The 225,961-nt window shown below is 54.8% G+C and carries 235 protein-coding genes and 1 tRNA gene (2 of these 236 only partly in view); 114 read left to right on the top strand and 122 right to left on the bottom strand.

The features are described from left to right. Together ABJI30_RS05520 and ABJI30_RS05515 are read left to right on the top strand one after the other, a co-directional pair. Nucleotides 1–902, top strand: the 3' portion of a protein-coding gene (locus ABJI30_RS05520; protein ID WP_348016183.1) for a glycosyltransferase. The gene continues 124 nt to the left of window position 1, outside the view; only the last 902 of its 1,026 coding nucleotides appear in the window; its start codon lies beyond the left edge, outside the window; the stop codon is at nt 900–902. Next, the gene (locus ABJI30_RS05515; RefSeq protein WP_348016182.1) at nt 899–2,182 is read left to right on the top strand and encodes a glycosyltransferase family 4 protein; all 1,284 of its coding nucleotides are present in this window, start codon (nt 899–901) and stop codon (nt 2,180–2,182) included. Before ABJI30_RS05520 ends, ABJI30_RS05515 begins: the two co-directional genes overlap by 4 nt. A 45-nt stretch (nt 2,183–2,227) precedes the next feature. Here the strand turns inward: ABJI30_RS05515 and ABJI30_RS05510 are convergent, their stop codons facing one another. The 4 genes from ABJI30_RS05510 to ABJI30_RS05495 are packed head-to-tail and all read right to left on the bottom strand — an operon-like array spanning nt 2,228 to nt 6,363. Further along, complete coding sequence (locus tag ABJI30_RS05510; protein WP_348016181.1) at nt 2,228–3,022, bottom strand: CpsD/CapB family tyrosine-protein kinase; 795 nt, start codon at nt 3,020–3,022, stop codon at nt 2,228–2,230. Between the two features lie 39 nt (nt 3,023–3,061). After that, entirely contained in the window at nt 3,062–4,513 is a 1,452-nt protein-coding gene (locus ABJI30_RS05505) for a Wzz/FepE/Etk N-terminal domain-containing protein (protein ID WP_348016180.1), read from the bottom strand. Beyond that, nucleotides 4,510–5,721, bottom strand: a complete 1,212-nt coding sequence (locus ABJI30_RS05500) for an outer membrane beta-barrel protein (protein ID WP_348016179.1) — start codon at nt 5,719–5,721, stop codon at nt 4,510–4,512. The genes ABJI30_RS05505 and ABJI30_RS05500 overlap by 4 nt, the downstream gene beginning before the upstream one ends. 27 nt (nt 5,722–5,748) lie before the next feature. Continuing rightward, nucleotides 5,749–6,363 carry a polysaccharide biosynthesis/export family protein gene (locus tag ABJI30_RS05495; RefSeq protein WP_348016178.1) on the bottom strand — a complete coding sequence of 205 codons (615 nt, stop codon included), beginning with the start codon at nt 6,361–6,363 and terminating at the stop codon, nt 5,749–5,751. A 180-nt stretch (nt 6,364–6,543) separates the two neighbouring features. Between ABJI30_RS05495 and ABJI30_RS05490 the strand changes: the two genes are divergently transcribed. Beyond that, the gene (locus ABJI30_RS05490; protein ID WP_348025402.1) at nt 6,544–8,115 is read left to right on the top strand and encodes a tetratricopeptide repeat protein; all 1,572 of its coding nucleotides are present in this window, start codon (nt 6,544–6,546) and stop codon (nt 8,113–8,115) included. Further along, the gene (locus ABJI30_RS05485; RefSeq protein ID WP_348016176.1) at nt 8,115–8,912 is read left to right on the top strand and encodes a WecB/TagA/CpsF family glycosyltransferase; all 798 of its coding nucleotides are present in this window, start codon (nt 8,115–8,117) and stop codon (nt 8,910–8,912) included. The genes ABJI30_RS05490 and ABJI30_RS05485 overlap by 1 nt, the downstream gene beginning before the upstream one ends. Before the next feature lie 11 nt (nt 8,913–8,923). Here the strand turns inward: ABJI30_RS05485 and ABJI30_RS05480 are convergent, their stop codons facing one another. Together ABJI30_RS05480 and ABJI30_RS05475 are read right to left on the bottom strand one after the other, a co-directional pair. Beyond that, nucleotides 8,924–10,144, bottom strand: a complete 1,221-nt coding sequence (locus ABJI30_RS05480; protein ID WP_348016175.1) for a glycosyltransferase family 2 protein — start codon at nt 10,142–10,144, stop codon at nt 8,924–8,926. Beyond that, a complete protein-coding gene (locus ABJI30_RS05475) occupies nt 10,141–11,349 on the bottom strand; it encodes a DUF1996 domain-containing protein (RefSeq protein ID WP_348025401.1) in 1,209 nt (402 codons plus the stop codon). Before ABJI30_RS05475 ends, ABJI30_RS05480 begins: the two co-directional genes overlap by 4 nt. 202 nt (nt 11,350–11,551) lie before the next feature. Here ABJI30_RS05475 and ABJI30_RS05470 point away from each other — a divergent pair, with 202 nt between their 5' ends. Beyond that, nucleotides 11,552–12,517 carry a UDP-glucuronic acid decarboxylase family protein gene (locus ABJI30_RS05470; protein WP_348016173.1) on the top strand — a complete coding sequence of 322 codons (966 nt, stop codon included), beginning with the start codon at nt 11,552–11,554 and terminating at the stop codon, nt 12,515–12,517. Here the strand turns inward: ABJI30_RS05470 and ABJI30_RS05465 are convergent. Together ABJI30_RS05465 and ABJI30_RS05460 are read right to left on the bottom strand one after the other, a co-directional pair. Beyond that, complete coding sequence (locus ABJI30_RS05465; protein WP_348016172.1) at nt 12,501–13,619, bottom strand: glycosyltransferase family 4 protein; 1,119 nt, start codon at nt 13,617–13,619, stop codon at nt 12,501–12,503. The two genes, ABJI30_RS05470 and ABJI30_RS05465, sit on opposite strands and share 17 nt — an antisense overlap. Nucleotides 13,620–13,683: 64 nt before the next feature. Next, on the bottom strand, nt 13,684–14,046 hold the full coding sequence (locus ABJI30_RS05460) for a hypothetical protein (protein WP_348016171.1): 363 nt from the start codon (nt 14,044–14,046) through the stop codon (nt 13,684–13,686). A 225-nt stretch (nt 14,047–14,271) separates the two neighbouring features. Between ABJI30_RS05460 and ABJI30_RS05455 the strand changes: the two genes are divergently transcribed. Then, on the top strand, nt 14,272–15,663 hold the full coding sequence (locus ABJI30_RS05455) for a hypothetical protein (protein WP_348016170.1): 1,392 nt from the start codon (nt 14,272–14,274) through the stop codon (nt 15,661–15,663). Here the strand turns inward: ABJI30_RS05455 and ABJI30_RS05450 are convergent. After that, nucleotides 15,660–16,553, bottom strand: a complete 894-nt coding sequence (locus ABJI30_RS05450) for an EpsD family peptidyl-prolyl cis-trans isomerase (protein WP_348016169.1) — start codon at nt 16,551–16,553, stop codon at nt 15,660–15,662. The genes ABJI30_RS05455 and ABJI30_RS05450 overlap by 4 nt on opposite strands. A gap of 107 nt (nt 16,554–16,660) precedes the next feature. Between ABJI30_RS05450 and ABJI30_RS05445 the strand changes: the two genes are divergently transcribed. Continuing rightward, nucleotides 16,661–16,915, top strand: coding sequence for an XrtV sorting system accessory protein (locus tag ABJI30_RS05445; RefSeq protein ID WP_348016168.1), 255 nt, complete (start codon nt 16,661–16,663; stop codon nt 16,913–16,915). Here the strand turns inward: ABJI30_RS05445 and epsI are convergent, their stop codons facing one another. Both epsI and xrtV read right to left on the bottom strand, forming a co-directional pair. Next, the gene (epsI, locus tag ABJI30_RS05440) at nt 16,916–17,650 is read right to left on the bottom strand and encodes an exosortase-associated protein EpsI, V-type (RefSeq protein WP_348016167.1); all 735 of its coding nucleotides are present in this window, start codon (nt 17,648–17,650) and stop codon (nt 16,916–16,918) included. Then, nucleotides 17,647–18,525, bottom strand: coding sequence for an exosortase V (xrtV, locus tag ABJI30_RS05435; protein WP_348016166.1), 879 nt, complete (start codon nt 18,523–18,525; stop codon nt 17,647–17,649). Before xrtV ends, epsI begins: the two co-directional genes overlap by 4 nt. Nucleotides 18,526–18,964: 439 nt before the next feature. On the opposite strand from xrtV, the gene ABJI30_RS05430 reads away from it, so the two are divergent. From ABJI30_RS05430 to ABJI30_RS05420, 3 genes are all read left to right on the top strand, one after another. Next, complete coding sequence (locus tag ABJI30_RS05430; RefSeq protein ID WP_348016662.1) at nt 18,965–20,044, top strand: cell wall hydrolase; 1,080 nt, start codon at nt 18,965–18,967, stop codon at nt 20,042–20,044. Between the two features lie 196 nt (nt 20,045–20,240). After that, complete coding sequence (locus ABJI30_RS05425) at nt 20,241–21,209, top strand: hypothetical protein (protein WP_348016165.1); 969 nt, start codon at nt 20,241–20,243, stop codon at nt 21,207–21,209. Between the two features lie 101 nt (nt 21,210–21,310). Then, the gene (locus ABJI30_RS05420; RefSeq protein ID WP_348016164.1) at nt 21,311–21,829 is read left to right on the top strand and encodes a retropepsin-like aspartic protease; all 519 of its coding nucleotides are present in this window, start codon (nt 21,311–21,313) and stop codon (nt 21,827–21,829) included. Between the two features lie 22 nt (nt 21,830–21,851). Here the strand turns inward: ABJI30_RS05420 and ABJI30_RS05415 are convergent, their stop codons facing one another. Beyond that, a complete protein-coding gene (locus ABJI30_RS05415; protein ID WP_348016163.1) occupies nt 21,852–22,574 on the bottom strand; it encodes a PEPxxWA-CTERM sorting domain-containing protein in 723 nt (240 codons plus the stop codon). A gap of 396 nt (nt 22,575–22,970) precedes the next feature. Here ABJI30_RS05415 and ABJI30_RS05410 point away from each other — a divergent pair, with 396 nt between their 5' ends. From ABJI30_RS05410 to ABJI30_RS05400, 3 genes are all read left to right on the top strand, one after another. Continuing rightward, nucleotides 22,971–23,249 (top strand): hypothetical protein, encoded by a 279-nt coding sequence (locus tag ABJI30_RS05410; RefSeq protein ID WP_348016162.1) that lies wholly within the window; start codon nt 22,971–22,973, stop codon nt 23,247–23,249. Nucleotides 23,250–23,801: 552 nt separating this feature from the next. Further along, on the top strand, nt 23,802–25,193 hold the full coding sequence (locus ABJI30_RS05405) for a sugar transferase (protein WP_348016161.1): 1,392 nt from the start codon (nt 23,802–23,804) through the stop codon (nt 25,191–25,193). Nucleotides 25,194–25,236: 43 nt separating this feature from the next. Then, nucleotides 25,237–26,250 (top strand): NAD-dependent epimerase/dehydratase family protein, encoded by a 1,014-nt coding sequence (locus tag ABJI30_RS05400; protein ID WP_348016160.1) that lies wholly within the window; start codon nt 25,237–25,239, stop codon nt 26,248–26,250. A 6-nt stretch (nt 26,251–26,256) separates the two neighbouring features. Here the strand turns inward: ABJI30_RS05400 and ABJI30_RS05395 are convergent, their stop codons facing one another. Further along, nucleotides 26,257–26,877: an NAD(P)H-dependent oxidoreductase gene (locus tag ABJI30_RS05395; protein ID WP_348016159.1), complete on the bottom strand. Its 621-nt coding sequence runs from the start codon at nt 26,875–26,877 to the stop codon at nt 26,257–26,259. A gap of 120 nt (nt 26,878–26,997) precedes the next feature. On the opposite strand from ABJI30_RS05395, the gene ABJI30_RS05390 reads away from it, so the two are divergent. The 3 genes from ABJI30_RS05390 to ABJI30_RS05380 all read left to right on the top strand — a co-directional run bounded on the left by ABJI30_RS05390 (nt 26,998) and on the right by ABJI30_RS05380 (nt 31,780). Continuing rightward, nucleotides 26,998–28,158: an acyl-CoA dehydrogenase family protein gene (locus ABJI30_RS05390; RefSeq protein WP_348016158.1), complete on the top strand. Its 1,161-nt coding sequence runs from the start codon at nt 26,998–27,000 to the stop codon at nt 28,156–28,158. A gap of 165 nt (nt 28,159–28,323) precedes the next feature. Further along, entirely contained in the window at nt 28,324–29,538 is a 1,215-nt protein-coding gene (locus ABJI30_RS05385; protein WP_348016157.1) for an acetyl-CoA C-acetyltransferase, read from the top strand. A 52-nt stretch (nt 29,539–29,590) separates the two neighbouring features. Next, nucleotides 29,591–31,780: a 3-hydroxyacyl-CoA dehydrogenase NAD-binding domain-containing protein gene (locus tag ABJI30_RS05380; protein ID WP_348016156.1), complete on the top strand. Its 2,190-nt coding sequence runs from the start codon at nt 29,591–29,593 to the stop codon at nt 31,778–31,780. A gap of 54 nt (nt 31,781–31,834) precedes the next feature. Here ABJI30_RS05380 and ABJI30_RS05375 read toward each other — a convergent pair whose 3' ends face one another. Continuing rightward, nucleotides 31,835–32,509: a TetR/AcrR family transcriptional regulator gene (locus tag ABJI30_RS05375; RefSeq protein ID WP_348016661.1), complete on the bottom strand. Its 675-nt coding sequence runs from the start codon at nt 32,507–32,509 to the stop codon at nt 31,835–31,837. A gap of 133 nt (nt 32,510–32,642) precedes the next feature. On the opposite strand from ABJI30_RS05375, the gene ABJI30_RS05370 reads away from it, so the two are divergent. The 8 genes from ABJI30_RS05370 (at nt 32,643) to ABJI30_RS05335 (ending at nt 43,766) form a co-directional block, all read left to right on the top strand. Continuing rightward, the gene (locus ABJI30_RS05370; RefSeq protein WP_348016155.1) at nt 32,643–34,463 is read left to right on the top strand and encodes an acyclic terpene utilization AtuA family protein; all 1,821 of its coding nucleotides are present in this window, start codon (nt 32,643–32,645) and stop codon (nt 34,461–34,463) included. 2 nt (nt 34,464–34,465) lie between these two features. Continuing rightward, nucleotides 34,466–36,088 carry a carboxyl transferase domain-containing protein gene (locus ABJI30_RS05365; protein WP_348016154.1) on the top strand — a complete coding sequence of 541 codons (1,623 nt, stop codon included), beginning with the start codon at nt 34,466–34,468 and terminating at the stop codon, nt 36,086–36,088. Beyond that, nucleotides 36,085–36,897, top strand: a complete 813-nt coding sequence (locus tag ABJI30_RS05360; RefSeq protein ID WP_348016153.1) for an enoyl-CoA hydratase-related protein — start codon at nt 36,085–36,087, stop codon at nt 36,895–36,897. The genes ABJI30_RS05365 and ABJI30_RS05360 overlap by 4 nt, the downstream gene beginning before the upstream one ends. A 22-nt stretch (nt 36,898–36,919) precedes the next feature. Continuing rightward, nucleotides 36,920–38,929, top strand: coding sequence for a biotin carboxylase N-terminal domain-containing protein (locus ABJI30_RS05355; protein ID WP_348016152.1), 2,010 nt, complete (start codon nt 36,920–36,922; stop codon nt 38,927–38,929). After that, a complete protein-coding gene (locus ABJI30_RS05350; protein WP_348016151.1) occupies nt 38,926–40,071 on the top strand; it encodes a nitronate monooxygenase family protein in 1,146 nt (381 codons plus the stop codon). Before ABJI30_RS05355 ends, ABJI30_RS05350 begins: the two co-directional genes overlap by 4 nt. 12 nt (nt 40,072–40,083) lie before the next feature. Next, the gene (locus tag ABJI30_RS05345) at nt 40,084–41,244 is read left to right on the top strand and encodes a CoA transferase (protein WP_348016150.1); all 1,161 of its coding nucleotides are present in this window, start codon (nt 40,084–40,086) and stop codon (nt 41,242–41,244) included. A 4-nt stretch (nt 41,245–41,248) separates the two neighbouring features. After that, nucleotides 41,249–42,055: a TIGR03084 family metal-binding protein gene (locus tag ABJI30_RS05340; protein ID WP_348016149.1), complete on the top strand. Its 807-nt coding sequence runs from the start codon at nt 41,249–41,251 to the stop codon at nt 42,053–42,055. Between the two features lie 70 nt (nt 42,056–42,125). Continuing rightward, entirely contained in the window at nt 42,126–43,766 is a 1,641-nt protein-coding gene (locus ABJI30_RS05335; RefSeq protein WP_348016148.1) for an acyl-CoA synthetase, read from the top strand. Here ABJI30_RS05335 and ABJI30_RS05330 read toward each other — a convergent pair. After that, entirely contained in the window at nt 43,763–44,854 is a 1,092-nt protein-coding gene (locus ABJI30_RS05330) for an FAD-dependent oxidoreductase (protein ID WP_348016147.1), read from the bottom strand. The genes ABJI30_RS05335 and ABJI30_RS05330 overlap by 4 nt on opposite strands. Nucleotides 44,855–44,934: 80 nt before the next feature. On the opposite strand from ABJI30_RS05330, the gene ABJI30_RS05325 reads away from it, so the two are divergent. Continuing rightward, nucleotides 44,935–45,843, top strand: a complete 909-nt coding sequence (locus ABJI30_RS05325; protein ID WP_348016146.1) for a diacylglycerol kinase family protein — start codon at nt 44,935–44,937, stop codon at nt 45,841–45,843. Between the two features lie 22 nt (nt 45,844–45,865). Here the strand turns inward: ABJI30_RS05325 and ABJI30_RS05320 are convergent, their stop codons facing one another. The 10 genes from ABJI30_RS05320 to ABJI30_RS05275 all read right to left on the bottom strand — a co-directional run bounded on the left by ABJI30_RS05320 (nt 45,866) and on the right by ABJI30_RS05275 (nt 57,469). Next, on the bottom strand, nt 45,866–46,756 hold the full coding sequence (locus ABJI30_RS05320) for an alpha/beta hydrolase (protein ID WP_348016145.1): 891 nt from the start codon (nt 46,754–46,756) through the stop codon (nt 45,866–45,868). 76 nt (nt 46,757–46,832) lie between these two features. After that, nucleotides 46,833–49,568 carry a carboxypeptidase-like regulatory domain-containing protein gene (locus tag ABJI30_RS05315; RefSeq protein WP_348016144.1) on the bottom strand — a complete coding sequence of 912 codons (2,736 nt, stop codon included), beginning with the start codon at nt 49,566–49,568 and terminating at the stop codon, nt 46,833–46,835. Nucleotides 49,569–49,628: 60 nt separating this feature from the next. After that, complete coding sequence (locus ABJI30_RS05310; RefSeq protein WP_348016143.1) at nt 49,629–50,474, bottom strand: molecular chaperone; 846 nt, start codon at nt 50,472–50,474, stop codon at nt 49,629–49,631. Between the two features lie 316 nt (nt 50,475–50,790). Continuing rightward, the gene (locus ABJI30_RS05305; RefSeq protein ID WP_348016142.1) at nt 50,791–51,303 is read right to left on the bottom strand and encodes a DUF4402 domain-containing protein; all 513 of its coding nucleotides are present in this window, start codon (nt 51,301–51,303) and stop codon (nt 50,791–50,793) included. 222 nt (nt 51,304–51,525) lie between these two features. Next, the gene (locus ABJI30_RS05300) at nt 51,526–52,485 is read right to left on the bottom strand and encodes a ParB/RepB/Spo0J family partition protein (RefSeq protein WP_348016141.1); all 960 of its coding nucleotides are present in this window, start codon (nt 52,483–52,485) and stop codon (nt 51,526–51,528) included. Continuing rightward, nucleotides 52,485–53,267, bottom strand: a complete 783-nt coding sequence (locus ABJI30_RS05295) for a ParA family protein (protein ID WP_348016140.1) — start codon at nt 53,265–53,267, stop codon at nt 52,485–52,487. The genes ABJI30_RS05300 and ABJI30_RS05295 overlap by 1 nt, the downstream gene beginning before the upstream one ends. A 40-nt stretch (nt 53,268–53,307) precedes the next feature. Beyond that, the gene (rsmG, locus tag ABJI30_RS05290) at nt 53,308–53,925 is read right to left on the bottom strand and encodes a 16S rRNA (guanine(527)-N(7))-methyltransferase RsmG (RefSeq protein ID WP_348016139.1); all 618 of its coding nucleotides are present in this window, start codon (nt 53,923–53,925) and stop codon (nt 53,308–53,310) included. Beyond that, nucleotides 53,922–55,790 (bottom strand): tRNA uridine-5-carboxymethylaminomethyl(34) synthesis enzyme MnmG, encoded by a 1,869-nt coding sequence (mnmG, locus tag ABJI30_RS05285; RefSeq protein ID WP_348016138.1) that lies wholly within the window; start codon nt 55,788–55,790, stop codon nt 53,922–53,924. Before mnmG ends, rsmG begins: the two co-directional genes overlap by 4 nt. A gap of 93 nt (nt 55,791–55,883) precedes the next feature. Further along, a complete protein-coding gene (gene mnmE, locus ABJI30_RS05280; protein ID WP_348016137.1) occupies nt 55,884–57,179 on the bottom strand; it encodes a tRNA uridine-5-carboxymethylaminomethyl(34) synthesis GTPase MnmE in 1,296 nt (431 codons plus the stop codon). A gap of 20 nt (nt 57,180–57,199) precedes the next feature. After that, nucleotides 57,200–57,469 (bottom strand): DUF6489 family protein, encoded by a 270-nt coding sequence (locus tag ABJI30_RS05275; protein ID WP_348016136.1) that lies wholly within the window; start codon nt 57,467–57,469, stop codon nt 57,200–57,202. Between the two features lie 131 nt (nt 57,470–57,600). Between ABJI30_RS05275 and ABJI30_RS05270 the strand changes: the two genes are divergently transcribed. Further along, entirely contained in the window at nt 57,601–58,299 is a 699-nt protein-coding gene (locus ABJI30_RS05270) for a dienelactone hydrolase family protein (protein WP_348016135.1), read from the top strand. Continuing rightward, nucleotides 58,296–58,697, top strand: coding sequence for a nuclear transport factor 2 family protein (locus ABJI30_RS05265; protein ID WP_348016134.1), 402 nt, complete (start codon nt 58,296–58,298; stop codon nt 58,695–58,697). Before ABJI30_RS05270 ends, ABJI30_RS05265 begins: the two co-directional genes overlap by 4 nt. Nucleotide 58,698: 1 nt before the next feature. On the opposite strand, the gene ABJI30_RS05260 is transcribed toward ABJI30_RS05265, so the two are convergent. The 6 genes from ABJI30_RS05260 to hemE all read right to left on the bottom strand — a co-directional run bounded on the left by ABJI30_RS05260 (nt 58,699) and on the right by hemE (nt 63,113). After that, nucleotides 58,699–58,881: a hypothetical protein gene (locus ABJI30_RS05260; RefSeq protein WP_348016133.1), complete on the bottom strand. Its 183-nt coding sequence runs from the start codon at nt 58,879–58,881 to the stop codon at nt 58,699–58,701. A 298-nt stretch (nt 58,882–59,179) separates the two neighbouring features. Then, nucleotides 59,180–59,905, bottom strand: a complete 726-nt coding sequence (locus tag ABJI30_RS05255) for a TerC family protein (RefSeq protein WP_348016132.1) — start codon at nt 59,903–59,905, stop codon at nt 59,180–59,182. Then, nucleotides 59,898–60,197 carry an antibiotic biosynthesis monooxygenase family protein gene (locus ABJI30_RS05250; protein WP_348016131.1) on the bottom strand — a complete coding sequence of 100 codons (300 nt, stop codon included), beginning with the start codon at nt 60,195–60,197 and terminating at the stop codon, nt 59,898–59,900. Before ABJI30_RS05250 ends, ABJI30_RS05255 begins: the two co-directional genes overlap by 8 nt. An 18-nt stretch (nt 60,198–60,215) precedes the next feature. Beyond that, nucleotides 60,216–61,472, bottom strand: coding sequence for a transcription termination factor Rho (gene rho / locus ABJI30_RS05245; RefSeq protein ID WP_348016130.1), 1,257 nt, complete (start codon nt 61,470–61,472; stop codon nt 60,216–60,218). A gap of 166 nt (nt 61,473–61,638) precedes the next feature. Further along, nucleotides 61,639–62,082, bottom strand: coding sequence for a CopD family protein (locus tag ABJI30_RS05240; RefSeq protein WP_348016129.1), 444 nt, complete (start codon nt 62,080–62,082; stop codon nt 61,639–61,641). Beyond that, complete coding sequence (gene hemE, locus ABJI30_RS05235; RefSeq protein ID WP_348016128.1) at nt 62,079–63,113, bottom strand: uroporphyrinogen decarboxylase; 1,035 nt, start codon at nt 63,111–63,113, stop codon at nt 62,079–62,081. Before hemE ends, ABJI30_RS05240 begins: the two co-directional genes overlap by 4 nt. A 303-nt stretch (nt 63,114–63,416) precedes the next feature. On the opposite strand from hemE, the gene ABJI30_RS05230 reads away from it, so the two are divergent. From ABJI30_RS05230 to ABJI30_RS05180, 11 genes are all read left to right on the top strand, one after another. Continuing rightward, complete coding sequence (locus ABJI30_RS05230; protein WP_348016127.1) at nt 63,417–64,271, top strand: pyruvate, water dikinase regulatory protein; 855 nt, start codon at nt 63,417–63,419, stop codon at nt 64,269–64,271. 4 nt (nt 64,272–64,275) lie between these two features. Then, nucleotides 64,276–64,869, top strand: a complete 594-nt coding sequence (locus tag ABJI30_RS05225) for a nucleoside triphosphate pyrophosphatase (protein ID WP_348016660.1) — start codon at nt 64,276–64,278, stop codon at nt 64,867–64,869. Beyond that, nucleotides 64,866–65,693 carry a shikimate dehydrogenase gene (gene aroE / locus ABJI30_RS05220; protein ID WP_348016126.1) on the top strand — a complete coding sequence of 276 codons (828 nt, stop codon included), beginning with the start codon at nt 64,866–64,868 and terminating at the stop codon, nt 65,691–65,693. Before ABJI30_RS05225 ends, aroE begins: the two co-directional genes overlap by 4 nt. Then, a complete protein-coding gene (coaE, locus tag ABJI30_RS05215; protein WP_348016125.1) occupies nt 65,690–66,304 on the top strand; it encodes a dephospho-CoA kinase in 615 nt (204 codons plus the stop codon). Before aroE ends, coaE begins: the two co-directional genes overlap by 4 nt. Nucleotides 66,305–66,331: 27 nt before the next feature. Continuing rightward, nucleotides 66,332–67,027, top strand: coding sequence for a DNA polymerase III subunit epsilon (dnaQ, locus tag ABJI30_RS05210; protein WP_348016124.1), 696 nt, complete (start codon nt 66,332–66,334; stop codon nt 67,025–67,027). 47 nt (nt 67,028–67,074) lie between these two features. Next, entirely contained in the window at nt 67,075–67,644 is a 570-nt protein-coding gene (gene raiA, locus ABJI30_RS05205; RefSeq protein ID WP_348016123.1) for a ribosome-associated translation inhibitor RaiA, read from the top strand. 131 nt (nt 67,645–67,775) lie between these two features. Beyond that, on the top strand, nt 67,776–68,243 hold the full coding sequence (locus tag ABJI30_RS05200; protein WP_348016122.1) for a PTS sugar transporter subunit IIA: 468 nt from the start codon (nt 67,776–67,778) through the stop codon (nt 68,241–68,243). A gap of 6 nt (nt 68,244–68,249) precedes the next feature. Then, nucleotides 68,250–68,741, top strand: a complete 492-nt coding sequence (locus ABJI30_RS05195; RefSeq protein WP_348016121.1) for a PaaI family thioesterase — start codon at nt 68,250–68,252, stop codon at nt 68,739–68,741. Next, nucleotides 68,738–69,082: a DUF1491 family protein gene (locus ABJI30_RS05190; RefSeq protein ID WP_348016120.1), complete on the top strand. Its 345-nt coding sequence runs from the start codon at nt 68,738–68,740 to the stop codon at nt 69,080–69,082. The genes ABJI30_RS05195 and ABJI30_RS05190 overlap by 4 nt, the downstream gene beginning before the upstream one ends. 186 nt (nt 69,083–69,268) lie before the next feature. Further along, nucleotides 69,269–69,973, top strand: coding sequence for a cell wall hydrolase (locus tag ABJI30_RS05185; RefSeq protein WP_348016119.1), 705 nt, complete (start codon nt 69,269–69,271; stop codon nt 69,971–69,973). Between the two features lie 77 nt (nt 69,974–70,050). Then, on the top strand, nt 70,051–70,581 hold the full coding sequence (locus ABJI30_RS05180; protein ID WP_348016118.1) for an MmcB family DNA repair protein: 531 nt from the start codon (nt 70,051–70,053) through the stop codon (nt 70,579–70,581). 18 nt (nt 70,582–70,599) lie between these two features. On the opposite strand, the gene ABJI30_RS05175 is transcribed toward ABJI30_RS05180, so the two are convergent. Next, nucleotides 70,600–71,253 (bottom strand): ankyrin repeat domain-containing protein, encoded by a 654-nt coding sequence (locus tag ABJI30_RS05175; protein WP_348016117.1) that lies wholly within the window; start codon nt 71,251–71,253, stop codon nt 70,600–70,602. A 119-nt stretch (nt 71,254–71,372) separates the two neighbouring features. Between ABJI30_RS05175 and ABJI30_RS05170 the strand changes: the two genes are divergently transcribed. The 3 genes from ABJI30_RS05170 to ABJI30_RS05160 are packed head-to-tail and all read left to right on the top strand — an operon-like array spanning nt 71,373 to nt 73,157. Continuing rightward, entirely contained in the window at nt 71,373–72,008 is a 636-nt protein-coding gene (locus tag ABJI30_RS05170) for an SCO family protein (protein WP_348016116.1), read from the top strand. After that, nucleotides 71,996–72,442: a YcgN family cysteine cluster protein gene (locus ABJI30_RS05165; RefSeq protein WP_348016115.1), complete on the top strand. Its 447-nt coding sequence runs from the start codon at nt 71,996–71,998 to the stop codon at nt 72,440–72,442. The genes ABJI30_RS05170 and ABJI30_RS05165 overlap by 13 nt, the downstream gene beginning before the upstream one ends. Then, a complete protein-coding gene (locus ABJI30_RS05160; RefSeq protein ID WP_348016114.1) occupies nt 72,429–73,157 on the top strand; it encodes a SprT family zinc-dependent metalloprotease in 729 nt (242 codons plus the stop codon). Before ABJI30_RS05165 ends, ABJI30_RS05160 begins: the two co-directional genes overlap by 14 nt. 15 nt (nt 73,158–73,172) lie before the next feature. On the opposite strand, the gene ABJI30_RS05155 is transcribed toward ABJI30_RS05160, so the two are convergent. Together ABJI30_RS05155 and msrB are read right to left on the bottom strand one after the other, a co-directional pair. Next, nucleotides 73,173–75,272, bottom strand: coding sequence for a PBP1A family penicillin-binding protein (locus ABJI30_RS05155; RefSeq protein WP_348016113.1), 2,100 nt, complete (start codon nt 75,270–75,272; stop codon nt 73,173–73,175). Nucleotides 75,273–75,375: 103 nt separating this feature from the next. Continuing rightward, nucleotides 75,376–75,774, bottom strand: a complete 399-nt coding sequence (msrB, locus tag ABJI30_RS05150; protein WP_348016112.1) for a peptide-methionine (R)-S-oxide reductase MsrB — start codon at nt 75,772–75,774, stop codon at nt 75,376–75,378. A 131-nt stretch (nt 75,775–75,905) separates the two neighbouring features. On the opposite strand from msrB, the gene ABJI30_RS05145 reads away from it, so the two are divergent. Then, complete coding sequence (locus tag ABJI30_RS05145) at nt 75,906–76,445, top strand: DUF4402 domain-containing protein (protein ID WP_348025399.1); 540 nt, start codon at nt 75,906–75,908, stop codon at nt 76,443–76,445. A 15-nt stretch (nt 76,446–76,460) separates the two neighbouring features. Here the strand turns inward: ABJI30_RS05145 and holA are convergent, their stop codons facing one another. The 4 genes from holA to ABJI30_RS05125 are packed head-to-tail and all read right to left on the bottom strand — an operon-like array spanning nt 76,461 to nt 81,085. Further along, complete coding sequence (holA, locus tag ABJI30_RS05140) at nt 76,461–77,489, bottom strand: DNA polymerase III subunit delta (protein WP_348016110.1); 1,029 nt, start codon at nt 77,487–77,489, stop codon at nt 76,461–76,463. Between the two features lie 44 nt (nt 77,490–77,533). Continuing rightward, entirely contained in the window at nt 77,534–78,043 is a 510-nt protein-coding gene (lptE, locus tag ABJI30_RS05135) for an LPS assembly lipoprotein LptE (RefSeq protein ID WP_348016109.1), read from the bottom strand. Beyond that, nucleotides 78,040–80,586, bottom strand: a complete 2,547-nt coding sequence (leuS, locus tag ABJI30_RS05130) for a leucine--tRNA ligase (RefSeq protein WP_348016108.1) — start codon at nt 80,584–80,586, stop codon at nt 78,040–78,042. The genes lptE and leuS overlap by 4 nt, the downstream gene beginning before the upstream one ends. 46 nt (nt 80,587–80,632) lie before the next feature. After that, nucleotides 80,633–81,085 (bottom strand): DUF3576 domain-containing protein, encoded by a 453-nt coding sequence (locus ABJI30_RS05125; protein ID WP_348016107.1) that lies wholly within the window; start codon nt 81,083–81,085, stop codon nt 80,633–80,635. Between the two features lie 403 nt (nt 81,086–81,488). Here ABJI30_RS05125 and ABJI30_RS05120 point away from each other — a divergent pair, with 403 nt between their 5' ends. Beyond that, nucleotides 81,489–82,214 (top strand): hypothetical protein, encoded by a 726-nt coding sequence (locus ABJI30_RS05120; protein WP_348016106.1) that lies wholly within the window; start codon nt 81,489–81,491, stop codon nt 82,212–82,214. Nucleotides 82,215–82,233: 19 nt separating this feature from the next. On the opposite strand, the gene ABJI30_RS05115 is transcribed toward ABJI30_RS05120, so the two are convergent. Beyond that, complete coding sequence (locus tag ABJI30_RS05115) at nt 82,234–82,797, bottom strand: thiamine phosphate synthase (protein ID WP_348016105.1); 564 nt, start codon at nt 82,795–82,797, stop codon at nt 82,234–82,236. Nucleotides 82,798–82,844: 47 nt separating this feature from the next. Here ABJI30_RS05115 and ABJI30_RS05110 point away from each other — a divergent pair, with 47 nt between their 5' ends. Continuing rightward, nucleotides 82,845–83,525: a YggS family pyridoxal phosphate-dependent enzyme gene (locus tag ABJI30_RS05110; protein WP_348016104.1), complete on the top strand. Its 681-nt coding sequence runs from the start codon at nt 82,845–82,847 to the stop codon at nt 83,523–83,525. A 10-nt stretch (nt 83,526–83,535) separates the two neighbouring features. On the opposite strand, the gene ABJI30_RS05105 is transcribed toward ABJI30_RS05110, so the two are convergent. Beyond that, complete coding sequence (locus tag ABJI30_RS05105; protein ID WP_348016103.1) at nt 83,536–85,371, bottom strand: cation:proton antiporter; 1,836 nt, start codon at nt 85,369–85,371, stop codon at nt 83,536–83,538. A 72-nt stretch (nt 85,372–85,443) separates the two neighbouring features. Beyond that, nucleotides 85,444–86,166: a ligase-associated DNA damage response endonuclease PdeM gene (gene pdeM / locus ABJI30_RS05100; protein WP_348016102.1), complete on the bottom strand. Its 723-nt coding sequence runs from the start codon at nt 86,164–86,166 to the stop codon at nt 85,444–85,446. An 82-nt stretch (nt 86,167–86,248) separates the two neighbouring features. Here pdeM and ABJI30_RS05095 point away from each other — a divergent pair, with 82 nt between their 5' ends. Genes ABJI30_RS05095 through ABJI30_RS05085 form a run of 3 tightly spaced genes read left to right on the top strand, consistent with a single transcriptional unit; the run spans nt 86,249 to nt 88,218 of the window. Beyond that, complete coding sequence (locus tag ABJI30_RS05095; protein WP_348016101.1) at nt 86,249–87,265, top strand: rhodanese-related sulfurtransferase; 1,017 nt, start codon at nt 86,249–86,251, stop codon at nt 87,263–87,265. Next, nucleotides 87,262–87,894 carry a glutathione S-transferase gene (locus ABJI30_RS05090; protein ID WP_348016100.1) on the top strand — a complete coding sequence of 211 codons (633 nt, stop codon included), beginning with the start codon at nt 87,262–87,264 and terminating at the stop codon, nt 87,892–87,894. The genes ABJI30_RS05095 and ABJI30_RS05090 overlap by 4 nt, the downstream gene beginning before the upstream one ends. A gap of 51 nt (nt 87,895–87,945) precedes the next feature. Continuing rightward, on the top strand, nt 87,946–88,218 hold the full coding sequence (locus tag ABJI30_RS05085) for a hypothetical protein (protein WP_348016099.1): 273 nt from the start codon (nt 87,946–87,948) through the stop codon (nt 88,216–88,218). 17 nt (nt 88,219–88,235) lie between these two features. Here ABJI30_RS05085 and ABJI30_RS05080 read toward each other — a convergent pair whose 3' ends face one another. From ABJI30_RS05080 to ABJI30_RS05030, 11 genes are all read right to left on the bottom strand, one after another. Further along, nucleotides 88,236–89,210 carry a retroviral-like aspartic protease family protein gene (locus ABJI30_RS05080; RefSeq protein WP_348016098.1) on the bottom strand — a complete coding sequence of 325 codons (975 nt, stop codon included), beginning with the start codon at nt 89,208–89,210 and terminating at the stop codon, nt 88,236–88,238. Between the two features lie 107 nt (nt 89,211–89,317). Continuing rightward, nucleotides 89,318–90,277, bottom strand: a complete 960-nt coding sequence (locus tag ABJI30_RS05075) for an aspartyl protease family protein (RefSeq protein ID WP_348016097.1) — start codon at nt 90,275–90,277, stop codon at nt 89,318–89,320. A 50-nt stretch (nt 90,278–90,327) separates the two neighbouring features. Then, nucleotides 90,328–92,763 carry a ligase-associated DNA damage response DEXH box helicase gene (locus tag ABJI30_RS05070; RefSeq protein ID WP_348016096.1) on the bottom strand — a complete coding sequence of 812 codons (2,436 nt, stop codon included), beginning with the start codon at nt 92,761–92,763 and terminating at the stop codon, nt 90,328–90,330. Between the two features lie 42 nt (nt 92,764–92,805). After that, nucleotides 92,806–93,477 (bottom strand): crotonase/enoyl-CoA hydratase family protein, encoded by a 672-nt coding sequence (locus ABJI30_RS05065; RefSeq protein WP_348016095.1) that lies wholly within the window; start codon nt 93,475–93,477, stop codon nt 92,806–92,808. A gap of 106 nt (nt 93,478–93,583) precedes the next feature. Continuing rightward, entirely contained in the window at nt 93,584–94,528 is a 945-nt protein-coding gene (locus tag ABJI30_RS05060) for an MBL fold metallo-hydrolase (RefSeq protein ID WP_348016094.1), read from the bottom strand. A gap of 14 nt (nt 94,529–94,542) precedes the next feature. Then, complete coding sequence (locus ABJI30_RS05055; protein ID WP_348016093.1) at nt 94,543–95,445, bottom strand: histone deacetylase; 903 nt, start codon at nt 95,443–95,445, stop codon at nt 94,543–94,545. Between the two features lie 52 nt (nt 95,446–95,497). Continuing rightward, nucleotides 95,498–95,896 carry a DUF1801 domain-containing protein gene (locus ABJI30_RS05050; protein WP_348016659.1) on the bottom strand — a complete coding sequence of 133 codons (399 nt, stop codon included), beginning with the start codon at nt 95,894–95,896 and terminating at the stop codon, nt 95,498–95,500. 2 nt (nt 95,897–95,898) lie between these two features. After that, a complete protein-coding gene (locus tag ABJI30_RS05045; RefSeq protein ID WP_348016092.1) occupies nt 95,899–96,468 on the bottom strand; it encodes an ureidoglycolate lyase in 570 nt (189 codons plus the stop codon). A 13-nt stretch (nt 96,469–96,481) separates the two neighbouring features. Further along, nucleotides 96,482–97,891: a phosphomannomutase/phosphoglucomutase gene (locus tag ABJI30_RS05040; RefSeq protein ID WP_348016091.1), complete on the bottom strand. Its 1,410-nt coding sequence runs from the start codon at nt 97,889–97,891 to the stop codon at nt 96,482–96,484. 129 nt (nt 97,892–98,020) lie between these two features. After that, a complete protein-coding gene (locus tag ABJI30_RS05035; protein ID WP_348016090.1) occupies nt 98,021–98,452 on the bottom strand; it encodes a J domain-containing protein in 432 nt (143 codons plus the stop codon). 3 nt (nt 98,453–98,455) lie between these two features. Next, a complete protein-coding gene (locus tag ABJI30_RS05030) occupies nt 98,456–99,268 on the bottom strand; it encodes a division plane positioning ATPase MipZ (protein WP_348016089.1) in 813 nt (270 codons plus the stop codon). A gap of 420 nt (nt 99,269–99,688) precedes the next feature. Between ABJI30_RS05030 and ABJI30_RS05025 the strand changes: the two genes are divergently transcribed. The 3 genes from ABJI30_RS05025 (at nt 99,689) to ABJI30_RS05015 (ending at nt 103,033) form a co-directional block, all read left to right on the top strand. After that, complete coding sequence (locus ABJI30_RS05025) at nt 99,689–100,306, top strand: TylF/MycF/NovP-related O-methyltransferase (protein ID WP_348025398.1); 618 nt, start codon at nt 99,689–99,691, stop codon at nt 100,304–100,306. A gap of 142 nt (nt 100,307–100,448) precedes the next feature. Continuing rightward, a complete protein-coding gene (locus tag ABJI30_RS05020; RefSeq protein ID WP_348016087.1) occupies nt 100,449–101,957 on the top strand; it encodes a lipopolysaccharide biosynthesis protein in 1,509 nt (502 codons plus the stop codon). 65 nt (nt 101,958–102,022) lie between these two features. Beyond that, on the top strand, nt 102,023–103,033 hold the full coding sequence (locus ABJI30_RS05015; RefSeq protein ID WP_348016086.1) for a polysaccharide pyruvyl transferase family protein: 1,011 nt from the start codon (nt 102,023–102,025) through the stop codon (nt 103,031–103,033). 49 nt (nt 103,034–103,082) lie between these two features. Here ABJI30_RS05015 and ABJI30_RS05010 read toward each other — a convergent pair whose 3' ends face one another. Both ABJI30_RS05010 and ABJI30_RS05005 read right to left on the bottom strand, forming a co-directional pair. After that, nucleotides 103,083–104,006 (bottom strand): beta-1,6-N-acetylglucosaminyltransferase, encoded by a 924-nt coding sequence (locus ABJI30_RS05010; RefSeq protein ID WP_348016085.1) that lies wholly within the window; start codon nt 104,004–104,006, stop codon nt 103,083–103,085. A 27-nt stretch (nt 104,007–104,033) separates the two neighbouring features. Continuing rightward, on the bottom strand, nt 104,034–105,890 hold the full coding sequence (locus tag ABJI30_RS05005; RefSeq protein ID WP_348053211.1) for a hypothetical protein: 1,857 nt from the start codon (nt 105,888–105,890) through the stop codon (nt 104,034–104,036). A gap of 206 nt (nt 105,891–106,096) precedes the next feature. Here ABJI30_RS05005 and ABJI30_RS05000 point away from each other — a divergent pair, with 206 nt between their 5' ends. From ABJI30_RS05000 to ABJI30_RS04980, 5 genes are all read left to right on the top strand, one after another. Then, nucleotides 106,097–106,693 carry an HAD family phosphatase gene (locus ABJI30_RS05000; protein WP_348016083.1) on the top strand — a complete coding sequence of 199 codons (597 nt, stop codon included), beginning with the start codon at nt 106,097–106,099 and terminating at the stop codon, nt 106,691–106,693. Then, a complete protein-coding gene (locus ABJI30_RS04995) occupies nt 106,690–107,604 on the top strand; it encodes a phosphotransferase (protein ID WP_348016082.1) in 915 nt (304 codons plus the stop codon). Before ABJI30_RS05000 ends, ABJI30_RS04995 begins: the two co-directional genes overlap by 4 nt. A 2-nt stretch (nt 107,605–107,606) precedes the next feature. After that, nucleotides 107,607–108,677: a hypothetical protein gene (locus ABJI30_RS04990; protein ID WP_348016081.1), complete on the top strand. Its 1,071-nt coding sequence runs from the start codon at nt 107,607–107,609 to the stop codon at nt 108,675–108,677. A 117-nt stretch (nt 108,678–108,794) separates the two neighbouring features. After that, nucleotides 108,795–109,640, top strand: coding sequence for a pantoate--beta-alanine ligase (gene panC, locus ABJI30_RS04985; RefSeq protein WP_348016080.1), 846 nt, complete (start codon nt 108,795–108,797; stop codon nt 109,638–109,640). 167 nt (nt 109,641–109,807) lie between these two features. Next, on the top strand, nt 109,808–110,104 hold the full coding sequence (locus ABJI30_RS04980) for an SEL1-like repeat protein (RefSeq protein ID WP_348016079.1): 297 nt from the start codon (nt 109,808–109,810) through the stop codon (nt 110,102–110,104). A gap of 6 nt (nt 110,105–110,110) precedes the next feature. On the opposite strand, the gene ABJI30_RS04975 is transcribed toward ABJI30_RS04980, so the two are convergent. The 5 genes from ABJI30_RS04975 to ABJI30_RS04955 are packed head-to-tail and all read right to left on the bottom strand — an operon-like array spanning nt 110,111 to nt 113,460. Continuing rightward, nucleotides 110,111–111,268 (bottom strand): GNAT family N-acetyltransferase, encoded by a 1,158-nt coding sequence (locus ABJI30_RS04975; protein ID WP_348016078.1) that lies wholly within the window; start codon nt 111,266–111,268, stop codon nt 110,111–110,113. A 14-nt stretch (nt 111,269–111,282) separates the two neighbouring features. Then, entirely contained in the window at nt 111,283–112,050 is a 768-nt protein-coding gene (locus ABJI30_RS04970) for a glycerophosphodiester phosphodiesterase family protein (protein ID WP_348016077.1), read from the bottom strand. Continuing rightward, nucleotides 112,022–112,489 carry a RidA family protein gene (locus ABJI30_RS04965; RefSeq protein WP_348016076.1) on the bottom strand — a complete coding sequence of 156 codons (468 nt, stop codon included), beginning with the start codon at nt 112,487–112,489 and terminating at the stop codon, nt 112,022–112,024. The genes ABJI30_RS04970 and ABJI30_RS04965 overlap by 29 nt, the downstream gene beginning before the upstream one ends. Nucleotides 112,490–112,501: 12 nt before the next feature. Next, complete coding sequence (locus ABJI30_RS04960) at nt 112,502–113,176, bottom strand: HAD family hydrolase (RefSeq protein ID WP_348016075.1); 675 nt, start codon at nt 113,174–113,176, stop codon at nt 112,502–112,504. Further along, nucleotides 113,173–113,460, bottom strand: coding sequence for a DUF3572 domain-containing protein (locus ABJI30_RS04955; protein ID WP_348016074.1), 288 nt, complete (start codon nt 113,458–113,460; stop codon nt 113,173–113,175). The genes ABJI30_RS04960 and ABJI30_RS04955 overlap by 4 nt, the downstream gene beginning before the upstream one ends. A 52-nt stretch (nt 113,461–113,512) precedes the next feature. On the opposite strand from ABJI30_RS04955, the gene ABJI30_RS04950 reads away from it, so the two are divergent. Further along, nucleotides 113,513–113,881 (top strand): response regulator, encoded by a 369-nt coding sequence (locus tag ABJI30_RS04950; RefSeq protein ID WP_348016073.1) that lies wholly within the window; start codon nt 113,513–113,515, stop codon nt 113,879–113,881. Between the two features lie 16 nt (nt 113,882–113,897). Here the strand turns inward: ABJI30_RS04950 and rpmG are convergent, their stop codons facing one another. Further along, nucleotides 113,898–114,065 (bottom strand): 50S ribosomal protein L33, encoded by a 168-nt coding sequence (gene rpmG, locus ABJI30_RS04945; protein WP_066741431.1) that lies wholly within the window; start codon nt 114,063–114,065, stop codon nt 113,898–113,900. 206 nt (nt 114,066–114,271) lie between these two features. Here rpmG and ABJI30_RS04940 point away from each other — a divergent pair, with 206 nt between their 5' ends. The 3 genes from ABJI30_RS04940 to ABJI30_RS04930 all read left to right on the top strand — a co-directional run bounded on the left by ABJI30_RS04940 (nt 114,272) and on the right by ABJI30_RS04930 (nt 115,780). Beyond that, entirely contained in the window at nt 114,272–114,607 is a 336-nt protein-coding gene (locus tag ABJI30_RS04940; protein WP_348025397.1) for a hypothetical protein, read from the top strand. A 12-nt stretch (nt 114,608–114,619) separates the two neighbouring features. Next, nucleotides 114,620–115,186: a TMEM165/GDT1 family protein gene (locus tag ABJI30_RS04935; RefSeq protein ID WP_348016071.1), complete on the top strand. Its 567-nt coding sequence runs from the start codon at nt 114,620–114,622 to the stop codon at nt 115,184–115,186. Nucleotides 115,187–115,315: 129 nt separating this feature from the next. Next, nucleotides 115,316–115,780 carry a DNA starvation/stationary phase protection protein gene (locus ABJI30_RS04930; RefSeq protein ID WP_348016070.1) on the top strand — a complete coding sequence of 155 codons (465 nt, stop codon included), beginning with the start codon at nt 115,316–115,318 and terminating at the stop codon, nt 115,778–115,780. Nucleotides 115,781–115,859: 79 nt separating this feature from the next. On the opposite strand, the gene ABJI30_RS04925 is transcribed toward ABJI30_RS04930, so the two are convergent. Next, nucleotides 115,860–116,525 carry a cold-shock protein gene (locus tag ABJI30_RS04925; protein ID WP_348016658.1) on the bottom strand — a complete coding sequence of 222 codons (666 nt, stop codon included), beginning with the start codon at nt 116,523–116,525 and terminating at the stop codon, nt 115,860–115,862. 214 nt (nt 116,526–116,739) lie between these two features. After that, on the bottom strand, nt 116,740–117,102 hold the full coding sequence (locus tag ABJI30_RS04920; protein WP_348016069.1) for a DUF4870 domain-containing protein: 363 nt from the start codon (nt 117,100–117,102) through the stop codon (nt 116,740–116,742). A gap of 169 nt (nt 117,103–117,271) precedes the next feature. Here ABJI30_RS04920 and ABJI30_RS04915 point away from each other — a divergent pair, with 169 nt between their 5' ends. The 5 genes from ABJI30_RS04915 to rpoN all read left to right on the top strand — a co-directional run bounded on the left by ABJI30_RS04915 (nt 117,272) and on the right by rpoN (nt 121,752). Further along, the gene (locus ABJI30_RS04915) at nt 117,272–117,889 is read left to right on the top strand and encodes a ribonuclease D (protein WP_348016068.1); all 618 of its coding nucleotides are present in this window, start codon (nt 117,272–117,274) and stop codon (nt 117,887–117,889) included. A 56-nt stretch (nt 117,890–117,945) separates the two neighbouring features. Further along, entirely contained in the window at nt 117,946–118,590 is a 645-nt protein-coding gene (gene lptC, locus ABJI30_RS04910) for an LPS export ABC transporter periplasmic protein LptC (protein WP_348016067.1), read from the top strand. A 57-nt stretch (nt 118,591–118,647) separates the two neighbouring features. Continuing rightward, nucleotides 118,648–119,139: an LptA/OstA family protein gene (locus ABJI30_RS04905; RefSeq protein WP_348016657.1), complete on the top strand. Its 492-nt coding sequence runs from the start codon at nt 118,648–118,650 to the stop codon at nt 119,137–119,139. Between the two features lie 276 nt (nt 119,140–119,415). Then, a complete protein-coding gene (gene lptB / locus ABJI30_RS04900) occupies nt 119,416–120,156 on the top strand; it encodes an LPS export ABC transporter ATP-binding protein (RefSeq protein WP_348016656.1) in 741 nt (246 codons plus the stop codon). A gap of 72 nt (nt 120,157–120,228) precedes the next feature. Next, nucleotides 120,229–121,752, top strand: a complete 1,524-nt coding sequence (gene rpoN / locus ABJI30_RS04895; RefSeq protein ID WP_348016655.1) for an RNA polymerase factor sigma-54 — start codon at nt 120,229–120,231, stop codon at nt 121,750–121,752. Nucleotides 121,753–121,762: 10 nt separating this feature from the next. Here the strand turns inward: rpoN and ABJI30_RS04890 are convergent, their stop codons facing one another. Genes ABJI30_RS04890 through ald form a run of 4 tightly spaced genes read right to left on the bottom strand, consistent with a single transcriptional unit; the run spans nt 121,763 to nt 124,660 of the window. Then, a complete protein-coding gene (locus ABJI30_RS04890) occupies nt 121,763–122,314 on the bottom strand; it encodes a GNAT family N-acetyltransferase (protein WP_348016066.1) in 552 nt (183 codons plus the stop codon). Next, the gene (locus ABJI30_RS04885; RefSeq protein ID WP_348016065.1) at nt 122,311–122,541 is read right to left on the bottom strand and encodes a DUF5818 domain-containing protein; all 231 of its coding nucleotides are present in this window, start codon (nt 122,539–122,541) and stop codon (nt 122,311–122,313) included. Before ABJI30_RS04885 ends, ABJI30_RS04890 begins: the two co-directional genes overlap by 4 nt. A 7-nt stretch (nt 122,542–122,548) precedes the next feature. Continuing rightward, nucleotides 122,549–123,520 carry an SDR family NAD(P)-dependent oxidoreductase gene (locus ABJI30_RS04880; RefSeq protein WP_348016064.1) on the bottom strand — a complete coding sequence of 324 codons (972 nt, stop codon included), beginning with the start codon at nt 123,518–123,520 and terminating at the stop codon, nt 122,549–122,551. A gap of 12 nt (nt 123,521–123,532) precedes the next feature. Further along, complete coding sequence (gene ald, locus ABJI30_RS04875) at nt 123,533–124,660, bottom strand: alanine dehydrogenase (RefSeq protein WP_348016654.1); 1,128 nt, start codon at nt 124,658–124,660, stop codon at nt 123,533–123,535. 131 nt (nt 124,661–124,791) lie between these two features. Here ald and ABJI30_RS04870 point away from each other — a divergent pair, with 131 nt between their 5' ends. Beyond that, entirely contained in the window at nt 124,792–125,259 is a 468-nt protein-coding gene (locus ABJI30_RS04870; RefSeq protein ID WP_348016063.1) for an Lrp/AsnC family transcriptional regulator, read from the top strand. Between the two features lie 9 nt (nt 125,260–125,268). On the opposite strand, the gene ABJI30_RS04865 is transcribed toward ABJI30_RS04870, so the two are convergent. Continuing rightward, nucleotides 125,269–126,267, bottom strand: coding sequence for a peptidylprolyl isomerase (locus tag ABJI30_RS04865; RefSeq protein WP_348016062.1), 999 nt, complete (start codon nt 126,265–126,267; stop codon nt 125,269–125,271). A 48-nt stretch (nt 126,268–126,315) separates the two neighbouring features. Next, on the bottom strand, nt 126,316–127,287 hold the full coding sequence (locus ABJI30_RS04860; RefSeq protein ID WP_348016061.1) for a peptidylprolyl isomerase: 972 nt from the start codon (nt 127,285–127,287) through the stop codon (nt 126,316–126,318). A gap of 105 nt (nt 127,288–127,392) precedes the next feature. Here ABJI30_RS04860 and ABJI30_RS04855 point away from each other — a divergent pair. From ABJI30_RS04855 to ABJI30_RS04815, 9 genes are all read left to right on the top strand, one after another. After that, nucleotides 127,393–127,482, top strand: a tRNA-Ser gene (locus ABJI30_RS04855). Nucleotides 127,483–127,570: 88 nt separating this feature from the next. Beyond that, nucleotides 127,571–128,875, top strand: coding sequence for an efflux RND transporter periplasmic adaptor subunit (locus ABJI30_RS04850; protein ID WP_348016060.1), 1,305 nt, complete (start codon nt 127,571–127,573; stop codon nt 128,873–128,875). 4 nt (nt 128,876–128,879) lie between these two features. Then, a complete protein-coding gene (locus ABJI30_RS04845; RefSeq protein WP_348025396.1) occupies nt 128,880–129,584 on the top strand; it encodes an ABC transporter ATP-binding protein in 705 nt (234 codons plus the stop codon). Then, entirely contained in the window at nt 129,581–130,831 is a 1,251-nt protein-coding gene (locus ABJI30_RS04840; protein ID WP_348016058.1) for an ABC transporter permease, read from the top strand. The genes ABJI30_RS04845 and ABJI30_RS04840 overlap by 4 nt, the downstream gene beginning before the upstream one ends. An 83-nt stretch (nt 130,832–130,914) precedes the next feature. Continuing rightward, nucleotides 130,915–131,688, top strand: coding sequence for an SDR family oxidoreductase (locus ABJI30_RS04835; protein WP_348016057.1), 774 nt, complete (start codon nt 130,915–130,917; stop codon nt 131,686–131,688). A 111-nt stretch (nt 131,689–131,799) separates the two neighbouring features. Continuing rightward, entirely contained in the window at nt 131,800–132,732 is a 933-nt protein-coding gene (locus tag ABJI30_RS04830) for an NmrA family NAD(P)-binding protein (RefSeq protein WP_348016056.1), read from the top strand. Nucleotides 132,733–132,734: 2 nt separating this feature from the next. Further along, nucleotides 132,735–133,502: an SDR family NAD(P)-dependent oxidoreductase gene (locus ABJI30_RS04825; RefSeq protein WP_348016055.1), complete on the top strand. Its 768-nt coding sequence runs from the start codon at nt 132,735–132,737 to the stop codon at nt 133,500–133,502. A 67-nt stretch (nt 133,503–133,569) separates the two neighbouring features. Further along, the gene (locus tag ABJI30_RS04820; RefSeq protein ID WP_348016054.1) at nt 133,570–134,154 is read left to right on the top strand and encodes an RNA polymerase sigma factor; all 585 of its coding nucleotides are present in this window, start codon (nt 133,570–133,572) and stop codon (nt 134,152–134,154) included. After that, nucleotides 134,141–134,515, top strand: a complete 375-nt coding sequence (locus ABJI30_RS04815; RefSeq protein WP_348016053.1) for a DUF6768 family protein — start codon at nt 134,141–134,143, stop codon at nt 134,513–134,515. Before ABJI30_RS04820 ends, ABJI30_RS04815 begins: the two co-directional genes overlap by 14 nt. A gap of 7 nt (nt 134,516–134,522) precedes the next feature. On the opposite strand, the gene ABJI30_RS04810 is transcribed toward ABJI30_RS04815, so the two are convergent. The 5 genes from ABJI30_RS04810 to ABJI30_RS04790 all read right to left on the bottom strand — a co-directional run bounded on the left by ABJI30_RS04810 (nt 134,523) and on the right by ABJI30_RS04790 (nt 140,828). Further along, complete coding sequence (locus tag ABJI30_RS04810; RefSeq protein ID WP_348016052.1) at nt 134,523–135,518, bottom strand: HupE/UreJ family protein; 996 nt, start codon at nt 135,516–135,518, stop codon at nt 134,523–134,525. Continuing rightward, entirely contained in the window at nt 135,518–136,360 is an 843-nt protein-coding gene (locus tag ABJI30_RS04805) for a peptidyl-prolyl cis-trans isomerase (RefSeq protein WP_348016051.1), read from the bottom strand. The genes ABJI30_RS04810 and ABJI30_RS04805 overlap by 1 nt, the downstream gene beginning before the upstream one ends. A 2-nt stretch (nt 136,361–136,362) precedes the next feature. Then, on the bottom strand, nt 136,363–138,249 hold the full coding sequence (locus ABJI30_RS04800; RefSeq protein WP_348016050.1) for a DUF3604 domain-containing protein: 1,887 nt from the start codon (nt 138,247–138,249) through the stop codon (nt 136,363–136,365). Between the two features lie 87 nt (nt 138,250–138,336). Continuing rightward, complete coding sequence (locus ABJI30_RS04795) at nt 138,337–139,941, bottom strand: NAD(P)/FAD-dependent oxidoreductase (RefSeq protein WP_348016049.1); 1,605 nt, start codon at nt 139,939–139,941, stop codon at nt 138,337–138,339. A 17-nt stretch (nt 139,942–139,958) separates the two neighbouring features. Then, nucleotides 139,959–140,828, bottom strand: coding sequence for a TauD/TfdA family dioxygenase (locus ABJI30_RS04790; RefSeq protein WP_348016048.1), 870 nt, complete (start codon nt 140,826–140,828; stop codon nt 139,959–139,961). A 150-nt stretch (nt 140,829–140,978) separates the two neighbouring features. On the opposite strand from ABJI30_RS04790, the gene acs reads away from it, so the two are divergent. The 13 genes from acs to ABJI30_RS04725 all read left to right on the top strand — a co-directional run bounded on the left by acs (nt 140,979) and on the right by ABJI30_RS04725 (nt 153,195). Next, nucleotides 140,979–142,916, top strand: coding sequence for an acetate--CoA ligase (gene acs / locus ABJI30_RS04785; protein WP_348016047.1), 1,938 nt, complete (start codon nt 140,979–140,981; stop codon nt 142,914–142,916). A 36-nt stretch (nt 142,917–142,952) separates the two neighbouring features. After that, the gene (locus ABJI30_RS04780) at nt 142,953–144,779 is read left to right on the top strand and encodes a DUF885 domain-containing protein (RefSeq protein ID WP_348016046.1); all 1,827 of its coding nucleotides are present in this window, start codon (nt 142,953–142,955) and stop codon (nt 144,777–144,779) included. Between the two features lie 269 nt (nt 144,780–145,048). Next, nucleotides 145,049–145,891 (top strand): DUF6597 domain-containing transcriptional factor, encoded by an 843-nt coding sequence (locus ABJI30_RS04775; protein WP_348016045.1) that lies wholly within the window; start codon nt 145,049–145,051, stop codon nt 145,889–145,891. A gap of 112 nt (nt 145,892–146,003) precedes the next feature. Continuing rightward, entirely contained in the window at nt 146,004–146,462 is a 459-nt protein-coding gene (locus ABJI30_RS04770) for an SUF system Fe-S cluster assembly regulator (protein ID WP_348016044.1), read from the top strand. A gap of 44 nt (nt 146,463–146,506) precedes the next feature. Then, a complete protein-coding gene (sufB, locus tag ABJI30_RS04765) occupies nt 146,507–147,967 on the top strand; it encodes a Fe-S cluster assembly protein SufB (RefSeq protein ID WP_348016653.1) in 1,461 nt (486 codons plus the stop codon). 125 nt (nt 147,968–148,092) lie between these two features. Beyond that, complete coding sequence (locus ABJI30_RS04760; RefSeq protein ID WP_348025297.1) at nt 148,093–148,689, top strand: hypothetical protein; 597 nt, start codon at nt 148,093–148,095, stop codon at nt 148,687–148,689. Nucleotides 148,690–148,712: 23 nt separating this feature from the next. After that, on the top strand, nt 148,713–149,462 hold the full coding sequence (sufC, locus tag ABJI30_RS04755) for a Fe-S cluster assembly ATPase SufC (RefSeq protein WP_348016042.1): 750 nt from the start codon (nt 148,713–148,715) through the stop codon (nt 149,460–149,462). Further along, the gene (locus tag ABJI30_RS04750; RefSeq protein ID WP_348016041.1) at nt 149,459–149,782 is read left to right on the top strand and encodes a hypothetical protein; all 324 of its coding nucleotides are present in this window, start codon (nt 149,459–149,461) and stop codon (nt 149,780–149,782) included. The genes sufC and ABJI30_RS04750 overlap by 4 nt, the downstream gene beginning before the upstream one ends. Continuing rightward, a complete protein-coding gene (locus ABJI30_RS04745; RefSeq protein WP_348016040.1) occupies nt 149,779–150,537 on the top strand; it encodes a SufD family Fe-S cluster assembly protein in 759 nt (252 codons plus the stop codon). The genes ABJI30_RS04750 and ABJI30_RS04745 overlap by 4 nt, the downstream gene beginning before the upstream one ends. Then, nucleotides 150,534–151,790 carry a SufS family cysteine desulfurase gene (locus ABJI30_RS04740; RefSeq protein ID WP_348016039.1) on the top strand — a complete coding sequence of 419 codons (1,257 nt, stop codon included), beginning with the start codon at nt 150,534–150,536 and terminating at the stop codon, nt 151,788–151,790. Before ABJI30_RS04745 ends, ABJI30_RS04740 begins: the two co-directional genes overlap by 4 nt. 9 nt (nt 151,791–151,799) lie before the next feature. Beyond that, on the top strand, nt 151,800–152,333 hold the full coding sequence (locus tag ABJI30_RS04735) for an SUF system Fe-S cluster assembly protein (protein ID WP_348016038.1): 534 nt from the start codon (nt 151,800–151,802) through the stop codon (nt 152,331–152,333). Further along, nucleotides 152,330–152,830 (top strand): GNAT family N-acetyltransferase, encoded by a 501-nt coding sequence (locus ABJI30_RS04730; RefSeq protein ID WP_348016037.1) that lies wholly within the window; start codon nt 152,330–152,332, stop codon nt 152,828–152,830. Before ABJI30_RS04735 ends, ABJI30_RS04730 begins: the two co-directional genes overlap by 4 nt. Nucleotides 152,831–152,832: 2 nt before the next feature. After that, complete coding sequence (locus tag ABJI30_RS04725) at nt 152,833–153,195, top strand: iron-sulfur cluster assembly accessory protein (RefSeq protein WP_348016036.1); 363 nt, start codon at nt 152,833–152,835, stop codon at nt 153,193–153,195. Here the strand turns inward: ABJI30_RS04725 and ABJI30_RS04720 are convergent. Continuing rightward, nucleotides 153,192–154,070: an energy transducer TonB gene (locus tag ABJI30_RS04720; RefSeq protein WP_348025394.1), complete on the bottom strand. Its 879-nt coding sequence runs from the start codon at nt 154,068–154,070 to the stop codon at nt 153,192–153,194. The genes ABJI30_RS04725 and ABJI30_RS04720 overlap by 4 nt on opposite strands. A gap of 163 nt (nt 154,071–154,233) precedes the next feature. On the opposite strand from ABJI30_RS04720, the gene ABJI30_RS04715 reads away from it, so the two are divergent. After that, nucleotides 154,234–155,451 (top strand): cytochrome P450, encoded by a 1,218-nt coding sequence (locus ABJI30_RS04715; protein ID WP_348016034.1) that lies wholly within the window; start codon nt 154,234–154,236, stop codon nt 155,449–155,451. 41 nt (nt 155,452–155,492) lie between these two features. On the opposite strand, the gene ABJI30_RS04710 is transcribed toward ABJI30_RS04715, so the two are convergent. From ABJI30_RS04710 to ABJI30_RS04665, 10 genes are all read right to left on the bottom strand, one after another. Further along, nucleotides 155,493–156,035, bottom strand: coding sequence for an energy transducer TonB (locus ABJI30_RS04710; protein WP_348108008.1), 543 nt, complete (start codon nt 156,033–156,035; stop codon nt 155,493–155,495). A 350-nt stretch (nt 156,036–156,385) separates the two neighbouring features. Further along, nucleotides 156,386–157,399: a cupin-like domain-containing protein gene (locus ABJI30_RS04705; protein WP_348016032.1), complete on the bottom strand. Its 1,014-nt coding sequence runs from the start codon at nt 157,397–157,399 to the stop codon at nt 156,386–156,388. 98 nt (nt 157,400–157,497) lie between these two features. Next, complete coding sequence (locus tag ABJI30_RS04700; RefSeq protein WP_348016031.1) at nt 157,498–158,427, bottom strand: electron transfer flavoprotein subunit alpha/FixB family protein; 930 nt, start codon at nt 158,425–158,427, stop codon at nt 157,498–157,500. After that, the gene (locus ABJI30_RS04695; protein ID WP_348016030.1) at nt 158,427–159,173 is read right to left on the bottom strand and encodes an electron transfer flavoprotein subunit beta/FixA family protein; all 747 of its coding nucleotides are present in this window, start codon (nt 159,171–159,173) and stop codon (nt 158,427–158,429) included. Before ABJI30_RS04695 ends, ABJI30_RS04700 begins: the two co-directional genes overlap by 1 nt. 194 nt (nt 159,174–159,367) lie before the next feature. Beyond that, nucleotides 159,368–160,567: an ADP-forming succinate--CoA ligase subunit beta gene (sucC, locus tag ABJI30_RS04690; protein ID WP_348016029.1), complete on the bottom strand. Its 1,200-nt coding sequence runs from the start codon at nt 160,565–160,567 to the stop codon at nt 159,368–159,370. A gap of 142 nt (nt 160,568–160,709) precedes the next feature. After that, nucleotides 160,710–161,141, bottom strand: coding sequence for a hypothetical protein (locus tag ABJI30_RS04685; protein WP_348016028.1), 432 nt, complete (start codon nt 161,139–161,141; stop codon nt 160,710–160,712). 78 nt (nt 161,142–161,219) lie between these two features. Next, the gene (locus ABJI30_RS04680) at nt 161,220–161,750 is read right to left on the bottom strand and encodes a GNAT family N-acetyltransferase (RefSeq protein WP_348016027.1); all 531 of its coding nucleotides are present in this window, start codon (nt 161,748–161,750) and stop codon (nt 161,220–161,222) included. 15 nt (nt 161,751–161,765) lie between these two features. Next, nucleotides 161,766–162,080, bottom strand: coding sequence for a hypothetical protein (locus ABJI30_RS04675; protein WP_348016026.1), 315 nt, complete (start codon nt 162,078–162,080; stop codon nt 161,766–161,768). Further along, entirely contained in the window at nt 162,077–162,610 is a 534-nt protein-coding gene (ppa, locus tag ABJI30_RS04670) for an inorganic diphosphatase (RefSeq protein WP_348016025.1), read from the bottom strand. Before ppa ends, ABJI30_RS04675 begins: the two co-directional genes overlap by 4 nt. A 14-nt stretch (nt 162,611–162,624) precedes the next feature. Then, nucleotides 162,625–164,514, bottom strand: coding sequence for a peptidase M61 (locus ABJI30_RS04665; RefSeq protein ID WP_348025296.1), 1,890 nt, complete (start codon nt 164,512–164,514; stop codon nt 162,625–162,627). A 250-nt stretch (nt 164,515–164,764) separates the two neighbouring features. Between ABJI30_RS04665 and hisS the strand changes: the two genes are divergently transcribed. The 4 genes from hisS (at nt 164,765) to ABJI30_RS04645 (ending at nt 168,897) form a co-directional block, all read left to right on the top strand. After that, nucleotides 164,765–166,096, top strand: coding sequence for a histidine--tRNA ligase (gene hisS, locus ABJI30_RS04660; RefSeq protein WP_348016023.1), 1,332 nt, complete (start codon nt 164,765–164,767; stop codon nt 166,094–166,096). Next, entirely contained in the window at nt 166,093–167,169 is a 1,077-nt protein-coding gene (prfA, locus tag ABJI30_RS04655; protein WP_348016022.1) for a peptide chain release factor 1, read from the top strand. The genes hisS and prfA overlap by 4 nt, the downstream gene beginning before the upstream one ends. After that, nucleotides 167,162–168,007, top strand: coding sequence for a peptide chain release factor N(5)-glutamine methyltransferase (prmC, locus tag ABJI30_RS04650; protein WP_348016021.1), 846 nt, complete (start codon nt 167,162–167,164; stop codon nt 168,005–168,007). Before prfA ends, prmC begins: the two co-directional genes overlap by 8 nt. A gap of 242 nt (nt 168,008–168,249) precedes the next feature. Then, a complete protein-coding gene (locus tag ABJI30_RS04645) occupies nt 168,250–168,897 on the top strand; it encodes a DUF4167 domain-containing protein (protein ID WP_348016020.1) in 648 nt (215 codons plus the stop codon). Nucleotides 168,898–168,915: 18 nt separating this feature from the next. Here the strand turns inward: ABJI30_RS04645 and ABJI30_RS04640 are convergent, their stop codons facing one another. Further along, entirely contained in the window at nt 168,916–169,665 is a 750-nt protein-coding gene (locus tag ABJI30_RS04640; protein WP_348016019.1) for a folate-binding protein, read from the bottom strand. Between the two features lie 51 nt (nt 169,666–169,716). Here ABJI30_RS04640 and pyrC point away from each other — a divergent pair, with 51 nt between their 5' ends. Beyond that, the gene (pyrC, locus tag ABJI30_RS04635) at nt 169,717–170,760 is read left to right on the top strand and encodes a dihydroorotase (RefSeq protein ID WP_348016018.1); all 1,044 of its coding nucleotides are present in this window, start codon (nt 169,717–169,719) and stop codon (nt 170,758–170,760) included. A 7-nt stretch (nt 170,761–170,767) separates the two neighbouring features. On the opposite strand, the gene rarD is transcribed toward pyrC, so the two are convergent. Both rarD and ABJI30_RS04625 read right to left on the bottom strand, forming a co-directional pair. Then, the gene (rarD, locus tag ABJI30_RS04630; RefSeq protein ID WP_348016017.1) at nt 170,768–171,676 is read right to left on the bottom strand and encodes an EamA family transporter RarD; all 909 of its coding nucleotides are present in this window, start codon (nt 171,674–171,676) and stop codon (nt 170,768–170,770) included. 130 nt (nt 171,677–171,806) lie between these two features. Continuing rightward, entirely contained in the window at nt 171,807–172,052 is a 246-nt protein-coding gene (locus tag ABJI30_RS04625; protein WP_348025392.1) for a hypothetical protein, read from the bottom strand. A gap of 65 nt (nt 172,053–172,117) precedes the next feature. Here ABJI30_RS04625 and ABJI30_RS04620 point away from each other — a divergent pair, with 65 nt between their 5' ends. The 3 genes from ABJI30_RS04620 (at nt 172,118) to ABJI30_RS04610 (ending at nt 174,012) form a co-directional block, all read left to right on the top strand. After that, a complete protein-coding gene (locus tag ABJI30_RS04620; protein WP_348016015.1) occupies nt 172,118–172,672 on the top strand; it encodes a GNAT family N-acetyltransferase in 555 nt (184 codons plus the stop codon). A gap of 12 nt (nt 172,673–172,684) precedes the next feature. Beyond that, nucleotides 172,685–173,146, top strand: a complete 462-nt coding sequence (locus tag ABJI30_RS04615; RefSeq protein ID WP_348016014.1) for a DUF1330 domain-containing protein — start codon at nt 172,685–172,687, stop codon at nt 173,144–173,146. A 113-nt stretch (nt 173,147–173,259) separates the two neighbouring features. Next, entirely contained in the window at nt 173,260–174,012 is a 753-nt protein-coding gene (locus tag ABJI30_RS04610; RefSeq protein ID WP_348016013.1) for a hypothetical protein, read from the top strand. 101 nt (nt 174,013–174,113) lie between these two features. On the opposite strand, the gene ABJI30_RS04605 is transcribed toward ABJI30_RS04610, so the two are convergent. The 10 genes from ABJI30_RS04605 to secB all read right to left on the bottom strand — a co-directional run bounded on the left by ABJI30_RS04605 (nt 174,114) and on the right by secB (nt 185,248). Beyond that, on the bottom strand, nt 174,114–174,884 hold the full coding sequence (locus ABJI30_RS04605) for an SDR family oxidoreductase (protein ID WP_348016012.1): 771 nt from the start codon (nt 174,882–174,884) through the stop codon (nt 174,114–174,116). A 14-nt stretch (nt 174,885–174,898) separates the two neighbouring features. Further along, nucleotides 174,899–176,146, bottom strand: coding sequence for a cytochrome P450 (locus ABJI30_RS04600; protein ID WP_348016011.1), 1,248 nt, complete (start codon nt 176,144–176,146; stop codon nt 174,899–174,901). Between the two features lie 16 nt (nt 176,147–176,162). Continuing rightward, on the bottom strand, nt 176,163–176,507 hold the full coding sequence (locus tag ABJI30_RS04595) for an antibiotic biosynthesis monooxygenase (RefSeq protein ID WP_348016010.1): 345 nt from the start codon (nt 176,505–176,507) through the stop codon (nt 176,163–176,165). Between the two features lie 12 nt (nt 176,508–176,519). Beyond that, nucleotides 176,520–176,930, bottom strand: coding sequence for a nuclear transport factor 2 family protein (locus ABJI30_RS04590; RefSeq protein ID WP_348016009.1), 411 nt, complete (start codon nt 176,928–176,930; stop codon nt 176,520–176,522). 101 nt (nt 176,931–177,031) lie between these two features. Beyond that, nucleotides 177,032–178,315 (bottom strand): UDP-N-acetylglucosamine 1-carboxyvinyltransferase, encoded by a 1,284-nt coding sequence (gene murA, locus ABJI30_RS04585; RefSeq protein ID WP_348016008.1) that lies wholly within the window; start codon nt 178,313–178,315, stop codon nt 177,032–177,034. A gap of 54 nt (nt 178,316–178,369) precedes the next feature. Continuing rightward, nucleotides 178,370–179,311, bottom strand: coding sequence for a hypothetical protein (locus ABJI30_RS04580; protein WP_348016007.1), 942 nt, complete (start codon nt 179,309–179,311; stop codon nt 178,370–178,372). Nucleotides 179,312–179,431: 120 nt separating this feature from the next. Continuing rightward, nucleotides 179,432–181,915: a TonB-dependent receptor gene (locus tag ABJI30_RS04575; RefSeq protein WP_348016006.1), complete on the bottom strand. Its 2,484-nt coding sequence runs from the start codon at nt 181,913–181,915 to the stop codon at nt 179,432–179,434. Between the two features lie 213 nt (nt 181,916–182,128). Further along, nucleotides 182,129–183,124: a tryptophan--tRNA ligase gene (gene trpS / locus ABJI30_RS04570; protein WP_348016005.1), complete on the bottom strand. Its 996-nt coding sequence runs from the start codon at nt 183,122–183,124 to the stop codon at nt 182,129–182,131. A gap of 2 nt (nt 183,125–183,126) precedes the next feature. Beyond that, nucleotides 183,127–184,716 (bottom strand): murein biosynthesis integral membrane protein MurJ, encoded by a 1,590-nt coding sequence (gene murJ, locus ABJI30_RS04565; protein WP_348016004.1) that lies wholly within the window; start codon nt 184,714–184,716, stop codon nt 183,127–183,129. A 22-nt stretch (nt 184,717–184,738) separates the two neighbouring features. Beyond that, on the bottom strand, nt 184,739–185,248 hold the full coding sequence (secB, locus tag ABJI30_RS04560; protein WP_348016003.1) for a protein-export chaperone SecB: 510 nt from the start codon (nt 185,246–185,248) through the stop codon (nt 184,739–184,741). A gap of 286 nt (nt 185,249–185,534) precedes the next feature. On the opposite strand from secB, the gene ABJI30_RS04555 reads away from it, so the two are divergent. From ABJI30_RS04555 to ABJI30_RS04545, 3 genes are read left to right on the top strand one after another with little or no spacing between them, the layout of a single operon-like run. After that, the gene (locus ABJI30_RS04555) at nt 185,535–186,224 is read left to right on the top strand and encodes a Tim44/TimA family putative adaptor protein (RefSeq protein WP_348016002.1); all 690 of its coding nucleotides are present in this window, start codon (nt 185,535–185,537) and stop codon (nt 186,222–186,224) included. Between the two features lie 46 nt (nt 186,225–186,270). Further along, nucleotides 186,271–187,545 (top strand): murein transglycosylase A, encoded by a 1,275-nt coding sequence (locus tag ABJI30_RS04550; RefSeq protein ID WP_348016652.1) that lies wholly within the window; start codon nt 186,271–186,273, stop codon nt 187,543–187,545. Nucleotides 187,546–187,550: 5 nt separating this feature from the next. Beyond that, on the top strand, nt 187,551–188,111 hold the full coding sequence (locus ABJI30_RS04545) for a Smr/MutS family protein (protein WP_348016001.1): 561 nt from the start codon (nt 187,551–187,553) through the stop codon (nt 188,109–188,111). Between the two features lies 1 nt (nt 188,112). Here ABJI30_RS04545 and dapE read toward each other — a convergent pair whose 3' ends face one another. The 9 genes from dapE to ABJI30_RS04500 all read right to left on the bottom strand — a co-directional run bounded on the left by dapE (nt 188,113) and on the right by ABJI30_RS04500 (nt 194,644). Next, nucleotides 188,113–189,261, bottom strand: coding sequence for a succinyl-diaminopimelate desuccinylase (gene dapE / locus ABJI30_RS04540; RefSeq protein WP_348016000.1), 1,149 nt, complete (start codon nt 189,259–189,261; stop codon nt 188,113–188,115). Nucleotides 189,262–189,264: 3 nt separating this feature from the next. Continuing rightward, complete coding sequence (locus ABJI30_RS04535) at nt 189,265–189,936, bottom strand: glutathione S-transferase family protein (protein ID WP_348015999.1); 672 nt, start codon at nt 189,934–189,936, stop codon at nt 189,265–189,267. Between the two features lie 98 nt (nt 189,937–190,034). Beyond that, complete coding sequence (gene yihA, locus ABJI30_RS04530) at nt 190,035–190,655, bottom strand: ribosome biogenesis GTP-binding protein YihA/YsxC (protein ID WP_348015998.1); 621 nt, start codon at nt 190,653–190,655, stop codon at nt 190,035–190,037. Beyond that, nucleotides 190,652–192,472 carry a membrane protein insertase YidC gene (gene yidC / locus ABJI30_RS04525; RefSeq protein ID WP_348015997.1) on the bottom strand — a complete coding sequence of 607 codons (1,821 nt, stop codon included), beginning with the start codon at nt 192,470–192,472 and terminating at the stop codon, nt 190,652–190,654. The genes yihA and yidC overlap by 4 nt, the downstream gene beginning before the upstream one ends. A 79-nt stretch (nt 192,473–192,551) precedes the next feature. Continuing rightward, a complete protein-coding gene (yidD, locus tag ABJI30_RS04520) occupies nt 192,552–192,764 on the bottom strand; it encodes a membrane protein insertion efficiency factor YidD (protein ID WP_348015996.1) in 213 nt (70 codons plus the stop codon). A 4-nt stretch (nt 192,765–192,768) separates the two neighbouring features. Next, nucleotides 192,769–193,233, bottom strand: coding sequence for a ribonuclease P protein component (gene rnpA, locus ABJI30_RS04515; protein WP_348015995.1), 465 nt, complete (start codon nt 193,231–193,233; stop codon nt 192,769–192,771). Next, complete coding sequence (gene rpmH, locus ABJI30_RS04510; protein ID WP_348015994.1) at nt 193,208–193,342, bottom strand: 50S ribosomal protein L34; 135 nt, start codon at nt 193,340–193,342, stop codon at nt 193,208–193,210. The genes rnpA and rpmH overlap by 26 nt, the downstream gene beginning before the upstream one ends. 110 nt (nt 193,343–193,452) lie before the next feature. Next, nucleotides 193,453–193,788: a PGPGW domain-containing protein gene (locus ABJI30_RS04505; RefSeq protein ID WP_348025391.1), complete on the bottom strand. Its 336-nt coding sequence runs from the start codon at nt 193,786–193,788 to the stop codon at nt 193,453–193,455. 136 nt (nt 193,789–193,924) lie between these two features. Continuing rightward, nucleotides 193,925–194,644, bottom strand: coding sequence for an alpha/beta hydrolase (locus tag ABJI30_RS04500; RefSeq protein ID WP_348015992.1), 720 nt, complete (start codon nt 194,642–194,644; stop codon nt 193,925–193,927). 195 nt (nt 194,645–194,839) lie between these two features. Between ABJI30_RS04500 and ABJI30_RS04495 the strand changes: the two genes are divergently transcribed. Together ABJI30_RS04495 and ABJI30_RS04490 are read left to right on the top strand one after the other, a co-directional pair. After that, nucleotides 194,840–196,336, top strand: coding sequence for a YifB family Mg chelatase-like AAA ATPase (locus tag ABJI30_RS04495; protein ID WP_348016651.1), 1,497 nt, complete (start codon nt 194,840–194,842; stop codon nt 196,334–196,336). Between the two features lie 173 nt (nt 196,337–196,509). Further along, entirely contained in the window at nt 196,510–197,157 is a 648-nt protein-coding gene (locus tag ABJI30_RS04490) for a PEPxxWA-CTERM sorting domain-containing protein (RefSeq protein WP_348015991.1), read from the top strand. Nucleotides 197,158–197,269: 112 nt separating this feature from the next. Here ABJI30_RS04490 and ABJI30_RS04485 read toward each other — a convergent pair whose 3' ends face one another. Beyond that, complete coding sequence (locus ABJI30_RS04485) at nt 197,270–197,692, bottom strand: polymer-forming cytoskeletal protein (RefSeq protein ID WP_348015990.1); 423 nt, start codon at nt 197,690–197,692, stop codon at nt 197,270–197,272. After that, nucleotides 197,685–198,863 carry a M23 family metallopeptidase gene (locus ABJI30_RS04480; protein WP_348015989.1) on the bottom strand — a complete coding sequence of 393 codons (1,179 nt, stop codon included), beginning with the start codon at nt 198,861–198,863 and terminating at the stop codon, nt 197,685–197,687. Before ABJI30_RS04480 ends, ABJI30_RS04485 begins: the two co-directional genes overlap by 8 nt. Nucleotides 198,864–199,118: 255 nt before the next feature. On the opposite strand from ABJI30_RS04480, the gene ABJI30_RS04475 reads away from it, so the two are divergent. From ABJI30_RS04475 to ABJI30_RS04430, 10 genes are all read left to right on the top strand, one after another. Next, nucleotides 199,119–200,372, top strand: a complete 1,254-nt coding sequence (locus ABJI30_RS04475) for a glutamate-5-semialdehyde dehydrogenase (protein ID WP_348015988.1) — start codon at nt 199,119–199,121, stop codon at nt 200,370–200,372. 1 nt (nt 200,373) lies between these two features. After that, nucleotides 200,374–200,817, top strand: coding sequence for a hypothetical protein (locus ABJI30_RS04470; protein ID WP_348015987.1), 444 nt, complete (start codon nt 200,374–200,376; stop codon nt 200,815–200,817). Next, nucleotides 200,814–201,455 carry a nicotinate-nucleotide adenylyltransferase gene (locus ABJI30_RS04465; RefSeq protein WP_348015986.1) on the top strand — a complete coding sequence of 214 codons (642 nt, stop codon included), beginning with the start codon at nt 200,814–200,816 and terminating at the stop codon, nt 201,453–201,455. Before ABJI30_RS04470 ends, ABJI30_RS04465 begins: the two co-directional genes overlap by 4 nt. Before the next feature lie 95 nt (nt 201,456–201,550). Next, nucleotides 201,551–201,880, top strand: a complete 330-nt coding sequence (gene rsfS, locus ABJI30_RS04460; RefSeq protein ID WP_348016650.1) for a ribosome silencing factor — start codon at nt 201,551–201,553, stop codon at nt 201,878–201,880. Between the two features lie 11 nt (nt 201,881–201,891). After that, the gene (locus ABJI30_RS04455) at nt 201,892–202,314 is read left to right on the top strand and encodes a 23S rRNA (pseudouridine(1915)-N(3))-methyltransferase RlmH (protein ID WP_348015985.1); all 423 of its coding nucleotides are present in this window, start codon (nt 201,892–201,894) and stop codon (nt 202,312–202,314) included. 93 nt (nt 202,315–202,407) lie between these two features. Beyond that, the gene (locus ABJI30_RS04450; protein WP_348025390.1) at nt 202,408–203,529 is read left to right on the top strand and encodes a peptidoglycan DD-metalloendopeptidase family protein; all 1,122 of its coding nucleotides are present in this window, start codon (nt 202,408–202,410) and stop codon (nt 203,527–203,529) included. 116 nt (nt 203,530–203,645) lie between these two features. Then, on the top strand, nt 203,646–205,010 hold the full coding sequence (locus tag ABJI30_RS04445; protein ID WP_348015983.1) for a S41 family peptidase: 1,365 nt from the start codon (nt 203,646–203,648) through the stop codon (nt 205,008–205,010). A 9-nt stretch (nt 205,011–205,019) separates the two neighbouring features. Further along, nucleotides 205,020–205,487: a disulfide bond formation protein B gene (locus tag ABJI30_RS04440; RefSeq protein ID WP_348015982.1), complete on the top strand. Its 468-nt coding sequence runs from the start codon at nt 205,020–205,022 to the stop codon at nt 205,485–205,487. Then, nucleotides 205,487–206,050 (top strand): demethoxyubiquinone hydroxylase family protein, encoded by a 564-nt coding sequence (locus ABJI30_RS04435; RefSeq protein ID WP_348015981.1) that lies wholly within the window; start codon nt 205,487–205,489, stop codon nt 206,048–206,050. The genes ABJI30_RS04440 and ABJI30_RS04435 overlap by 1 nt, the downstream gene beginning before the upstream one ends. A 53-nt stretch (nt 206,051–206,103) precedes the next feature. Continuing rightward, on the top strand, nt 206,104–206,742 hold the full coding sequence (locus ABJI30_RS04430; RefSeq protein WP_348015980.1) for a hypothetical protein: 639 nt from the start codon (nt 206,104–206,106) through the stop codon (nt 206,740–206,742). A gap of 6 nt (nt 206,743–206,748) precedes the next feature. On the opposite strand, the gene ABJI30_RS04425 is transcribed toward ABJI30_RS04430, so the two are convergent. The 5 genes from ABJI30_RS04425 to ABJI30_RS04405 form a co-directional block, all read right to left on the bottom strand. Next, a complete protein-coding gene (locus ABJI30_RS04425; RefSeq protein WP_348015979.1) occupies nt 206,749–208,530 on the bottom strand; it encodes a DUF885 domain-containing protein in 1,782 nt (593 codons plus the stop codon). Between the two features lie 77 nt (nt 208,531–208,607). Next, nucleotides 208,608–210,137 carry a PH domain-containing protein gene (locus ABJI30_RS04420; RefSeq protein ID WP_348015978.1) on the bottom strand — a complete coding sequence of 510 codons (1,530 nt, stop codon included), beginning with the start codon at nt 210,135–210,137 and terminating at the stop codon, nt 208,608–208,610. Next, a complete protein-coding gene (locus tag ABJI30_RS04415) occupies nt 210,134–210,709 on the bottom strand; it encodes a PH domain-containing protein (protein ID WP_348015977.1) in 576 nt (191 codons plus the stop codon). Before ABJI30_RS04415 ends, ABJI30_RS04420 begins: the two co-directional genes overlap by 4 nt. A gap of 62 nt (nt 210,710–210,771) precedes the next feature. Then, complete coding sequence (locus tag ABJI30_RS04410) at nt 210,772–211,776, bottom strand: nitronate monooxygenase (RefSeq protein ID WP_348015976.1); 1,005 nt, start codon at nt 211,774–211,776, stop codon at nt 210,772–210,774. Next, entirely contained in the window at nt 211,776–213,041 is a 1,266-nt protein-coding gene (locus ABJI30_RS04405) for an aspartate kinase (protein WP_348015975.1), read from the bottom strand. Before ABJI30_RS04405 ends, ABJI30_RS04410 begins: the two co-directional genes overlap by 1 nt. 71 nt (nt 213,042–213,112) lie before the next feature. On the opposite strand from ABJI30_RS04405, the gene ubiG reads away from it, so the two are divergent. Both ubiG and ABJI30_RS04395 read left to right on the top strand, forming a co-directional pair. Then, nucleotides 213,113–213,856 (top strand): bifunctional 2-polyprenyl-6-hydroxyphenol methylase/3-demethylubiquinol 3-O-methyltransferase UbiG, encoded by a 744-nt coding sequence (ubiG, locus tag ABJI30_RS04400; RefSeq protein WP_348015974.1) that lies wholly within the window; start codon nt 213,113–213,115, stop codon nt 213,854–213,856. Continuing rightward, nucleotides 213,853–214,299 (top strand): GNAT family N-acetyltransferase, encoded by a 447-nt coding sequence (locus ABJI30_RS04395; RefSeq protein WP_348015973.1) that lies wholly within the window; start codon nt 213,853–213,855, stop codon nt 214,297–214,299. The genes ubiG and ABJI30_RS04395 overlap by 4 nt, the downstream gene beginning before the upstream one ends. A gap of 19 nt (nt 214,300–214,318) precedes the next feature. On the opposite strand, the gene ABJI30_RS04390 is transcribed toward ABJI30_RS04395, so the two are convergent. From ABJI30_RS04390 to ABJI30_RS04355, 8 genes are all read right to left on the bottom strand, one after another. Continuing rightward, nucleotides 214,319–214,990 carry a glutathione S-transferase family protein gene (locus tag ABJI30_RS04390; protein WP_348015972.1) on the bottom strand — a complete coding sequence of 224 codons (672 nt, stop codon included), beginning with the start codon at nt 214,988–214,990 and terminating at the stop codon, nt 214,319–214,321. 100 nt (nt 214,991–215,090) lie between these two features. Next, entirely contained in the window at nt 215,091–215,540 is a 450-nt protein-coding gene (locus ABJI30_RS04385) for a hypothetical protein (RefSeq protein WP_348015971.1), read from the bottom strand. Nucleotides 215,541–215,657: 117 nt separating this feature from the next. Further along, nucleotides 215,658–216,098: a VOC family protein gene (locus ABJI30_RS04380; protein ID WP_348074328.1), complete on the bottom strand. Its 441-nt coding sequence runs from the start codon at nt 216,096–216,098 to the stop codon at nt 215,658–215,660. 56 nt (nt 216,099–216,154) lie between these two features. Then, nucleotides 216,155–216,709 carry an N-acetyltransferase family protein gene (locus tag ABJI30_RS04375; RefSeq protein ID WP_348015969.1) on the bottom strand — a complete coding sequence of 185 codons (555 nt, stop codon included), beginning with the start codon at nt 216,707–216,709 and terminating at the stop codon, nt 216,155–216,157. 394 nt (nt 216,710–217,103) lie between these two features. After that, entirely contained in the window at nt 217,104–221,630 is a 4,527-nt protein-coding gene (gene gltB, locus ABJI30_RS04370) for a glutamate synthase large subunit (RefSeq protein WP_348015968.1), read from the bottom strand. Nucleotides 221,631–221,641: 11 nt separating this feature from the next. Next, nucleotides 221,642–222,541 (bottom strand): DUF2059 domain-containing protein, encoded by a 900-nt coding sequence (locus ABJI30_RS04365; protein WP_348015967.1) that lies wholly within the window; start codon nt 222,539–222,541, stop codon nt 221,642–221,644. Between the two features lie 27 nt (nt 222,542–222,568). Then, nucleotides 222,569–223,336, bottom strand: coding sequence for a hypothetical protein (locus ABJI30_RS04360; RefSeq protein WP_348015966.1), 768 nt, complete (start codon nt 223,334–223,336; stop codon nt 222,569–222,571). Further along, on the bottom strand, nt 223,333–224,787 hold the full coding sequence (locus tag ABJI30_RS04355; protein WP_348015965.1) for an NAD(P)-dependent oxidoreductase: 1,455 nt from the start codon (nt 224,785–224,787) through the stop codon (nt 223,333–223,335). Before ABJI30_RS04355 ends, ABJI30_RS04360 begins: the two co-directional genes overlap by 4 nt. 272 nt (nt 224,788–225,059) lie before the next feature. On the opposite strand from ABJI30_RS04355, the gene ABJI30_RS04350 reads away from it, so the two are divergent. Then, nucleotides 225,060–225,854 (top strand): undecaprenyl-diphosphate phosphatase, encoded by a 795-nt coding sequence (locus tag ABJI30_RS04350; protein ID WP_348015964.1) that lies wholly within the window; start codon nt 225,060–225,062, stop codon nt 225,852–225,854. A 13-nt stretch (nt 225,855–225,867) separates the two neighbouring features. Here ABJI30_RS04350 and ABJI30_RS04345 read toward each other — a convergent pair whose 3' ends face one another. After that, nucleotides 225,868–225,961 carry the 3' portion of a complex I NDUFA9 subunit family protein gene (locus ABJI30_RS04345; RefSeq protein WP_348015963.1) on the bottom strand. The gene runs 854 nt beyond the window's last position, so only the last 94 of its 948 coding nucleotides appear in the window; its start codon lies off the right edge, out of view — the gene reads right to left on this strand; its stop codon occupies nt 225,868–225,870.

Genomic DNA, 225,961 nt, shown 5'->3' with positions numbered 1-225,961 from the left:
CTCCCTCAGATTGCCCGATCATCTATGTGGACTCTGCTTCGACCGATGGCAGTCCGGCTGCCGCACAGTCTCGCGGAGCGATCGTCCATCCGCTTGATCTCGGCAAGCCGTTTACAGCGGCAAGGGCGCGCAATGAAGGCTTTGCAAAACTGAAAGATGTAGACAGTGATGTCACATATGTTCTTTTTGTCGATGGTGATTGCGAAGTAGAACCCGACTGGATTGCAACTGCGGCGCGTTTTCTGAACGAAAATATCAATGTCGCGGCCGTTTGCGGGCGACGGAAAGAGCGGTTCCCCGATGCTTCAATCTATAATCAGCTGTGCGATCGCGAATGGAATACGCCGATCGGAGAAAGCGCTGCATGCGGCGGGGATGTGCTGATGCGCGTCGACTCTTTCGAAGCGGCCGGCGGCTATGATTCAACCATGATCGCCGGAGAAGAACCGGAACTTTGTGGACGGTTGCGGGATCAGGGGCTGAAAATCTGGCGTATCGACGCGCCGATGACCGTACATGATGCCGCCATGCTGCATTTTCGCCAATGGTGGCTGCGTGCGGTGCGCAGTGGTTTTGGATATGCGCAAGTCTGGGCCACGTCCCGTTCCACCAGCGATCCACTTTATGGCCGGGAAATTTTCCGAGCTCTTTTCTGGGCACTTGCCTTGCCGCTTGGCGGTCTGATTGCGGGACTGTTCAACCCGATTTTCTGGTTGCTGCTACCGGTCATCTATCTGGTTCAGATTTGTCGCATGGCAATTCGTTCCGGCCCGGGTCAGATCATATCCTGGCAAGCTGCCTTATTGATGATGGTAGGCAAATTTGGTGAGCTTGCCGGTATTTTCCGATTCGCCAAACGGACATTGCAAAAGCAGCAGGGCGGGACGATATTCTACAAATGACGCTCCAGTCGGATCATATCAGTGCAGCGTCGGGAGACCAGGGGCAACAAAAGCGGATTGGTTATCTCACCAGCCAGTATCCAGCGCCGTCTCATACGTTCATACGCCGGGAAATTGCACAGCTCCGCAGCCTGGGTCAGGATATCACGTCCTATAGTATCCGCCGGTCGGTAACCGGTCTCGACAGTTCACGGGACATCGCCGCACAGAAAGAAACCTATTATGTTTTGCAAGCGGGTCCGCTCGCTTATGCCAGCGCCCATGTGCGTGCGGTCGCCAGGCATCCTGTCCGCTATTTTTCTACTCTTATCAATGCAGTCGCGCATCGCGTGCCGGGTGCAAAGGCGTTTGTCTGGTCATTGTTCCATTTCGCCGAAAGCATCATGTTGGCGGATCGCCTGCAACGCGATGGGATCGCGCATCTCCACAATCATTTTGCCAATTCCGCTGCGACAGTCGGCATGCTGGCGGCCAGTTTTAACAACATCTCGTGGAGCCTGACGCTTCATGGAATCTCGGAAACCGACTATCCGGCGGGCTTGCTCTTGGCACGCAAAATCAAGGCTGCGAAATTTGTCTCCTGTGTTTCCTGGTTTGGGCGCGCGCAGGCGATGCGGATTGTTCCCGCTGACCAGTGGGACAAATTTCACACGATAAGATGCGGGATCGCACTCGATGAGCTGCCGCAAGCTGTAACTGCAACATTGGACCGGACGCGCAAACAGATTATTTGCGTTGCCCGCCTTTCCAGCGAAAAGGGGCATCCCGGTCTGCTTCAGGCTTTTGCTGAACTCGTCCAGGATGGCCATGACGCCGAGCTGGTCCTTGTCGGAGATGGCCCTGAACAGGACGCAATTCGCGCAACATGCGAGCGACTGTCGGTTGCGGACCGTGTCCGCTTCGCCGGCCGTCTGTCGGAAGCGGATACGCTGGCCGAGATCGCGGGTTCAGACCTGCTCGTTCTTCCAAGCTTCATGGAAGGGCTTCCGGTTGTGCTGATGGAAGGAATGGCACTTGGTGTCCCGGTCGTCGCCAGCCGGGTTGCGGGCGTGCCTGAATTGATCGATCATGGGCATAGCGGGCTGCTTTTTGATCCAGCAGATTGGGACGGCCTGAAGTCAGCGCTTGCCCTGAGCCTGAGCGACGAAGGCGAAGCTCTTGAACGGGCCGCTCGCGCCCGCGAAAAAATCGCCAGAGAGTTTGATATTCAAATTGCCGTCGCTGCGCTGCCGTTGCTTTTTGAAAATGCTATCAAGGGAATTGATCAGTATCGCTCCTGACCAATATGATGCCTGCAAGTCACTCGTTCTGATTTGCGAACCGGCTTAGTCAGCATAATATTTATTATACGCACCGCTTCCATAGCCATAGCCATAAGGATCGATCAAGCCGCCGACATACCGGTTCAATACTGTTCCGAGACAGGGCGTTGGATTGAGCAAAGTGACCGTGTTGTTCAATTGCTTCTTGGTCGTGATACCCTGCTCGATAACCAGCATATAGGCGTCGAGATTCTGCGCGATCATCAACGTATCATCATTGGCAAATGCCGGTGGAAGATCACAAATCACAATTGCATCATCAGGCAGATTTCTGATGCCTGCCATCAACGCTTCAAACCTTTTGCCGGCAAGCAATTCCGCAGAATTGCGCTGCACCCGGTAGCATGGAAAAAGGACGAGGTTGCTGTCGTTGATCCGGCGTCCAACTGCCTTGAGATCATCGGTTTTGCCTTCCAGAAATTCGCCCAGGCCTAATTTTCCTGCAATTCCCAGAGCCTCGGCCAGCGATCCACGCCGCAGATCAAAATCAAACAGGTAAACGGTTTTTTCTGCCAGCCTGGACAAGGCTGCTGCCAGATTGAGAGACATGAATGATTTTCCAGCCGCCGGAGTTGCTGAAGTCAGGCCGAAAACCTTCCAATCCTGCGCATCCAGTTCCTTTGTAACCTGTGACCGCAACAGGTTGAACGGCCGAGACCGTATGTCGTTACCGTCAAAGCCAACAACATGATTGGCTTCCAGGGTTTCTTCATCTGGAACCAGCGCTTCCAGCTCCTCCGGAGTCGGAATCCGGAAGGGTACGGAAGATGCAGAGGTTTCGATTGGCGAGTTGGACACAAATAAATTCCAGGAAAGAATGAGGGTTAGAATTCGATGCTAGCTAGCCTCGGCGGTTCGTCTCCGAAAAGGCCAGAAACTCCGGGCAGGCTTTTCTTCCGCCTGCTCCTTGATGATTGGAATGACAACCATTGGAGGGACACCCATTGCTGTTGAAATCGTTTTGGGGTCCCGAATCGGCTGCAGGAATAACTCGGTTCCAAATACCAGCATTATGCCAAGGGCAATGCCGCCGCCCAGGCCAGCGGCGGAAAGCAACATCCAGTCAGGAGAAGACGGTTTATCGGGAATGACCGGAGGATCGATTACGGACAGCCGTTCGCCCATCTGCTCATTCTCCGCCTTCACACCGGCCTGCGCTGAAAGCAGCCGCGAGGATACGGTTTGATATTGCTGGTTCAATCCGTTCAGGCGTTGCTGGAGTTGCTCAATCTGTTGCAGAACGAGCGGGGCTTTTGCCTGTGCCGACATGGCCGCTGACATTCTGGCGCCATCCGCTGCCTTTGCCGCTCGCAGGGTCGCGATCTGGGCATTGTTGAAGGATATCTGCTGATCAATTGAATCGAGCGGGATTTTGGTCACATTCTGGTCCGCGAGCGCCTTGGCTTCTGCGAGCCGCTGTTCGGCAATGACAACATCAGGATGATTGTCGGAATATACCGCTTTCGCGCCCGCCAGCTGCTGCTCTGCCGCACTGACGACGGGGTCGCGATTGGATGATTTCAGCAGATCTTCCCGCTGTGACACCAACTGCGAGTTTTCCCGGCGCAACTGTCCAATCTGAATATCATAGCCGCCGGTGCCACCAAACATGGATGCGCCACCGCTATTGGCGAGAACCGCGCCATTTCGCGCCTTGATCATCGCAATCTGATTCTCGATTATCTGTATCTGCTCTTCCAGTCCGGCCGCCTGATCGGTCAGAAATTCCTCCGTACTGTTCGCCTGTTGCGAGTTTACGCTTGAATCAAGTTGCAGGACCTGTTCGGTAAGATCCTGCGCGACGCTTTGCGCTTTGATCGGATCTGAATATTCATAAGCCAGTACAAATGCGATCGTCGAATTCTGGCCGTTACCCAGCCGCTGCACTTCGCCCGTCATGGGGGCGATTTCAATTGAACCGCGCATGTCTTCTACAATCTCTGACAGAGGCGTACCCCCGCGCTCGGATTGATAAAGTTCATATTTGTTGATCAATTCGATCAGACCTGGACGGCTCAGAACCTGCTGCCGGATCCGCAAAATCCGTCGATCGGCAATTTCATTTGTCCCGTCACCGGCGACTTCATCAGGCAATTGGGCGGATTGAACCAGCAGGATTGCCTGAGAACGATAAACGGTGGGCAATACAAAATACGTGACTGCACTCGCGATTATGCACAGAATGAACGGGATTATGAAAAGCCACTTGCGTTGCCAGATAATCACCGGAATCTGGGACAGAAAATTTCCGCCCTCAAATTCCTGTTCGTCAAGACTGTCCATGCTCATCGGCCACTTCCAAGTTTAAATCTGATTCCGATACTGACCTGTTTATTGGCCTCGCGACTAAAACCGCTCTGATAAGTATCGTTATATCCCACCGAAACAAATCCGCTTATGCGTTCCGCAAACCGGTGGTTCAAAGTCGCAGCCGCGTTCACATATTCGAGGCTTCTATTGGTGATCTGAATCGGCCCCAATATCGGATTGGAAGAGCGAGAATATCCGGCGCTGATGCTGATATCATCATCCCGGGTCAATCTTTTGCTATATCCCAGGCCAAAACTGGTCTGAGAACGGACGCCATCGAAAGATGAAGGCAAGGTTTGCCGGCTGGCGTTCAGGCAAAAATTGCCTGTTTCGCCTTGTCTGCACAGACTCAAAGAGCCGGAGAAATCAGTGGAACTGGTCTTTCCGAATCCATTGTCCACGCGTGTAAAAGAGGCGCCAAGCGAGCCGGACAATGTGAAATCCGGGCCCAGTTTCTGATCAAATGTCAGGCTTGGCGTGATCACAGTTGAATCGCCCTGGCTTTGGCCCAGATAGTTAATCTGGCTCAGTCCGAGAGAGACACCAATTGATGTGTTTTCCGACAACACTCGCGAATAGCCCACATTCTGGTTGAAGGCATTATACTCGTCCTGAACGATCATATCACCAAACCGGATTGCGGTTGCAGAAACATCCAGACTGATACTGTCCAGTTCTGACAGATCATGTGACAATCCGAGCCCGCCCTGAAACGAATGGCGTCGTTGATTTGTACCGTTAAGCGCAATATCGTCCGCAATTGGAGGCAGAAAATTGTCGTCGATGACACTGGACGGATTAAAAAATCCGTCATTCACCCCGGTAATTGATCCGTCATAGCCAAAGCTGCCACGCAATTGGGTCCGTTCGGAAACGCTGTGGTTGACACCACCGGTGAGACCAAATCCGGTGTTGGTGCGAAAGTTTCTTTCATATTCTTCAATATGTGCGAAACCGCTCAGGGAAAAACTCGTCAGATCTTCAGTCACTGTCAGCCGGGGGGAAACAGTCACTGATCCGCTGAACGAAGAATCAACCGGTCCCGTCTGAAGATAGGGATTGGTCGAAACACCAACTCCCAAAGAAACATCTGTGGTGAACTCGGTCTCCGCCATGGCTGGCACAGCATGAATCAGGCTGCCGGCAGCAAACGCGATCGGAGCTGCGGATGTCAATATTCTGGTCACAATCTATTCCCTCCCTAGGAATATCGTTCAGGGCACAATTACTGTGTCTCCGGATTCGATGTCTGGTATTGCACGTCGCGACACTGCACTCGCAGCTCCGCTACGCTTGAGCAATCCGCCCAGACGTGATCGAATGGTGATCAGACCCTGTGGCGTTTTGCGAATGATGGAAATCCCGTCGAGATCGGCAAACTGGCTAGGCCCGCCGGCCATGCTCAGCGCCTCCAGCAAATTCACATAGCGCCCTGGCGTGAAACTGCCTGGTGAATTGACCTTGCCCATGATGGAAAACTGAAAGCCCGTCGGCGATTGAACCGAAACCGTAACCTGTGGAACCTGACCTCGATACTGGTTTTCCAGACCCTTGCTGATAACCGCCTCGATCTCGTATGGCAGTTTGCCCATGGCTTCAACACGGCCAACCAAAGGAAAAGAAAAGGTTCCGTCGGGGAGAACCTTGATCGCACGCTGCAAACGTTCTTCACCCCAGACATAGACTTCAATATCGTCGCCTGCATTGATCCGGTAAGCAGACTGGGTCGTTGTGCTTGATGATGCGGCGGCCGTTTGTGTGTCGGTAGATTGCGCATTCGCGGCAATCGGGAACAGGACCAAAATAAAGGCCAGAAACATATTTCTCATGGATAATACTCATCCCTCATATGAACTATATCGGTTGTGCTATAGTCGTAAAAACTGCGGCTTGCCACTGCAAAACATAGCTTTTCCTGCCTCAAAGGCGGACTTAGCAGCAAAATAGTTCATAATTTACTATTTATAACGTTATAAAGTGAACCAGACTAACAGGTGGGATGGGATATATTGTCAGTTTTCGGCCCGATTCGGAAGGCGCAAGTCATTGCGATAATGGCGGTTTTGCTGCCCGGACTGAGTGCCTGCGATTCGGCTATGGAAAATGCGGCACGGTCCGGTGCAGAAGCACAGCAGCGCCTGGATGCGCGTGATCTGTACGGTGCCCGTGTTGCAATTGCCGAAGCCATCGCGGAGCGGGATGACGATCCGCAATTGCATATCCTGAGGGGCCGAATTGAGCTTGCTGCAGGGCGCGCGCGCGACGCTTTTGCAGCATATTCCGACGCCCTGTCTCTGGAAGCTACCAATCCGGAAGCATTACAGGCTGTCTCCCAGCTCGGCCTTCAGACCGGATATCTGCGTGAGGCAGAAAGCGCGGCTGATACAATCTTGTCTTTTTCGCCCGAACAGCCTGAGGCGCTTTTGACAAAAGGCCTGATTGCCCTTGTCAGAAAAAAACACGAAGATGCGCTTGGATTTGCCGAAAGAATCCTGGCGGTCAAACCGGGCGACGAGGCCGGGATTATCATCCAGGCCCGCACTCTCGCACTGACCGGCGAAACACAAGCCGGGCTCGATCTGTTACTGGCAGCGGTGGAAAATGTCGGGAACACTGTTGGCATCGACCTGACACTGATCGAACTTTATCGTGAATTGGGTAATCTTGAAGAAATGAAGGCGACATTTGAGCGGCTGATTGAAAAACGTCCGGAAGATCATCGCCTGGCAATTGACTATATCAACACACTCTACAAGTCAGGAGAAACCGACAAGGCGCGCGTCCTTGCCGACAAAATAATACGCGCCGACATCAAGGATAAAACCGCATTGGGCGTACTGACGTCCCGATGGCTGGAATATGATGCACAGCCTGTAAATGCCGCAACTTTGCAATTCCTTGCGACAAAGGGCTCTCTGGAAGCACGGATAGAAATTGCTCGCTATATGCTTGCGGTTGATCGCGCCGAAGATGCACGTCGCATACTGGTTTCGGTTGCCAGTGGTTACTGGGTCGAAGCGCGGGCGCTTTATGCCCGGACCTTGCAGCAACTTGGAGAACAGCAAGAGGGCCTGCAGATGGCGCTGGCCATTCTCGAAGAAGATACAACCAATGCAGACGCGCTGCTGGTCAAGGTCAAGGAATCGATCAGAACAGAGGATTATGTTCTGGCCACGAATGATGCCCAGCTCGTCATTCGCGACAATCCTCTAATGCGAGATGGCTATCTCGGTCTGGTTGATGTTTATCTCGCCAAGAATGACAAATCAGGGGCGAGCAGGGTCTTCAAGGATGCCATTAACAAGCTGCCACAAGACCTGGTGCTGTTCAGAGTCTATACCAATTTTTTGATCGAGAAAAATGACCGGATGCGTGCGATACTTACGGCAAAACGGTTTGCGAAGATCAATCCCGCGTCAACAAGTGCCTGGCAATTGTACCAGCAGACGTGCCGAAGGGCTCGCGACGAGATCTGCGCGCGCCAGGCAATTTTGGGCGAAAATGAAGCCAGCACGATTTACGCGATCGATCCACCGCCCGGAACATTACCGACACGCGGACTCTTCGGGCGGCTCAGCTGATGGTTGAACGCGCTGTCGCGATCGGCGACAGAACCGATCACAAGCCCGTCCGGTTTCTCGGTGTGGATATCGTCTCAATCGATCTGGCTGAAGCTTTGACGGAAATTGTGCAGATGGCCCGACAGGATCGATTTTCCTATGTCGTGACTCCCAATGTCGATCATCTTGTAAATCTGTATCCCAAACAGCCGGAGAGCAAACATCAGCTTTTTCGCGACGCTTATGATGCAGCTGATCTGACCGTGTGTGACAGCAGGATTCTCAAGTCCCTGGCCAGTCTGTCGGGTATCAGCCTCACTGTCGTCCCGGGCAGTGACCTGACGGCTTCACTTTTCGATCAGCGACTTGCAACCGGGGATCGGGTCGCGATTATTGGGGGTGATGACAAACTGCTCGATCATCTCAAGCGGTTGCATCCCCAACCGACCTATTGCCAGCACATTCCCCCGATGGGTGTGCTGAACAAACCGGATGACATGCAAGAGATTGTCCATTTTGTTGAAAACGCGGGTGCCGACTATATTCTGTTTGCGATCGGATCACCGCAGAGCGAGATTATCGCTCATCAATGCGCGCAATCGCAGAAATGCCGCGGGGTTGGTTTGTGCATCGGTGCCTCGCTGGAATTTATTACATCTGCCAAAAAGCGTGCCCCGAAATGGATGCAGGCCGCAGGTCTGGAATGGGCTTTTCGCCTTATCAGCGAACCTCGCCGCTTGTGGCGCCGATATCTGGTTGAGGACATTCGGATTTTCCCGATCTGGTTTCGACACAAAGACCGCACCGAAACCAGATAGCCACTCGACGATCAGGGGTCTGGCGCTTCCTCTCCGTCGCGCCGGGTTCGAATCCACCGGGTCTCCCGGTTGCCGACAAGTTTGAGATATACGGGAATCTTCCACAGGATATAGAATGGAATGCGGATGAGTGATCCCGGTGTCAGCACTGTGCGACCATATGATATCCATGCCAGCAAAGTGACAATCACTGCCAGTGACATGATCAAACCCAAGACCACAACCGGCCCGTATCCGGCTCCGCCCGCGCCAAGCAGCAGGATCGCTGCCAATGTTATGCCACCCAGTGCAAACAACAGCGCCAGGGGCGGCACCAGAAGGTGCAAGCCGAGAAAGATCTGCGAACCGGAAAGCTTGCCAAGTCCTGAAGAGATCAGAGGAAGAGCATAGCGTCGGGCCGTGGCAACGAAGCCATGCTCCCACCGTGTTCTCTGGACCAGTGTATCCTCGTGCGCAGCAGCATCACTTGATACTTGAGCCGCTTCGACGAACAGCGGGACACTCCCGCTTCGGGTCAACGTAACCCCAAGCGCCAGATCCTCTGCAAGATCCGCATTTGCCAATGGGGCTTCGCCAAATATTTTCCACGGAAAGGCCATGCCGGTTCCGGTCAGCAAGGCGGCCCCGCCCATTCTGGTCATGCCGCGCTGCCGAACAAGATTTTTCACCAGCATCGCAAAATTGGAAATCTGCACCATCGGTGGCGCCGCCTTGTCGCCTCGTATCAGGTTGGTTGCCTGAACCGGAGCATCGGCCTGCATGGCCGTTTCGCAAAGCAATTCAGCGCTTCCCGGCTCAAGCATACAATCAGCATCCATCACGATTACGCATTGCGGTGGATCGTCGGCAAGCCGATCGCGGCCATATGCCAGAGCATATGCCTTGCCGCGCAAAGATCCATCATGACGCTCTGCGACGTCGGCACCTGCTGCGCGGGCCAAACTGGCCGTATCATCCGTACAATTGTCCGCGACTACAAGGATATCGATGCCGTCTGCAATTCGCGACCTGAGTGCGCTGATCGTCGTGCCGATTATACCGGCTTCATTATGAGCCGGGACAAGAATCGTCGCGCGGGATGGAGAATTGCCAGCATTATCGTTCTCATCAGAAACTGATCGGGATTTCTTCAGACCGGCAATAATCTCGATGCTGAAAATTGCAAAGAGGGCGGTCAAGGGCAATGCCAGGGCCCAGCTTGCAATTGTCATTCCGGCCTGGGCAGCAGTCATGATGAATATTGTTCCCGATCTTCCGCCGCATCAAACGCATGGTTGCGATGTTGCTGGTGCCGAGGGGGAGGAGGCACGTCGACTATGCGCTCCAGATTGTCTTCGCCATAACCATGGGTCGTTCTCATCTGTTTGCCATTGCCCAGATCCCCGCCGGAACAATTGAGCATCAGTTCTATGCAATGTGCCGTCCAAAGGGCCAGCACCTCATCATCCCACGCTCCCAGCCAGTCCGCATGAAATGTGGTGCCCGGTTTCAACGGCTTCACTCCCGGCATGCGATCTGACGACAGATGCCAGCTTGGATTATCCGGATCCCATTCACCCGAGCGATCCAGTGTTTCATCCGTGTCATACCAGGCCCCCATGGTAAAAGCGGGAATGATATAGGGGTGAGATTTCGGACAATGCGCTTTTCCGTTATTGCCCCATTTCTTGTAGGCGACATGTTTGCGGTGATCCGAACTGTCGAGATTGACGCCGTCCCAGCAATTGGGTGCATTAATGATCGCTCCGAGCTGGTTTCCCGCAGGGCAGTTTTGTGCCGCCGTTACGATATCAGGATAATGGCCAGGCGTCGCGGTGGGGCCCTTGCAGTTAAAATAGCCACCACCCGTTTTCTGCCCGGATTTGTTCAGCATGTCATGCCCGAAGATAAATCGTAATCCGCGCGGAACGGCAACACATTTCATTTTCGGCTCTTTGCCTTTGCCAATGCATGACGGAGACGAACTGGGAAGCCTCTTATAGTAGATGGCAACGCGATGCGGCTTCACGACTTTGCCGCGCCCGTTCAACATTGCCGGCATCCAGTATGCCGAACGGTTCAAACGATTATTGCAGGTACTGTCACCCGATTTGCGCAAACTGGCATAGGTTGAGTCGGCATTTGTTTCGAGATTCCCAAAAAATTGGTGCAGATGTGATGCGCCAGCCTGACCGGGATAAACAATCGGATCATCATAGCTGATCTGACCCGGGTTACAGACAAACCGGAATGCACCTACGACGTCCGGCGCTGCACTGGGAGGAATATTGCCATTGCCCCAGGCTGACCAAAGTTCCGATGCGATATCAAAATCGCTGGCAATGCTCGGCAGTTCAACTTCTCCGGCCGGAACGACTGATGCCGTTGCCGAATATACTGCGCCCGCCAGGCCAATAATTCCGCAAACTGCCAAAGTCATCCTGAATGCGTTGGCCATCGTACCTCACTCTTGTGCCTGAACCGGCATTGCCCAGCTTGTAATCTATCAAAGCGTCCTGTGCACGTCACGCTGTTAATCCGACAGGCTCATGCCACATCTGATGCTTTTCATGCCGTTAATCTTAAACAAATCAACACTCTTGCCGGTTATACAGCCGATCTGTATCGGGTTACGCATTGAATTTGCTGGAGATGTCAGGATGAGCCGCGACTATTTTGCCCAAAAAAGGGTTCTTGTCACTGGAGGATGCGGGTTTCTCGGATCCCACTTGATCGACAGGCTTATCGATCAAGGGCACGAAGTGCTTTGTGTCGATAATCTGTTCACTGGGTCCAAAAGCAATATTGCGCATCTTCTGCAGCATCCCCGGTTTGAGTTTATGCGGCACGACGTCTGTCTGCCCTTGTTTGTCGAAGTGGACGAGATTTACAATCTCGCCTGCCCGGCTTCGCCAATCCATTATCAGCATGATCCGGTGCAAACGACCAAGGTTTCCGTTCATGGAGCGATCAACATGCTGGGCCTTGCCAAGCGGCTAAAATGCCGGATTTTGCAGGCATCTACCAGTGAAGTTTACGGTGACCCTACGGTGCACCCCCAGACCGAAGACTATTGGGGGAATGTCAATCCGATCGGCATCCGATCCTGCTATGATGAAGGCAAACGCTGCGCCGAGACGCTGTTTTTTGATTATCATCGACAGCACGGCATTGAAATCAAGGTCGCCCGGATTTTCAACACCTATGGTCCCCGGATGCATCCGTCCGACGGCCGGGTTGTATCCAATTTTATAATGCAGGCGCTGAGCGGCGAGGACATCACGATATTCGGCGATGGCAGCCAGACCCGCAGCTTCTGCTATGTCGATGACCTCGTCGATGGACTGATGAAGCTCATGGGAAGCCGGGAAGGGTTCACCGGTCCGGTAAATATCGGAAATCCCAATGAATTTTCGATCCGCGAACTGGCCGAGCAAGTCGTTGCAATGACGAATTCGGGGTCAAAAGTCGTTGATCTTCCGCTGCCGCAAGATGATCCACAGCAGCGCAAACCGAATATTTCCCTCGCGCAATCTGAGCTGGGATGGGAACCCAAAATCCAGCTTAAACAAGGCCTGGAAAAGACTATTGCCTATTTTGATGGTCTGGCTAGCCCGTCTGGCTGATCGCCTGTTCGGAGGCTCTTTTCTGCATCAGCTCACCGAGAAACGCGCGATATTGCTGCGCAATCCGGGACCACGTGAAATCTGCGACGCGCGAAGACACCCCGCGATCCGGGGCATCTCGTGCTGCCAAAGCAGCAGCCAGTGCCTGTGTCACTGCGCCATTGTCTTCGGTATCAACCAGAAACTCGTCATCACCCACGATCCACCGCAATCGCGTCGTATCATGTCCGACAATCGGTAGCCCGCATGCCATGGCTTCCGGGAACACATTGCCGAAGGATTCAAGCAAAGACATGTGCAGGAACACGTCGGCAGATTGATAAAGTTCCGGCATCTGATCCGGTGACACCGTCAATTGCGTAAAACGGTCCGGCAAAATCTCCTCCGCAAGAGCCTTCACTTCAGCTCGCAATGGCCCGTCTCCTGCCACGACAAAATGGGTGTCGCCCATTGGCGCAACTGCTTTCATGCCATCCATCACCCGCTTGGTGGGTATCAGTGCACTGACCATCAGCACGATCTTGCGGTCTTCGGGAAAACCGAACTTTCCGCGATTACCCGAACCCAGCTTGAAGCGGTCAACCGATATACCATTGGGGATGGTCGCACAGTTCCAGTTCATCTTGTTATTCTCAAAATAGTCCGGATTGGTGCAAACAAGACCGTCGCAGGAGAAAAAGCGATATTCGGCGTCATTGGATACCGCTGGCCATTCTCCGTTCTGCGTGACGAATATGTTTAGCGGCTTGTTGCCAGAAGCGACGGGTCGACGCAGGACCATGTTGGTAAACGGGTAGGAACAGGTCAGCGCAGCATCATAATCTGCCGGCTTGAACCGTCTTGCCAATCCGGCAGCAAAAGTTGCTTCTTCATATACCGTTTCGCTTCGAAATGGCGGAATGAAAGGATATTTTTCGAAATTTTCTCGCCGGATGGAACCCGCGTGGATAAATTTATAGGGATCATCCGGGGTCGCCTGGCCAGACCCGATCACGGTCACTTCGTCACCCGTTCGCGCCAGTTCGGCGGCAACGGAAAGCAAGGCGACTTCTGCACCGCGTTCGTATCGATGAAATCCCGGTAGGGCGAATAATAGTCTCATCAACATTCCATAGACTGAATTGGTGTCGAATGCGTTACCCGAAAGCCAAAAGGATTCAAATCCGTTATTTGTCAGCGACTTCCTTGTGATGAGGCAAGTCAGGGCTGGCGCGGTCCTTTAACGCCAGAAACGAAGTGAATCCCGCCAGCAGAAGCCAGAGCCATCCGATTACCATCACCCCTGCAATTCTGTTGTAGAATATTGCATCAATCGCATGAACCGAAATCAGTTCGGAAGCGAATAACAATGCCAGTAAACCGGTCGCGGCCACAGCGTGCTTTTGCCGCCCGTTCGCACCGGGCAGCAGTCTGGGATATACCAGATATTTTAGGATGATAGCCGTGAAGATCAGCAAGATCAGAATCAACGATATTTGCAGCCATCCGCGATTTCCATAAATATCGGCATGTACTAGAATAGTGTTCACGAGCGCCCGTATCCCGTGGCGTGCTTCAACTACCAGCTCGCAGGTCAACAACAGGAATATGATCGCGAGACAGCGCCAGACTCTTCTCCGACCATGCATGGCGCAGCAGATAAAAGTCAGAAGAAAGGCAATCAGCCCAACTGTTTGCGTCGAATTAACAAATAGCGACATATGCCGGTTTTGCCTTATAGCTGTGCAGGCTGCAACTGAACAGTGAACGGGGACATGGACGCCACAACGCTCATTTACATTGGCTTTCTGCTGACAGGCACAGCAGTGACCATCAAGTTTCAACCCGCCATGGCGGTGGCAATAGCCTATCTCGCCGGCATAATTTTCCTGCCGGTTTCCACCATGACTGTACCGGACACAAACCACGTGTCCGCAGATTCTCCGTACTGGATCATGCCGGTCGCCCTGCCTTCAGTCGGCTTCCTGACGAAAGCCTCGGTGGCCAGTCTGACCGCCTTGTGTGTTGCTCTGTTTCGCAGCGCCAAGACATTCGCTGATTTCCGGCCCCATTGGGTTGATATCCCGATCTTTGCTCTATGCCTTTGGCCAATGTTGCAGCTCGCCAGCACAGACGCCAGCCCCGATGCTGTTCAGGCAAGCCTTTACCTGTTCGTCATATGGGGCACGCCCTGGTTGCTGGCCCGACTTTTTTTCAATGACAGGGATGGCCAGCTTTCCTTTATCGATGCGTTTGTCGGCCTGACACTGCTGCTCGCGCCCATTGCGCTGTTTGAAAGCTGGTCGGATGCCAGAATATATCAATGGCTATATGGGCCGCATCCTTTCGCAGACGTCGGGATTGATCGCTATATTGGCCATCGTCCTTTGGCCATGTTCGAAGATGGCAATCAATACGGACTCTGGATGTGCTGTGCCGCGTTGATGGCGATCTGGAGAGCGAAACATGCCTCCGTTGACACCCATCGAACAGCACGCAAAATCGTCGCCGCGATTTTACTGACCCTCGCCGTGGCTTCACAATCGGTAGGTGCATTGGTCTTACTTGCCTTCGGTGCGGCAATATTGCTGTCCGGTCCTGCACTTATGTGGTTACGCAAGGCATTTGTGCCGATGGCGTTGCTGTTTGCACTTGCCATGTCCGTTTACCTGAGCGGCGTTATACCGCTTCGTACAATTGCCAAGGAAACTGCAGTTGGACATGCGATCTGGAGCGGACTGCGCGCCTCGGGACGGGGATCTCTTTCCTGGCGGATCGGTCAGGATCAAAAAGCATTGCCGATAATACAGGAGAACCTGATTGCAGGATCAGGTCAATGGGACTGGTGGCAACCCCTTGGCGGCCGTCCTTGGGGATTCATCCTCTTGATGGTCGGACAATTTGGTCTGATCGGAATATGCCTTGCGTTCAGCTCAATGCTGTACGCAATGTGGACAAGGGTACAGCCGGTTGGCCAGTCGGATCACCGCAATCGGCGTTTTTCAGCTGGTGACCCGGGACTGGTATTTGCGGTAATGATGATTCTGGTCATGCTCGACGCGTTGTTGAACGCGTTTGTCATCCTTCCGCTTTTACTGATCGCAGGCGGTCTGGTTTTGCCTTCGAAAGGCTCTTCTCCAGACCGCCCATCGACTTCAGATACTTAACCGGCAGGAACTTCGATTGCTTCCTTGATGGCCGGGCTTTCTTCCTCGTCAGCCTTTTCAGCGGCGGGTTCAAATCCTGGTTGATATGTGATTTCAGCCTTGGCTTTTGCATCACCAAGTCGCTGCTTCATGATTTTGGCCATTTCTTCGTTGCGAATGGCTTTAACAGCTATCGGGCCTGCTTTATCAGCATTGAACGGGACTTTTTGCTGTGCCTTGATCACATTGGCTGTCACCGTTGAACCGGTTGGAATCACAAACGGCTCTCCCGGTGCCAGAGAGACAATTTGTGCCATCATTGCCGGTGGTACCTGTACGGAATCCATCTGAGCGGCTTTCCGCTGAAACTGGATTTTCATTTCGGTCAGAATGGCGCCTACTTCTTCCAGCGTATTGGCAGATTCAAGAGCTTTCAGATCCTCCAGATTGGCCGGTGCAGGAAAAACGATCTGGTCGACGCCATACACTGTCCGGTTGGCAAAAGCGAACGGGTGGGCCTGTGTATAGGCATTGATTGCCGTCTGGTCGGGAACTTTCAATGTCGTTCCGGCCTTGGCGGCGTACATCTGGACGAGCAGGGCCTCGCTCAGCTGGCGTTGCCGGATCAAATAGGTGGGATCCTGATCGATACCGCTGTCTTTCGCGGATTGGGCGAGAAGCCTGCGATCGACAATCTGCTGCAACGCACGCTGCTGGAGAACCTTTTTGTCCACACCCTCCGGAACACTGGCCTGAGCGAGCGCAGCATTGATTTCCTGGAGCGTGATTTCCTCACCATTGACGACGGCTGCAACCTGGCCTTCCGCTGCTTTTTCACAGCTGCTGAGCATCAATGCTCCCGCTGCAACAAGGACCATGGCAATTGGTTTTGAGGATATGGGCGTTTTCACAGTTACTTCTCCTGATATTCTGTCCTGTTAAAAGACAAAACGATTCATGGGCTTGTTACAAGCCCGCTTAAAATATACACACGGGACTATAGCGACGGGAGGCACGATTGGAAACAATTTACGATTGGCTAACATTGGCGATATTTGGCGGCTTGATCGTGCTCTTTCTCGATCGGTCGATGGAAGACGATCCGCCTGATCATCTCTGGCAATATCTTGTCGCGTCGGTTGGCTGCGCAGGCGCCAATTATCTTGGTAACGAAGGCTATCAATTTGCATCAATTGCGGTGATTGCGACCGTCGTGACCTATATTGTCGTTGTTCTGAAACCATTCGAAAAGTTTAACCGCCCGGAAGAATGATCAGGCGGTTACCCCGCTGAGCAGGGCCCGGCCCTGCGCGTTCATATTCTGGTTAAGCTGGGCTGCAAATTTGGACATGTGCGGCAGCGCTTCATCCATTTCGGTCATAACGGTGGATATTCTGACCAGTACGCCATCCGGAATGATACCCTGCAAATTTGCCCGAATAACGGCAATCCGCTGATCGCTCCATGCCAGTGGGAAGAAATCGCCAATACGCGTCCAGTACAACACATGCTCTGTTCGGCCGCGACCAGAAGCGGTAAACACGTTCGCGTTGATTTTCCCGCCGAGCCCGTTGTCGACAACAATTGGCCGGGTCGGCGTCAATTCATAGCCACCCGCTGGATAGCAGATTTCCGGCCGGTGAACCTGCAGCACACCGTCTTGCGTGTTGCTATAAGCTGCGAGAAACATCATCGCAGGGTCCTGTTCCGAAGAATAGATGCGGGTAACAAGGTTGTCGTAAAGACGGTCTGAAAGCGCATCTGGCGGTGGCAGAACCAGCCCGCTGGACGTTTCAAATTCCCACGTCCCAACATTTTTCGGGATCAATTCTTCAAAAACAGATTTTTTGACGAGAGGCGCAACCGGTTGCGGTTCACGAGCAAACGCAACACCCGCAGCGGCACAAAATGCGCCGCCCAGAAGCAGATGCCGACGATTCACACCGGAATTCTCGTGAGATTCAGGTTCGGGTTTCTCCGTCGCTTCAGGGGGGGTGTCCGCGGTCATTCGGGGCTCCTTGTCTTGTAGATACGCCGCCATATGGGCTCAAGAACACTGTCGATCGCAAATATTGTCAGAACAGCTGCCAGGAACATCGTGATTCCGGCAAAATTATGGAGGAAGCCCTGAGCAGCAGCTTCGCCCAGATGATAGGTGAGCAGAATTAGAATCAGTACCCTGATAAAATTCGCAATGACCGCAACCGGGATGATCATCAGCCCGAGCAGCAACGCATATCGCCAATTGGCCTGATGCCGCACATAGATATAGAATAGCGAGATTGCCGAAAGCGAGACCAGCGAGTTCAAGCCCGAGCAGGCTGCTGCGACCAGCAGTTGATACTGACCGATCTGAATCATGACACCGGCTCCGCCAATCGGATAGCCAAGCATATGCAGAAATCCGATAGCCGCCTGTGAGATGACTATTTTAAGGGGCTGCGTGATCAAAGCAATCAGCGTATCCGGCGGAGGGAAAACGAACACGAGATAGAATAGCGGAAACCACATGACCTTCATCGCTTCCTTGCCGACCACGCTGTAGAGCGAGATCAGCACCAGACCGTACATCAAATATCCCTCGATTTCGATGATCTGGGTCACGCGGGCAAATACAAAAAGCGGCAGGAATATTGCCGCCAGAACAAGCACCGGCAGCGTCGGCGGCGCCTTCATAACCGGACGCGCGGCTACCCAGCGACGGCGTAACAGCCATAAACCGGTGAACAGAACGATCGGACCATGGGCACCGGTCTCCTGCGACCAGCTTTCCTGCGCCACAAACATCATCGTCGGAACGATAATAGCGACAACACCCAGCACAAAAAGGATATTGGCAGGTGAAAGCAACGGGAATGAACGGCGGGCGGCGATATCAGTCATGAGCCGGCTCCAGTCAAACTTGTCGGAAAGGGCTGGTTACCGTACCTGGCTGAACCACATGAAACCAACGCCGTAGATCCAGTGGACGCAGCAGCTTGTAGACCCTCTTCGGGACAGAAATTCAGATATGGTTGCCTCAAGATGGTTTTATCCCTGTAACTACAGAAGGCGGACGTATCACATCGGAGAAGGACTATCCAGCCTAACTGGCCTGTTTCCGCCATCGCGACAGCAACTGTATTGTTTCGATACAGCCTTGTCAGAAAAGGTTTAATTTTCTGGTTACGTCAAAACTGCCTCAATGGTTAAGCCGCTTTGCTTGACCGAGGCAACCGGCTATCCTCACACCAATCATTGTCTGGTTCCGGCAAGTGAAATATGAATCGTTCCCGGGTCATCAGCAGCAACGTGCGATTCGGATCGCAAAACGAACAAAGTGATGAAATTGTCAAACCTGCCTCCCCACAAAAAATTGGCTGCACACCAGAGGCCGCGCAAGCAGCGCAGCAAGCGTTCGCGGCGGCGGCTGATCATTTTCTTTGTCGGAATCTTCTGCTTGGTGCCGGTTCTGGGTCTCGTACTGTCATCGACATCAATATTTGATCGGTCCGGGGTGACTGTTCAGGACAGCGTGGATATCGAGACAATGGGTGACGGAAACACGCAGGTACCGGCGTTGCCGGGATTGCCAGACGATCCATCTGGTTCCCTGGCCGCGAAGAATCTGAAATTGACCGCCGAGGAAGCCGAAAAAGCCAATATGGCGGTTCCGGATTCGCAAAATCAGATTGTTTCGGCACGGCCATTTTCAATCCCGTCTACCGTGGCCATGGAATTGTCTCGTCAATCTGCGACAAATTGCCTGACATCAGCGATTTATTACGAGGCTGCAGTCGAGGCACCACAAGGCCAGCGTGCCGTTGCACAGGTGGTCATCAACCGCATGCGCCACCCGGCTTATCCCAACAATATCTGCGACGTTGTTTTCCAGGGTTCTTCGCGATCCACCGGATGCCAGTTTAGCTTCACCTGCGATGGATCACTGGCAAGACGCCCAGTGCCGGCAATCTGGAATCGGGCGCGCAATATTGCAGCGTCAGCCCTTGCCGGTGCGGTCGAACCCAGTGTCGGCACGGCAACGCATTATCACACTGTCTGGATCGTCCCCTATTGGGCAAAAAGTCTCGAAAAAATAACAACCGTCGGATCGCATATCTTCTATCGCTGGACCGGATTCTGGGGCAAGCGTGCTGCATTTACGAGCCGCTATAGCGGGGAAAATCTTTCTGGTACGGCTATTGCCGAAATCGACAATGATGAAACCATTGCACTGGATCCGACAATGGGCGACGAAGATGAAACAGTGACTTTCGTGCCCGAGGTTGATCCGATATTGACGCCAGGATTCAATGTTGGTGACACGCCCGATCGCCTTCCGGATGCCGGAACAATTTCTGCTGATCAAACCGATAGTCCGATCGCGGCAGATCGCGAAAAAGGAACATTAATTCTGGATTAAGTCCAAATGTGTAGATTCCTCGTCTGGACCTCCGATAAGCTACTGATTATCTTATGTTAACTTTAGAAAACGCCAACTCACCCGAGTTAAAGGAAGCTGAGCGCATTCCGTTAAACGTAAATTGACGTAATACCTCAGCAATTTCCTAGACTTTTGCGGCCGACAGCGATATCGGCCCCCCCCAGAAGGATCTAACATGGTTGAAAAGGCGCAAACTGGATTTATCCCTTCTATCCGACGAAATGTCGTACCGGTTACCGTCACTTTTGCGATCGTGATTTTTCTGATTCTATTGCCCCAGTCGGTATTTTACCGCGGACTGGTCTCCATACTCGCGGAATGGCAGTTTTTGTGGTTCGGCCGGTACTTCCCTATCCTGACCATGGCCTTGCCTGTCATCATTCTATCGCTGTTGCTGCTGATCATCCTCTGGATCCTGCTGCGCCGCAAGAAAAACCGCAATGAGAGCGAGGCTGTTCTGAGCGCAACCGAACAGCTGGCAAAATCAGTGACGCGCACGCGGCTGACCATGCGGAGTTTTTTCGCGCTGGCGGGCCTCGGTCTGCTGGGTGCGCTCATTTCCCTCATTCTTATGAGCCGCCTGCCCAGTGACGAAGGCAAAGCGCAGCAAATCAATGTCGGCGCAATCCCGTTTGCTGTCCCCAGAGAAGGTGCAGCAAGGCTCACCGGGTCCCTGGACTGGCAAAAGCTCGCTACGATTGACCGGAATCTGGTGCTGGCGAACCAGCGTACCTATTTTATCCCGATCGTCAGCCGAATTGCAGAGCGCAAATCTACTCGTTATTTTGTGCAGGTCTTTCGTCCGGAATTTGTTCTGCCAAGAAATCAGCTGCCGGGCATTATCCCGGAAAAAGACAAGCTTCTTGAGCATGGTCGAATCATTCCGACAAAGGATGGACCCGGAAATTCGGTGACCGGGGCCTTGCGGCAAGATGGCCTGCCGGATGAAATCGTTCTCCTATACGAGAAAACCGGTCTGAAAGTGCATCCTGATCACTATGTATTATATCGCAAAACAAGTGACCTGAAATGGCCCTACTGGGTTGCTGCGCTTGAATTTCTGCTTCTGGCGCTGGGTTCTGGCTTGCTCGCCCTGTTCCAGCGCAGACAGTTGAAACGCCTGCTGGCGGCATATGATGACTAGATAGCCCGTGATCAAGGGATTAATCCAGATTAACACCTGTTAACTGACGTTTACCCCGTTGCTGAAGACTTCCCGAACGTGACTGCGGCTATCAGTGCCACATGTCAGTGCAACCCATCACATGGATTCTCGGCGGCCTTGCCTTTGGCGGGGTTACGCTTGCTGGCGTGCAAACTTCAGAATTTGCCGCGCAACCATCTGCATCAGCGATGACCGCCATGCCGTCGACACTCCCGGCAACTGGCTTTCAGCCAGATTCGGCGCAGTCTTTCCATATTGACCGATCCAAAGATGGGCTTTTCTACGTCGATGGAATGTTGCAGGGCGTGCCTGTCCGTTTTGCCATCGACACCGGAGCATCAGTCGTCGTTTTGAACATGGCGGATGCCAGGCGAGCGGGATTGGGTGATGGTCAAAGCTCTGCCCGAATCCGAACGGCCAGCGGATATGGCAAAATGGCCTGGCATCGCGCGCAGCATTTGACGGTGGCCGGCAGACCGGTCGGACAACTGGACATTGCAGTGATGGAAGATGGACCGGAAACGTCCCTGCTTGGCCTCAATGCTCTGTCACGTTTGAAATCCGTGACATTGAAACAGGACCGGCTGATTATCGAATAAGCCGAACGGCTCTGCCCGCAGTTTAGGCCGGCAGCTGTCGTTTGCGCCGCAAGCGCAACGCACCACCAACCATCAAAAAGCCCGCAATAAACATCGCCCAGGTCATTGGCTCAGGTACAGGAGACATGACAGGTGGCACCTCGGGAATTGGGTCGGTTGGATCGTTGGGATCATCTGGATCTGCCGGAATAATGGTGCCCGGCGTTCCGCCGCCCCCACCTGATCCGCCGCCAAATCCGCCGCCAGAAGAGCCGCCGCCCGATCCACCGCCGGATCCCCCGATTGCGTCACCACCGCCACCGGTACCACCACCGGGCACGCCAGAGCCGGGATTAAGCGTTCCGCCGGGAGCAGAGCGTGCATCAGCGAGTTCCGTCGGCAGTTCACCAAACCGGGGAACGGAAGCCTCGGGTATGTTTCCACGTGCTGCCCGCCCCTCGCCGGGAGCTGGTGCAAGATCTGCGGTATCCATTGGAATGAATCGCGAACGGCGTTTGCGATCGTCATTGCCCAGTCCAATAAACTGACGGACAAGTGCGTCGGCTCCACCGAGAGTCAAATAGACGACCGGCAATTTTTCGGGAACCGCGGTGAATACAAATGGAGTATCCGCTTCCGGCGTCCACATCGCACGATCATTGCGCGGAAATAGCGCAGCAACGCCCACAACTACCAGAAAAATCATGATAGCCGCTCGGCGACGACGGTCCGCAGATGCGACCAATGTACTTAAATCGTCTGACAAAATTTGATCCTTTACTCGCGCAACAACATACTTAAGCGCCTGTAAGCCTTGCCAATGAAGGAAAATGTGCGGATTTGCAACGTTGTTTACCATCCAGATTAACGCTCTGTGGCATATTGCAGGCGGCATACGCCCCCCGGCAATGGGTGAAAGTGGCGGCTAAGCTGAAAAGCATGGATTGGCAACAATCTGGCCAGCCGCAGCTGGTGATACAAGATTCTACAATTGCGTTACCGCGGTTTTGGCAATCCGCATTTCTGACGAGCGCAATTTTTTCAATAAAGTCTGCTTGCCAAAGTGGTCGGGCGGGGCGCGGATTGGCAAAAACGGGAGCTTTTGGCTCTGTTAACCAATCAGAAACCAGTTCCGGCCCACAATATGGGTTGGAGATATAAAATGCGCGCCAGAAAAATCCGGTATGACGAAACATTCGTAGAGGCAGAACCCGCTCCGGATACGGGCGAGATTCAACTGATTGGATCCGGTGAAGCCAGTTATGTGCCGTCTCCGGCACGCCAGTTGCAGGAACAGTTAGAGGGTCGGTTGAGCGAAACCGGGCCCCTACCGACGGAAGAAAAACTCTCTCCCCGCACAAAGCTGCTGATAATTGTCGGGAGCTGTGCTGGTTTTTGGGCGACCATTGTTGCCGCCGGATTCCTGATCTCGATGATCTAAAATCCGCAATTTCATTCGGCTATGTACCCAAAAAACGGCCTCGCCGGAGCCGATCCCGACCCTGCTTCCAACAATCAATTTGGAAAAAATGCAGAAAAAGTTTGCATCTGGTTACAAAATTATACAGGATTACGACAGGAGTGGCCAAAATTTGCCTTTGGGTGCTCCTAAGCCGGAATGTGCCTTCAGCTGAGACACGTTTGATTACAGTCTCAGCACCTTGAAATGCACTGTCCGCCAAGCGAGGGGTCGTGCAAATTATGGCAATATTATCACATCCGAATCAAAATGATTCACCAGATATAGTCCCGGTTTATCAGCGGTTATCGCAAGCTGAGCGACTGGTTATGACAGCATCCAGATATGGTGGTTATTGCGCGCTGCTGGCAGCCCTAACCGCGCTAGTCTGGTTTTTACTCAGGTAGACATCGCCTTCATCACAATTTGCTGCATTGGTTAACAAAATATTAGTTTGTGGCCTTTAGCACAAAATCGTCTATTCAGGACTTCGGGGCGCGCAATTGAGTAATGTGAAAGCAGATGGTGCGTTAGTTGGACGAAAGTTACTCATTCGCTGGGCAAAAACTGAATAGCGAGAACCAGGATCGCTGGTCTCTCGCATCCGTTCGTGTTGTGCTTTATACGCTGCTCCAGTTGCTGGATGTGGTAGCTATTGTCGCGGGCTTCATGATGGCCAGCTTTTTGCGCGAAGACAAATGGCTGTCGCCGCAGGGCTATCATATCGTATTGCTGGTCGTTCCCATATTTCTGATGTTTGCCTTCACCCGCGATTCCTATTCAATAGATTCCCTGCGCAGCCTTTCAGAAAGCGTTCGCAGGCCGTTTTCAGCCCTTTTTGCAACGGGTCTGATCGTATTGATGTTCACGTTTTTCTCGCAAACCGGTACCGATATATCCCGTTTGGCATTTGCCTTCGCCTTTGCTGCCAGCGCGGCTCTGCTGGCGATTGGGCGGCTCATCGTCAATCAGATTGTGTGGATGAAATTCCATGGCATGGTGATTGACCAGCTACTGATTCTCGACGGCGTCCCGCCGATACCTTTTGAACGAGGCATACATTGCGTGGATGCCCGCGCAGCCAAGCTCTATCCCGATCCGATGGATCCGCACATGTTGTCGCATCTGTCGGAACTTGTGAAAGGGTATGACCGAATCATTGTTGCTTGCACGCGAGAACGACGAGCGGACTGGTCGCTTTTCCTGAAGGGATCAGATGTGACGGGCGAACTAATTGTCAGCGGCGCCAATAATCTCGGCGCGATCGGCCTCGGTGATTTTGGCGAAAGCGACACACTTATCGTGTCACGCGGCACCTTGAATCTTGTGAACCGCCTCAAAAAACGAGCGTTTGATCTGGCGATTACAATTCCGCTTCTGATTTTCCTGTCACCGCTTTTGATTGCGGTGGCAATTGCCATCAAACTGGATAGCCCGGGGCCTGTTCTGTTCCGCCAACCCCGCGTGGGTCAGGGAAACCGGATATTCAGCATCTACAAATTTCGCAGCATGCACTCCGACAAGGGCGATGCCAACGGAGATCAGTCAACGCAGGTCAATGACCAGCGGATCACGCGCGTCGGGAATTTCATCCGCAAAACCAGCATTGATGAGCTACCCCAGCTTGTGAACGTCCTGCGCAGCGAAATGAGTGTTGTTGGTCCTCGGCCGCACGCCTTGGGTTCGCTCGCCGGTGACAAACTTTTCTGGGAAATCAATCAGCGTTACTGGCTCCGCCATGCGCTGAAACCGGGAATTACCGGCCTGGCTCAGATAAGAGGTTTCCGGGGCGCAACAGACCGCCAGGAGGATCTCGAAGCTCGCCTGCAGTCAGATCTGGAATATCTGGAAGGCTGGCGGATGTGGCGCGACGTGACGATTTTGTTTGGCACGGCGAAAGTGTTGATGCACCCTAATGCCTACTGACTAGAATCAGTTTGAGCATTTTGAAAACGGGAAACTCGGGCGCATGACGATGGCGACAGACGCTACAAATATTCCACCGATTCTGGTCACAGGCGCTGCGGGTTTTATCGGCCATGCCGTTTCCGGCGCGTTGATCGCACGCGGCGACATGGTCATCGGAATTGACAATCTGAACGACTATTACGATCCGGACCTCAAACAGGCCCGTTTGAACAATCTCGAGCAGCTGGCCGGTTTCCGCTTCGAAAAAACAGATATATCGGATGAAAAAGCCGTTCGCGCTCTGGTCGAGGATAATGGTGTCCGGAAGATCATCCACCTCGCCGCCCAGGCGGGCGTGCGCTATAGTCTGGAAAATCCGTTCGCCTATCAGAAATCCAATCTGCAAGGCCATCTGGCGTTGCTCGAGGCCAGCCGTCATGCACCTGATTTTGAGCATCTGGTCTATGCGTCTTCGAGCTCTGTTTATGGCGACAAGCCAATGGGCGGCGTGGGATTTACCGAGGACGAACCGGCGACCGACCCGGTATCGCTCTATGCGGCGACCAAGCGATCGTGCGAACTGATGAGCCAGTCTTACGCAAAACTCTACGGTTTTCCACAAACCGGTCTGCGGTTTTTCACCGTTTACGGGCCATGGGGACGGCCTGACATGGCCTATTTCGGATTCACGAAAAAGATTCTCGCGGGCGAACCGATTGAAGTCTACGGCGAAGGCAAAATGGCGCGCGATTTCACCTATATTGATGATATTGTCGATGGCATATTGGGCGCGCTCGACAATCCGCCAGCCTCGCACGATCACCGCGTTTTGAACATTGGCGACAGTCGCCCTGTCGGCCTGATGGAGATGATCACTGCGCTGGAGCAGGCTCTGGTTATCGAAGCCGAAAAGATCATGCGCCCGATGCAGCCAGGCGATGTCACGTCAACATATGCCGATATATCAAAACTGCAGGCACTGACCGGGTACAGGCCCAAGGTTATGCTCGAAGACGGATTGCAGCGCTTTGTCAGCTGGTATCGCGAGTTTTACGGCAATTTGCCGCCAACCTAAGTCTGTTCAGGAAAACTCACGGCGGTGAGATCCGCGCAAGACTTGCTGTGCCACAAGGTGCAGTTGCTCGTTGACGCCCTCATCCGCACAAACTCCATCGCGAAAAATACCCCCGGAAGCGTTAATGCCAACGCCAAGTGGTGTCGGCCATCCGCGCAGGGCGTGCACAATTGATCGCATGGCCGCGAGGGTTGATCCGGTGGCCTGCCAGCCATAAGCGGTCACAATAAGCCCGACTGGCAATCCATCCAGATATACCCGATCATCGCCTGCGGTTTCTTCAATATAGTCCACCGCGTTCTTCACCAGTCCGGAAATCGTGCCGTGATAACCCGGGCTCGACAATAATATGCCGTCTGCCCTGCGCACCGAACTTACCAGCGCTCTGCCGGTTTCATTCAGGCCGACAGGGTCGGACCGGTAATGAGGAAGGTCGCATAGCCGTTCGGATCCGAACAATTCCGTTTCCGCGCCGGCATCCGATGCAGCCTGGAGCGCAATGGCCAGAGCTTGCTCGGTGGAAGATGCCGGATTTGTCGTGCCGCCCAATCCCAGAATAAAAGGTCTGTCTTCGTTTTTCGCCATATCCGTCCATAGCTGGGCATTGAAAAGAAATGCAATGATCATGATTGCGCGCCCGGACGCGGAGCAATGCTATCAGATGTTTTAATTGACCGGTTAAAGTCGGTTCGGTATCCGCCAGAACAAGATATTACAGACCACGATACCCCTTTGAAGGACCTGCCCATGCGTAAATTTACTGAAGAACAACATATGTTCCGCGATGCCTATCGCCGGTTTCTGGCCGATGAAGTCGCACCGCATATGCCCGCCTTTCGCGAAGCGGGAATCGTCGATCGGGAAATTTTCAAGAAAGCAGGTGATCAGGGATTTCTGATGACCTGGCCCGACGAAAAATATGGCGGCATGGGCGATAATGATTTTCGCTATGAACAAATCATCATCGAAGAAGCGGCACGCGCGGGATGTCACGAATGGTATGCAACCCTGCACAGCCGCCTGGTTGGTCCCTATTTCAAGAATATCGGCAATGAAGAGCAGCGGGAACGGTTTTTGCCCAAATGTGTCAACGGCGAAACAATTCTCGCCGTGGCGATGACCGAACCCGGCGCCGGCAGCGATTTGTCGGGGATGAAATCCAGCGCGAAAGATATGGGCGATCATTATCTGCTCAACGGATCGAAAACCTATATTTCCAATGGAATAAATGCTGACGTCATCATCGTCGCCGCCAAACTGGATGGCGAGGAAAGCAAGCACGCGATGGTGTTGCTGATCGTCGAGCGCGGCATGGAAGGCTTCGAGCGCGGCCGCAATCTCGATAAAATGGGCCAGTCCGCACAGGATACTGCGGAACTTTTCTTCAACAATGTGAAAATTCCCAAGGAAAATGTACTCGGAGAGCCCGGCAACGGTTTTGTCCATCTGATGGAAGGTCTCGCCGAGGAGCGACTGATCGGCATGGTGCAATATGGTGCTTCTGCCCGTCATGCCTTTGACGTAACCCGCAAATTCGTCATGGAACGCGATGTTTTCGGCAAAAAACTGTCCGACATGCAGAATACGCAGTTCAAAATGGCTGAAATGGACGCCAAGATCGACATGTTCCAGACTTATGTTGATCATTGCGTTGAAGTCCACAATCAGGGCCAGCTCAATTCCAACATGGCCGCCAAAGGCAAGATGCTGGGCAGCGAAATCGAATGGGAAATGATGGATCTGGGTGTCCAGCTGCACGGTGGCGCCGGCTACATGAAGGAATATGAGATCTGCCGCATGTTCCTCGATGCGCGGGTCAGCCGGATTTATGCCGGCAGCTCTGAAATCATGCGCTATATTGTCGGCCGCGATGTATTCAGCCAGAAATATCAAAGCATCCTTGAATAGGCTATACGCGAAGTGTCCCCCGCTTGTGGCGATTCGTCACTGGCAGACATGTTGAAGTCACAGCTTCTACTCGCATTACGTTTACGTAAACTGCTTGACTATGCTGCAGCGCAACATTAACTATGCAGTTAAACATCCTGAATCACAGACAATGAGGAATATCGCATGACCGAAGCCTTTATTTATGACGCAGTGCGCAGCCCGCGCGGCAAAGGCCGCAATGACGGCAGCCTGCATGAAATCACCGCGCTGGATCTGGCATCACAAGTGCTCGGATCAATTAACGACCGCAACGAGCTGGACGGCCATGAAGTTGAAGATATTGCTTATGGCTGTGTCTCCCCCGTTGGCGAACAAGGCGCTGTCATCAGCCGGATGGCAGCACTGAAAGCCGGTTATGCCGATACAACTTCTGCTATCCAGGTGAACCGTTTCTGCGGATCCGGCCTTGAAGCCGTGAATATCGCTGCCGGCAAGATCAAATCCGGTGAAGCCGACCTTGCCGTCGGCGGCGGCGTCGAATCGATGAGCCGTGTGCCGATGGGCAGCGACGGACTGGGCGGCATGGCTGATCCTACGCTGGTATTTCAGGAATATTTCGTGCCTCAGGGCATTTCCGCCGATCTGATCGCCACCAAATATGGCTATAGCCGCGACGATGTCGACGCCTATGCGGTGGAAAGTCAAAAGCGGGCCGGAAAAAGCTGGGAAGAAAAGCGCTTCGCCAAATCCATTTTGCCGATCAAGGATGTGATTGGCGAAACCATTCTCGACCATGATGAGTTGATGCGTCCTGAAACTGACATGCAATCACTCGGTGCGCTAAACCCCGCATTCCAGGGCATGGGCGAACAGATGCCCGGTTTCAACGATGTCGCAATCCTGAAGCATCCCGACGTCGAAAAAATGAATCATGTCCATCACGCCGGCAACAGCTCGGGTATTGTTGATGGCGCAGCTGCGGTATTGATCGGCAATGAAGAAGCCGGTTCAAAATATGATCTGAAACCACGGGCGCGGATCGTGTCCATGGCTTCCATCGGGTCCGAACCGACAATCATGCTGACCGGCCCTGAATTTGCGGCGCAAAAAGCGCTGAAGCGCGCGGGCATGGATGCCAGCGATATTGATGTGTGGGAATTGAACGAAGCCTTTGCGGCGGTCGTCCTGCGCTTCATGGAAGCGATGAATGTCGACCATGGCGACATCAACGTAAACGGCGGTGCAATTGCGATGGGTCATCCGCTCGGCGCAACCGGCGCAATGATCCTCGGTACGGTACTCGACGAGCTCGAGCGTTCCGACAAGCAGACTGCATTGTCGACGCTATGCATTGGCGGCGGCATGGGTATCGCCACCATTATCGAGCGTGTGAACTAAGCGCGAACTTCGCCGCTTTCACACTCCATTCCTATTTTAGCAGGACAGAAAAATGACCTACGAAACATTCTCACTCGATATCGACAGCGACGGCATTGCGCTCCTTACTATCGATCTTCCCGGCCAGTCGATGAACGTCTGGAACGAAGCCCTGATCACCGACTTCAAGGCTTTTGTTGAAGAACTGATCAGCAATGACGACATCAAGGGCGCTGTCATCACTTCCGGTAAAAAGTCCGGCTTTCTCGCCGGTGCCGACCTCAATATGCTGGGCGCTTCAAAAGCAGACAGCATGGCCGAAGCATTTGAAAGTGCATGGGAACTGAACGGCATGTTGCGCCGTTTGGAAACCGGTGGACACACAGCCAAGGCGCTGCTGAAAGGCGCGGCTCACGCCAAGCCTGTTGCTTGCGCACTGAACGGCCTTGCACTGGGCGGCGGTCTCGAACTCGCCCTCGCCTGTCACTATCGCGTCTGTGCGGACAATCCAAAGATTCAGCTTGGTGTTCCCGAAGTGCAGGTTGGCTTGCTCCCCGGTGGCGGCGGAACCCAGCGCCTGCCTCGCCTTGCAGGTCTGCAGGGTGCCGGCATGATGATCATGATGGGTCAGCCGATCAACCCGGCCTCGGCCAAGGCGCAGAATATTATCGACGAAATTGCCCCGGCTGATGAAGTTGTCGCGAAAGCGAAGGAATGGGTCAAAGCCAATCCGAAGGCTTCTGCTCCATGGGACAAGAAGGGCTGGAAATTCCCCGGCGGCGCGGGTTCCATGGACCCACGCGCGGTTCCGCTTTACCTCGGTTCCTCCGCGATGGCGCTGAAACAGAGCAAAGGCAATTACGAAGCAGTGAAGGCGATCCTCTCCTGCCTCTATGAAGGTTCGATGTTGCCGATGGACACCGCCCTTCGCGTGGAAAGCAAATATTTCACCAAATTGCTGTCCGGCCCGCAAGCCAAGAACATGATCCGTACATTGTTCATCAACAAGCAGGCAGCTGACAAAGGCGCGATGCGTCCTGAAGGCGTTCCGCCAACTGAACTGAAAACCGTCGGCGTTCTGGGTGCCGGCCTGATGGGCTCCGGCATCACCCATGTCACGGCCAAAGGCGGCATGAATGTGATCGTCCTCGACCGCAATATGGAAGAAGCGCAGAAAGCGATCGCTTACAGCCAGAAGATTGTCGACAAGGGCGTCAAGCGCGGAAAGATGACGCAGGAAAAAGCCGACGCTTTCATGGCGCGCATCACGCCGACCGACAATTATGATGATCTGAAAGATGTCGATCTGATTATTGAAGCCGTGTTTGAACGTCCGGATGTCAAAGCCGACGTGATCAAGAAAACCGAAGCGGTGATTGGCAAGGACGTGGTTTTCGCGTCCAATACGTCCACGCTGCCGATCACGGGTCTCGCCAAGAACAGCGAACGTCCCGATCAGTTTATCGGCATGCACTTTTTCTCACCTGTTGAGAAAATGCCATTGCTGGAAATCATCCCGGGCGCGGAAACCGGTGACAAGGCTCTGGCCGTCGCGCTTGATTATAACGCGCGCATTCGCAAGACTCCGATTGTCGTTAAAGACGTACGCGGCTTCTACACCAACCGCGTCTTCCCGCCCTATGCCAATGAAGCGACCATGATGGTGGCCGAAGGCGTGAACCCTGCACTGATCGAGAATGCAGCCATTTCCATGGGCATGCCGATTGGTCCGCTTGCGATCGTGGACGAAACCACCCTGCAACTGGGTTATGACATCATGACGTCGACCAAGGAAGAAATGGGTGACGCCTATGTTCCCAGCGGGACCGAGGAACTGATGGAACTGATGGTCAAGAAGATCGATCGTCGCGGCCGGCGCTTTGGTGGCGGCTTTTACGAATATAGCGACGATGGCTCCAAGAAACTCTGGCCTGGCCTGAAAGAGCATTTCCCGCTCGCCGAAAACCAGCCGACAGTGGAAGAAGTCAAACAGCGTTTGATGTATATCCAGCTGATCGCCACGGCCCAGTGTTTTGACGAAGGCGTTGTCTCTGATCCACAATCTGCCGATCTTGGCGCGATCTTCGGCTGGGGCTTTGCGCCCTGGACTGGTGGCCCGATGAGCCACATCGATACGATCGGTGTCGATAATTTCGTCCGGACAGCTGATCTGCTCGCCCAGAAATATGGCGAACGGTTCAAGCCGCCCATGAGCTTCCGCGAGAAAGCGGATGCGGGTGAGACTTTTTACAAGGCAGCCTGAGCCATTTGAAAATTGAGAAGAAAGGGCTCCTTCGGGGGCTCTTTTTTTGTCTGATCAGTTTTGTCGGACAAGGCTGGCGATTTGATCGGAAAGCTGCTCGACCTTCGCTGCCAAACCGGCCAGCGAAGCGTTTTCGACATCTGTGCCATCCTGCTCTGTGCCAGCCTGCTCCATGCCATAATGCGACCGAAATAGCGCGACCATCTGATCGACAACGGGCTTTTGCTGTCTCAGATTGCGGTCGCTCTCCATGGCCATCTCAATCGATCGCGCACTATATTCCAGTGTCCCGTAAAATACGTCCCGTGCCTGCCAGAGTATCGCATCAGCGCGCAACTCGCCGCGATCCTGACCTCGCAAAAACAGCCGATCGAAAACCGCGACATAGTGTCGCAGATGATCGCGCGAAACGCTCACTTCGCTATTGTTGCGCCGCAGCGCAAAAGTCAGGTTGATAAAGTCTGCGTTACGAATGACGGTGCCAAGATGATAAGTCGCCAAGGCTTCAAGACGGTGAAAGAATCCAGTGGCTTGCGCCGCCGCCATGACGGATTCTGCTTCCCGGGTAAGCCCGTCCCAGAATTGCTGAAGCACGGCCAGCATCAGCTCCGCCTTGGACTCATAATAGCTGTAAATCGTACCTTCTCCAATCCCGGCACGGCGCGCAATTTCGGACATGCGCGCGCCATCAAAACCGGTTTCGACAAACACACTGCGTGCCGCTTCCAGGATGGCCGCCTCCTTGCGCTCGAGCTTGGCGCGCTGTGTCTCTGGAAAGGCGGGTTTTGAAGCCAGTTTACGTCCTTATTGAGCTTGACTCGAAAATACCGAATGCTATTCAACTAGACCCGGGAGACTCGTAATGTCAAATGACAAGATCATCCGTATCGGCGGAGCCAGTGGATTCTGGGGTGAATCCGACATGGCCGTGCCGCAGCTTCTTAAAGAAGCGCGGGAAGGTCTGGGTCTCGATTATATCGTCTTCGACTATCTCGCCGAAATCACCATGTCGATCATGGCGCGGGCCCGAGCGAAAAACCCGGATATGGGCTATGCCGTCGACTTTGTAACTGCTGTCATCAAACCGCATATTGCGGAAATTGCCAAGCAGGGCGTTAAACTGATCTCCAACGCCGGCGGAACCAATCCCCTTGCCTGTGCCGCCACGGTTCGTGCCATCATCGCAGAAGCCGGACTGGACCTGACCGTTGCCGTGGTGACTGGCGATGACCTGACGGGACGGGCCGCTGAATTTGCAGATCGCAAGGAGATGTTTTCGAGCGAAGCCTTCCCTGACCCGCAAGCCATTGCCAGCATCAATGCCTATCTGGGGGCTTTTCCTGTTGCCAGCGCGCTCGACCGGGGTGCTGATATCGTGATTACCGGCCGCTGCGTTGACAGTGCAGTGACTTTGGGGGCCTGTATCCATGAATTTGGCTGGAGCCGGGACGATCTCGACCAATTGGCGGGAGCCAGTCTCGCCGGACATATCCTTGAATGTGGCCCCCAGGCGACGGGCGGGAATTTCACTGACTGGGAAAGTGTCGCCGATAGCATGGACAATGCCGGATACCCAATTGCAGAAATTGCCGGGGATGGAAGTTTCATCGCTACAAAAGCTGCCGGTACGGGCGGCATAGTCAATATCGGCACAATTGGTGAGCAAATGCTCTATGAAATCGGCGATCCTCAGGCCTATATGCTGCCCGACGTTGCGTGCGACTTTAGTGACGTTTCGCTGAGTGAGATCGCACCGGATCGCGTGAAAGTGACGGACGCGACCGGCTTGCCCGCTCCCGATACATATAAAACTTGCGCGACTTATTCCGACGGCTGGAAAATGGTCGCACCGTTTTTCTTTGTCGGAGAAGATGCAGGCCGGAAAGCCAGAAGCTTTGCCGACAATGCCTTGAAGCGCGCGCGCAAGAAACTGCGTGCCTCCAATGCCGGTGACTATGATGAAGTGCTGATCGAAACGCTCGGCGATGACAGTCATTACGGCGCATTCGGACACGCAGCGGCAGCCCGCGAAGTGGTGCTGAAGATCGGCGTCAAGCATCGCGATCCCAAAGCGACCTTGCTGTTGCTGAAGGAAGCGACGGGCATGGGTCTGGCGACACCACCCGGTCTGGCGCTATTTTCCGGCGGTCGTCCCAAGCCTTCGCCGGTTGTCCGGCTGTTCTCATTGCTGGTTCCCAAATCCGAAATATCGGTTTCCGTGACGGTGGGTGAAAATAGCGAACCATTTTTGGAACCCGCAGGCAAACCCTTTGATAATAGCGCGATCAACCGTCCAGCCTGTCCAGAAAAACCGGATACCGCCGATCCCATGACAGAGGTTCCGCTCATCCGGCTCGCCTGGGGCCGGTCGGGTGACAAGGGTGACAAATCCAATATCGGTATCATTCCACGCGATCCCGACTTTGTGGCCTGGATCTGGGCCGCACTCGATGAAAACATGGTGCGCGAACGCTTCGCCCATTTCCTGCAGACACCAGACAATCCGGCCGCGGTCGATCGCTATTTCATGCCGGGAACCGGAGCGATAAACTTTCTTCTTCACGATATTCTCGGCGGCGGCGGGGTTGCATCGCTGCGCAATGACCCGCAGGGTAAGAGCTATGCCCAGATCCTGCTCGCCGCACCGGTCCCGATACCCCAATCTCTTGCAGAGGCGCTGTAATCATGCCCCAGTTTAAGTCCAAAATTGTCACTGGCTCGGACAGCTTTGAAAAAAATCGTGCGGACATGCTCGTTTTGATCGACCATTTGCGGTCGCTTGAGCAGCGTGCGGTTGCGGCCTCCGAAAAACGCCGGCCCACTTTCGAAAAGCGAGGTCAGCTTACACCCCATGAGCGGGTCACGCGCTTGCTCGATCCCGGCATGCCCTTTTTGCGGCTCTACAACATGGCCAATTATCTGCTCGAAGATCCCGATCCGGACACGAGCATTCCCGGCGGCAGTGTTATTCTCGGCATCGGCTTTGTCAAAGGCGTGCGCTGCATGATCTGGGCCGATGACAGCGGCATCCGGGCTGGTGCAGCAACGGCGGGCGGCTGGGATGCCAGCAAAGGCGCCCAGAAAATGGCGCAGGAACTGAAACTGCCCTTCATCCATCTGGTCGAAAGCGCCGGTGCCAATCTGATGGAATATAAGGTCGAGCTGTGGGCCCATGGCGGAATGCTGTTTCGCAATCTCGCCTGGCTGAGTGCGGCGGGCATCCCGACGATGGTCGTGTTGCACGGTCCCTCAACCGCTGGCGGCGCCTATATGCCGGGCATGTCCGACTATGTGGTCGGCGTGCGTGACAATGGCATGGCGGCTTTGGGCGGCGCGGCGCTGGTCCATGCCGCAACCGGCGAAGTGGCGGATGATCGCGAGCTGGGCGGGACGGAAATGCATGCCAGCACAACCGGTACCGTGGAATATCTTGCCGATGATGATGCCCACGGGATTGAAATTGCCCGCGACACAATGGGGCGGATAGACTGGAACAAGAATACCAGCCCGATCCGCCAGAATGATTATGAAGAGCCGCTATATGATATTGATGAGCTCGCCGGGGTCGTACCCACGGACTACACGATTCCCTACGACGTCCGGGAAGTGGCCGCGCGAATTGTTGACGGGTCCGATTTTGAAGAGTTTAAAAGCCGCTATGGCCCGGGCACCGTCTGCATGCAGGCCAGCATCATGGGGCATGCCGTCGGACTGATCGGCAATAACGGCCCGTTCGATCCCGAAGCTGCGGCCAAAGCCACGCATTTCTTCCAGCTCTGTGACCAGTCCGAACTGCCGATCATCTTTTTGAACAACACAACCGGCTATATTGTCGGCACGGAGTCCGAACATAAGGGCATGATCAAGCTGGGCAGCAAAATGATCCAGGCGGTATCGAATGTCCGTGTGCCCAAACTGGCCTTGTATATTGGTGCCAGCTTTGGTGCCGGCAATTACGGGATGAGCGGCGTTGCCTTTGAACCCGATTTTCTGTTCAGCTGGCCCAATGCCAAAACCGGTGTGATGGCCGGGGCCTCGGCAGCCAACACGATGAGCCATGTCGCCCGGGTGCAGGCTCAGCGCAAGGGTGTGGAACCGGACGAAGATGCGATCGCGAAACAGGAACAGCGGATCAAGGATATTTTCGAAGCGCAGGAGAGCGCCTTCTTCACCTCCGGCCGCGTTCTCGACAACGGCGTTATCGATCCGCGCGATACCCGCAAAGTTCTTGGCTTCGCGCTCGAGACAATTTTTGAAGCCCAGAACCGTACACTTCATCCAAACGCTTTTGGAGTGGCGCGCATATGACCGATCTGCCCAAAACCGAAACGCTGGAACTGGAATTACAGCAAGGCTGGCTGACCATCTGGTTCAACCAGCCGGAAAATCGCAATGCACTGAGTGACGCTTTGGTGTCAGAGCTAGCCTCTGTTTTAAAAGGCGTTCGTGATGATCGTGATGTGCGCGGGATCACTTTGCGCGGACGCGGCGGCGTGTTTTGCGCCGGTGCCGACCTCAAGAATTTCAAGGAGAATTTCCAGGCGAGCGGCGACCGGGGCGCAACCATAGCCATGTCGATGGGCGCAGCCGAGATTTTCGACCTGGTGAACAGCGCACCACAGGTTGTGATCGTATTGATCGAAGGTGCCGCCATGGCCGGTGGCTTCGGACTGTCTTGCTGCGCGGACGTCGTCATCTGCGAAAGCGGCGCGCGTTTTGCGATGACAGAGACGGCCATCGGGGTAACGCCGGCGCAGATTTCGCCATTTGTGATTCAAAAACTGGGTTATGCGACCGGTCGCCGGTTGATGCTGACCGCCGCCCGCTTCGACGGCACGCAGGCGCACGAACTCGGTTTTGCCGACTTTATTGCCGATGATGTCGCCGGACTGGAGGCCATCGAAATGCAGCTGCGCAAACAGGTGTTGGGCGCAGCGCCTGGCGCCGTTGCGGCAACCAAGGACCTGCTCGGACAGATCGCCGGTCAGCCGCGCGAAGAAGTCATTCGCCTGGCCGCCGAGAATTTCGCAGACCGTATGGTCAGTGAAGAAGCAAAAGAAGGTGTCGCCAGCTTTTTCGAAAAGCGCAAACCCAACTGGGTCGTGAAACCGGACTAAGGACCAGAACAAGGAAACGCATATGACACAAATATCCACCCTCCTTGTTGCCAATCGCGGTGAAATCGCGTGCCGGGTAATGCGCACGGCCAAAGCACAGGGCATTCGCACCGTAGCGGTATATTCCGACGCCGACGCCAATGCCCCGCATGTCAAAATGGCCGATGATGCCGTTCGGATCGGGCCCGCGCCGGTAAACGAATCCTACCTGCTGATCGACACGATCATTCAGGCCGCAAAAGATAGCGGCGCGAATGCAATCCATCCCGGCTATGGATTTCTCTCGGAAAACGCAGCCTTTTCGCAAGCCTGTGCAGCAGCAGATATCATCTTTGTCGGACCACCGGAAAAAGCCATTGATGTGATGGGCGACAAGGCGCGTTCCAAGCGCGCAATGATCGCGGCCGATGTCCCTTGCGTCCCCGGCTATCAAGATGACGATCAGTCCGATACGACTCTGATCGCAGAAGCCGAAAAAATTGGCGTGCCGCTTATGGTCAAGGCAGCGGCTGGCGGCGGCGGACGCGGAATGCGTCTGGTCCATGATCTGGCCGAAGTTCCGGACGCGATCAAACTGGCCCGATCCGAAGCAGAAAATGCGTTCGGCAATGGCGAGCTGATCCTGGAAAAGGCGATTATCAAACCGCGCCATGTCGAGCTGCAGGTCTTCGCCGACAGCCATGGCAATGTCATCCATCTCGGAGAACGCGATTGTTCGGTTCAGCGTCGGCATCAGAAAGTGATCGAAGAAGCGCCCTGCCCTGTCATGACGTCAGACTTGCGCGTTGAAATGGGGGCCGCTGCTGTCGAAGCCGCGCGCGCCGTCGATTATCGCGGCGCGGGTACAGTGGAGTTTCTGCTCGATCAGTCGGGCGAATTCTACTTCCTGGAAATGAACACGCGCCTGCAGGTCGAGCACCCTGTGACCGAAGAGATTACCGGACTAGATCTCGTGGCGCTGCAGCTGAAAGTTGCGCAAGGCGACTCTCTGGGTATCACGCAGGATGACGTCACGCTGACCGGTCACGCGATGGAAGTGCGGCTCTACGCCGAAGATCCGGCCGATGATTTCCTGCCCAGCACCGGTCATGTCGAGTTGTGGCATCCCTCCGATATTGCGCGGGTTGACAGCGGTATCGCAACTGGCGGCGAAGTTTCTCCCTTTTACGATAGCATGGTTGCCAAGATCATCACCCATGGCGCGACCCGCGAAGATGCGCGGCGCAAGATGGTCCAGGCATTGGCCGATACCGCCTTGTTTGGACCGAAGACCAATCGGGACTTTCTGATCGATGCCCTTGCAAAGCCGGACTTTGTCAAAGGGCAGGCAACAACAGCGTTCATCGGTGAAAATTACGGCGATGACGGTGTCGACCTCGGACAACATGCGTTTTCAACCTTTGCGGTCGCGGCTGCCCTACAGCACAAGTTGCGCCAGCAAAGCGCGCATCATCTGGCGCTCAATGTCAATCCGGAAATGCTGGATTGGTCGAGTACCGGCAGTCTGCACACCGTTGTGCAATATGGATCATGGGCCGAAGCCAGCGACGGTGACGGACTTGTCCATTTATATGTCGAAGGGCCCAACCGTTACCGCATAGAATCCGGCGACGAGAAGGCTTTGGTGGAACTGGTCACACTGACCGGCGAAACCGCCAGGCTACGCATCAATGGCCGCAGCACAACTGCCATCTATAAAAACCGTCATCGTCAGTTACATCTCGCATTGCCGGATCGGTCCATTTCGGTCACCGACCAGACCGGTCTCAGCGCCATGGAAGACGCGGGCGGCGGCGGAACCGTTATCGCGCCCATGCATGGCTTGTTGCTGGAGCTACTGGTTGAACAAGGCGCAGTTGTTACCAAGGGTGACAAGCTTGCAATTCTGGAGGCGATGAAGATGCAGCATGAGATTCTCGCCGAGATTGACGGGACCGTGGAAACCGTCGCCGCGATAGCCGGCAAGCAGATTGCCGCGGATGACTTGATCCTGGAAATTACCGCAAATGAAGAGGATGAAGAAGCCGCATGATGAAAAACCCGATTTGCGAAATGCTGGGAATCCAATTTCCGCTCGTCGCCTTTTCCCATTGCCGCGATGTCGTGGCAGCCGTTTCCAGAGCAGGCGGCATGGGTGTTTTCGGCGGCGTCAATTGCACACCAGAAACGCTGGAGGAAGAACTCAGCTGGATTGATGATCATGTCGACGGCAAGCCCTATGGTCTCGATATCATCGTGCCGAACAAGGTCGAAGGCAAAGGCGAACAAATAGATGTCGACACAACGCTGGCGATGGTTCCGGACGAACATAAACAGTTTTCCAAAGACATAATGTCCCGTCATGGCGTCGACCCCGGTGATCTTGAAGAGCTCCGCCGGGAACATGCCGTGGGCGCCGAAAATCTGCGCGGCGGTAACGCGGGCGAAATTCTGGAAGTGGCTTTTCGTCATCCGATCAAGCTAATCGCCAACGCGCTGGGCATCCCGCCACAGGTCATGACCGACATGGGACGTCAGCATGGTGTTCCGGTCGCCGCTTTGATCGGGACAAGAGAACATGCGATGTCACAAGTCGCGGCAGGAGTGGATATTCTGATCGCCGTCGGCGGAGAAGCTGGCGGTCATACGGGTGATGTCGCGACGATGGTTCTGATTCCCGAAGTTTGCAATGCCCTGCGTGAAATCGGTGATGATACGCCGGTTCTTGCTGCGGGCGGCATTGCCACGGGCTCTCAAATGGCTGCAGCCATGGCAATGGGTGCAGCCGGCGTCTGGTGTGGTTCGGTCTGGTTAACCACTGCCGAAGCGGAAACCAATCCGGTGGTGAAAGAGAAGATGCTGGCGGCCAGTTCCCGCGATACGGTGCGCGCACGTTCGCGGACCGGCAAGCCATCTCGCCAGCTACGATCACCCTGGACAGATGCCTGGGAATCCGAAGGTGCACCAACCCCGCTCGCCATGCCCCTACAATCGCTAGTTGCCGAACCGCCACTACGCAGTATCGACAAACTCAGCCAGGGTGACAATCAGGGCGCGAAAGATTTGGCGACTTACTGGGTTGGACAAGGCGTCGGGCTGATGAACCAGCCGATGACAACCGGCCAGGTCGTCCAGGAATTCAAGGAAGACTTTATTGCCGCCTATGAAAGGCTGGCCGCCAATCTTGAAGGATAAAGGGAAGACACCATGACCGAGACGACCGCACAGCAACCGCTTGCCGGCATCAAGGTCGTTGAATTTTCCACGATGATCACAGCCTCGCTGGCAACGATGATGTTTGCGCAACAAGGTGCGGAAGTGATCAAGGTCGAACCGCCCGGTATCGGCGATCCGATGCGCTGGCTCGGCAGCCGCAAGGACAGTATCTCCGGGCTGTTTAACAATTGCAATCGCGCGAAACGGTCGATCACACTTGATCTTAAATCCACAGATGCTGTGGCTGTCGCGCGCAAATTGTGTCTGGACGCGGATGTTGTGATCCACAATTACCGCACCGGCGTGATGGACCGGCTCGGACTCGGCAGCGAAACCCTGCGCAAGGAAAAGCCGGAGCTGATTTACTGCGCCATAACCGGTTTCGGCCACGAAGGACCGTTATCCAGTCGCCCGGCCTATGATCATGTCATGCAGGCGATGACCGGGTTTATGTCACTGCAAGGCCATCCGGACGGCTTTGCCTATGTCAAAACATTACTGTGCGACAAGCTGACCGCCTATACGGCGGCTCAGGCCATTACGGCTGCGCTGTTTGCCCGGGAACGCATCGGCGAGGGCCAGCATATTGATCTGTCCATGCTTGCCAGCTGCGCGGCTTTTCTTTGGCCCGATGGCGGAATGCATCTCACGTTGATGGATGAAGATGTCATCCACGGTGTTCCCTTCGCCGACTATTATCAGCTTCCGTTGCGCACCACGGATGGTGCGATTGCCTATGCCGCAATGTCCGATGATCATTGGGAAGCGGTATTCGAGATGGTCGGGCGGGAAGATCTGAAATCGGAAGAAAAATACAAGGGCCTTGAAAACAGAAGCCTGCACATGGGGGAACTGGCCAGCCTGGTCGCCAGCCAGCCACCGCGCATGAACACGGCCGATCTGGTTGCGGGGCTCGCCGCAAAAGATGTGCCCGCAGCGCCTTGCCTGTCGCTTGAAGAGATCAAACAGCATGAACAGTTTGTCGCCATGGAAGTGTTCGAAGAACAGGATCATCCCCTGCTTGGCAAACTGCACAATGTCGGTTCGCCGGTTCATTTCGGTGGGCAAAAGCTCTTTCCCTGCGGCCCCAGCCCCGCGCTGGGCCAACATACAGACGACATTTTGGACGAAATCGGAATGAAGGACATTTGAACAGATGATGGACCAGGCCCAGGATTTTCTCGACGAAAGCGAAGCAATACATGCTCTCGTCAAACACCTGTCGGATGATCAGATGGAACAGGAAACCGGTTTCAAGGGCTGGACGATCAATGCCATCCTCCGCCATCTGCACATTTGGAACATGGCCGCTTACTGGTCCCTGACCGAACCGAAAAAGTTCCACGCATTTTTCAAGGAAGCAATGGCCGGAATGAAAGGCAAAACCAGCATGCGGTTCTTTGAATCGGACTATCTGGACGGGCAATCCGGTTCTGAGCTGATCAAGACATGGCGCGACTTTTACCAGAAAATGGCCCCGGAATTTGGTGCGGCTGATCCTGCCATGCGGGTGGAGTGGGCGGGTCCTTCGATGAGTGTGCGATCATCAATCACCGCGCGGCTCATGGAAAACTGGTCTCATGCACAGGCCATTTATGATGTACTGGGCATCAAACGCCAAAATGCGGATCGTATCCGCAATATCGTCATGATCGGCCTCAACACTTATGGCTGGACGTTCAAGGTCAACGGAGAAGAGGCGCCGCAACCCGTTCCGTTCCTGAAACTGACGGCCCCGTCCGGCGCTGTGTGGGACTATGGAGATGCCAACGACGAAGAACGGATCGAAGGGCTGGCCGAGGAATTCTGTCAGGTTGTCACCCAGACCCGCAATATCGCCGATACCGGCCTCAAGGTCATCGGCCCCAACGCGACCCGCTGGATGTCCATTGCGCAATGTTTTGCCGGTGGCGCCGAGAAACCGCCGCCTCCGGGAACACGATCTATCAATACCGAGTCATGATATCTATCAATTGAAGCTGTTGCCCGGCACCTGAATCCGTCTATGCTCCAAAGAAAAGGGAGAGATTCGTATGAGTTGGCAAATGGCAGATATCTGGGAAAATATCGCGCAGGCAATTCCTGACAAACCGGCAATTGTAGACGGAGACAAGCGCTATAGCTGGGCAGAATATGAAGACCGCGCCGCCCGCGTTGCGCAAGTCTACACCGACCACGGCCTGAAACCCGGTGCGAAACTCGCCATTTATTCCTATAATTCCGCAGAATATATGGAAGCGCAATTCGGCGCGTTCAAAGCTCGGATCTGCCCGGTCAATGTCAACTATCGCTATCTCGAAGCAGAACTGACGCACGTCATCAATAATAGCGACAGCGAGGCACTGGTTTACCAGGCACAATTTGCGCCGCGCGTTGCGGCAATCCGCGAGCAGCTTGAGCATGTGAAGCTGTTTCTTGAAATAGCCGATGGTTCTGGTGAGCATCTTGATGGAGCTGTGGATTACGAGACCGCCCTGCAGGCGGCATCTCCTATGCCGGTCATCGAACGCTCTGATGATGATCTTTACATGCTGTATACGGGCGGAACCACAGGCATGCCCAAAGGCGTGATGTATGATCACAAGACCTTTTCAAGCGCGCTTTTCACCAAGGGATTTGAAATGCGCGAAATGACGCTGCCCGAAGGCGCGGCCGGTTTCGGACCCCTCACGCAGGCCCTGCATGCCGCTGACGCAGCAACGCGTTCGATTCCCGCATGCCCGATCATGCATGGCACGGGTATGTGGATCGGTGCGATGATCCCGCATGCCCTTGGCGGCTGTGTGGTCCTGTTCGACAATAGTCATTTTGATCCCGCCGCGCTGTGGAAACTGACCCAGGATGAAAAAGTCACGGATCTAACGATTGTTGGCGACGTGTTCGCCAAACCGATGCTCGCGGCGCTGGATGATGCACAAGCCGCTGGCAAGCCCTTTGATCTCAGCTCGTTGCAGATGATGGGTTCCTCTGGTGTAATGTGGTCCGCAGAAGTCAAAAAGGGGCTGCTCGAGCATATCGAGATGGTGATTATCGACAGCATGGGTTCCACCGAAGGAAGCATGGGTGCGTCAGTAACCACACGCGAAACGACCGAAAGCGACAAGACTGCCAGCTTCGATATGGCCGAGACCACCCGGATTCTGACGGAAGACGGCAAGCCAGTCGCGCCTGGCTCTGGAGATATTGGTCTGATTTGCAACGGCGGGATGGTGCCTTTGGGTTATTATAAGGACGAAAAGAAAAGCGCCGAAACATTCAGGACTTTTGACGGCGTCCGCTATTCAATCCCCGGTGATTACGCGACGGTAGAGGCAGATGGCAGTGTCACGCTTCTCGGACGCGGATCGATTTGCATCAACAGCGGCGGCGAGAAGATATTCCCGGAAGAAGTCGAGGAAGTGCTGAAAACCCATGACAGCGTCTATGATTGTCTGGTGGTCGGAGTTCCCGATGATCGCTTTGGCGAAAAAATAACCGCGGTTCTTTCCGTTAGCAAAGGCACTCAATTTGATGAAGGCGCTCTCAACGATCATGTCCGCGCCAATCTTGCGGCCTACAAAACCCCGCGCGCGTTTATCACAGTGAAGGACGTTCCACGGGCAGCCAACGGCAAAGCGGGTTATAAAGATGCCAAGGAAATCGCGCTCAACGCTCTCAACCTCGAAGTCGCTTAGGGCGTCCAGCCAAATTCACGATGATAGCGAGGAATGAATAGCTTTTTGCCCTTTATGGCCCGTGTCAACAATGGTCCGGTCACGCCGAAGGGCAAGGCGCTGGCCCCCTTGTCTTCGCCGAGTGGCAAAAGAATGAGAGGTTTGGGCCAGGGTTTGTAAGGCTTCAGGGAATCCACTTCTTTCCCGCGCAATTTGGCTTTTATCGTCTTTGCCAACCAGCCAACCTGCCGCGTAAGGCCAACGATTGTCATTGTATCACCTGCCGCAGCAATATCGCCCACCGCGAACAGATTGGGATTACGGGTCGGCCGGAGCCACTGGTCGACTTCGGCTCTGCCATCCTCTGTAATTACAACATCTTGCAGCGACTTCATGATATCCGTTTTCGGCCGGCTGCCGATCACGGGGATGACCAGATCCGCCTCAATCGGAAAACCATCTGACAGCGCCAGTTTGCCAGTTGCCGGTTTATAGGGCTGATCTGTTGCCTGCAGTTTGGAGAGCCGTTCGCCCAAACGCACTTTCACGCCCAACTCGCCCAGTTGACGCACAATAGAACGACCCAGCTTTGCCGGATAGTCGGGAAACAATGTGTCGCTTGCAGATACGAGCGTGATCTGTTTCTCAGGCCGGGCAGATGCGATCTCTCCAGCGAGCTCTGATCCAACTGCTCCGCCGCCGACAATGGCCAGTTTTTTGGCCTTGTCAATTTGCGCGATAATCTTGCGTGCAGTTTTCAGAAACGCTGTACTGTCGTCGCCTTGCATCTTGAACGGAGCCGCATAACCGGAGCCGGTTGCCAGAATAACAAGGTCACCTGCAATTTCGCGATCATCTTCAAGCAAGACGGTCGTACCCCGGATGGCCTCCGCACGCCCCTGCACAATCGATCCGTTTTTCAGAAGTCCGTCATAGGGCATGACAATCTGGTCGAGCAGGTCTGGCTGTGCCAACGCCCGAATCATCGCAACATTGTGAACCCAGTGGTCCCGGGGCTCAATCAGCGTCACATCCGCATGGTCATCAAGCGCACGCGCCAGCATCGTCCCGGCATAGCCGCCGCCGACAATCGTGATTTTCCTGCTCATGTTCGCGATACCCCGGTTCTTCCAGATCCTTGCCGGTTAAACCATTGACGGCGGGAGGTAAATACAGCCATGCATCGGTGATGAAGGTTCAATTGATCCATAATCCGGTGTCCGGATCGCATCACGCATCGCGTCTGGATTTATTGAAGCAGGCTTTTGCAGCTTGCGGAGCCACAGTGACAGTCGGCGAGACGCGCCTGGATAGCCAACGCACCATCAGCAACGATTGCGACTTGTTATGTGTCTCCGGCGGAGACGGGACGCTTGGTCTCGTTATCGCTGAGATCGCCAGAAACGCATTGAATATTCCGATTTGCGTATTTCCTGCAGGCACTGTCAATCTTGTGGCACGGGAACTCGGATATTCGGCCGACCCGGAGCTGTTTGCCCGGGAAGTTATGACCGGCTTTGTCGCAGGTTCCGAAAGCAGGCTGCGCGATCCTGTCGTACAGACCGAACATGCCCCCGTCGTCGCATGCCTGAGTGCCGGTCCGGATGGTGTCGCGGTCGCCACCCATTCACCGAGCTGGAAGAAACGGATTGGCAAATCCGCCTATGCCTTGTCGTTCCTGAAACTGTTTACCCGCTGGCCCCGGAACCGGTTCATGCTGAAGGCAACCGACAAACAGGGTGCATCCGTGACTTTTCCGGGAGAAGCATTCTATATTGCGAAAGGCCGCTATTTTGCGGGTCCTTGGACCCTGTCTCCCTCCGCATTTCTGGGACAAGAGCATTTTCATCTCATCGCGCTGACAAATGCCGGGCGATTTTCCTTTTTCCGCTTCATGCTGCGTGTGGCAATGGGCAGGGATCCGTCCAGGCTACCCTTTGTCCAATCCATGGCCGCCCGGGCCGTTCAAGTTGAAACAAATGGTTCGTTGCAATCGGTACTGGCTTTTCAAATAGACGGAGATCCGATGCCGGAAGCTCCCGCTGAAATCAGCGTGACAGAGCAATATATTGAATATTGCCTGCCCCGGCCTGGCTAGAAAATCCTGCCGGAAAATACCGCTAGGCGACCCGGCAGTGGCCGGCAATCAGTTCCACCATATGTGGCAGTTTGCTGGGAGGCAGATCATGTCCCATGCCTTCAACCAGCTGAAATGACGCATCGTTGACATTGGCTGCAATATCCGCGCCGCAGGGGTGCGGGATCAACGGGTCATCGGCTCCATGGATGACCATGGTCGGGACCGAAATTGTCTGCGTGAGCGGTCGCAAATTTCCCGTCTGGATAATCGCAGCCATCTGCCGCCGTGTGCCGGGTGGGTAAAAACAGCGGTCAATTGCGGTTTGCAGCAGCTCCTTCCGCTCTTCTGTCCGCGCCCGGCCTTCGTCGGACGCAATGATGGATGAAAAGGCAATGCCGCTTTCAAGCGCTTCTTCCGGATTGCGGGCTCTGGCCCGGGCCGCACGAAACAAGACCTTGCGGACTTCCGGATTGGCGCCTGGCAGGTCCGGTGCATTGGTTGACGACATGATCGGCGTAAAACTGTGCACGCGGTCGGCGTGATTGGCCGCCACCAGCTGCCCGATCATTCCGCCCATCGACGCACCCACGATATGCGCCTTGTCGATTTCCAACGCATCCAGCACGCCGACGGCATCTTGCGCCATGTCATGCAAATCATAGGGGGCCAGATTCCGGCGCGGGAAAAACTTTTTGACAAGCATCTGCTTTATCGGCCCCGGCGCCTCTTGCCCGTCAAATTTGTGCGACAGGCCGACATCTCGATTGTCAAAGCGAATGACCCGAAAGCCAGATTCGACCAAGCCGTTAACGAGATCCAGCGGCCAGTAAACAAGTTGCGCCGAAAATCCCATGATCAACAGGATCGCCGGATCGGTGGATTTCCCGTAATCCTCGACTTCGATATTGATACCATTGGCCGTTACTTGCATGATTGGTCCTGACTAAGTGTGCTTTGAAACTGGAACCGGAAGCCCTAGCATAACCGCGGGTTTGCGCAACAACCGATCAGGGCGGGGCCGGTATCGCCCCTGCACTGGCGATCACAGTATCAGGCACAGTATCAGGCTGTGCCGTGACAACGCCCAACCGTGCGATCTGGTTATCGTCATCCACGATGAGCTGAACACCCAGCAAGGAAGAGACCTTGATTGCCTGGGCTGCCAGATCCTGGATTCTCACTCTATAGCGCCCGTACGGTACGCCCTCAAACAGGAAGAACCCGTCAAATTCGGTCACAGTAGATCGCACAAGTCGTCCTTCGACGTCGATGAGCTCCAGACCCACGCCTGCGAGCACACCCCCGCCCTTGCGGCGCAACGTACCTTCAACTTCGCCCGCGCTGACCAGCGGAAGCTCGACCGTCGATGCAACACCCGGTCGGGGCGTCACAACTACTCCCGGCAAGGCAGGTTGCACATAAGGATCGCTCAAGCTGCTCGTATCGATACCGATAAGAACTGGCCGGAACGGTTGCAGATTGTCGATAATCGCCCTGCCCTGCTCGTCGGTCGCTGTGAGCGCCGTACTTTGCCCGGCCGTCAATTCGACATCCTTCACCAGTTGCTCGTCACTTTGCCGTTTTCCATCACCATTGCGGTCACGATACACGATCGCCAACGCCTGACCGTTGCTGGCCAGCTTGTTGCGGGAGAAGCGAAATTTTCCGTTCCGCGGATCAGGCCCCAGACTGAAGGCAAGGTTCAGGCCGGCCGCAACCGAGCCGTCACTTGCCGCTTCCGCTGTCGCGGTCAGTGAAAACTTGTCGAAACGCCGGATAATTCCGATACCCGCCCGAGCCCGCTTCACCCCGGCATCATAGCCTAGCTCTGCACGCCAATCCGCACGATCACCCGCGCGCCATTCGCCTGTGAAATTAACCCTTTCGAAACGTTTTTCCGGTGCCACACGGTAAACCGCCTCGCCGCGCAATCGCACTCCGGAGATGCGGCCGTTGGCCAGCAACCGTGCCTCTACAATATCCGGAGGATCCGGCCCAAAAGCACTAAACTGCTTCTCCCAGCCCAGTTCGCCAGTCAGCGAGAAACGCCGCAGGTTCAGGGAGGCGCGGCCTCTGAAATCCAGTGAGGCTCCACCATCTGTTCGCGTTTCATATTGTGCATCAATATGGAACGGCACAATCTTGTCGCCAAGCTTGAAATTATGGTCGAGTGAGAGGCTGTGCCTGCCGTTCACGGTTTGTTCAATGCGGTCGGATACAAACCCTCCCCTGGCCCAGATTGTTTCGGCTGTAATGTAGGTTTCACCAAGCTCGCCGAGCAATTGCCCCCGGAATGCCGCTCCGCTCTCCAGGTCTGAAGAACCCGATAGCTCGACCAATGCCGGCCCCACCGCCCGGCGAACCGATCCCTCGAGATAATTGCGCCGTATTCCGTCCAGCTGCAGGCTGAAAAGCGATGCAGAGACCGAAGTTCTGGCATTCAAGCCCCTTTCAAGACCAAATCCCCCTCGCCAGCCTGCTTGCCGCAACGATTGCTTGTTGCCAAACCGGATCAGATCTTCGCCCGCATCCTGGATTCCCGACCAGTAATAGGTTTTTCGCGGCGGAATGGAGTCCAGTCCCACAGGTACATTCTGGCTGTCCCGACGAACCTGGCCTTGCGGGCCGTAGAGAACGACTTCAAAACGGTTCTGGCCATAGAGTAACGGGACATCGATAAATTCGTAGCGTCCATCGGACCGTGTTTCAGCAAACGCCAGCAATTGGCCGTTGCGATAGAGCTCCGCATCCCAGCCTTCCGGCAGTTCACCTCTGAAACTGGTCCGGTCAAAACTGTCCGGCCGATCAACGGGGCGATTGGTGACAAATGCACCGCGACCTACAGTATTCTGGGAAACCAGAGCAGTCGAAACCGTCGATACATCGCCCAAAGCAAAGTGCGTCGCCTTTAATGGCCCCAAAAGCTCTGCTTTGGGATCCGTGCGATAGGCCCGCACCCGCAGATTTTCCGGTACACCTTTGTCATCTGATGACAAACGCGCATCAAAAGAGGCCTTTCCGATCTCTCCGGAAGCAAAAAGCTCGTACCGAACATCAAAATCCTGGCCTGAACGCCTGTCCCGCAGGCCCCCGGCAGAGGCAACGACATCGACCGACGGAGTGCGCCAGATCTTGTAGGATTCCGTGGACTGGGGCAGGCTCGAAAGGTCGAAACTCTTGCGCGGCCGGATCTTCGCAGCCCGCTCCTTGCGTTCCATGGCCCGCTGAAACGGCAACTTCCGCTCAGATTCGAGGATCAGCAAGGCATTGGACAGATCGGGCCGCAATTTCACACCCAGCCAGTCAGAAAGCGTCCGGACACTGGTGCACCAGCCTTCCGGTGTGTCGTAAATATCGTTGTCAGCCAGTTTTACCCTGGTGTTCACCTTTTGTACCGTAGCACTGTCACGCTCGATCGTCAGTGTTTCACGTTCCTCGAAAATCCAGCCAGTTGCGCGGCGCGACTTTTTATCGAGTCGGATCGGCAAATCCAGAGCCATAATGACATCTGCGAGGTCGACACACACTCCGGTACTGGTCTGATATCCGCGGACACCGTCTCCCAGGCGATATTTGCCAGATCGGAGATCGAACAACAACGCATCATCGTCATTGGCGGTCCATTCCGATTGCGCGTGCGCCGGTACGGCTGAAAACAGCAAAGCCGCCGAGGCCATTGCGGCCCCCGCGGCGGGTACCAGCGATTTTAGTCGCTGGCGAAATATGTTTGCTTGCTGTCTCATCACATCCGGAATTCAGACATCATGCCGTTGTGGCGTCAGTCTAAATGTCGAGAATCAAACCTATCTGAGCACCAGCTGGGTCTTCGTGATCAATCCACCACCAATATTCGCCGGCTCATAATATTCAACAGAAACGGCACCTGTAAGCTGTGCAGCGATTTCGGCAGGAACCGGCAATGCAACCTTGCGATGACCAACTTCGGGATAAACCGCGATGCCTCTGGCAACCAATATAGGCTCGCTCTGCCCCTGTTTGACCACACGGATCTCGCCATAAGTGGATCGCTCTCCGGTTCTGCTCAAATCAAAAGCAAAAGCATGGCCATTGTCACTGCGTTCCACACGCGCATTGGCAATGCCAGCGGTAGCTTCCAGATTGCCTTGGCGGATGATCACGGGGATCGTCACACCGTAAATGGGCGTAAGCGCTATCGAAAAACCTCCGTTGGTCGGTGCCTTTTCTGTCACGTTGCGGGCTTTCGGAATAGCACGAAAAAGCAAATGCGCACGATACTCGCCATCTGCGAGATCCTGCGGTGGACGTACGCCCAACCGAATCGCTTGCGGCTGGTTGGGTGGCAACGTCACGCGGCGCGGCGCATAACGGATCATGTCCTTCGCCGCTTGTTCTATTTCATTGGCTTGTTCGGCGGTAACGTCTTCCAACCGACCGTCCGATGTCATCCGGCGCAATTCCAGTGATATCCTGTATGTTGCTGTTTCAGAACCAATATTATTCAATATTACTTCGGTTCCACGCTGGCCATCCAGAACAATACGTGTTGGAGCAACCAACAGGTCGCCTCCGGCCGCTTGTACTGGCGTCACTGTCATCAGGCTTGCACTTATGGCCAGGCTCAAGCCCGCACAGGCTTTGCCCAGTCGTTTCAGACTGCTGATTCTCATAAATTTCTCCGGTCTACTGGTCCTATTCCGGATAAAGCGACCAATTGGTGCTTATCCCCACATGTCCGATTATGGCAAAATAGGGTTACCAAAGCGCTAACCATCCCCACGAATCGACAAATTATGAGTCGCCGGTTTCCTGAAAAACCGGCGCACTGGCTGAATTTTGCTTCGGACAAAGAAAAGCCCGCCCAGGATAATCCCGGACGGGCTTTCTATTTTCCGGCAATATCCTGGCACTGATTTCAGCGCGAGATCCTGCCTGGCCGATCGAGGCTTAACCTATCAAGGACAAGCTCTATCAAGGCCAAACCTATCAAGGATAGTCAGCGGTTACCGTGAAGGTACCGGTATAGGCGCCATCAGGCTGGCTGCCTGCTACTGCCAGCGAACCGCCAACAGAGAAAGCGGCTGCACCGGAAGCATCCAGAGAAACCTGACCTGCAGCAACCGTCGAGCTCAGCGTCGCGGTCATTGTATCAGAAGCCGTGTTGGTCAAAACAACGGTTGCTGGAATGCTGACGTTTACGGTTTCAAGAGCGGTACCTCCAACGGTGAAGTCAGCAGCATCGGTTGAACCGGAACATACCAGCGCACCACCACAGGTGTCGAGGTTACCGGCATTGTCAACAACAACAGCGCCGCCGGTGCCGTCTACAACGATGGTACCGAAATCAAGAGCGGTACCTGCGTCATTGGAAAGCGTTACTTCAGCAAGGATATTGGCCCGTGCGTCGGCAGAAGCAGTTGCCGCATGAGCTGCGTTAGCACCCATTACAGAAGCTGCAAGAACGGAAGAAGCCAAAGCGGCTTTGATAAATTTAGACATAAATCTGGTCCCTATTTTCACTACTTAACATTTGAAAGAGCACTTACGGTGCATCTGGCCAAACCCACTGGCCAAACGTCGCGATGTGCCAACATTCAAAAATGCTTATGCGGATTAAAGGATAATCTTTTGCTGCCAGCCATGGTTAATTTGAAATTAATTCATGTCACTTGATGCAACTTTTCTGCTTGTCCGGGCAAAGTCGTGCAAGGTTTGTAGCGGTCAGATATGTTCGCCCGTCAAACGCTGGCAAATCAGATCAAGCTGATCAAGATTACTATAGGCAATAGTCATTACGCCCGCGCCTGCATCACCTTGAGACTGGATCGTCACCTTCAGACCGAGCAAATCCCCCAAATGGTTCTCGACCGCTCGAATATCAGCGTCATTCTCGTTCACCGACACAGACGTTTTTCTCGATTTGCGATTGGGCCCACTGAGTGCTTTACGGACCAGCTTTTCAGTATCCCGGACAGATAGTCCCTTTTTTACAATAAGTTGTCCAATTTCTACAGCATCGGGAGCATTGACCAGTGCGCGCGCGTGTCCCATCGTCAATTTTTCATCAGCCACCAGATCACGAACCGGCTCGGGCAGCTCGAGAAGACGGATCAGATTGGCAACATGGCTACGCGATTTGCCGACAAGTTCGGCCAGTCTGGCCTGGCTATGTCCAAATTCGTCCTTCAGGCGGGCGTAGGCCTCAGCCTCTTCTAGCGCATTAAGGTCCCGCCGCTGGACATTTTCCACAATCGCGATCTCAAGCGTTTCGGCATCATTGAAATTGCGGACAATTGCCGGAATGTGATGCAATCGCGCTCTTTGTGCGGCCCGCCACCGACGCTCTCCAGCAACAATCTGAAAATGCTTGCCGTGCGAGCGAACAATAATTGGCTGAATAACACCGCGAGTCCGCATGCTGTCGGAAAGCTCGTCCAGTGCGACGTCGTCAAATCGCTGACGAGGTTGATCGGGGTTAGGGCGAATCTCGGAAATTGAAATGGAACGGAGACCATAGGAGCCCGTATCAACCTCCTCTTCCGAAATCTCCTGTTCGGGATTCAGCGCCAGCGGCTCTTCCCGCTGCATTTCACCGAACAAGGCGTTAAGTCCCCTGCCCAATCCTGTTGCCTTTTTGGCTGATTTTTTGGGCTCTGGCGCCTGTTCATCGCTTTTGGCCATTATGCTGCAACCTTTCGTTCCGGCAAGCGGGTGATGAGCTCCCGCGCCAGATTGATATATGCCTCGGACCCCGTACATTTATAATCATAGATCAGCGCTGGCAGTCCATGGCTCGGAGCTTCGGAAAGACGTACATTTCGGGGGATGACAGTATCAAAAACGACATTGCCCAAACAGGCGCGCACATCATCAGAAACCTGTTCCGTCAACTTGTTGCGGCGATCATACATTGTCAGCACCACACCCATGACCGACAATCCGCGGTTAAAACGAGCACGGATACGCTCTACCGTCTGCAAAAGCTGGCTTAAACCCTCGAGGGCAAAAAATTCGCACTGCAAAGGTACCAGCAGGGATTCGACAGCGACCATGGCATTGAGCGTCAGCAGTCCGAGCGAAGGCGGACAGTCGATCAGGCAAATGTCCCATTGCTCGGCATCCGCAGAATCCAAAGCTTTTTTTAGCCTGTGCGTCCGCTCCTCATACTCAACCAGTTCAACTTCTGCACCAGACAAATCAACGGTTGCGGGTATGATGTCGAGCCCCGGTACACGTGTAGGAATAACACAATCTGCGAGCGAAATATCCGAAAGCAACAGTTCGTAGCTGCTGTGCACGCGATCGTTCTGGTTCAATCCCAAGCCTGTTGAAGCATTGCCCTGGGGATCAAGGTCGATCAAAAGAACCTTCCAACCGCTGGCTGCCAACGCAGTTGCCATGTTTATCGCTGTGGTGGTTTTTCCCACTCCGCCTTTTTGATTGGCAATTGCGATACGGACCATTTTCCTTAAACCCTTACTATGTAACAGAATTCCGGGTTTTTTAGCCAATACCGACCAATATTCCCGCATCCGGATCCGTCAGACTATGTTCCACGTGAAACATTTTTTGTCGTTTTGGTGACAGACTTCTTAATTCCCTTACCGCATTTTTGCCTTTTGGTAAGAGCCAAACCGTCTTTTCTGTGGAAAACCGGTGCGAAAGTGACAAAAGTCGGTCCAGTGGTGCAAAGGCTCTCGCGCTAATCACATCAACCGGAAAACTATCCATTACCTCCAATCGGGATCCTTCCACCTTTGCTTTTTTACCCATATCAAGGGTTCCGCAAACATGCTGCAGAAACGCGATGCGCCGTGCACGGGATTCCACCATATGTACTGTATACGGGCTCAGCAATGCGATGACGATCCCCGGAAATCCAGCTCCTGTGCCGAGATCCAGCCATATACCGCCCCTTTGATCCTTCGGCGCATGTAACAGCAATTGCGCACTATCAACGACATGTCGCACCCAGATATGTTCTGCGCTTGCTTTGGATATCAGATTCTGGCGCTGCATTTCATCGCGAAGCAAATCGAGAAATTTCTCTAGCTTTGCCCAAAGCGCTTCAGATATGTCAAAATTGTCGCGCAGCCAATTCTGCGCCTCTTGCTCCGTCATGCAGCAATATGCTGCATATCGCGGCGACGGGCGTGTACCAATATGGCTGCCAGGGCCGCCGGTGTTATGCCCCTGACCCGGGAAGCCGCCGATAAGGTTTCGGGTTTTGCGGTTTCCAGTCGCTCGACCATCTCATTGGAAAGGCCGGGGATGATGGCATAATCCAGATCATCGCCAAGCCGGATCTGCTCGTTGGCGCGCAGATCTTTCAGTTCGGCTTCCTGACGCTGTAAATAGGGCGCATAACGAGCATCCTCCTCGATTTCCGCAAGCAAGCCGGCATTCTCTACCCCGAGATCGGGCTCCAGCTGTGTTAAAGCTGATATCGTAATGTTGGGGAAGCGCAGCCAGGCGAAAAGAGACTGTCTGGTACCATCCCGGCGCACTTCACAACCAGTTTCAGCGATCGCCTCGCAGCCATATTGGTTGCCAAGTATCTCCATAATTACTGCCCGTTCTGCCTGGCGATCCTCAAACCATTTGGCGCGCTCCAACCCCAAACATCCCAGTTTCGCCGCTACAGGGCCCAGTCTTGTGGAGGCATTATCGGCCCTGAGACGAAGCCGATATTCAGCTCGGGCAGTCAACATCCGGTAAGGTTCTGTCACGCCCTGCAAAACCAGATCGTCAACCATCACAGCCATGTAACTTGTGCCGCGATCAAGCTCTGGCAATGCTTTACCCTGAATGGCACATGCCGCCCCCAACCCTGCAATCAGGCCCTGTGCAGCGGCTTCTTCATAACCCGTAGTTCCGTTTATCTGCCCGGCGCAGTAAAGCCCGTCCAGTTCCCGGACTTTCAAGCTTCGATCAAGTGCCCGTGGATCAATATGGTCATATTCCACCGCATAGCCAGGAACGACGATTTCCGCGTTTTCGAGACCCTGCATCGTACGTACAAATGCTTCCTGAACATCCACCGGCAAGGATGTGCTGATACCGTTTGGATAAACCAGATTGGTGTCCAGACCTTCTGGCTCCAGGAAGACCTGATGGGAATCGCGATCGGCAAAACGATGGATTTTGTCTTCGATCGAAGGACAATATCGCGGCCCCTGTGCGTCAATGGCTCCACTGAACAACGGAGATCTATCAAGAGAAGCGCGTATTATATCGTGAGTCCGGGCACTGGTTCGACTGACGGCACAAAAGACTTGCGGCACTGATCGACGTTCGCTCATCGGCGACATCGTCCAGCATTCGCTGTCAGACGGCTGTTCGGGAAGCTCTGACCAATTGACGGTTCTACCGTCTATCCGCGGCGGTGTTCCCGTCTTCAGGCGCGCGATGGGCAAGCCAGCGTCGCGAATCTGCTGTCCCAGAGAAACCGAGGCGGATTCTCCCGTACGACCGCCTGCAACAGCGTCCTCTCCACGGAACAATTTCCCGTTCAGAAACGTCCCGGTCGCCAAGATAACTGCATCTGCAGAAATCTGATGCTGGTCTGCCAGCTCGATTCCGCTAACGGTTGTGTCGGTCATTGTCAGGGAGGCAACCTCCCCTTCGACAATTGTCAGGTTTTCCTGCTGATCCAGCATTTGGTGGATAGCATTCTTGTATAACGAACGATCCGCCTGCACGCGGGGTCCTTGCACCGCCGCTCCCTTGGACAGATTCAACATCCGATAGTGAATGGCCGCGGCATCTGCCGCTTTGCCTATAAGTCCGTCAAAGGCATCCACCTCGCGAACCAGATGTCCCTTGCCCAATCCCCCAATAGCCGGGTTGCACGACATGGCTCCAATGCTGTCCTTTGTGAAGCTGACCAATGCAGTACGCATGCCCATGCGGGCCGCCACCGCCGCTGCTTCACAGCCGGCATGACCGCCGCCGACAACAATGATATCAAAGTCAGGCCTGTTCATGGCGAAGCCCATAGCCGATGCGCCGTTCGGCGTCAAAATGATCTCGCCCAACTGCGGTGTTCCACGTGGAACAGTTTGCCCGAAAACTCCGGTTCACTTGCCGATACAGAATTTTCCAAACAGCGCGTCGAGCATGTGCTCGGTGCTGGTCCGTCCGGTCAATCCGTCCAGATCGACACGCGCCAGCCGCAACTCCTCGGCAATGATCAGGAAATCACTCTGAGTTGAGGCCGCAAGCAAATGCTCCTCTACAATTTTCAAGTGGCGGGCTTGCCGCTCGTTGAGACTGATGTGACTTCCGTGAGGAATGACATGCTTTGCACGATCAACAAGCATTGCAATCAGTTGATCAATCCCCTCACCTGTGACCGGAGATATCGCAAGAACATCGCGTGATTTTGGAACATGGTCCGGATGATCAGCGCGCGCGCCAATTTCAATCAGATTTTCCGAATCGGGTCCCTGCCCTTCTGCACCCAACCACAAGATCAAGTCTGCCAGGGCAAATTGTTCTTTCGCCAGATCGACGCCAATGCGTTCAATTTTCTCTGCGCCCTCATCCCGAATCCCGGCGGTATCAACAAACAGAAACGGAATGCCTTCAATGGCAATCGGTACCTCGATAACATCGCGCGTTGTTCCGGCAATATCAGATACTATTGCGGCCTGACGATCGACCAGGGCATTGAGCAGAGTCGACTTTCCGCTATTGGGAGGGCCGCCCAGAACAATGCGTACACCGTCCCGCAGCTTTTCACTGCGTGGACGATCGAGGAGTTTCCGCACATCTTGTGCCAGCGCCAAGGTCATGTCCGTTATCCGATCTAGATGGGTAGGAACCACGTCATCTTCGTCCGAAAAATCAAGCTCCGCCTCTACCGCTGCTGAAAGTTGCAGCAACCGGGCTTGCCATTCTTCCACGCGTCGTGAGAGCAAACCACCGGCCGACTGAATTGCCGACCGCCGTTGCCATTCAGTTTCTGCAAAAAGCAGGTCGGAAAGCCCCTCCGCTTCGGCCAGATCAATCCGGCCATTGGCGAATGCCCTGCGGGTAAACTCGCCCGGCACCGCTTTGCGCAGGCCTTTCTGGCGGCCAAGAGTTGTTTCAAGCGCCTGAACCACCGCCCTGCCGCCATGGCAGTGAATTTCCACCAGATCTTCTCCAGTCGCCGTTTCCGGTCCCGTAAATCTGAGAACCAGCGCCATATCGAGCAGTTCCCCGCTATCCGGGTCGCGAATTTCCTTTAGCGCGGCGCGCCGTTCTTCCGGCAACGACCCCGTCAACGCGCGCAGACAATCCGGCGCCCGTGTGCCACTAATCCGGATGATAGCTATGGCTGCCGGAGGTTGCCCGCTGGACAGTGCGTAGATCGTTTCATCAGCGGACATTTTGTTTAACTATTTGATATCTAGTCTTTTTTCTTTGTGGAAGTCGATTTTTTGGCACTGGAAGATCCTCCCATAGCACCGCCGAGGAAGGATGAGAACATCTTGATGCCCGCCTCGCCCATCGGGGCAATTATCTTGGTGAAATTCTGCAGCTGTTCAACCGAACTGGCACCCTGGAGAAATTTGGACAGTTCCTTCACGTAGGTTTCGTTCAATTTGCCCACGTCCGGCAATCCCATCATCCGGCGCGCTTCTTCCGGGGTACAATCCAGTTCTACAGTTACTTTCATTTCAACTTCCTCTGTTTGTCGTTGAAGCGAAGTCCCACCCCCACTGCAACAGATGCTGTTCCACCTTGCCACAACGGGATATGGGGATATTGTACACCAATAATCAAGAGATGATCCAAAGGAGTACAAAAATGGGCGCGATGACACCGATAGATACATTAAGCGGAGATGGCCAATTTCCCTGTTATATCGCCACACCGCAAGGTGATCCAAAAGCCGCGATCATCGTCATTCAGGAGATTTTTGGCGTTAATTCGGGCATAAGAGCGAAATGCGATCACTGGGCCGAGGCCGGCTATCTCGCAATTGCGCCGGATCTGTTCTGGCGGATCAATAGCGGGACCGATCTGGATGCTGATGTTCAGGCGGAATTCGAAACTGCGCTCGATCTGATGGGCAAATTTGATCAGGACCAGGGCATACGCGATATCGAAGCCACCATTCATCGCGCTCGAACTGCTGTAAATGGCGGAAAAGTAGGCTGTGTGGGATATTGTCTGGGCGGCCGACTCGCCTTCATGACGGCAGCCCGCACGGACATAAATGCCTCCGTCGGTTATTATGGCGTGGGAATCGACGGCCTGCTGGGAGAAAAAAACGCGATTGCGCATGATGTCATGCTGCACATTCCCACAGCAGACGGTTTTGTGCCCACCGATGCACAAGCCGCAATGCACGCCGGACTGGACGACCATCCCAAAGTGACATTGCATGACTATGAAGGTCTGGATCACGGCTTCGCAGCCGAATTTGGCGTGCGCAGGGATGAAGCAGCTGCAACCGCTGCAGACGCCCGCACGACCGCATTTTTCAAGGAGCAACTTGCATGAGCACCCAAGACAATCTCAAAGCCTGGCACGCCCGCATGGCGGACAAGAGCGAAGCTGCACTGAGCGCCCAACTGGCCGACGACGCCGTCTTCCACTCCCCTGTTGTGCACACCCCGCAGGCTGGCAAACCGATCGTGATGGCCTATTTGACAGCAGCGGATTCGGTGCTCGGCAATGACAGCTTTCGCTATGTGCGTGAAATTGTCGATGACGGTGCCAATATGGCAATGCTGGAGTTCGAACTCGAGCTGGACGGTATCCACGTCAATGGCGTCGACATCATTGCGTGGAATGATGATGGTTTGATTCAGGATTTTAAGGTGATGGTCCGCCCGTTGAAAGCGATCAACAAGGTCTGGGATCAAATGGGCAAGATGCTGGAGAAGATGAAGGGTTAGCTTATCCGGATTCTTTCGGTTTTCGGGAAAGAAAATATTGGTTGCCGCCCTGCGGATTGACCGGAACCACGAGGATCGATCCAGGAATGAACAGAATATCGGCAATATGAAAGTCGCGATTCATCGCGACCTGAATCGCGACAGATATTGATGCCAAACTCGCCCAGAGGATCAAGAATTTCACTATCGCTTTTCGAAGTCCATAACTGAAATGCGGTTCTCCAAATCCTGGCGATTCTTCGATGATCTGACTTGCTAGTGAATGCTGGAAAATGGGAACAGAAAACCGGAACCCGCCTAAAGCCAATGGAATAACGGATACGCAAGCATGATTATATCCGCCTATGTGAGCGAATATTCCATAGGCATGGAGACGTGACGCAAGAACCATTGCTTCCGAACGCGAATATAGATTCGCGATTGGAAGCATAGTATCAGACATCATATTTCTCTATATAACAATATCTTACAAGATTTTTGAGCTATCCTACCAGCGTCATGACGCCAAGATTGGGATCGACTATTCCGTCGTAAATCATCCGCAGGGCAACCCAGACAATCACCGCCAGGCCAATATAGGCGATCCATTTGTAGCGCTCGATATATTTGGCGATCACATTGGCGGCCAGACCCATTAGCGCGACAGACAGGATCAATCCAACCACGAGAATTCCCGGATGTTCGCGGGCGGCACCCGCTACGCCCAGAACATTGTCAAGGCTCATTGACACGTCAGCTGCGGTTACCGCCCAAACGGCACCCCAGAAGCTTCTCTGGGCCTTCACACCGCTATGTTCATCACCTTCTATCTCTGCCGAACCGGGAGATTCACCCTCATGGAAAATCTCGCGCCAAAAATTCCAGGCGACCCACAACAACAGCAAACCGCCTGCAAAGATCAACCCAACAACCGACAGCAGCAAACTGACGCCCAGTGCAAAGACTATTCTCAGCACCAAAGCTGCGCCAATACCGATCAGGATAACTTTGCGGCGCTGATCAGGCGGCAATCCACCGGCAAGTGCACCAACCACAATCGCGTTGTCCGCTGCAAAAATCAGATCAATCAGGACGACCTGACCGAATGCCGCAAGTGCTGACGGCGTACCAATATTGGCAAAATCATGCTGGATTGCGGCCCAGATCTCGGTGGGTGAACCGAGGCCAATCGGCGCTGCGGCAGAAAATATGGCGAAGAGGTCAATCATCAAATATCGAAGATCCAAAGTAAGTTATGTCCGGCATAGGGTCATAGAATCCATGAAGCAAGGCGCGCCATTGTTGATAATCATCTGATTTGCGAAAACCATCTCTGTGAGAGGCAATCCTGTCCCATTTGACCAATAGCAAATACAGGTCTTCCTGTTCCGCTGCCGACAGGACTTCGATCGATTGAAAACCCGGTTGAGCGGCAATCAGCACCCTCGCCTGTTTCATGACTTTCTCGAACTGCGCTGACTGATCGGGTTTGATCCGGAGCAGCGCATGTTCGACTATCATATTGATTGCAAACCTGATTTACTGATTCATGCTGTCGAAGAAATCGTCGTTGGCTTTGCTGTCCTTCATCTTGTCGAGCAGGAATTCCATCGCGTCGATGGTACCCATTTGCATAAGAATCCGGCGCAGCACCCACATTTTCTTCAGCTTGTCATCCTCGACCAGTAATTCTTCTTTGCGCGTTCCGGATTTGCCAACATCAAGTGCCGGGAAGATCCGTTTGTCGGCAACTTTGCGATCGAGAACGATTTCAGAGTTACCCGTGCCTTTGAATTCCTCAAAGATGACTTCATCCATGCGGCTGCCGGTATCAATCAGCGCGGTTGCGATGATGGACAAAGATCCGCCTTCTTCAATGTTACGCGCTGCACCAAAAAAGCGTTTTGGACGTTGCAGGGCGTTGGCGTCAACACCGCCGGTCAGCACCTTGCCAGAGCTTGGGACGACGGTGTTATAGGCGCGACCAAGACGCGTGATCGAATCGAGAAGAATGACAACGTCATGCTTGTGTTCAACCAGCCGCTTCGCTTTTTCAATAACCATTTCAGCAACTTGAACGTGGCGCGTCGCGGGTTCGTCAAAAGTTGAACTGATGACTTCGCCTTTCACCGAGCGCTGCATGTCGGTTACTTCTTCCGGACGCTCGTCGATCAGCAGAACAAGCAGATAGACTTCCGGATGATTATCCGTGATCGCTTTGGCAATGTTCTGAAGCAAAACCGTTTTACCGGTGCGCGGAGGAGCCACGATCAAGGCACGCTGGCCTTTACCTTGCGGCGAGATAATATCGATCACCCGCGCAGATTTGTCTTTCACCGTGGGATCCGTGCTGTCGAGCGTCAACTTTTCATCGGGATAAAGCGGTGTCAGATTATCAAAATTGACCCGGTGGCGCACCGCATCCGGCTCGTCAAAGTTGATGGCCGTCAGCTTGGTCAGCGCAAAATATCGCTCACCGTCTCGCGGCGCCCGAATCTCACCTTCGACAGTATCACCGGTCCGCAAACCAAATTTCCGAACCTGGTTCGGAGAAACATAGATATCGTCAGGACCAGCGAGGTAGTTGGCTTCGGGCGAGCGCAAAAAGCCAAAGCCGTCGGGCAAGACTTCAATTGTGCCCAGACCCATGATCTGTTCGTCATTGTCCGCGAGTTCCTTGAGGATCGCGAACATCAAATCCTGTTTGCGCAATGTCGATGCGCCTTCGACGCCCAGCTCTTCGGCCATGGAGACCAGATCGGCAGGCGACTTTTCTTTCAATTCTTTTAAATGCATGGAAATTTATCCAGATAATATAGGAGGTTATATATGTTCTTGCATGTGCGCGGCGTGTCGCCGTCATCTATTCACATGGAAATTCGCCCGGACGGGCTTTGGCTGTCAATTACGCCTTTGCCGCAAGGGTGTCAACCGGAACACAGGTTCTGTCCCGATGCTCGGCTCAGAACGGTTTGACGACCGCAAGTATGACAATGACGGCAGCAGATATCCCTGGAACCTCATTGACCAGACGCAGTTTCTTGTCGGTCATGGTCCGTTCTCCGCGCGCCAGCTTTTTAACATAGCCCATCATCCAGCCATGATAGCCGGTCAGTGCGACAACGACGAGCAATTTGGCATGAAACCAGCCTTCGCCAAAAACAGATGCAGTGTAAGCAAGAAGCAGACCCAGCACCCAGACAATGATCAGGGAAGGATTGAGAATGATCTTGCGCAGCTTCGATTCACGTTCAATCCATTTGCCATCTTCCTCTGATCCGACGGAACTTTCCTGATGATAGACGAAAAATCGCGGCATCATGAACAATCCCGCCATCCAGAAGATGACAAAAATCAGATGAGCGGATTTCAACCAGAGATACAGCATGGACAGATATTCACTCATTTCCTGACAAGTGTAAGAAGCTTTTCAACATGTTCAATGGGGGTATCCGGCAATATCCCGTGACCAAGATTGAAGACATGTGGCCGGTCCTCGAACGTCCGCAGGATATGGCTTGCGGATTTTTCAAGGGCTTCGCCGCCGGCAATCAAGGCCAGCGGGTCCAGATTTCCCTGTACGGGAATATCTTTCGGCAGATTCTTGTCGGCCAGCACGGGGTTTATGGTTTCATCAAGGCCGATCGCGTCGGCCCCGGTTTCCCGGGCATAGGCAGGGAGCTTGTCGCCAGCGCCTTTTGGAAAGCCAATGACCGGTACATCCGGACATTTTGATTTGATATGGGATATAATTGCCGCATTGGGAGCAATCACCCATTTTTCGAATTGCGCGGGAGAGAGTGATCCCGACCAGCTGTCAAACAATTGAATGGCTTCCACTCCCGCCGCAATCTGACCGAGCAGATATTCAACCGTATTTTCGACAATCGCATTAATCAGCTCGGAAAACGCAGCCTCATCCTGATAGGCATAACGACGGGTCACAGCATGATCCTTGCTGCCCTGCCCGTGCGTCATGTAAGTCGAGACGGTCCAGGGACTGCCTGCAAAGCCCATGAAGGTTGTTTCGTCATTCAACTGAGAAGCCACATTGCGAATGGTGGTGTAAATGGCCTCAAAATGCTCCGGAGCTGCCTCCAGAGACGACAAAGCGGCATCGACCAGCCTGGGTGACAGACGCGGTCCTTCTCCGGTCTCAAACCAGAGTTTCTGACCCATCGCATGAGGGACAATCAAAATGTCAGAAAACAGGATGGCACCATCAAAGCCATATCTTCTCACAGGCTGCATGGTGACCTCGGCTGCAGCTTCCGGATCATAGCAAAGTTCCAGAAAACCACCCTTCCGGGCCCTTAAATCGCGATATTCTGGCAAATGCCTACCGGCCTGCCGCATGAGCCAGACCGGCGTTTTATCCGTTTTTCTGCCCCGCAATGTCTGAAGGAGAAGTTTTTGGCTGTCACTTTGTTCAGGCATAAAAGCTGCTTGGTCCAATATAATATATAAGTATTATTATAGAATCTTGTTGATGATGATTAACGGTGGAAAGGAGCGATAAAGAGAGTTTGTCTGGTTTACAAACAGATTGACAGAATGATGTTAACCAAAAATTTACCGATTCCCGAATTTGCTCCCCGCTATCCACAACATGTGGATGATATTTTCAAAACTTGAAGGCTTGTGGATGAAATGACTCATAACGGGCATGATATCAAAGCCGTCACTCATCCCCATATTCATCCCTTGCTTTATCCCCAATGAAATCACAGGGTTCCTGTCATGAATCGTCTTCATCTCCACATGCTGTCCGACTCCACTGGCGAGACACTTGAAAATATTGCAAAAGCCGCGCTGGCGCAATTTGATGGCGTCGAAATCATCAAGCACTTCTGGCCGATGGTCCGTTCGGAAGTCCATCTGAATCGTATTTTGAGGGAAGTTGCCGAAAATCCGGGCCTGGTTATCTTCACGCTGGTCAATCGCGACATTCGTGCGCGGCTGGAACGCGAATGCCGCCATCTCGGCCTGCCCGTCGTTCCTGCTCTGGACGCTGTCACGGATGCTCTTTCCAACATGCTGGGTCAGGAAGCCAAAGCCCGGCCCGGACGACAGCATATTCTCGATGCGGCCTATTTTGAGCGTGTTGAAGCGATACAGTTCACCATCGCCCATGATGACGGGATCGGATGGGAGAATTGGGAAGAAGCGGATATCATATTGGCGGGTGTATCCAGAACTTCCAAAACGCCGACATCCATCTATCTCGCGAACCGGGGATACAAGACCGCCAATATTCCGATTGTCCCGGAATCTCCGCCTCCAGATACGCTCTATCATTTGAAAAACCCTATGGTTGTTGGTCTTATTACCGGTGCAAGCAGGCTGGTTCAAGTTCGACGCAACCGTCTTTTGTCACTGAATCAGGCGCCCGAAACAGATTATGTGGACGAAGAAAAGGTCAAGGAAGAAACCCAATATGCACGCCGGATGTTTGCCGATAATGGCTGGCCGATGATCGACGTGACACGGCGGTCAATTGAAGAGTCCGCAGCAGCGATCATCAATTTTTACAATGAACGACATGCTGATTCCCAAACTGGCGCTGGTGGTGATGAAACCGATGCAAATAGCTGATCCCATGCTGATACTGGCATCGCGGAGCAAGGCCCGCCGGGCGATGCTCGAGGCTGCCGGCGTGATGGTCGAGGCTCTGGCACCTAATGTCGATGAGGATGCGCTCAAAGAGGGTCTGAAAGCAGAGGGAGTTACCGCACGCAATCTTGCTGATGCGCTGGCAGAAGCAAAAGCTGTGCGCCTGTCGTCGCGTATTGGACCCGCCATGGTTCTGGGTGGTGATCAGGTACTGGCACTGGAAGATGGCACCATGCTGGACAAACCGGTTGATCGGGATCAGGCGCGAATTCAGCTGCAACAATTGTCCGGCAAAAAACACAAATTGTTTAGTGCGGCGGTAATCGCCGAACAAGGTACCGCGATCTGGCGACATGTCGATATTGCGACATTGACTGTCCGATCATTGTCGCCGGAATTTATTGCAGCCTATGTGGAAACCGAATGGGAAAATATTCGCCACTGTGTCGGTTGTTACGAGATTGAAGGACGCGGCGCGCAGCTTTTTTCGGATATCAAGGGCAGTCAGTTCACTATAATGGGACTTCCATTGCTCCATTTGCTTGACTATTTGCGGATAAAAGGCGTCATGACTTCATGAACGAAGCTAACCCCCTCGCACCCTATGCGGAAGTCATCGGCGACCCGATCGCACAAAGCAAATCGCCGATAATTCACAATTTCTGGCTGGAGAAGCTGGGAATCGAGGCCACGTACCGCGCGTGCCATGTGACGCCGAAGGCATTGCCGGAATATCTCACGAAGCGCCGAAATGATAAAAACTGGCGCGGATGCAATGTGACATTGCCCCACAAGCTCGCGGTTATGGATCTTGTGGAAGATCCGGGCGGGTTAAAACAATCGATCGGCGCGATGAACACGATATCCAGGACAGATGATGGCAACCTGTTCGGCACTAATACGGATGCCGGCGGGTTTCTGTCTCCGATTTCGGATCTGCCTTTGGAGAAACAGGAGGTTGTCGTTATCGGAGCCGGTGGTGCCGCAAGAGCTGTCCTGTTCGCCTTGTCCAGATTGAATGTTGGTTCGGTAACAATCGTGAATCGCAATGTCTTGAAAGCCTCGGCCCTTTTGGCGCATTTTGGCCTTAAGGGGCGCGCCATTGAACATGGAGCGCCGCTGCCGCCTGCGGCATTGCTCGTCAATGCCAGCGCTTTGGGTATGGCCGGCCAGGAGCCCCTCACCATCGACCTTGATGGATTGCCGGATCACGCGCTGATATATGATCTTGTTTACTCGCCGCTCAAGACCGATTTGCTGCGTGCGGCTGAAAACAGGAATCTCGACAGCATGGACGGGCTTGCGATGCTGATCGGTCAGGCGGCTCTGGCTTTTGAAATTTTCTTCGGCGCCACGCCGCCGATCGAGCATGACGACGAACTTCAGGCATTGTTGGTGACATGACAAAAAGGAACCCGGGAAAACCTCTGATTATCGGATTGACGGGATCAATCGGTATGGGAAAATCAACCGTAGCCCAGATGTTTGCAGATGAAGGTGTCCCGCTGTTCGATGCCGATGCAGCCGTGCATGTTCTTCAGGGACCGGGAGGGTCGCTGGTTGTCGAAATTGAGGAGCTTTTTCCCGGAACAACGAGCGCTGCTGGCGTGGACAGGCAGAAACTGGGTGCGGCGGTACTCGGCGATCCGCAGGCGTTGCAAAGGCTGGAACAATTGATTCATCCTGCAGTGGGCAAAATGCGGATGGAATTCCTGGCCGACAATCAGAATGCAGCCATGGTCCTGTTCGATATCCCGTTATTGTTCGAGAAATCGGGCACGGCAGCCATCGACCATATCGTCGTCGTTTCTGCCTCTGAAGATGATCAAAGACGGCGCGTTCTTGACCGTCCTGGCATGACGGTGGACAAATTCGAAAAGATCAAAGCGCTGCAAATGCCAGACGCCGAGAAGCGCAAACAGGCTGATTCAGTGATCGACACATCCGCTTCACTTGAGGAAACAAGACAACAAGTGCAAATTTGTGTGCAAAAACTGAAAGCAGACCTTGCGTAAACCAAACTTCCGTCCGATATTGGATTCATGCGGGAAATAATATTCGACACGGAAACTACCGGCTTCGACCCTCAATCAGGCGACCGGATGGTAGAGATCGGCTGTATCGAAATGATTGACCGGGTCGAAACGGGCAATAATTTTCACTGCTATTATAATCCCCAGCGACCGATGCCCAAATCTGCTGAAGAAGTGCATGGGCTGAGCGATGTTTTTCTGTCCGATAAAATGTTGTTTGCCGACGGTGCCGACGACTTGCTTGAATTTCTTGGGGATGCCAATCTGGTTGCCCATAATGCCCAGTTTGACTTCAATTTTCTCAATGCAGAGATGAGATTATGCGGGCGCAAGGAAATTTCCCAGTTCCGGATGATAGATACGCTCGCAATAGCGAAAGTGAAGCACCCTGGCGCGAAATTGTCACTGGATGCGCTGTGTAGCCGATATGGCATCGATCGCAGCCACCGGGTTAAACATGGCGCTTTGCTTGATGCCGAATTGCTGACGCAGCTTTACATTGAACTGACAGGCGGACGTCAGATCGGACTGGGCCTTGCAGAAGACAAGTCAGCTTCCGCGGACAGTGGGTCGGTATCGCCGGATCGCAACAGCGAGAATCGGGAGTTTATTCCGCCGCGACCGCATCACGCAACGGAAGAGGAACTGGCAAGCCATTCTGCCTTTTTGGAAGATATTAAAGACCCGCTTTGGGCGAAAATGTGAGAATATCCGCCTTGGCGGACTTGGAATTGCAGGAACGGAGATAAAATATGGAAATTCGTGTTTCAGGACATCAGGTTGATACAGGCGATGCATTGCAGGGCCATGTGGAAGATAGAATGAATGCGATTGCCGACAAATATTTTCCCAAGGCGATTTCCGGGCATGCGACATTTGGCAAGGCGCCTCATGGCCATTTTCAATGCGATATCGTGTCCCAGATCATGAAGGGCCTGATGTTGAAATCGGAAGCACAGGCCGCAGACGCACATCAGGCGTTTGAAAAGGCAGCTGACAAAATAGAAAAGCAGCTCAGGAGATATATGCGGCGACTGAACGACCACCATGTTCAGGCGCAATATGCGGCGAAACAGGATGATGCGGCCTACCGTGTCTTTGATATCGATGATGAGGACGAAGTTGACGAGGTTTCCGAAGCTCCGCCAATTGTCGCAGAAACCAGCACGGATATTCCCGAAGCAAGTGTTTCCAACGCGGTGATGATGATGGATTTGCGCAACACCAGCGCATTGCTGTTCAAAAATGCTGGTACTGGTGCACATAATATGGTTTACCGCCGTCCCGATGGCACCATCGGCTGGGTGGAACCCCACGGCTAGCCGTCTTTTTGCGCAGATTCTTGATCTCCGCAACGAGGATTCGGGGCCGAATATTTGTAATGTAAGGCGCGGTCAAACGTGTTTTGGACAGCAGGAAAGCTGCTGTGTCGTTTGGCCTTGAAGGATTTGATATGAGTGTATTGAGCGTCCGGATTGTTTCCGGGGCTGTGGCTGTGAAGCCAACAGGTGCGTCAAAAGATGAAATTTTCTCGTTTCTGGCGGATATGGCTGTTGGTTCCTATGGCCTGGAAAAGAACATGGTCGTGGAGCGATTGACCCAGCGCGAAGCGCTTGGTTCCACTGGCTTTGGCGGTGCGGTGGCTATCCCTCACGCTAAGATTGACGGGCTGGAAAAATGTGTCGGGCTTTTTGTCCGGCTGGAAAATCCGATGTCATTTGATGCGCATGATGCGCAACCCGTAGATCTCGTCTTCTGCTTGTTGTCACCGGTTCAAGGAGGCGCAGATCACCTCAAGGCTCTTGCGGAAATCTCGAGATTTCTGAGAGATGATGATGCGGTCGGAAAATTGCGCGGAGCGAATAGCGCCGATGCTCTATACGTGCTGCTCACCGGTCTGCGCGAGCAACGGGCTGCATAGCTGAAAATGTCCGATAAAGACAATCTTCCGGGAGCTGAAGCCCAAAGTGATGAAGCTCCAAAAGAGCATTTTCTGGCACTCGAACGATTATACAAAAACGCGCCCATCAATCAGTTGTTTGAGTCCAGCCTTGAGATAGTTGAACGGGGTTTCGCGCGCATAACTTTTGAAATCGACGAGAAATATTATCATGCGGCCGGGGCAGCGCATGGCACAAGCTATTTCAAAATGCTTGATGATGCCGCTTTTTATGCAGCAAACAGCCTGGTTTCCGACAGGTTCCTGCTCACGACAGCGTTCAATTTACTGTTCACGCGACCGGTCAAATCCGGGATTGTGACAGCAGAAGGACGCTGGGTAAGCGGCAAAAGGCGTGTTTTCGTAGCTGATTCACGACTGATTGACGCGGAAGGCGAAGAAATTGCGCGGGGAACCGGGACTTTCATGCGATCGCATATCCCTCTGTCCGGATTGCCTGGTTATCAGGACAATTCATGATTGAACCGCGTCTTTCTGCGGAAATCATGGTGCAATCCCTGATTCGCAGGATTAACCAGGAAGGGGGATTTGGGACGGTCATTCATCGCGGCGATCGCATATCCGGTTCCATATTGATTCTTTGTCTTGAGAACGGCCAAAACCTTAAGGTTCTGGAGAGAATGCCGAGCCTTGAAGGGCCATCGGATTGGCAACAGATATGGCCACAAGATACTGATAATAAAGATAAAATAGAAGATTATCTTGCCAGAAGACGTCAATTTGATCCCGATATTTGGTTAATTGAACTGGACATCCCGGATGCCGAACGGCTCATCGCTGAAATCACCTCCGGGACTTGACTTTGTTGCAGTGCAATATAAATCGCGGACAACTTTGAAGCGAAGGTTGTCTCCGGGGACGCTGAACATCAGCAGGAGATAAACACGCAGACGGGGGGAACAGGGACAAGCTGTTGGTTGGTTTTAAGCTTGTCTATTCCGGTTTTTGCGATCGGTGCTGGACTCACTGCATTAAATAACAGGTTTATGAGCAAGATTTTTAAAACTGCGAGCGTTGCATCGCTTGCACTGACTACTGTCGCAGCACTGACCGTGACAGACGTATCGCTGGCTCTCGAAGCTACGAACGATACACCGGAATCCGAAATCGTAATTGATCCGGCTCTGATCCAGAATTCAGATGAATCCGGCATACAGACGCCGGTTGTGTTCGGTGAACCCAAAGAAGTGATCGCGAACATCCCGGATGAGGTGATTGAAGCTGATCGGCTTGCGAATGAACAGCGCGCGACCTCCGGCAATTTTAACAACGCAGAAGCGGGATCGTTGAAAGCACTGGTGAACCAGCAATCGGTGGGCGATAATCTGTCTGCGGAAATGCAATGTCTTGCAGGTACGGTCTATTTCGAATCCAAGGGTGAAAGACTGTCCGGTCAGCTTGCTGTCGCTCGTGTCGTAATGGCGCGTGCAGCTTCGCCGCGTTTCCCCAACAGTATTTGCGGCGTTGTCTACCAGCGCAAACAGTTTTCGTTTATCCGCAACGGCCGTATGCCCCGGATCAACAAGAGCCACCGTCATTGGCGCAATGCTGTTGCCATTTCAAAAATTGCAATGAACGACGCCTGGAAAAGCCCTGTCGAAGGCGCTCTGTTTTTCCATGCTCGCTACGTATCGCCCGGCTGGCGGCTCAAGCGGATGGCGACGATCGACAATCATATCTTCTATCAATAAATTTGGTGGTATTCTGATAATTTAGAGGCTCCCTTCCGGGGGCCTTTATTTTGTTCTTTTTATGTTCTACTCATCTGATGATGACTGGCAATGATGATGATTCGATTCTGCACCCGGAAACTGACGCGCTTTTGACGGACGGTCGTGAACCGCTGGTCGGAGCCAAGGCGGTTGCTCGCGGGGTTGCCCGCCTGTTTCTGCGGCATGATATTCTGGTGCTGTCCGAAGTAAGTTTGCGGAACAGACGCCGGGCAGACTTGATGGGTATCGACGCCAAGGGACAGATTGTGATTGTCGAAATCAAGGTCGCCCGGGGCGATTTGCTGGGAGACAGCAAATGGACGGAATATCTTGACTATTGTGATCGCTTCTACTGGGCCGTACCCATGGATTTCGACCGCTCTCCGCTTGAACGAGAAGGTTTTTTGCCAGAACTTTCAGGCGTGATCGTGGCCGATGCCTATGATGCCGAGATTGTCAGACAAGCCGCGACCGACAGCCTCGCTGCGGCCAGACGCAAGACTGAAACGCTCCGTATTGCGCGTCGGGCAATGGGACGGCTTGCGACCGCCAATGCCTGGATCGATCCCTCCGAAGCATCATTCTAAATATAAAGTGGCGTAGTCTCAGCCTTCCGGGCCGAAAAACCGTTCATTTTTTTCCGGCTTTTTCCTGGTGTCGGCTTTCTCAATTTCACTCAGGATGGAAGCGGCTCTGCGATCTCTGGTTGCATAATCCCTTGCGGATAATCCGGCCAGTGTATCGGTGCGATCGGGATCGGCTCCGCCCACCAGCAAGACGCGAACAAGTTCGGCATCCCGCAACTGTACAGCCCGGATCAATGCAGTCTCACCTTGATTATTGGTCTGGTTCACATCTGCCTTTTTTGTCAGCAGAACGCGGACGCCGTCAATGAATCGCAACTGGGTCGCCAGCATTAGCGGGGTTAATCCTTTCTTGTCCCGGACATTTGGATTGGCCCCTTTCTGCAGCAGGAAGCCGACCCAGGTCGCATCACGCCGCGCAACGACAATGTGCAAGGCCGTCTCTCCTGATGATACGTCGCGAGTGTTCACAATCACCGATCCGGGTTTGTTCAAAAATTTCGTTGCCTCGGCACCATCTCGGTCTTTAACCGCTTTCAGAAAGTTATAACTCTCTGAAAACTGGGCATTGGCTGCAGTCGGCAACGTCAGCGCCGAAATTGTGAAAAAGATCGCCAGCAATTTGCCAGCATTGCGATATGTGTTCCGGCCGAGCCTCCGCGTTGATAGTTTCATTTTGCCCCAAAACATAGTGATTGCCCTGTTTCTTTTAAGTCGAGCAGCCGTTGATATAGGCTGGTTCAAACTCCAGTTACCTGTTGAAATTCCTGTCATAGCAGACCATGTCTGGCTTCATGATGAACAATTTCAATTTTTCGCTCAAATCAGCCTTTTCTGCTGCCATTTCTGTCCTTCTAGTCTCGTCGCTTGCGGCCTGCAACCCGGCATCGACAGGTGCTAGCAGTGACCGGCAGGCAGAAGCCCCGCTGGCAGGCGCAGAAATCGGCGGCAGCTTCTCGCTCGTCAATCAAGATGGGGGCACGACCTCGGACAGCGATTTTGCCGGGCAATACCGGATCATGTATTTTGGCTATAGCTATTGTCCCGATGTGTGTCCGATAGACTTGCAAAAACTGATGCAGGGACTGGCGCTGGCGGAAAAAGAGGATTCGGAAATCGCCAAGAGAGTACAGCCGCTTTTCATCACCATAGACCCCGAACGGGATCAGCCCGAACAACTGAAACAATATGTTTCGGCATTTCATCCCCGATTGATCGGATTGACCGGATCTCCCGAGCAGATTGCGGATATTGCGGGCAAATATCTGATTCTCTATGGCAAACGGGATGATGCGGACACAACCGAGTATCTCGTTGATCACAGCAGACAGGCCTATCTTTTCGGGAAAAATGGCGAGCCGATTGCACTTCTTCCTTATGATGGAACACCTCGTGAAATTGCAGATGAAATCAAGCGATGGGCGACGTAGACTCCGAAGCCAAATTCTGGGAACAGCCGCTTGAATCGCTGGACCGTGCGCAATGGGAAGCCCTGTGCGACGGATGCGGCAAATGCTGCCTGATCAAGGCGGAAGACGAAGATGATGGTCAGATTTACATGACCAATATTGCGTGCAGATTGCTCGATATCGAGCAGGCGAGATGCAGCGATTATCGGCGGCGACGCTTTTTCGTGCCGGACTGTGTCAGGCTGACCCGGACAAAGCTGGACCAGTTTGACTGGCTTCCGGAATCCTGCGCTTATAAATTACGCGCACGCAATTTGCCGCTCCCGGACTGGCACTATCTGGAGTCTGGCAGCCGGGATACCATTCATGCCACAGGAAATTCAGTGCGCGGAAAAGTAGTGACGGAGGTGGAAGCTGGACCGATTGAGCAGCATATTATCCATGAGCCGCTCTAAGGCTCGGGAGTCCGAAATCGACGATCTGGAAATCGCGGTGGGAGGTGACTTTTACCCGCTCCGTGTCCGCAGATCGCCGCGCGCGCGATCAATCATTGTATCTGCCGATACCGTGAAAGGCGAAGTGCGTCTGACAATGCCGCGCTACGCCAGCCAGGCACAGGCGCTTCGCTTTGCCCAGTCAAAATCCGAATGGCTGGCGACCTGTTTCGCTGAAGCCCAGCCCCCTGTCCCGATTGTCGATGGTGCCGAAATCGCATTTGCCGGCGAGACGCATGTCATATGCTGGTCGCCCGACCATGCCCGCATGCCCAAAAGAAACGACGGCGAAATCCTGGTTGGCGGACCGGAAAACCGGATTGCCTATCGTATAACCAACTGGATGAAAGATCGCGCCCGGCAAGCCTATGCAGATGATCTGGCTTTCTATTGTGACCGGGCTGCCGTTGATCTGCCCAAATTGTCTGTCGGAGATGCCCGTCGTCGCTGGGGCAGCTGTTCGGGGAAAAAGGCGATACGACTAAACTGGCGATTGATCATGGCTCCGCCAATGGTGCGACGGTCGGTCGTGGCGCATGAAGTTGCCCATTTGCGGCACATGAACCACAGTCCGGCATTTTACGGTTTGCTCGACGAGATTTTCGAGGGGGACCGCAAAGAGGCCGACCGCTGGCTCAAATCGCATGGCAGCGATCTTCATCTCATCGGCGCCTAATCCTGTTTGCTGCGCCTATTCTTCGGCTTCTGGCCGGACCGCTGGCGGTGGGTCGCTGCTTTCAGGTGCCGGCTGTTCTGGCCCTTCGTTTGCCGGTTGTTCATCGCGGCCGAGTACGGAATCTATCCAGTCCTGATCCAGTTGCGGCGGTGCATCCGGCGGCCCGTCAGCAGCCTGACCGCCTTCCATGTCATAATCAATGCCGCGGCCGGTTTCGATTGGCATCCCGTTTTCGTCGACGTAAATGCCGTCTTCGGGCGCACCATATAATTCTTCTGCATCCGGTTCGAGCTGCCAATCAGGCAGAACAAGTTCGGTATCAAATTTTTCCACTTTGCGTTTTGCGACCGCAACTTTCATGAACGCGGCAAAAGCAGCGGCCGGCGCGCGTCCGCCCTGCAGACCGCCCACCCGTTTGGCATCGTCACGTCCCATCCAGACACCGGTCGTCAGGCCGCTTGAGAAGCCGAGAAACCAGCCATCCTTGTTGCTGCTCGTGGTCCCGGTCTTTCCGGCCACCGGTCTCCCGATCTGCGCCGCCCGTCCGGTACCGGCATTGACTGCCGTTTGCATGAGGTCGGTAATGCCAGCGGACACCCAAGGGTCGACAAGCACCCGGCTGCCATCAAATTTGCTCTGGTAAAGGACTTCGCCGTCGATCGTTTCCACTTTGGTAATCCCAAATGGCGTGATCGCAATGCCTTTCGCACCGATCGAGGCAAAGGCTCGCGTCATGTCGAGCAGTCGGACATCCGATGTGCCCAGAACCATTGACGGATTGACGTCAATGGGAGTCTGAATGCCGAACCGCCGGGCCATATTGGCCACTGACGATGTCCCGATATCATTGCCAATGGCGGCAGCCACCGTATTCTTTGAATAGGCAAAAGCGGTGCGCAGGCTGATATCACCGGCATAGCGATCGCCGCTGTTGCGCGGGGCCCAGTCGCCAATCTGAATCGGTTGGTCGGTGACAATGTCATTCGGTGTATAACCGGCCTCAAGCGCCGCCATGTAAACGAACACCTTCCAGGCTGAGCCCGGCTGACGCATCGCCTGAGTGGCACGGTTATAATTGGAGGTGACATAGTCCGTGCCGCCGACCATCGCACGCACTGCTCCGTCGCGATCAATTGCAACCAGTGCACCCTGGGCACCCGCCGGCGCGCCAGACTGGATTGCCGTTGTCGCTGCACGCTGCATACCGAGATCGAGCGTGGTCCATACTTCGATAGGCTCGACGGTTTCATCGATCAGCAAATCCAGTTGGGGCAAGGCCCAGTCTGTAAAATAGCGCACACTATTCTGTCGTGGTTCGGGAGCCATTGCGACATCCGCCGGCTTGGTGCTGGCAGCCTGTGATGCTGTAATCGCTCCGGCGTCCTGCATCACTTCCAGAACAACCGTAGCACGGCCAATTGCGGCTTTGGCATCGGCCGTGGGAGAATAGCGAGATGGGGCTTTGACCAGACCGGCAATAATTGCGGCTTCACCCAGGCTGAGATCTTTCGCGCTATGGGCAAAAAATCGCCTTGAAGCCGCATCAATGCCGTAGGCACCGCCGCCATAATAGACCTTGTTCAGATAGAGTTCGAGAATTTGCTCCTTGCTGAACTTGCGTTCCAGCGCCAGTGCCAGCAAAATTTCGCGGCCTTTCCGGGCAAAGGTCCGGCTGTTGTTGAGGAAGATATTCCGGGCCAGCTGCTGCGTGATGGTTGAACCGCCCTGCACCCATCTCCCGCGCTGTGTCCGGACATAAACAGAGCGCGCAATGCCGATCGGATCTACACCAGGATGACTTTCATAACGGCGATCCTCGACCGCAATCATGGCGTCCTTCATCACCTGGGGAATGTCGTTATATTCCAGCCATTGACCATAGCTGGGGCCCATTGAGAACAACTCCTTGCCACTGACGTCCAGCACCCGGATCATCTGGCCATTCGGCGAAGATTTCAGGTCTTCATAGCCAGGCAGGGATGATCGCGCGACATAAACGGCGATAACCAGCGCAACAACGGCCATGAGCGAGACAAAAGCTCCCGCCTTGATCAGCCGGAAAAACCATTTCCTGATTGGCCCCGCCGTCTTTTTCGATTTTTTGCCCCGCGCCATAATATCCCACTCAACTCTACGCCCTATATTGGCGTTTTAAGCGTGTTACGGCCTTACTGCAGGCTGAACGGTAAGGAAATGGATAAGTGTTCCTGGTTAAAATTCAGTCTTGCTCAGGATCAAATTCCAGAGCTGCGCTGTTCATGCAATATCGTAGCCCGCCCGGACCCGGACCATCCGGAAAAACATGACCCAAATGCCCGTCACAAGTAGTGCAGCGGACCTCGATCCGGCGCATTCCGTGGCTTACATCCTCAAACTCGCTAACGGCCTCTGCCTCAGTCGGCGCGGTAAAGCTTGGCCAGCCGCAGCCACTGTCGAATTTGGCCGCTGAATCGAACAATTTTGTCCCACAACCGGCACAAACAAACTCACCATCCCGCTTTTCGGCATTTAACTCGCCCGTAAACGCCCTTTCCGTCCCGGCCTGTCGCAGCACATGATATTGCTCCGGCGTTAATTTCTGCCGCCATTCTTCGTCGCTCAACACTATTTTTTCCATCTTCCCAAATTGGGGGCAGTTCGGACCTGCGTCAAGGGGGATGAGGAGCGCCTGGAGTGCCGCTTGCAGCCTGCAGGCAACAGAATATTAACCAAATTTTCAGCCCTTTGCGGCACAATCCGGCTGTGGTGGTGAATTTCGAAAAATACAGGCCTGTTCTGTGGTCTCTTGCCTTGCTGGTGATGATGCAGCCGGTTTCTGCTTCGGCGCAGTGCCGTTTGTGTACGGCTGCTCCTGGTGGACCCACGGCCAGCCAGTCTGCGGAAAAGCCGGAAAAACCCCTGCAAATACAGATTACCACGAATCTTGATTTTTCGCGCCTTGCCTTGCTGAACCGTAGCGGCGGAGAAATTCATCTTGATCCGCAGTCGCGGGAAAGACGGGTCAGTGGCAGTTTGCGCGATCTGGGCGGCCTGTCGCTTCATGGCGAAGGGCGGCTGACCGGCGAACCGGGACGACTGGTCAAGGTGCAGATGCCGGAACGCATTACCTTGAGTGCCCCAAACGGTTCAACGGCAGAGCTGGTCCGACTCGACACCAATCTTCCGGCACAGCCGCGGCTGGACCGCGACGGGCGACTCAGTTTTGTGTTTGGCGGGCGTCTGCGTGTGAATGGCAACGTGAGCGGCCAGTTTCGCGGCCGGATAGCGATTACCGCAGAATATGAATGAGTCAGGACAACCGTTCTAGCGCAGTCGTGCGGCCTTTCGGGTAATTGTCAGCAGTTCTTCCTGAACCAGGACATGGTCCGGCTGGCCACTGCTCTTCAACGCAATTTCAAGGGCCAGAATTCTTTCCATCAGGCGCGCAATATGAGCCGAGGACCAGATGTTTAACTGGCGCGCAAAATTGTCCCGGTCTTTCCAGAAGACGCTGGGGTGATTAACGAGCTTGGCCACACCGGTGCCTTGATCGGCCTTGGCCCGCAGGTCGGCCAGTTTGACGAGATGACGCAGCATCAATCGAATCAAGCCGACTTCGCTAAAGCCAGCCGGCGAAACTGCGGCCAGTTCACCCGACAGTTTTTTGGTATCTCCGCTGAGCGCAGCGTTGATCAACAGGCCCAGATCCTCTTCATCATTTTCCGCCCCGAGAACGGACAGAATTTCAGATTCTGCCGGCTTGGGCGATTCCGGAGAGGCATCCAGATAAAGCGCAATTTTCTCGACTTCGAGTTTGGCGAGAACCAGATCATTGCTAGTGAGAGCTGCGATATCGGCGGCAGTATCCCTGGACATTTGTACGCCTTCAGATCGCGCCATAGCGCCAATAGCGGCAACCGCATCGCCTTGCGATGTTTCATAGCAGGTTGCGATCAACGCATCAGGTGCGGCAGTGATTGATTTGGCCAGAGCGGTCTTGTCCGCCATCCCGGCTGCGACAATGAATACGGGGTCTCCACCTGCGTACCCCGCGAGCAGGTTTTCAATCGCTGCGGCCGCCCGCACGGCTTCGCCGCTATGCAGTCGCACCATGATGAAGCGTTTGTCTCCGAACAGAGAAGCCGAATTGGCTTCATCACTCAGGCGGGCCGGACTTTCAGTTAAATCCGCAATGGAAAGATCCACGCGTTCTGCGGATTGGGCGAGCGGGGCCGCCAGTTCGTCGGCCAGCGCCTGGCATCGGGTTGCGTTGGGGCCGCACAAAACTGCCAGACGGAAGGCATCCGGCCGGGCGTGAAATTTGCGGACAATTTCTGTATCTTTGACCTTCAAGGCTCAGCCCGCCCTGACAAACGGTTCTGGCCCCCGCGCATCGGCTATTGTCCGTCCTGATCAAGTGCGAAAAGCGATAGTCGCTTGACGATCTGGTCGGCTACCCGCGCAGTCAAATTTTCCAGCGCTGTATCTTCCGCTGCCACGGTTGCAAATTCTGATGACACAACGTCGATACCGGCATCAGAACCCGCTGTTGCATCCAGAACCACTTTGCTGTCCGAAAGGCGAACCAGTTGATAGCGTGCGCGCAATGTTCGGCGCTCCCGGGTGATCCGGTCATTGCTGCGAACACCAAAGCCGGCAATTTTGTCGTCCAGCTCGATCGTCAGACGATAGAGAGGCTGCTGTCCTTCAAAGGTGCCGAGCTGGTCGTTAAGTGCGTTGCGCATAAGCCAGCCAGCCTTGCCCGCAATGGGTTCAATCTGGACATCGCCAAGCTGTTTGGCGACGACGCTGTTGGTGCCGCCGGAATAGAGCGGTTGCAGTCCGCAGGACGTCAGCATCAGCCCTGCACTGATGACGAGAAGAATACGGGCGGGCAATCCGGTCATATGACGATGTTCACCAAACGGTCTGGCACGACGATAACCTTTCTGATCTCCGCTCCGTCAATTGTACGCTGGACTTTCTCCGACGCAAGCGCAAGTTGCTCAAGCGTATCCTTGTCGCTGCCTTTTGCGGCGACCAGCGTATCGCGCAGCTTGCCGCGCACCTGCACGGCTATCGTGACTTCGTCCTCGACCAGCAGGCTTTCGTCAACATCCGGCCAGGGTGCATTGGCGACAAGATCGTCATGCCCGAACAGCGCCCAGGCTTCCTCTGCGAGATGCGGTACCATGGGCGCGGCAATTCGGGCCACGGTCTGTATCGTCATGTTGCGGTCTTGCGATTCCGGCGATTTTTCGATCAGGTTGACCAGTTCAAATATCTTCGCGACAGCCTTGTTGAAGGAAAGCGCCTCGATATCTTCGGCAACTCCGGATATGGTCTGATGCAATTTGCGTTGCAGAGCCTTGTCTTCGGCATCCGGAGCCCCTGCTCCGTCTGCGGCGGCAACAAACAGGCGCCACAGTCGCTGGACAAATCGCCAGCTGCCTTCGATCCCGGCTTCGGACCAGGGCAGGTCGCGCTCGGGCGGGCTGTCCGACAGCATGAAGAAGCGTACGGCATCCGCACCATATTGATCGACAATTTCATCCGGATCGACGACGTTCTTTTTCGTCTTGGACATTTTGATGACACGGCCGACGTCCACTGGTTTACCATCTGCGGTCAGTGTGGCACCATTGCCGTCGCGATCCACTTCCGTCGGGTTGAAGAAGATATCACCTTTTCCTTCCCCGCGCGATCGGGAGTAGGTCTCATGTGTCACCATACCCTGTGTGAACAGGCTGGCAAAGGGCTCTGCGACGTCGACCTTGCCGAGCGATTTCAGTGCACGGGTCCAGAAACGGGCATAGAGCAGATGCAGGATCGCATGCTCAATGCCACCAATATATTGCGCGACCGGCATCCATTTTGCGAGGGTCTCGCGGTCAAAAGGCTGATCGTCCGGCTGGCTGGCAAAACGCAGGAAATACCAGCTGGAATTGATAAACGTGTCCAGCGTATCCGTTTCTCGTACGGCCCTTGCACCGCATTTCGGACAGTCGACATGTTTCCAGCTTTCATGTCGCTCCAGCGGATTACCGGGCTTGTCGAAGCTAACATCTTCGGGCAACTCGACCGGCAGCTGATCCTTTGGCACGGGAACAACACCGCAATCATCGCAATGGATGATCGGGATCGGCGTGCCCCAGTAACGCTGGCGTGACACGCCCCAGTCGCGCAGGCGATAGACGGTGGAACCCTGGCCCCAGCCCTCGCCTTCGGCGCGATCAATGACAGCCTGTTTGGCTGGTTCAACTTCCATGCCATCAAGGAACTGCGAATTGATGATCTGGCCCGGGCCGGTATAGGCTTCGTCGTGGACGGGTGCGTTTTCTTCGCCCTTCTCGGCGACGACACGAGTGACCGGCAGCGCATATTTCCGCGCGAAATCCAGATCACGCTGGTCGTGAGCGGGGACGCCGAACACGGCTCCTGTCCCGTAATCCATCAGCACGAAATTCGCGACGAAGACAGGCAATTGCCAGCTTGGGTCGAGCGGATGTGTCACCGTCAGTCCGGTATCATATCCCTTTTTCTCCTGCGTTTCGATATCTGCAGCCGCAGTCCCGGTTTTCCGGCAATCGTCGGCAAAAGCCGCGAGATCAGTGTTGTCCTCAGCCAGAGAAAGCGCGAGCGGATGGTCCGCCGCAATTGCGCAGAAGCTCGCACCGAAAATTGTATCAGGCCTGGTCGAGAAGACTTCGATATCCTTGAATTCGCCGGCAGTCTGATCGAGCTGGAAACGAAATGTCAGACCCTGGGATTTGCCGATCCAGTTTTCCTGCATCATCCGGACCTTATCGGGCCAGCCATCGAGCTCGCCCAGACCTTCAATCAGTTCATCTGCAAAATCCGTGATCTTCAGAAACCATTGGGATAGCTTGCGTTTCTCGACATCCGCACCGCTGCGCCAGCCCTTGCCGTCGATCACTTGTTCATTGGCGAGGACGGTCATGTCGACCGGGTCCCAGTTCACCGCGCTTTCCTTGCGATAAACCAGTCCGCCGTCAAACATATCGAGAAACAGCGCCTGTTCGTGGCCATAATATTCCGGATCGCAGGTTGCGAATTCCCGGGTCCAGTCGAGCGCGAAACCCAGTCGCTTGAGCTGCGCTTTCATCGAATCGATATTGGCATGGGTCCATCCGGACGGATGCACGCCTTGTTCCATCGCTGCATTTTCCGCGGGCATGCCAAAAGCATCCCAACCCATGGGGTGCAGCACTTCGTGCCCGGTCATCCGACGAAAGCGCGCGAGGACATCACCCATGGTGTAGTTGCGGACATGGCCAATATGGATGCGACCGGACGGATAGGGAAACATTTCGAGCACATAGCTGCGCGGTTTCGGGCTGTTGTCATCGGCTTCAAACACGCCGGATTCGGCCCAGCGGGCCTGCCAGCATTTATCCGCCGACAAAGGGTTGAAACGCTGATCGGTCATGGTGGTCCTGCTCTGGAATTCGACCGGCTCAGGCGAGCGGGCCGGTTTAGTTGGTCAATGCTCCACGGCGCAAATCACGTGCTTTGGTCAAGATGATCTGCTCGAGCTTTTGCGTTGTTGCGGCCTTGACCGGGGCATCCACCCAGGTCGTTCCGCTGCGAACCTGACGGGAAGCGGCGACACGCAAGGCATCGGCGCGCAGGTCCTGATCGAGGATCGAAATATTGAGCTTCATCCGTTCGGCCGGATTTTCCGGGTTCACGTACCAGTCCGTGAGGATCACACCGCCATTGCTGTCCGTCTGGGTCAGCGGCATGAACGACAGGCTGTCGAGCGTGGCGCGCCACAAATAACTGTTCACGCCAATGGTTGTTATCTGCGATGCAGCCAGATCGGCCTCGGGACGGTTATTGCTTGCACAGGCTGAAAGAAGCGCAACGGCTGCCAACCCGGACAATGCGGGACGCAGGTAGCTTGCAGAAGGTAAAAGGCGGGACATGGAAACGCTCCTCAATGGTCTTGAACCTGTTCGGCCACCCTGCTTGTTTGCACAAGGCAGTGACCAGATAAACTGAACTTAGCGCTCTCTATAATTGCTTTGTGACAAGGGGCAAGCAGAAGCGCACATTTCGCTCTTGTGAAACCAGCCGTGAACGACAGTTGAATAGACGAGTCGTCTATTCTGGAACGCGACTCAATCAGTCTCTGTTCAGATTCGCCTGTTATAAGCGCCATTGAAGATCGAATATGAGTAAAAGCGTAACCCATGTGCAACATATTGTGGCGAGTTGCGGAAAAGCGAACAAAATCAATCTGCTGACTCGTGTCTCGGCAGATATTTTGTTATATAGGTATTTGAATAAGGGGAATTTGACGTCGTCATGAGGAAAAAGGGCAGACATTTGGGTTGGTTAGCAGCGGGACTCGCTGTGTCCGGTCTGGCCATGACTCCTGCTCTGGCACGCGTCCTTTCGGGCAATGCAGAAGGTGTATCCCTTAATTCTCTTGGTTCGATCGGCTCTTTCACAACCGCAGGTGCGGATCCTAAAATTGCAGCCCAGTTTAAACTGAAGGCGCTGCGCGGAAACACCAAGTTCAAATTTACGCCGGCGGGAGCCGCAAAGACGCGTGACCGTTCGGTTACCGTTGTTGTGCGCCAGCCGGACACCGCACAGGCGATCTCGATTCGCGAAGGCATCACCAATGCCCAGCCGGGTGCAGGTTTGCTCGGGTCCACGAAAATCACGCCGACCTCTTATAGCCTGGGCTCAGCCAAAGGCCTCCAGAGTTTTGCAATCCCGGTGAAGAAGCTGGGAGACAATCTGCCTGATCTTTCGGAAATCGGTGTTGGCAATCCTTCCGAGAAGAAAGACCGGAAGACGAAACGTAGCCGTTTCAATACCCGGATGTCATTGGACGCAACAACCCCGGTCGATGCAGCACCGCGGGCTTTGAGCGCGAGTGAAAAAGATTATTCTCTGGATGTGGGCGGCAGTTTCTCTCTGACCCGCAATCTGGATGTGACCGCTGGTGTTCGTTATAATAATGAACGTGACCGTATGGCGCCGCTGACAGATTCCCGTCAGGATAGCCAGGCTGTCTATGTAGGAACCCAGTTCCGCTTCTAAACCTGGACCGCGTCCGGGCTCAGTCTGAAACTTTCGAAAATGCATCAATCCCCGCCCAGCCGTGCGCGCCGCTGTCTTTGCGCTGGCCAAGCCTTTGCGCCGTCATTCCTCCCAGCAATATCACCGGTCCGTCGCAGCGGCTGATCAATTGATTCATGTGCAGATGCGACAACGGCCTTTTTCCGGGGTGAGAGCGGGTTGCAAAGGCAGGGGACAGGAAAAATATATCAGCTCCATTCTGATTGGCGATCATGATCTCGCGCAAATTATGGACCGGTGCGCTGTGGATCAGGCCTGCCTTTTCGCAACGATGCCATTGGCGGCCATGTACGCCGTCAGCCCCCCATTTCCGCGCCGCAGATGGCGAATCAGCCAGCAAAATCAAATGTCCGCACCTTTTTGCAATTTGATTGACGGTCAGAAATCGTTCCCGCCGGGAATCTCTATCCAGATGATAATGCCGGAAAATTACCCCGCTTCCGCGCGGGAGAGCTTCGACCGCCTCGTCCAGCGTGGCGTCCGTACGTTCGTCGGACATCAGCCAGACGTTCGGTATTTTCGCTCGTAAGGAGGGGTAGCGCATCTGCCTTCCCTGCCATATAGCCCGGCAACAACCAACCGGGAATGCCGATGGAAAATACCGAATCCAGAAACACTGCCTTTGAAGATATCGGGCAACGTATATCCAAAGCCGCCAAAGCTTCGCGTCGCTCTGTCAGCGATATCGAGCTGGTCGCGATCTCGAAAACCCGCACAGCGGACGAGATTCGTCCGCTCCTCGACCGGGGACATCGCGTGTTTGGAGAGAATCGGGTGCAAGAAGCAGCTGGAAAATGGCCGGAACTGCGCCAGGACTATGCGGATGTGGAGTTGCATCTGGTTGGTCAGTTGCAGTCGAACAAAGCCGCAGACGCGGTGGAACTTTTCGATGCCATTCATTCCATCGACCGGCTGTCGCTGGTCAAGGCGCTTGCCAAGGCCATGGACAAGCTGGACCGGCGCATTCCGTGCTTCGTGCAAGTCAATATTGGTGAGGAGTCCCAGAAAGGGGGCTGTGCCATTGAAGATACCGCGAGTCTGATTTCCCAGGCGCAGGCCGCTGGCATTAAAGTTGCTGGCTTGATGTGTGTCCCGCCTTCAAATGTGTCCCCGGCGCCCTATTTCGCACTGCTGGCGAAACTGGCAAAAGGCAATGGTCTCAAAGGCCTGAGCATGGGTATGTCCGGTGATTTCGAAAGCGCAATCATGCTGGGTGCAACGCATATCCGGGTCGGGACAGCCTTGTTTGGGGAGCGCTCCTCGGCTGGCTGAGACTCCAGAGCTATTCGGCGCTTTTTTCGTCTTCTTTCGCTGCGCGGTCCGCCTTGCGTTCTTCCGGAGTATCCGGGGCGACAAAACTGATCACCACATCGCCAGTTTCAATTGCCGGGCGCGCCTCGGTTGCGAAGAACAGCAGGCGTCCGTCTTCCTTGTGTACCGCGAGAGGTTCTTCGTCATCATTGAGATTCCGGCGATATTCTTCTGCAGAGAAGACCGGCGTAATCCTCGTCTTGCTGAAGCGCCAGCCCGCCCGTTCGCGATCCAGCAAGCTGGTAAAGTCCGCGCCTGATTCAAACAATATCCGGCCATAACCGACCTTGCTTTTGCCCCGACTGTCATTGGACAGCCGGGTAATCTGGTCAAAGCCCATTTCCGGGCCCAGATCAGCAGTGATGAGTTGATTGTGGCTATCATCGTCGGTTGCCACGATCAGATGCTGAAACTCGCCGAGATCAATATTGTCATTATGTGCTTCATCGAGAATATCTCCGCGGTGAATACGGATTTCTTCCTGCTTGGCCCGGCGCAATGCGAATTGGCTGGTATCTGCAATCATGACGTCGATTTCCATCGATTTCAGCAATTTGCCCAATGCGATAGACCAGCGGGTTGCACCCACGATCAACACGCCCTCGCCTTTGCCTTCCTCTATGCCCAGTTTCTCCGCGACCCATGCTGCTGAAAATCCATGTGCAAATATGGTGGCAATAACAACCGCAAAGCTGAGCGGAACGAGCGCTTCTGCGCCCGGCATGCCATATTCGCTCAGCCGCAACGCAAACAGTCCGGTAATGGCGACCGCGACAATACCGCGCGGGGCAATCCACGCGATAAACAGGCGTTCGCGCCACGGTACGGAACTGAACAACAGTGCGACCAGAACCGAAATCGGTCTGACAAAGAAGAGCAACAGGACCAGGAAGATGATGAACCGTGCCTGGAATTGCTGAACGGTTTCCCAATCCAGTGTTGCAGACAGGATGATGAACACCCCGGAAATCAGGAGAACGGCGAGATCTTCTTTGAATCGGTGCAGTGCCTGGCTGGAATAAATATGGCGGTTGGCCAGCACGACACCCATGACGGTAACCGTAATCAACCCGGTTTCATGTTTGATCAGATCGGCGATGACAAAACCCGCAATTACTGTGACCAACAGGAACGGTGCCTTGAGATATTCGGGAACATGTCCGCGCGGAAACAGCCAGGTGATGGCAAAGCCCAGAGCTGCACCGAGCAGGCCGGCAATAAAGCTGGCCGCAAGCACGTCCATGCTGATGACGGCTATATTGGCGTCGGGGCCTTCATAGGTAATATAGGCATAGATACCGACAGCAAGCAGCGCGCCAATCGGGTCATTTACGATACCTTCCCATTTGAGAATATTGCGCACCCGGGCGGGGACGCGCAAAGTCCGTAACATCGGCCCGATAACCGTGGGTCCGGTCACAATCATGATACCGCCAAGCAGTGCGGAAATTTCCCAGGACAGGCCAGCACCATAATGTGCGGCGGCAGTGCCGAGTATCCAGGCAATCGGACCGGCAATGAGCACCATCATTGTGACGGCACCGCCTGCTTGTCGCAATTCACGGAAATTCAGGCTTAACCCGCCTTCAAACAGGATCACGGCAACCGCCAGTTTGATAATCGGCTCTTGCAGCGCCCCAAAATCGCGTTCCGGATCAATGATGCCCAATACCGGTCCGGCGATAATGCCGACGATCAGCATCAAGGCAATGGCAGGTCTGCCCGTTCGCCAGGCGACCCATTGAGCACCGATGCCCAGCAGGCCGATCAGCGCAATTTTCACCATCAGCGAATCAACTATTTCCATCGGTAACCCATGCAAGTTTTCACAGTTTTATGCAAAGCCGATATGTACCGGTTCGCCCAGCCGGGGCTCTTGTCAGCTGCGCAAGATTGCCAGCGGTAACTGAGGTTGCGCGGGTTCCGGTGTGTGCCGCGCATGAAACCCGAGCGGGAATCGGAGCAGCTTGTCTTTCACACTTATCAGCGCCTCCGCAGGGCCGCCAACGACAGTTTCAATGGCCAGACTCGTGGCATCTAGACCCCCGGTCAGAGCACCAAAGGCCGGCATGATCAGATGATTCTCGCCGCGTACAAAGCACCGACGTGAAATGTGGCGGCCGCGCACGGGGACGCGATGTTTGGGATGATAATGGCCGGAAATCTCGGGTTGAACCGGATTGATGGTGGCGTCATGGCGCAAGCAGATCCCTTCGCCGCTCCATTCCGGCATCACTTCCCCGCCCCACAGACCGTTGACATCCCGATCATGGTTGCCGCTGATCCAGATCCATTCCAGCGCATCTGTCATCTGTCGCAGTAGTGTTGCGGCATCGGGTTCCAGCCGCGCCTCACCGGCGTCGTCATGATAGTTGTCACCGAGGCAGAATATTTTCGTTGCGGATGTTTGTTCGATCAGCCGGGCCAGATCATCAAGCGTGGCATGGCTGTCATAAGGGGGCAGCATCTGGCCCTGGCGTGCATAGAAGCTTGCCTTTTCGAGGTGTAGATCAGCCACAAGCAGCGCGTTCTGCAGCGGCCAGTAGAGGGCTGCAGGACCGGCGACCTGAAACTGTTGACGGGCGAACGAAAGGGGAACCATCTGCCGGATATGCGATGATCTCCGGTCCCGCGCAAGTGGGAAGGGTTGGATAATTTATATTACGACCACTATATGCTCGATCATGACACAGACAGAATCTCCCGACAGCTCCGATATCACCGTCGCTGCGCTATATCATTTTGCCATTGTCGATGACCCGGCGGCCCTGCAGCCGCTGATCCTGGAACAATGCGAGCAACAGGGTCTGAAAGGCACGATCCTGTTGGCAAACGAAGGGATTAACGGAACGATTGCGGGCTCTGCTGATGCTATAGGCTCCGTCATCGCCTATTTGCGGTCGCTGTCGCAGTTTTCCGGCCTGGATGCCAAATATTCAACCGCCGACAAAATGCCTTTTCTGCGCATGAAGGTGCGACTGAAAAAGGAAATTGTCAGCATGGGCGTGGACGGTATTGATGCGGCGCGTGCCAAGGGGGAATATGTCGACCCGGCGGATTGGAATAGCGTGATTGCAGACCCCGATACCGTCCTGATCGATACCAGAAATGCCTATGAAGTTGCGATTGGCAGTTTTGACGGCGCGATCAATCCGCATACAGAGACATTTCGCGATTTTCCGGCCTGGTTTGATGATTTTTCCCGAGAATTGCAGGAAAAATCCGACAAGCAGCCGCGAATAGCCATGTTTTGCACCGGCGGCATTCGCTGCGAAAAGGCGACGGCCTATGTCAAGGCACAGGGTTTCGAAGATGTTCACCACCTCAAAGGTGGCATACTGAAATATCTCGAAAATGTGCCAGGGGATGAAAGTCGCTGGACCGGCGATTGTTTCCTTTTTGATCAGCGGGTTGCGGTGGGGCACGGCCTGAGGCAAAGTGATTATGATCAGTGCCATGCCTGCCGGATGCCGCTGAATGCCGAGGACCGGAAATCTGAATTTTATGTCCCCGGTGAAGCATGTCCGCATTGTCATGAATCACGCACCGATGCGCAGCGACAACGCTATCGGGAACGGCAGAAACAGGTTGAAAAGGCGGCGCGTGAAGGACGGACGCATCTCGCCCAGAAAATCGATTCAAATGCGCAATCAGGCTGGGACGAAGAGAGCAGCTGGGACCAGGATATCGACTGGAAATGACCGCGCTCCCGATATTATACAGTTTTCGGCGCTGTCCATATGCGATGCGCGCTCGAATGGCCGTGCGAACCAGCGCTACAACCGTGCGATTGCGCGAAGTGATCCTGCGCGACAAGCCGGACGAGATGATCCAGACCTCGCCCAAGGCAACCGTCCCGGTGCTGGTCCTGCAAGACGGGACTGTTCTGGACGAAAGCCTCGACATAATGTCATGGGCTTTGGATGCACATGACCCGGATAACTGGCTGGAACACCGGCAGGAAGCCATGGATTTGGCGCACCGGACAGAATCAGAATTCAAGTGCCATCTCGATCGCTATAAATATCCAAGCCGATATGATGACGTGGACCCGTTGGTTCATCGATCCGCCGGATTGCATTTTCTCGAGACGCTCGACCAAAAAATATCGGAGAATGGCCAAATTCTGGGACCTGATGCGGGATTTGCAGATTTCGCGATCTTTCCGTTCGTCCGTCAATTTGCCAATACCGACCGCAACTGGTTTGACGCGCAAAACTTGCCTGCCCTAATGCCGTGGCTTCAGGGCCACATAAGCTCGGATCTGTTTTTGTCGGTCATGACAAAATATCCGCAGTGGAAAGCCGGCGAAGACGAGCCGCGCTTTTAGACGACGAATTTGGGGGCACTTAACGTGACTGAAATTCAGGAGACCTGAATCATGAATAAACTAGTCCTCGCCATTATACCTGTTACTTTCTTGCTGTCCGCATGTGCGGAAGAAGCCGAATCACCAGTCCGCGATGATGTCCTTCAGGATGAAGGCGTTCAGGAAGAACCCCTTGCCGCTGAACCCCTGGAAGATGCAACAGTGAGTGAAGGATCGGATTCCACCATGATCGAGCAACCCGAATTGACCGCGCCACTTGCCGATGAAGAAGCAAGCACGGCCATGGAAGAGCCGGAGGCTGAAGAAGAAGCGCCCGCACCCTGATTTCGTTCAATCTGACGTCAGGATTTGATACGGCTGTTCTTGACTTCTCTTTTATGGCTGCGCGCATCTTTTGGCGGCAGGAAATAAATTTTTCGCTTCGGAAAATCGATCGCTACCTGGTCGAATTTCCGAAGCACATCCATTCCCATCAACAATGCCGGCTTTTTGGACATGCCGAAACGTTCAAAAGGCGGCGCATCGGCGAAGGCGACAGACAGGCGTGCAAATCGCGCCCGGCCGATACGAAAATCGCGCGCCCGACCAAATTCGACGCCCAGCGTATCGCCGGTCACTGCGATCAGCATGTCATTATCGTCATTGTCACGGGCCTTTTTTTGCAATCGTTTTTGCAGAACCGGATTGGCAATCGAAACCTGCGCACCGGTGTCGACAATGACGTTGACTTTGATACCTGCGATAGTGGCTTCCGTGAAGATCAGCTGACCGGATCGCCGCCTGGCCGTCACAACAATCTCGCGGCGAGAGCTTTTCTCTCTTTTCTCGGCGGCATCTTCGACCGTGATCTGATTATTCTGAAAATCGAACAGGATGCGATGGTTTTGCAAGCCATCGAGGCCTAGAATTCCATCGGCGCCCATGTTGCGCGCCTTAAGCACCGGAGTGACCAGGCCGTCATAGCTTTTTGACCCGAGTGACAGCGACGGAACATAGACCATATCCACCGAACTGCGACCCGCTATACTCATGAGTTCGGCAGGTTCTTCTGCTTCCAGTGACAGTTTGTCGACCAGTCTGCGGGACAAAACGGTGCGTTCTGCACCCGTATCGATAACAAAAGAAAACGGACCACTTTCTTCAATGGTGACCGGAATCGTCATGCGCCGGGCGCTGTCCTGATCGACGTCAAGAATTTCGCCTTCAGGTTCAATAACGCTGCCCGGTTCAATTGATTGTCCAATCGGAACCGGATAGGCAAGGGCGAGTGCCGAGGCCAATATGGTGGGCGGTGCGATCATCAACAGACCTGACATAAACTCTCCTTTGTCACGCTTTGGCGCTTAAGGCGCCATATCCTGGCCAGGCGCATCATTCCATCGCGATCCGACCAAAGCATTGCTGACTTCGACCAATGCTGCGCTCAGGTGCCTTTCGGCAACAGAAAATAGATTTTGCGGTTGGCAAAATCTATCGCAACACGGTCGAACTGCCGCAAGGCATTCATGCCGAGGAACATGGCTGGCTTTTTTTCCAGATTCAGTGCTTTGAACGGTGCGATATCTGCAAATGCAATCGGAATGATACCGAAACGTGCACGTCCAATGTGCAATTCTTTGGCCAAACCATAATCTGCCGAAACCGAACGGCCCGTCACATCGACCAGTTCCGTTTTCTCAAGCCGCGTTGACCGCATGCGCAGGCGGCGCTGCAAGCTTTTATTGCCAATCGATATTTCACCGCCGGTATCTATAATGACGCTGGTTTTAATGCCCGAAAATGTCGCGTTGGTGAAAATCAACTGGCCGGAGCGGCGTTTGGCAGTCACCACAATTTCCCGGCGGGATCGGGATTTGCGCTTCACGGAAGTATCTTCGACCGAGATTTTGCGATCGAGAAAATCAAACAGAATTCTCTGCCCCTGCAGGCTGTCCAGCCCCAGCACGCCATCAGCGCCGATATAATCGGAACGGAATGTGGGTGAAACCAGCCCCCCATAGCTGCGGCTTCCAAGCGTCAGTTCGGGAACATAAACCGTCTGGACCTCGGTTGTTCCTGCCAGCGCTATGATATTCACGACATCTTCCAGCTCAAGCGTCAGGCTTCCCGCGATTTCATTGGACAATATGGTGCGCTGGGATGCGGTATCGATAATGAATTCGAAGGGTCCGCTGCCTTCAATATTGACCGGCACTGTCATCCGGTCAATTGCGTCTTCTGCGATAGCGATCTGTTCTGCATCCGGGCGGATAAAGGCTTCCGGAAGCGTATCCGCGACAATTGCTTCGGGTTCCGGCTCCGGTTCGCCGGGCGGGAGGACAGGCTGAGCGGCGGTCAGTGCAGCGCTGATTGAAAGCGCAATAAGGGGGGGAAGTGAGAGCATCTTGTCCGCAAGACTAGCTGAATTCGGTGATCATAACAAATTCAAAGCGTTCAACTGCCTCGCATCGCTTCTTCGATCAGTCCTTCGGCCTCGATCAGCAAGGCATCGTCGGTGGCACCTTGCGCGACATGTTCGCGGCCGATCATGACGAGTACCGGAACCGCCAGCGGGCTAACCCGGTCGAGATCGACGTGCACCATCGAGTCCGCTGCGCGGTCCAGCAGATTGCCCAGCCGGCCAATATCCGTCATCCGCGCCCTGGCGTCAGCCCATGCCGCCTCCATGAGCAAATGATCCGGTTCATATTTGCGAAGCACATCAAAAATCAGATCGGTCGAGAAGGTCACCTGCTTGCCGGTCTTGCGCTTGCCGGGATGCTGGCGATCGACCAGTCCGCTGATGACGGCCACTTCGCGAAATGCGCGTTTGAGGAGATGGGATCCTTCGACCCATTCGAGAAACTCGTCTTCCAGTATATCTGCGCTGAACAGAGCCGCCGGATCGGTCACCGGCTCGACACTGTAGCAAGCGAAGCTGTAATCATTGGCGACAAAGCCAATCGGTTTGAGGCCGCGCGTTTCCATTCGGCGGGTCAGCAGCATGCCAAGGGATTGATGGGCATTCCATCCTTCGAAGCTGTAGGTCACCATATAGTGCAGATCTTTGTGCGGAAATGTTTCGACAAGCAGCTGACCGGGCTCTGGCATGGTGGATCGATAGTCCTGCATCTCCAGCCATTCACGAACGTCATCGGGAAAGCGCGCCCATCCGGCACGGTCGGTGAGAAAGTTGCGCACCCGGTCCGACAGATGTGTCGTCAATGGTAGGCGCGCGCCCATATAGCTGGGAATCATCGCCGCCTTTTTGCTGGCACGGACAATGACATCTGCCGTGTCCATCTTGATCATTTCGAGGCTCATGCCGGCAAAGAAAAACGTATCGCCGGTGCTCAGCATTGCCGCAAAGCTTTCTTCCACCTTTCCCAATGTGCGCCCGTTACGAAACCGCACGGTCATCATCGCGGCATCCACAATGATCCCGGCATTCATCCGGTGCTGGGTTGCGAAGCGCGGGTGAACCAGATGCCAGACACCATTACCATCGCGCCGCAGCCGTTTGAACTTGTCATAGGCCTTGAGCGCATATCCGCCGTCGCGCGTGAAGCCGAGCACACGATCAAACGCCTCCTTGCCAAGACCGCTATAGGGCAGGGCGGACTGCAGCTCCTCCAGAAGGTCTTTCTCGTCAAACGGGGCTGCACAGGCGCAGGACATGACGTGCTGAGCCAGAACATCCAGACCACCGGCTCGAAATGGCTCACCATCGCGGCACCCTTCCTCGACGGCATCCAGTGCCGCTTGTGCTTCAAGATATTCAAACCGGTTTCCCGGGACAAGCAAAGCCCGAGATGGCATATCGAGTCGATGGTTCGCGCGCCCGATGCGCTGCAGCAATCGCGACGACCCCTTTGGCGCACCCATCTGGATTACACAGTCAATGTCCCCCCAGTCAACGCCAAGGTCGAGCGACGCGGTGCAGACAAGTGCCCGCATTTTCCCGTCGGCCATGGCATTTTCAATCTTGCGCCGGGCTTCGCGGGAGAGGCTGCCGTGGTGAATGCCGATTGGAAGGGTGTCGTCATTTATGTCCCAGAGTTTCTGAAAAGTCAGTTCGGCCAGAAAGCGCGTATTGGTGAAGACCAGTGTCATCCGGTTGGCCTTGATCTGCTCCATCACCTGAGGGATGGCATAGGCTCCGGCATGACCCGACCATGGCACACGAATCGTTTCCCCGTCCGATGCCAGCGGCGCCATGATCTGTATATCTGCAGCAGCACCTTCATCGCCAAGCACGTGCTTTACGGTTTCAATATCTCCCCAGGGTGCGAGCCACGCACGGAAATCGTCCGGGTCTGCAACAGTGGCGGAGAGGGCAGCACGGCGCATCTGCGGTGCGATGCGTTGCAACCGTGCGAGGGAAAGCGAGAGCAGATCACCGCGCTTGCCCGTGGCAAAGGCATGAACTTCATCGACAATCACGCGTTTGAGATTGGCAAACAGAGTGAAGCTGTCTTCCTGGCTGAGTAACAGGTTCAGAGACTCCGGTGTTGTCATCAGGATCTGCGGGGGCTTGACCCGTTGTCGCGCCTTGCGGTTTGCCGGTGTGTCTCCGCTGCGTGTTTCGATGCTGATCGGCAGACCCATGTCCTCGACCGGCTTGAGCAGGTTGCGCTGCACATCCACCGCGAGGGCCTTGAGCGGCGATAGGTAGAGCGTGTGCAAACCGTCGAAATCCGGGTTGTCTATCAGGTCCACCAGGCTGGGCAGAAACCCCGCGAGCGTTTTTCCGGCACCGGTCGGAGCGGTCAGCAGCGCATGCCGATTGGCTTGCGCCGCTTCGAGCATTTCGAACTGATGCCGCCGCACTTCCCAATTCCGGGACCGGAACCATTGGTCAAGTTTGTCAGGAAGATGCGCCCTTGTCATCGCATGGATATAACAAGCTTCCCGGAGATATCGACAAACGAATCAGTAGGTCCCGATCGCGGCCTCTATGGTGTCGATCGTGTGTCGATGAAGCGCGCGTTTATTGGCCGCATAGGCTCTACCGGGCAATTGACCGAGTTTTTCAGCCGTGGCCATGGCGGTTTCCACAAGTTTGTCCGGTTCGACAAGCACATCCACATAGCCGATTTCCAGTGCATCTTCCGGTGTGTAGAGACGGGCCTGAACAATGGCCTCGACAAGCTGACGGTTGTCTAGTCGTGCGCGGGGCAGGGCGATGCCAAAGGCCGGTAATGTCATGTTGTTGACCGTTTCATTCGCGCCAAAACGGAAATCTCCCTTGGCCGCAATTCTCGTATCACAGGCGAGAAGAAGAAAAGCACCCATCGCGATCGCATGGCCGGGGCAGGCCGCAACAACCGGTTTCGGTCCTCCATAAAGACGGACGAGTAAAGCGCTGGCCTGATCAAGCAGCGCGCCCGACTTGTCGGCGCCATGGGCCGCCAGCCATTTCAGATCAAAGCCGCCAGAAAATATTCCGTCCCGGCCGGTCAGAACAATGGCACTGGCTTTTTCTTCAGCTTCGTCCAGCGCAGAAGTGAATTCCGCCATCCAGTCGGGATTGATCGCATTGGCCTTGCCATCATCAAACGTAATTCGGGCCACATCATTCTCGAGGTCCAATGCAATTGCCATATCCAACACTCCTTGGAGAAATTTAATCAACCGATTAATGAAGGAATTTGAAGGCGAGCGCAATGGCCGATAATGATAGCCTCATTCAGATCAGACGTTGGCCCGGTTACCGCAGCTCGGCCATCAACCCGAACAGGGCGGTGACGTCGGGCGGCGAGCTATCACCGGAATATTCCCGGTAGAGGGTGGAGACGTTGACCGCGATCCGCTCGCTGTCTCCCCAGCTGGAGAAATCGCCCAGATTGATATCATGGGCAGCATCGCGCACCGAAAGTCCGGCGTCGTATCGCTGCCGGGCTTCGCGATCAATATAGTGCAGATACTCCTGCACACGGCGGACGCCGTCAGCATCGGTTATCGGGCCATGGCCGGGAACGATCGTGTCCGGCTTTAAATCGATGATCATGTCGCAGGCGGCGATCCAGTTGGATACCGGGCCGGCCCACATGATTGGCGTTCCTTCGATAAACAATATGTCGCCGGTGAATATGGTTTTGTCTTCAGGAACATGGACCAGCACGTCTCCGGCGGTGTGGGCAGGGCCGACCTCGATCAGCTCGACTGTCTTGTTGCCGACCTCCACGCTATATTCGCCGCTGAACGTTTTGGTCGGGTGTTTCTCGGCAACATCGTTAAAATCAAAACTCCCGAAAATGTCGACCAGATATTGTCCGGTTGGTCCGAGCGTTTTGGCCTGTGCCATGATCGCCGCGAGGGCAGGGGCCGGCAGTTCGGCCATTTCCGCAGCGCTGGCTTCTGATGCGATGATCTCGGCATGTTGGCACAAACCGTTACCATGACAATGGTCACCATTGGCATGGGTGTTGACGATGACACCAATATCATCTGCGCCTTTCCCGGTTGCGTCCGCCATGATGGTCAGCATGTCCCGGGTCAGACTGGCATCGAATAATGTATCGACAAGCAGCGCCTGATCACCGTCGCTGATCAACCCTGCATTGGACCAGCCCCAACCGCCATCAGGCTGCAGATAAGCAAATATGCCGTTGCCGGTTTCGTACAGGCCCTTCTGGAACGGATAATCTGGCATCGGTCTCTCCCTGTTTATTTCCGTGCGGCCTGATCGGCCATTGCAACCATCGTCCGTGCGTGACGGCGGGCGACAGCGTGTTGATCCTTGCCATAGCCGCCGCCCAGTGCACTGGCGACGGGAATCTGGCGGGCGAGGGCCTGACGAATGACACTGCGATCGCGGCGGTTCAGCCCGTCATCTGTCAGGGCCAGCCGACCCAGCCGATCCTCCGTATGAGGATCGACCCCGGCCTGATATAACACAAGGTCAGGCTTGAATCCCTCAATAGTCTCGGTGAGGGCGTGATCCAGTATCGCGAGATATTCGTCATCCCCGGTTTGATCCGGCAGAGCGATGTCCCGGCTTGACCGCGCCTTGCGAGCCGGGAAATTTTTCGCGCTGTGGATGGAAAGAGTATATGTATCCTCTCGACCGGCGAGCAGGGAAGCGGTGCCATCTCCCTGATGGACATCGAGATCGAGGATCAATATGCGGCGAACATCCCCTTCGGTCAGGAGCCGGTTTGCAGCGATGGCCAGATCATTGAACACGCAATAGCCTGCACCCGTCGCGGAGAGCGCATGGTGGCTTCCACCGGCGCTGTTGGCGGCATAACCATGTTGCAATGCCAGTTGTGCCGCAAGCCAGGTGCCGCCAGACGTATGCTGGACGCGGCTGGCAATCGCCGAGGTCACAGGAAATCCGATCCTGCGTTCTATGTCTTGGGGCACCGATGCAGTCAGCACTTGCTCGACATAATCGGGATCATGGACAGCTTCCAGCCATTTGCGCGCCATCGGCTCGGGCTGATAGGCATGATGCGCTGGCGCCAGTTCGCGGACCGCGTCCATCACCAGATAATATTTGTCGAAGACAAATGACCCGCGCGATGGCGGCGGAGCAATATAGTCGGGATGGTGTACTACATGGAGCATGACTGGCGTTGAGTTTAAGCGGTCGGTGTGCCGTGCGTCAAAGCCTTGCTGATTATTTCAAATGATAGGTCAGTGCCATGGCGATGCAATGTTTTACCGCATCCGCTGGAATGTCATCGTTCAGGTTGAAAACAACCGCCCGGTTTCCCTCGAAATCCAGCGTATCTGCGTAAAGCTGCCGGTAACGCTCGACCAGATCGGTCTGGCAATGGACGTAAAATGCGTACCGATCATCTGACTTCTTGTGACGGTTGATCCGGATCGTCGTCCCGGATTTGGTCGCGCTGGTCAGGAAGGCGGGCTCTCCCCATTTCAGCGTTTCCTCCAGAGGGCCGATGGCAGGATTTTCCGAAGCTGTTTCGAGGATCAAGGTTCTGAGATCCCGCAGCCTGGAAGCCATCTCTGCGGGAAGGTCTTCGAAGACGGATTGGGTTTGTGCAGCGATACCCATCGTCACTTGGCTCCCTGTTGCAGGCCAACCCGCAAAACGGTTCCAGTGCGCACGACAATGTCTTTCTTGTCGAGGTCGGGCCCGAAGGCTTCTTCCGTCTCCGGATTGCCGTTTTTGAGATCATAGCCGGTCTGCGCGGACAGAATCACCAGAATGTCGGTGTCCGGCTCCATGGCAAACGGAAATTCGTGCCAGGTTCCCACATGCATGACCAGGCTCTGTGATCCATCGAAACGAAACGCGCGAGCAGCGGCGAGGTCCGGCAAATCGCCATCTGTCGGCGGGGCCATGACCACAACATACGGCTTGCCGCCGATCGGAATAAATGCCTGCGTGTGCTGGAAATGGCGTTCCATGAAGCGAACTTCACCGGGCCGCAGGTCAAGTCTGGACGGTGTCAGTTCGATGGGATGCTTGCAATGAAATGACACGGGTTGGCCGACTTCCACAGCACCCTTGTAAAAGTCGATCGGCATCAACTGCGGTGTCGAATTCGTACCGGCAATCTGGCCAAAAGGCGCCAAAATTTCCGGACTCGCAGTCTCTATCGGCAGATCGATTGTCCGGGTCACGAGATGTTTCTCATCAATGACCCACAGTTTCCCCGCGCTCCAGCCCGGACAAGGCCAGCTGTGCGTCAATTTGTTCCATCAGTCGTTCCAGTCCTTCATCCGATTTGGCCTCTGCCCGGGCCACCAGCACATCCTGTGTGTTGGATGCGCGAAGCAGCCACCAGCCGTCGGCCGTATTCACTCGTGCGCCATCGGTATTGTTGACGTCCGCGCCATCAGCCGCCAGTCGTTCGAGTATTTCGTCGACCACTGCAAATTTGCGGCTTTCATCAACCTGAAAACGCATCTCCGGCGTATTGATCATCTCGATCATGTCACTGCGCAACCGATTCACGCTCTTGCCGATGTTGGTCGATGCCTGAATCAGGCGGATGGCGGCATAGGGGGCGTCGTCAAAGCCGTAATAATCATGCTTGAAAAAGACATGGCCGCTCATTTCGCCTGCGAGTGGCGAGCCGGTTTCTTTCATTTTGGATTTGATCAGACTGTGACCGGTTTTCCACATCAGCGGTACGCCGCCCAGTTCCGCAACCCGGTCATAGAGCGCCTGAGATGCCTTGACGTCGGCAATGATCGTTGCACCGGGCACGGATTGCAATACATCCTCGGCATAGATGGACAAGAGCTGATCGCCCCAGATGACCCGACCTTCGCCGTCAATCGCGCCTATCCGGTCGCCGTCGCCATCAAAGGCCACGCCGAAATCCAGGCCTTTTTCCGCAACGATGGCCTTGAGGTCTTCAAGGTTTTTTTCCTCGGTTGGATCCGGGTGATGATTGGGGAAATTGCCATCAACATCGGTGTACAGCAAGTGGTGTTCGCCAGGAAGCTGCGCGACCAGTTTTTCAATAACCGGACCTGCTGCGCCATTGCCGCAATCCCAGGCTATTTTGCAGGCACTGCCGGAGAAGTTTTGCAGCAGCCGCGAGACATATTGATCTTCCATTTCAATGCGTTCAAACCCTGCTGTCGTGCCGGGAGCCGGATCGTCCCAGTCGCCATCGGCCGCCATCTGGCCAAGCTGCTGAATGTCTGCGCCGAAAAACGGGCGTCCCTGGAACACCATTTTGAAACCGTTATAATTGGCCGGATTGTGGCTGCCGGTGATCATGATCCCGCCATCAACATGATCCAGCACGCACTCGGCATAATAAAGCATTGGCGTCGGTCCCATTCCCACTGAAACAGCGCTGATCCCGCAGTCGTTCAAACCGCGGATGAGGGCTTCCTCGAGAATGGGTGAACTTATCCGTCCATCATAACCGGTCGCAACCGTGTGGCCACCTGCCCGGGCGATCAGCGTCCCGAAGCCGCGACCGATGGCATAGGCATCGTCTTCGCCCAGCGTCTCGCCGATAATGCCGCGAATATCATATTCGCGCAGGGATGTGGGGTGGAAATCGTGACGTGAAGATTGGGTCATGCTGACGAGGTCTTTCATGTTCGGGAAACAGGGCGGCCTGTTCAATCCTTAGAAAGCCGTGGAGCGAAAATCCACCCCTCGTTTCTGGGGCTGGCAAATTTGGGATCAACCGAAAATTTCTCGCCTCGCTTATGGCTTTTGACTGTCCAGGTCGTCCAGCAATATATCACGTGCACGGTTGATCTGCCGGGCGAGTTCTTCATCGCCGCCACGATCGGGATGATGCTCTGCCAGCCGTTCCCGCCACGCATCGTTGATCGCCGAACGGTCCGCTTTCACGTCTACGCCGAGCAGGGACCGTGCGCGATCCAGTTCAAAATTCCGGGGTTTGCGCTTTTGAGGCGTTTCATCTTTCGCCGGGATCAAGATGCGCCAGCCATTCAGGAAAGCAGCGCCGCCGATCATCGCTCCGCCGATCAACCAGTTGCCGCCGCGCAGGAAATTTGCTCCGATCAGGGCGACTGCCAAAGCCAGCCATTGATTGGCCGTCATGGTTTTGGCCTTTCCGGACAATATCAGGGCCGCCAATATGGCTCCGGTGATGATCAGCATCGCGGTCATGTATCAGGCCACCAGCTGCGGCTTGCCAAAGCTGGGCCGGCTGGAATGGGGCTGGGGCAGGGCGAGATGCTTGATCAGTTCCCGCAATTCCTGGCGGGCGGCAATGTGACTGGTTGCCAGTCGGCCAAGATGCTCCTTGTCCAGCATGGTCAGTCCTGCGGGGAACAGCTCGCGGTAAATTACCCGTTCGCTGAGACCGGGAATGATCCGGAACCCGACGCGTTGAGACAGTTCTCCCAAGGCAGAAATAATGCGCTTCATATTATGGGCTTCGACATATTGCGTGCGGTTGCGCAAAACCACCCAGTCAATCGTTGTGCCATCCGCCTTGGCCCGGGCCTTGCGGGCTTCCCAGATCAATTCGGCATAAAAACTCAGTTTGCGGACCTTGTAGGTTTCCGGATCAACCTGCCCGATCAGATCAAAATCCACGAAGCTGTCATTAATCGGCGTGACCAGACTATTGGCGCGGGTCGCAACAAAACGCGCGAATTTGTCATCTCTTCCCGGCGTGTCGTAGAGCAGATAGTCAACACCATGTGCCATTCGCTCGGTCAGTTGCTCCAGACGGGCCAGAGAGTCATGTTCAAATACTTCAAAAAGGGGTTGGGGAATGTCGATATTGAGGCGATTCATCGTCGCCGCCCGGTTTTCCAGATAGCGGTAGGACGTGCGCTGGCGCGGATCGAGGTCGATAATCGCAACCTTGTGCCCCTGATAGGCAAGGGCAACAGCTACGTGCACGGCGGTCGTGGATTTCCCGGTGCCGCCTTTCTCGTTGGCAAAAACGATATGATGTGTTCCGCTATTTGCCACTTGCCTGACTAATCCCCCATTGCTGTTGCTCTGTCAGCGTTTGTATCTTTGCGACATTCGCCAAGATATTTCTTGAGCGACCACCATAGTGCCATTTCACATTTCACGCCATGCCCGGAAATCCGCATCCCATTCTGAGACAGTCCCAGAAACCGCATTCCACGCGAAACTGGTAGCGTAATCAGCGTTTGAATAAAAGCATCAGAGGTAAAATCTTGCGACCGGGGGCCTGCGCGGGCTCGGGTTTGGAGACGCGGAGCCCGGGGTGTGAACGCAGCGAATTAGGGAAATAGCGATTTTGGTCTTATAACTTGCTCGATGTACATTCCCGATTCCCTTCGTCCGCTGGCTCGGCGCATTCGAAACAGAATTGTCGACTACAAACTTTCACCGCTGTCTCGATCAGTGAGAAACGAAGGTTTGACCTATCTGACAACCGCCAAGTTCCTCCGATTGGAGAACGCGTTGCGGTCCACCCGGGATATTGAAGGCGACCTGGTTGAGTTTGGAGTTGCGCTGGGCGGATCGGCGATCGTGATTGCGAGCCGGAGCCAGGGTCGCCCGTTTCACGGCTTTGATGTATTTGGCATGATTCCGGAACCCGCTTCGGACAAGGATGATGAGCATTCAAAATCACGTTATGAAGTGATCAAATCCGGAAAATCGGCCGGGATCGACGGGCAGGAATATTATGGGTACCGCAATGATCTCTATTCCGATGTTGTGGTTAGCTTTGCGCGCCATGGATTAACCGTCGGAGAGGCCAATATTCGCCTTTACAAGGGCTTGTTTGAGGATAGCTGGCCAACGGCGAAAATCGACAAGCTGGCCTTTGTCCATCTGGATTGCGACTGGTATGATCCCGTCACCTATTGTCTCAAAGCGGTTGCCGGAAAAATGTCGCCGGGCGGCATAATCCTGATTGATGACTATCATGACTATGCGGGATGCAAAACAGCAGTGGACGAGTTTATCTCGCAAAATCCCGACTATGTGTTCGAGGATGGACCCAATCCCATGCTGAGATATGCGGGATAATGCGCCGCTGCGCGCTAGCCGATCGGCTCAACTGGATTATGCCATAATCAGGCCTTCGGTCATTCTGGGCTAGACCCCCATAGACGTGATGCCTAGAGACAATATCCATGTGGATAGATGACAGATTTGCGGTAAAACACAGATGACCGGCTCGGAGGGCCTGCGCTCCCGTCTGATGCGCGGAGCAATGTGGCTCGGCGGCGCCCGCGTGGCCACGAACATATTGGGCTTTGTGAGCACTCTCGTGCTGGCAAGGCTTCTGGTACCTGCCGATTTTGGATTGGTTGCGCTCGCCACGACCTTGCTGGGCGTTTTGACAGCTATGACAGCCATATCGCTTTCTGATGCACTGGTTCAGCACGAACAACCGGAGAAAGAGCATTTTGACACCTCTTTCACACTCAATCTCGCCCGGGGGGTATTGGTCGGCGCGTTTTTTGCCGCGATCTCTGTACCGACTGCCGCATTTTTTGAAGATGCTCGATTGATCGAACTGATGCTGGTTCTCAGCCTTACAGCGGTGCTGACCGGTCTGGAAAATCCCAAATGTGCACTGTTCATGCGAGATCTGATATTCTGGCAGCAGTCTGTGATGCTTGTATCCCAAAAAGCAGTAGCACTCGTGGTGTCACTGACTATCGCGTTTTTATACCAATCTTACTGGGCCCTGATTATCGGAGTGGTTCTCGGCCAGGCAGTAAGTGTGCTTTTGTCCTATGCGCTCTTGCCATACAGACCCAGGTTTACACTGTCGAAAACCCGAGATTTGTTCTCGTTCTCGATCTGGCTGACATTTTGCAATTTCATCACAACCCTGAACTGGAACTTTGACAATCTGCTGGTCGGGAAAGTCCTCGGAAAAACATCTCTGGGATATTACAGCATGGGCAATCATCTTGCGGTGATGCCGACCCGGGAAGTCACGTCACCGATTATCGGCACGCTGTTCCCGGCTTTTTCCAATCTGAAACAGGCTCCGGAGCGGTTGCGCGCAGCCTATCAGCGCGCCCAGTCGATCGTAACAGCGATCGCTTTACCGGCAGGCGTTGGCATGGCGTTGGTTGCTGATCCGTTTGTGCGGCTGGCGATGGGCGAGAAATGGCTGCCAGCCGTGATAGTGATTCAATGTCTGGCCTCGATTTTTGCAATTCAGACACTTGCAAGCCTGGCCCATCCGCTGGCAATGGCGCTGGGCAATACGAAATTGCTGTTCACAAGGGATCTTATCGCCTTTGCTTACCGGGTTCCCTTGCTTGTCGTCGGACTATATTTGGGCGGTCTTGAAGGCATCGTATATATGCGTGTGTTTACGGGGCTAATTTCGATCTATTTCAACGCAAGCATTGTTTCCCGCCTTATCGAGATCAACTACTGGGAGCAGCTAAAACCAAATTTGCGCACCTTCGCCGGAATAATATCAATGACAATGGCGGTATATGCGATCGGCGTGTTGCTTCCCGAAGCGGTTGATAACATTGGACTGGCGATCAATTTGGCGGCATTGATCGGTGGCGGTGCGGTTGTGCATATTATCGTGGTGGGTTTTGCCTGGAACTTTATGGGCCGTCCCGTCGGTATTGAAGATGAAGCCCTCGCGCTGGTTCAAAATCTGCTTCGTCGGACGCGCGCACGATTTATGGGGCCGGCGTGACCCGAACTCGCAAAAAACGTTGCGCCAAAAGGGAATTTTAAGTGTTGAAGAGTAGTGAGATAACGATGTCGACTCCTCCCATTGTTTCCACCCTGCGTGCCAGGATTGATCAGGTCCTTTCAGATCTGACACCAGCAGACTCGAACTTTGCGCTGCTCGACTTTCCCAATCACGGCAATCTGGGCGACAGTGCGATTTATGTGGGCGAAGCTGAATATCTGCGCCGCCGCGCCTTGCAACCGGCTTATGTTGCCTGCCATGATAATTGTTCATGGGAGCAGATGGACGAGCTAATCGCGGGCGGTCCGATATTCATCCATGGCGGCGGGAATTTTGGTGATCTTTGGCCGTGGTTCCAGCATTTTCGGGAAGAAGTCATGGCGCGTTATCCAGGCCGACCGATCATCCAGTTCCCGCAGACGATTTATTATGACACCCAGGAGAGTATCGATCGAACAGCGCGTGCCATTGAAAAGCAAGGTGCGTTTACGCTGTTGACCCGGGATCAGAGAAGTTTCGAACTGGCGAGTAAATCGTTTCAGTGCGATGTCCGGTTATGCCCAGATATGGCGTTCCAGATCGACTGCAGCCGGCAACGCACCCCCAGACGAGAGCTGTTGTTGCACTTGCGCGAAGATCAGGAAGCCGCGGGTGACTATGATACAGGATCACTGATAGACAATGCGGAGGTTATCCGCGCGGACTGGCCAGATGAACACCGGTCGTTCGTCCTTGGCACGAACATATTGAGCCTGCCCTCCATAATACCTGAACTGCTTTCAAATGGTGCAATGGGTGCACGGGCTGTCAAATGGGCCGAGCGTGCACAGGCGCGTTTTCAAAAGGCGATAAATCTCCTGCAGGAAAACCGTTTTGTGATAACGGACCGCATGCATGGCCATATTCTTTGCGTGCTGTTGAATCTTCCGCATTGTGTGCTCGACAACAGCTACGGGAAGACAAGTGGCTTTATGGAAACATGGGGGACGGGTTCCGGAAGCGCCAGGCTCGCATCTGATGTCGCCGGAGCCGTGGAGGTTTTGACCGAAGATTTTGGACTGCGCGTTTCTCAATAGCGCTGTGACCCAGCGAATGAGAGTTATGGCAAACACTGCGGAAGCGGCACTACTTTAACTGTTCATTTATCATGTCGAGAACAGGGTCGTCCGGGTGGAATTTCCGCGCAAAGTGCAAACCCGATCCAATAATATCCTGGAATTGCTCAACACCAAGGTCAATGGGATGGGCGCCGCGCCAGATTAGATAGCGGAATGATTTGTCTTGGTAACTCAGACTGTCATCATTGCAGATCACAGTCTGAAAATAACTTTCATCGGAGTTGATCCGCGAGCGATAATATCGCTGGAGCTTCAAATCCTTTTCGTTTGGATTGAGCAGTTTGTTTGCCACTTTTCTGTTTCCAGTGAACCACTGGCTACCGGCATAGCATCGATAGGTCCTGTCGAAAGGACTCGATGGCGAGTTGAATGGCAAAGTCACTGTTGTGCCACCGAGCCGCGGATAGCGTTCCAGGGTACTGGAATGTTGTGGCGGGCGAAAGCGAATGATGGGGATTTTGAGCTGGGCCCTGATGTAGCGATTTCGCTCCAGTTCAAGATTATACCGCGCGCGATGATGGGCAAGTAGCGGAGAGCCCTGTGGAACGTTCCCCGCCAGTGATTCCTCGACCGGGAAGGCATCGATAAAAGCATCTGCTCCCGATTGCTCCAGATCTGCATGGATTTTTGATGCTGTAGCGATCGGATAGTCTGCCCCGCTCAGAAGAACAAAATAGTCCGGATCGGACACAGAATAGAGCTGGCGCAATCCGCGCAATGTTGCTTCGACCAGCGACCATTTCCCCCACCCTGTTGTCACCCAATTGTCGACGAAGTGGACGTTTGGCGGGAACAGCTTCTGGTCAAGTTCAGCCTGAGAGAAGTCATGGTGGCAAGCAATGGGCGGTGCGTTGTGGAGACGGTTTAGTGTCTCACACAGGCGCAGCAACTGGCCTGGTGATTTGTGGGACAAGATGACGAAACCAAACATGATTTATCTTTCTATCGCTGCCTCAGGTTACCGGCTTTTCAGGTCAGCGGAATTTGCGGCAATCAGCCGCTGGTCATAACCGTCCATCCGACCTGCGGAATCTTCAGCCAGTGACAGGCGGATTTCTTCCGCTGACATTTTTTCAGCTTCTCTGAAGGGCGCAAATTTAATCGGCACCTTGCACACATCGATCCCGTGGAGCCAGCAAACCTGAGCGAAACTGGAATGGCCCGCCAGTTCATCCCCCATTCGGTACAGTCCGATGTCGAGAAGATCCTTGGCCCGGGTGTATGTTTCGGCATAAATGCGTGAGGTTTCAGGAAGTCCCAATGCGAATTGATCGCCCATGAGCAACGCGCCATAATGAACGCCCAATGCCGTTTCACAGTAGAGAGCCGGACGGGCTTGCACGGCATTTAGCATGTCGGCCCAGTCAAAGGCGACCGCAGTGATCGGCTTGTCGGGGCGAATTCGCAGTACTAGATCGAATTCTTCGCCGCTCCCTTGCATCATGGCGAAGCATTTTTCAGTCTTCACGTACATTTTTTCACTGTTTGAAAGATTGCAAAATTCCGGATCGCTTTCTTCGTCGACACAAACATGAGGTGTGCCGTAGAAATCGGAAAGCTCGGCTGCGCTGATATCGCCGGATTGTTCAAACTTTTGGAAAAATACGGGATAGCGCAGGCGCAATTCGTCCAGACCCAGATTGGTACCGATCGACTTATATTCGCGATTGAAATTTTTGCCTTCGAACGGGAGAACAAATCTGAACGGTTCAGGCGTGCCTCTGCCAATCTGCTTCCAGGTATCGACAAAAATTGTTGCATCAATCGCAGCCAATAGAGGTTGCCAGGTCGGAAACGTGGATCGAAACCCCCTCAGTTGGCCAGAAATACATATTGCAACGCGTGGTTTGCGTTTGATATTGGCAAGTGGACGAAGTTTTGCCGAAGCCAGATTCCATGCGGCCGAAGCAACTTGATGCGGGCGTTTGTCGAGCCGCTCAATCGCCCGGCTGGACCCGCCATTGGCTTCAGAGGCCAGCGTCACACGCCCGGCCTCCAGATTTTCGGAGATTGCAGACACAAGCGCGTTTTCTTTGGCGGTGGGCAGGGAAAATTCGTCCGTTTCCGAAACCTGGCCATAGCGCAGCAGCAAAGACCTTCCCGCCTGATGTTCATTGGCTGTCATTTTGCCCTGTTTCGACCTTGCCGCGAGGATTGCGACGGGCCAATCTGCTGCCAGCTGCCTGAAGGCGTCCGGAACCAGCCACACGAGCAGCAACACATGCGTTAACGGCAAAGAGCCAACGGATAGTTTTGTCCATTGTTCGCGCGCATAGGCGCCGAGATCGGCCACATTCTGATCAAAATGTTCTGAATCAAATACGACGCTATAGGGGATGCGTAAATCATCCTCCGAAAATTCGTGAAAATGAGCCTGATGCAGATCGGAAATGGTTTTCTGCTTGACGTTCTTCATTTTGCTGCGGAGCAACAGCGCCATCAGAACCGCATTCCGATCCACTGCCTCCTGTTCGAGCAAATGTTTCAATGTCGGCTCGATCAGCTTTGATGCGCGCTCAAGATGTCCGGTATTGCCACCCGTATGCTGTGTCGCAATCCGGTGATGTAAAATCGGCGGACTGACCGCACAATTATCCTGCAAGATCAACGCTGTTTCAAGAAACCTGCGGCGTTCATCGGGCAGTTTTTCGAGAATATTTCCTTTTTCCGCCGCCGAAACCCAAGCGTCGGCAGCAAGCGTCAACAGGTCTGCATTGTGGTCCTGGTTCTTGAGTCCCGCGACAAGCTCTTCCAGCGCAGCCAGTAAATCGCCCTGTTCTATCAGCCGCTCTGACCGCTCGATTATATCTGGCATATCTGCTTCTGCTTTTTCGGCACCCGTTTTGCGCGCAACACTGAAACCGCAGCCTCCGGCAATCTGGGAAATTGGATTCGATCCATCTAGTGATTTTTCTGTTACTTCGCCATCATTTACTGGTTTGGAACGCAACACAAAGGACTCGACTAGGTTGGACATCGGATATATTATCAGGCCTTGGGGATAGCTAGCTAAGGTTAAAAATGAATTCATTTGCTGGTTATCAAGCCATTTTGTTTGATCTGGACGGTACCCTGGTCGACACAATGCCGCTCCACTACCTTGCTTATGCCAAGGTTCTGCGGGAGATGGGCCTCGATCTGAAACAATCTGTTTTCATGGATCTGATCGGCCCGCCGGCGAGACAGACCATTCCTTTGTTTGTAGAAGCCGCGGGCGGGATTTGCGACGCTGAAATGGTTGCAGAGGTGCACGCCAAAAAGAAAATGGCATTCCAGGAGTATTTGCAGACCGAAAAGCTGACGCTTTTGCCTGCGGTGGGGTATTTCGACTTGATAGCAGAGACGCAAAGAACCGCGCTTGTCACATCGGGCAACCGGGAAGGGGCCCAGGCCATTCTGGCAACGTTGGGGTGGGCAGACAGGTTTGATACCATCGTCACAGGAGATGATGTCAGTCAGGGGAAGCCGCATCCCGAACCCTATTTGCTGGCCGCCGCGCGGCTGGATGTACGGCCTGAAAAATGCGTGGCACTGGAAGATACGCCCAATGGCATTTCTTCGGCTGAGGCTGCGGGTATGACGGCGATTGACGTAACCGATATTGAACATGTTCAATGAGTTCCTTTGATATCAGCAATCTTGGCAGTCACCCGGCCTTCGCATCTCAAAAGCAGGTCGTTCCTCTGGCGGGTTTTTCCGGTGCGGCAATTGCGTTGCTCAGAACCGCGGACGGGGCTCGGTTTGTGCGCAAGGCTGCTGGCGAGCCGGGCGGCAACAAGGTAGTCAAGGAACAGGCTGATCGTCAGATCTGGCTGCGCAAAGTGCTTGAAGGTGCCGCAGAAGTTCCGAAAATTCTGGAGACCGGAGAAATCGAGGGACTATATTATTTCGACATGGAGTTTGTTCCATCTGCAGATGTGAACATATTTCTCCGCAGTGCACCGTTCGACGAGATTAAGAGGTTTTCGTCGCGGATTGAGGGGCTCATGATTCACATGGCTTCACAGCATGATCAAAATGCCACACCGCCAAGCGGGCACGCGTTTATTGAGAAGCTGGACCAGATCGAACATCGAACTTCCGGCCGTTTCGACCATTTGCTGTTGCCGTTGCGTGAGGGATTTGAGAAGGTGAAGCCCTTGTTGAGCGCGATGCCTGCAACTGTGACCCACGGAGATCTGACATTTGAAAATATTCTTGTGGATCCCGACGGCAAGCTTTGGCTGATTGATCCCATTCAATCTCCGATCGACCATTTCTGGATGGACTGGTCCAAGCTGTTTCAAGAATGTGAAGGTCGCTGGTACAAGCATCGCGGCAAGCATCTGTCTGCGGGCATAACCCACTGGTTGAGAAATCGCTGGCTGAGTGCGGCGACTGAAATTTCGCCCGACTATCCGGCTTTGCATCACTTGCTTTTGGCGTTGACGTTCGCACGTATTCTACCATATGCGCGGTCGGAGACGGACGTGAATTTTGTTGCAGAACGCGTAGAGGCATTCGGCAACGCTTCGCTCGGGGGAAGATGAATATGAAAGTTATTGTACCTTGCGCCGGTTCTTCGTCACGATTTCCCGACATGGCTCCGAAGTGGATGCTCCCGGATTATGATGGCGTGCCGATGGTTGTGCGTGCCGTTGAAGGCCTGGATTGTTCCCAGGACCAGTTCGTGTTCACTATTTTGCGGGAGCATGAGGAACGCTTCAAGGCCAGCGAGGGTCTGAAACAGGCATTTGGCGGTGATGTTGAGTGCGTTATCCTCGAGAAGCCGACCGACAGCCAATCCGAAACTGTTGCAGAGACCATCCGGCGTTGCGCTATTAACGAATCCTTTCTGGTCAAGGACAGCGACAATTTTTTCCGACTGGAGCAGATCGAAGAAAATGTGAATTTCATTAGCGTCGCATCGCTCAACGATTTTGACATGATCAATGCACGGAACAAAAGCTATGTTCAGGTTGATCAGGATAACATCATCACCAGCATTCGCGAAAAGCATGTTATTTCAGACCTGTTCAGTGTCGGCGGCTATTATTTTCAGGACGCCGCAGAATATCTCGAGGCGTTTGATAGCCTCAGCCAGGCCGGACGGTTTGAAAAGGGTGAATTATATCTCTCTGAAATAATCGCGCACATGATCCTCAATGGTTCTGCGTTTCAGGCAAAGCATGCTCTGGACTATCAGGATTGGGGAACGGTTCACGAGTGGAGACAGGAGCTTTCGCGCCGGCGTTTGCATCTGGTGAGTCTGGACGGATTTTTGTTTGAGCGTGGTTCCACCTATTTCTCGCCGTCATTTTCTGAAGTGCAAGCCAATGAAGAAGCCGTGCGTGCAGTGCGCAAGATGGCGGATTCACAGCATACTATTGTGTATCTCTCCATCCGTCCGGAATCGTACAGGGAAATGACTCTCGAGCAGATGCGCAACAATGACATTCCCGACGCCCCGATTATTTTTGGATGCGGCATCGCGCAATGGTCTCTCGTCACATCCGGGCATTCAAGCTTGCCGTTCAACACTTCGCAAGCGATCGAAATTTCTCCCGATGATCCCAATATACTGGAGAAACTCGATCTGCTGAAAGCTGGCGGTGCGGTTTAACTGCAGCCGGTTTGCAATGAATTTGAAGGATTGATATCTTCAGCCACCGCTGTGTGTCCGGCGGACAAGCCGGACTCGAAAAGCTGTTAGCGTAAATTCAGGACATTCGGGAAATCCATGAAAATCATTCGGCAACTTGCCCCGCTTCGCAAAGCACTGGATGAACTGCGCGGCCGGGGTGACACTATCGGACTGGTACCGACAATGGGCGCCTTGCACGCAGGGCACATGTCACTGGTCGAAGCAGCTACGCAGCAATGCGGTGCTGTTGTCGCCTCGATATTTGTGAACCCGACACAATTTGGCGAAGGCGAAGACCTTGATGCCTATCCTCGTCAGGAGGCGGCAGACGCTGCTCTTCTGGAGACTGCAGGTGTGGAGATGTTATGGGCGCCAACGGTTGATGAGGTCTATCCTGATGGCTTTGCAACCAATATTAGCGTCGGTGGACTAAGCATGGGCCTGTGCGGCGGGTCGCGGCCAGGGCACTTTGATGGCGTGGCTACGGTCGTCGCAAAATTGTTCAACCAAGTGCGGCCGGATGCGGCCTTTTTTGGTGAAAAGGATTTTCAGCAGCTCGCCGTTATCCGCCAAATGGCCAGAGACCTGGATTTTATGCACGATATCGTGGGCGTATCAACCGTGCGCGATCCGGATGGCCTGGCCCTGTCATCCCGAAACGCCTATCTCGACACGGAACAGCGTGCCCAGGCGGTGGCTTTGCCCAATGTCATGCGCGAAGCGGCGGCGGCTATCGCTGCCGGAGGCAATATTTCCGGGATATTGCAGGATGCACAGGCTGAATTGCTGGCATCGGGCTTTCACAAAGTCGACTATTTTGAGCTCAGAAATGCCGATACGCTTGAAATCATGAATGTTTTTAAGGATTCCGCACGGCTTTTGGCTGCTGCCCATATCGGCAGCACCAGATTGATCGATAATATTGCTGTGACTCCCGGTTAGCGGGACATACGTTAACTATGCAAAAACATGTAAAATGTTTGTTTTGCCCCCTTTTTGATTGCCAAAAGCAAAGTTTCTGCATTTCGCGTTAACCATTCTTTTAAGAAATTGCTGTGAAAGTCTCCCTGTCACCAAAAAGTGGCGCAGTAGGAACAGGGATTTGAAATATGGCTATCAGCATGAAAAGCGCAGCCTTCCTTATCGAAAGCCGGCTCGCAGAAGCGGCAAAGGGCAGCAGCAATGCTTATTACGAACTGGGCGTGCTCTATTCGACTGGCTCGGAGGGCGTCGAAGTAGATCTTATCGAAGCACATAAATGGTTTAATCTGGCATCACTTTCCGGACATGATGATAGCAAGGTTTGCCGGGCCGAAATATCACTTGAAATGACAGCTCGCGAAATTGCCGAAGCGCAGCGTGAAGCGCGCAACTGGCTCGATCTTACCACCCGCCGCGCTGCTTGAACTGGTTCAGGGCTGTTTTCTGAACGGCCCCATATCGGCAAGAAATTCAATATCGGCTGCGACTGCCCGTCGCTCGCGATCCAGATAATCTGCGATTGCCTCCCGAAATCCGGGATCCACGATATAATGCGCTGACCATGTCGGTACAGGTTGATAGCCCCTCGCCAGCTTGTGACTGCCCTGCGCCCCGGCTTCCACCGTTTTCAGCCCGCGCTCTATTGCCGCATCAATCGCCTGATAGTAGCAGATCTCAAAGTGCAGGAATGGCACGTCTCGGGTACAGCCCCAGTACCGGCCATATAATGTTTCCGATCCGATAACATTCAAGGCGCCTGCGATTGGGATACCGTCCTGAAACGCCAGGATCAGCAACAGTCGCTCGCCCATTTTCTCTTGCATCAGATCGAACGCGGCACGTGTCAGATACGGCGTTCCCCATTTCCGGGCGCCGGTGTCCTGATAGAATTCCCAAAAATAGTCCCAATGCTCTTCAGTGATTGCAGGTCCCGCAAACTGCTGAATTTCGACAGTTTCCAGAGCTTTTCTTCGTTCCCTCCGGATCGCCTTGCGTTTGCGCGAAGACAAAGCTGCCAGAAAATCGTCGAAGCAGGCATAGCCGTCATTGCGCCAGTGAAACTGGCTATCCGCGCGGATCATCCAGCCGGCATCACGAAAATAATCCAGCTGGTCCTCGTCCACAAATGTTGCGTGAACGGATGAAATTCCATTTTGCTCGGCAAGCTGTTCTGCTGCACGCAGCAGCGGCACGGCCATGGATTCATCGCGCAACAGCACGCGCGGCCCGGGAACCGGAGAAAAAGGTGCTGCAATCTGGATTTTGGGGTAATATTGGCCGCCGGCATTTTCAAATGCATGGGCCCATTGCTGGTCGAAAATATATTCGCCCTGACTGTGGGATTTCAAATAGCTCGGCAGACAGCCTGCAATTCCACCATCGCTATTCTCGATGATGATCGGCAGGGATTTCCACCCTGTGCCCGGTCCGACACTACCGGATTCTTCCATGGCTGACAAAAAGGCATGAGACACAAATGGGTTGTCGCTACCGGCGCAGGCATCCCACTGGTCCGCAGGCAGGCTCGCAATGTCGGAAGCGGCGCGCGCGCGTATTTCAGTTTGTGTGGAGGTGTTGGAATCGGACATGCAAGGGGATGGTATCAGGTCTGCGGCATCTCATAAACCGGTTCATCAGCATAAAGTGCTGCCAGTTTTTCCTGTTCCGCCGACCGTACCGTCCACGTGACAACGGGAAGGCCGCGAGCGCGGTTAGAGGCGGCAAATCTGGATGGAAAATCACGAATATCATAGGCCAGAAAATCCGGCTTGGCTGCCCACAGGCTCTGATGACGGGTGATCCGGCCTTTAAGATTTTTGCCATTTTCTTCGGTCACGACCAAGCCGCGCACAATATGTGCTGCATTTTTTCGGAACCAAGCTGAAACCAGGGGATTGAAGGACATGATTGCCGCCTTTCCGCCATAGCCTTCCAGTGCCCTTCGAACTGAGAGGCAGAGCGGCCCCACCCGCGCATTGTTCGATTTCAATTCAATAAGGATCGGAACCCGTCCGGCCACTTGCGCGAGGGTTTCCCGCAAGCGCGGGATTTTTCCGTGGCCGTCGTTCAGTTGAATTTTGTCGATGTCTTCAGCGCGCATCTGCGCGAGAAAGCCGGTTTGTGCCGTCAGTCGATCGAGCTCATAGTCATGAAAGACAAAGGCGCGGCCGTCTTCGGCGGCCTGAACGTCACATTCGATGCCATGCCCAAGCTGGATCGCCGCTTCAAACGCGGCGGGACTGTTTTCCAGCACCCCGTTTCCGTGCAATCCGCGATGGGCATAGGGCTGGCCTTTGAGAAAGGCGACGCGTCCCGGTTCGGGTGCCGGCGCAAATATCGAATCAAGCTGGCTTGAGAGCGACAATCGCATCAACCTCGACAGCGACGCCCAGCGGAAGAGCTGCCACGCCAACTGCACTGCGCGCATGTTTGCCGGCCGCGCCAAAAATGACTTCAATCATGTCCGAACAGCCATTGGCGACCTTGGGGTGGTCGGTATAATCAGCCGTGCTGTTCACGAATACGCCCAGTTTGACAATGCGGTCTACGCGGTCGAGAGATCCTGCCGCCAGTTTTATCTGGGCTGCAATCATCAGCGCACAGGCCTTTGCGGCTTGCTGGCCTTCTTCGAGGCTCATATTGTCACCAAGCCTGCCGGTGATCAGCTGACCGTCAGACATCGAGACCTGGCCGCTGATATGCAGCATATTGTTGATTTCAACAGCGGGAACATAAGACGCCACCGGAGCAGCAGCTTTCGGCAAGCTGATCCCTTTGGCTTCGAGAGCTTTTTCAATATTGTCTGTCATATGTCCGGTCAATCATGCCTGTGCGTTCTGGTCAAGCGGTTCTGCGTCAGGGTTTTCTGGCGGTGCGGCCTCGCCTGCGGCAAATTTTGCCTGAATCCAGGGTAACGCATCGGTCCACAGATCGATCCGGGCATGGGCAGCCGGGTTGGTTTTGATATGCTTGGCGAGAATGGGTTCGCCGACCATCTGCAGGCGCCAGACATCCGGAGCATGTTTCGCCACGCTGCTGTGCTGATGGCCCAGATCGTCGACAAATACCGTCACTGCCGGATTATATTCCGTCTGGATTTTTTCCAGTGCCTCGCCTTTTCCGCCCTGATTGCAGTAAACCGGAAAATCAATGCCAACTTCTCGCAACTGCGCGGCCCGTGCATCCCGCCGGTCATCGAGCAGGTTCGTCAGAATTACGATATCTGCCTGTTCGGCAAGCTGATTGATCGCTTCAACAGCTCCGTCAATCGCTCCCTGGCGAGCCATTTCACCGTCGAAAAATTCCTTGAGCATCGGCCAGACAGCTTCGCGGGCGACGAGCGTGCCGTCATGTTTGTGACGCAGGGCGTCAACAAAGTCGCCGCTTTCAAGGTCAAAATGGATATGTTTGTCACTGTCGAGCCATTCCTGGAATGGAACCACCATGTGCAGCAAGACCTCGTCGCAATCGCTGATAAGAAGCGGCTTGTGACTCATGAATATTCTCCGCTATTGTTCAGGCGCGCCGCTGCTGCTGCCAGTTTGGCAGGCTCGATGCCAATGTCTTCGGCGCAAGCGATCAGGTCTGGTTCGTGATTGGCGAGGAAGCCGAGCAAGGATGACAGCATGGCCGGATCTTCCAGGCCGGATCGCAATTCGCGCGGATCCAAACCGGTTAGAGCCAACAGTCGGGCCGCACGGTCCTGATCCTCGAGAACCCATCCCAACGCCCGAAATGCAAGGATTTCAGTTTCTTGGTCAATATTGCTGTTTGTTTCCATCTCGGGATTCGCCTAAAGCGTCAGCACCAAGTTTGGAAGGGTCAATTGCACGGTGGCAAAAAGAGTTCTCGTCGTCGAAGATAATGAGCTGAATCTCAAGCTGTTTTGCGATTTGCTTCGCGCACATGGTTTTGTGGTAGAGCCCGTGAAAGACGGACGTGAAGTTCTCGATAAAGCGCGCAGTTTTGTGCCAAACCTGATCATCATGGATATCCAGCTACCGCATATCAGCGGGCTGGAACTGATCGAGCAGATCAAGAAGGATGGCCAGCTGAAAATAATCCCGATCATGGCCGTTACGGCTTATGCCGGAAAAGGTGACGAGGACCGCATTTTGACAGCCGGAGCCGAAGCTTATGTTTCAAAGCCGATATCGGTCGCGAAATTTATCGAATCAGTGCAGGCGGTTTTACACCGCTAACGCGCAGAAAGCCGAGTTACTTGATCTTGGCTTCTTTGAACTCAACATGCTTGCGCACGACAGGATCATATTTGCGCTGGACCATCTTCTCGGTGAGATTCCGCGGATTTTTGCGCGTCACGTAGAAAAAGCCGGTATCTGCCGTGCTGACGAGTTTGATTTTAACATTGGCTGGTTTCGCCATGGCGCATTCCTTAAAGCATATGCTGAAATAAAAAAGCGACGCCGTTCCGCCGCTGTGATTGAGCGCGCTAATGCTGAAACGCGCTACAAATGTCAAGAAAAAGCCGTCTTGTCCGGCAGAAGAGCCCAATCAGCAGCAATCTCCCGGAAATTTACGTCAATTTAACCATATTTTCCCATGATCCATCAAACAACAGGGCAAAACCAATGGATCAGGATCGAAATCTGCTTGTTCAAGCCGAAATGATGGCATTGATTGAAGGTATTCCTTCATCACTGGTGGAAGAGCACCCTGTTCAATTCCTCCTCCACCTCGACCAAATCCGGCAGAAAGCCGAACAGCACAAGCTTGCCGCGCTGCACGATCTCAGTTGCGCGTTCGAATCCGCCTTGCAACAGGCCCTGCAGACCGGCAGTGGCATGGTGACGGCCAAGGCCTATCTGGGCGGCATGAAAGATGCGCTGGCCTGTGAACCGACCAACCGTGAAATGACCGAAGCACTGATGGCAAATGTTGCGTTACGTCTGGGCGGACAACCCTGATCGTTTCCCCTGGTGGATGCTTTTCTAACCTCTTTATTTGCATTGGCTCTGGCTGAAATCGGCGATCGGCCGCAGATTCTCTGCGCCGCCCTCGCCATCCGTTTTGGCCGTATTCAGCCGATTATCTGGGGACTGGCTCTTGCCACTTTTCTCAATTGTCTGATTTCCGCCTTTGCGGGATCTCAGGTCAATCAGTGGATTAGCGAAGAGCCGGTTCAACTTTTCCACGCTTTGTCGCTGCTGTTCGCGGGCGCCGGCATGCTGGCCTGGCGGCGACCCGTTGATCTTCTTGATAAATGGACCATGGGACCGTTCTGGACGGCATTTCTGGGTATATTCATTCTGCAATTGGGGGACAAGGGACAGTTCATATTGGCTGCAACTGCCGCGAGGACGGATGCATGGGCTTTCGCCGCGACCGGAGGATGGATTGGTGTGATGATCGCTTGCGTTCCGGCAATCATATTGCAGGAAAAGCTGGCGAAGCTCATTCCTGTGACAGCGATCAGGCGAACCGGTGGCGGATTATTCCTGTTTCTAGGTCTTGTTTTGGCAATGAGCGCCTGGGGGCTTTTTTAAATCAAAAAATTGGATAAGTCGAGGCCTATATATCGATTCACCCAATTAGAATGACCCATGATTTGCGTTGGCTCGATAACATGAAACCGGGTATGACAGCTCCATAAACGGAATTGATGGAGAATTGAGATGACAACCGGAGACAATGCCAAAAAAGCCGTAGCGGAAGCCTTGAACGGTCTGCTGGCGGATACATTTGCGCTATATTTGAAAACCAAGAATTTCCACTGGCATGTATCAGGGCCGCACTTTCGCGATTATCATTTGATGTTTGACGAGCATGCCGCTGAAATTCTGGCATCGACCGATCTGATCGCCGAACGCGTGCGCAAGAATGGCCACCGGACTTTGACATCAATCGGCGATATTGCAGGGCGACAGTCGATTGCCGACAACGATGCCGGCAAGGTAAGTGCGGACGACATGTTGCAAGAATTGCGCAATGATAACCTGAAACTAGTCGATCTGCTGAGAGCTACCAAGGAATTGGCTGGCGAAGCTGGCGACAATGCGACCGACGGAATGCTGGATGACTGGACAGACCAGGCAGAACAGCGCGCATGGTTCCTTTTGGAAAGCGCACAGAACGCCTGAATATCCCAAAAAGACAAAAAAAATAGCGGGTCGGTGCCCGCTATTTTTTACAGCCGCAATGACGGCGATGTTATCTGACTTATTTGGAGACCAGATTCACCGCTGCTGTTTTTCCGCGGCGATCAACTTCCAGTTCAAATTCCAGCTTGTCGCCTTCTTCAAGCCCGCTCATCCCGGCGCGCTCTACGGCCGAGATGTGAACAAAGGCATCAGGTTGGCCGTCATCGCGTTGAATGAAGCCAAAGCCCTTCATACTGTTGAAGAATTTAACTGTACCCGTCGCTTTTTCGCCGGTGAGTTCGCGCTGTGGTGGGCCGCGATCTTCACGCGCGGTTTCTAATACTTCAATCAGGTCACCTTCGATCTGGATATCGGAGGCAGACACTTTGCCGCCACGATCAACCAGAGAAAAGCGCAGGCCCTGGCCTTCGGCAAGTCCTTTCAGACCGGCACGTTCAACCTGACTGATATGGACGAAAACATCCTCTCCACCAGCGTCCTGTACAATGAAACCAAAGCCTTTTTGGGCATTGAAAAACTTCACCTTGCCCGTGCTTTCGCCAACAACCTGATCAGGCATTCCGCCGCCACGGTTTCCGCCACCGCCGCCGCCAAAGCCGCTATCGGGTCTTGTATATCGTTCTACTGGAGGGGCGCTGTCGCCCTGATATCCATCAAAATTCTCGTCGCCAAAGCTGTCGCGCTTATCCCGGCCTCTGCCACGCCGGTTTCTGTCAAAACCCATTCCTGAATCGTCTTTCACTTCGTCCCGAAAAATATCATCCAATACCCGGTGCGGACGATGTCCCGAGCACTATCTTGCGCGAATCCCTATTCCACGCGCTGCGTAACCATATAGAAAAACCTGACGTTATGCGAACAAAAACCCACAAGTGGTTAATTTCCCGGTCACCGGCAATGCCACTGGCAATGTCATCGGCAACCAAATTGACGGGTTTTCAGAACATCAATGTTTTGGGATCGGCGATCGGCTCCTGTTTCTGCGCTTTCAATAATGCCATGACAGTTCTCACCAGAACCCAGACGGCCAGAGCGAACAGCAAGGGGATACCGATCAGCACAAATGACAAAATCACCCCGACGACCCCCACTATGATCCCGACTATGAATGTCATTATATGATATTGAAGATGGCTTTCTTCCCATGTCCCGGCAACTTCGTCTTTCCAGACCAGTGCCAGAATACCGCCAACAAGGCCGGTCACACCGACGACAAAGCTGGAAATGTACAAAAGCGAGATTATCGTAGACTTGTTCATATCGAAATTACCGGATGCCGGCACGGGCTCTTTATCTGTCATGCTGTTCCTCAACTCATTTAAGACTGCCTTTTGCAGGACTTAAACGACAATCTATATCTTGCTGTTTTTGTAGCTCTGCGGCACATAGCATATTGATGGACGCCATGAAGTCAATTTTTGCCAAACCGCAAAAAGCTCAGGCAGTGATGATTCTAACCAGCGAGGCATAATGGCCGTATTTTTTCATGAAGAAGACTTGCCCCAGGGCGTATTGGCGGATGGGCCTGTTGCAGTCGATACCGAAACCATGGGTTTGCAGACTTTGCGTGACCGGTTGTGTCTGCTTCAAATCTCGGATGGCGGGGGCGACGAGCATCTCGTCCGGTTCGGCCCAGACAGCGATTATAGTGCGCCAAATCTGAAAGCGGTGCTGGCGGACCCGGCAAGGGTAAAGCTCTATCACTTCGCGAGATTCGATCTGGCGGCCATAGAATATTACATGGGCGTCATGGCGGAACCGGTTTTCTGTACCAAGATCGCATCGCGGCTTATCCGGACTTATACCGACAGGCACGGGCTGAAGGAGCTTGTTCGAGAGCTGCTGTCGCAGGATATTTCCAAGCAACAGCAATCGAGCGACTGGGGCGGACCGGTTTTGAGTGAAGCACAGCAAGATTATGCGGCTTCCGATGTCCGTTTTCTCCACCGGCTGAAACAGGAACTCGAAATCCGGCTTGACCGGGAAGGGCGAACAGAATTGGCACAGGCCTGTTTTGATTTTCTGCCTCATCGCGCCCGGCTCGACATCGCAGGCTGGCCCGAAACAGACATTTTTGCCCATGCCTGATTTTTTCTTCATATTCAGTGTTGATAAACCTGATCCGGTGCGAAAAAGCTGACCTGATGTCGGATAGTGTCGAACATATCAAAAGCGGGCGACAGAATTTTGCCGCGCCTGGCGGCCGTCATGATCGCAATATTAAATTGTTGCGGGTCATTTTGCCGACAGTTGTCGGTGCTTTGGTCGCAGTCCTGGCTCTGGCCCCTTTCACGATGAGCGGTGAGCTCAGTTTCGTGCTCGACAAGAATACCGTCGAAGTCGCCAAGGAGCGGATGCGTGTAACGGAAGCGCTGTATCGCGGCGAGGACAGCCAGGGCCGTCCGTTCTCTTTAAAGGCAGGCTCAGCCGTGCAAAAAAGTTCCGAAGAAGCGGTGGTGGAATTGAAGGACCTCTCTGCGAGAATCTTGCTTGAGGACGGGCCCGCCCAAATTCGGGCGCAGCAGGGCCGCTATGATATGGATCAGGAAAATGTGCAAGTTCCCGGCCCTGTGCAGGTCGAGTCTGCAGGGGGATATCGTCTGACCACCAACAATGTCACCGTTGACCTGAAAAGCCGGACCTTGCAAAGCGATGAGGCAGTCGAAGGCCGAACCAATATCGGAACATTCCGGGCCGACCAGTTGATAGCCGATATGAACGCAAGAACAGTGACACTGAACGGGAATGCGAAACTGCGTATCGTTCAAAATGGATTGAGGGGCCGATAGATGAACAGGCGAACCATGACCGGCATTCTAGCTGGCGCAGCCATATCCGCTTTTGCGATGACCGGTTTGGCCGGAACCGCTCCGGCGCAGGTATTTGGAGGCCATAATTCCAACGCGCCAGTCAGTTTCGACGCGGGCAGAATCGAAGTTCAGGACCGTGCTGATCGTGTGGTGCTTTCGGGCGCGGTGCGGGTGGAACAGGCCGGACTGACACTTAATTCGGCCCGAATGACTGTGGCATATCGCAGCGCTGGCGGGATTGAAGTGGACCGTATCGATGCGTCGGGCGGTGTTCAAATTACCAAAAACGGGGATACCGCGAGCGGCAATGCGGCAATCTATGACCTTAATCGGCGGCTGATAACAGTGGTTGGCAATGTGCAGCTGACGCAAGGTAATAACCGTCTTTCCGGAGGTCGGCTGATCATTGACCTGGCTTCCGGACGTTCGACTATCGATGGGCGAGCTGCGGGCGGTTCGACACCTGGCACGACCGGTTCAGACGGGCGCGTATCAGGTACGTTTACGGTCCCGCAACGGAAAAACTAGCGCGTAAAAACGAGTGACCGCATTGCGCAATTTCGTATTCCGACGATCAGAGGCAACAGTATCCGCGCATTGGGTGGAGGATTCGCGCCGGAATTCCGGGCTTTCGACAATTTCATGCATAAAGCTTGCCAATTTACATTGGATTGCGTCACAATTAACCATTAGACAATGAAATCGGGTGCAAACCGTGCCCAGCGTTAAAGGAATGAAATGAACGATCTCGCCGCTCCAGATGAGACATCAGATGACACAATAGCCGCCGCACCGGGCTCGGCCATGGCCAAGGATGCCATGGAGCGCGGACTGGCGGTGGTTTCCATCGCCAAAAGCTATGACAAGCGTGCGGTTTTGTCCGATGTTTCTCTGTCGGTAGCGCGGGGTGAAGTCGTCGGCCTGCTCGGACCCAATGGTGCCGGGAAAACAACCTGCTTCTATTCCGTCATGGGTCTGGTCCGTCCGGATGCCGGAAGGATCATGCTGGATGGTGAAGATATCACGCCGCTGCCCATGTATCGCCGTGCTATCCTTGGTCTCGGTTATCTCCCGCAGGAAACCTCGATATTCAGAGGCATGACCGTCGAGCAGAACATATCCGCCGTGCTGGAGATGGTCGAAAGCGACCGCGATGTGCGGGAGGAAACACTGAACCGTTTGCTCGACGAATTCGGCCTGACCAGATTGCGCAGTTCTCCGGCCATGGCGCTGTCGGGAGGTGAAAGACGGCGCTGCGAAATCGCCAGGGCACTGGCAGCAAATCCATCGATCATATTACTGGATGAGCCTTTTGCCGGCATTGACCCTATTTCCATTTCCGACATTCGCGATCTTGTTGTTCAATTGCGGGAACGCGGCATAGGCGTGCTGATCACCGATCATAATGTCCGTGAAACACTCGATATCGTCAACCGCGCCTGTATCATCTATGATGGCCAGGTGCTTTTTGCCGGCAGTCCGGAAGATCTGGTCGCTGATGAGAATGTGCGGCGTCTGTATCTCGGCGAAGGTTTCGCGTTATGAAGCTTGGCCAGATGCAGTCCCTGACAGGCCTTGAACACCGGCATCGGCCATGATGGAGACCAGATAATCGTCATGGCATTGGGTCCCCGCCTCGATTTACGGCAAAGCCAGTCACTGGTGATGACACCACAGCTTCAGCAAGCAATCAAGTTGCTGGCCTTGTCGAACCTCGAACTGGAAACTTATATATCTGACGAGCTGGAACGTAATCCGCTCCTGGACACCGGTGGCATTTCAACCGAAGCTCCAGACACTGCGGATTCATCGGACCTGGAGCCCCAATCTGAAGTCAAAGGCAGTGACGAGATATTATCCTCGGGACCCGCTGAGGCTGAATCCAATCTGGATTTGCAGAATGAAGCAGATCAGTTCTCCAACAACAGCCTAACCGAAAGTGACGGCCAGTTGAGCGGAGCTTTGGACGGAACGCTGGGTATGAACGGCGCAAGCTCATCGAGCTCTGGTGTCGGCGGCGAGGCTCCGGATTTCGAAAATATGCTGGTTGCCGAAACAACGCTGTCAGAACATTTGATGAAGCAGGCCGGCGCGATCCTGTCAGGTGCAGATTTGTTCATTGCACAGCATGTCATCGATCAGATTGATGAATGCGGCTACCTGCACTGCGATCTTCTGGAGCTCGCCAACCGGCTTGGGGTCGGGCTCGATGATGTCAAATCCGTCCTTTCTGCGGTGCAAAGTCTGGAACCTGTAGGCGTTGGCGCTCGCGATCTTGCCGAGTGCATTGCGCTGCAGGCAAAGGAAGCAGACCGCTATGATCCGGCGATGGCCCGCTTGCTGGATAATCTCGATTTGCTGGCCAAAGGGGCGCTGCCTCAGCTCAAGCGCATTTGTGATGTCGATGATGAAGACATGATGGACATGATCGCGGAAGTCCGGGATTATGACCCCAAACCCGGCCTGACGATTGGCGGCGGTGATGTGCGAGCAGTGGTTCCGGATATTTTCGTTGCGGAGCGACAGGGCAAATGGGTGATTGAGATCAACAGTGCGACTTTGCCGAAAGTTCTGGTCAACCGGACCTATTATAGCGAGCTCAAGGATGGCGCGCAGGACAAGACCTCAAAGGAATGGCTGAACGAATGTCTGGCGGATGCCGGCTGGTTGATAAAGGCACTGGATCAACGTCAGCGCACGATCACCAAAGTGGCGACCGAGATCGTCAAGCAGCAGGAAAATTTCTTTCGGCAGGGCGTCGAACATCTGCGCCCGCTCACTTTGAAAAATGTCGCAGATGCCATCGAAATGCATGAATCCACCGTGAGCCGGGTGACGTCGAACAAATATATGTCCTGTTCGCGCGGTACGTTTGAGCTGAAATATTTCTTTACCAGTGGAATCCAGTCCTCGACCGGCGGTGAAGCAGCGTCAGCTGAGGCGGTGAAAAGCCATATCAAGTCCCTGATTGACGGCGAGGACCCCAAGAAAATTCTGTCTGATGACAAGCTCGTGAAACTGCTGAAAGAGCGTGGCTTTGATATTGCCCGCCGTACTGTTGCGAAATATCGGGAAGCGCTCGGGTTGGGCAGTTCGGTCCAGCGGCGTCGGCAAAAGGCATTGCAGGGCAAAGCTGCCTGAGCGCGTCGGATCAAACCGGCTTCAGACCCAGTTCCTTACGCAAAATCGCAAATTCAAGCGCCTGTGTTTTGGGAATACCAAAATCAGGATCATCGAGCGGGAAGGGTTGATATTCCCCGGTCAGTTTGTAGCCGCGGCGTTCATACCAGGCGATCAGGCTGGAGCGCTGTTTTATCACCTTCATCTCGATAACGGGTGTTTTCCAGACCTGACCCGCATGATCTTCTCCTGCCGAGAGCAACAATTTTCCAATGCCCCCGCTCTGATTGTTGGGATCGACGGTAAGCAATCCGAGATAGCTTGTTTCCGCAGTGATCCGAACCATCTGCACACAGCCGATGAGCTTGTCATCCGAGATGCCAAGCAGAATCGTTTGATCAGCATCTTCGACCATCTGCTTTAGGGCCGCCGGGTCGGTTCTCTGGCCGCCGAGCAGATCAGCTTCATGCGTCCAGCCGCGTTTTGCAGTTTCTCCGCGATAGGCACTTTCGACCAGGCTATGCAACTCGGGAACATCGTCAACTTTTGCCGGACGAAATCTGATGTCGGGAAGTTGAGTCATGATGCGCTAGACTGTGACTGGGTTGCCAGCCGCACACCGTCAGCCTCGATATGACCATCATCCAGCTTGCGGCCCGTGACGATAACGCGCTTTTCCACGGCGTCGACTGGCGTACGCAGAAGATCAAGGCGGAATCGCTTGCCATCGTCGCGTTGCAGCACAAATCCGCCATTGTCCCGGATCAGCAATCCGGCAAATTCGTCATCAGCTTGCGGCGTTTCCTTCATCGGTCGGTCAGGCGCTGGCGAGAAGTTTTTCGCTGATATCCCACAGCCGATCTGCGCCTTCCTCGTCCGCAATATGCGGTGCACAATGCAAAAATGGAGGCGAGTTCTCATTCATGAGCGGGGCGACGTCGCAATCCTCGCAATAGACACCGTGCTTGTCGTTCAGCAGTGGTGATGTCGCAGCCCAAAGGCTGGTGGTACAACCCTGTGACGGCGATTTGAAAATGGCCTTGGCCCCTTCGCTGATTTCTCCATCAGGACCCAGCCAGCCGAGTTCGATCTGTTCTTCCTTGGGTAGATGTCGTTGCAAGGGCGTAAAAATTCCGCCGGGGTGGACCGAAAAAGAACGACCACCGAATCCTGCCATGCGCCGGCTCAATCCGTTGGCGAACAGAGCATTGGCACTCTTGGCCTGCGCATAGGCGACCCATTTATTATATTCGCTATTCTCGAACTGGATGTCATCCCAGATGATGCCACCGCGTTTGTGGGCAATCGAAGAAAGCGCGACAACGCGAGGAGCATCCGCTTTTTCGAGCAGCGGCATCAGCGCCCTGGTCAAAGCGAAATGCCCCATGTGATTGACACCAAACTGGCTTTCCCATCCGGGCCCCACTCGTTCGAGCGGACAGGCCATAATACCTGCGTTGTTGATCAACAAGTCGATTTTTTCGAGGCTGCCGACCATGTCTGAAGCCAAAGAGCGCACGGTATTCAGATCAGCAAGATCCATTGTTGCGGAAGTCACATCCCCTTCAACGCCGGACAGATTGCTCGCCGCCTTGGTTTCATCGCGAACCGGCACGACAACTTTTGCGCCTTTGCTGGCAAGGGCACGCGTGGTTTCCAGGCCAATGCCCGAATAGCCGCCGGTGACAATCGCAACCTTGCCAGCCAGATCAATTCCGTTCAGCACTTCATGCGGTTCGCTTTTGGGGGGGAACCCCGAACCCAGTTGCTGTTGATCTGCTGCTGCCATGTGATCTGTCCTTTATTGTGGTGCTTTGGACCCCACTATCTCCGAAACGGGCATATAGTCATAGCCTAAATCTTCAGCGACAGCTTTATATGTTACGTGGCCGTTCCAGACATTAAGCCCTTCGGCCAAATCTGAATCATTGCGCAGCGCTGCTTCCCAACCGTTATTCGCGATCGACAGCGCATGGGGCAGGGTCACATTGTTGAGAGCATAGGTTGATGTCCGCGATACGGCGCCCGGCATGTTGGCCACGCAGTAGTGCACGATTTCATCCACGACATAAGTGGGATCCTGATGCGTGGTGGCCTTTGATGTTTCGAAACAGCCACCCTGATCAATTGCAACGTCGCAGAGCACAGCTCCCGGTCGCATGGTGGAGAGCATATCCCGGCTGACCAGTTTCGGCGCTTCGGCCCCGGGGATCAGCACCGCGCCAATAACCAGATCCGCCTCGGCGACGCATTCCGCCAGATTCGCCTTGTTCGAAAATCTTGTTTTGGCCCGGGCTTCGAAATAGTGGCCCAGCGATTCCAGCACATCGGGATTGCGGTCGAGGATGGTGACATCCGCACCCAGCCCGGCTGCCATTTGTGCGGCGTTAAAGCCAACGACCCCGCCGCCGATCACAGTCACTTTTCCGGGTGCAACACCGGGAACTCCGCCCAGCAATATTCCGCGTCCGCCATGCGCTTTTTCAAGCGCCGTGGCACCCGCCTGGATTGACATGCGTCCGGCCACCTGACTCATCGGCTTCAGCAGCGGCAGGCCGCCGGTTCCGGTTACGGTTTCATAGGCGATGCAGATGGCTTTTGATTTCACCAGATCCGCAGTTTGTTCCGGGTCGGGAGCGAGGTGCAAATAGGTGAACAGAATCTGTCCTTCGCGCAGCATCGCGCGTTCGACGGCCTGCGGTTCCTTGACCTTGACGACCATATCACATTTTTCAAAAATCTCTGCGGCAGTGGCGGCAATGGTCGCACCGGCGTCAACATATTCACTATCTTCCGCGCCGATACCCAGCCCGGCACCGGTTTCGACGAGCACATCATGGCCGTGGGCGGACAATTCGCGAACTGATTCCGGGGTCAGCCCGACGCGATATTCATGATTCTTGATTTCTTTGGGTGTTCCGACGCGCATCATCAATCTCCTGAAAAATATGCCTGCATAATAGAGCAAAACGGCCGAAATTAATTTCGAAAGATTTGTTGGATTCTTGACTGGCGGGATAAAAAATCCGAATAAATGATGATAATGAAGGAAAATATTCGATGGACAGAATTGATATCGCCATTTTGACCCATATGCAGCAAGACAGTCAGGAGTCGCTGAATCTTCTGTCGGACAAAGTCGGCTTGTCCCCCTCGGCCTGTCATCGCCGAGTCAAGACGCTGGAAAAGAGCGGAGCGATCGAGCGCTATGTTGCCCGGCTCGACAATCGCAAGATCGGCCTGCAGCTGGACGTATTTGTCGAGATCCGGCTGACCGCACAAACCGAGCAGTCTTTTGCGGCATTTGAAAGCGCGGTACATCAGATCGACGAGATACTGGAATGCCATCTGATGTCGGGGGAAGCGGATTATCGGCTCCGTGTATCTGCGCGCGATGTCGCTGATTATGATGATATCCACCGCAACTGTCTGGCGCGCTTGCCGGGTGTTGCTGCGATGCACAGTGCATTTGCGATACGGGCGATCAAGAAATGGTCCGGCTATCCGGTGCAGCGTCTTCTTGATTAAAGCGGTTGATCAGGGCGTTTTTGTCACCCGCCGGATCGGCACCGGCACCGTGCAGATATTGCCATATATATCGCCATAGCCCGTACTCGCATCGATATATTGCAGCAATGACGGGCTATAGCTGGCGAGATATTCGAAGCGCGGTTGATCAGCCACAGGCAGTTCGCTGGCCAGGCGGATTGACTGGATCGGGATGTGCTGTTTCTTGTCTTCGAAAAAGCCGCCCGGTGCATCGCCCAGGGGCAGATTGACGAGATGCTCCAGACCTTCGATGACGCGGCCGACATTGCCGAATGTCAGATCAAGCCCGCGGGCTTGCTCTCCGGTGATGAACGAGATTTCCGAACCGCTCCCCGTGTCCGGTGGATCATAATGAGCGGGGGACAGGGAGCCCCGGCAGAGCAGTGGATAGGATTGCCCGCTCTTGGTTCCCACGGGCCAGCCCGCGCCAAATCCGACTTTGGCGCCGAAATTTTCATAGATGATTTTCATCAGCGGGCGGATTTCCGTGCCCTGATATTCGTTGCTGTAATCCACGGCTGTTTTCAATGCCGCCATGTCCGCATCGCGTTTCGCACCGATGCCCGAATTGAAATATTCGCTTTCGGGCACGGTCTCGAGGCCCTTTGGCATCGCCTTGGATTGAGGCGTACCCCCAAATTGCGTGACAAAGCCTTTGGCGACCCGATAGATTTTTGTATCATCCCACCAGCGCGCTTTGGCCAGCTTGCGGACGTTGCGCACATGGCCGCCGGAATATTGGCCGGGAAGCAATTGAATAATCGTCTGGCGCGGATTGCCGTCGGCATCGTCGGGCAGGGTGAAGATGATCAGGTCATTGACCGGGATGGGAAGCCAGTGATGGGCAGGCGCTTCTGCCAGAACCTGCTCAGGCGTGGGTTTCGGGGCTTCGTCTTGCGCCGATGCAGGCCCGGCGCACATCAGGGTGGTTGCCGCCATGGCGGAGAAAACTGTGTGAGAAGGGATCGATTTGTTTCTGGTCATCATGTCTTTTTCTTGTGCCTATCTGCTGGAACGGGAAAGTCCAACAACGGATCAGTCTGCTGCCACGCGCCGGACCGGTACCGGGATATTGCAGATATCCGCGCCGCCTGCTGGCTTGATAAAAAACGGGTCCCGGCGATTGGCACGCGCGTCCGCATATCGGGCAAAGGCCTCGCTTGCCGTATCGAGATATTCGAACGCCGGCTGGGGCAATTGCTCCAGTTCATCACCCATCCGGATCGAGGTGATCGGAATACGCTTGCTGGCATCGGCATAGAAACCCAGCTGCCCCTTGCCGCGCGGCAGGCTGGAGAGGTGTTCGATGCCCTCAATGATCCTTCCGACCACCGCGATATTGCGATCGAGATGGCGAGGGGCGTGACCGATGACAGTATAGAGTTCCGCACCGGTTCCCGTGTCCGGTGAATAATTGCGGCCTACTCCGACGGCACCGTAACAGTGGATGGGCCAATCCCCGCCATCAGTAGCTGAACCGATTGGCCAACCATCAACAAAATTCGCCCATCCAGAATATGTCTCATCCAAGACATATTCTGAGGGATGCAATACTATCACTTCTTCCTTGGAAGGATCCACGCCGTCATATTGCCATTCAGGCACCACCTCCAAACCTTCCGGCAATGCCTTCTGCTCTGTCTCCCCAGATTCCGGATTATCATATCCCGCATCCCCCCATTGTACGACATAATTGTCCTGCACGCGGTTGATGCTGGTGCCATCCCAGAATTTCGCGGCGGCCAGCTTGCGGATATTGCGGATCCAGCCTTGCGAAAACGGTTCCGGCATCAGCTGGATAATCACCCGGCGTTTGTTTCCCTCGGCATCGGGCGCAAGATCCATGACCAGCAGATCACTGGCCGCAATGGCTTTCCAGTCGCTCGCCGGTGCAGCATCGACTATCGCATTGGGACTTGGATATTCCTTCTTCTCTTCCTCCTGGGCGGAGACGGGAGCGGCGGCGAGGAGCGCGGCGATTGGCGCAAGCAGGATGTTTTTTCTCATGCGGGCATCCTAACCACAACCAAGGCCTTGCGAAAGAGCGTTTCGCGCACTAGGGGAAGCGGCGCTGTCAGAGTTTCGTACCACTTATGATTCTGGCGGCAGTGCGGAGCCGTGGCAGAGTGGTCGATCGCGCACGCTTGGAAAGCGTGTATAGGGTTAAACCTATCGAGGGTTCGAATCCCTCCGGCTCCGCCATTTTCTTATCCACCTGTGTGACACGTCCTGGGCGAACTGCCCGGCACAACGTGATTATTGCGTATGCCTGCCCCTCATGACATAGGGGATGGATGGCCGGGATCAGGAGAAAATTGTCATTCATACGGTAACAACCTGGGTACGCAGTCACCCTGTCCTATCGGTTCTGATCGCAGTGATATTGCTTGCGCTTCTTTACAAAATCATTGTTCCGACACCTGCCACGTATGAATATATCTCCGCGCCGGCCTCTAAAGGCGAGGTTGCCCGCATTGTTTCGGCGAGCGGGAAGTTGCGGGCGATCAATACCATCAATGTGGGTTCGGAAATTTCGGGGCAAGTGACCGATGTTTATGTCGATTTCAACACGCCCGTAACGGCGGGTCAGGTGCTCGCCAGAATTGATCCGACACGGATACAGGCGCGAGTGACCCAGGCGCGCGCGCAGGTTGAACTGGCCCGCGCAACACTGGCACAGGCGGAAGCGGCGATTATCCGTGCCCAGACAGATTATGAAGTGCAGACCCGCGAATATGAGCGGCAGAAACAGCTTGCAGATAAAGGCTTTGTCTCCCGTGCCGGCATCGACCGGGCGCAAAATGCACTGGCAACCGCGAGGGCGTCGCTCAGCACAGGCAAGGCCCAGGCGCAAAGCGGACGCGCCCAGATCGCACAAAGCACGGCGGAATTGTCGTCTGCCCAGCTCGATCTCAATCGTACGCGGATTATTGCGCCAACCAGCGGCGTGGTGATCAACAAGCTGGTTGAACCCGGCACAACTGTTGCGGCCAGTTTCCAGACGCCCAACCTGTTTGAGATCGCCGCCGATACAAGCCGCATGCAGGTCGAAGCGTCGGTGGACGAAGCCGATATCGGTCAGGTGCGGGTCAATCAGCAGGTCCGGTTCACGGTCGACAGCTATCCCGATGATACATTTGGTGCGAAGGTCGGTCAGATCCGAAAATCGGCGACGGAATCGCAAAATGTCGTGAGTTATCTGGTCATACTGAATGTCGACAACAAGGATGGAAAATTGCTGACCGGCATGACTGCCAATGTTGAAATTGTCACCGGAACCAAGGCCAATGTCTTGCGGATTCCGGCACAGGCCATCCGGTTTCGCCCGCGCAAGGATGACCGGCCTGATACAGAAGATGACGACACCGCCAAACCGGCAGACAAAAAATCCGGCAAGACCGGCACGGCCAATATTTGGCTGGCCAGCGACGATCCCTATGAACCGGTTCGCCGGACGGTCACGATCGGGCTGGCCGGTGAAGATTTTGTGGAAATTGTAAAAGGCCTGAAACTGAACGAAAAAGTTCTCATCCGCTCCAAAAGTCTTGAAAATGAAGATGATGACGAGGATGAATTTGCCCGCGGGAACACCTGACCCGATGGCCCTTGTTGAAACACAGAATCTGGTCAAAAATTACGAGCTCGGCGGCGAAACCGTTCGTGCGGTCGATGGCGTTTCGCTGTCGATTGAGCGCGGTGAATATGTCGCGATCATGGGGGCCAGTGGCTCCGGCAAATCGACTTTCATGAACATGATTGGCTGCCTCGATATTCCCACGTCGGGCGATGTACGCATTGATGGTATTGCGACAAGCGACCGCGACGGCAATGCGCTCGCTGAACTGCGGAATCAGAAGATCGGATTTGTCTTTCAGCAGTTTAATCTGCTCGCCCGCACAAGCGCTCTCGACAATGTCGCGGTGCCACTGATCTACGCCGGATTGCGCGGAGAAGAACGCAAGGCGAAAGCGAAAGCAAAACTCGAAGATATGGGCCTTGGCGACCGGCTGGATCACAGTCCCGCCAAATTATCGGGCGGCCAGCAGCAGCGGGTGGCGATTGCCCGGGCACTGGTGACCGAGCCGCTTATCCTGCTTGCTGACGAACCCACGGGAGCGCTCGACAGCAAGACGTCAGAAGATATCATGGAGATTTTTCAGGCACTGAACGAACAAGGCATTACGATCATCGTCGTGACCCATGAAGCGGAAATTGCTGATCGCGCCAAACGCCGGATTGAGTTTCGTGATGGCAAGGTGATTGAGGACGTGGCGGTCTCGAACCGCGAGGCGGCCCGCCCATGATTGGCAATCTGCGCCAACAAGCCGCAGGCTGGCTCGTCAATATCGCAATCGCGATGACAGCCTTGCGCACCAATTTAATGCGTTCAATATTGACGACTTTGGGGGTCATGATCGGTGTGTTTGCTGTGACGCTTGCCGTCGCGGTCGGTTCGGGTGCGCAAGTATCGGTGATGCAATCAATCAACGCGCTGGGTTCGAACATGGCGCTTGTTTTCCCGCAACCGGATAACGAGGGCAGCCGCCGGGGTTTTGATCGCGGACGGCTGACCATGCGAGATGCCCGCGCCATTGAAAAACAGATTAGCGGCATCAGTCAAATAGCGCCGCAACTGCGATCAAGCATCCAGTTGATTGTCGCCGGGCGCAATGCGTCTACCAGTGCCATCGGAATAACGCCCGGTTATGGCAAGGTGTCCAACCTTGTCGCGGAGTCGGGTCGTTTCATCAGCGAAGCCGATGTCCGTTCCGCCGCGCGTGTCGTTGTGCTGGGGCCAACCGTGGCACGGAAACTATTTGGGGATTTTGATCCGGTCGGCGAGACGATCCGCATCAACCGTGCGCCATTTAAAATCATTGGCGTTACCGAATCCAAAGGCTCGAGCTTTGGCAATGACAATGACGATATTGCGCTCATGCCCATCAGCACAATGCGGCAGCGATTTTCAGGAGACTCGCTTGCCGGACCAGATGATTTGCAGGTGCTGTTCGTGGGATTTGAGGATGGTGTATCGCTACCTCAGGCCAAGCGCGAGATGACCCGATTGCTGCGCGAACGTTATCGGGTGCGCGGCAAGAATATCAATCCGTTCACGATCCGCACCACCGAAGAATTCATGAAAGAATCAGCGCAAGTCACCGGCATCTTTCAAATTGTGCTGGTTGCCATAGCCTCCATTTCGTTGCTGGTCGGCGGGATCGGAATCATGAATATCATGCTGGTCAGCGTGACCGAGCGGACCCGGGAAATCGGATTGCGGATGGCCCTGGGTGCCAAACGCAGCGACATTCGCAATCAGTTCCTTGTCGAAGCAGCGGTATTATGCGTCATCGGTGGGGCCATGGGTCTGATCCTTGCAATTGCCGGCGGGACGGCACTGACGGTTTACGCCGATTTTCCGGTACCAATCGGGATCGGGGTGGGGATCGGCGCGATCGTGTTTTCAGCCTTCATCGGATTGCTGTTTGGTGGATATCCCGCTATTCGCGCATCACGACTGTCGCCGATCGAAGCTCTGCGCAGTGAGTAGATAGCTGCCGACTTGTATCCTTGCCAACCTTCCCGGTTGGTATAGAAGCCGTTGCTGAAAATCAGCAACAGGAAGCACAGAATATGGACCTCAAGGACAAAATCATCGTAATTACCGGCGCAGCCAGCGGGATTGGCGCGGCGATGGCGCGGCGGTTTGCACAGGAAGGTCCCAAACATATTGTGTGTGCCGACCGGGATCTGGCCGGTGCCGAAGTTGTCGCAGCTGATGTCGGCGGCACAGCGATCAAAACCGATGTTTCCTCCGGGACCGATATTACCGCCCTGATCGAAAGTGTCGAATCTGACATTGGTCCGATAGAACTTTTTGTGTCCAATGCCGGGATTGCCGTAGAGGGCGGTGTCGAGGTGTCGGATGACGGCTGGCAGAATATCTGGGACATCAACGTCAACGCCCATATCCGGGCCGCGCGTTTGCTCGTCCCCAAAATGCTGGCACGCGGCGGCGGTTATATTTTGAGTACGGCCTCGGCAGCCGGTCTGCTCGCGCAGATTGGTTCGGCGCCCTATTCTGTAACCAAACACGCCGCTGTCAGCTTTGCAGAATGGCTTGCGATCACTCACGGGGCAGACGGGCTGAAAGTCTCCGTGCTTTGCCCGCAAGGCGTGGATACGGCGATGACGGCGGGCACCGATACATCCACCGTTGCAAAGGACGGCATGCTCAGCGCCGAAAAGGTTGCGGACGTCACGATGGAGGCGATTTCCGAAGAGCGGTTCCTGATTCTCCCGCATCCTGAAGTCGCGGATTACATGCGCCAGAAAGGCAGCGATCCGGAACGCTGGATTGGCGGCATGCAAAAATGGCAGGCGCGGTTGATGGAGCAGTCTTCCTGACAGGTTTGTCCAGATCAGGGCCACCCTAACAATAATGACCTGATAAAATGGAGCGTTGGGCCGGGCCGGTTACAAGGCTAGCTTCCTTTCAAATATAAAGGAGGATGAATCATGTCATTGGTATCCGTAGTTGGCTCAACCGGTCGTCAGGGTCTCGCACAAATCAGGCAATTGGCTGCAACCGGTCACAAGGTCCGGGCGCTCTCGAGAAGCGAAACGCCCGATCTGGGAGGCAGCAATGCCGCGGACGAAGCCCGTGTGTTTGATCTCTATGATGAATCAACCTGGGTTCCGGCGTTCGAAGGATCGGATGCGGTCTTTTACACCCATCCCCTGCAGGCACGCGAAGACCGGGCAACCCTGTCCGGTCGTGTCGCCACTGCTGCAAAAGAAGCCGGCGCGGAGCGGTTTGTCTGGAACACTTCAAGCTGGATCCCTGACAAGCCCGGTGATCCGTTCACCTATGGCAATAACACTGTTGCGATAAACAGCATTTTTCGCACCGGCATTCCTGCGACGATTTTTGGCTCCGTGCTGTTCATGGATAATCTGCTGACCAATTGGGCCCGGCCATTTATCGTGCATGAGGATCGCTATGTTTATGCGCACCAGCCGCATCTGGAAGCCAACTGGATAAGCCTTGATGATGTCGGCAAATGCATGACGGCTGCGCTGGATCGTCCGGATATGGAAGGTACCTGGATGAACATTGGAGGCCCGGAACGGTTCAAACCCGAGGATACGGTCGCGACCTTGTCGCGGGTATTTGGCAAGGACATCAAATATGATCCGTGCACGCCAGAGGAGTTTGGTGACCTGCTCGTAGATGCTTTGGGCGATTCGATGGCACCGGAAGCACGGGCAGAATTTTCAGCCGGGATTGCTGCTTTTTATCATCACAACAACGATTCCCCGACCCGCCCATTCTGTGTCAATTTTGATTTTGTGCAAGAACGATTGCCTGAAGTCGATTTTGAAACCATGGAAACCTGGGCTGCGCGTCAGGATTGGTCAGACGAAGCGCACCGGCCTTCTGCGGGCTAGCAATGTCGGATCGGATGCAAGGCAAGGTCGCGTTGGTCACGGGCGCGGCATCACGCCCAGGGCTGGGCAGTGCAATTGGCGAACGACTGGCCGAGGCAGGTGCGGTGGTTGCGCTCTCTGATATTGACGTGTCGGGGGCCGAAGAGGTCGCCGCCGATATCATGGGCAATGGCGGCCAGGCATCCGGCCATCGCCACGATGTATCGTCCCAGGATGATTGGGATAATGTGATCGCCGCGGTTCTTGCGCGTCACGGGCGGTTGGATGTTCTGGTCAACAATGCCGGAATATTGGAAATCGCCGACATATCCGATGACAATGCGAACGATGCCTTGCTCAATCAGTTTAACGTGAACGTCGCGGGCAGCTATTATGGCACGCGCGCCGCTGTGGCGGTGATGCGCGAAGCGGGCGGCGGTTCAATCATCAACCTTTCGTCTGTAGCCGGCCTGGTCGGCTTCAGGGGCAGTGCGGCTTATTCAGCTTCCAAAGGTGCGGTAAAATTGTTCAGCAAGTCCGTGGCGCTGGAAACGGCGCGAGACAATATTCGGGTAAATACGGTACATCCGGGAATTATCGAAACGAACATGCAGCGCGCGGCCGTGGGCGATAATGAAGCGCACTATGAAGCAATTGCCGAAAGCATTCCTGCCGGTCGCCTGGGTCAACCGCGCGACATTGCCAATTGCGTGCTGTTCCTCGCTTCGGATGAATCGACCTATGTTACAGGTGCGGAGTTTGTCGTCGACGGGGGTTACACGGCACAATAATTTCGAACCCGTTTGAACCTTCTGGCGCTTTATTCCGACTATCGGGGTAAAGAGGCCAGAGGTGTTCATGCAGTACAGCGATTCTGAGCGCATATTTGACGAGCTATTGCTGACCCGCATACAGGCCGGTGATCGCCGTGCTGGCGAGCGACTGGCTGCGCGCTGGTATCCGCGATTGATGCGCACCGCATACCGGCTGCTTCGCGATGAAGATCAGGCCCAGATTGCGGTGCAGGAAGCATGGGCCAGTATTTGCAAGGGTTGGCGCGGATTGCGCAGCCCAAACCGGTTTCCTGCCTGGGCCTACACCATATTGCACCGCCGGTGCGCGGATCGCATTCGCTGGAATCAGCGCGACCGTGGCCGGCATGCCGCAGACCGGGAATCGGACCATCAGGTGCCGCCACGCGCGGAAGACAAGGTCACGATTGGCCAGGCGTTTGATCTGCTGACCCAAGATCACCGGGTCGCTGCGACGCTCTATTTCAGTGAAGGGCTGACGGTGAAGGAGATTGCATCGGTAACGGGCGTGGCGGCGGGCACGGTCAAATCACGCCTGTTCCATGCCCGCAAACAACTCAAGGCGGCGCTGGGCGAGGATCAAGAAGGCAGTCCGCCGGACAACAAGGAGAATGAAGATGACGAAATTTGATGATGAACTGAGGGCGGGACTGACCGCAGATGACAAGGCATTTCTCGATGACCTCGAAAATGGGCGCGGGCTGTTTGACCAGCTCGGCGCCACTTTGCAGGGGCCGATGCGATTCTGGACCTGGATGATGGGCGTTTATACGCTCATATTTTTCGGGCTTGCGGTTTTTTGCGGCTGGAATGCCTTTGCCGCAACTGAAGTTCGGGAAACAATATTATGGTCAGCAGGCACGATTATCGCGACGACGGCGGTGTCGATGTTGAAAATGTGGTTGTTCGATCGGATGAACACGCTGACGCTGCTCGGCGAGTTGAAACAGATAGAATTGCGGCTGGCCCAATTGTCAGAAAAGCGTGGCTAGAATGGCCTCAGGCGATCATGCGCTCGATGAACCAGTAGGTCGATATGATGCCGATGCCATAAGCTGCCATCAGTTTGGCAGGCCTCAAGCCCGGTTCGGAAATCCGGCGGATCAATGCAAGCAAAGCCAGCCCGCTGGCGACGATGAGGAGCTGGCCGATTTCAACGCCGACGTTAAAGGTCAGCAGTGCCAGCGGCACATCATCTTGCGGCAAGCCTATTTCGGCCAATGCACCGGCGAAACCAAATCCGTGGAGCAGGCCGAACAGAAATGCGACAACCCAAGGAAACCGCTCCGACAACCGGCGTTCGCCAGACCTGGCCTTGGCAATTTCAACCGCCAGAAACACAATCGACAGCGCGATGACGGCTTCCACCGGTTGCTGTGGCAGCGACAGATATCCCAACGTCGTGCCGACCAGCGTCAGGCTGTGCGCAATTGTAAAAGCAGTCACGGTCTGGGCAACCAGCCAGCCTCCTTTGAGAAGGAGCACCAGCGCGAGGACGAAAAGTAAATGGTCCAGACCTTCGAGAATATGCTCGATACCCAGCAGAGTATATGTTGTCGCGACATTGCTGATCTGCGGCCGGTCCTGCCCCGACGGAATTTTGGCAACCGGCTGATCCGGCGTCAGGCGCAAGGTTTGCATGGCTGCATCGCGCGGTGCGACCCGGACAAGCGCATCGGTTGAGGACAGTTCGAGGCCGGCAAGACCGATGGATTGTCCGTCGAGCGAACCCGTACATTTCAATTCTGATTGCGTAAGGATATTGGTGGCGGCAAAGCGCCTTTCCCGTTGCCCGATCAGCACGCAGTTTTCCGGAATGACAGCTTCACCGGAACGCCCCAGTCGCGAATTGGCAGAGGCCTTCCAGAGCAACGACCAGTTGGTGGCGCTTGTCTGAGTCAGTTCAACATAGGCAGGTCTTAGCTCATCCGCTGCAGCACTGCCGGGCCATGCGAAAGCCGCGACCAGCATTATAATCGCGAGCAACCGGATCATCATTCCTGTCCGGCGATCCGAATGTCATATTGGGAACGGTAACTGTTCAGCGCCTCTTTTTCCTGCAGCGCAATTTTATTTGCGCGCCAGTCGTTGAGAACCGCCTGGCGCACGTCATTCAGGCTTGGGGATTTACCGGGAACCACGGTGCTGATTTTGACGAGATGGACCCCAAATCCAGACGAGACAGGTCCCGACCAAAGACCTGTTTCCAGCCCGGTCAAAGCGGATGAAAACTGTTCTCCAAATTGACGGGTAATGCCGGGCACCGAACCGTTGCGGACACGTCCGGGCAAAGACAGGGGCTTGCCGACCGTTTGTGCGTCCGCCCTACCCGCGTTCAGATCGTGCCGGATATTGTTGATCCGTTCTGCGGTGAGCTGATCTCCCTGCCCCAGATAGATTTGTTCAAAATCATATGTAGCTGCAGCTGCATATTTTTCCGGATGGGCATCCATCCATTTTTGCAATTCAGCATCGGTGGGCGGATTGCTTCCGCTATCCGCATTGTTCAGAAAACGCATTTTTGTGGCCAGTCTGCGCCTCACCACAGGGTCATTATACTCCAGCCCAAGGCGCAGCGCTTCGCGATAGTAGATTTCTTCTGTGATTTCCTGTTCGATCAGGCCATCCAGTTCCGCCTGCGTCGGATTGCGCCTAAAGTTCTGGACCCAGCGAGCCTGCAGCCGCGCAATATCTGTTTCGTCGATGCTGATCGCATAGTCTGCAGGATCGCGGTTGCTGCCCGTCGCCCAGAAAAATCCGAATACCAGCAATGCTCCGGCCAGAAAATGAACCAGAGGTTCTTTCAGCAGCTTTGTCAGCCGCGAAGTTTGCGCCATTGCTATGCCTTTGGTGTGTACCAGATGGGTGAAGAGTAGGCGCGTTCCTGTTGAATCTTGATCACGTCATCCGGCAGCGTCAGACCAAAAGTCAGCGCGTCATAGACCGGCCAGGTTGGCGTCGGTATCTCCAGCACGCGCACATAATAAAACGCGTTTTTTGCAGCATCGAAATCAGGGTCCTGCCACCAGGTTGTCAATTCCGGAGCGCCGGAATCCTTGTCCCAGGTGCCTTTGGCCAGATCAACCGTACTGGCCACCGGCGCAAGCTTTCCGTCGGCTCCCAGTGTGCGTTCGGCCGCATCGCTCCAGCTGACATTATAGATTTTTTCCTGTGATGTTCCATCCGGATTGACCCAGCCCTTGATAACCTGAACCCGGTCCAGTCCGGCACTTTCAGGATCCATGGTGGCGCTGATCAGGAAGCTTGGTGACTTGTCGTCACCGCCCGTGAGATCGCCTCCCATCGGCACGCCCTTGGCATAGCCGTTCTTTACCAGATCGCCAGTGTCGCTGTCGGTAAATTCAAAACCGCCAAAGAAACGAACAGTCATGCGCGGGCCGGTCGTCGCATAGACTTCGCGGCGCATCATCGCGTCAAAAATAGCTTCCCGCGTGTTGCTGGTTGCCCAGACCGCTGCATAGCCGCTGGAAAGATAATGCCAGCCAAAACGCCCCTTGCGCGTACCCAGATTCTGAGGCGCCAGTGCACGGTCCTTGTTGTTGATTTCGTTACCGCTATGCTTGCCGTAGAAATTATTCTCATCGGATGTCGCCAGCGAGGTATGGCTGTCGGTCGACCCGATCATCCCGAATTTGAATGGATTGGCGCCGACTTTCAGCGTGAATTCCAGGCCGCGCTTCAAGGCTTCGCGCGCATAGCTGCCGGCATAGCTTTCCGGGGCCATGTCCTTGCCGCAGCTCAGGTTGCACTTGTCCCAACCCGCGTCTCCGAAACCGGCAAATTCATCATTGGGAGACAGGAACGGATGGCTTTCGCTGTCGCCCTTGATCTGGGTGACTTCGACAATTGGTTCACGCAGCGCGCGCGTGCGGATATAGGCCTCGTCGATCGGACTGCCATCAAGTTTGTTCATCGCGAACATGCGGCCATTGGAAACATTGCTGTTGTGCGGGATGGCCAGTACCTTGCCGCCGGTACTCTCTTCATAGGCGCCCATATAGGCCCAGAGCTGTTCCGGATCTCCGGCATCGAAACTGGCAAAGGGCAGGACGGTGCTGGTTTTGTCGGATCCGTCGCGGAACATCACGACACGGTGGAGATTGTCGCCGCCCGGCATCGGGGTATATTCAAAGCCATGAAAAGCCGTGAACTTTCCCGGTTCGTTATATTCATCCAGTGTTTCACCATGTGCGGTCCAGAGAGATGTGATCCGGTCGGCGGATTCTTCCGCATCAAAAAGGCCTTCCGGCAGCGTTCCGGCTGCAGCGCCGTCAATGAGCTCTGCGGTGACGGTCAGCGAACCTTCGTCGCTTTCATGCATCATGTCATACCAGCGCAGCAGGAACTTGTTGCCCAGCAGCGCAATGCGGGGCGCTTCGTATAATGCTTTGGTGGCACCAACTGCATCACTATGGTCTGCAATCACGAGGAAATCGAGCGGACGCGTCAGCTTCGCCTTTGAACCTTTTGTGGCGGTCACTTCCTCGCCTCTGGCGAAGCGCAGCGCGGCTTCGGCGTCGAGGCGGTTGCCAAAGCCAAACGCATCGATACTGTTATCTGTGTGGAGATGGGTATCGCCCCAGAACACCTGTTCCGGATATTCGGTGTTGATGACTTCGGCACCGGACCCGTCCGATCCGTTGTCGCTGCAACCGGAAACCGTCAGTGCAGTCGAACATACTGCCAATAAAAATGTCTTGCGCATAATCTTTCCCTCATCCCAAGAGTCGGAAACTATCGCGCAATCAAGGGCGGCGCAAGGGTGAGGGCGGCAACTGAGATTGCCGTAGCGTCAGCCGAAGAGGCGTTTCCAAAAGGGGCGATCGTTCAGCACTGCCTTTGCGGCATTGTGACCCGGAGCTCCGGTTACACCGCCACCGGGATGCGTCCCTGCCCCGCACAGGTAGAGTTGGCGAACCGGGCCCCGATAATCTGCGTGTCCAACCATCGGACGGGCCGCCCACAGCTGATCAAGCGACATGCGACCGTGAAAAATATCTCCATCGATCAGACCAAATTTCCGTTCCAGGTCTAGCGGCGACAGCGCGACCCGACCCACAATCAGCTTGCGAAACCCGGGCGCATGTTTCTCGACAATGCCCAAGATCGCATCCACCGCGGCTTCGCGTTCATCATCCCAGCTGCGGCCGTCCGGAAGCTGCGGTGCAAATTGCTGGCAGAACAGGCTGGCGACATGCTTGCCGGCGGGGGCCAGGCTGTCGTCAACCAGACTGGGAACAAGCATTTCGACGACCGGATCTTTCGACCAGCCATGCGCGCGGGCATCCAGCCAGGCGCGGTCCATATAGTCCAGCGTAGGAGCCATGATGATACCGGATTTCAGATGGTCTCCGTCGCCGGGAAGATCCGCAAACGCGGGTAGACCATCGAGTGCCAGATTCATCCGAAAGCTGCCGGACCCGCATTGGTAGCCCGACATCATCTGCCGAAAATCCGCCGGCAGATCATCGGCGTCCATCAGGTGATCATAGAGCAATTTGGGTCCGACATTGGCGATCACCCGCCGCGCTTCTATTTCCTCGCCACTGACCAGCCGGACACCAGTGGCCGCACCGCTTCGGACTTCGACTTTTGCGACCGGACTTTCCAGGCTGATTTCCACGCCGGCTGCAATGCAAGCTTGTGCCATCAACTCCGTTATCCGGCCCATCCCGCCGAGGACATGGCCCCATTGCCCCTTCTTGCCATTCACTTCGCCAAAGACATGATGCAAAAGAACATAGGCACTGCCCGGCGTATCAGGGCTGGCATAGTTGCCGACAATCGCATCAAAACCGAATGCTGCTTTGACGGGGTCACTCTCAAACCATTGATCGAGTAACTCCCGGGCGCTGAGTGTAAACAGCTTTATGATGTGATGTTGATCGACAGTTTTGAGCCGGGCAAAGCGACCGCCTTGTTTGATAGCGGACAGCAGGTTTGCCGTTCCCCCCGAAGCGTTGGGCGGAATCTGCATCGCGAGATCGCGGAGAAATGCGGCTGCGGTTTCGAGCATGTCATAATATGCGGGCAATATCTGGGCATCGTGCTGCGAGAACCGGCCAACCTGTTCCTGCGTCGCCGCCAGACCGCCGCCCATCAGAAGATATTCACCTCCGCCAAGCGGCAGGAAATTGCTTTTGGGTCTTTCGACCACCCGATAGCCTCGCGCGGCCAGATCCATATCCGCAATGATTTGTGGCTGGAGCAGAGAAACCGTGTAGCTCGCCGTACTGTTGCGAAATCCGGGATGAAATTCTTCGGTCACTGCCGCGCCGCCAACGACGTCTCTTGCTTCGAGAATGCGAACCGACAGGCCTGCCTTTGCGAGATAGAAGGCGCAGACGAGGCCGTTATGCCCGCCACCGATTATCAGGGCATCTATGGATCCGGTCATGGCAGGATTACCGCCCGTCAGCGGTTATGTGGATCTGCAGAAAAATAGGGCCGGTCTCCTGCAATCGTCGCGCGTTCCATGATACGGCGCGCCGGGAAATAGTCCGATGCCGCGAAATGCTGTGAAGCACGATTGTCCCAGAATGCGATTGCCCCTTTGGACCAGCGGAACCGGCACTGAATTTCCGGATTGGCTGCCGTGGCGTAAAGCCTGGCAAGCAATGCTGCGCTTTCGTCCTGCTCCATCCCGACAATATGGCTGGTGAAGGCGTTATTGACATAAAGCGCACGCAGGCCCGTCTCTGGATGAGTTCGCACCACGGGATGCTCCTGCGGTGGATATTTGTCGTGCAATTCTTCGGGTTTCTTGCCCAGCCTTTTCGCGAAAACCCGCGCAATATCGTGCATGGCAGTCATTCCGGTAATCCTGTCGCGCAGCTCATCGGGCAAATTTTCATAAGCCAGGTTCATGTTGGCAAATAATGTGTCTCCGCCAACCTGCGGAATTTCGACTGCGCTCAGTACAGATCCCAGAGAAGGCTCTGGACGCCATGTTACGTCGCTGTGCCACATATTCTCCTGGCCTTTGCTTTTTGCTCCATGTTCGATGCGCAGGATTTCGGGCCTGAGCTGGTCTTTGGGCGTGGCAGGATGGATTTCGAGTGCACCAAAACGTCCGGCAAATTGCAAAAGCTGCTCCTCGTTCAGATGCTGATCGCGGAAAAAAATGACTTTATGATCGAGCAGCGCCTGACGAATATCGGCGATGACATCCTCACCAAGTTCTTCCGAAAGTGATATCCCGGAAAGCTCGGCACCGATCGCCGGAGTCAGGGAATGAATGTCAAAGTCCGGCGATGAACTGGCAGTCTGAGCTTTTGTGGCCATGCGGTGTCTCTTGTTGTTGGTCTCTCGCGACATGTGTAGCACGAACTTTCACAGATTCGCCAATATGCAGAATTTGGAACGAGAATCTGCTTTCAACCTGCTGTCTGCTTTTGCTAGTGAACGCCGCAACATATGACAGGAGAGCATTGCATGAGTGACATGGTCCAGCCCGGCGACAAGGCAACTGGCAACACCCATTGCACTGCGGCAGATTATGGGCGGCTCTATGACGAAAGCATATCTGACCCTGATGGTTTCTGGGCAAAGCAGGCGGAGCGTCTGGACTGGATAAAACCCCCGGAGAAAATCGCGGACTGGTCCTATGATCCGGTGGCGATCAAATGGTTTGAAGACGGTATTCTGAACATCTGCCACAATGCGGTTGATCGTCATGTCGAAGCCGGACGCGGTGATGTTACCGCGCTGATCTTCGAGCCTGACGACCCGGCCGGCGAAGGCCGGACGCTGAGCTATTCTCAGCTGCATGCCGAAGTGATCCGGATGGCCAACGGACTGAAAAAAATGGGTGTCCGAAAAGGCGACCGGGTAACCATTTACATGCCGATGATCGTGGAAGGCGCAGTGGCGATGCTCGCCTGTGCCCGCATCGGTGCGATCCACAGCGTGGTGTTTGGCGGCTTTTCTCCGGATGCGCTGGCCGGCCGGATCGAGGACTGCGAAAGCCGATATGTCATTTGCGCGGATGCCGGCTTGCGAGGTAGCAAGTCCGTCCCGCTCAAAGAGAATGTCGACGCGGCACTGCAAAAACCCGGCGCAGATGTCGATGCTGTGCTGGTGATCAATCATACCGACGCCGAGATCGAGATGACCCGGGGCCGGGATCACTGGTATCATGAATTGACTGCAGACGTATCCGGGGATTGTCCGTGTGAACCGATGAACGCCGAAGATCCGCTTTTCATTCTCTACACCTCAGGCTCAACCGGAAAACCCAAAGGCGTCTTGCATACAACGGGTGGTTACGCGACCTGGGTGGCGACGACTTTTCACTATGTTTTTGACTATCGCCCGGGCGAGGTGTTCTGGTGCAGCGCGGATATCGGCTGGGTGACCGGACATAGTTATATTGTTTACGGACCACTGATCAACGGCGCCACCGAAGTCATGTTTGAAGGGGTCCCCAATTTTCCGGATCATGGCCGGTTTTGGGAAGTTATTGCGAAGCACAAGGTGAATGTCTTTTACACTGCTCCAACGGCCATTCGCGCTCTGATGCGCGAAGGTGACGATCCAGTGAAAGCGCATGACCGAAGTTCATTGCGTTTGCTGGGAACGGTGGGAGAGCCGATCAATCCGGAAGCCTGGCGCTGGTATCACGAGACTGTCGGCGACAGCAATTCTCCGATTGTCGACACCTGGTGGCAAACCGAGACAGGCGGCATCATGATCACCACATTGCCCGGAGCACATGGTATGAAACCGGGTAGTGCGGGCAAGCCGTTTTTTGGGATCCAGCCGCAACTGGTCGACGGCGACGGACAGATTCTTGATGGGGCGAATGACGGGAACTTGTGCATCACCAGCAGCTGGCCGGGACAGGCGCGCAGTGTTTATGGCGATCACGAACGTTTCATCCAGACCTATTTCAGCACCTACAAGGGCAAATATTTTACCGGAGACGGATGCCGCCGAGATGCGGATGACTATTACTGGATTACCGGCCGTGTGGATGACGTGATCAATGTTTCGGGCCATCGCATGGGAACTGCAGAAGTAGAGAGCGCGCTCGTTTCTCATCCGCAGGTCGCTGAAGCAGCAGTGGTCGGCTATCCGCATGATATCAAGGGACAGGGCATATATTGCTATGTCACACTCAATGCTGGAATTGGGTTCAGCGATGAATTGAGCGCTGAACTGCGCGGTCATGTCCGCAGCGAAATTGGTCCGATTGCAACTCCGGATCATCTGCATTTCACCCCAGCTTTGCCAAAGACCCGGTCGGGCAAGATCATGCGGCGAATCTTGCGTAAAATAGCGGAGAATGACTATGGTAGCCTTGGCGATACTTCAACGCTCGCTGATCCATCGCTGGTTGATGGATTGATAGAAGGCCGACTCAATCGGTAGAGCATGATTTTCCAGGAACAACGAGAGGTCCGATTCATGAAGCATTATTTTCTTATGGCATCCACTGCAATATTGGCTGCCTGCACTGGCAATTCAGGTGGCGTCGAAAGTGCAAGCGCACAACCCGCAACGGAAATTGCTGAGAAGCCGGGAGATGTTGATACTCAGCTCAACAGTTTTTTTGAAGACTATGATGAAAAGGAACTGGCCTATTCGCCGCTGGCAAAGTCTTTCCGCGGTGTTCGTGACGCAGATTATGGCAAGCTGGACGACCCCAGTGATGCTGCGGCGGTGGCAAATTATGAAAGAGGCCAGGCCGCGCTCGCCGATATGGAGAAGCGATTCGGCAAGCGGGCTCTAAATCCTGCAAGTCAGCTTAGCTATCGTTTGTTCCAGGCGCGTGCCGAACGCGCGCGCGCATCTTTTGCGTTCCGCCGTAACGCCTATATTTTTGACCAGATGAATGGAGCTCAGAGCCAGATTCCTGCCATCATGATCAATATTCACCAGGTCACCAACAAGGAAGATGCCGGCGCTTATGTCAGCAGGCTTTATGCCGCAGGTCCATTTGTCGAATCTCTTGTGGCGCAGTCGGCTGAGCGTGCCGATAAAGGCATTATCGTCCCGGACTGGGTCTTTCCCTATGTGATTAATGACGCGAAAAACATCATCACCGGCGCTCCGTTTGATGAAGGCGAAGCGTCGCCCTTGTTCGCGGATCTGAAAAAGAAGGTCGGTGCGCTTTCGATTCCCGCTTCGGAAAAAGCTGATCTGATTGCGCGCGGCGAAGAGGCTTTGCTGGATAGCCTGGCGCCCGCTTATCGCAAGCTTATTGCGGAAATGGAGCGTCAGCAGGCGATGGCGGTGGACGGTGATGGCGTGTGGCGGTTCAAGGATGGCGCGGCTTATTATGCCGAGCGCCTGAAAAACTATACCACCACAGACCTGACCGCAGACCAGATCCACCAGATCGGTCTCGACAATGTTGCGCGCATCCATGGCGAGATGCGCAAGATCATGACGCAAGTGGGTTTCGAGGGCAGTCTGCAGGATTTCTTCGTTCATTTGCGGACGAGTGACAAATATTTCCACACCAGCCGGGAGGACTATCTGGCGGAGGCGAATCTGAAGCTTGATGCGATGGAAAAGAAGCTGCCGGCATTTTTCAATACACTGCCCAAGGCCCCGTTCATCATCAAGCCTGTCGAGGCTTTTCGCGAGAAATCGGCTGGCAAGGCATTTTACCAGCGCCCCGCTGCGGATGGTTCACGACCCGGTGTTTATTATGTGAATCTCTATGATCTCAAAAGCATGTCCAAAACCGAGCTCGAGGCTCTGGCCTATCATGAAGCTCTCCCCGGGCATCACTTGCAGCTGGCTATCCAGACGGAATTGGGCGAGCTGCCGGCCTTCCGGAAATTTGGAGGTGTCACCGCCTATTCCGAGGGCTGGGGTCTGTATACCGAAGAGCTGGGCAAGGATATGGGATTCTACACCGATCCCTATTCTGACTTTGGCCGACTGGGCATGGAACTCTGGCGTGCGTGTCGTCTGGTCGTTGATACCGGGCTTCACGACAAGCGCTGGAGCCGGGAAGATGCAATCGCATATCTGACCGAGAATACACCCAATCCGGACGGCGATATTCGAAAGGCGATCGAGCGATATATCGTCTACCCAGGACAGGCGACGGCTTACATGATCGGTAAATTGAAGATTCTGGAATTGCGGGAGCGGTCGCAAAAAGCGCTGGGCGACAAGTTCACCATGGGGGATTTCCATGACGTCATTCTGGAAAGTGGTCCGGTTCCGCTAAATATTATGGAAGAGCGGGTCGACAATTGGATCGCCGAGTCCAGGTGAACAAGAGATAGACCCAAAATGGGTCTATCTCACCTCCAAATCGACAAAAACGTCGTTTCTATCCAATGAGAAAGCGGTCGATCCGGTGCATGGCTACGGGGCGACCCAAAGGGCTTTGGCTGCAGTAATTTTGTAGCAATGGAGTTCTTTTCCTTATTGGCCTGGCCATATTTTTGGTCAGGCCAGTTTTTTTTCCTATATTTTTCAGCTATAAGAGAGCAACCATAGTCCGTCTGGTGCGTTGAAGCTCAGGTAAAAAGGGGTCCGCTTTGGTTAGTCTGAGATATTTTGTGCCTGCCGAGGATGTCCGGGATATCGTTTCGGTCTATTATCTGTTTGAAACGGATCAGCCAAAATTCGTGGACAACGAACGGGCCGCGATCGCGCAGTTGCGCTTCCTGCTCGAAGGTACTGCGGAAATCAGTTTTCCGGATGGCAAGATATATCCCAGCAAGGACGCGATGCTCATGGGACCATCGACCGGGTCCATGCATTTCGATGTGACCGGACCATTTCGCATGTTCGGTGTCGGCTTGCTGCCCGCAGGATGGTCGGCGGTGACGAAAAAGTCAGCTGCCGATTTTGCGGACAAAGCCATTCCGGCACGCAAGATTTTTACGGATGAAGTCGACAAGAGCCTGGAATTGCTCCGAAATTGCAAAAGCCCGGAGGAAATGACCGGTTGGGCAGACCGGATTTTCCGGGATTTGAAACATCGCGTGAAGCCCGAGGTGGAGGCGTTTACGAAAATGGTCGACGAATGGCTGTCATCGGAACCATCGCCGCCGGTCAGCGCGCTGATGGCGCAGTCCGAGCAAAGTTCGCGGCAGGTCCTGCGGATGGTCAACAAGCTTTATGGCATGCCGCCCAAATATCTCGCCCGCAAATATCGGGCGTTACGCGCAGCGCGAGCCTATGCAGAGCATAATGAAGAAGAATTGCTGGAACTGGTCGACGCCTTTTACGACCAGTCCCACATGATCCGCGAAGTGAAATATTTTGCGGGTACGACTCCGGCCAAATTACGGGTGGCCGAAGGTGAAATCGCTTCATTGATTGATCAGCGCAAGGACTTTAAGGGCAAGATCGCACCCCTCACCTCTGATACCTGACTGGACATATTGGACAGTAGTTTGCGCCAAATTACGGCCTTTTCTTGCAATGATGGATAAATAAGACTAAATAAGTCTTGTTTAACGAATCAACCCTTTTTTGCGAGAATTTATGCGGCTTTCCAGCCTTGCCGATTATGCTGTCGTCCTGATGTCCGCTGCAACGCGGCATTGCGGTGCTGCGCTATTGGCGGAGGGCATGCTGAACGCCACGAAACTTTCCGATGAAACAGGTGTGCCGCTCCCGACAGCGAAAAAGCTGGTAAGCCGTCTGACGGCTGCCGGGTTGTTCGAATCTACGCGCGGTGTCGGCGGTGGCATCCGTCTGGCACGCCCGCCATCATCGATCAGCCTCGCCGATATTGTCGAAGCGGTCGAAGGCCCGCTCGCGATCACCAGCTGTACGATTGACGGCAATCATGATTGCAAGCTGGAAGATGGTTGCGTCGTGAAACCCCATTGGGGCGTCGTAAATACAACAATCCGCAATGCCCTGGCGGATGTCAGCCTTGCGAGCCTGGCCGGATTGCCGGCCAAACCCCGTCCCCGGACCATGGAAAAAGCAGTATGAATGAAGACCTGAAAACCGACAGCTATGATGAAGAGCGTGCCGAAATGAATGCCGAGGCGCAGGAAGCGGTCGACAAGGCGTCGGCTTATGAATTCGGCTGGTCGTCGGACATCGAACAGGATTTTGCGCCCAAGGGTCTGAACGAAGATACCGTGCGTTTCATTTCCGACAAAAAGGGTGAACCGCAGTGGATGCTCGACTGGCGCCTGAAGGCGTTTCGCCAATGGGAAAAAATGGAATCGCCTGACTGGGCAAAGCTCGACATTCCGATGATCGATTATCAGGATGCCTATTATTATGCCGAACCCAAGGCGAAGGAAAAGCTGGGCAGCCTCGATGAAGTCGATCCGGAAATCCTGCGGGTCTATGAGAAGCTCGGCATTCCGATTGAGGAGCAGAAAGTGCTCGCCGGCGTAGAAGGCGCGCGCAAGGTTGCCGTGGATGCGGTGTTTGACAGTGTTTCAGTGGCCACCACGTTCCGCGAAGAGCTGGAAGCGGCAGGGGTCATTTTCCGGTCGATTTCCGAAGCGATCAAGGAATATCCCGATCTGGTCAAAAAATATCTCGGCAAGGTTGTGCCGATGCACGACAATTATTTCGCGACGCTCAACTGTGCGGTGTTTAGCGATGGAACGTTTGTCTACATCCCCAAGGGCGTGCGTTGCCCGATGGAATTGTCGACCTATTTCCGGATCAACGCCGAAAATACTGGACAGTTTGAGCGTACTCTTATTGTGGCCGATGAAGGTAGCTACGTGTCCTATCTCGAAGGCTGTACCGCTCCGATGCGCGATGAGAACCAGTTGCATGCAGCAGTGGTGGAACTGGTCGCGATGGACGATGCGGAGATTAAATATAGCACGGTCCAGAACTGGTATCCCGGAGATGAGAACGGCAAGGGCGGCATCTATAATTTCGTCACCAAGCGCGGGCTGTGTCAGGGCAAAAATTCGAAAATCAGTTGGACGCAGGTCGAGACCGGCAGCGCTGTCACCTGGAAATATCCGAGCTGTGTTTTGAACGGTGAGAACAGCGTGGGCGAATTTTACTCGGTCGCGCTGACCAACAATTATCAGCAGGCCGATACCGGCACCAAGATGATCCACAATGGCAAGAACACGCGTTCGACGATTATCTCCAAGGGTATCAGCGCGGGTCATAGCGACAATACCTACCGCGGACTGGTGCGGGTTGGTCCCAATGCCGAGAATGTTCGCAACTTCACCCAGTGTGATAGCTTGCTGCTCGGCGATAAAAGTGGTGCACATACCGTGCCTTACATAGAGGTCAAAAACCCGACCGCTACGATCGAGCATGAAGCCACGACCAGCAAGATTTCCGACGACCAGATGTTCTACGCCCAGCAGCGCGGACTGGACGAAGAAGAGGCGGTCAGCCTGATCGTCAATGGCTTTGCCAAGGAAGTGCTGAAAGAACTGCCGATGGAATTTGCGGTGGAAGCGCAGAAATTGCTGGCGATTTCGCTTGAGGGGAGTGTGGGGTGATTTTTCGTTCGTCCATTCTCTTGTCGGCAACATTTTTAGTAAGCGGGTGCGCCCAAGCAGAATCGTGGGGTAACGAGACCTCGCTGCTACCCCACATTATCGAGGCAAAGCCAGCAATTGCATGCATGGAGACACATACTCTTTCATCAAACGGTAAAGTCGAATGGGAAAGCGGAGCACCGACCGGCCCTCTTTATCAGGAAGGTGTAATTGAAGGTTGTATGGAATCGATTGGACTGGGCAACCAGAATAGTGAGCTAGTCCAATATGACGAGAATTCCTTGGCAAACTCAAAGAAGCACATCGTATATATGTGGGCAATGATGATGGGCGATCGAGAAAATGTTCTGCGGGCAGATGGACTGGAACAGGTTGTAGATTACGCTTCATGCGTTGAAAACGGTCTCCGTCTTGAACCATCGTTTCTTAGTGGAGAGGTGCAAAAGGTTCAGAACGCAATTGGTGTTGCAGTTTCAAATTGTGATGATCACTTGTTGGCAAAGGTTGTTAGCAACCCAAGCCCGTCTTCTGAAGATTATGCCGGGCAGGAGTATCGCCTCGCAGGCATTGCGTTGACCCTCTCGCAAGTGAATATCCAATTCATTCTCGATCAACTTGATCGTACTCCAACTGAGTGGAAACGAAAGGTTCCCACTAAAAGTAACGGCTCATTGCCGGTTGTAGCTCCTCCTCCGCAAGTTGTTGCACCGCCATCAAACTAGCCAAACTCCAGAAAAGAAAAATAATGCTAAAAATTGAAAACCTCCACGCCACTGTAGGCGATACTGAAATTCTCAAAGGCCTTTCGCTCGAAATCAACGCGGGTGAAATCCATGCGATCATGGGCCCCAATGGCGCGGGCAAATCGACGCTGGCCTATGCACTCGGCGGACGGCCCGGCTATGAGATTACCGAGGGCAGCGTGTCGTTCAACGGCACTGATCTGCTTGATACCGATCCCCATGAACGCGCAGCAGCAGGTATCTTCCTCGGATTTCAATATCCGGTCGAAATTCCCGGGGTCAGCAACCTGCAATTCCTGCGCGAAAGCCTCAACAGCCAGCGCAAGGTGCGCGGCGAAGAACCGCTGAACGGGGCGCAGTTTATCAAGCTTGCCAAGGAAAAGGCGGCGCTGCTGAAGATGGATATGGACATGCTCAAGCGGGCCGTGAATGTCGGTTTTTCGGGCGGTGAAAAGAAGCGCAACGAGATGGTCCAGATGGGGATATTAAACCCCGCACTGGCGATCCTTGACGAGACCGACAGCGGCCTCGACATCGACGCACTGCGCACCGTGGGTAGCGGCATCAATGCGATCATGCGCAAGCCGGACAAGGCGGTGCTGTTGATCACCCACTATCAGCGCCTGCTCGACGAAGTGAAGCCCGACTATGTCCACGTACTGGCCGATGGCCGGATTGTGAAAACCGGCGGACCGGAACTTGCCTTGCAGCTTGAAGAACATGGCTACGAAGCCATTTCGGAGGCCGCATGATTTTCAGCGCCCTGCTTTTGGCCGCAGCGCCAGTTGCGGAACCACCCATGACGGTGGACGAGGAAATTGTCGTAATCGGCAAGCGTCTGCAGGGCATTTCTGTGCTTGTCGGCCAGACGGCGCAAGGCAAGCTGACCTGCTCGGTCGACCGGACTTCGGGAAGTACCCGTCTCGACAAGCGCCTGTGCAAGACCGCAGCGAAATGCGTACGCGACAACAGCGACAATCCGTCGGATGCGCTGATCAAGGCCTGTATCGACAAGAAAAAGCCGAAGCTGCTAACCCAGCTGCGCAAGGAAATGCGGAGCGAGCGCCGATGACTGTTGCACAACCTCTTCCTACAAGGCGCGATGAAGCCTGGCGCTATGCTGACCTCAAGGCGCTTGAACCTGTCTGGCCAAAGCTTGTCGGTCCGGAGCATATCACAGTTCCTGCTGGCGAAACCGCCTCGCGCCAGATTGCGGAGCTTCCGATGATTGACGGTGTCGGCATTGTCGATCTCGATGTCGCCATTGGTGACGGAGCGACGTTCAACCTTCATCTGCTGTGTCATGCCGCTGACTATGGCCGGATTCAGGTCCGGGTGACGCTGGGCAAAGGCGCGCATTTTGAAATGGGCGGCGCGATATTGGGATCTGGCGAGCAGACGCTGGAAATTGTCACCGAGACCATTCACGCGGAACCCGATGGTACCTCCAATCAGGTCGTGCGCTCGGTATTGGCGGACAAGGCGACGGGCAGTTTCCTGGGCAAGATCAACGTCGCTCGCGATGCGCAGAAAACGGATGCCGCGCAGTCGGTCAAATCGATGCTGCTCGACCGCACCGCCACGGCCAATGCAAAACCCGAGCTGGAAATCTTTGCCGATGACGTGAAATGTGCGCATGGCGCGACTGTTGGCGAGCTCGACAAGCAGGCGCTATTCTATCTCGCATCACGTGGCCTGCCCCCTGCGGCGGCCAAAAAACTGATGCTGCAGGCCTTTATTGCGGATGCGTTTGTTTCGCTGGAAGACGGTGAGGCCCATGATCAGATTGAAGGCAAGGCGCTGGAGATACTGGAGGCGCTGTCATGAGTGCGTCGTCCGCAACCGCTCCGGGTCTGGCCCGTTGGGAAAATGAAGGCGGCGCGGTACGGTCTGTATCCCGCCGTGCTGATTTTCCCGGTATTGCAGATGACTGGCACTATCTCGACACGGCCGCGACCGCACAGAAACCGGCGGCCGTCCTGGATGCGATTGCCCGTGCCTATGGTCCGGATTATGCAACCGTGCATCGCGGCGTCTATGCGCGGTCGGCCAATATGACACTGGCTTATGAGACGGCGCGCAAACGCGTGGCGGGCTTTCTCAATGCGGCTTCCGAAAATGAAATCGTGTTTACCAGCGGGGCAACTGACAGCATCAATCTGGTGGCTGAAAGCTGGGGCAATGCAAATGTCAAAGCAGGCGACCGCATCATGCTCAGCCAGCTGGAACACCACAGCAATATTGTGCCGTGGCAATTGCTCGCCGAGCGGGTCGGAGCGCATATTGATGTCGCGCCTTTGACAGATGACGGCCAGATTGATCTCGACTGGATCGAAGATAATCTGACCCAGCAGCACAAGCTGGTGGCGCTGGCCCATGTATCCAATGTGCTGGGCAGTCTGCTCGATGCCCAACGTGCTGCGGCGCTGGTCCACAGGGTCGGGGCAAAATTGCTGCTCGACGGATGTCAGGCTGCACCGCGCCTGCCGGTGGATGTGCAGGATCTGGGTTGCGACTTCTATGTGTTCTCGGGGCACAAGATTTACGGACCAACCGGCATTGGTGCGCTTTGGGCGCCTTATGAAACACTCGCTGCCATGCCGCCTTGGAAGGGCGGCGGATCGATGATTGACCGGGTGTCATTTGATGGCACAAGCTTCGCACCGCCGCCGGGACGGTTTGAAGCCGGCACCCCGCATATTGCCGGAGTTGTCGGGCTGGATGCGGCGATCCAATATGTCGAAGCGATCGGGTTGGACGTGATCTCCGACCATGAAAACCGTACATTGGCCATGGCGCGCGAAGCGCTGGCCGGGATCAATAGCGTGCGTGTTTTCGGACCGGACAAGAGCATGGGAATATTGAGTTTTGCTGTCGGCGACGTGCATCCGCATGATGTCGCCACCATATTGGATGAAGGCGGTGTGGCGATCCGCGCGGGCCATCATTGTGCACAGCCGCTGATGGATTATCTCGGCGTACCGGCAACGGCGCGGGCGAGTTTCGGAATTTACAGTGACGAACAGGATGTCGCGGCGCTGGTCGACGGCATCGAACGGGTCAGAAAGATTTTCGGGTAGGGAATGGATATGAGCGAAGAACGGAAAATATTGGTGGAAGAAGTCGACAGTGTCGAAAAACCCCCTTTGGCGAAAGTCGAAGATGCGGTGGAAGAAAAGCCCGAACCGGCGGCCACACCAGTTATGGCACCTTCTCCTTACGAAGCGGAAAGTGATGCGAGCAAGCTCAATCGCAAGCGCGATTATCTCGAAGGTTTTCTGGCGCAGCAGCCAACGGAAACCCCGGCAGGCGAGGCGGGCGGCGATCTCTATGAGGCTGTCGTCGACACGCTGAAATCGATTTATGACCCAGAAATTCCGGTGAATATTTATGATCTGGGATTGATCTACGGTGTTGAAATTACGTCGGACAATCACGCGATTGTGACGATGACGCTGACCACGCCGCATTGCCCGGTCGCCGAATCCATGCCCGGCGAAATCGAATTGCAGGTCGGCAGTGTGCCGGGTGTTGGACATAGCGAAGTGAATCTCGTCTGGGATCCGCCATGGGATCCCGGCAAGATGAGTGACGAGGCGAAACTTGAACTGGGGATGCTGTGAGCGAAACGACCACTCTTTCTGCGACAATCGTTCGCGCGGACTATAATGATCCGAAACATGCGGCAGATATCGTATCGATGTTGCGCAGCTATGCGATGGATCCGATGGGTGGCGGCGAGGATTTGTCCGGGCAGGTCCAGCGCGATCTGGTGCCCGGCTTGCAGGCCATGCCGGCGGCGTCCTCGATATTGGCTTATATCGGTGACGAAGTTGTGGGCCTGGCCAATCTGATGACGACCTTTTCATCCTTCGCCGCAAAACCGCTGCTCAACATTCATGACATTGCGGTATCAAAAGACCATCGCGGTCATGGTATCGGGCGGAAATTATTTGATGAAATTCACAAGATAGCGGACGAGATCGGTGCCTGCAAAGTGACGCTGGAAGTTCTCGAAGGCAACGCACCGGCGCGGGCGCTCTATGCGTCGCTTGGCTATGGTGATTATGTGCTGGACCCCGAAATGGGCAAGGCGATGTTTTGGCAGAAAAGGCTTTAGAAATGACCGATACGAAAACCAAAACCAGAGAAATACCGGCGGCGATTATCCTGACGCCCGCGGCCGAACAGCGCGTCGCGGACTTGATGTCCAAGGCGCCGGATGACGTGATTGGCGTGAAACTCTCCACCCCGCGTCGCGGCTGTTCCGGGCTGGCCTATTCCGTGGATTACATCACCGAGGAAACGCCGTTTGACGAAAAGATCGTGACGCCCGGCGGCGTGTTCTACGTCGATGGCCCCAGCGTGCTTTATCTGGTCGGCTCGACAATGGACTGGCAGGAAGATGATTTCACCGCCGGTTTTGTGTTCAACAATCCCAATTCCAAAGGCGATTGCGGCTGCGGAGAGAGTTTTACGGTTTAGCGTATTTTTCGCATTTGCTTCATGGCGAAGCGAACCTGACTCCGCCAATAGGACGCCATCGGTTTTCCATCAGCGTCTAGAGCGGGCGTGAACGATGCTCTTCTGATCAACGCGTTGCAGACTGCATCATCAAACTTTTGAGGCCGTGTTGTCTGCTGAATGTGGCAAGCCGTCGCCTTACCTTTCTCACTCACACTGAGGCGAAAATTGATCATAGCCGGTTGTTTTTGTTTCAGCATACCGGCCGGATAGTCATCATCACGAATCCAGTTTTCGACATTGCCAATGGGGCGAGCCCGTTCGGTTCGGGTTTTGTGACGTTCGACATCAATACCCCAGTCGGCCATCATCTCACGGACACATGCGTGCATGGCGCCAATGGGTCCTTTGAATGACCCTGTTTCCAGAATAACTGGTCTTTTCTGACCAACGCGAACTTTCAAAAACTCGACCGCCGCGTAACGACTTTTGCTCAGGCGGTTTGCTTTGGTGGCTTTGGCGACTCCATCAATGCGAACCTGCTTGATCGCAACCAGTGCTGGCAGGCCACCTGCCTCTCCTAGTGCGTAAGGGACTCTCTGTTCCGTTTCATGCGCACCAAATTGTACTTTCAATGGTCGTTTGTCGCTATGGATTCTGACAGGCTCACCAGCCAGTGTCATCCTAAATCTCGCTGTCGGTCCAAAGCGGGTTAGCACAAGCATCATCTTGTTTTCATCCTCGCCAAACAGCCGGACCAGTCGGCAGCTGTCATCCTGATGACGCATGACCCATTTTGATGCTGGCTTCAGGTGCAACGGTTCTTTGGCAAAAGCCAATTGCGGCCATGATAATGCCATGATCAGAGCTGGCAAAATGCTGAATCTTGTTCTCATGCCGTCCATCATAAGCAGCCTGCAACGAACCGCAACCCGACGGCACTTACCATAAAAGGGCGTGAGGGCTGCCCCACGTCACCCACTTTTTGACAATCATTGAACCGTTTCCCATGGCAGAGCGACTATATGTGCACACGCCCGATTTTTCCGGAGAATAACTGTGACGCAAAAATATGATCTGCAGAGTGCGGCCTATCATGCCGATCCCTGGCCGACGCTGAACCGGATGCTCGCCGATGGCCCGGTGATCGAATCGCGGATGCCGCTGATTGGGAAAATCTGGTGGGTGACCGGCCATGATGCGGTCCAGGAATTTTTGAAAAGCCAGGACAAATTTGTCTCCGATCCGCGCAATATCGGCAAGAAGAACATGTTCGGCGTACCATGGTTGCCGCGGACCTACCGGATATTAATGGAGAATATTCTGATGCTCGACGATCCCCGGCACCGGCGGTTGCGCAAATTTGTCGATGCGCCGTTTCGCATGGGCTGGATCGATCAGTACCGGCCGACCATTGAAATCATTACCGACCGGCTGCTCGACGAAATGGAGCAAAAGGGCGAAAAGGATATTGCCGGAAATTTTGCACGGGAACTGCCGCTCGAAGTCATCTGCGAGATATTGGGACTGGAAGGCGACCGCGAGATGTTCAAAAGCTGGATGGCGGAGATGACCAACACAATGTCGGTGTGGACGATCGTCACCATGGTTCCGCGGCTGAAAAATATCATCACATATATGCAGGGCGAGATTGACCGCGTGCGCGCGGCGCCGGGCCCGGGTTTACTTTCCGAGATGGTCCATGCCGAAGCGGATGGCGAACAGATGAGCGACGAGGAATTGCTGTCGATGGTGGTGATCCTGTTCATCGCCGGGCACGAGACGACGGTGCACCTGATCTGCATGGCGCTGCACAGTTTTATCAGCCATCCCGAACAGCTGGAAATCTTGCGCAGCGATTATGCGTTGATGCCGCAAGCGGTGGAGGAGGTCATGCGCTATGCGACGCCGGTGCAGGCCACCAAACCCCGCATGGCGCGGCAGGACATGGAATTTCACGGGCGCCAGCTGAAAAAAGGCGACCGCTGCATGGCGGTGCTGGCGACGGCCAATATCGACGGGTCGGTTTTTGACGATCCGCTGGCGTTCAACATCCGGCGCGAAGACAAGGCGCGCCATGTCGGCTTTGGCGGCGGGATCCACTTGTGTCTGGGAATCCACCTCGCCCGCGCCGAAGCCCAGATCGCGCTGGAGCGCATGTTCCGGCGCTGGGAGAATATCCGCTTTGCCGTACCGGAAAGCGAGCTGGACTGGCACAAAAGGCTCGGGCTGCGCGGGTTCAAGGCACTGCCGCTGGAGTGGGATGTTGTGGGGTGAGGGTGGTGGTTTAGGGGGTTTCGCCGTTCAATGGGTTCAGTTTATCGGGGCACCTGCCAGCGTGCAGCGGAAACCCAAGGTGCGGCGGTGGGCTGATTGTTCTCATCCAGAGCTGGAGAAAATCGCGCACGTGAGACTGCCTTTCGGCATGTTTCTCGATCAAGGTCGGCATGTCCACTTGAGACCAGAATCGCGCAGTTTTCAACTTTTCCATTCTGGTCGACATCCAGCCTGAACTGCGTTTTCCCCTCCCGCCGCTCTTTGTAAGCTGCTTTGGGATAATCGGTGGCCATGACCCAGCGCCCCGAGTTGCCCTTCGGCTTTGGAAACTGTTTCAGACTTGCAAGCTGATCATAATTCATGCCCATGGTCTGGAACAAATCGCGCTGGCATTTCTCAAGAGCCTTTGCCGGTGGGGACAAGTCCCCAACCCTCAGAGCTACGGTCGAAGCCTTGTCTGAATCTATGGTCAGAATATCGCCCTGCTTGCCGTTGTTCATGAAACTGGTGTTCACATTAAAAACGCGCCAGATGGACTTGCCCTCTTGGCTGCCGGGATAGATTCTGGTGTGGCGGCGATCCAATTTCGTACCATTGCTAAGTAATAAATCGGCCTTGGAGTATATCCCTTTAATGCCGATCTGCGGCGTAATCAGGATAAGTTCCGATGACCCGAATTTTGGCCCTTGAACAATTGCGAACAGAATTTCATTTTCCTCAGTCCCAAAGTTGCGACTCAACTCGCAACTGGCTTTTGAGTAGTTCAGTTTCCATCCAGAAGACGGTTCCAGCGGAGTTTCATCCGATTTTGCGGCAACGGGGAAAGATGTTAAAAATATCAACAACAGACAGCAAAACATGATTGGCTTCATTTCACTACCTTAGAAAAATCTTCCAGTGTTTTCACTGCCAGCTTCAATCCTATTCCCCTCCACTAAAACTCCGTCTCCGTCAGATACCCGGTATAAAAATCATTATCCGCCCGGAAATTGATGAACGACATGCCGATGGTCAGATCCAGTCCCACCACATAATGCCACCAGCCGACCGGCAGGAACAGCGCCTCGCCCGGTCCGATATCGCATTGCCACAGCTTGGGCGCATGTTCGCCCATTGCGGTGACTTCGTCGGGAGAGGTCCACTGGCTGAAGCAATGTTTGTGGTTGCGCATGTGGGCGCTGTCATAGGGAGCAATCATGGTGATGCGCTTGCGGCCGGCGATCTGGAGCAGCAGGTTGTTGGTCAGGTCGTGATGGAACGGCGTGATCGTGCCTTTGGGGCCCATCCAGAAAAAACCGTCATTGGCGCCGGTGGGTTTGAGCAGGCTGATCTCGCCGACATCATCCCATAGCGGCGCCAGCGCCTGTTTGTTGACCGTGTCATTATTGGCAGTGATATAAAAATCATTGCTGCTGTCCGCCTTGCGCAGCGCCGCGACAAAATCGGCGAAGGTGACATTGCGTTTCAGCTCGTTGCTGGCAATTTCATAGTCATCGCGGGACAGCCTTTGCCCCTGCAGCTCGATCATGGTGCTGCCCATTTTCCCGGCGAGAAAATCCAGAGACCATTTGTCCATGGCGGGCCAGTGATCGACCAGGCCGGTGAGTTTTACCGGCATGTTGCGATGGTAATAGTCCGCGAAAAACACGTCCGGTTCGATCTTGTCGACTACGGGTATGTCGGTTGTTTCACCGGCCTCGGAGCGTCGTAGCCGGCGATAAATGTCCAGCGTCCAGTCGCGTTTTTTGACTTGATTGCCGAGCCGTTTTCCGGCGGCGAACAGCGGATCTTTCATCGCACGACCGGCTTCGTAATTGGCGGCTTTTTCGCTGTATCCGGCAGCGATGAACCGCGCGGCGAGCTGATCGACGGGGCAACCTTCCATCAACGCCTGGGCCAGGACGTCGCGTTTACCGGGCTTGTTTTGGGGCTTTTGTTTCACAGTCATAAGTGCGTCGTAACAGTGAAACATTTCGGAATAAAGAAAAGACCCCGATGCGCGGGCACCGGGGTCTTGTTATTTGTTGTCCTGAAATGGGTTCGGGATCAGACTTTGGAAGTCAGTTCCGGCACCGCATCAAACAGATCCGCGACCAGCCCGATATCGGCAATCTGGAAAATCGGCGCGTCTTCGTCCTTGTTGATCGCGACAATCGTTTTGGAATCTTTCATGCCCGCAAGATGCTGGATCGCGCCGGAAATTCCGATGGCGATATAGACTTCTGGTGCGACGATCTTGCCGGTCTGGCCGACCTGATAGTCGTTGGGCACATAGCCCGCATCGACTGCGGCACGCGAAGCGCCAATGCCGGCGCCGAGCTTGTCGGCGAGCGGTGTGATAACCTCTTCGAACTTTTCGGAGCTGCCGAGCGCGCGACCACCGGAAACGATGATCTTGGCGGATGTCAGCTCAGGCCGTTCGGACTTGGCAATTTCTTCGCTGACGAAGCTGGACAGGCCGGCATCGCCTGCGCCGGTGACGCCTTCGATCGAGGCACTGCCGCCTTCGGTAGCGGCCTTGTCAAACGCGGTGCCGCGAACGGTAATGACCTTCTTGGCATCCGAAGTCTTGACGGTAGCAATCGCGTTGCCTGCGTAAATCGGACGGGTGAACGTGTCTTCGCTCTCAACCGACAGAATGTCGGAAATCTGCATCACGTCGAGCAGGGCTGCGACGCGCGGCGCGATATTCTTGCCGGTGGTGGTGGCCGGTGCGAGGAACGCATCATGGCTATCCATCAGGCTGGCAACCAGCGGCGCAACATTTTCTGCGAGCTGGTTGGCAAGCGACGCATCGTCGGCCACATGCACGGTGCTGACACCTGCAACTTTGGCAGCCTGTTCACCGACACTGGCACAGCCAGAGCCAACCACAAGTGCATGGACTTCGCCCAATTGGGAGGCGGCAGTGACGACGGCCAGTGTGGCGTCTTTCATATCCGCATTATCATGTTCTACGAGTACAAGAGTCTTCATCAGATGGCTCCTACAGCTTTGAGTTTCGCAACCAGTGCGTCCACGTCTTCGACTTTCTCACCAGCCTGGCGAACCGGGGGTTCGGTGACATTGGTGGTGGTCAGGCGCGGCGTGATATCGACGCCATAATCAGCAGGCGTTTTCTCATCCATCGGCTTTTTCTTCGCCTTCATGATGTTCGGCAGCGACGCATAGCGTGGCTCGTTGAGGCGCAGGTCGGTGGTGATCACTGCGGGAAGGTTGAGCTTCACGGTCTGCAGCCCGCCATCAATTTCGCGTTTCACTTCGATGCTGTCGCCGTCAAGGTCGACGGTATTGGCAAATGTGCCCTGGCCCCAGCCGAGCAAGGCTGCGAGCATCTGACCCGTCTGGTTCGAGTCATCATCAATTGCCTGCTTGCCGGTAATCACCAGCTGCGGTGCTTCTTCTTCGACAATCTTCGCCAGGATTTTGGCAACGCCCAATGGCTCGACTTCTTCGTCAGTCATCACCAGGATCGCGCGATCCGCACCCATGGCGAGAGCGGTGCGCAATGTTTCCTGCGCCTTTTGCGGGCCAACCGAAACCGCAACGATTTCTTCTGCCTTGCCGGCTTCTTTCAGGCGGATGGCTTCTTCGACGGAGATTTCATCAAACGGGTTCATCGACATTTTGACATTGGCGAGATCGACGCCGCTGCCGTCGGATTTGACCCGCGGTTTTACGTTATAGTCTATGACCCGTTTGACGGGCACCAGGATTTTCATTGCTGTTTCCTCTATTGAATTTCGAACTCATCTATAGCTTACGTTCACGTAAACGTCAAATATTTGTGCTGCGCTGCAACATTATCTCTTTCCGGCAAACACTCCGTCCGTCCTGAGCCTGTCGAAGGACCTTGGTTCGCGCAAAACTGTACTTCGACAAGCTCAGCGCGAAAGGCAATTCTTCTCCGCCAGACTCAAGCCGCCTCTTTCACCTGTGCGACAATCTTGCGGGCCGCATCGCCGAGATCATCTGCCGGTACGATCGGAAGACCGCTATTCGCCAGTATCTCTTTGCCCTTCGCGACATTCGTGCCTTCCAGACGGACCACGAGAGGCACATCCAGTTCGACTTCCTTCGCCGCAATCACGATCCCTTCGGCAATCACATCACATTTCATGATGCCGCCAAAGATGTTCACGAGAATGCCTTCCACTGCAGGATCTGCGAGAATGATCTTGAACGCTGCGGTGACTTTCTCCGTCGTCGCGCCGCCGCCAACATCGAGGAAGTTGGCCGGGAACGCGCCGTTCAGCTTGATAATGTCCATGGTCGCCATGGCGAGGCCAGCGCCATTGACCATGCAGCCGATGCTGCCATCCAGCTTGATGTAAGCGAGATCATGCTTGCTGGCTTCGACTTCTGCCGGGTCTTCTTCGGTTTCGTCGCGCAGCTCTGCAAGATCGGGGTGACGCATCAGCGCATTGCCGTCAAAGCTCATTTTTGTGTCGAGGACGATCAGTTGCTGATCCTCGGTCACTACCAGCGGATTAATCTCCACCATCTCGCAATCCATCGCCATGAACGCGTCATAGAGTTTTTTGCCCAGCTTCTGTGCCTGTTTGTTCAGATCGCCCTTCAGTTGCAGAGCGAATGCAATGGAACGGCCGTGATGCGGCATGAAGCCCTGCGCCGGATCAATCGTGATCGTGCGAATCTTTTCAGGCGTCGAATGCGCAACTTCTTCAATATCCATGCCGCCTTCGGTAGAAACCACCATCGCCACGCGACCGGTCGCCCGATCAACCAGCATGGAAAGATAGAATTCCTTCTCGATATCAACGCCGTCGGTGACATAGAGACGGTTGACCTGCTTGCCTGCGTCACCGGTCTGGATGGTCACCAGCGTATTGCCCAGCATTTCCTCGGCATTGGCGCGGACTTCGTCAATGGACTGGGCCAGCCGGACACCGCCTTTGGCATCAGAACCAAGTTCCTTGTATTTCCCTTTTCCGCGGCCACCGGCATGAATCTGGGCTTTCACCACATAAAGCGGGCCAGGCAGTTTTTCAGCAGCGGCCACGGCTTCGTCTACAGTGAGTGCCGCATATCCGGCGGGAACGGCAATGCCGTGTTTAGCGAGCAATTCTTTGCCCTGATATTCATGGATGTTCATGGAAGAGAGGCCAGGCCTTTCATTGGGTTAAAAGTGAGTCTCGTTGTGGGGGCTAAAGCACAGACCGATGCGGATTGGAAGCCTTGAACGCCCCAAAATCCGATGATTCATCAAAACTGTTATGGAAATGCGCTTCCGGTGCTCAATTCTTCTTTTTCGCCGGTCGATAGGGGATGAATTCGCCAAGCCGGCACGGCATCCCGGATATCCCGCTGAACCGGTCTACGGTCTGTATCTGATCGCCCCGGCACAATTGCGCACCGTGCAGCTTGGTGACGAATATGGCATCGTCATCGAGACCCCGGCATTGCGACAGCAGATTGTTGCGATATTCCGTCCCCGCCATGCCGGAATAGACCAATACGCGGTCGCCATAAGGAACCGGATTCCCCAGCCTGCTGACGTTGACGCAGCGTATGGGTGTGCCCGCAACCTTGTCCTCGAACCTTTCCGCAAGCTGCGCCGCATTCTCTGCAGATAGAGGGGCCTCGCTGGTTGTCATGTCACCCTGCGTACAGGCAGCCAGTGCCAGTGCGACGGGGACCAACAGAATGAGTTTTTGAGGGAACACCATGTTTCTCCTTTGTTTCAACCAACTGAGAGAGTCAGAAATATAGCAGAAATCCGGCGTCCCGAAAATAGCGGTGTCGACCTACTTTTGTTCAAGCATCTTGCGCATCGCGCAACGTTTGTCGGCAGGCAGGCCTTCTTCGACTTCGTGCGCCAGAACTGCGCGAAGTCGCGGTGATATCTGGTCTGCATGCAAGGTCTGGTAGCCCATTTTGCTGTAAAATTGCTCGTTAAAAGCCAGATCACGAAAGGTCGTCAGGGTAAGCGCATCCAGGCCGGATTTCCGGGCAAAATCTTCCGCCACATCCAGCAATTTTCGTCCCAGACCATGGCCCTGCTCGGCATGATGGACGGTTATTTCCCAGATGTGCAGCGCATTTTCAAACTCTTCTGCGATCAGAAAGGCGACCAGTTTGTCCTGATCATTTTCCGCCACCCAGACGACGGCCCTGTCCATCCAGTCGAGATGTTCTGCAGCAGACCAGACTTCATCGTCTGCAACCCACTCGAGGCCGGGAACGGAACGAAATGCGGTGCCGCCGGATATTTCAATCTCGGGAAGAAATGGCGCATCATCGGGAACGGCTCGCCGGATGTTCCATTTTGCTGGCAAATGCAGTCCCCTCTCCTATTTGAGCGCACAAATCAGGCCGGATGATGTCACGACTCCGATAATCTCGGGATCCTGCAACGCCTTGGTACGTTTTGCAAATTCATCAAAAGCCACGTCCCCGGATTTTCGGTTCTGCAACTTGCCCAGCCTGCCGAGTTTTTTAAGCTGTCCAACCGACAACCGGTCCACCATCCGCCCGGCCATGCACTGCGAGACCGGTTCCGACAGGCCGGCTTTCATCAGGCCATTACGCACCCGCGTTTCCGGGGTGGCACATGCGCTCAGCAATGAAATGGCAGCCAGACTGGTCGGCAGGCCGGCCGCGTTCATGCCTTGGATCGCGCCAGTTCTATCGCATCCAGAACAACCTGGCGAGCTTCCTCTGCATCACCCCATTTCCCGACGCGCACCCATTTTTCAGGCTCGAGGTCTTTGTAGTGAGTGAAGAAATGCTCGATTTGCTGCATCACGATTTCCGGCAGATCACCGCCTTCGCCAATCGCCCGGTAATAAGGAAAGGTTGCGTCAATCGGGACGCAGAGCAGTTTTTCGTCACCGCCATGCTCGTCTTCCAGGTTCAGCACTGCAATTGGCCGGCAGCGGACAACACAGCCGGGCATGAACGGCGAGCGCGCAACCACCAGCGCGTCAAGCGGATCACCATCGGGTGACAGCGTGTGCGGGACAAATCCGTAATTGGCCGGATAGCGCATCGGCGTGTGGAGAATACGATCAACGAACAACGCACCGCTATCCTTGTCGAATTCATATTTAACGGGTTCACCACCCACCGGAACTTCAATGATGATGTTCAGGCTTTCGGGCGGATTATCGCCAATGGCGATTTTGGAGATGTCCATGGTCGTGCAGATCCTTATCTGGTTTTCGGCTTCAACAGCCGATCAATGCCCCCTTCAACAGCAATCCCCTCCCCGGATATTTTTTCAAGGTGCGGATAGCGCAGGCCATCTGAATAATCGACCAGAAAATTGATGTACTGATCATCATTTTTTGCGAATATTTCAATTGGACCATCCTGGCCGCTATTATCCGCGACGGCCTGCTTCAAAACTTCCGCGCTATAGGCCTTGCCATTGACTGCGGAAATGCTGAGGCCGGATTTAAGACCCGCCCGAAAGGCCGGACTGTCCCACATGACCGCTTTGATCACCCCTTTGTTGCTGACAATCAGACCCAGGCCGTGGCTCAGGTCCATTTGTTTGCGGCGTTTGTCATTGGCGCGGATATACGGCGTTTGCTGATCAGTGTAGATCAGGCGGTAACCGCCCAGCTCCAGTCCTTCCTTCGGCGCTTCGGTGCTCAGGCCGTAGACACGATCACGGATGAAACCGGACCAATCATAGGGCTGTACTTTCTGCAACGCGGCAATCACGTCATCCCGGGTATAGGTTACAACCCCATAGTCACCATTACGGCCCTTGAAGAATGTGCGAGCAAAATTCTCCAGCGATTTCTTGCCGCCTGATTCGCGGCGGATAATGCCATCGGCTTCCAGCCAGATCAGCAGGCCTTCATTATAATAATCCTCAGATCGCTGCCAGCTGGTCCAGGGCTTCGGTTTGCGCGCGGCAATGATCGGATCATGAGTCGTGTCAATCAACGGACGCCACTGGCGTCCGACCCGGCGGTCCATGTTGGCGGCAATCGCGGCAAAGGCATCCAGCGTATCCTGTTTGCTGTACAGTCCGGACCGCGCGCCCAAAACATAGCCCCAGAACTGGGTTTGCCCTTCATAAACCCAGAGCAGATTGTCCCGCATCGGCTGCCGGAAATCAGGAGTCCACATGCCCTCGGGGCGGCGATATTTGCCGTTCCAGCTATGGGTGATCTCATGTGGCAGCAGATTGCGGCGACCTGGTCCGCGATCCCACTCGGTGAAATATTCCCGGTTCACGCCATTTTCGGAAGACCGGTGATGCTCGAGCCCGATACCGCCCATCTCCTCGGTCAGTGCGAGCAGAAAATCATAGCGATTATAAGGACGGCTGCCGAACAGCGATTCGGCTTCGCGCACCAGTTTGGCATGTTTGGCGATGTGATCCTTTTTGGGTTTCAAAAATTTGGAACTGTCGGCGACGACATTGAGATTTGTCCGGCCATACAGCTTGTAGGTGCGAAAATGCTGACCCGCAAAAACCGGACTGTCGACCAGCGTATCATAATCGGTCTTTTCATAGTTAATGACACCGGCTTCACTGCTGGTTGGGCGCAGCGCCGTAGCGGCTTGCCAACCGGTTGGATATTTTGCGCGGGCTTCAACCGCGATTTGCCGGACATAATGGCCCGCAGGATAGAGCGACACCTGATGCCAGCGCAGATTCAGCATGGCGGGGGCCATGACAATCCGGCCCTGACTGGTGGACGTGGCGGATACAAAATCGAAATTTGCCGTGATTCGCGATGTCCCTTCGGGGATGCTGACATGAAACGCATAAACATCCACATCGTCGCGGATCCAGTCCAGCTTCTGGCCTTCGGCGGTAAATTCCAGTCCTGCAACCTTTTCGATTTCGCCGCGCGGGGCATGATTACCGGGTAACCATTCCGGGTAAAGCAGAGTCAGTCGGCCCGATTGTGCTGCGGCCTCGGCAACCGGAATTTCCTGGGTGACGCGAAAAATACCTTGCGTGTTATCTGTCGCGTCCACGGTCAGTTGCATTGTTCCGGCATAGGGGACGTCCTGCGCCGCCGGGATTGAATTTTCCGGAGCGGCATAGGACGGCTTGCTAAGATTGTCGGGCATGGCCGAATCTGCAAGTGAAGGTGAAGATATGGATAAAAGGCCGGCCGCGACGCCGGAAAGTGCGATGAGACGCATATTCAGATATTCCCCTGATACAAAACTCTTTGGCAGGTCTCTGCCCGCTCTCTGCTGGAGAGCGACATATATGGATGCCGGTTTTTCGGCGCTGCGTCCAGAGCCAAGCGACAAAATATGCCCACTTTCGCTTTTGATGATCAGCGGCTAAAGCGCCGGAAGGATAAAGGACGTTATGGCAAAAATTCAAACCCCGCAGCCGGTGCGCGGCACCCAGGATATATTTGGTGAAGACCAGGAGCGGTTTCAGCATGTGGTGGAAACGTTTGAACGGGTCCGGCGACTATATGGTTTCAAGGGCGTCCAGATGCCGGTGTTCGAACCGACCGCGGTGTTCGCACGCTCTTTGGGTGAAACCACCGATGTGGTGTCCAAGGAAATGTACAGCTTCGAGGATCGCGGCGGCGACAGCCTGACCCTGCGCCCCGAATTTACCGCTGGATTGTCCCGCGCGTTCCTGACCAATGGCTGGCAGCAGCATATGCCGCTGAAGCTTTCGACACACGGGCCACTGTTCAGATATGAGCGCCCGCAAAAGGGGCGCTATCGCCAGTTTCATCAGCTCGATGCGGAAATTATCGGTGCGGGCGAAGCGGCGGCAGATGTCGAACTGCTTTGTTTTGCGGATCAGCTTTTGAAGGAGCTGGGCATAGATGATGGCGTGACGTTGCAGCTTAATACGTTGGGCGATGCGGACAGCCGCGATGCCTGGCGTGATGCCCTGGTCGAGCATTTTCAGGCGCACAGGGCGGATCTCTCGCAAGACAGTCAGGATCGGCTGGAACGCAATCCGCTGCGGATACTGGACAGCAAGGAGCGACAGGACCGCCCGATTGCCGACAGCGCCCCGGATATCGACGCCTATCTGTCGACCGAAGCGAAAGAGTTTTTTGCGCAAGTGACCGAGGGGCTGGACGCCTGCGGCGTTAAATGGGAGCGCAACAGCCGTCTGGTGCGCGGACTGGACTATTATCGCCATACGGCGTTTGAATTTGTGACGGACCGGCTTGGTGCGCAGGGGACGGTGCTGGCTGGCGGGCGTTATGATGGATTGATCGAAACATTGGGCGGACCCGCGACACCGGCTGTTGGCTGGGCTGCGGGGATTGAGCGTTTGGGGATGCTGCTGGAAGGCATTGCACCTGCCCCGCTGGAGCTCGCGGTATTGCCCATGGGTGAGGAGGCCACAACCAGGGCTCTTTCTGTGGCGAGCGAGTTGCGAAGCACCGGATTTTCGGCTGAAATATTTGGTAGCGGCAAATTCAAGAAACGCATGGCGCGCGCCAATCAGGCCGGAGCGCTTGCTGCGGTCATTATTGGCGAAGACGAACTGGCATCCGGCAAAGTGCAATTCAAGAATCTGGCTACGGGCGAACAATCCGCACTGATATTGACCGAGGTCATTGAAAAAATGTGGGATCTGCGGTTTTCCGAAGACCTGGATGATTTTGATTCTCATATTGATGCGCTGGAAAAGGAAGTCGCGCAATTGGGAGATGATGATTGACCACCATCACCCCCCAACGCATCGCCCAGATCGAAGCCCGCTTTGCCGAGCTGCAGGCGATGATGGCGTCTGGCGAGCTTGACGGCGATAAATTTGTCGAAGTTTCAAAAGAATATGCGGAAATCGAACCCGTCGCCCATGCCGCCTCGGAGGTCCAGAGCCTGCGCGATGAGCAGGTCGGGCTGGATGAAATGCTCGCGGGTGACGATGCCGAGATGAAGGCGATGGCCGCCGATGAAGTGGATGGCGTGAAGAAAGCGCTGGCCGCAGCCGAACATGCGCTGGCGCTGAAACTGCTGCCGCGCGATTCTGCTGACGACCGCCCGGCCATGTTGGAAATCCGCGCCGGAACCGGCGGCGATGAAGCAGCATTGTTCGCTGGCGATCTTTACCGCATGTATGCACGCTATGCCGATCTGCAGGGCTGGAAGGTCGAGATGATCTCCGCGAGCGCGTCGGAAGTGGGTGGCTTCAAGGAAGTCGTCGCCAATATTACCGGCAAGGGTGTATTTGCGAAATTCAAGTTTGAATCAGGTGTCCATCGTGTCCAGCGCGTGCCCGAAACCGAATCAGGCGGACGTATTCACACGTCGGCAGCCACCGTTGCCATTTTGCCGGAACCCGAAGAAGTCGATATCGACATCCGCACCGAAGACCTGCGCATCGATACATATCGGGCGAGCGGCGCGGGTGGTCAGCATGTCAACAAGACCGACAGCGCCATCCGTATTACCCATTTGCCCACTGGGCTGGTGGTCCAGTGTCAGGACGGCAAGTCCCAGCACAAGAACAAGGCGCAGGCGTTGAAGGTGCTCGGTGCACGGCTCTATGAACGCGAGCGTGATCTGGTGGCCGGTGAAGAAGCCGAAGCGCGCAAATCGATGGTCGGCTCCGGCGATCGCTCAGAGCGGATCCGGACCTATAACTATCCGCAAGGCCGGGTCACCGACCACCGGATCAACCTGACCCTGCACAAATTGCCCGAGATTATCGAAGGCGGCGCGCTGGGTGACATGATTGACGCGCTGATCGCCGAGGATGAAGCCAGCCGGCTGGCCAATCTGGATGGCTGATGCCGCCGCTGCCCTGCGCGCAGCCGCGCAGGATTTGCAATCCATCACTGACACGCCGCGTCTTGATGCCGAATTGCTGATGGCACATGCGCTGGAAATGAGCCGCGAAGATCTGCTGCTCAAACTGCCAGAACTCAACGCTCCGCGGGACTTTCGCGAACTTCTGCAGCGCCGGCTCGCGCATGAGCCTGTTGCCCATATCATCGGGGAGAAGGAATTCTGGGGCCTGTCATTTCAGGTGTCGCCCGATGTGCTGATCCCCCGGCCGGACAGTGAATTGCTCATCGAAGAAGCGATTCGGCTCGCTGCCGAAAAGCCGCCCGTCCGGATTCTGGATCTGGGGACAGGTAGCGGAGCATTGCTGCTGGCGACGCTGTCAGAATTTCCGGATGCGACCGGAATGGGTATCGATGCCAGCGCTTCGGCGCTCGAGATCGCGCATAATAATGCAGACCGGCTGTCATTGACTGATCGGGCGCAATTCCGGATGCTTGACTGGACGTGCTCTGGCTGGGCCAATGACCTGCCCGGCCCATTTGATCTGATCCTCGCCAACCCGCCTTATGTGTCAACAGATGCGTCGTTGTCTGCGGAGGTCGCGCAATATGAACCGCACGAGGCGCTTTTTGCAGGTGTGGAAGGTCTGGATGACTATCGGATCATCCTGCCGGCCCTCGAAAAACTGTTGGCTACTGGCGGTCATGTCTTGTTCGAGATAGGTTATGATCAAGCTAAAAATGTCACTCAACTTGCTGAATCACATGGCTATTTTGTGCAGTGCCAGCAAGATTTGGGCGGCAATGACCGGCTGTTGACGCTGAACCGGACCGCAAGCTGACAAAATTTGCTTGGTTTTGCCATTTGAAGCGGCTAAGCATGGCGAAGGCCCAGATGATTTCTGGCAATTTCCCAAAATCTCTGGCCCGCTCCCATATTGATGAATTGCTGATGTCCGGCGAATTTTGTCTCTCCATGGGTGGTTGTGGATGATGTCATCTGCAGCATGGAAGCCTGCTGTTTTTGCGGGCCAGACTACAGGAAGACCGAGTATTTTAACGGTAAAGGGACACCCAGATTTTGATGAATAATCGTCAGACCGGCCGCCGTCGTGGCCGGAACAATAATAACCGCAATAATAACAATCGTGGTGGCGGAGGAGTCGACCGGGACAACCGGATTGATAACCGCGCGCGGGGCAATGCCGCCCAGATGCTCGAGAAATACAAGAAAATGGCGCAGGATGCCCAGGTCAATGGCGACCGGGTCAACGCCGAATATTATCATCAGTTTGCTGACCATTATTTCCGGGTCAATGCTGATTCGCAGGCGCGCCGTGAAGAGCAGCGCCTTGCACGCGAGGAAAGCCGCGGAAACAGCAACGACCGCAATGACAGCGGTACTGATGATGATCAGGATCGCCGCCCGCCGCGTGGTCGCCAGCCACGCGACAATCAGCGCGACAATCGCAATCAGGACGCGCAGGACACCGAAAAGTCTGGCGTCACCGAGGAAGAGAAAAAGCCGGTCCGCGCCCGTCGTCCGCGCAAGCCTGCCAATGATCCCGTCAATGGTGAAGCGTCGGAAGAAAACGGACTGGATGCAAGTGCTTTGCCGCCGGCCATTTCAGTGAGCAGCGAAGAATCGTCTAGCGAAGAAGCGGAAGCAAAGCCGGTGCGCAAGCGCCGTGCTGCCAAACCCAAAGCTGCTGAAGAAGGCGATGCAGCCTGAATTGAAAATCCGGTTCTGCTAGAGCACTGTTTCCAGCCAGTTCGGTAGCTTGACACCCTCCAGATCATCCACACGGCGATGTTCGACCGAAAGGCCGAGATCCGGGTAGGCGGTCCGCTGGCGCTTTTCATCTGCCTGATCCAGCGGAACGACAACCAGGCGACGGTTGATCTTTTGGCGGTAATTCATCCGCGCGGTATTTTCCTGGCCGACATAACAACCCTTGGCAAAGCTCACCCCGTTGAGTTCGGTTGCATTGCATTCCAGCCACAAAGTCTTGTCGCTACCCAGTTCGGGTTCGCCTTCCGTTACGCCCAACGCGAGGCGATGGATCCGGTAAGCGGAATCTGCGCCGCCTGAATCGGTCTCGGCTGAATCGGTCTCGCTATCGAGCCAGCGATGGCCGATATCGGACAAGCGCGGGTCGACGGGCTTGTCCCCGGCGATGACCGCCCAGTGAACTGCGAGCGCGGGTTCGGCAGCAATCTCGATTGTTCGGCGCAGCCGGTAGATTTTCAGCCGCTTGATCAAGGCCTCCGCATGCGCCTTTTCGCAGTCGATCAAAATGTCATCACCATCCGCCCACAGGAAAAAGTCGAACAGCACTTTCCCTTGCGCGGTCAGCAAGGCGGACCATTGCGGCAAGGCTGGCTGGACAGTCCCCATGTCCTGCGTAACAAGACCTTGCAGGAACTCTCGCACATCTTCGCCATCCCCGGTTGCGGAGAGGCGGATTATCGAACGGTCAATAAGTCTGGTTTCGGTCATGGGGATTAGGTAGGGACGTTTCATGAAAAAACCAACCCGAATGAGAATGATGTGAACGCAGTGGATCAACTGGAAATTCGTCGGCCGGATGACTGGCATGTGCATTTGCGTGATGGCGAGATGCTGAAATCCGTCGTGGCCTATACCGCGCGGCAGTTTGCCCGTGCGATCATCATGCCCAATCTTTCACCGCCCGCCACAACCGCTGCCGCTGCGAGTGCCTATCGGGATCGCATATGGGCTGCCTTGCCGGAGGGCAGTGATTTTACGCCGCTCATGACCTGTTATCTGACCGATTCTACGGACCCTGATGATGTGGCGCAGGGCTTCGAAGACGGCGTTTTTGCGGCGGCCAAGCTCTACCCGGCCAACGCGACAACCAACAGTGCGCATGGCGTTACGGACGTTGCGAGACTGATGCCGGTGCTGGAGCGGATGCAGACCATCGGCATGCCGCTCTTGGTGCATGGCGAAGTGACCGACAGTGACATCGATATTTTTGACCGGGAAGCGGTGTTCATCGACCGAATCTTGTCCGGCCTTGTGCAAGACATGCCGGATCTGAAAATTGTGTTTGAACATATCACGACATCCCAGGCCGTCGAATTTGTCGATGGCTGCGGCGCTAACGTAGCCGCGACCATCACACCGCATCACCTGCATTTCAACCGCAACGCCATTTTTGCGGGCGGTATCCGTCCGCATGCATATTGCCTGCCGGTGGCCAAACGCGAACAGCACCGGCTGGCTTTGCGCAAAGCAGCTATTTCGGGATCGCCGAAATATTTCCTCGGGACAGACACTGCTCCCCATGAAGTACATGCTAAGGAATCGGCATGCGGTTGCGCGGGCATATTCAACGCACCCTTTGCACTCGAAAGCTATGCGATGGTGTTCGATGAGGAAAATGCGCTGGACAGGCTGGAGGGTTTTGCATCGGAACATGGCCCGAATTTTTATGGCTTGCCGCTCAATGAAGACCGGGTCGTGCTGCGGCGCCAGACAGTGATCGTGCCCGATGATCTTGAAGCGGCAGGATCGCGGATCGTTCCGTTCCACGCCGGAGAAGACATCGGGTGGCAGCTCCAGTTCTAAGGTCGACTCAGGCAGCTGGTGCGGTCTTTTTGCGGGCTGATCCCGCCCATGCATCTGCTGAAAATATCGCGAGACTGATCCAGATCAGGCCGAAGCAGACTATATGTGATGTTGTCAGCGGTTCGTTATAGACAAATACACCGATCGTGAATTGCATCATCGGTGCGACATATTGCATCAGACCCATGGTGGTCAGGCTGATCTTCTGAACAGCAGAGGCAAAGAGCAATAACGGAATGGCAGTCACCATCGCCCCTCCGATGAGCAATGCATCAATCGGCAGGGATGCGCCGAAGCCGGTGCCTGTCGAACTTGTGGCGAGCCAGATAAGATAGGCGATGAAGAAGGGAAACAGCAATCCCGTTTCAACCGTCAGTCCCACCATCGGGCCAACGGGCGCAATTTTTCGGATCAGGCTATACAATCCCCATGAACCGGCCAGCATCAGACTGATCCACAATGTCTGCCAGGCTTCGACAGCCAAAACTGAAACGCCGACTGCAGCAATCGCAACTGCGACCCACTGGTTGCGTGACAGTTTTTCCTTCAGCACGATGCTGCCGAGGAAAACGCTGAGCAACGGGCTGATAAAATAACCCAGGCTCGCCGCCAGAACATGTTTTTCCTGAACCGCCCAGACATAGATCAGCCAGTTGGCCGCGATGAAAATCGAACTGAGCAGCAGAAAGCGCAATATTTTGGGGTCGGACAGGGCAGTTTTCAGTCCCGTCAGATTTTTGCGCAACCATAAAATGACGATGAGTAGCGGAACCGACCAGATGACCCGGTGTGCGACCACTTCCAGCGGCGGGATGGATTGCAGCAGTTTGAAGTAGATCGGCATGACGCCCCAGAACGTACATGCAATCAGTGCTTGCAAGAGCCCCAGACGGCTGCCGGAATTCTGTCCTGTCATGCTCTCGCGATTAGGCCTGCCTCGCGCCAGTAGCAATATCTAACCGAGGAATGTGCGGGCAATAGATTCTGTGACCCGATGCAGCAAAACTATCGACCTGTTACCGAAAACCGGTTCCGGATGCGCTGGATCAGATAATTCCGCCGCCAATCCACAGCCGGAAAGCGCATATTCCCATCACAATGATGCAGAAATACATACCGCTTTTGCTGCTGGATATCAGGCCGAACAAGGCACCCAGCGCTGCGATGGGCAGAATTAGCCAGTTGGTCCAGCCAAGAAGCGGGACCAATCCGACAAAAGCCAGAACAAGAGCGATGCCGCCGATGAGAATGGATATAATATTGGCCATAACTGTATTATAGGGATAGATCACTGGTTTTTCAAGTCTTTGTGCTTTTCCTGTTTGTAGCTATGAATCCGTTTTGGAGGGAGAATGACGTGACTGACATCTCTGAAATTCGTCTGGAAACCAGACGGTTGATCTTGCGGCCGCCAAATGCGGACGACTTTGAACGCTGGGCTGCGTTTCATGCCGATGCGAAATCCATGACGTATCTCGGGGGTGTCCAAAGCCGCGAACTATCCTGGCGCGGCCTTTGCGGTATGGTCGGTGCCTGGCATGTGCGCGGTTTCTCGATGTTTTCGCTTTTGCTCAAAGATAGCGGACAGTGGATTGGACGTATCGGGCCCTGGCAACCCGAAGGCTGGCCGGGGACCGAAGTGGGATGGGGCATTGCTCCTGAATATGCCGGCAAAGGCTATGCTCTGGAAGCTGCTGTAGCATCTATGAACTATGCGACAGACATTCTGGGCTGGACCGATATCTGTCACACAATTGATCCGGAAAACCTGGCTTCAATCAAACTGGCACAGCGGCTTGGGTCATCCAATCGCGGCCCGACCCAATTGCCGGACCCGTTAAGCGATGCCCGGGTTGACGACTGGGGTCAGTCGCGTGAACAGTGGGAAGAGAATCGATTGAAATTTGAATAGAAAGGCCTGAATATGACGGATGATTTGAGCGGCGAATATGAAGGCGAGCTGTTCGTTGATCCTACACGAGAGAGCTTTGATGCGTTCAAGGCCCTTCCGCGCGATGTGCCGATCAATATGCTCAATCTGTTGCGTTTTCGCGAGCAGTCAGCATATCCGTCAGATCATCCCAATGCCGGTCTGGGATGGAGCGGTGAGCGCGCATATGAAGAATACGGGACGACCAGCGGACCGATTTTTCAGCGGGTTGGCGGAACAATCATCTGGCGCGGGAAGATGGAATCGATGGTGATCGGACCGCAACAGAAACAATGGGATAGCTCATTTATCGCACGCTATCCGAATAGCGGCGCATTCATGGAAATGATCAGCGATCCCGAATATAAAAAAGCAGTGGTCAATCGCCAGGCTGCCGTCCTCACGTCCCGGCTGATCCGCTTCGGTGAACTTGACGGTGCGGATGGTTTCGGCTGAGAGTCCCGAACTGGCACAGGCGGTTAACAAAATATGTGTGGTTTAACCATAATCCCTAACGAAATATTAACGGTTTATTGTGCATTTACCTCCTAAATTCAGGAGCATATTACATGTCACATCCATCTCGTTCACTCATGCTGGCAGCCGCAGTCCTGGCGTTGCCATTGACGCTTGCAGCATGCGGCAGCACGGACGACAATCAGGCAGAACTGGCGGAGCTGGATGACAACCTGACTGCAGATCCGGCGATGAACGATGCGCTGGAAGACTCGATTTTGGTCGATCCGGAACTCACCGATCAGGCCAATAACAACGCCGTGCGCGGCGTCAGCGGCGCGATAAATGGAGCTGTGCCTCCAGCGGCAGGTTCGGGAAGCGCCAAAATCGGCAAATTGCTCAGCGCACCCAAACCGCGCAACATGACATCCGACGACGAATGCACGAGCTGTGGTGGCTCAGGGGACGGAATGACCCTCGGTGCCAAGGCCGAACAGCAATATGCCCAGCGCGGCAAGGGAACCTGTGATCAAAAACTCAGCTACGACATGGGCTGGGCCAATCGCATGCCACCGGAATTCCCGGTCTATCCCCGTGCCAATGTCAAGGAAGCAGCCGGCGTTGAAGGCGGGCTTTGCGATATTCGGGTTGTCAGTTTCTCAACTGCATCATCTGTTAAAAATGTCGTCGACTATTATTACACCCAGGCCAAAAATGGCGGCTATAGCGCAGAATATCTGATGCGCGGTGCCGAGCATGTGCTGGGCGGAACGCGCGGCAATGATGATGGCGCCTATGTCATCACGCTGAACAAGCGATCCGGTGGCGGTGCGGTGGTTGATATCGTCGCCAGCAACGGCCGTTAAAACGACGCAAAAAGATTGTCCGGATTTCGCATTTCACATTCCGGACCGAGGGGTGGCTCGCGCCACTCCTTTTTTTTGCCGCGCTTCCTGGATTTGCCTGGTTACTCGCGGTAGCTGCCGCCGCCATCAACCGTAATATCATTGGCTGTCGTGAAGCTGCTGGCATCACTGGCCAGCCATAACATTGCATCTGCCACTTCCGTCGCAAGGCCGACCCGGTTAATCGGATGGTTGCGGTTAAACACTTCCACGGCTTCGTCATGGGGCCCTGGATAGGCGGCAAGATAGCGTTGATACATGGGCGTATCGATCGCACCGGGATGAACGGTATTGACCCGCACCGGATATTTTTCTGCCGCACAGTGCAGGGCCAGCGATTTGCTTAGTGATGTGACGGCGGCCTTGCTGGCACAATATGCCGCAAATTGCGCGCCGGGACGCATGGCCAGCATCGAACCGATATTGACGATGGATCCGTCTTCGCCACTTTCGATGATGGCGGGCAGTGCAACACGGCAGCCGTTAAACGTGCCGTGCAGGTTGATATCAATCGTGCGGTTCCAGCTGTCGAGATCTACTTCATCGACGGACCCGGGCTCCGAGATACCGGCAACGTTGAACAGGGTGGTGATTTTGCCAAACTGTTCCTTTGTTGCTGCGACGGCAGTTTCCCAATCGTCCAGATTGCGCACGTCCAGCTGTATGGCCGCCGCATGATCGCCAAGTGCAGCAGCGTGAGCCTGCGCCTTTTCAAGCTGGATATCGCCCAGCATCACGGAACCGCCTTCTTCGACAAAACGTTGCCCGGCTGTTCCGCCAATGCCCTCCGCGCCGCCTGAAATCAGCGCGACTTTACCGTCCATTATTCCCATGTTCGCGTTTCCTCTCAGCGTTTGTCAAAAAGCAGCGGCAGATTGGTCAATCCGCGCAGCATCATGTTCGGGGGATAGGTCAGCTCGGCACCTTCCTTGATCCGGATATTGTCGATCCGTTCGGCAAACTGCTGGAAGGACACGGTCATTTCCTTGCGAGAGAGCATATTGCCGACGCACATGTGAATGCCTTTGCCAAATGCCAGATGAGTGCGCGCATTCTTGCGATCGACACGGAAATCGTTGGGATTCTCGAATTGCTTGGGATCCCGATTGGCGGCGTGATAGCGCATCATCACCATTGCGCCTTTGGGCAGGGTCACACCGCCCAGTTCGGCATCGCGGTGCATGACCCGCCAGATTCCCGACGATCCGCTCGACATGCGAAGGACTTCCTCAACCGCATTGGGAATGAGAGATGGATCATCCTGAATCTTTTTATACTGATCGGGGTTTGTCGCGAACAGGCGCAGGCCTTCGGCGAGTGCTGCCGTTGTTGTTTCGTTGCCGGCGACCATGAGCTGCTGCACAATCGACAGGGATTCTGCATCATCCAGCGGCCGTTCGCCGTCGACCTGGGCATTGACCAGATCTGACAGGATATCATCCTGCGCTTCCTTGCGGCGCTCGTCCATATTGGCTTTCAGTGCATGCTGATATTCCACCACTTCGCGCTCGGTTTCCAGTTGACGTTCCCGGGTCATCATGCCGGACAGGCGATCAACAAAGGCGTTGGTCCAGCGCTTGATCGTGTCGGCATCTGCAACGTCGAGCCCCAATTGGCCAGCAATGGTTTTGACCGGCATCGGGATCGCATATTCGCTGACAAATTCGCATTCACCCTCGTCGATGAAGCCGTCGATCAGTTCGTTGGACATCGCACGGATGTTGTCTTCCAGCTTGTTCACTTTCGGCATGGAAAAAGCCAGATTCACCAGCTTGCGAAAACGCGTATGGCGCGGTTGGTCGGCGGTCAGCAGCGTGTCGACCTGCGGCCAGCCCTTGTCCTGGATCGCCTGGATTTCCGCATCATTTTCTAGCTCTTCATCGGATTGCCCGCCATTGAGCAATGCCGTAAAATTATTGGAGAAATCATCCAGACGCCCGACTGCTTCCGAAATCAGATCATAGTCCAATACGATGTAAGTGCCGCTTGCTTCATCCCGAAAAACCGGTGTTTTCTCGCGCTTCTCCTCGTAATAGTCGAACGGATCGACCAGTATGTCTGGCTGGAACAGGGACTTGGATACAGCTTCGTTCATCGGAATTTCCTATTCGCTATTCATCAAAGGAAGGCGTGGGTTTGCCTTCTGCGTTATAGACTGGCCCTTCGGCATCGACCCGATATTTGGCGCTGACGGCATTGGTCAGTCCATAGCTGCCGATATGCGCCAGCATGCTGGCATAATGGGTGTCCTGAAAATGCTGAGCGAGAGCATCTTCATCGGTCCATTCCTCAAACACCTCGATCCGGGCAGGATTGTGCATGTCGGCGGCCCAGCTATAGCACAGACAGCCTTCCTGGGTCAGGGCTCCGTCAATATAAGGCTGCGCCTTTTTCAAACACTCTTCGCGCGTGGCCGGGTCGACGTCGATATGCGCTGCAATCAGAATTTTGGCCATTGTCACATTCTCCTAAAGCTTCTGTCCGCCCATCTGGGCGACGACATTGAATATACGTTTGCTGTAAAGCCACTGGCCGTCGATTTTGACGAACTCGTCATCATAACGTCCGCCCGCAATACGCGGTTCACCGTTCTCGACCAGAATTTCGTGCGTTTGATAGCGGCCTGTGGCGGTGTTTCCAGTGACCTCCAGACTCCCCGGAATGCCCAGAAAACTGACAGCATCGAAGGCACTCATCGCACCGTTCCAGAGATTGACAATATTCTCGCGGCCAACCACTTCGGTGCCCATCAGCGACCACACGGCATCCTCGGTCCACAAGGCACCCCAGTCATCCGGGTCTGTCCGCAATACGGCATCGCAATAGCTGTCATGCAATTCCCGGATAGCCAGCCGGTCTTCCATTGGTCCTGAAAACATGGACTCATCCTCTCTCTATTATGAGAGGGACTACACGGTAAAAGTCAGGGATTGGCAAGCTGCCATAAATGGTAGCGAAGCGGAATTGCGATACCGGCTAGTCAATCACTGCCAATGCGTTCGATATCGGCGCCAACCGCTGCCAGCTTCTCTTCCAGCCGCTCATAGCCGCGGTCGAGATGATAGATGCGTTGCAGCTGGGTCTCGCCTTCTGCAGCCAGTGCAGCGATGACCAGGCTCATCGAAGCGCGCAGGTCGGTTGCCATGACCGGTGCACCGGTCATTTTGTCTACACCCCGGACAACGGCAGTCCTGCCCTTGGTCTCGATATCCGCGCCCATCCGGTTGAGTTCGGGAACATGCATGTAACGGTTCTCGAAAATCGTTTCCGTGAGCACACTCGCACCATCCGCGCGGCAGAGCATCGCCATGAGCTGCGCCTGCATGTCGGTCGCGAGGCCCGGATAAGGCGCAGTCGACAGGGTCAGCGGCTGCAATTTGCCGTCGCTGGCTACCCGGATTCCCTTGGCATGTTCTTCGATCTGCAGACCCGCCTGTCGCAAAGCGTCGAGTGTCGCCTCCATTTCGCTGGCCTTTGCTGCGACCAGATCCACCTCACCACCAGTAATGCCCACCGCACAGGCATAGCTGCCCGCTTCGATACGATCGGACATCACCCGGTAGGTACAGCCATGCAGACGATCAACGCCCGTTATCGTCAGGGTCGATGATCCTATCCCCTCAATCTCGCCGCCCATGGCCACGAGCATGTTGCAGAGATCGACAATTTCCGGTTCCCGTGCGGCGTTCTTGAGAACGCTGGTGCCATTGGCCAGAACGGCTGCCATCAATGCGTTTTCTGTCGCGCCGACCGAAACAACCGGGAATGAAAATTCACCACCCGGCAATCCTCCGTCAGGCTGGCGAGCGGTCACGTAGCCGCTGGTCGTCTCGATCGTCGCGCCAAGCGCTTCAATTGCTTTGAGATGCAGATCAATCGGTCGGTTGCCAATCGCACAGCCACCCGGCAGTGACACCCGGCATTCTCCGGCCCGCGCCAGCAAGGGTCCCAGAACAAGGATCGACGCACGCATTTTGCGAACAATGTCATATGGTGCTTCGGTCGACGTGATCTTGCCGGCCTTCAAGGTCATGACCCGTCCGAAATCTTCGGGTCGAGCGCCTTCAATGGTTGTAGAAACACCGAGCTGGTTGAGCAGATGCCCAAAGCTGTCCACATCAGCGAGACGCGGCAAGTTCCGCAAGGTCACCGGTTCGTCAGTCAGCAACGCGCAAGGCAACAAGGTCAGGGCGCTGTTTTTGGCGCCTGAAATCGGAATGCTTCCAGACAGCTTTTTGCCGCCGCGTATCGAAATAATATCCATCGCGATTGTTTAGCGAAAATGGTCAGGCAGGCAAGTGCCTAGAACAGGACCTGCTCAGGAATCGGGACGCAAGTCTTTTTGCATCTGCACATTTTGCGGTGTGTCGAGATCGCATTGCACGCGCAGAAACACCGGATTGACTCCAATTCTGTCTGCGCCCGGATTGCCCCAGGCATAGACGAGGGTCTTGCCGGAATATCCGTCTTCGAGCACTCCAATGACAAATGTTTCGCGGTGCATGCCGTCCGACCAGGTATTGCGCATGAAAAGCAGCATTTCGCGTCCGTCAGGGTGAACAAAGCTGAACTCCCCGCCCTGATCATGGATCTTGATATAGTGGTGGGTGACCGTTGGACGTCCGCCCGCTGTTTTGGGGAAGTCTATCATGCAGGCAAAGCGCCGCGCTTTTTCCATATGGCGCCAGCTTCCTGCGGCAATCATGCCGGCTTTCGTCCAATATTGGTTTGCGGACAGTTTCATGCTGTAATCCGCGGGATCATCCGAACAATTTTTGTCTGCCAGAGTGCCCTCGTAAAAATCGCCTTTTCGATTGATCAGAATATCACAACCCGCAATCGCCTGGAACTTTGTATCACGCCCCAATTTGGTGCCCTCGGGAACCCTGAACTGGCGAACGCGTATCGCTTTGATGGTTTCGTCTGAAGACAGCACATAAACACGTTTGCGAAAGGCTGTGGTGCGATCATTGCTGCGATAGTCCTCGATCAGCAGCACATTGTCACCAAGTTGCGGCGCATCGAGACGTGCAACCCGCGCATAGGTTCTGTCGGCGCTATTGTCTTTGCGCGCTCCGCCATAGCTGACAGCCAGCAGTTCCAGTTGTTCGATATTGTCATATTCGCCCGGCCAGTTTTCCATCAGGAAATCAAGCTGGCGATCCATAAGTGTGAATCTCCGTTCCTGCGCCGTTGCAGGCATTGCAACGCACGCTGCGGCGGATAACAGAATGAGGAGTTTTCGAATCAGGCGATACATGCGTTTCTCCAATTCACTGTGACAGAGCTAAAAGTGATCCTGTTTCAATCCGGCCTGAATCAAAAAACGCGCCCCCATCGGGAGCGCGTTCCTTGAATAGATTTCATTGAAATCTGCATTTTACTTGAAGGTATATTTCAGGCGAACCCCGAATTGACGCTTGTCGCGCAGTCCGATCTGGGCACCTTCACGCGAGAAGTCGAAAAAGCCGCCTGGCATGAGGCGCGTGTCGAAGCCGACATCCGCAAAGTTGAATGCAGAGTTTGGAGCATCTTCGTTCAGCAGATTGGTCACGAAGAACTCAACGCCCATATTCTCGCCTTCAAGCCCGAGACGCAGATTGACGTCGAAGGCCTCATCGACTTGCGCGACATTCGCGTTACTGATGTAGAAGGGTCCGGTGAAATAGGCATCGCTGCGCAGATACCAGCTGTTGATGCCCATCGGGCCATCAAGGTCGCCGGTATAGGTTCCGCCCAGTGAAAGCGTGAGAGGCGGGAAGCGTGGTGCCTGCTGACCTGCAACATCGGCTCCTGGCCCGAAGATATCACCAAAGTCGCCGGTGCCACCCCCGACAGGGAAGGAAGCGATTGTGGCATCCACATATGCAAAGGAACCCTGCACCGAGAAGTTTTCAGAGACATTGACGGTCGCGTCAAATTCGATGCCGTAAATGTCCGTGGAAGCCCCATTGGCCGTGAACGCAACTGTCCGGGTTGGATTTGGTGCACCTGGCGAGGTGTCCGTTACCAGTTCGATGGACCGGAATATTTCATCACTGCGTTTCATGTAGAACGCCGCAAGATTGAAAGCGTAAATCCCGTCAGGATGTGCCTGTTTCCAGCCAAATTCAAAGTTTTCGAGTTTTTCCTCGTCAAAGTTGATATCGGCTTCCGGAGCCAGAGCCGCCAGTTCCATGCGCTGAGCACTATCGAGCGAAGCCACTTGTGGGTTGAAACCGCCCGGCAGGTTACCGACACTATATGTCAGATAAAGCGTGGTCAGATCAGTCGGCGTATAGCGGAAGGTCGCACGCGGCAGGAAGTTGGTGATCTTGGAAGGTGAAATTGGTGTCGCGAGGCCAATATTGACATCTGCATCACTGATTCTGTCTTCCTGATACCGTCCTTCGAGTGTCAGCGAGAAATGATCGTTGAAATCGAAATCGATCAGACCAAACAAGCCGGTTGTTTCGGCACCGGTAATGAACGGATCCGACCGGAAGATGTCACCGAAGAAGATCGGGCTGAACAGGAAGTTGGCTGTTCCGCCGAGACTAACGATATCAAGCTTCACATAGCTGGCACCGGCGATGAGCGTCAGCCTGTCGTCCAGGAAGTTGCCGGTGAAACGTCCTTCGATTGTAAGATCTTCAGTTTCGCGGGCGGTGAAGCTGGTGAAAGAATCATCGGGACGCAGATCAAAGTCGCCGAAGAAACCGAAATTCTCTTCATTATAACCTGCGAGGAAGTTGAAGGATACATTGTCGGTAATGTCAAATTCGCCAACTGCACTCAGACGCAGGCTGTCGAGCTGCAATCCGAACTGATCAACGTTGAAGGGCGTATATTTGAAATTGTTGACCGCATCCGACGGGTCGAACCGGGCGTCATTCTGAAGACCACGGAAATTGTCGATGGCCATCTGTCCTGAGTTCAAGCCGATGAGGGACGGATCAATGGATGTGATCCGGCCGCGGAATACAGATTCCGTGCGTCCGCTTCCCAGTGGGGAAGGCACAACCGAATCTGTCTGGATCGCAACGCCGTTGGCATCCAGGGCAAAGCCGCCAAAATTATGCGTCGCTACACCGAATGCGCCAATAGCCTGAGGTGTGCCGTCATCGATCTCCTGATAGGACGCGCGCAATTTGACCCGGAAATTGTCGGACGGTTCTACGACCAGTGTGCCGTTGATCGACCATTGTGATTCGTCGCCAAGCCGTTCTCCGGGCAGTACCACATTGGCATAATGTCCCTGCTTGTCTGACCAGTTACCGCCCAGACGGAAGCTGGCGATATCACCAATCGGACCTTCAACAGACAGGCCGGCGCTATATTCGTCGCGGGTCGCAGCGGTCACGTCCAGATTGACCTGGAAGTCATCTGCAGGGTCTTTGGTTACATAGTTGATCGCACCGGCAAAAGTGTTCCGGCCGAACAGGGCTGATTGCGGCCCCTTGATGATTTCAACACGCTGCAGCTCGTTGATGCCAAGTGTCGAAATGCCGCCACTGATGTAAACACCGTCAAGAAACACGGTAGCCGTTTGCTGCAATCGGCTGCCGGTCAGTACGGTGACGCCGCGGAAGCGCGGAGTGGTGTTAACCCGGGCGAAGACATCATTATAGGGTTCGACAAACGCACCTGGCGCAGCCTTGGTGACTTCGGTGATATCCTGGAAGCCTGCGGAACTAAGCTCTTCCTCTCCAAAGACCGATACGGCAAGTGGCGCTTTGAGAAGAGTTTCCTCTTTCTTCCGGGCCGTGACGATAATTACCTTGTTGTCGCTTTCTTCAGCACCATCCGCTGAATCCTGAGCATAAATCGGCGCGCCGGTCATTATTGTAGCCGCCATAAGCGAAGCTTTGAGCATGGTTTTCATTAAAGAGGCCTCCCTGGTCCAATTTGTCTGGACATATTTCCCGCAAAACAAATTCCACTGCGACCCTAATTTGTCCAGACAAATTTTTAAAAGAGGATGAATCAACTCAGAACTGTTACAAAAATACAACTATTAAAGGCAGTGGACGCGGTTTGTTGCGCAATGCCTGCACTGGCATCGCGGGTTGAAGCATTCGACGGAGGCTGTGAGCAGCTAGTCTCGCAAAAGACCAAGTGCCTTGTAAGTCGCATCAACGGTCGGTTGTGCACGCGCTTTTGCTCGTTCGGCACCATCTCGCAAGATCGCATCGATCGCATCTTTGTCCTGACGCAATTCGTCGAAACGGATGCGAATGGGTGACAGTTTTGCAACTGCGAGGTCGGCAAGGGCGGGTTTGAAATCACCAAAACCCTGACCGGCATATTCGGCGAGCACCTCCTCGGCACTGATGTCGGACAGTGCGGCATAGATTCCAACAAGGTTTCTGGCCTCCGGTCGACCGTCCAGATCGTCCAGATTGTCGGGTAATGGTTCCGGATCGGTTCTGGCTTTTTTGATCTTTTTCGCGATCATTTCATCATTGTCGGTCATGTTGATGCGGCTGAGATCCGAAGGGTCGGATTTGCTCATCTTGGCTGCCCCATCGCGCAACGACATGACCCGGGCTGCGGGGCCCTCGATAAAGGGCTCCGGAAGCGTAAAAACTTCCTCGCCGGTATCGCTGTTAAATTTGGTGGCAATATCGCGTGCCAGTTCGAGATGCTGTTTCTGATCTTCACCAACCGGAACATGTGTCGCTTGATAGATGAGCACATCAGCTGCCTGCAATACGGGATAACCATAAAGGCCCAGCGAACTGCGCTGTTTGTGTTTCCCGGATTTCTCCTTGAACTGGGTCATCCGATCCAGCCACCCCATCGGCGTGTTGCAGATCAGCAACCAGGCAAGTTCCGCATGCTGTGGAACACGAGCCTGATTGAACAGAACGGATTTTTGCGGGTCAACACCTGCTGCGACCAGCGCGGCGACCATTTCCCGGCAATTGGCTGACAATGTCGCCGGATCGTTATGAACGGTTATCGCATGCAAATCGGCAAGAAAGAAAAAGCATTCGCTTTGTTCCTGCAGTTTCACCCAGTTTTTGATGGCACCGAGATAGTTACCAAGATGGAGATTGCCAGTGGGCTGAATGCCCGAAACGGTGCGCATTTTCATTGTCCTTCAGTTGCCGCATCTTCGGCGGCCTTTTTCTTGGTCAGCAAGGTGATCTTGGTCTTGTCGACAGCTCCCGTCACCCATGCGAGTATCGCATAGACAAGACCGCCGATGCTGACCAGAGCTGTAATCGACCCGACTCTTTCCCAGACTGTACCGGTATAGAGATGCTCGCCAACCGGGGCGGCATAGATCAGTGCGACAGCCATGCCTGCGGCAGACAGGGAAATCCGTATGATCCGCATCAGCAGCGTCCACTCCAGATGAAAATGACCACGCGAATGGAGCATGAAATAGAGCATCGCACAGTTGCACCACGCCGCGATAGCACCCGCAAAGGCCAGCCCGACAATACCGTACAAAGGAATCAGAATGAGATTCAGCGTGACATTGATCATCAGCGAGATACCCGCGGTGAAAACCGGGGTTCTGGTATCCTTGCGCGCGAAAAACCCGGGTATCAGCACTTTTACCAGAACATAGGCGGGCAGGCCGACAACCAGGGCAGCGACCACCCGGGCAGTGGTCTGGCCATCGGATACCTCAAAATTGCCGCCGACAAAAAATGCATTTACCAGCGGCCCGGCTGCAAAGAACAGGGCAACCGCTGCGGGAATTGTCAGCAACATTCCAAGTTCGATGGCATTGCCCTGGATGCGTTGTGCACCGTCTGTGTCATTCCGGGCAATAAAGCGGGATAGTGCCGGAAGTATTGCGGTTCCAAGGGCGATACCGATAATTCCGAGTGGAAGCTGGTTGAGGCGATCGGCCATCGCGAGATACACAAAGCTGCCTTCGGGTAGCCGGCCGAGGAAGAAGAGGTCGACAAACCGGCTGATCTGGTAAATCCCCGCACCAAAAACAGCGGGCAAAATCAATATGCCGAGCTCCTTCACATCTGGTGTAAATTTCGGTTTGCGCAAAGCGAAAGAAAACCCGGCCTTGCGGGCCCAGTAATAAAGCCAGAGCATTTGCAACAGTCCTGCAAATGCAACTCCAAACGCCAGGAAATACGCTGCCTGTCGCTTATCAGTGCCACCCGAGACCCAGAGGGAGAGCAGGAGCGCTGATATCATGCAGATGTTGAGCATGATCGGCGCGGCCGCTGCGGCGGCAAACCGGTTCACTGAGTTAAGGATCGCGGCAAATAATGTCGTCACGCTGATCAGAGCGAGATAGGGGAAAGTGATCCGGGCCAGAGATATGGTGAAGTCGGTGGTCCGGCCACCTTCACCGAAGTCATCAATCAACCAGATGATTCCAGGCATGGCGAGCATGAGAACAGCAGAGAATACAAGCAAGATCGGTACAAAAACGGACAAGACATCGATAGCAAAATTCTGTGCCGCAGTCCGCTGTTCGTCTTCTTCCATTTTGCGGTTGAACAGCGGGACGAATGCAGCTGAAAACGCACCTTCCGCGAAGAGGCGCCGAAATATATTGGGCAGCTGAAAGGCCAGTTGCCAAGCGTCTGCAGCGGCTCCGGCTCCGAGGACCCGCGCCAAAATAATGTCACGTGCAAAGCCAAAAATCCGGCTGACCATCGTCAGGCCAGCAATCGTACCGGTGGATTTCAGCAGGTTCATACCCGCGTCCTAGCAGGACCGGTCAGGCGTTTCCAACCGGTTGTGTTTCACCAGAAGCGGCCATCTGTTCACGCTGCTGCATATACAGAGCCGTGAAATCAATTGGTTCGAGCATTAATGGCTGGAACCCGGCATCACGCACGGCGTCGGAAATGACGGCGCGAGCGAACGGGAAAAGCAGCCGCGGTGCTTCGGCGAACAGAAACGGATGGGCCTGTTCATCAGTAACGTTGCGCAGTCCAAACAACCCGCAATAAAGCAATTCGACCTGATAAGCGACGCCAGCATCTGTTTTGGCCACAACTTCGATCTTGAGTTCGACTTCGTGAACCTCATCAGAGACTTTGCTCGATCCAATGTTGAACTGGACGTCAATCTGCGGTTGATCCGCCCATTGATATACGTCTGGCGCATTCGGGTTTTCGACCGAGAGATCTTTGACATATTGCGAAATCACGCCGATCTGGGGCGCGTTGTCTGCGCCGTTTGTGGCTGGATCAGCAGTTGGTGTGTTTTCGTTTTCGTCGGCCATCAAGCGAGTCCCTTCGGAGATCTGATACAAGTCCCGGAAGCGCAAACTGCCGGTCGGTTGGAAGCGCGATTAGCAGGGGTTTCCAGTGAGGGCAATGGCGGAAATCTTCCTGCTGTTGCATCCTGTCGTCACGGCTTGCTGACCGGGTTTTTGTAATCCGCTGTTCACACTGGGGGGACTAGACCGGAAAGAAATCGGTGATGAAACACGCGCTTGACGCGAAAGGCATTTGAAACTGCGGCATTTCCTGCCTATGTAGTGTGAGAATAAAGATATTGGAGATATCGTGACTATCGAAATAGTTCTTCTGGCGCTGGTAGCTGCATTTCTGGGTCTGCGCCTCTATTCCGTTCTCGGGAAACGCACTGGCCACGAGCAGGAGCATACCCCCCGAAACGTAGAGAATAGCTTGGATAAGCGCCCTTCGGACGGCCTGAACGGCAATGATCGCCGGGAAACTCCGATTCCCGATATCACTCCGGCTGCGGCAACCCCCGTGCCGGCGCCGACCATGATCTATGACGCCAATGCCGAATCGGGCATGCGCGCGATATTGTCTGCGGATCGCAATTTTGACACTGGCCGGTTCGTCGACGGTGCGAAAGCGGCTTATGGCATGATTCTCGAGGCTTTCTGGAAAGGTGATCGGGAAGAATTGAAAGAATTGTGTGACGACGATGTCTACGAGAGTTTTCTCGGCGTGATCGAAGCGCGTGAAAAAAATGGCGAAGTTCTGGAGAACGAGCTGGTGCGGATCGAGGAAGCTCGTATTGTCGATGCGAGCTATGATCGCCCGATGGCCCGTATCACAGTCCAGTTCGATGCCGATATTGCTGCTGTGGTGAAAGACAAGGATGGCAAGCTGATTGGCGGCTCCCTGTCTGATGCAGTTGAAACGCACGACGTCTGGACTTTCATGCGTGATCTCTCCAGCGCCAGCCCCGCCTGGGTACTTGACGAGACCGATGAAGCTTAGATCCTGCGGGATTGTGGTGTTTTCGTTTAGCAAGGCCGGAACTCATATGAAACTGGCGGGACTATCCTGCAGCGCCTTGCTGATCAGCGCGTGCTCGTTGTCCATCATTCCGGAAGGCACTGTTCGTGCCGGGGAGAGCTCACAGCCTGCCACCCGAACAACCCCTGCAACGCAACCTGTTGCACAGACAGCCGGTATAATTGATCCGGTTGCAACGGTGCAGCCCGGATTGGGAGAAAAGCCGGTACGTGCTGCCCTGGCCGGTTTTGCGCTCGGCCCGGACATCCGGTCTTTGAACCTGCAACCCGGCAAAGCCATACCGGCTCTGGCCTCTTTTCGAACCAGCTGCTCATCTTTGATACGGCGGACAGACAATAGCGGCCTGACATCGGGAAGCGACTGGGAGCCTTCTTGCGACGCGGCTTCAGGCTGGTCGGACAGTGACGCCGCCGGATTTTTTGAAAGCCATTTCGAAGCCGTGCAGATTGGTGACGGCCGGGCCTATGCAACGGGGTATTTCGAGCCCGAAATCAAAGGCTCGCGCACCCCGGGTGCGGCCTATCCGGTTCCCGTCTACAAGCGACCTTCCAATCTTCTCGATGTCGATCTCGGCCAGTTTTCTGATGCCCTGAAAGACAAACGCATCCGTGGAAAAGTGGACGGCAACAAACTCGTACCCTTTGAAGAACGGGGGGAAATTGATGACGGTGCGCTGGCAGGTCAGGGCCTCGAGATTGCATGGGCAGCCGACTATATAGAATTTTTCTTTTTGCAGATCCAGGGCTCCGGACGTCTGGCGTTGCCGGACGGATCAGTGATGCGGATTGGTTATGCCGGGCAAAACGGGCGTGACTATACCGGCATTGGCAGGGTCATGAGGGAACGCGGCTTGCTGGCGGATGGCAAAACCAACATGCAGGGTATCGTGGAATGGCTGCGCGCCAATCCGGAAGAAGGCCAGAAGATCATGCGGGAGAACAGGAGCTATATCTTCTTCCGCGAACTGACGGGTCCCGGACCACTTGGCGCCATGGGTCACCCGGTGGTCGGACGCACATCGGTCGCGGCAGATCGCATGTTTGTGCCGTTGGGCGCACCCGTTTTTCTCGATCTGGAGCACAATGTTGCGGACGGACTATGGATTGCGCAGGATACTGGCGGAGCGATCAAAGGGGCGAACCGTTTCGACACATTCTGGGGCGCGGGAAGCGAAGCGCGCCAGATTGCCGGGGGAATGTCATCCCGTGGTCAGGCTCTGCTGTTTCTTCCCAAGGGCACGGTTGCCAAATTGCGTGCGAATCAAGAATCAGCGGGTAACTAGACTTCGTGTCGGACCGGCCTCTCACCGCCGGTGAAAAGGCGCTGTGGCAAAAGGTGATTGCAACTGTCGAACCGCTTGATCAGGCACGGATAAGCAGGGTGAAATCCCTGCCTGTTGCGAAAAAACTGCCGGAACGACCGGGTCCCATAACGGCGGAAACATTTGGCGGTATGCCGGTTCGCGCTGTCCCGCTGAAAGATCAGACACCGATTCCGGAAAAATCAGGACTGGATGGTCATTGGGATCGCCGGTTGAACAAAGGCGTCGTGCAACCCGATGTTACCATTGACCTGCACGGCTATACCCTGTCCTCGGCCCATGGTCGTCTCGACAGCGCATTGGAACTCAGCATCGCTGCAGGGCATCGAGCGATATTGCTGATTACCGGCAAGGCGCGGAGCGACGAACAACGGCGGCGGGAAGGCGGACGCGGCGCGATCCGGGCCGCGATCTCCGACTGGCTGGCTGCTTCCCGACACGCATCTCACATCGCCGCGGTACGCAGGGCACATCCCCGTCACGGGGGAACAGGTGCGCTATATATTATTTTGCGACGGCGGCGCTAAATCAGCCCAGAGCGCGTTTGACAATCAGCTCGAAAATCCGGGCCAGCTGATTCAGATCATCAATTGCAACAGCCTCGTCCAGCTTGTGCATGGTTGCATTGCACAGACCAAATTCGACAACCGGGACGATGCGTGACAGGAAACGGGCATCAGATGTGCCGCCGGTCGTTGACAGTTCGGGTTCGACACCGGTCACTTCCGTAATAGCGCCCGCAACAAGTGATGAATATTCTCCGGGCGGGGTCAAAAACGGTTCACCCGATATAATCGGTTTCAATTCGCCTCCATGGTTTTCAACCACTTCGCGGATCATTTCGCTCAAAGAATCGCCGCTATGCTGGTCGTTAAACCGGATCGACAGGCGGCCTTCCGCTTTGGCAGGAATGACATTATGTGCCGGGTTGCCGACATGAATGTCGGTAAACTCGATATTGCTGGGTTGGAACCAGTCGGTTCCCCGGTCAAGTTCGAGCGCGTCAATCTCGCTCAAGATCTTGCCCAATTTTGTGATCGGATTGTCGGCGAGATGAGGATAAGCGACATGCCCTTGCGTGCCGTTCACCGTAATCCACATATTGACCGATCCGCGTCGACCGATTTTCATCATGTCGCCCAGGCGGTGGACGGATGTCGGTTCGCCGACAAGGCACAGGTCCGGCCTGATGCCGCGCTCTGCCATGAAATCCATCAAGGCCACGGTACCGAAACGGGCCGGGCCTTCCTCGTCTCCGGTAATGATCAGGCTGATTGTTCCCAGATCTCTCGGCAGGCGGTGCACCGCGCTGACAAAGGCAGCGATACTGCCTTTCATGTCCACGGCCCCGCGCCCGTGCAGCAAATCGCCCTTTATTTCCGGCTCGAAGGGGTCGCTGCTCCATCCTTCACCCGGCGGAACAACGTCGAGATGTCCGGCATAGGCAAAATGGGGTGAACCCTCGGCGCCTTTGCGAATCGCAAACAGATTTTCTACCGAACCGCCCAGCCCGGCATCTTCCGGTTTGTCGCCGGCAATGAAGCGGCTGACTTCAAAGCCGAGCGGCGCCAGCATTTCTTCCATTTCATCAAACACGACACCTGTGGCGGGCGTGACGCTGGGACATGCCATCAGTCTTTTGGCCAGCAGGACCGGGCTAAATTCAGAGTCTGCCACTGTCTAGCTTTCTGCGGTTTCGGGTTGTTCCATGCGCTCGATCACCCAGGGCTCTTCCTCTGCCGCATCCATCCACTGGACCATCCAGTCATGCTCCAGCATGGTTTCCATATAGGCAGATGCGAAGCTGGGAACCTGAAAGCCATAGGTCTGGAACCGGGAGATCACCGGCGCATACATGATGTCCACTGCGCCATAAGTTCCAAACAGAAAGGGCCCGCCGCCGCCGAAACGTGCTCTGGCCTGTGCCCAGAGCTGCATGATCCGCGCCGCATCCTCAAGCACTTCCGGCGTGAATTGCAGGCCTTCATAGCGCTTGCGGGTGTTCATCGGACATTGTTTGCGCAATGCCATGAAGCTGGAATGCATTTCCGCCGCCATCGACCGGGCCATCCCGCGCGCGGTTTCATCTTTGGGCCAGAACCGGTCGCGATGGGTTTTGTCGGCAAGCCAGTCAATAATCGCGAGGCTGTCCCAGACAACCGTTTCATCTTCCCAGAGAATCGGGACTTTTCCGCCCGAAGGTGCAAAATTCTCGCTTTCGCGCACCTCATCCCAGTCCTCGCCAAATAACGGAACGGTGAGCTCCTCAAAGGACAGGCCAGATTGTTTGCACGCCAGCCAACCGCGCATCGACCAGCTGGAATAGGCTTTGTTTCCGATTATCAGTTTCATATCTGGAGTCCTAACCCACTCGTCATTCCAGCGAAAGCCGGAATCTCACTCGTTGTTCGGAACCGATGCGGGTCGGGTTACGGCTCGGCGCGCTGCTTCTAGAGCTGAACCGCTTCCAGAACGGCCGCGCGCAGCTCTTCGATGCCGAGCTTTTTCTCGGATGAGGTGACAATCAGGTCCGGGTGAGCGGCGGCGTGCTTCTTCGCGGCTTGCGCCACCTTGGCCATCGTGGCTTCCAGTTCGGCGGTTTTCACCTTGTCCGACTTTGTCATGACAATCCGGTAGCTGACCGCTGCCTTGTCGAGCATGTCCAGCACATCTTCATCGGTGTTCTTGATCCCGTGGCGGCTGTCGATCAGAACAAACGCACGGTTGAGCACCTGACGTCCGCGGAGATAGTCATTGATCAGGTAGCGCCATTTCTGCACGGTTTTGGGAGGAGCCTTGGCGAAACCATAGCCCGGCATATCGCAAATCCGAAAAATCAGCGGATCGCCAATATCAAAAAAATTCAGCTCCTGCGTCCGTCCCGGCGTATTGGACGTTCGTGCCAGACCATTGCGATTGGTCAGCGCATTGATCAGCGATGATTTCCCGACATTGGACCGGCCGGCAAAGGCGATTTCAGGCACCGATGGTTTGGGCAGAAACTGCAGTTGCGGAGCCGATTTCAGGAAGGAAATCGGCCCGGAAAAAATTTTCGGATGAAGCGGGGTCATGCGTCCGCTTTTTCTTCCGCTGCCTTTTTGGCTTTTTCTTCGGCATCCTTGGCCATTTGTTCTTTCAGCTGCGGATGGCGTGAATAGAGCCATTTCTGCTGGGCGATGGTCAAGAGGTTGGAAACGGTCCAGTAAAGCTGCAGACCCGCGGCAAACGGCGCCATGATGAACACCAATATCCACGGCATCAGACCAAAGATTTGCTGCTGCATCGGATCCATTTGCTGCGGATTGAGTTTGAACTGATAATGCATGGTGATGCCCATCAGGATCGGCAGGATACCGACAGCCAGGAAGCTTGGCGGGTCAAACGGGATCAGGCCAAACAGGTTGACCGGGGTGAGCGGGTCGGGCGCCGACAAATCCTTGATCCACAGCGTAAACGGTTCGTGGCGCATCTCAATCGAGAGCATCAGGACCTTGTACAGCGCAAAGAAGATCGGAATCTGCAGAAAGATCGGAAGGCAACCTGCGAGCGGATTGACCTTCTCATCCTTGTACAGCTTCATGATTTCCTGTTGCTGTTTCTGCTTGTCGTCCTTGTGCTTTTCCTGGATCTTTTTCATTTTCGGCTGCACGGCGCGCATCTGTGCCATGCTCGCAAACTGCTTCTGCGCGATAGGGAACATGATCCCGCGCACGATGAATGTCATGATGATGATGGCGACGCCGAAATTGCCAACCATTTCAAAAAGCCAGTTGAGCAGATAGAAAAGTGGTTTTTCAAACCAGTAGAACCAGCCCCAGTCGATCGCCCGATCCAGCAACGTGATGCCATATTGTTCTTTGTAATTGTCGAGAAGTGCCGTTTCCTTCGCACCCGCAAATAGGCGAGTGGTGGTGGTCAGGACTTTGCCCGGTGCAATGATCTGGGCATTTTCGCGTGATATCTGAGCTTGAAAGAGATTACCGCTTCCCGACCGGAACTTGCCGTCAATCTGTGCCTTGCTCGCCGGTATCAGCGCGCCGAGCCAGTATTTGTCGGTAAACCCGATCCAGCCATTTGTCGCATCTCCGGCGATGCCATTGGCTCCGGCTTCTTGCACGTCTTCATAGTCAGTATCGAAATTCGCGGCTTCTTCGAACACGCCCATCGGGCCGACATGGATCGTCCAGCTGCTGGCTTCGCTCGCCGGAATATTTTCCAGATCGCGGACACGGCTCAGCAGACCAAATGGATTAAGCGCGATGTCCGCTTCGCCCCGATTGGTGACGCTTTGCTCTGCGGTGATCAGGTAGTTCTCGTCAATTGAGAAGGTAATCGCAAAATTCTGACCTGTTTGATTGTCCCAGCTCAGCGTGACGGGCGTTTGTGGTGTCAATCGGTTCTGATCGGCGGTCCACACGGTTTTGTCGTCGGGCAGGGCCACGCCATTGCCCGCCCAGCCAAAGCGGCTGAAATAGGCATCTTTGGTTCCTGTGGGTGAGAAAAGGCGAACCGGATCACTGTCCTTGTCGAGCGCGACTCTGTGATCGGTCAGCGTCAAATCATCGATTTTTGCACCTTGCAGGTTGACCGACCCCGAAAGGCGTGGAGTGTCGATCGTGACCCGCGAACTTTCAGGCAGAACGGCAGCAAGCGGGCGAATTTGTCCGATAGCGGCGCCGGTGGCAATACTGGCAGAGCCCGGCACGGTGGACACTGCGGGCGCAGAACCATCGGCCGAAGCCGGATTGACTGCGGGATCACTCACCTGCTCGACCGCGTCGTTGTCATTCACCATTTCGGGAAAGAACTGTTCCATGAACAGCGGCCAGCCAAACAGGATAATTCCGGTCAGCAGGACTGCCATGATGATATTACGCTTGTCGTCCACTGTGCTTCCTAATTTCTCGACTGAATTTTTCGGATATGTTTCGCGTGAATGTTACAGATATGCTTGGTTCTCGATGCTTTCAAGGAACCGGATCATATCCAGAGCCCCCCCACGGGTGACAGCGCAATAGCCGCTTCGCTCCCAGCCAGCTACCCCTAATCGCACCATATTTGGTGATCGCATCAATCGCATAGGCCGAGCAGCTGGGGCTATATCTGCATGTTGGTGGTAAAATGCGTGACGGGCCCCATTGCCAGCAGCGCACCAGAAATATGAATATTGCTTTCAGCATGCAATCACAGCTTCTTTGCGAGATGTTTGAGTCCATTCACGAGATCCGCTCTCAATTTCTCGAAATCCCGTTCCTGGCGCTGTTTGCGGCCGATCAAAATGTGATCCACCCCGGGAATTCCATATTCGGGGAGTGTTTCTGCGACAAGCGCTCGAAAACGGCGTTTCATGCGATTGCGGGCCACTGCATTGCCGATTTTCTTGGTGACAGTGATTCCAAAGCGCACCGCGCTTGCTGAAACGGGATGCAAGGGCCGCCGCCTATGACAAAGGAGCACAAAATCCGGAGTAACGAATCGCTTGCCGCGATTGGCTGCGATAAAATCCGCACGTTTGCGAATCACTTCAACGCGCGAAGGATCGACCGCTGAAACTGCGTCGGTTGTTTCTTGATTCTCGGAAGGAACTGGCTCGGCAGAATCGCCGCCAGCTGGCTTTTTTGTATCAGGCAGAGAGTGTTTTGCGGCCACGGGCGCGGCGGGCTGCCAATACTTTGCGGCCCCCTACGGTCGCTTTGCGGGCGCGGAAACCATGGCGCCGTTTGCGGACCAGTCGGCTTGGTTGAAATGTGCGCTTCATCGCGATTGTCCTGTATCTCAAATTTCGATAAAAAAGGCCGCTCATAAGCTGCGGCCATGTTCTGGAGAGTGCGGATAAGAGCGCAGACCCCGAAAGTCAAGCGTTAGCGGCTATAATTCTTGCTGTTCCGACTTGGTTTTTACCTTGCCGAAAACAGGGAGCTCGAAATCGTCCGGAAGGTCTTTGTGCCGCCGCCTGCGCATCGCCCAGTCGGTCCATTTGCCATATTGCGGAAACCTGCGTTTGAAGTCGACGTAGCGCTTTTTTGCCCAGCGGGAATTCTGAAGAACGAGCGCAAGGCCGATCGGAAAAACGATGATGAAACCGGGACCTGGTATCGCGCCGATAATCGGTGAGACAAGAATCAGGAAGAACCCGAGAACAGACAGCAGGAATCGTGATCCTGAAGTATAGTTCCACCTCTTCCGCCGTGCTTCTCTGTCCATTGCTCGCTTCATTTACTCAATGTGGTGCATCGCAAGGTCAGCTGCAAGCGCCGCCCTCTGCGAAAATGCTTATTGTCCCCGTTATGGGTCTCTTAATGGATGGAATGTGAACGGGCGGCGACCGCGCGCTGAAATCCTAGTGCAGCAGTTGGTAGCGCGCCAGATCGCTGCGCGAAAGACGGAGCTGCTCAGAGAAAGGCACGCTGTTGGTCAGATCGTAAAAGGCTTGTGCCTTGTCACGCGGGACCCCCATTTCCGTGTAAAAGTCGAGATATTCCGCGTGAACCGGATCGTTTTCCGGATAATCATTCGCTTCCAGCCCGTCTTCGTCCATCCAGCTGTGCACGACAAATTCCGCACCGGGATCTGCCGTATGCCTGACGCCCGCCAGAAACAGTTCCACTGCGCCAGACCGGACCGACCCACCCGCCGGCACATGTGTCGTGATACCGGCGTTGCGGATCAGGCGAGCCAGCTTGAGATTGGCATCCTCGTCGATTGATCCATTGCAATCAATCATCTCAATCCGGCTGATTCCGGGGAATTTCTTCAACATCCGGGCAAACTGGTCAGGTGAATAGCTGTCTACGGTTCCGCTCATGTGCACAACCTGGGGAGACATGACCCGAAACGGCCCGTAGCTGAGCAGATCCTCAGCTGTCGGTGTTTGGCGGGCTTCCGGTTCGACCAGTTCGTAGGTGAAGGTTTCGACGGTTTCGTGGACAACATAGGAATCACTCGCCGCGGCTGCCGGTTTGTGCGGCATCACCAGCGCGAAAGCAGCAAACAGAATGATCCAGATCAAGCCGCCATAGCTGTGATCCTGTTCAATTTCGGTGCGTTCATCCTTGACCATTGCGCACACATAGGTCTGCGCGCATTGCGAAAAGGTAGAAGTGGTTGGTTGCTGTCGCGTTAACCATTCGGAAACACTTGAAAATCAATAGCTTTGACCGTTGCGGCCAAACACCGCTTCTCGCTCGACAGCAACTTTGCGGCTTGCCACAGTTCCGGCGCAGATATTGGTTTGAACCGGAACAGGAGTCGCGGCTTGGTAGCATTGGTATCCACCGTGGCCTATCTGGGTCTCGAGGCGCGGATTGTTGAAGTGCAATGCCAGGTTGCACCGGGCATTCCGGCATTTCACGTTGTCGGCCTGCCTGACAAGGCTGTCGCAGAAAGCCGCGAAAGAGTGCGCGCAGCCATATCGGCGCTCGGGCTGTCGCTCCCACCCAAGCGGATCACAATCAACCTGTCTCCGGCAGATCTGCCCAAGGAGGGGTCGCACTATGACCTCCCCATTGCACTGGCATTGCTCGGCGCGATGGCGGTCATTGATGCCGAGACACTGGCGAGTTACATCGTGGTCGGCGAGCTTTCCCTTGATGGCAGATTGGCTGCGACTCCCGGCGTATTGCTTGCAGCGCTGTGCGCCTCGAGTCGGAACCTGGGCCTGATTTGTCCCGCGGATCAAGGCGCGGAAGCCGCCTGGGCCGGGGATGTCGAAATATTGGCACCCGGAGATCTGCTGGCCCTGCTAAACCACTTTAAAGGTCAGGCGGTTCTAACTCCACCTGTGACCGGAGACGCGCCCGAGCCCGAATACGACCAGAATTTGAAAGATGTAAAGGGCCAGGAAACTGCGAAACGCGCACTCGAAATCGCAGCGGCTGGCGGGCATAATCTTTTGATGAGTGGGCCGCCCGGGTCGGGAAAGTCTCTTCTGGCATCGTGCATTCCCGGAATATTGCCGCCGCTTTCACCGAGCGAAGCACTGGAAGTGTCAATGGTGGCCAGCGTGGCAGGAACACTGGACAGCGGGCAGTTGAGCAGAACCAGACCATTTCGTGGGCCGCATCATTCCGCCTCCATGGCCGCACTGGTCGGCGGCGGTTTGAAGGTTCGCCCCGGCGAAGTCAGTCTCGCCCATCACGGCGTCTTGTTTCTGGACGAATTGCCGGAGTTTCAAAGGTCGGTGCTGGATAGCCTCAGGCAGCCGCTGGAAACAGGTGAAGTCGGTATTGCAAGGGCCAATGCCCATGTTACTTTTCCGGCTCGTTTTCAGATGGTTGCGGCGATGAATCCATGCAGATGCGGGCATCTGGGACACCCAGCGCTCGCTTGTTCCCGCGCCCCGCGATGCGCAGTGGACTATCAGGCGAAGCTGTCCGGCCCGTTGCTGGACCGGATTGATCTGCACGTCGAAGTCGCGTCTCTGTCCGCATCAGAGCTGACCATGCCACCGCCATCTGAATCTTCTGAAAAAGTGGCTGAACGTATCGCGAAGTCGCGGCAGGTCCAGCAGGCGCGGAATGGATTTTTGAATAGCGAGATGGACGGTGAAGCACTGGAGAAATTTGCGACTCCCGATGAGCCGGGGCAGGCGCTGCTCAACCAGGCGGCGGAAGTCATGCGGTTGACCGCTCGCGGCTATACGCGCGTATTACGGGTGGCAAGAACGGTTGCAGATCTGGCGGCTGCCGAACGTATCAGTCGTATCCATATTGCGGAAGCGCTAAGCTACCGGCGGCAAGGTCCGCGCAATTAAGCCATGCAATAACCGGGAACATTTGACCTTGTCCCATTTTGGGACATAGACGGGCATGACTGGACGCGAGCGCGGTTCCATGGACAAATGGTGAAGATTAAGTTAAGCCGTGCATCGAATAGTGAGGACTATTCACCGGGGTCGCAGTATCTAATCTCTTATTGGAGCTGCAAATGACTAAATCTAGAAAAATGTTACTGGCCTGTGCTGCTACGGCGCTGGCACTTCCGAGCGCGGCGCAAGCCGACGGAGGACTGACGTTCATCATTGATGGTGACACGTTTAATCAACCTTATAGCATAACAAATACATCTACTGCCGGCGAAACGGTTCTGGGCTTTGGAATCTCTTTGATTTCACCCTATGGCTTTGACACCGAAGCAGGTGGATTTGGCGCCACACCGACTCCTTTCTCCCCCGTGGGCGGAACGGATGTGACGACAGGCTATACTGGGCCGGCAGCGTTTGCTGATGGCTCAACCGCTCTCGACTTTACTTTCAATGACTTTGACGTAGGTGAAACCTTCAGCTGGGATATTGATGTCGATTTTAATTCAACCATCTTGACCGTTTTCGGCAACGATCTGATTGGATCCACCGGCTATGCTGATTTCAGCAACGGACTTCGCGGCAACGGAATTTTCGAGGCTGTCGCTGGAAATGCTGATGCTGCGCAGTTCATGATCCAGACGTTTACACCGACTCCAGGCGGCGTACCTGAACCAACGACCTGGGCGATGATGATCCTGGGTTTCGGAGTTGTCGGCAGCAAGATGCGCCGTCGCAAAAGCAAAACACGTTTGAGTGTTTCTTACGCTTGACCCTGTTTCAGGATAGATAGTTAAATTTCGCGGCCCGCTGTCAGTAATGACGGTCGGGCCGCAAATCTTTTGGGACACTCGCCGCGGTGGCAAGTTTGTCAAGCGGCCGTAATCAGGCCGCCTTGTCGCCCTCGGTCAATTCCAGCGGCGGTGACTTGGTCGCCACATCCACTGTAGACTTGGCGAGATTGGGCGAGCGATTGCTCTTGTGCTTGAACTTGCCGTCGACATGGCCGCCCTGTTCGATCGTGACATTTTCATATGTCACATCGCCGCCAATACGGGCACTGGCCGCAATCACCAGATCACCGGCATCGATCGACCCTTCAACCGCGCCTGAAAGGCTGGCATTCTGGGCTGTTATCGCGCCCTGAATTTTGCTGGAAGGCCCCTGGACGAGAGAGAGACACCGGATGTCGCCGATGACTTCGCCGTCAATATGCAAATCAACTTTTGCGTCGATATTGCCGGTTATTGTGATGCCATCTCCGATGACGGAGAAGCTTGAGCCGTTACTTGCGCTGGATCTAGCCACGGCTGGTGCCTGACTTTTCGGCGCGCTGCTTGGGCGCATTGGCGCGTTGTCTTGCGTCGGCTTGGACTTTGAGAACATCTGAATTTGCCTCCAAAAATGGCCGGGGATTAACTGCTTTGCCGTTCAACCGCACTTCGAAATGAAGATGTGTCCCGGTTGAACGCCCGGTACTGCCCATTGCCCCCAATTGTATACCCTGTTGAATCTTCTGTCCGCTGGACACCCCGATTCGCGAAAGATGAGCATAACGTGTCATCAATCCATTGCCATGTGTAATTTCAACGGTCTTGCCATAGCCCGATTTCCATCCCGCATGAGTCACAGTGCCTTTTGCAGCCGACAATATTGGCTGGCCGTGCGGTCCTTTGAAATCAATTCCGTTATGCATCGCGCCGCCGCCGGTGAAAGGATCGCGACGATAGCCATAACCGCTGGACATCATGGTGATATCCGCGGGCATGGCTGAAGGAATGGTGAGCAACGTGCTTTCGAGCCGCTCCATTCTCAACAATGCACTGCTCAGTCTTTCCAGGGTCGGGTGCAGGCCTTCCTGATCTTCTGCGAAAAACGGAATGAACGGCCCGCCCATGGCATTGCGCGAGTTTTTCGCGAGCGTATCCGGGTTCAGGCCAAATTCGCGAATGGCCGCTTCTGCATCTGCAGTGCGTTTCATCGCGGCGCGGGTCAGTTTGTGGGCGAAAGCAATCTGCCGTCTTTCCAGTTCAACCAGTACCGCCGCTCCCGGAAATGCTGCGCTGATCTTCTTTGCGTTTTCCGAGAGTTTCTGTTCTTCAACGGCGTCCAGTTCTTCGCCGGTAAACTGCTTCGTCATCTGTTCGAGGACCGTCTGTCGTTCGCTCAAATCTTTGGCCACACCATCCACTGATTGCCGGTAGTCAGCGATCCGGCTCTCTGCGCTGTTTACTGCGGCTTCCTTTTCCGCGAGCGTGATCTTGTCGTTTGAGACCGCGATCTGGTTGATTGTCATGGCAAGAGTAATGACAAGCCACGCGCCAAGCACCGCACTGACGCCCAGCGCAACGCGCTTTTGCAACTTTGCCGTCACTGTCAGAAAGCGGACTTGTCCGTGCGACCGCATGAAGAACTCACGATCCGTAAACATATGATCCAGCCGCGAGAATAATCCCGTCTTGGTTCGATTGTGTTGCATGACCCGCCGTTGTTATATTTATCCCCAACCGCCCGCTAGCAGAGCGGAAGGGGGTGAGCGAATCGTCTGGCGGAGACTCGTGATGAGTCGAATGAGTCGTGCGATGAGTTGCCAATTTAATGTAAAATTAACCGACATATTCGCTTTTTCGCGATTCGTTTGTGTACAAAATCACAGCCTTGCGCGCTGACATAATGACGTCTTTGACGCGATTGTGGTTTAAACAGAGTGGATCGTCATGCTAGCAGGCGCCAGATGACCGAACACCAGCATCTTGTCGCGGATTTGGGGCGTAAGGCCCGTGCCGCCTTTGCCGTCGTTTCGCAGGCTTCCAGCGCCCAAAAGGCTGAGGCATTGCGATTGGCCGCCGCGCGCCTGCGGGCGAATCAGCAGCTGATTCTTGACGCCAATGCAGCAGATATGACCGCTGGCCGGGAGCGCGGCCTGAGTGACGCCATGCTGGATCGGTTGATGATCGATGCCCCGCGGCTCGAATCGATTGCAGCTGCGGTGGAAAAAGTCTCCGTTCTGGAAGATCCCGTAGGCCAGGTGATTGATCGCACGGAACAGCCCAATGGTCTTGTGATGGAGCGCATTCGCGTACCGCTGGGGGTTATCGGGATCGTTTACGAAAGCCGGCCCAATGTGACTGCAGATGCCGCGGCCCTTGGTCTGCGATCCGGGAATGCCGTTATCCTGCGCGGCGGTTCGGAGGCGATCAGCAGCAACAAGGCCATTCACGAGGCGATGCAAGATGGCGTCATAGCGGCAGGATTGCCAGGTGACGCCATGCAGCTGGTTCAGACCACGGATCGCCAGGCTGTCGGTGCAATGCTGAAAGCGGTTGAATTTATCGATATTATCATTCCACGCGGCGGGAAATCACTGGTTGCGCGGGTCCAGGAAGAAGCACGCGTCCCAGTACTCGCGCATCTCGACGGGATTTGTCACACTTATGTCGACCAGGCAGCAGATCAGGACAAGGCCATGGTCATTGCGGTCAATGCCAAGATGCGGCGAACCGGGATTTGCGGTGCGATGGAAACCCTGCTGATCGATCAGGACTATCCCGCTCCCGGACCGCTGCTGCGCGCCCTGATTGATGCGGGCTGCGAAGTACGCGGCGATGATGCGGTCATGGAACTTGATCCTCGTACCGTCGCTGCAGATGCCGAAGACTGGAACACCGAATATCTGGCGCCGATTCTGTCGGTTCGAATGGTCGACGGCGTAGAAGAAGCACTTGACCATATTGCGGTTCATGGATCGCATCACACTGATGTCATTGTGACGGAGGATGATGCGGCTGCACAAAGGTTCATCCGGGCTGCCGACAGCGCCATAGTCATGCACAATACATCCAGTCAGTTTGCCGATGGCGGCGAATTTGGCCTGGGCGCTGAAATTGGTATTTCGACGGGCCGACTCCACGCGCGCGGCCCGGTCGCGCTGGAAGGTTTGACCACTTATAAGTGGGTTGTGCGCGGAACCGGACAGGTGCGGCCCTAAAATGGATGTGCCACTGGATTTCGGTCAGAAACTGCTTTTCATCGGCGGAATATTGAGTCTGCTGGCCAGCCTCCTGCATATTGGCGTGATTATTGGCGGGCCGGACTGGTACCGATTTTTCGGGGCCGGAGAAGAATTGGCAAAAATGGCGGAAAAGGGGTCACTCTACCCAGCTGCCATCACATTCGGAATTGCCGTGGTACTTGCGGCCTGGGCCTGGTTTGCTTTTGCTGGAGCCGGTCTCGTCTGGAAGCCTCCGCTATTGCGAACCGGGTTGATTGCGATCAGCCTTGTCTATCTTTTGCGCGGACTGGTGCTGCTTCCGATGCTTCTGCTGTCTCCCGAGAAAGTGAACAGTTTTGCGGTTTGGAGTTCAATCTTGGTTCTTGTCTATGGGCTATTCCATGCGGCCGGGACTTGGAAGGCTTGGACTCAGCTTTCATGAAAACCACGGGTCTTCTCGGGGGGTCTTTCAATCCGGCGCACGGTGCGCATCGTTCGATCAGCCTGTTTGCGATGGAGGAACTGGCGCTGGACGAATTGTGGTGGATGGTGTCGCCGGGCAATCCGCTGAAAGAGGGCGCAAAGGACATGGCGCCTCTTACCGCACGTTTGGCATCTGCCCGGAAAATGACGCGCCGCAGCCCGATTCGGGCAACCGCCATCGAGCAACAGCTGGGCACCCGCTATACCTATAATACCCTGCTCGCCCTGATCCGCCGCTATCCCAAACGGCAGTTTGTGTGGATCATGGGTGCGGATAATCTGGCGCAGTTTCACCGCTGGAAAGACTGGCGAAAAATAGCCCGTCTTTTGCCGATTGCAGTTATTTCCCGACCCGGCTATGATGACGATGCTTTTGCGGCGCCCGCAATGGCATGGCTCCGGCGCTCTGTCCGGCCTGCGAGCCAGCGGATGAACTGGACAAACTGGAGTACGCCAGCGCTGACATTCCTGCGCTATCGTCCCGACCCTCGCTCGGCCACCGCGATCCGGATGGCCCGGCCCCATTGGCACCAGAGATATGCTAACCGCTGCGTCCGGGACGCGGTGACCCGGCGTCTGGTCTGCCAGAAAGATTGATAGGACAAGTTTTGACGAAACCGAAAACCAAAGCGCTGACACCGGCCTCTTCCAAGGAAGGCAAGGCGCAATCAGAGGCCCTTCATGCCTTGGTGATGCAGTCGCTCGATGACGATCAGGCGCAGGAAGTTGTGTCGATTCCCCTCGAAGGGAAGAGCAATATTGCGGACCATATGGTGATCGCTGAAGGTCGCTCAACCCGGCAGGTCGCATCCATGGCGCAGAAACTGGCGGAACGGGTAAAGCAGGCTGGAGGTGAAGCCCGCATAGAAGGCTTGGCCAATGCGGACTGGGTGCTGATCGATGCCGGCGATGTGATCGTCCATCTCTTCCGGCCCGAAGTGCGAAGCTTTTATAATCTGGAACGGATGTGGGCGGTTGGCGAAGAAGAACAGGCCGAAGCAGCGGAATCCGCAGAGGCCTGATCGAATCACTCATGAGATTGCATATTCTTGCCCGTGGTAAAATCGGCCGATCACCCGAACAGGAGCTGGTCGACCGCTATATCAAGCGCATCGGATGGGAGGTGAGGGTGACCGAGCTTCCGGATCAGGGCGGCAAGATTCCCAAACAGGAAGGCCAAACGAAAATCATCGCGCTGGATGAAGCCGGTGACAACTGGACATCGAAGAAATTTGCCGAAACACTGAACGGCTGGCGAGACGATGGTGTGCGTGAAGCCCGGTTCCTGATCGGCGCAGCAGATGGATTGACCAAAGAAGAACGCGATGGTGCGGACCGTTTTTTTTCGTTCGGCAAGGCCACCTGGCCCCATATGATGGCACGCGCGATGCTTGCGGAACAGCTTTTCCGGGCGACCAGCATTATTGCCGGTCATCCCTATCACAGGGAAGGTTAGACGATGGTGCGTGGGGCAATTTTGATTTGTAGCCTCGCCGCCGCCGGGGGTCTTTACGCCGTCGCGATCCCGGCTCAAACCAGCGGACCTTCGATGTCAGAACAACAGCGCGCTCTGGTTTCCGCTCGCGATCAATCCGAGAAAGCGCGCCAGCGGAGCGAGGCGCTGCGGCGTCAGGCCGCGGCAGCGACCACCGAAGCGGACCGGGTCAATAGCGAGGCAGCGGCTCTTGCTGCGCGCATACAGGGGGCTGAAGCGGATATTCGGGCCGCCAAAGTCCGAATCAACATTGTCGATCAGCTACAGGAATTTCAGCGCGCGCGCCTCGCTGCCAAACAGCAGCCTACTGTCAGACTGACCGCGGCCCTGCAGATGATGACGCGCAAGCCGACCGCACTGACATTGGTCGAACCGCGCTCGCTCGATGAACTTATCTATATTCGATCCATCATGTCTGCCGTTCTTCCCGAGATTGAACGACGGACAAACAGTCTTCGTCAGGAAGTCGCACAGGGCGAAAAGCTCCGGCTTCAGGCAGGCCGCGCCGCGCAGTCTCTGACGGAAAGTCAGCAACGTCTCGCCGAGCGCCGCAAGCAACTGACGGTATTGGAAGCCAATGGCCGGGTGGAAGCCTCGCGTTTCGCCAATGATGCGGGCTTTGAACAGGATCGTGCGCTGGCTCTTGGCGAGGAAGCACGCGACATACTCGATCTGATGGATCAGATTCGCGAAAGCGGCACGGTGCGCGAAGCCCTGTCCGAACTTGACGGGCCCTTGCTTCGCCCGGTCGAAGGCGCCGATGCGCAAGGTGGCGGCGAACAATCAGATGTTGCTTTGCCGCAACGCCGGATTACCGATGCCTACCGACTGCCTGTCGTGGGAGACATCGTAACGGGGCTCGGAGAAATTTCCGACAGCGGCTACCGGTCAAGAGGGCTCACTATCGCAGGACAACCTGATGCGCAGATTGTTGCACCCGCAGCAGGCCGGGTTGCGTTTGCGGGTCAATATCGCGGTTATGGCAATATTTTGATCATCGAGCATGATGGCGGCTGGACCAGTCTGATTACGAATATGGACAGAACATCTGTCGAAGTTGGCGATACCGTGGTGCAAGGTGCGCCGGTTGGCCGTTCCGGCAGCGAGAACCCCAATGTCACGGTGGAATTGCGGCGCAATGGCCGCCCGATTGATATTGCAGCGCTTATTGGCTGAAATCGGAGGAAAATGACGTTGGTCGAGAATCCACGTCATTTTTGGTTAAGGTGCTTGGCATTAGAGAGATTCCAAGCCTATATTTAATGCATTGTTAGACAAACAGGACAGTTCCGATGAAAAAGCCCCTAGTGCAAGCGACAGCTCTGGTATTGACCGTAGCCCTGCTGCCCGCAGCTACTGCAGCCATATCAGCCGTCGATGCCAGCACATATCGCGAAATGGAACAGTTCATGAGCGTGTTTGACCGGGTGCGGACGGATTATGTTGACCAGGTTGATGATTCGGCGCTGATCAAGGGCGCAATCAACGGCATGCTGGGCAGCCTTGATCCGCACAGCAGTTTTCTGGATGCCCGGGATTTTGATAATCTTCGCACCCAGACTGATGGAAATTACGGTGGTCTGGGTCTATCGGTGACCATGGAAGATGGCGCGGTTAAAGTGATCGCCCCGTTCAAGGATACGCCCGCTGACGGTGCCGGAGTGAAGGCTGGTGACTATATCACGCATATTGACGGCCAGTTGATTTACGGCGGAACGCTCGACGAAGCTGTCGAGGAAATGCGCGGCAAGCCGGGTACGACCATCAATCTTACCATTGTCCGTCCGGGACGCGACAAGCCGTTTGATGTTTCCATGAAGCGGGCGATCATCGACCTCAAACCGGTGACCTGGGAAGTCAAGGATGACATTGGTGTCATCAGCCTGAACAGCTTTTCTTCGGACGTTGGCGCGGATGTAAAGGCCGCAATTGCCAGCATCGACAAGTCACTTGGCAAGAAACCGCTGGGATATGTACTGGACATGCGGTCCAATCCGGGCGGTTTGCTGGATGAAGCGGTCGCGGTGTCGGATGTATTCCTGTCACGCGGTGAAATCGTTTCCCAGCGCGGCCGTGCGAAGTCGGATATCGAACGCTATTTCGCCAAGACCGGTGATGCCGCGCAGGGTCTGCCGGTGATCGTATTGATCGATGCCGGTTCCGCTTCTGCGTCCGAAATTGTTGCCGGTGCCCTGCAGGACCATCATCGCGGACTGGTTATGGGTGAGCGCAGCTTCGGCAAAGGCTCGGTCCAGACGTTGTTGCCACTGTCCAATACTTCGGCGCTACGTCTGACCACGGCCCGTTATTATACGCCATCGGGCAAGTCCGTTCAGGAAGGCGGAATTGAACCTGATATCATTGTCCCGCAGCTTTCTGATCCCGACTATAAAACCCGGCCGCGTTTCCGGGAAGCGGATCTGCGCCGGCATCTGATCAATGAAGTGAAGCTGGATGATGCTGTTCTGGAAGAAGACACGGCTGATGATCCGCGTTTCACCAAGACCTCGGAAGAACTGAAGGAAGAAGGCGTTGACGATTTCCAGATGCACTATGCACTGGAGACAATCGGACGGCTTGGACCGAAAGGCATGCAGACCGCGCTCAACCGGGCGTCTGCGAAGAAGCCGGGCAAGGCCGCAACCGTCAGAAAATAGGAGGCGGAAATGGCCTCAACTCGCATGGCAGGCAGGCTGGCCTTGATCATCCCTTCAGGACTGCTGGGCGGCGCGCTTGTCAGCGAATATGTCTTTGGGCTTTATCCCTGTGAAATGTGCATGTGGCAAAGGTGGCCGCATCTTGCCGCGATTGTCTTTGCGATTATTGCGCTGATTTCCCGGAAGCAGAACTTGTCAAAATTGATGCTTTGGGGCGCCGCGACAGCGATATGTGCCAGCGGCTTGATCGGCGGGTTTCATGCAGGCGTGGAATATGGCTGGTGGGAAGGCATTACGACATGCGCAACATCGGGAGAAGTAAGTCTGGATTCGATTATGGATGCTCCACTCGTCCGCTGTGACGTCGCTCCCTGGTCGCTCTTTGGAATTTCCCTTGCCGGTTATAATTTCCTCTTGTCACTCGGTGGAGCCATAGCCATTTTGATGCTGTTGGCCAAAGGCCGAAAGGACGTATGATGACAGATGCCAAATCCGGTGCACCGCACAGTATCAAAGTTGGCCGTACAAAAGCGGATATTGCTTCAATGATCCGGGTGAATCAGGCCGGAGAATATGGCGCCAAACAGATTTACAAAGGTCAGTTGGCGGTGATGGGTGATGATGCTCCCGACAGCGGTGCCATCCGGCATATGGCGGATCAGGAGCAACGTCATCTTGATGCGTTTGACCGGATGATCGTGGAACGCAATGTTCGGCCAACCTTGCTGCAACCCTTCTGGAAAGTGGCTGGCTATGCTCTTGGTGCCGGAACCGCAGCGATGGGGCCACGCGCCGCAATGGCTTGTACCGCTGCTGTCGAAACCGAAATTGATCACCACTATCAGGAGCAGCTCGAAGCGCTGGAATCGGAAAATGATCCGGAACTGGCCGATATGATTGCGGATTTTCGGGAGGAAGAGCTGGAGCACAAGGAAACCGCTCTGGCGTCTGGTGCAGAAGATGCACCGGGATATCCGTTGTTGAGCGCTGCCATTCGGCTGGGTTGCCGGGTTGCAATTGGTATTTCCAAGCGGGTATAGTCGCCCCGAACGCTTCAGCGCGGGTTCATTCCGCTTCTGCCAAGAGGTACGCTATGAAAAAGACAGCTATTTTTGCCGCCAGTGCGATGATCTTCACAGGCTTTCAGTCCGTTCCGGCCCTCGCGCAGGATGCGGCCGGGGACCGGGTCAATCAGTTGATCATTTATGGTGATGATCCTTGTCCGCAAAGCTCGGAAGGTGAAATTGTCGTCTGCGCCCGCAAGGATGAAGGTGAACGGTACCGCATACCGGAAACATTGCGGGACAATCCAAATGACACAAAGAATGAAGCCTGGTCACAGCGCGTGAAATCCTACGAATATGTCGGCGCATCCGGAACCAACAGCTGTTCCCCCAGCGGGCTCGGCGGCGCAACTGGCTGTACACAGGAATTGCTGCGCACGGCCTATGCCGAGAAAGCCCAGGATGATACGGTCAACTGGGGACGACTGATCGAGGAAGAACGACAGAAACGTCTCGCCAGAATTGACGGCGAAGCAGAAGCGGTTGAAGAACGCCTGCGTGAAATTGAAGCACAGCGTGAGGCACGCGATGCCGCTGCTGCAGCCGCCCGGGAGCGCCTCGAAGCACAGGATGCCGAAGTTCTGGGGTCACGTAACCCGAACAATGATCTGGCGGTTCCTCCGGGAGCAGATGAAAAACCCGCTCCTGTGATTGACGAGAACCCGTAACTCGCGTCAGCTTTCCAACTTCCCTTCAATCCACCGGTTTACCTGGGCTTCCAGCATGTCCAGCGGAACCGCTCCCTGGCCAAGCACGACATCATGGAATTCGCGCAGGTCAAAGCGATCTCCGAGCGCTTCCGTGGCCTTGCCGCGCAACTCACGAATTTTTAGCTCACCCATTTTATAGGCCAGGGCCTGTCCGGGCCAACTGATGTAGCGGTTTACTTCTGCTTCTATATTGGCTTCGCTCAGTGCGGTATTGTCGGTCATGAAGTCGATGGCCCGCTGTTTGCTCCAGCCTTTGGAGTGAATGCCTGTGTCGACAACCAGACGGCAGGCACGCCACATTTCATAGGATAGCCGGCCCATGTTTTTGGCCGGTGTATCATAGAGCCCCATCTCGATTCCGAGCCGCTCCGAGTAAAGACCCCAACCTTCGACAAAGGCCGTGAAGTAGGAGCCGTGTTTGCGGAAATCCGGCATGTCCAGTTCCTGCTGCAAGGCGATCTGCATGTGATGGCCGGGAACGGCTTCGTGCACACTCAGGGCCGGAATTTCCCAGAAGGGGCGTTGATCCAGTTTGGACGTGTTGACATAGTAGAACCCTGCAATCCCGACATCCGGTGATCCGCCGTTATAATATGCAGTTGTCGTATTTTCCGCAGTTTCCGCAGGTATCTCCTTGATGCCATATGGCAAGCGCGCCAGTTTTCCGATGATCGAAGGCATTTTTCCGTCGATGATCTTGGTCACCCGCGCGACCTTCTCCATCAGCTCTTCCGGCGTCTTGGCATAATATTTCGGATCAGTCCGGAGATGCTCGATAAAGGCCTCGCGCGTGGCGTAGCCGGCTTCTTTGGAAACCTCCACCATTTCCGCCCGGATCCGGGCGACTTCAGACAGGCCGATATTGTGGATTTCATCTGCGCTGCGCTCTGTTGTCGTCATTTGACGGATGCGGAAATCATAATATTTGTCACCGCCTGGCTGTGCGGAAACGCCCGGACTGGTGGCGCATTTGGGTGCATATTCCGTGGTGTACCAGTCGAAGTGCTTTTCGAGCTCCGGTTTGATGATAGTGCTGATCACCGTCGTCGCTTCGGATGCCATGCGATCAAAAGTGTCGGGGTCGATTGTATCCGGCCTCGTCCGGGTGAACGGTTGATAGAAACGCGTCTCTTTGGGATCATCTGTGATCAGGCCGGAGATACTGGTCCCATATCCCAACATGGATACGCAGGGTTGCACATAACCCCCCGCAATCGCTTTGTTGGCTACGGCGATGGATTGGGCATTGATCTTGGGATAGTGTTTCAACCGGTCGATATAGGATTGATAGTCTGCCGCATTTCGAAACGGCAGATTATTCTGCATACTCGCGAAGCTCTGATGCCAGCCGCTGCGATTGGTAAAGTTGATTGTGCGCTGGCCGTAAGTGGTCGCCTCGATCTGTTCGGCCAGGCTGCGATATAAAATGCCATAGTTGGTTTTATCATCTTCCGAGAGGCCTGCCTGATCTATCATATCGAGCTGTTTAAGCCATTGTCTGGCCTTTTCGACGCGCTGGTCTTCGGCTTCCAGACTGGCATCACTGACCCGGTTTTCAGAGTCCTCGATGCCGAGAGAGGATGCAAATACCGGATATTGATCGAGAGAATAAGACCAGTAGGCATCTATGACTTTGTGCAATTCGGTCGATTTCTGGGGAGTCTTTTCCTGCGCGATCGCGGGGCCGGTCCCAAAGGCAATGCTGGCCAGGATTGGCAGGGACATCAGGAATCTGGTTTTGCGCACATTTTCTCTCCAATAACTTTTGAAACTATCGTGGATATTCAGCCGCCGGAGTCAAGCGCGATCATCATCCTTCCCAACTAAATCAGTTGTGCGCGCAGTGCATGGGCTTGATTCAGCGGAATCGCCGAGATGCGCAGCGGCGCCAAAGATGTTCCGCCGGCTACTCCAAGTGTCAGCGTAGCAAGATCGAGCGGATGATCGAGCGGTGACTGGCTAATATCTGCCGTCTGAATTTTGCGGATGGGTAAAATTGTCAACCGTCGGCGCCACCAGCCCCGTCGCACGAAAAGCTGGTTGCCAGACAAAACGAACCTGTGCCGCCGCCAATTTAGATACATGATCGCAATGGCGGGAACCGCCAGCAGCATGGCTGCAAAAACGCCGGGATGAACATGCAGTCCGCCAATGATTGCCACGGTCATGAGTATCAGGAACATGATAACGGCATCGCGCCACCAGAACGCTGCATTGACGCTCTGAAACAAAATCTCATCGGTCGGTCCGGCAATATTGGTTTCGGAAAGGATTGGAGCAAATTCTTCGGGCCGGGCGCAGGGGGCTGCACTGTGGTCGGTTTCGCCGCTCGGATCTCCCGCCAGTGATTGCAGCTTGAGGTGATACCAGCCAAAATATTCGCGGACCGGACCGGTTGCGATAATGGCCGCTTGTACCCGGTGTATCGGCATGACCATATCGGTTAGCGTCAACAGGCCGCGCCGCCTTCGAAAACCGGGCTGACCGGTATCCACACGGTCAAGGCGAAAGCCATGTTCGCGGACAAAGGTCCGCACAAGGCCGCTGCCGACGCCGATGAAGATCAGTGAAAACAGGGCACCGACGGCACCGGCAATCTGGGCGGTCAGACCGATGCTATGAATGACTTCGCGTTCGGAAAACCGATCGGCCCAATACCAGGGATCGAAATATTCACTCGGGATGAGGAAATCCAGATTCTGGGCAATGGCGCCAAGAATAGCGAGCAGGACGAACGAAAAGTTGAACAGACCTGCGATAAATATCCGGCGGCTATCCATTGCGAATAATGGAGGGATGACGGTTTTCTCTGCAGCAATTCCGGTAGCGGTTCCCGAGCCGGCCACCAATCCCGACTTATAGTCGCGAAGCAAATCTCGCAGAGCTTGTGCATCATTCAGAGCCAGTGCGTCGAGCTTGCCATCTTCACCCGCAGATGCCCCGGTTTCGAGCTTTACGGTCGCGAGCCCCAGCAACCTGCTGACAAGTTTTTGCTCGAGGCTTACATCCTGAATTCGGTCAAATGGGATTGATCGGTTATTGCGTTGGAACAGGCCGCTTTTAATCCGGATTTCCGTAGGTCCGACATGATAGGTAAAGCGCGACCAGACCAGCGCCGAAATGCCGGTAATGACCGCCATGAGCGAGATTGCAGCGAGCAGGGTATAGATGATATTCCGGTCAAAAACGCTGAAATATAACACGCCCATCGCGATTAGGTTCTGACTGGCCGCAGCCACGGTTTTCAAAACGATTGTCAGCGGATGGAGGCGTTCAAAATCGTCAGCCTCCGTGGATATCACTGGCTCGGTTTCCACCGTCTCAATCGGGTCTGTGGCGGGCATATCGCTCATATCATATCTTGGCGGATATGGCCCTTGATTGTATCCCGCATCCGTTCGGCATCAGCGGTGGCGAGGCCGGGCAGTGTTACAATGCTGTTATGCGTGCCGGCCGTGTGCACGATGAGCGTCGACAGACCGAACATCCGTTGCAGCGGTCCCTGTGCCACATCGATATGCTGGATGCGGTTAAACGGCACAATTGTATCGGTCCGCCAGAGGAACCCGCGCAATATCCGTAGCTGCTCGTCGCCCATGTCATAGCCCCAGCGCCTGTAGATGCGGCCAGGCAAAATGAAGACCGAGACAAATGCAAAAACCAGCATTGGTCCGATGAGTATTCCGGCAGGAAGAGGCAAGGGAAGTTCATAACGCAGGGCAAATTCGGCCACGGTCGCCAAAATCAAAAGTACGATTGCCGTGATTGCACGGTTCAATCGGATCAGTGTTTTGTGCGCCGGGTGAAGCGGCGTGAGGCCCTGGTTGTAGCTCGCGGGTCGTTGGCTTTCGGAAACGGCTGTTTCCAAACCCGATTCAGGCTCAGCGCTGGACAGACTGGACGCTGGTTCGGGGGTATTGGTCATGGGTCAGATATGGCGAATCAATATCGTTTATACAAGGCAGAGCGAACCTTATCGGGCCAGCTTTATCGCGCGAGCGCAGCTTCGGCTTCTTCGGTCAGGGATTTGATAATGTCGGCTACGCTTTCCTCAGCCTTGACCATGCCCACGGACTGGCCTGCCATGACCGACCCATTCTCGACATCCCCGTCAATCACGGCCTTGCGCAGGGCACCGGCCCAGAAATGCTCGATCTGGAGCTGGGCTTCACCCATCTCGATTGCGCCATCATCCAGCAGCTTGGCCACTTCAATCTGCTTGCGCGTAAATTCTTCCGTGCCTTTGTTCTTCAGCGCACGCACCGGGATAACGGGAAGGCGGGGATCGACCTGGACGCTGGTAACGGCATCTCTGGCATTGCCGCGCATGAACGCCTTTTTGAAATCCGGATGAGCTATTGATTCATGTGCACAAACAAAGCGGGTGCCCAGCTGGACACCGCTCGCGCCCATTTCAAGATAGCTGGCAATCGCCTCGCCCCGGGCGATGCCGCCTGCTACAAAGATCGGAATTTCGTTGGCAAGTATCGGCAGAATTTCCTGCGCCAGTACCGATGTGGACACAGGCCCGATATGGCCGCCGGCCTCCATGCCTTCAATCACAATCGCATCGACACCCGACCGGATAAACTTCTTGGCGAGCGCGAGCGCAGGGGCAAAACAGATCACTTTGGCACCCGTTTCCTTGATCGCTTCGAGGCTGCCCTTGGGCGGCAGTCCGCCCGCAAGCACAACGTGGCTGACACCATGTTTGCCGCAAACCGCGATCAGCTCCATCAAATCAGGATGCATGGTGATGAGGTTCACGCCGAACGGTTTGTCGGTCATCTTCTTGGTCTCGACAATTTCGGTGTCGAGCAGTTCCGGCGTCATCGCGCCGCAGGCAATTACGCCAAAGCCACCGGCATTGGAAATCGCGCTGACCAGATTGCGTTCCGAAACCCAGCTCATCGCCCCGCACATAATCGCGGTTTCGCTGCCAAGGAGATCGGTACCACGCTGCATGAGCGTGGCCAGTTTGGCGTTTGTCATCAGGCGGCATCCTCCGCATCAAGCCCGTAAGCCGTGTGCAAGACACGCAGCGCCAGCTCGGTATAGTCTTCCTCGATCAGCACGCTGACCTTGATCTCTGACGTGGTAATCGCCTGAATATTGACGCCGCGATCTGCCAGCGCCTTAAACATGGTCGAGGCGACGCCGGCATGGCTTTTCATACCCACGCCAACGACGGAAATTTTCGCAACATTACTATCCGAAATCAGCCGGTTAAATCCGATCCCTTCCCGTGCCTTTTCAAGTACCTGCATGGTCCGGTCGAGATCATTGGTCGGCACCGTGAACGTGACATCAGTTTCGCCTTTTTCGCGGCCGACATTTTGAATGATCATGTCGACATTGATCGCGGCTTCGGCAAGTGGTTCGAAAATATCCGCCACCGCGCCGGGTTTGTCAGGCACGCGGGTCAGGGTGATTTTCGATTCGTTCTTGTCATGGGCGATGCCGGTGATCAGCTGGCGTTCCATATCGGTTTTCTCCATTTCATCTTCGCTGACAATCATTGTGCCGGGCAGTTCGTCAGCAGGCGGTGCACCATCCTCGGTAAATGAAGACAGGACCTGTATTTTGACATTTTCCTTCATTGCCAGACCGACAGAGCGGGTTTGCAAAACCTTGGCCCCGACGCTCGCCAGTTCGAGCATTTCCTCGAAGGTCACGGTTTTGAGCTTGCGTGCACGGGTGACGATGCGCGGGTCTGTGGTGTAGACGCCATCAACATCGGTGTAGATATCGCAGCGATCAGCATTGACGGCTGCGGCGATAGCGACGGCACTGGTATCAGATCCCCCGCGTCCCAAAGTGGTAATTCTTCCGTCCTGACTGATCCCTTGAAAGCCGGGAATAATGGCTATTTCTCCGGTCTGCATCGCGGCAGTCAACTGTTCGGCGTCGATGGTCTCGATCCGCGCCTTGCTGTGCGCTTCGATGGTACGGATAGGCATTTGCCAGCCGAGCCAGCTGCGCGCTTTGGCACCGAGTGACTGCAGCGCAATAGACAGCAAGCCAGACGTGACCTGTTCGCCAGAGGCGACCACCACGTCATATTCGGCGGCATCATAAAGAGAGCTGGCCTCGCGACAGAAATTCACCAAACGGTCGGTGTCCCCGGCCATGGCGGAAACAACCACCGCCACTTCATGACCGGCATCCGATTGCTGTTTGACAATCTTCGCAACGCGGCGAATGCGCTCGATCCCGGCCATGGATGTGCCGCCAAATTTCATCACTATCCGTGCCATGATGTCGTCGCTTGAACTTTCTGTTGAAAAAGGGTCTGAACTAGACGCTGTGGCTGTGATAAAGAGGCGCTATGACAAAGGCAAGCATCACCCAAGCACCGGGTACAATCAACCCCGACGAGGCGGCTCATTTTGGAGCCTTGGCAGAGGATTGGTGGGATCCGGATGGTTCATCCGCCATGCTCCATCGTCTGAATCCGGTCAGGCTCGGATATATTCGCGAGGCGATCGATATGCATTTTGGCAGCGATAGCCGGTCGTTGAAACCACTTGCCGGAAAACGCGCGCTGGATGTCGGTTGCGGGGCAGGCCTTGTGTGTGAACCATTGGCCCGGCTGGGTGCGACGGTAACCGGCCTTGATGCCGCGCCAGAAAATATCGCTGCCGCACAGGCACATGCTGCGCCGCAGGGACTGGATGTTGGTTATCGCAACATTGCCATCGAGGATTTTGCGGAGAGGGATCATGATCTGGTCACCTCTCTGGAGGTCATCGAGCATGTTGATGATCCGGCGCAATTCATAGCGGGTCTGGCTGATGCGATGGCTGATGACGGACTGATGATATTGTCGACGCCAAACAGGACGGCCATGTCAAAAATCATGTTGGTGGATCTGGCCGAGATGACCGGCCGCATTCCGCGCGGCACTCACCACCATGATCAGTTTCTGACACCGCCGGAACTCGAAAAACTGCTGGAAGAGGCAGGTCTTCACGTCGTGGATACGACAGGGATTGTTTATAGTCCGGCCAGCGGCTTTTCGCTCTCGGGCAATCTCGCGCTCAATTACCTGATGACGATCATCAGGCCATGAATCCTGTGGTTAGAGATTATCAGGTCTCTGACAGAGATGCCTGTCTGGCGATCTTTGACAGCAATATTCCCGACTATTTCGACCAGAGCGAACGGGATATGTTTGCCGATTTCCTCAATGGTCCGAGTGGTTTTTATTTCGTCATTGCGCAGGACGGGCAGGTCTGCGCCTGTGGCGGCTACGCAAAAGAAGACCGGGGACAGGCGCGTTTCACCTGGGGCATGGCAGAGCGTGGCCGGCACGGGCAGGGGCTGGGCCGTCTGCTGGCGGAACACCGTCTGGCGGAAATCACCGCGTCGGGCCTGTTTCAGGAAATCGAACTTTTCACGACGCCGATCATTGCACCGTTTTTTCAAAAGTTCGGCTTTACAGTCAAGGAAACGAGGAAAGACGGCTTCGCGCCGGGCATGGATCAGGTGCAAATGATCAAATGGCTGGACTGAACGGGGATAAGCAGGCCCTCTAAAAGTCGACTTTTTCATAGTGGGCAGGCGGGGCAATAACCTCCATCCGTTCCGACAAAAGTGGCCGGAAGCTTGGACGTGATTTGAACATGCTGTACCAGGCCTTGGTCTGTTCGTGGCCCGTCCAGTCAATTCCGCCAAGATAGTCCGCCACAGAAATCTGGGCTGCTGCTGCCAGGTCAGCGAGACTCATGGTCGCGCCAGCCAGCCAGCTGCGATGGTCAATCAGATAATCAATATAGTCGAGGTGCACGTTCGCACGCCGCATCGCTTCTCGCAGCATCTTCGCATCCGGCGGAGAGCGATGGATGAGCCGCTTGTTCATGCGTTCGTAAAGCAACGGAGCCGTGACATCGCCGTAAAATTGTTCATCGAACCAGGCGACGAGGCGACGGATTTCAGCGCGGTTGGTGGCCGTGCCGTTGATCATCGGAGTCTTTTCGACGGTCTCTTCGAGATATTCGCAGATCGCCATGCTGTCCGCCAGCGACACGTTACGCTCGCTGTGACGCATGACCGGCGTCCGCCCCGCCGGGTTCATATCGAGAAAATCATCTCGCTGTTCCCAGGGTGATTCGCGCACCAGTTCGTAAGCCACGGATTTCTCACCCATCAACAGACGGACTTTGCGTGAGAACGGACATAAAGGGAACTGGTATAACTGCCACATGGCTATGCTGTTAATCGTGATTGGTCGCGGGGGGAAGAGGCTTGATGCGGGAAATGGATATTAGCCGCGGAACAGAGCCACGGCTCCTCAAAATACAGGCCTATTCCAGTTCACCCATTCGGTGTTTCAATCGCTTTGCCATGGCCTCCAGTTGCGGGAGAAGAGTACCCAGCTCAGAGGCAAGCAAGCTTGCCATGACGGTTCCTTTTCGGACTTTGCCTTCGATATTCTGATCAAAGTCCGGATCATCTTTTCGTGCAAGATCACCGATTGTCATGTCCGGGTCGATCCGGGAAAGCTTGCCATCGGAATCGACTTTGTCCGCCAGCTCTTCGGGTAGCGCCTTTTCGGCAGCAGCAGCAAACTGGCCAACGGGGATTTCCATCACCATCTTCACGAGGCCGGTCATCATGCCTGCCATCTGATCCTGAAATTCGGGATCTGCAAGTTTTTCGGTCCATTCGGATTCAGGAGCCGCGTCCTGCGCCGACGCCGGCGCCGCCAGGCTAAGTGACACCGCAACAAGCGGAACGATAAAAAGGGAACGCATGGACACCTCCTGAATGATTGACCATTGCCTTTTGGCATATCGGCGCTGACCGAAAGCTGAACCCGGCGCCGATAACGCGGTTCAATTTGTAAATACCTGTATCGTACGGGTCCGGACTCAGCCTGGCTGGTAAATGGCAAGGCGATTTCCTGAAGGATCATGGCACTCGAAGCGCCGACCGCCGGGAAATGCGAATATATCCTGCACGATTTTACCGCCGGCGGACTTCACTTGGGCCAAGGCGGTTTCCAGATCATCCGTTTCAAATGTCGGCATTGGCATAGCGGGCTCTTCTCCCGCTGCAAGCCCGATCTGAACTGGCCCGCCTTCGACTGCCGCATATTCCGGTCCATAGTCGGTAAACGCAAAGCCAAATGCCTGTTCGTAAAAGCTCTTGCTGGTGCCCAGATCGCCCGCTTTCATTTCCACGTAATTCGGGATGATTTTTGGCATGGCTGTAGTTCCTGTATTTGCAATTCTGGATATGGCCGATCCGGAAGCGGCGCTGCTCAACCCCATCAGGCTGAGAGTGGCCACAAAATTCCGTCGACTCGTCATGATCCAATCATAGTCGAAATTGAGATCAAAACAAGAACACAATCGAGATGTGGCGTTCAATCAAACTGTTTTGCCGCACTGCGCCGTTCCAGCAGGATCACATCACGCCATTGACCGGCCATGGGTCCGTGAGACATTTTACCGATGCGTTCCCGGCGGCCCAATATTTGAAAGCCGGCCTTTTTGTGGACGGCAATACTGGCGTTGTTCTCCGGAAAAATACCCGCAGTCAGCGTCCAGAACCCGGCCTCTTCGGAAGCGGAGATCAAGCCCTCCAGCAATTGCCTGCCAATCCCTCGGCCCCCATATTTATTCGCGACATAAACGCTTTCTTCGGCCACTCCGGCATAGACGCACCGCGAAGATGTCGCGCTGAGCGCGGCCCATCCGGCAAGCTCGCCATCGACAAATGCGCCCAGACGCGGCGTTGCCAGATGCGTAGCATCCCATTCCGTCCAGCTCGGAGCGCTTTGCTGAAACGTGGCGTGGCCGGTGTCGATGCCTTGCTGGTAGATATCCAATATGGCGTCGGCGTCGGTCGCTGCGAGTTTGCGAATGGAGACTGTTGGCGCTGTGCCAGCATCGGGAATGTGGTCAGTTTGCTTTGGCATCAAGATGGGCCCCCGCGACAGTCTTGTGGCCCCAGACGATAAAATTTTCGGTTGGAATCGCTTGTGAGAACGCGGATTTGAATTGTGTCGCCAGGCTTGCAGTTCATTGCGCTGAACTTCCTGGTCCTGAATGTAATGTCTTGATCTCCGGCCAAACTGGCCTGCACAATTATTGTTTGTTGAGTCGCATCTTCGAACCGTGTTTCGGTTCTGATCGAGATGACTTCGCCATACGCTACTTCCTCACGATTTTGTTGTGCACTCCAAACCCCATTTTTTTGCACGAGAAAAAGACCATAAAAGAGTCCTACAAGAAGTAAAAACAAACCCGCAGTCTTCCACTCTCGCAGAAGCACGAACCGCCAGTATTTCCACTCAAATTCCAAAGACAAATTTACTCCGCTGCTTCAATCACTTCGCTGTCCGACAAGGGCTCATCAATCCGGTTTACCATTTCCTTCGGACAAACCTGCCAGAAGCGTTGCCGCCAGCGATCCCAGTCGCGCAGCACGGTTTCGGACCATTTGCTGTCGGTGGACTGATGATGTGCTTCGATCAGGCCTTTGAGATGCGCTTCCCAATGGGCGCTGTCGAGCCGTTGCCAGACGATCGTTTCGGGATTGGCCTGCTTCTCGAAATTGCGCTCGGTATCGAGAATGAACGCCATCCCCCCGGTCATGCCGGCGCCGAAATTGCTGCCAACGGCGCCCAGGATCACAGCATTTCCGCCGGTCATATATTCGCAGCCATTGGCACCGCAGCCTTCGACCACGACATCCGCGCCTGAATTGCGGACCGCAAAGCGTTCTCCGGCCTGACCCGCCGCGAACAGTTCGCCAGAGGTCGCGCCATAGAGAACGGTGTTTCCGATAATGGTATTGGCTTTGGAATCGAGCGGCGAGCTGACCATCGGGCGGACGACAATCTTGCCGCCGCACAGGCCTTTGCCGACATAGTCATTGGCATCGCCGAATACTTCAAGCGTAATGCCCTGACACAGGAATGCACCCAGCGACTGGCCAGCGGATCCGCGCAGGCGGACATGCACATGGTCTTCCGCCAGAGCCTTCATGCCATATTTGGCCGTGACCTCCGCCGAGAAGCGCGTGCCCACAGCCCGGTGGGTGTTGCGCACGGTATATGTGAGCTGCATTTTTTCGCGTCGCTCGAACACCGGACGCGCATCCGCGATCATCTGCGCATCGAGACTGTCGGGTACTTCGTTGCGATGGGTGGGCAGGTTGAAACTGCGTTCGGTATCGGGTGCGTCCACCTTTGCCAGTATCGGGTTGAGGTCGAGATCATCGAGATGCTCGGCCCCGCGGCTGACCTGTCGCAGCAATTCCGTGCGACCAATAATGTCATTGAGTGTGCGATAGCCCAGACGTGCCAGAATTTCGCGCACTTCCTCAGCCATATAGGTCATCAGATTGATCACCTTTTCCGGCGTTCCGGTGAATTTCTCGCGCAGCTTTTCATCCTGCACGCAGACACCGACAGGACAGGTATTGCTGTGGCATTGCCGGACCATGATACAGCCCATCGCCACCAGACTGAGCGTGCCCAGTCCGAATTCCTCTGCCCCGAGTATCGCCGCAATGACGATATCGCGACCGGTTTTCAGGCCGCCATCGGTCCGTAATTTGACCCGGTGGCGCAGACCGTTGAGCGTGAGCACCTGATTGGCTTCGGTGAGACCCATTTCCCATGGGGTGCCCGCAAATTTGATCGATGTTTGCGGTGATGCACCGGTGCCGCCGGTGTTGCCCGAGATCAGAATGACATCGGCATGGGCTTTCGCCACGCCTGCTGCAATTGTACCGATCCCGGCAGAAGATACCAGCTTCACGCAAACACGTGCGCGGGGGTTAATCTGTTTCAGATCATAAATCAGCTGCGCCAGATCCTCGATCGAATAGATGTCGTGATGCGGTGGCGGTGAAATCAGTGTGACACCGGGAGTTGAATGTCGGAGTTTTGCAATAAACTCGGTGACTTTAAATCCGGGTAGCTGGCCACCCTCGCCCGGTTTGGCGCCCTGGGCAACCTTGATCTCGACTTCTTCGCAAGCACCAAGATATTCGGCCGTGACACCAAAGCGCCCGGATGCAACCTGCTTGATCGGACTGCTGGCATTGTCGCCATTTTCAAAGGGCGTATAGCGCCGTTTCTCTTCGCCGCCTTCACCCGACACGGATTTTGCACCGATCCGGTTCATCGCGATGGCGAGCGTTTCGTGCGCTTCGGGGCTCAAGGCACCGAGCGACATGCCCGGTGTGTTAAAGCGCTTGCGGATCTCGGTAATCGCCTCGACTTCGTCAATCGGAATCGGTTCCGGCGCATAGTTGAACTCCATCAGATCGCGCAGATACACAGGCTCGAGATCGCGCACACCTTGCGAGAATTGCAGATAGGAGGAGTAGCTGTCATGGGCGACAGCATTTTGCAGCAGATGCATCAAATGTGCGGAATAGGCATGGGTCTCTCCGCCATCACGTTGCTTGTAAAACCCGCCTACCGGAATCCGGACAACCGCTGCTTCAAAGGCTGCCTCGTGTTTTTCCTGCGCGTTGATGAACAGGGATGCATAGCCTTCACCGGAAATCTTTGTCGGCATGCCCGGAAAGAGATCATTACACAGCGCCCGGGACAGTCCGACGGCTTCAAAATTATAGCCGCCGCGATAGCTGGAAATAACGGCGATGCCCATTTTGGACATGATCTTGAGCAGGCCTTCATCGACCGCCTTTTTGTGACGCGCGATGCATTCATCCAGACTCAGGCCGTCAAACAGGCCCCGGCTGTGGCGATCCACAATCGCCGCTTCCGAGAGATAGGCATTCACTGTGGTTGCGCCAACACCAATCAGCACCGCATAGCAATGGGTATCGAGGCATTCGGCTGCCCGCACGTTGACCGAGGCATAGGCGCGCAGGCCCTGCCGCACGAGATGCGTATGCACCGCGGCCGTGGCGATAACCATGCTGATCGCCATATGGTCTTCGTCGATATTTTCGTCGGTCAGAAAAATTTCGGTCTTGCCCTGCCGCACGGCCTGTTCGGCTTCGCTGCGGATCCGGGCAAGCGCATCGCGCAGTTCGATCGCGCCGCCGGTTGATGTCATCGTGCAGTCAATCACTGCAACCGCATCGCCAAAGCTGGCTTTCAGGCGTTCCCATGACGCACAGCTGAGAACCGGACTGTCGAGCACCAGAACATTCTCGTTTTGGCTGTCTTTTTCCAGAATATTGGCGAGATTTGAAAACCGCGTCCGCAGGCTCATCACATGGCGTTCCCGCAAACTGTCAATCGGCGGGTTGGTCACCTGACTGAAATTCTGGCGGAAGAAATGACTGACCTGTCGTGGCTTCAGGCTGATGACCGCCAGCGGCGTGTCGTCACCCATTGATCCGATGGCTTCCTTTGCATCCTCGACCATCGGAGCAAGAATCAGTTCCATATCTTCAAGTGTATGGCCCGCCGCCGTTTGCCTGCGGGTCAGCTCTTCTTTCGAAAAGTCCATGCCGGATTTGGCGGGCGCGGGAGGCAGGTCCTCCAGAGTCTGGAAGCCTTTCACGCGCTCGGCATAAGGTTCTTCGGATGCGATTTTGTCTTTGATTTGCTTGTCGTTGAAGACCATTCCTTCGTCGAGATCGACCGCGATCATCTGACCGGGACCCAGACGGCCTTTTTCAACAATCTGGCTTTCGGGGACAACCACCATGCCGGTTTCGGAACCGATGATCAGCAGATTGTCGGACGTGATGGAAAAACGCAGCGGGCGCAAGGCGTTGCGGTCGACACCCGCGACCGCCCAGCGGCCTTCTGTCATCGCCAGCGCTGCAGGCCCGTCCCAGGGTTCCATGACGCTTGCCATATATTCGTACATCGCCTTGTGCGCAGAATCGATTTCGGCATTTTGCTGCCAGGCCTCGGGGACCAGCATCAGCTTTGCTGTCGGGCCATCGCGTCCCGATCGGCAAATGGTCTCAAACACCGCATCAAGTGCAGCGGTATCCGAAGCACCTGCCGGGATAACCGGTTTGATGTCTTCACTATGATCGCCAAAGGCCAGGCTGGCCATTTTGATCTCGTGACTTTTCATCCAGTTCTTGTTGCCGCGAATAGTGTTCACTTCGCCATTATGCGCCAGACAGCGAAACGGTTGCGCCAACCACCATTGGGGAAATGTGTTGGTGGAATAACGTTGATGGAAAATCGCGACCCGGCTTTCAAATCGCTCATCGGTCAGATCCGGGTAAAAAACCGATAGGGATTCTGCCAGGAACAGGCCCTTGTAAATGATCGAATGGCAGGACAGGCTGCAAATGTAAAAATCATTAATTTGTGCGGCGATGACCTTCTTTTCGATCCGGCGGCGGATGAGATAGAGGTTCTTCTCAAATTCCGCTGCGCTCTGTTTATCCGGCAATGGTCCGGCAATCATGATCTGTTCGATCTCGGGGCGCGTGTTCTGGGCCTTGATCCCGATCACCGACACATCAACAGGGACCTGGCGCCAGCCATAGATTGTATAGCCGGATTCAATGATCTCTGCTTCGACGATCGTGCGGCAGGTTTCCTGCGCGCTCAAATCCGTGCGCGGCAAAAAGATCATGCCCACGGCGAGCCGATTGGGACGGACTTTGTGGCCGCTGTCGGCAATGGCATCATCAAAAAAGCGGGCCGGCAGATCGACGTGCAGACCTGCACCATCGCCGGTCATTCCATCGGCATCCACCGCACCGCGATGCCAGACCGCTTTCAGTGCATCAATGGCTGACGACACAACCCGGCGAGAAGGTTTGCCATCTGTTGCAGCAACCAGACCGACACCGCAGGCATCGGATTCAAATTCAGGCCGGTACATGCCTGTTTCGGCAAGTCGCTTGTGCTCGGGAGTTGGATATTGATCGGTCATATGATTTCGTTTCAGTTTTTCTGGAGCTTTGTTTTGGCGTTCTTCTGCGCAGTTTCGAGCGCTTCGTAATATTTCTCAAACGCGGTGTCGGCATCATTGCTGAGCCGGTTCACAAGATCGCGGTCTTCCTTCGACCAGTTATCGTCATTTTCCCAGGCCGAGCCATCGTCGTCATTGCCGTCTTCGCCGGCCGCATTTTGATCGTCGATAACTTCTTCTACCGAACCAAAAGGATCCGGCGCCTTGACCGGCGGTAAATGCGCGGTCGCTTTTTCGACCTTTTTCATGATGTCCGGCATTGCCTGCATCAGTTGCGGAACCATGCTCATCATTGATTGCATCATTTCCGGATCGACAAAGACCATCATATAGTCGCGCGCAAAGGCGGAACCGGTATCGGTCGCAAAAAACATGTTCATTTCGCCCAGCTGATCTATTGTGAACTTGCGGGCATAGATGCGGGTCAGCGCTTCGCGGATGGCGGGTTCCATGGTGGTCATCAACGTAACCATCTCGTCCATCATCACGCGTGTCGAAATCTGCATGCGTTCTTCAAAATGCGGATCCGCTTCACGAGATACTTCAGCCAGTGTCCTGTCGCCTTCGCCCTCTGGAATATCTTCGTCGGAAACTCCCGCTGCACCTGCCAGATCGCCCATGCGCATTGTTCCGAGACTGGCGAGCATCGAATCTATCATCTGATCCATGGTTCCCCGCATCATCCGCTCATAGGTTCCCAGCGGGAAGAGATAATCAACGGCTTTTTGGGCTGCAGCAAGGCGGGCGGGATCGATCACAGACTGTTCGGTTTCAACGTCGGGTAGTCCATCTGCGCTCTGGGCTTGCGCAGCAATGGGAACGCCCATGGAAAGGGCTAAGCTCGCCGCTGTTGTTCTAAGCAAGTTTTTCATTTTCAAATTCCGATTCCAAATTACATTCTATTCGACACCACTCAAATCCAGACCCGTGAAATTCTCAATCGCTTGAGTGACGGCCGTTTCGAGCTCCTGTTCTCCCGCTGGCGTTGATTCATTGCTCCACTCAGCCTCGATCGACATCGCTTGTGGTTTTAGCGACTGATATTTTTTAAAGCTTTCCTGTTTGGAAAACGAAACTAGCATGCCGATATCCTCTCCGCTTAATTTGGAAACCGTTTGCTCCGCACTTTTGATGGTCATCCTCTCCAATTCATCCGCAGAGATCTGATAGTCTTCGTCTGCCACGGAGCCCTCGATAATTTCGCCAAGGTCGAAGTTACTGTCCATTGAGCTGCGTACCCGTTTTATTGTCGGTTTAGTAAGCCAGTCCGTGAGGTCATTGATCTCGTCCAGCGTCATTTTTTTTGCGAAAAATGCAGCCAGACGATCGATAAATTCTGGTATCGTGTCTTCCGTCTGCCGGATTGCTATCGGTACTGCAGCATCCACGACTACTTGAGTTACGCCCGGATATTCCCCCTCCAGATACTGAAAATCTTCCATTTTGCTGAACTGATCTTTGAGCTGAGTCCGAACGGTAGCTTGGACTTCACTTGACATCTTGGTCCCGCCAACATGTATGTCGGCCAGCTTGTGGGCTGCCCTGAAAAGAGCCGAGTCACGCATATCTGCAACTTCGGCATCGCTCGCTTGCACGGCAACTGGGGCGTTAGCCGGAGTTGCGAGTGATTGAGCGCCGACAAGCAGTAAACAGACGATCCAACTCATGCCGCAACCTTTTCTGCTACTGCCTTTTCGCGCAGGTAACGGTGCATGTGTTCGGTCACGTCGCGGCCATCGCGAATTCCCCAGACAACCAGGCTCGCACCGCGCACGATATCACCAGCGGCGAAAACGCCATCGAGATTGGTCATCATCGACTTGTGATCGACGCGCAGCGTGCCCCAGCGGGTGACACTGAGGTCAGGGCAATCAAACATGTTGGGCAGATCTTCTGCATCAAAACCCAAAGCCTTGATCACCAGATCCGCTTCGATCGTGAACTCGCTGTCCGGTTCGGGTTCCGGCATCCGGCGTCCGCTGGCATCTGGTGCGCCGAGACGCATTTTCGTGGCCTTGACAGCGGTCGCCTGCTCGGTTCCCTCGACTGCGCGCGGAGCTGACAGCCAGACAAATTCTACGCCTTCTTCTTCGGCATTTTTCACTTCATTCTGGGAGCCCGGCATATTCGCCCGGTCCCGGCGGTAGAGGCATTTGACTGATTTGGCGCCCTGCCGGACGGAAGTACGCACGCAATCCATGGCGGTGTCGCCGCCGCCGATCACGACCACATTCTTGCCCTTGGCATCGAACCGGCCATTGTCGAAATCCGGCACGTCGTCGCCAAAGCTCTTGCGATTGGATGCGATCAGGAAGTCCAGCGCTTCTTCGACACCCGGCGCACCGACACCCGGCATTTTTATCGCACGTGCCTTGTATACTCCAGTGGCGATCAGGATCGCATCATGCTTTCCGCGCAAATCCTCGAGGCTGGCATCATCGCCGACTTCGAAATTCTCGTGGAAGAAAATGCCGCCATCTTTCAGACGTTGGACCCGTCGCATGATGACTTCTTTTTCCAGCTTGAATCCCGGAATGCCATAAGTCAGCAAACCGCCGGCGCGATCATGGCGATCATAGACATGGACGTCATAGCCCGCGACGCGCAGATATTCTGCTGCGGTCAGGCCGGCAGGACCGGCGCCGATGACACCCACGGACTGTCCCCGTGACTTGCCGGGCACCAGCGGTTCGACCCAGCCTTCTTCCCAGGCCGTATCGGTAATATATTTCTCGACTGCGCCAATGGTGACGGCGCCGTGGCCGGAAAATTCGATGACGCAATTGCCTTCGCAGAGCCGGTCTTGCGGGCAGATCCGGCCGCAGATTTCCGGCATGGTCGACGTCAGGTTCGACATTTCATAGGCTTCGCGCACCCGGCCTTCGGCAGTCAGCCGCAGCCAGTCGGGGATATGATTGTGCAGCGGGCAGTGGGTCGAGCAATAAGGCACCCCGCATTGCGAGCATCGCGCCGCCTGTTCCGCCGCCTTTTGGGGCGCATAGCGGTCTGCAATTTCCTGAAAATCTTCAGTACGCAGCGTGGGTTCCCGCTTTTCGGGATAGGTTTGATCCATATCCACAAATTTCAACATATCTAGTTTCTGCGGGCCTTTTGCCATGCCGATCGCTCATTTCTTGTCATATTTGATTGTGAAAGCAGCATCGCGAGGCGACGCCACTGGACGTCTGATAGGCGAAGTTCGGCCCAAAGTCACCTAAAAACTGCCATATAGGACAGATACTCTTACCTATATGATGATTCTGCTAACCATAGTTACAGCCACCCGCAGTTTTCCGTGCAGAATAGTATCAAAGCGGACCTATATTCGGCGAGGACAAATCAAATATGTGCTTCTATAAACCGGTTTCGTTGTTCCTTTCGGGTTAGATCATGACATTCATTCAAATGCTGCTGCTGGCAGTCGTGCAAGGCGTCACCGAATTTCTTCCGATTTCGTCCTCCGGCCACCTGATATTGTTGCCGGTCTTTACCGGCTATGCCGATCAGGGTCCGATGATCGACATCGCGGTCCATGTCGGATCCCTGCTCGCGATCATGACCTATTTCTTCAAGGACGTGATCGCACTGGGCAAGGGCGGCTTTGCAACCATCGGCATCGGCCAGGCCGAAAAGGAAAAGCGCCTGCTCTGGTGGATCATCATCGGCACGATCCCGGCTGTCATTGTCGGGCTGTTCCTCAAGACCGGCGGCTATCTCGAGGGCTTTCGCAGCACCACGCTGGTTGGCATTAATCTGATCATCTATGGCATCCTCTTAGGGATTGCGGACCGTGTAGGAAAGCAGGTCAAATCTTTTGAAGACATGACCATGAAAGACGGCATCATCGTCGGCCTGGCTCAGGCGCTGGCGTTGATCCCCGGCACCAGCCGTTCGGGTGTCACCATGACCGCGGCGCGGTTCCTCGGCTATACCCGTGTCGAAGCCGCGCGCTTCTCGTTCCTGCTCTCGATCCCCGCCGTCGCCGGCGCAGGCATATTGATCATCCCCGACCTGATGGGCGCGAGCAGCGAGCTGCTGAAAGAAGCGCTGATCACCGGGGCGCTGACCTTCCTTGCGGCACTGGCGACCATGGCGTTCCTGATGCAGTTTTTGCGCAAGGCGTCGATGATGGTCTTCGTCATCTACCGCGTCGCCATGGGCGCAGCTTTACTCGCTTTCTTCTAAACCCGGCCTTCTTCTAACCCGCCTTCGCCCGCGTGCCAAAGCGTCCGTGCTCGGTATAGGGCTCCATCCAGCCGCGCGCGACCGTGGCCAGCGGCGTTGGCGCAACA

It is taken from the genome of Parasphingorhabdus sp. (assembly GCF_039968395.1).
Taxonomy (GTDB): domain Bacteria; phylum Pseudomonadota; class Alphaproteobacteria; order Sphingomonadales; family Sphingomonadaceae; genus Parasphingorhabdus.
This window is presented reverse-complemented; position numbering and strand designations above follow the sequence as displayed.

Excerpts from the sequence above, each read along its gene's own strand:
- yidD (WP_348015996.1), bottom strand. The coding sequence starts at position 192,764 with ATGCTGAAAGCAATATTCATATTTCTGGTGCGCTGCTGGCAATGGGGC.
- ABJI30_RS04780 (WP_348016046.1), top strand. The coding sequence starts at position 142,953 with ATGAAGCATTATTTTCTTATGGCATCCACTGCAATATTGGCTGCCTGC.
- rarD (WP_348016017.1), bottom strand. The coding sequence starts at position 171,676 with ATGACAGGACAGAATTCCGGCAGCCGTCTGGGGCTCTTGCAAGCACTG.
- ABJI30_RS05180 (WP_348016118.1), top strand. The coding sequence starts at position 70,051 with ATGATGACTGGCAATGATGATGATTCGATTCTGCACCCGGAAACTGAC.
- ABJI30_RS05495 (WP_348016178.1), bottom strand. The coding sequence starts at position 6,363 with ATGAGAAATATGTTTCTGGCCTTTATTTTGGTCCTGTTCCCGATTGCC.
- ABJI30_RS05200 (WP_348016122.1), top strand. The coding sequence starts at position 67,776 with ATGAGTGTATTGAGCGTCCGGATTGTTTCCGGGGCTGTGGCTGTGAAG.
- ABJI30_RS05360 (WP_348016153.1), top strand. The coding sequence starts at position 36,085 with ATGACCGATCTGCCCAAAACCGAAACGCTGGAACTGGAATTACAGCAA.
- ABJI30_RS05380 (WP_348016156.1), top strand. The coding sequence starts at position 29,591 with ATGACCTACGAAACATTCTCACTCGATATCGACAGCGACGGCATTGCG.
- ABJI30_RS04745 (WP_348016040.1), top strand. The coding sequence starts at position 149,779 with ATGACTGTTGCACAACCTCTTCCTACAAGGCGCGATGAAGCCTGGCGC.
- ABJI30_RS05020 (WP_348016087.1), top strand. The coding sequence starts at position 100,449 with ATGACCGGCTCGGAGGGCCTGCGCTCCCGTCTGATGCGCGGAGCAATG.
- ABJI30_RS04920 (WP_348016069.1), bottom strand. The coding sequence starts at position 117,102 with ATGACAGATAAAGAGCCCGTGCCGGCATCCGGTAATTTCGATATGAAC.
- secB (WP_348016003.1), bottom strand. The coding sequence starts at position 185,248 with ATGGCCGACGAAAACGAAAACACACCAACTGCTGATCCAGCCACAAAC.
- ABJI30_RS05395 (WP_348016159.1), bottom strand. The coding sequence starts at position 26,877 with ATGATCATTGCATTTCTTTTCAATGCCCAGCTATGGACGGATATGGCG.
- ABJI30_RS05080 (WP_348016098.1), bottom strand. The coding sequence starts at position 89,210 with ATGTCAGGTCTGTTGATGATCGCACCGCCCACCATATTGGCCTCGGCA.
- ABJI30_RS05195 (WP_348016121.1), top strand. The coding sequence starts at position 68,250 with ATGTCCGATAAAGACAATCTTCCGGGAGCTGAAGCCCAAAGTGATGAA.
- ABJI30_RS05170 (WP_348016116.1), top strand. The coding sequence starts at position 71,373 with ATGATGAACAATTTCAATTTTTCGCTCAAATCAGCCTTTTCTGCTGCC.
- ABJI30_RS04810 (WP_348016052.1), bottom strand. The coding sequence starts at position 135,518 with ATGATCCGGTTGCTCGCGATTATAATGCTGGTCGCGGCTTTCGCATGG.
- ABJI30_RS04865 (WP_348016062.1), bottom strand. The coding sequence starts at position 126,267 with ATGATGACCAGAAACAAATCGATCCCTTCTCACACAGTTTTCTCCGCC.
- ABJI30_RS04505 (WP_348025391.1), bottom strand. The coding sequence starts at position 193,788 with ATGGACAGAGAAGCACGGCGGAAGAGGTGGAACTATACTTCAGGATCA.
- ABJI30_RS04995 (WP_348016082.1), top strand. The coding sequence starts at position 106,690 with ATGAGTTCCTTTGATATCAGCAATCTTGGCAGTCACCCGGCCTTCGCA.
- hemE (WP_348016128.1), bottom strand. The coding sequence starts at position 63,113 with ATGCCTGAACAAAGTGACAGCCAAAAACTTCTCCTTCAGACATTGCGG.
- ABJI30_RS05425 (WP_348016165.1), top strand. The coding sequence starts at position 20,241 with ATGGTTGAAAAGGCGCAAACTGGATTTATCCCTTCTATCCGACGAAAT.
- ABJI30_RS04840 (WP_348016058.1), top strand. The coding sequence starts at position 129,581 with ATGATTGGCAATCTGCGCCAACAAGCCGCAGGCTGGCTCGTCAATATC.
- sucC (WP_348016029.1), bottom strand. The coding sequence starts at position 160,567 with ATGAACATCCATGAATATCAGGGCAAAGAATTGCTCGCTAAACACGGC.
- dnaQ (WP_348016124.1), top strand. The coding sequence starts at position 66,332 with ATGCGGGAAATAATATTCGACACGGAAACTACCGGCTTCGACCCTCAA.
- ABJI30_RS04455 (WP_348015985.1), top strand. The coding sequence starts at position 201,892 with ATGAGATTGCATATTCTTGCCCGTGGTAAAATCGGCCGATCACCCGAA.
- ABJI30_RS05065 (WP_348016095.1), bottom strand. The coding sequence starts at position 93,477 with ATGGCAATTGCATTGGACCTCGAGAATGATGTGGCCCGAATTACGTTT.
- ABJI30_RS05110 (WP_348016104.1), top strand. The coding sequence starts at position 82,845 with ATGGAAAATACCGAATCCAGAAACACTGCCTTTGAAGATATCGGGCAA.
- ABJI30_RS04535 (WP_348015999.1), bottom strand. The coding sequence starts at position 189,936 with ATGAAACTGATAATCGGAAACAAAGCCTATTCCAGCTGGTCGATGCGC.
- rho (WP_348016130.1), bottom strand. The coding sequence starts at position 61,472 with ATGCATTTAAAAGAATTGAAAGAAAAGTCGCCTGCCGATCTGGTCTCC.
- ABJI30_RS05075 (WP_348016097.1), bottom strand. The coding sequence starts at position 90,277 with ATGCTCTCACTTCCCCCCCTTATTGCGCTTTCAATCAGCGCTGCACTG.
- ABJI30_RS05355 (WP_348016152.1), top strand. The coding sequence starts at position 36,920 with ATGACACAAATATCCACCCTCCTTGTTGCCAATCGCGGTGAAATCGCG.
- ABJI30_RS04550 (WP_348016652.1), top strand. The coding sequence starts at position 186,271 with ATGAAACTGGCGGGACTATCCTGCAGCGCCTTGCTGATCAGCGCGTGC.
- ABJI30_RS04365 (WP_348015967.1), bottom strand. The coding sequence starts at position 222,541 with ATGAAAAACTTGCTTAGAACAACAGCGGCGAGCTTAGCCCTTTCCATG.
- ABJI30_RS04580 (WP_348016007.1), bottom strand. The coding sequence starts at position 179,311 with ATGTATCGCCTGATTCGAAAACTCCTCATTCTGTTATCCGCCGCAGCG.
- ABJI30_RS04465 (WP_348015986.1), top strand. The coding sequence starts at position 200,814 with ATGAAAACCACGGGTCTTCTCGGGGGGTCTTTCAATCCGGCGCACGGT.
- coaE (WP_348016125.1), top strand. The coding sequence starts at position 65,690 with ATGACAAAAAGGAACCCGGGAAAACCTCTGATTATCGGATTGACGGGA.
- ABJI30_RS05240 (WP_348016129.1), bottom strand. The coding sequence starts at position 62,082 with ATGAGTGAATATCTGTCCATGCTGTATCTCTGGTTGAAATCCGCTCAT.
- ABJI30_RS05155 (WP_348016113.1), bottom strand. The coding sequence starts at position 75,272 with ATGGCGCGGGGCAAAAAATCGAAAAAGACGGCGGGGCCAATCAGGAAA.
- ABJI30_RS04405 (WP_348015975.1), bottom strand. The coding sequence starts at position 213,041 with ATGGCACGGATAGTGATGAAATTTGGCGGCACATCCATGGCCGGGATC.
- ABJI30_RS05275 (WP_348016136.1), bottom strand. The coding sequence starts at position 57,469 with ATGAAAGTAACTGTAGAACTGGATTGTACCCCGGAAGAAGCGCGCCGG.
- ABJI30_RS04960 (WP_348016075.1), bottom strand. The coding sequence starts at position 113,176 with ATGAGTCACAAGCCGCTTCTTATCAGCGATTGCGACGAGGTCTTGCTG.
- ABJI30_RS05035 (WP_348016090.1), bottom strand. The coding sequence starts at position 98,452 with ATGACCGCGATGCTGATCATCACCGGAGCCATATTGGCGGCCCTGATA.
- xrtV (WP_348016166.1), bottom strand. The coding sequence starts at position 18,525 with ATGACTGATATCGCCGCCCGCCGTTCATTCCCGTTGCTTTCACCTGCC.
- ABJI30_RS05070 (WP_348016096.1), bottom strand. The coding sequence starts at position 92,763 with ATGACAAGGGCGCATCTTCCTGACAAACTTGACCAATGGTTCCGGTCC.
- trpS (WP_348016005.1), bottom strand. The coding sequence starts at position 183,124 with ATGCGCACCGTTTCGGGCATTCAGCCCACTGGCAATCTCCATCTTGGT.
- ABJI30_RS04930 (WP_348016070.1), top strand. The coding sequence starts at position 115,316 with ATGACAACCGGAGACAATGCCAAAAAAGCCGTAGCGGAAGCCTTGAAC.
- ABJI30_RS04845 (WP_348025396.1), top strand. The coding sequence starts at position 128,880 with ATGGCCCTTGTTGAAACACAGAATCTGGTCAAAAATTACGAGCTCGGC.
- ABJI30_RS04705 (WP_348016032.1), bottom strand. The coding sequence starts at position 157,399 with ATGACTGTGAAACAAAAGCCCCAAAACAAGCCCGGTAAACGCGACGTC.
- ABJI30_RS04880 (WP_348016064.1), bottom strand. The coding sequence starts at position 123,520 with ATGGCAGCAGCAGATCAACAGCAACTGGGTTCGGGGTTCCCCCCCAAA.
- ABJI30_RS05305 (WP_348016142.1), bottom strand. The coding sequence starts at position 51,303 with ATGTCTAAATTTATCAAAGCCGCTTTGGCTTCTTCCGTTCTTGCAGCT.
- hisS (WP_348016023.1), top strand. The coding sequence starts at position 164,765 with ATGGCAAAAATTCAAACCCCGCAGCCGGTGCGCGGCACCCAGGATATA.
- ABJI30_RS04435 (WP_348015981.1), top strand. The coding sequence starts at position 205,487 with ATGACAGATGCCAAATCCGGTGCACCGCACAGTATCAAAGTTGGCCGT.
- ABJI30_RS04795 (WP_348016049.1), bottom strand. The coding sequence starts at position 139,941 with ATGACCGGATCCATAGATGCCCTGATAATCGGTGGCGGGCATAACGGC.
- ABJI30_RS04645 (WP_348016020.1), top strand. The coding sequence starts at position 168,250 with ATGAATAATCGTCAGACCGGCCGCCGTCGTGGCCGGAACAATAATAAC.
- ABJI30_RS04760 (WP_348025297.1), top strand. The coding sequence starts at position 148,093 with ATGGAGACACATACTCTTTCATCAAACGGTAAAGTCGAATGGGAAAGC.
- ABJI30_RS04420 (WP_348015978.1), bottom strand. The coding sequence starts at position 210,137 with ATGAGCGATATGCCCGCCACAGACCCGATTGAGACGGTGGAAACCGAG.
- lptB (WP_348016656.1), top strand. The coding sequence starts at position 119,416 with ATGGCCAAGGATGCCATGGAGCGCGGACTGGCGGTGGTTTCCATCGCC.
- ABJI30_RS04675 (WP_348016026.1), bottom strand. The coding sequence starts at position 162,080 with ATGAACGCGGCCGGCCTGCCGACCAGTCTGGCTGCCATTTCATTGCTG.
- ABJI30_RS05295 (WP_348016140.1), bottom strand. The coding sequence starts at position 53,267 with ATGGTCCGTATCGCAATTGCCAATCAAAAAGGCGGAGTGGGAAAAACC.
- ABJI30_RS04885 (WP_348016065.1), bottom strand. The coding sequence starts at position 122,541 with ATGAAGGAAACGCCGCAAGCTGATGACGAATTTGCCGGATTGCTGATC.
- ABJI30_RS04720 (WP_348025394.1), bottom strand. The coding sequence starts at position 154,070 with ATGAGAACAAGATTCAGCATTTTGCCAGCTCTGATCATGGCATTATCA.
- ABJI30_RS04350 (WP_348015964.1), top strand. The coding sequence starts at position 225,060 with ATGACATTCATTCAAATGCTGCTGCTGGCAGTCGTGCAAGGCGTCACC.
- lptC (WP_348016067.1), top strand. The coding sequence starts at position 117,946 with ATGTCGGATAGTGTCGAACATATCAAAAGCGGGCGACAGAATTTTGCC.
- prmC (WP_348016021.1), top strand. The coding sequence starts at position 167,162 with ATGGCTGATGCCGCCGCTGCCCTGCGCGCAGCCGCGCAGGATTTGCAA.
- ABJI30_RS05055 (WP_348016093.1), bottom strand. The coding sequence starts at position 95,445 with ATGCTCCATGTAGTACACCATCCCGACTATATTGCTCCGCCGCCATCG.
- ABJI30_RS04665 (WP_348025296.1), bottom strand. The coding sequence starts at position 164,514 with ATGCCCGACAATCTTAGCAAGCCGTCCTATGCCGCTCCGGAAAATTCA.
- epsI (WP_348016167.1), bottom strand. The coding sequence starts at position 17,650 with ATGACCGCGGACACCCCCCCTGAAGCGACGGAGAAACCCGAACCTGAA.
- ABJI30_RS05430 (WP_348016662.1), top strand. The coding sequence starts at position 18,965 with ATGAAATTGTCAAACCTGCCTCCCCACAAAAAATTGGCTGCACACCAG.
- ABJI30_RS04790 (WP_348016048.1), bottom strand. The coding sequence starts at position 140,828 with ATGGCCACAAAAGCTCAGACTGCCAGTTCATCGCCGGACTTTGACATT.
- ABJI30_RS04735 (WP_348016038.1), top strand. The coding sequence starts at position 151,800 with ATGAGCGAAGAACGGAAAATATTGGTGGAAGAAGTCGACAGTGTCGAA.
- ABJI30_RS05320 (WP_348016145.1), bottom strand. The coding sequence starts at position 46,756 with ATGCAAGTAACGGCCAATGGTATCAATATCGAAGTCGAGGATTACGGG.
- ABJI30_RS05095 (WP_348016101.1), top strand. The coding sequence starts at position 86,249 with ATGACACAGACAGAATCTCCCGACAGCTCCGATATCACCGTCGCTGCG.
- ABJI30_RS04770 (WP_348016044.1), top strand. The coding sequence starts at position 146,004 with ATGCGGCTTTCCAGCCTTGCCGATTATGCTGTCGTCCTGATGTCCGCT.
- ABJI30_RS04610 (WP_348016013.1), top strand. The coding sequence starts at position 173,260 with ATGTCACATCCATCTCGTTCACTCATGCTGGCAGCCGCAGTCCTGGCG.
- ABJI30_RS05265 (WP_348016134.1), top strand. The coding sequence starts at position 58,296 with ATGAGCACCCAAGACAATCTCAAAGCCTGGCACGCCCGCATGGCGGAC.
- ABJI30_RS04805 (WP_348016051.1), bottom strand. The coding sequence starts at position 136,360 with ATGGCGCAAACTTCGCGGCTGACAAAGCTGCTGAAAGAACCTCTGGTT.
- ABJI30_RS05040 (WP_348016091.1), bottom strand. The coding sequence starts at position 97,891 with ATGACCCAATCTTCACGTCACGATTTCCACCCCACATCCCTGCGCGAA.
- msrB (WP_348016112.1), bottom strand. The coding sequence starts at position 75,774 with ATGGAAAAAATAGTGTTGAGCGACGAAGAATGGCGGCAGAAATTAACG.
- ABJI30_RS05420 (WP_348016164.1), top strand. The coding sequence starts at position 21,311 with ATGTCAGTGCAACCCATCACATGGATTCTCGGCGGCCTTGCCTTTGGC.
- ABJI30_RS04385 (WP_348015971.1), bottom strand. The coding sequence starts at position 215,540 with ATGCGTTCCCTTTTTATCGTTCCGCTTGTTGCGGTGTCACTTAGCCTG.
- raiA (WP_348016123.1), top strand. The coding sequence starts at position 67,075 with ATGGAAATTCGTGTTTCAGGACATCAGGTTGATACAGGCGATGCATTG.
- panC (WP_348016080.1), top strand. The coding sequence starts at position 108,795 with ATGAAAATCATTCGGCAACTTGCCCCGCTTCGCAAAGCACTGGATGAA.
- ABJI30_RS04890 (WP_348016066.1), bottom strand. The coding sequence starts at position 122,314 with ATGACTCAACTTCCCGACATCAGATTTCGTCCGGCAAAAGTTGACGAT.
- ABJI30_RS05015 (WP_348016086.1), top strand. The coding sequence starts at position 102,023 with ATGTCGACTCCTCCCATTGTTTCCACCCTGCGTGCCAGGATTGATCAG.
- ABJI30_RS05390 (WP_348016158.1), top strand. The coding sequence starts at position 26,998 with ATGCGTAAATTTACTGAAGAACAACATATGTTCCGCGATGCCTATCGC.
- ABJI30_RS04970 (WP_348016077.1), bottom strand. The coding sequence starts at position 112,050 with ATGCGATTGTCGCTCTCAAGCCAGCTTGATTCGATATTTGCGCCGGCA.
- lptE (WP_348016109.1), bottom strand. The coding sequence starts at position 78,043 with ATGACCGGATTGCCCGCCCGTATTCTTCTCGTCATCAGTGCAGGGCTG.
- ABJI30_RS05410 (WP_348016162.1), top strand. The coding sequence starts at position 22,971 with ATGCGCGCCAGAAAAATCCGGTATGACGAAACATTCGTAGAGGCAGAA.
- ubiG (WP_348015974.1), top strand. The coding sequence starts at position 213,113 with ATGACAAAGGCAAGCATCACCCAAGCACCGGGTACAATCAACCCCGAC.
- ABJI30_RS05250 (WP_348016131.1), bottom strand. The coding sequence starts at position 60,197 with ATGATAGTCGAACATGCGCTGCTCCGGATCAAACCCGATCAGTCAGCG.
- ABJI30_RS04825 (WP_348016055.1), top strand. The coding sequence starts at position 132,735 with ATGTCGGATCGGATGCAAGGCAAGGTCGCGTTGGTCACGGGCGCGGCA.
- sufB (WP_348016653.1), top strand. The coding sequence starts at position 146,507 with ATGAATGCCGAGGCGCAGGAAGCGGTCGACAAGGCGTCGGCTTATGAA.
- ABJI30_RS04700 (WP_348016031.1), bottom strand. The coding sequence starts at position 158,427 with ATGAAGACTCTTGTACTCGTAGAACATGATAATGCGGATATGAAAGAC.
- ABJI30_RS05230 (WP_348016127.1), top strand. The coding sequence starts at position 63,417 with ATGAATCGTCTTCATCTCCACATGCTGTCCGACTCCACTGGCGAGACA.
- sufC (WP_348016042.1), top strand. The coding sequence starts at position 148,713 with ATGCTAAAAATTGAAAACCTCCACGCCACTGTAGGCGATACTGAAATT.
- ABJI30_RS05370 (WP_348016155.1), top strand. The coding sequence starts at position 32,643 with ATGTCAAATGACAAGATCATCCGTATCGGCGGAGCCAGTGGATTCTGG.
- ABJI30_RS05125 (WP_348016107.1), bottom strand. The coding sequence starts at position 81,085 with ATGTCCCGCCTTTTACCTTCTGCAAGCTACCTGCGTCCCGCATTGTCC.
- ABJI30_RS04360 (WP_348015966.1), bottom strand. The coding sequence starts at position 223,336 with ATGAGTTGGATCGTCTGTTTACTGCTTGTCGGCGCTCAATCACTCGCA.
- mnmG (WP_348016138.1), bottom strand. The coding sequence starts at position 55,790 with ATGAACAGGCCTGACTTTGATATCATTGTTGTCGGCGGCGGTCATGCC.
- rpoN (WP_348016655.1), top strand. The coding sequence starts at position 120,229 with ATGGCATTGGGTCCCCGCCTCGATTTACGGCAAAGCCAGTCACTGGTG.
- ABJI30_RS04470 (WP_348015987.1), top strand. The coding sequence starts at position 200,374 with ATGGATGTGCCACTGGATTTCGGTCAGAAACTGCTTTTCATCGGCGGA.
- ABJI30_RS04595 (WP_348016010.1), bottom strand. The coding sequence starts at position 176,507 with ATGGCCAAAATTCTGATTGCAGCGCATATCGACGTCGACCCGGCCACG.
- ABJI30_RS05350 (WP_348016151.1), top strand. The coding sequence starts at position 38,926 with ATGATGAAAAACCCGATTTGCGAAATGCTGGGAATCCAATTTCCGCTC.
- ABJI30_RS05335 (WP_348016148.1), top strand. The coding sequence starts at position 42,126 with ATGAGTTGGCAAATGGCAGATATCTGGGAAAATATCGCGCAGGCAATT.
- ABJI30_RS04615 (WP_348016014.1), top strand. The coding sequence starts at position 172,685 with ATGACGGATGATTTGAGCGGCGAATATGAAGGCGAGCTGTTCGTTGAT.
- ABJI30_RS04820 (WP_348016054.1), top strand. The coding sequence starts at position 133,570 with ATGCAGTACAGCGATTCTGAGCGCATATTTGACGAGCTATTGCTGACC.
- ABJI30_RS05105 (WP_348016103.1), bottom strand. The coding sequence starts at position 85,371 with ATGGAAATAGTTGATTCGCTGATGGTGAAAATTGCGCTGATCGGCCTG.
- ABJI30_RS04980 (WP_348016079.1), top strand. The coding sequence starts at position 109,808 with ATGGCTATCAGCATGAAAAGCGCAGCCTTCCTTATCGAAAGCCGGCTC.
- ABJI30_RS04395 (WP_348015973.1), top strand. The coding sequence starts at position 213,853 with ATGAATCCTGTGGTTAGAGATTATCAGGTCTCTGACAGAGATGCCTGT.
- rsmG (WP_348016139.1), bottom strand. The coding sequence starts at position 53,925 with ATGACGGAGCAAGAGGCGCAGAATTGGCTGCGCGACAATTTTGACATA.
- leuS (WP_348016108.1), bottom strand. The coding sequence starts at position 80,586 with ATGACCGATCAGCGTTTCAACCCTTTGTCGGCGGATAAATGCTGGCAG.
- ABJI30_RS04860 (WP_348016061.1), bottom strand. The coding sequence starts at position 127,287 with ATGAGAAAAAACATCCTGCTTGCGCCAATCGCCGCGCTCCTCGCCGCC.
- ABJI30_RS05480 (WP_348016175.1), bottom strand. The coding sequence starts at position 10,144 with ATGACTGCTGCCCAGGCCGGAATGACAATTGCAAGCTGGGCCCTGGCA.
- ABJI30_RS04575 (WP_348016006.1), bottom strand. The coding sequence starts at position 181,915 with ATGAAAACCATGCTCAAAGCTTCGCTTATGGCGGCTACAATAATGACC.
- ABJI30_RS04640 (WP_348016019.1), bottom strand. The coding sequence starts at position 169,665 with ATGACCGAAACCAGACTTATTGACCGTTCGATAATCCGCCTCTCCGCA.
- ABJI30_RS05515 (WP_348016182.1), top strand. The coding sequence starts at position 899 with ATGACGCTCCAGTCGGATCATATCAGTGCAGCGTCGGGAGACCAGGGG.
- ABJI30_RS05010 (WP_348016085.1), bottom strand. The coding sequence starts at position 104,006 with ATGTTTGGTTTCGTCATCTTGTCCCACAAATCACCAGGCCAGTTGCTG.
- ABJI30_RS05475 (WP_348025401.1), bottom strand. The coding sequence starts at position 11,349 with ATGGCCAACGCATTCAGGATGACTTTGGCAGTTTGCGGAATTATTGGC.
- ABJI30_RS05005 (WP_348053211.1), bottom strand. The coding sequence starts at position 105,890 with ATGCCAGATATAATCGAGCGGTCAGAGCGGCTGATAGAACAGGGCGAT.
- ABJI30_RS04440 (WP_348015982.1), top strand. The coding sequence starts at position 205,020 with ATGGCCTCAACTCGCATGGCAGGCAGGCTGGCCTTGATCATCCCTTCA.
- ABJI30_RS04380 (WP_348074328.1), bottom strand. The coding sequence starts at position 216,098 with ATGACGAGTCGACGGAATTTTGTGGCCACTCTCAGCCTGATGGGGTTG.
- ABJI30_RS04600 (WP_348016011.1), bottom strand. The coding sequence starts at position 176,146 with ATGAACGAAGCTGTATCCAAGTCCCTGTTCCAGCCAGACATACTGGTC.
- ABJI30_RS04740 (WP_348016039.1), top strand. The coding sequence starts at position 150,534 with ATGAGTGCGTCGTCCGCAACCGCTCCGGGTCTGGCCCGTTGGGAAAAT.
- ABJI30_RS05050 (WP_348016659.1), bottom strand. The coding sequence starts at position 95,896 with ATGGGTATCGCTGCACAAACCCAATCCGTCTTCGAAGACCTTCCCGCA.
- ABJI30_RS04850 (WP_348016060.1), top strand. The coding sequence starts at position 127,571 with ATGGATGGCCGGGATCAGGAGAAAATTGTCATTCATACGGTAACAACC.
- ABJI30_RS04410 (WP_348015976.1), bottom strand. The coding sequence starts at position 211,776 with ATGACAAACGCCAAACTGGCCACGCTCATGCAGCGTGGTACCGATCTC.
- pdeM (WP_348016102.1), bottom strand. The coding sequence starts at position 86,166 with ATGGTTCCCCTTTCGTTCGCCCGTCAACAGTTTCAGGTCGCCGGTCCT.
- ABJI30_RS05385 (WP_348016157.1), top strand. The coding sequence starts at position 28,324 with ATGACCGAAGCCTTTATTTATGACGCAGTGCGCAGCCCGCGCGGCAAA.
- ABJI30_RS05465 (WP_348016172.1), bottom strand. The coding sequence starts at position 13,619 with ATGAGACTATTATTCGCCCTACCGGGATTTCATCGATACGAACGCGGT.
- ABJI30_RS04375 (WP_348015969.1), bottom strand. The coding sequence starts at position 216,709 with ATGCCAAAGCAAACTGACCACATTCCCGATGCTGGCACAGCGCCAACA.
- ABJI30_RS05085 (WP_348016099.1), top strand. The coding sequence starts at position 87,946 with ATGAATAAACTAGTCCTCGCCATTATACCTGTTACTTTCTTGCTGTCC.
- ABJI30_RS04940 (WP_348025397.1), top strand. The coding sequence starts at position 114,272 with ATGGATCAGGATCGAAATCTGCTTGTTCAAGCCGAAATGATGGCATTG.
- ABJI30_RS05485 (WP_348016176.1), top strand. The coding sequence starts at position 8,115 with ATGGTTGAACGCGCTGTCGCGATCGGCGACAGAACCGATCACAAGCCC.
- rpmH (WP_348015994.1), bottom strand. The coding sequence starts at position 193,342 with ATGAAGCGCACATTTCAACCAAGCCGACTGGTCCGCAAACGGCGCCAT.
- ABJI30_RS04415 (WP_348015977.1), bottom strand. The coding sequence starts at position 210,709 with ATGACCAATACCCCCGAACCAGCGTCCAGTCTGTCCAGCGCTGAGCCT.
- ppa (WP_348016025.1), bottom strand. The coding sequence starts at position 162,610 with ATGGACATCTCCAAAATCGCCATTGGCGATAATCCGCCCGAAAGCCTG.
- ABJI30_RS04390 (WP_348015972.1), bottom strand. The coding sequence starts at position 214,990 with ATGTGGCAGTTATACCAGTTCCCTTTATGTCCGTTCTCACGCAAAGTC.
- ABJI30_RS05345 (WP_348016150.1), top strand. The coding sequence starts at position 40,084 with ATGACCGAGACGACCGCACAGCAACCGCTTGCCGGCATCAAGGTCGTT.
- ABJI30_RS05225 (WP_348016660.1), top strand. The coding sequence starts at position 64,276 with ATGCTGATACTGGCATCGCGGAGCAAGGCCCGCCGGGCGATGCTCGAG.
- gltB (WP_348015968.1), bottom strand. The coding sequence starts at position 221,630 with ATGACCGATCAATATCCAACTCCCGAGCACAAGCGACTTGCCGAAACA.
- ABJI30_RS05330 (WP_348016147.1), bottom strand. The coding sequence starts at position 44,854 with ATGAGCAGGAAAATCACGATTGTCGGCGGCGGCTATGCCGGGACGATG.
- ABJI30_RS05455 (WP_348016170.1), top strand. The coding sequence starts at position 14,272 with ATGGACGCCACAACGCTCATTTACATTGGCTTTCTGCTGACAGGCACA.
- ABJI30_RS04965 (WP_348016076.1), bottom strand. The coding sequence starts at position 112,489 with ATGACAGACAATATTGAAAAAGCTCTCGAAGCCAAAGGGATCAGCTTG.
- ABJI30_RS05470 (WP_348016173.1), top strand. The coding sequence starts at position 11,552 with ATGAGCCGCGACTATTTTGCCCAAAAAAGGGTTCTTGTCACTGGAGGA.
- ABJI30_RS04695 (WP_348016030.1), bottom strand. The coding sequence starts at position 159,173 with ATGAAAATCCTGGTGCCCGTCAAACGGGTCATAGACTATAACGTAAAA.
- ABJI30_RS04445 (WP_348015983.1), top strand. The coding sequence starts at position 203,646 with ATGAAAAAGCCCCTAGTGCAAGCGACAGCTCTGGTATTGACCGTAGCC.
- murJ (WP_348016004.1), bottom strand. The coding sequence starts at position 184,716 with ATGAACCTGCTGAAATCCACCGGTACGATTGCTGGCCTGACGATGGTC.
- ABJI30_RS04430 (WP_348015980.1), top strand. The coding sequence starts at position 206,104 with ATGAAAAAGACAGCTATTTTTGCCGCCAGTGCGATGATCTTCACAGGC.
- ABJI30_RS05300 (WP_348016141.1), bottom strand. The coding sequence starts at position 52,485 with ATGGCCAAAAGCGATGAACAGGCGCCAGAGCCCAAAAAATCAGCCAAA.
- ABJI30_RS05175 (WP_348016117.1), bottom strand. The coding sequence starts at position 71,253 with ATGAAACTATCAACGCGGAGGCTCGGCCGGAACACATATCGCAATGCT.
- ABJI30_RS04905 (WP_348016657.1), top strand. The coding sequence starts at position 118,648 with ATGACCGGTTTGGCCGGAACCGCTCCGGCGCAGGTATTTGGAGGCCAT.
- ABJI30_RS04750 (WP_348016041.1), top strand. The coding sequence starts at position 149,459 with ATGATTTTCAGCGCCCTGCTTTTGGCCGCAGCGCCAGTTGCGGAACCA.
- ABJI30_RS04870 (WP_348016063.1), top strand. The coding sequence starts at position 124,792 with ATGGACAGAATTGATATCGCCATTTTGACCCATATGCAGCAAGACAGT.
- mnmE (WP_348016137.1), bottom strand. The coding sequence starts at position 57,179 with ATGTCCGCTGATGAAACGATCTACGCACTGTCCAGCGGGCAACCTCCG.
- ABJI30_RS05090 (WP_348016100.1), top strand. The coding sequence starts at position 87,262 with ATGACCGCGCTCCCGATATTATACAGTTTTCGGCGCTGTCCATATGCG.
- murA (WP_348016008.1), bottom strand. The coding sequence starts at position 178,315 with ATGGATATTATTTCGATACGCGGCGGCAAAAAGCTGTCTGGAAGCATT.
- ald (WP_348016654.1), bottom strand. The coding sequence starts at position 124,660 with ATGCGCGTCGGAACACCCAAAGAAATCAAGAATCATGAATATCGCGTC.
- ABJI30_RS04990 (WP_348016081.1), top strand. The coding sequence starts at position 107,607 with ATGAAAGTTATTGTACCTTGCGCCGGTTCTTCGTCACGATTTCCCGAC.
- ABJI30_RS04590 (WP_348016009.1), bottom strand. The coding sequence starts at position 176,930 with ATGTTTTCAGGACCAATGGAAGACCGGCTGGCTATCCGGGAATTGCAT.
- ABJI30_RS05365 (WP_348016154.1), top strand. The coding sequence starts at position 34,466 with ATGCCCCAGTTTAAGTCCAAAATTGTCACTGGCTCGGACAGCTTTGAA.
- ABJI30_RS05400 (WP_348016160.1), top strand. The coding sequence starts at position 25,237 with ATGACGATGGCGACAGACGCTACAAATATTCCACCGATTCTGGTCACA.
- ABJI30_RS05165 (WP_348016115.1), top strand. The coding sequence starts at position 71,996 with ATGGGCGACGTAGACTCCGAAGCCAAATTCTGGGAACAGCCGCTTGAA.
- ABJI30_RS05185 (WP_348016119.1), top strand. The coding sequence starts at position 69,269 with ATGAGCAAGATTTTTAAAACTGCGAGCGTTGCATCGCTTGCACTGACT.
- ABJI30_RS04450 (WP_348025390.1), top strand. The coding sequence starts at position 202,408 with ATGTCAGAACAACAGCGCGCTCTGGTTTCCGCTCGCGATCAATCCGAG.
- rpmG (WP_066741431.1), bottom strand. The coding sequence starts at position 114,065 with ATGGCGAAACCAGCCAATGTTAAAATCAAACTCGTCAGCACGGCAGAT.
- aroE (WP_348016126.1), top strand. The coding sequence starts at position 64,866 with ATGAACGAAGCTAACCCCCTCGCACCCTATGCGGAAGTCATCGGCGAC.
- ABJI30_RS04355 (WP_348015965.1), bottom strand. The coding sequence starts at position 224,787 with ATGGCAAAAGGCCCGCAGAAACTAGATATGTTGAAATTTGTGGATATG.
- ABJI30_RS04975 (WP_348016078.1), bottom strand. The coding sequence starts at position 111,268 with ATGTCCGATTCCAACACCTCCACACAAACTGAAATACGCGCGCGCGCC.
- ABJI30_RS05115 (WP_348016105.1), bottom strand. The coding sequence starts at position 82,797 with ATGCGCTACCCCTCCTTACGAGCGAAAATACCGAACGTCTGGCTGATG.
- ABJI30_RS04925 (WP_348016658.1), bottom strand. The coding sequence starts at position 116,525 with ATGGGTTTTGACAGAAACCGGCGTGGCAGAGGCCGGGATAAGCGCGAC.
- ABJI30_RS04605 (WP_348016012.1), bottom strand. The coding sequence starts at position 174,884 with ATGGGAATAATGGACGGTAAAGTCGCGCTGATTTCAGGCGGCGCGGAG.
- ABJI30_RS05255 (WP_348016132.1), bottom strand. The coding sequence starts at position 59,905 with ATGATTGACCTCTTCGCCATATTTTCTGCCGCAGCGCCGATTGGCCTC.
- ABJI30_RS05190 (WP_348016120.1), top strand. The coding sequence starts at position 68,738 with ATGATTGAACCGCGTCTTTCTGCGGAAATCATGGTGCAATCCCTGATT.
- ABJI30_RS05160 (WP_348016114.1), top strand. The coding sequence starts at position 72,429 with ATGAGCCGCTCTAAGGCTCGGGAGTCCGAAATCGACGATCTGGAAATC.
- ABJI30_RS05000 (WP_348016083.1), top strand. The coding sequence starts at position 106,097 with ATGAATTCATTTGCTGGTTATCAAGCCATTTTGTTTGATCTGGACGGT.
- ABJI30_RS05340 (WP_348016149.1), top strand. The coding sequence starts at position 41,249 with ATGATGGACCAGGCCCAGGATTTTCTCGACGAAAGCGAAGCAATACAT.
- ABJI30_RS04830 (WP_348016056.1), top strand. The coding sequence starts at position 131,800 with ATGTCATTGGTATCCGTAGTTGGCTCAACCGGTCGTCAGGGTCTCGCA.
- ABJI30_RS04815 (WP_348016053.1), top strand. The coding sequence starts at position 134,141 with ATGACGAAATTTGATGATGAACTGAGGGCGGGACTGACCGCAGATGAC.
- ABJI30_RS05310 (WP_348016143.1), bottom strand. The coding sequence starts at position 50,474 with ATGAGAATCAGCAGTCTGAAACGACTGGGCAAAGCCTGTGCGGGCTTG.
- rsfS (WP_348016650.1), top strand. The coding sequence starts at position 201,551 with ATGCAGTCGCTCGATGACGATCAGGCGCAGGAAGTTGTGTCGATTCCC.
- yihA (WP_348015998.1), bottom strand. The coding sequence starts at position 190,655 with ATGACCCCGCTTCATCCGAAAATTTTTTCCGGGCCGATTTCCTTCCTG.
- ABJI30_RS05060 (WP_348016094.1), bottom strand. The coding sequence starts at position 94,528 with ATGCCAGATTATCCGTTCCAGAAGGGCCTGTACGAAACCGGCAACGGC.
- ABJI30_RS04490 (WP_348015991.1), top strand. The coding sequence starts at position 196,510 with ATGACTAAATCTAGAAAAATGTTACTGGCCTGTGCTGCTACGGCGCTG.
- ABJI30_RS04915 (WP_348016068.1), top strand. The coding sequence starts at position 117,272 with ATGGCCGTATTTTTTCATGAAGAAGACTTGCCCCAGGGCGTATTGGCG.
- ABJI30_RS04955 (WP_348016074.1), bottom strand. The coding sequence starts at position 113,460 with ATGGAAACAAACAGCAATATTGACCAAGAAACTGAAATCCTTGCATTT.
- ABJI30_RS04475 (WP_348015988.1), top strand. The coding sequence starts at position 199,119 with ATGACCGAACACCAGCATCTTGTCGCGGATTTGGGGCGTAAGGCCCGT.
- ABJI30_RS04500 (WP_348015992.1), bottom strand. The coding sequence starts at position 194,644 with ATGGTCAAGGATGAACGCACCGAAATTGAACAGGATCACAGCTATGGC.
- ABJI30_RS05315 (WP_348016144.1), bottom strand. The coding sequence starts at position 49,568 with ATGAGACAGCAAGCAAACATATTTCGCCAGCGACTAAAATCGCTGGTA.
- ABJI30_RS05325 (WP_348016146.1), top strand. The coding sequence starts at position 44,935 with ATGAAGGTTCAATTGATCCATAATCCGGTGTCCGGATCGCATCACGCA.
- ABJI30_RS04725 (WP_348016036.1), top strand. The coding sequence starts at position 152,833 with ATGACCGATACGAAAACCAAAACCAGAGAAATACCGGCGGCGATTATC.
- ABJI30_RS04685 (WP_348016028.1), bottom strand. The coding sequence starts at position 161,141 with ATGGTGTTCCCTCAAAAACTCATTCTGTTGGTCCCCGTCGCACTGGCA.
- ABJI30_RS04800 (WP_348016050.1), bottom strand. The coding sequence starts at position 138,249 with ATGCGCAAGACATTTTTATTGGCAGTATGTTCGACTGCACTGACGGTT.
- ABJI30_RS04835 (WP_348016057.1), top strand. The coding sequence starts at position 130,915 with ATGGACCTCAAGGACAAAATCATCGTAATTACCGGCGCAGCCAGCGGG.
- ABJI30_RS05270 (WP_348016135.1), top strand. The coding sequence starts at position 57,601 with ATGGGCGCGATGACACCGATAGATACATTAAGCGGAGATGGCCAATTT.
- ABJI30_RS05505 (WP_348016180.1), bottom strand. The coding sequence starts at position 4,513 with ATGAGCATGGACAGTCTTGACGAACAGGAATTTGAGGGCGGAAATTTT.
- ABJI30_RS04480 (WP_348015989.1), bottom strand. The coding sequence starts at position 198,863 with ATGCAACACAATCGAACCAAGACGGGATTATTCTCGCGGCTGGATCAT.
- acs (WP_348016047.1), top strand. The coding sequence starts at position 140,979 with ATGAGTGACATGGTCCAGCCCGGCGACAAGGCAACTGGCAACACCCAT.